The organism is Pseudobdellovibrionaceae bacterium (genome assembly GCA_019637875.1).
Lineage (GTDB): Bacteria > Bdellovibrionota > Bdellovibrionia > Bdellovibrionales > Bdellovibrionaceae > JAHBUW01.
Genome location: JAHBUW010000005.1, coordinates 1 through 230,686, shown reverse-complemented (window position 1 = coordinate 230,686; position 230,686 = coordinate 1). Strand labels below are relative to the sequence as shown.

Below are 230,686 nucleotides of genomic sequence, written 5' to 3'. Positions count from 1 at the left end.
GGCACCACGGTTCAGGGCGCCGCGGGCGGCGTGCGGCAGGGGTATTTCACCGCCGACGGTCGTCGATACGATATCCGCGTGCGTTTGGAAGAAGCGGAACGCCAGAACCCGCAAGAGCTCGCGCAGATTCCCGTGCGCACTTTGAACGGCGAAACCTTCCCGCTGGGACGTTTCGTGGACATCGAAAAGTCCTCGGCGATCCTATCGCTGAATCGCGTGAACCGCAGCCGCGCGATCTCGATCTTCGCCAACCTCACTCCCGGAGCGTCGCAGGCGAAAGCCCTCGAGGCCTCGCAGAAGATCGCCCTCGAGAAACTGCCTGACGGTTACAGCTTCCACTTGGAAGGGGCGTCGCAAGGTTTCAACGAGTCCTTCGCGTCGATCTACTTCGCGCTCGTCCTCGGGATCGTGACCGCGTATATGATTCTGGCGTCGCAGTTCAATAGCTTCATCCATCCGATCACGGTTCTGCTCGCGCTGCCGTTTTCCATCAGCGGCGCTTTGCTGGCGCTGTGGGCGACGAATATGTCGGTCAATTTGTACTCGATGATCGGAACGGTCGTTTTGATGGGGCTTGCGAAAAAGAACTCGATCCTTCTGGTCGAGTTCACGAACCACGTCCGCATGGAGGGCAAATCCCTGCGCGAAGCCTTGCTTGAGGCCTGCCCGATCCGTCTGCGTCCGATCTTGCTGACGACCTTCGCGACGCTCATCGGGGCGATCCCGCTGGCGATGCCGACCGGCCCGGGCTTCGAGGCCCGTCAGCCCATGGCCTTCGCGATTTTGGGCGGAACGATCGTCTCGACGATCCTGACCCTTTACGTCGTGCCCTGCGCTTACGAGTTGTTTGCCAAACTCGAGTTCAAAAAATACGATGGGGGCCATGGAGTGGAACCCCACGCGGTTACAAACGGTCGCGACCTCGAGCCTTAGGGCGAATCTGATCACCACCGCGCAGGGCCCGGCCCTGCGCGCGGGCGGGCATCAGTTCGCGAGCCTGTGGACTCGGGACTTCTGCTTCGCGGTCCCGGGGCTTCTGGCCATGGGCGCGCGCGACGTCGCGCAAAATCATCTGCAGCTTCTGCTCGATGCGGTGACTCCCGAAGGTTGGGTCCCGCGTCTTCTCGACAACGAACGTTCCGCGCTGAAAGTCTTGCGGTGGACCTTGGGGCGCCGGATTCTGCCGCGCCATACGCCCAGCCGCGTGCTGAAAACCCCTTTGCGGCGCGAGTATCTGGGCGAACACCGCACGCTCGCCTACGATGGGGGCGCGCTTTTGTATTTGGCGTCGCTGCAAGCGGGGATGCCCGCGACCGAAGCCAACGTCGAAGCCATCAAACGTATCGTGAAATTCTACGAGCGTTTGAGCGATGATTTCACGCGCCCCATTCCGCAAACGGCCTACAGCGACTGGCAGGACAGCGCCCGCCGCGAAGGCCCGCGCGACTTCGTGAACTATCTGGTCTTGCGGGTTCTGCGCGATGCCGTCAGTCGCGGCTGGATCGAAAAAGAAGCGCTTCTGGAATTCGAAATCGTTTTCCATCAAGAGTTCATGCCCGGAGTGCTGCGCCCCGAGCTCAGCCTGCATTCCGTCGGTCGCGGGGAACGACAGGTCTCGCTCGAGACGCATCTTTTCCGCATCCAGGATGCGGTCGTCGCGGGAAAGACGGACGTCGCCGAAAAGCTCTGGAAGGCGCTAAAGGATCATCCGGTCTATCACCGCGCGAAACTTCCCGGCGTGCCGGTGGATCCCGAATACGCCGAAGATCAGGTCAGCTTCTTCACGAAGGCCGTGGGTCTACGGCACTATCACGATCGCCTGTGCTGGACGTGGCTGGCCGCCGAGACGGCGAAAACCGCAAAGCTTGTGCGCGACGACGAAGAGGCCCGACGCATCTTCCGACTTTTGGATGAGGTCTGCGCCAGTTACGGCGCCATTCCCGAGGTGCTGGATCCCGAATCGCTCGAGGCCTTCGAGACCTTGCTTTACCGCTCGGAGATGCCCTTCAGCTGGGGCGCGGCCAAGATCCTCGAAGCGCTCGATACCAAATAAAAAAGCGCCCGGGTGGGCGCTCTTTCGGCAAAATCAGGAATGGGGGCTCGATTACTTCGAGCAGTCGACGGCGACCTTTTCCTTCAGTTCGAAGTTGGTCGTCTCCATCACTTTCCAGCCGTGCTTCTTCAGGTCCGACATTTTTTTGCCGTCTTTTCCGCCCGAGAAGAAGTTGTCGTTCGTATTACAGTGCTGCGACGAAGGCGTTGTGCCCGGCTCGACTTTGCGCCAGAGCAGGTTCAGCGCGATTTCGACGCGGGGACCTTGGAAGTACGCGATCCGCGCGGGCAGACGGTCCCCTTTTCTCAGGTAGACGTAGCCACCGCAGCGCATACGGGTCGAAGTCTCGCCGTCGTTGTCGACGATACGTTTGAAGCCTTTGCCGTCTTTGTCGACCTCGACGACGCTGCCGTCATCGGAAATGGTCGCGAGCTGGTAGTAGCCTTCGTCGTCGTTGTCGTTCAGCTTGATGAGCGTTTCGAAACGCAGACCGAACCACTCGATCAGGGTTTCGCCCTTCGAGTTCTCCAGCTTCTGTCCACCTTGGTTTTCGAAGCCGCTGGTCCAGGCGCGGGTCGGTACGTACAGGCGTGAGAAGTAGACGGCGGTGTCCTCGATCTTTTTACCCTTTGAGAAGATGTCGCTCAGGTTGTCGATCTCTTTCTCGGGATTTTTACCCTCGTAGATGTAGAGAGCCGCCTTCAAGCCGGGCGAAGTTTTGTCGGTCGTCGCGAAAGGATCGCAGACGATGTTTGTGGGGTTGCCGTTGTCGACGGGATCACCCTGTCCGAAGATGTCATCCGATTGGCCCGCGGTTCCCATCTTGGCCCGGAGGTCGAAGTTGGCGTTGGGATTCGCGCAGTTCTGGAACGCGAACAATATGACGAGCCCGATGGCGCCTAAACCCCAAATCGATAAAGAACGTTTGCCCATGACGAGGTTCCCCCTTTGCCTTTCATCAATTTAGCACGTTCGGGGCTGGGGCACCGAGCCCGAATCCGTCCGTGCCCCAAGGCGAGACGGGGGATTGACCGCAAGCCCAAGCTGGGGTGAAGGGGTGGCCCGGGATGAGGCGTCGTGGGGTGCTTACTCCGCTTTCCCCGCCACCGGCAGGCGCCGGAGCGCGATCATCAAGACCGGCGCGCACAGGGCGCAGATCGCGCCCGCGACCAAGTAGGGCATGCCCGGGAACTCGGCCACGGCGTTCGGCCCCGTGAACGTGGTGAAGAGCCAGGTGTACAGGAGCGGCGCGAAGATCGCCGCGAGCGACCCCAGCGAGATCAAACTCCCTTGCAGCTCGCCCTGACGGTCGGCGGGAACGTGCGCGGTGACGATGGACTGCAGCGCCGGCATCGTGATTCCCGCCAAGATCGTCGCCGCCGACACGACGTAAACCATCCAGCCCTGCGTGATCAGCGCCCAGCACAGGAACCCGATGAAGTAAAAGACCAAACCGATCATCATCGAACGGCGTTCGCCGAATTTCGGAATCACCACGCGGGTCAGATAACCTTGCGAGAACGCCATCGTTAGGCCGACGAACGACAGCGACAAGCCCACATCCTGCGCGCTCCAGTCGAACTTGTACTCGGAGTAAAGCGTCCAGATCGCCGGGTGACTGTTCCCCGCCAGGAACAACAGGAAAAACACGTACACCAGCGCCGAGATTGGCGACGGGCGCAGGATTTTCGCCAGCGAAGCGAAGGGATTCAGCTTCGACGCATCCAAGGGACGGCGTAGAGATTCGGGAAGGGACTCGGGCAAGATGAAATAACCGAACGCGAAGTTCAGTAAATTCATGATCGCCGCCAGCACGAAGGGCCAATAGAAACCGTACTCGCCGATGAGTCCGCCGAGCGCAGGCCCGAAGATGAAGCCCATCCCCCACGCGGCGCCGATCATCCCGAAGTTCGCCGAACGGTTTTCATCCGTCGAGACGTCGGCCATGTAGGAGCTCGCGACCGTCATCGACGCGCCGGTCAGTCCCGAGATCACGCGGCCCAAAAACAGTACCCACAGATTCGGCGAGAAGACCATCAGCAGATAATCGAGGCCCGCGCACAAAAGCGAAAGGAGCAGCACCGGACGACGGCCGTAACGATCCGATAGCGAGCCCAGGATCGGCGACGCCACGAACTGCATCAGCGCGTAGACCGCGACGAAGTATCCGAAGTAGGTGTTCACGACTTGCGGATCTTGGGAAAACCGACGGATCACGTCGGGCATCACCGGAATCAGAAGGCCGATGCCCAAAGCGTCGAGCAGAATCGTCGCGAAGATGAACTTCACCGAGGCCGAGCGCTGGGGTTTGGAAAGGGTTCGCGGTTCCATTCCGTCAGTCTGCCCGAGGGCCTTATGCCGTCAAGGCTGGGATTTGGGTTTCGCGGGGAGTGACTTCATGCCCATGGGATCGTCACGCTCCATGAGTGGGACGTCCTTTTTGGTCGCGAAGTCGGTCAGAAGGTCCACGCGTTTTTGACGTTCACGTTCGATGAAACGCATGACCTCTAAGTGGCGCGCGCTGGCGTCGGCGGGCAGGCGGGCGGACGGCATGCGGCGGGTCCAGCGGTAGATCACGAGTCCGTCCGTCGCTTGGAAGTAACGGGTGACGATGCTTTCCACGACATTGTTGTCGGTGCGGTACTGATCCAGAAAAACCGACTTGCCGGATTTGGTGACGAGCAGCTGCGCGCCCGCGTAGCGGTCATTGCCACGGGACTCATTGGCCGCGGCCCAGTCGCTGCGGGCTTTGGCGACGTGATCGTCGCCGGCCGCACGCAGGATTTCGAAGCGGATCTGCCAATCGGTCGCCTTTTGGCCGCGCGGATAGTAGGTCATGACTTTGGAAAGTCCCAGGCCCTTGCTTTGGGCGAGCAGAAGCTGCTCGCTTTGCAGTTTCAGCGGACGCGCCGAAAGCTGCGCGAAGGCTTTTACGCCGATCAGCAGCCACAGCGTGACCAGCAGAAAAAGCGTGAGGGGGCGAGTAAGACGACGGATTTCCACGAGATTATTGTCGGAAATCAGGCCCCAAAAATAAAGGCCCCAGATGAAGGTCATCGGGGCCTTTTTCGGAAAACGTCTCAGGGAGAGGCGAAATTACGCGCGGATCATCAAGAAAAGCACCGTGCCCTGGCGGAAGACCCGCAGGGTGTTCGTGCCCTTCTTCAGCCCCTTCATTACGTCCGCGGACGAGTGGACCTCGCGGCGGTTGATATCCAGGATCACGTCACCGGGCAAAAGTCCGGCTTGCGCCGCGGCCGAGCCACGCGAGATGTCGATCACGACGGGCTTTTTCACGTCTTCGGGAATCTCGAAATCCTTGCGCAGATTCGCGTTCATATCCGAAACCGTGAAACCCAAATCGTGCGGCGCCGTCGTTCCGCGATGCTCTTTGCGGGGGACGCGACGTGCGGTCGGCGCTTCTGGGCGCTCGCCCACGGCGACGCTCAGGGAACGATTTTTTCCGTCACGCACGACCTTCACGGGCACTTTCTGTCCCACGGGCGTATCGGCGACGATGGTGCGGAGCGATCCCGAGTCTTCCACTTTTTTGCCGTTGAACTCGACGATCACGTCATAAGGAGTCAGTCCCGCGATGGAGGCCGGGCCCTTCGGCTCGACTTGCGCGACGATGGCGCCGTTCAGGTTTTCCATGCCGAGCTCGCTGGCGATGCGCGGATCCAGATCCGCCAGCACCACGCCCAAGTATCCCGAGCGGATGCGGCCGTCTTTTTCCAAGAGCGGAAGGACGCCCTTCACCTCGTCGATGGGGATCGCGAAGCCGATGTTCTGTGCGCGGGGATCGATCGCCGCGTTCACGCCGATGACCTCGCCCTTCAAATTCACCAAGGGACCGCCGGAGTTTCCGGGGTTGATCGGGGTGTCCGTTTGCAGCAGCGGGAAGCGGTTGATTTCAGAGATGTCGCGGCCTTTCGCCGAGATGATCCCTTTCGACATCGTATGCGCTTGGCCGAACGGATTTCCGAAGGCCGCGACCCATTCGCCGACTTCGGTGGTCGACGAATTGCCGAGCTTCAAAACCGGATAGCCTTTGCCTTCGATTTTGATCAGCGCGATGTCGGTGCGGCCGTCTTTGCCGATGACGGTCGCGTCCATTAACTTATCGCTCGTGCCGACTTGGACCTGGATGATGTCCGCGCCGTCGATGACGTGATTGTTCGTGATGATAAGCCCATCCTCACGAATCAAAAATCCCGAACCCAGCGACTGCGCGGGCCGGCGCTGCGCGCGTCCGCCGAACAGCTGCTCGAGCATATCGAAATAAGGATCGCGGTTCGCGCGGGGAACGACTTGGCGTTGGGTCGTCGAGATGTTCACGACGGCCGGATTCACGAGTTTATTGAGCTCGATGAACGCGTTGCCCGGAAGTGGATCGCCGAGTTTGATCGCGTAGGGTTCTTTCTTCTGCGCCCAAAGGCCTTCGCCGGGAAGAATCAAAAGTGAAGCGGCACCGATCGCGAAAACGATGGAGAGGACGAAACTTCTCACTTGGGGGCTCCCGCGTTGGGGGTGTTTTTGAGCTGCATGAACTTCAACTGCAGATCGCCAAGGATTGCGGCCATGAGCTTCTCTTCGTCGGGGCTCAGGCGACCTTGGGTTTTTTCTTTGAGCATCACGAGCAGGTCGATGTTGAATCGAGCCATCTCGGGATTCGTTTCGGTTTTGTTCGTTTGCGGATCCGGGGTCAGTCCCAGAGTGATGGCCGCGCTCGACGCGATCGACATCACCAGGACGGAAAAATTGGCTTCCATCAGAAGTGGCCTCCTCGATATGAGTTCCGTTTTACGCCAGTGAAATTCTGGGTGTCATGCACGGGATGTCAATGCGACGGGTTATCCCATTTTGGCATAAAAAGGCGCTATGGCTCGGATTGCGGCGAGTCGAGTGCCAAGGTGGAACTAGCCCGCCTTCGGCGGGACGTGAACTGGCCTAAACCGATTCGGCGCCGAGGATGCGACGCATACGTTGGTTCAGGGGCGAGTGGAAGCGCAGAATTTGGCCTTCGATCTCGCGGCGCGAGGGGTTCACCAAGAACAGATGCTCCGAGCCCGCCGGGATTTTGAGCGGATGCACTTGGCTCAGCGACATTAATTTCCACAGCGCCGACGCGAACGCGCGCCTTTCGGGCACGAGGGAAAGGGTCATCTCGTCACGCTCGGCCTCGAAGTTGTTCCAGAAGCTGAGCTTCAAAAGCACCTTGGAAACGGGAAGGGCCAGGCGGGTGAAGATCATCGCGCGCCCCGCGAAGGGAATCAGCCGATCGATGCTTTCGGCGGCTTTGACCACCGAACGGGCCACCCACTGAAACCAACGGTAGCGGAAGCGGCGACGTAACCATAATGAAGAGAGCTCGGCCGAAATGAGCGCCTCAATCTCGTCATTCGTGAAATGATCCAGCACGGGCTGGCTGATCAAAAGAACTTCGCGTGAAAGGCCCAGCGATAAAGAGAGCAGAAAGCTCGAGCGTGACTGCACGAGGTAAAGCTCCGGCGCATTCATGTGCAGACGCCGTGAGGCGATCTCGACTTTGGTCAGAAGGCCCCAGCTGTCTTGGCCGCGCAGACGCTTCGAGGGTTGAAAGAAATCAAGCCAGCCCGCCTCGTCGCTTCGCCACAGCAGAAAGATCCAGCCGATGGCGACGGCCAGGCCCATCAGAAGTCCCCAGCGGTGCCCCATCTGGTAGCCGATGAACAAAATGAAGAGGCTCAGGAACATGATCACGCCGAAGAGTTTGAGTGCCAGAATGGGTATTCGCATTTCGTGCCTCGCGTTAACAGTCCCTTGATGCTCGTGGATCAGAGAACATAGTTCTCTGATTCATTTGCTCGATCCCAAGGAGACCGCATGGATGTGGACATCTTAGCGCTGAACGCCGCGATAAAACAAGAATCTCAGTTCGTCGACCGTATGATGAGTGAAGTCGGCAAAGTTGTCGTCGGGCAAAAAGAGATGCTCGAGGGGATTTTGATGGGGCTCTTGACCGGTGGTCACGTGCTGCTCGAGGGCGTGCCGGGTCTGGCGAAAACGCTCACGATCTCGTCCATTTCCAAAGCGATCAGCCTGGATTTTCAGCGCATTCAGTTCACGCCGGATCTGCTGCCCACGGATTTGATCGGAACCATGATCTTCAATCCGAAGACGGGTGAATTCGCGCCGAAGAAGGGCCCGATCTTCACCAACATCGTGCTGGCGGATGAAATCAACCGTGCGCCCGCGAAGGTGCAGTCGGCGCTGCTTGAAGCGATGGCGGAAAAACAAGTCACCATCGGGGATGAGTCCTACAAACTGGAGCGCCCGTTCCTTGTGCTCGCGACGCAGAACCCGCTGGAACAAGAAGGAACCTATCCGCTGCCCGAGGCGCAGATGGACCGCTTCATGTTCAAGATCCATGTCGACTATCCGACGAAATCCGATGAGCTCGAGATCGTGAACCGCATGGGCCGCGACGAGCGCCACGAAATTCAGCCGATCATCTCGCGCGAAGAGCTCCTGCGCGCTTCGGACCGCGTGGATCAGATCTACGTCGACCAAAAAGTGAAGAACTACATCGTCGAGATCGTCATGGCGACCCGTAAGCCCGCCGACTACGGTCTGGGGAATGTCGCGAATCTGATTTCGGTGGGCGGCTCGCCCCGGGCTTCCATCGCGCTGATCCGCGCGTCGAAGGCGCACGCGTTCCTGCGCGGACGCGGTTACGTCACGGCGGAAGACGTGAAGGCCATCGCCTACGGCGTCCTTCGTCACCGCTTGATCCTGACTTACGAAGCCGAAGCCGAAAGCATCAAGTCCGATCAAATGGTGAAAGAGATCCTGAGCCACATCGAGGTGCCGTAGAGTGTCAGTTCCGGCGGAGGTCATCAAGAAAGTCAAACTGCTGGAGATTCGCACCCGCAAACTCGTGAACAACGTTTTCGCGGGCGAATACCACACGGTCTTTAAGGGCCAGGGGATGACTTTCGCCGATTTTCGCGAGTACGTGCCCGGCGACGACGTCCGCACGATCTCGTGGACGCTGACCGCGCGTACGGGAAAGACCTTCATCAAAAAATTCGACGAAGAGCGCGAGATGACCGTCATCCTCGCGGTCGACGTCAGCGCCTCGACCGAGTTTGGCTCCAATGAGCTGGTGAAGGGCGAGGCGATGACCCACCTCGCGGCGCTGCTCGCGTTTTCGGCGACGCGGAACAAGGATCAGGTCGGACTTCTTCTGTTCTCGGATGTCGTCGAGCATTTCGTCCCGCCTAAAAAAGGGCGGGGTCAAGTGCAGCGGATTTTGCGCGATCTGTACTACTTCAAACCCCGCAGCCGCAAAACGCGCGTGAACGCGGCCGTTCAGCATCTGGCGGGCATCCTGAAAAAACGCTCGCTCGTTTTTTTGATGAGCGACTTTCAGGACGAAGGTTACGAACAAGGGCTGCGGCTTCTGGGGCGTAAGCACGATGTGGTCGCCATCGTCGTTGGCGACAAGGCCGAGCGTGAGCTTCCGGACGTGGGGCTGCTTGAAGTCCAAGATTCGGAAACGGGCGAGATCGTGACCGTGGATACCTCGTCGTCGGCATTTCGTGCGGCGTTCAAGGCGGATCAGCTGAAACGTCAAGACGTGCGTGACCGCATGCTTCGTCAAAGTCAGGTCGATCGCGTCGATGTCGATGCCAGCGGCAGTTACGTCGATCCCTTGATCTCGTTCTTCGAAAGACGGAAGGGCTAAATGGCGGACGTGAACTGCCAAGTGAATGCCCCGCCCGCAGACGGAGAAAATCCCGGCCTGACCGTGGGCGCGCGCTTCGTTCTTCATTGCGAAGGCGCCTGGCCCGCCATGGATGAAAAATCCCTCGAGTTGCGTTTGGACGAGGCCGACAAACACAAACTGAAACTCGTCGCCTTCAAACCCTCCGGCGCCGGCGCGGCGGAGCTGGAAGTTATCAGCTACGTCGTCGGTCCCCACGAACTCAAAGCCGTGCAGCTGACCGACGCGCAGAACTCGGTCGTTCTGAACAACATCAAGTTTCAAGTGGCCTCGGTGCAAAATCCGGAAGCGCCGATGAAAGAGCCCTACCCCCCGCTGGGGCCGATGACGTTCTTCCCGTGGATGTTCGCGGCGGCCATCGCGATCCTGGTGGGCGTGCTCGTGGCCGGGCTGCTCGCGGGTGTCTTTCGGAAACGTCGGCGGGTGAAACTTCTGAACGAGGTGCTTGACCGCTCGTACCAGTCGGCGCCCGCGCCCGAATTTTACCGCGAGCTGCGCGCCCTGACCCGTCAGTACCTTTTTCTGACGGATCCCAAAGCGTCGAGCGACGGCGCGCCCCTTGCGGACATCTTGCGCGCGTTGAATTCGCACTTCCGCGTTTTTCTGACCCGCACCTATTTGATCCCTGCCCAGCGTTTGACCACCTCGAAGACCCTGGCCGAGCTCGCGCCGGTCTTGGGGCCGGAGTCGGCGGCACTGCAAAAGCTCGGGCAGGTTTTGCGTGAGCTGGATCGTGCATTGGACAACGAGGCCCGCGTGCGTGGCGCCGATCTTGAGCAGATCTCACGTTTGGTGCGCGAGTGGGTGGACCTCGCGCAGACCTTGAAGGCGAGGGAGGCATGATCAGTTCGGGTCAGCCGGTTTTCGCCTTCCAGAGCCCGTGGGTCTTTTCGCTTCTGCTCGTGCTGGCGCTGGTTCTTCTGTATTGGTGGTGGCGTCGTCGCGACAAGATCGCGAGCCTGCACTTTTCGTCCGTGCGCGCGCTGAAGGGCGTGAAACCTTCGCTGCGGGGACGTCTTGTCCATCTGCCGATGCTTTTGAAGGCGGTCGCCATCGGATTCATGATCGTGGCGCTCGCCCGTCCGCAGGAATCCTCGGTGATGACGAAAAGAAACGTCGAGGGGATCGACATCATGATCGTCCTGGACGTTTCGGACTCGATGCTGATCGAGGATATGAAGCCGTTGAATCGCCTCGAGGCCGCGAAAGAAACCATCGCGAACTTCGTGAAGGCGCGGACCTCGGACCGCATCGGGATCGTGATCTTCGCCGGGGAAAGTTTCACGCTGGTGCCGCTGACCCTGGATTACGAGCTGCTGCTTTCCCGCATCGGCGAGATCACGACCGCGCGCCAAGCCCGCATCAAAGACGGGACCGCGATCGGGGTGGCCATGGCGAACGGGGCGGGCCGCTTGCGTGAGTCGACGGCGAAAAGCCGGGTCATGATTTTCCTGACGGACGGTGAAAACAACTCGGGCACCATCGATCCCGAAACGGGCCTCGAGATCGCGAAGGGTTACGGCATCAAGGTCTACTCCATCGGTTTGGGGAAAGACGGCCCCACGCAGATTCCGGTTTATACGAATGACATCACCGGACGGCAGATCAAGACCTACCAGCCGTTCGAGAGCACCGTGAACGACGACCTTTTGAGCCGCATGGGCTCCGAGACGGGCGGTAAGTACTTCCGCGCGATTCGTGAGGACTCCCTGCGGGGCGTGTTCTCGGCCATCGATTCGCTGGAAAAAACCAAAGTCGAAGAGAACAAATTCACCCGCTACGAAGAACTCTTTCAAGAGTGGCTGACCTGGGCGATTCTGCTTTACGGCGCGGGTTGGATCTTGGGCCAAACTTGGCTGCGGAGGAATCCGTAATGTTTCGCTTTGAAAACCACGATGCGTTTCAGTGGCTGTGGCTTTTACCGATTCTGTGGGTGATCGTGATCGCGACCGCGCGTTTGGCCGCACGACGTTTGCAATCGGCCTTCGGCGCGAAGCTCTCGCCGCTTCTGACCTCCAGCGTTTCCAAACGCAAACGGCTGACGAAAAACATCCTGATGACGCTCGTGCTGGTGCTGATGGTTTTCGCGTTGGCGCGGCCCCAGGCGGGACAAAGTTCCGCCGAAGTGAAGTCGGCGGGCGTGGAGCTCATGCTGCTCGTCGACGTGTCGGAATCCATGATGGCCGAGGACTTGAAACCCAATCGGTTGACTCAGGCGAAGATCGAGTTGTCGCGCATGGTGGAGCGTCTGCCGGGTCACAAGATCGGCGTCATCGCGTTCGCGGGTTCGGCGGCCCTGCTCTCGCCGCTGACGACCGATCCGAACGCGCTGAAGATGTATCTGGATTCTTTGTCCCCGCAGTCGGTCAGCGCGCAGGGGACGAATTTTTCGCGCGCCATCGAAGAGGCCGTCGCCGCTTTCAAGCGTGGCGGCGAGCAGGATGATCCCACGACGCGCGTGACTCGGGTGATCTTGGTGGCCTCGGACGGTGAGGATCACGAGCAAGGCGCGCTGGAAGCCGCGAAGAAACTCACCGCGGAAGGCGTGCGCATCTTCGCTTTGGCTTACGGAACCGAGACGGGCGGCGTGATCCCGCAGCGCGACTCGCTGGGTTTTTTGCGTGGCTACAAGAAAACTCCCGGCTCGAATCAAGATATCGTCAGTCAGGTGAAGGGCGATGCTTTGCGCGCGCTCGCGCAAGCGGGGCAGGGTTCGTTCTATCACTCGAGCTTCGGCGGCAGCCACATCAACGAGGTGGTGGAAGACATCAATCGCCTCGAGAAAACCGAATTCGATTCCCGCGTCGTCACCCAGTACGACGAGAAGTTCACGATCCTGTTGTGGGCCGCCTTGGTGTTGGCCTTGATCGAGCTGCTGTTGGGGGAACGTCACGCCGTCGGCCGTCTTTGGAAGGGCCGCTTCGAGGTGAGTGCATCATGAGAATTTTGCTGGCCGCATTGACCACGATTTTCGTCCTCGGTTTGGTTTGGCTCCTTTTGCCGGAGTCTTTGAAACTCGAAGCGCAAGAGAAAGCCTCGGTGCAGGCCTTCATGAACAACCGCGCGGCGGTCAGCTCGTTCGAAAGCGGTGATTTGGGGTTGGCGCTTTCCCGTTGGACGACGGCGCTTTCCTACAATCCGTCGGAAGCAAAGTTGCACTACAACTTGGGTCTTGGCTTTCAGGTTTCGCAGCGCGGGCCCGAGGCCGAGTCCTCTTACGGCATGGTTTTGAAGTCGCCACACGTGACGCCCGAAGAAAAGTTCGCCGTCGAGTACAACCTGGGCGTCATGGCGCAGAAGAACAAAGACGTCGACGGCGCCTTGAAACATTACCAGGCCGCGCTCGACATTGAGCCGCAGTCTTTAGAGACGAAGATCAACATCGAACTCTTGATTCAACAAGGGGGCGGCGGCGGTCAAGGGCAGCAGGATCAAGAGGGCGATCAGAAACAAGATCCCAAAGACGGCGAAGGCGAGGGTGAAAAAGATCAACCGCCGAAGCAATACGCGCCCAACAAGCCGCAGAAGCCCCAGTTTCGCAGCGAAGAGCTGACCCCTTCGGATGTGAACAAGATCCTCGGTGAACTGAAACAACAAGAGCAGCGCATCCGCGCCGAGTTCGGCAAACGTCAACAGCAGAAGGAGGCTCCCGGTGGCAAAGACTGGTAAACTTCTGCTCGCGGCGCTTCTTCTGTGGGGCGGCGTCGCGGTCGGGGCCGAGCCGGACATTCGCGTCGAGGGAACTCTCGATCGTCGCCAGATCGGCGTCGGGCAAGAGTTCATGTACACGGTGTCGGTGATCTCGAATGAATCGGTGAATGCCGAGGATCCCACGATTCCCGATCTGGACGGCATCCGCGTGACCAATACGGGGACCTCGTCGTCGACCTCGTCCAACATGCGGGCCGGTCCCAGTGGCTGGAAGATCGAAACCACTCAGCGCACGGATTACAGCTTCATGATGATCGCGCTGCGGGCGGGAAGTCTGACGATCCCGCCCTTCTCGTTACGGGTGAACGGCAAGCTCTTCCAAACCAAACCCGTCGTCATGACGGTGGCGAATCAGGCGGTGCCACCGTCTTCGCCTCCTCCGGGTGGGGGATCGCCCTTCGGTCAAGGGCAGATGCCCAGCCCCGAGGATCTGCTCGATGATCCGGACGCGCTTTTCCGCGCGCTTTTGAATCGCCGCTTGCAGGCTCCGCCCGCGCACAACGATCTGCCCACGAATCCCAACGAGGTTCTGTTCATCCAGACCGAAGTGGACAAAAAGGAAGTCTACGAGGGCGAGCAGGTCACCGCCAATTGGTACATTCTGGTGCGCGGGAATCTTCTGTCCTTGGACCGCACGAAGTTCCCCGATCTGAAGGGCTTCTGGAAAGAGATCATCGAGGAAGTTCCGGCTTTGCAGTTCAGCCAGGAAGTGATCAACGGTCAGGTCTACCGTCGCGCGCTGCTGGCTTCGCATGCGCTCTTCCCGATCAAAGCGGGGACCTCGATCATCGACGAATATCGCATCAAGGGCCGCGTGCAGGTGCCGACCTCGGCCTTCGGTTTCGGCAAAGACTATGCGTTCACGAAGGCCTCGGACCGGGTACCGATCACGGTGAAGCCGCTCCCGACCGAGGGGCGCCCGCCGGATTTCACCGGGGCGGTGGGGCTTTTCAATGTGAACGCGCAGTTCGATAACAACATCGTCACGCTCAATCAGCCCATGACCTTGAAGATCCGCTTCGAGGGCACGGGGAACGCGAAGTTGATCGAGATGCCGCAGGTCGATTGGCCGGCGAGCCTCGAGATGGTGGAAGTGAAGAGCGAGTCGCGTTTCTTCAAGAACGGGCAGAGCTTCAAAGAGTTCGAGTTCATCCTGATTCCGCGCCAGGCGGGCGATCTGGCGGTGCCGCCGATTTCGGTCAGCCTCTTCAATCCCGAAACGCACCAGTACTATACGCGCACGCTCGAGAACGTGGTGCTGAAGGTCATCGACAACGGCTCGGGGAAGAATGCGTTACCTTCGGCGCGAATCTCGGACAAAAAACCGGAAGCACCGAAAGAGCTGACGCTGCCGCCACCCATGATCGAGTCCCAGGCCGGGGCGGGTTTGTTCGCGAACGTCGGTGTGCGGATGGCGCTGCTGTTCGCGCTCTACGCCTTCAGCTTCATCGCGCTGGGCGTCCGCGCCTTCCAAGTGTTCACGGGCCGCGAGCAGAAAAAAGATCTGACGAAACTCCTCGCCCGCCGCATGAAAAAAGCCGAAGCCTCCGCGGGCGCGGGCGATTACCGCGCGGCCGGCGTCGAGATGATCAACCTCTTCGCCGAAATCCTGGGCGATATCTCGGGCCAAGGCGGCTCCCACAAAGAAGTCGAAAAAATGCTAGAGCTGGGCCCGCCCTCTTTGCGCCGCCAACACGGCGATCAAATCCTGCAACAACTCTCCCATTTCCAAACCCTGGCCTTCGCGCCCGAAGACCTCCTCCGCACAGCCAAAAACCCCCCGGAACTCACCAAAAAAGTCCGCGAGTCCCGCACACTCCTCGCCGCCATCATCGCCTCCCGCTAAAAGGTAGCAGCTACTTTCCAGAAGGTAGCAGGTACCTTCCGGAAAGTACCACGTACCGCGTGCGGTACCATCTACCGCACGCGGTACGTGGTACCCTAGAGCTCGAAGTCGAACGGGGTGAAGGCGATCAGGAGGGCCAGGGACTTGGCGGAGTGGCCGGGGGCCGGACGGCCGCCGGAGGTGCGCGAGTACTTTTCGAAGGTGGTGAGCAGGTCTTGGCGGAGTTCGGTGAGTTGGGACTCGGTCAGGCGAAGCCCCGCGATATTGATGAAATCGTGGGTGGACGAGCCTTCGATGGCGCGATCGATCAGGCGGCGTGACCACAGGCCGTTCAGGTATTTGACCAACGGGCTTTCCGCTTTCCAGCGAATGGAGCCCCGGTGCGTGAATTCGATTTGGCCGCGGGGATTGACCTTCAGTAGACCGACGCGCTCGAGTTTCGCGAGCCACTGCGAGGTTTCTTCGCGCGCGACTCCGTAACGTTTCTGAAATTCCGCGCGCGTGAGGCCGTCGACTTTCAAACGCCAGTAAAGGCGTAGCGCCCGCGGGTTTTTCATCAAGAATTCCTCTTGCTCGCGGGACAGTTCCACCGCGGCGATCCCGCGTTCGTCTGCCGCCGCCAGAAGCTCGGCGGGATTCAGTTCGCAGATCTCGCAGATTCGGAAAAGCCGCGACAGGCTCAGGTCCCCGGTGGTCATGGATTTCTTCAGTCCCGACTCGGAAAGGCCCAGCCGGTCGGCCAGATGCCGGTAGGTCCAGCCTTTCGCGCGGAGGGATTCTTTCACGGCGTTAATTACATTTTCGGTACCATGATCAACCATAGTACCTATTTTCGGTACTTCCACAGCGGACGTCAAGACCGCCGATCGAAGCGCGTAAACTGGAACCCAAGGAGGTCCCCATGCGCGCGGATCTAAAGCAGAGACGTCGTCGGTTGGCCCAAAACCTGGTTCAAAAAAACGCGAAAGGGGTGGCCCTGGGCTCTTTCCAGGAGGGCTTCGACGCGAATCTTTTCTACCTGACCGGACTGCGCGAGAAGGCGGTCCTCGTTCTGGCGCAAGACGCCGAGACCCTTTACCTGCCCGAACGCAGCCCGCGCGAGATCACCTTCGACGGCGCCGGGCCGGACCGCGCCGAGCTGGCACGCTGCACCGGTATCGACAGCATCGTCCACATCAGCGAAACCGATCTCGCCAAACTTCAGATCCCGCGGGCGGACGAGACGGTCAAGCGACGGCTCGCCGAACTGCGCTGGGTGAAAGATGAGTTCGAACGCGCGCAGATGCGGGAAGCCGCCCGGATCTCGCGTCACGCGCACGATCTGGCCCACGCGCTTTTACGTGAAGGCTTGAGCGAGTGGGAGCTGCGCGTGGAATTCGAACGCGCCCTTTTTCTGAACGGCTGTCGCGAGACGGCGTACACGACGATCGCGGCCGCGAACGAACACGCGAACACGCTTCACTACATCGATGCGCGCGGCACGCTCCTCAGCGGTGGCGTGGTGCTTCTGGACGGCGGCGGCAAATTCGAAGGTTACGCCGCGGACATCACGAGCACCTGGATCGTCGGCGAGGCCAGCGAAGAGCAAGCACGCGTTTTCGAGATCGTGCGGCGCGCGCAAACGGCCGCGATCGAAATGGTCAAGCCGGGCGTGACGATGAACGCCCTGCAAACCCGTACGGAAGAAGTTCTTTACGAGGGATTGAAAGCGGCGGGCATCGTTCGCAAACAAGCGGAGCTCAAAGAGCTTTTCCCGCACCGGGTCTCGCACTGGATCGGTCTTGACGTCCACGATCCGAAGATGTCCGCCCAAGACGGGGACCGCGAGCTGGTGGAGGGCGTGACCTTGACGATCGAGCCGGGTCTTTACTTCCACGAACGCGCCTCGCGCGACTACGGACGCTACCGTGGCATCGGCGCGCGCTTCGAGGAAGACGTGCTCGTGAACCGGAAGGGGTACGAGGTCCTGTCTCGCCCAAAGACGGCTTAGGCGGTGGTGGATGGGGGCGTCCGCAAAAGCGTCGATCTCCGTCCCGCGATGAAACGACCCGCCCTTTTGTCGCGTTGACGGATGCCGACGATGTCCCGATGCGGAGAGAATGCAGAACTCCATCGACCTCACTATCATCCAGCAACTCGAAGCCTTCCGCAGTCCGAGCTCGAAAGCCAAGCGCGGTCTGGGCCTTCCGGATATCGAGCAGATCCGCGCGCGGGGCGCAACAATCGATAAGGTCACCGCGCAACTCAAGACCGAGTTCGCGGGGTTGGACACGCAGATCGATCACATCATGGGATTGGTGCGTCCGTGGTTCGTGCTGCCGCAAGCGCAGCGCCGTCCGACCGTCATCAGCTTCTGGGGTATGACGGGCGTGGGCAAGTCGAGCTTCGTTTTGCGTTTGGTGGAGCTTCTGGAGATGCGCTCGAACTACGGTTACGTCGATCTCGGTAAAGCGGTCGAGAAGTCCTCGATCCGTATGGACACGGCGGCGCCGTTTCCGAACTCCATCATGCGCATGTCGGGCTCGGCGGGGATCATGTTCTTCGACGAAATGCACAGCGTGCGCACGGTGGACGAGATGGGGAACGACATCGACCGTCCCCAGCTTTGCGATTTCTGGACGCTGATCGATTCGGGCCTCGTAAATCAAAGCTTTGAGAGTTATGTGTGGGCGATCAATCGCAACTTGGCCGAAATGCGTTCGGTGGCGAAGCAACTGCCCGGCGAGATGGACTACTTCGGCGACGAGGCGTCCCTCGACATGATCATCAACCTGCTGGAGCTCAAGGTCTCGGCGCGGGACCTGCGCGAGGTCGCGGTGCGCGACCCGCTGACGTATTTGCAGTGGTCGACGTCGCTTCTGGAGCAGGGAGTGAAAGACCTGCAGCCGCTTGACTACACCCAGTGCCTGATCTTCACGGCGGGAAATCTGGACGAGGTTTACCGCGACTCGTTCGCGCTGAATCCCGACGACATGAATGCCGAGGACCTTTACGAGAAGACCTCGAAAATCGGACCGGACCGCGTGAAGCAGGCCTTGCTTCGCCGTTTCCGTCCGGAGCAGGTCGCGCGTTTGGGAAGTCTGCAGATCGTGTTCCCGTCCTTGTCGAAAGCCGCGTTCCAGTCGCTGATCCGTCTGCGCCTGGGTGAGATTTCGAAATGGCTCGACAAAAGTTTCCAGCTGAAACTGACGTTCGACGAAAGCGTGACCCAGCTGATCTTGCACGAGGGCGTCGTCCCCGCACAGGGCGCGCGTCCGGTGCTTTCGACGATCACCGAACATCTTGAAATCCGCACGGCCAGCTGGGTCATCGCGGCTTCGACCGCGGCGGCCAAAGAGCTGCGGGTCGTTTTCGATCCCTCGACGAAGACGCTCGAGTGTCGCGCGGGCGGAAAATCCCTGCACGCCGCGGAGCTGCGGTTGCGCGAAGACCGTCTTCCGGAAATCGATATCAGTCCCGCGATGAACGAAGCGATCTGCGTCCACGAGGCGGGGCATGCGGTGGCGGGCATCGTGCTGCAGGGCCGACTGCCGATCAAGGTGCTGACGGGTTCGATGGCCTGGCATCGCGGGGGGCCGCGGGTTGAATTCCGTCCGGTCGAGTTCATGACTCGTGAAACGGCCGAAAATCTTCTGTCCATCATGCTGGCGGGCTACGCGGCCGAAGAGCTTTACTTCGGAACACGCGGCATTTCATTGGGGGCCAGCTCGGATCTGCAGAAGGCGACGGATCTGGCGGGCTCGATGGTCATGCAATGCGGATTGGGAACGCATCTGTCGGCTTCTTTTGAGAGCCAAGGCGTGCCCTTCAACACGACGACGCACAAAAAAACTGATGACACCGCGGTGGAAAAACTTCTGGAGGCCGCGATGGTGCGCGTCCGCAAAGTCTTCTCCGAACAGCGGGCGCTGTTGGATGCCGTCGTCGATCAGCTGATGCACCAAGAGCGGGTGACCGGAAAACAGCTGGCGGAAGTCGTTCTGGAGCACTACCGCGGGGACGAGGAAGAGATCCGTGCGATCACTTCACGTAAGGACCCGCGCGAAGAAGAATCCGAACGCCGCCACCGCTCCCCGAAGCGCAAGTCTTCACTGAAGCGTGCGGCCTAAACTCAAGTGCGCGAAAAACCGCGGTCTATGACAGAATCGAGTGCCACCACTTGAAGCGCGTGGATGGATCGTCGTGGGAGTTGATGTCCAAACTTTTGATCGGCGCGCGCATTTCACGTAAGTAGCGCACGAGCTGCGGCGTATAGTACCAGCGCCGAAATTTCATCTGCGGCGAGACCTTTTGCCAAAGTTCACGGGTGATGGCCCAGAAGGGCGAGGTCGGATCCGGGACGTCGAGCCCCTGCGCCTTTTCGTGTTCGATATCGTCGAAGATCTTCTTCAGAGCTGAACGTTCACCGTGGCGTGGACGTTTCAAAGACCGGCGATTCCCCAGCACGAAGCCGGTGTCCTCGGGCGCGCGTAAGTACTCTTGAACGGCCGCGAAACTTTCCGCCAGGGGAATGTTCATATCGGCGCTGAGGACGATCAGCAGATCTCCGCTGGCCTCGTCGAGTCCGCGCTGCACGCTGGGGCCCCGCCCGAGCCGGCGCGCATTTTCCAGCACTTTGACGGCAATCGTGCTGACTCCCGGCGTCGCCGCCGGGGTGCTCTCACTGGAGGTTTCGTCCAAGGACAGGCGACGCGGGCTCTTCGCGGCGGCGGCGACCGCGCCCACGTCCGCGCGGACGCTCGCGCCCTCGCCGGGCTCGCAGACCAGGATCAGCTCGAGCGCCAAAGGCAGTCGCGCCAGGAAGCTTTGCAAATCCGAAAGTCCGTCGGGGAGGCGGGATTCCTCCTGAAAAATAGGCACAATCATCGAGAGTTTCATGGCGTCCACGAAAGGGCAAAATCACCCGGAGTGTCAGGGGAGTCAATCTCTTGAAATCTCGGCGCTTTGTGATGAGCATTCGGAGAGCCCATCCCAAAACCAGCTGGGGGTTGAATCGAATGGAAAAAGGCGAGATGCAAGGAGCGACGACAAGTCATAGCCTAAGCTATGGCGCGGAGGAGCGACGCCGTCAGCTGGCCTTTTTCCATTCGACCCGCAGGGCAGGCCGGAAAGAGCCTTGCCCGGCGTTGCATCCGGCTCGAATTGGCTTTGGCCAGTCCGTCGCCGGACGCGCCTTGATCAAGGCTCTTTCCGGCCTGTTCAACCCCCATCTGGTTTTGGGATGGGCTCTCTGATGCTTTTTCTGGTTCTACTCGTGCTGTGCGTGCTCCGTTTTCAGGACTTGGCCCTGAAGGCCGTGCATCACGACGAGTCCATCAACGGTTGGTTCGTGACCCAGCTTTGGCGCACGGGCTGGTACAACTACGATCCCACGAATTACCATGGACCCCTTCAGTTCTACCTGTTCCAGCTGGGGGAGCTGCTGAACGGCTTCGGCATCGAAACTTTGCGCGGCGTGACCGTGGCGTTTTCGTGTTTTTGGCTGATCTATCTCTGGCGTTTCTGGACGCGCTACCAGTGGAACTCGAAGTGGTTTCTGTTCGTCGTCGCGATCAGTCCCGGATTTCTTTTCTATTCACGCTCGGCGATTCACGAGATGCCGTTTCTGTTTTTCCTGACGCTCGCGTTGGGGGGACTGACGGAAATCCTGCACTACCAGCAGGGCCGCGGTTGGCGCTCGCTGGTGTGGGGATTGGCGGGCGCGATCTTGCTGAAGGAAACCTGGGCGGTGCTGGCGCTCGCGCTCGTGCTTTCGGCGATCATCACGGGCTTGGCGCAGAAAGACTCTTGGTTGTGGCGGCTCTTGCGGGCGCCCAAAGCCGAAGGTCGCATCTACCGTCTGCGGTTGCAAGCGACGCTGCCCCCGGATCTGCTTTTGCACATCGGCTTTTCGGTCGTGATCATCGTCGCGATGTACACCGGGTTCGGGGCGAAACCTTCGGGCCTGAAGGATCTGGTCATCACCTACCTGCCGTGGTTCAAGACCGGCGTGCATTCGGGCGGTCACGACAAACCCTTCACGTACTGGTTCGTGATGTTGTGGAAATACGAAAAGCCGCTACTCTTCCTGTTCCTGTCGGCGGCGACGTCCTTCGGATTTTTCTGGAGCCGTCTTTCGCCCGTCGCGCGGTTTTTGGGATTGGGCGCGCTGATCAACGTCTTGATCTACTCGTTGATCCCCTACAAAACGCCTTGGTGTTTTCTGGCCGTGTGGGGACCGATGGTCTTTGCTTATGGCCTCATCAAAACCGAAACGCGCTGGATCCGGTTCTCGAATCCGTTCCGTGTGGTGTTCGGAATCGCGGCGCTGATCGCCCTTCCGTACCAGTGGGAGGAAACGCGAAAACTCAACTTCGTGAATCCCACCGATCCGGATCACGACTACGTTTACGTGCAGACCGACCAACGATTGAAAGTCCTGGTCGATCAGCTGACCGGCGCCGCCGAGAAAAACCCCGCGCTCTATCACGAGAAGATCATGCTGGCGGGCGGGGAGCCTTGGCCGCTCGCTTGGTGGTTGGGGCGTTTCCGCACGCAGAACTTCACATCGCTTGAAAAATCCGAGTTCGGTCCCGCGTTGCTGATCGTCGCCGACGAAAAAGACGAGGCGCTCGCGCGCGCGAAGTACCCTGAATCCGATTACGAGATCATGAAGTTCCCCATCCGTGAGGGCCGCGAGGCCAGTCTGTATTTCGTGAGCCGCGCGTTGATCGCGGGTTTGCAGCCGCCGAGCTCCGTGCCGACGACGACGACGGTCCCGGTTCAGGAAGGGGAGCGCTGATGTTCCTTTTTTCGGATCGCTTCTGGGGCCGCATTTTTCTTTTCATCCCGCTTTTCACGGGGGCTTCGCTGGTCGGCGAGTGGATCTTCGGCGCGTGGAGCTGGCCGTGGCTGCTCTTACTTGCGCTCGGTCTTTGGTGGAGCTGCGGCGTGCTGGCCTCGTCGGCATTTTACGACATGGACCGCGAGATCAGTCCCGATTTCGCGCAGGCCTCACCGCGCTGGGATTTTCTGCTGGCGGGGGTGATCGGACTCGCGGCGCTCAGCCACGCGCTGTTTTACGTCTACGAAAGTCAGGGCGAGATCTGGATTCGCAATTTGAATTTGAACGGAGATCTGCCGTTTCACTGGCACATGGTCGAATACCTTTCGCGGGCGCCGGATTTTTGGCCGGGCAATCATATCTACGGGCTGGATCGCCTGCGTTACGCCTTCGGCGTGAACTATCTGTCCGCGCTTCTTCACCGCCACGGCTTGCCGATCGAAACCGCGCTGGCGCTGCCGCTTCTGCTCAGCATCGTCGCCGTCTTCCAGCAGCTTTGGAAGTGGGCGGGGCTGTGGGCGGTCGTCGCCTTTTTCGCGAGCGGCGGGGGCTGGTGGCTGCCGCTGCATCAATGGCAAGAGCTGTGGGGTCCCGGCGATCAGGTCGCGTGGAAAAATCTGTTCTTGTCGATCTTGACGACGCAGCGGGGATTTTGGTTCGCGCTGCCGGCGGGAATTTTCTGGCTCAGGTTCCTGACCGAAATGCAGAAAAACCCGTGGCTCGCGACGCCGGAAAAATGGCGTTTCATTTTCGCGATCTGGGCTTTTTTGCCGTTTTTCCATCTGCACACCTTCGTCATTCTGACGATCTTCGGTGTGGCGACTTCGCTGCTCAGTCCTTTACGTCGGGATTGGAAATCCATTGTGCGCCAAAGTTTGACGTGGGCGTGGATTCCGCTGGGTTTCATCGCGATGTCCCTGAGCTTCGGCAATGCGAACGCGTCGGTCCGGTTGGTGCTGAACTGGATGAGCGAAAAGCTCCCGTGGGCGTACGCGTGGGGAATCAACTTCGGACCTTGGCCCTTCGTGGTGATCTTTTTGGCGCTCGCGCTGGCGACGCAACTGGAGTTTCGCGGACAAAAGATTTTCGCGCGCGGCGCCGAGGCGCGCAGCTTCGTCGTCTGGATCGCTTTGGGGCTGGTTTTTTCCCACGTCATGCTCGCGCCGTGGAATTGGGATCAAACGAAAATTCTTTTATGGGTGTACTTAGGACTTTCGGTGGTCACGGGTCGCGTTTTGACGCGCGTTCTTCCGCGCACCGTTACGGTTTTGCTGCTGTTCCTTCTGCATCTGCCCGGGATTGCGCAGTTGAGTGGCGGGATGGGCCCGCGAATGGGGAAACATGCCCTCTGGACCGTCGAGGACCAGCAGGCCGTTGCGCTGCTTTTGCGTGAGCTTCCCGTGGACGAAAAAATCCTTGTCGCTCCGAGTCCTCATCATCCTGTTTTGGCCACGGGGCAACCGATTGTGGCAGGATACATGGGTCACCTTTGGTCGCAGGGTCTTCCGATTTCAGGTCTGGAAGATTTTTTGAAAGCGTGGATGCGGGATCCGTCGGATCCCGTGCTGCGCGAAGGTCCCTTTCATGAGCTCAAGTCCCAGTATTTGCTGTGGGGGCCTTTGGAGCGAGAGTGGGCCGGAACCGCGACTCCGGGGGGAGACGGCGACGGAGGTTCGAAGTGGTTACAAATCGCGGTGTCCGGAAACTGGGTGCTCTACAAAAGCGCGCGTTACCGTTAGCGCTCGTAGTGCTGGGGACGTCGGGCGTGGCCTCGGCGCAAATGATCGAAATCAAACTGCCGGCGCCGCTGCCGAAGTCATCGAACGCGAACCTGCGCAAAATGAAGCAATTCGAAAACGAAGGTAAGGCCGCCGAGTGCGCGCGCCTGGGCGCGGGTCTTTACGAATCCCAAGCCGTCATTCGTGGTTGGGTGCTGCGGACCTGGCTGAAGTGCGCCGACAAGGCGGACCGCGACGAGCGTAAAATCACCCACCTGCCGGCGGCGCTGCGGGCCTATGATCGCTTGAATGAAAAACGCCCCGGCCCCTGGAGCGAGGATTTGCGGACCGGCCAAATCCAATCGCGGTTATGGCTTCTGGAAAATTTCATGCGCGGCAACCTCAAACTCGGTGACGATCATCTGAAGCAGGTGATGAACGATCTACGCCCGCGTGAGTCCGCCGACCAAGGGCGTGCGTGGGCGCTGCTCGGCGAGATGTCGCAACTGCGCCACGACCTGGCGGGTGCCGAAACCGCCTACCAGCAGGCCCTGAAGTTCGCCGACCAGCCCGCGACCCTCGAAAAACTGAAAACCGTGCGGCTCGCCTTAAACCGCGTCGAACCCACCGCGAGTCCCACGCCCGCAGCGGGCCCCGAAACTTACAGCGATCTTGAGACCCGCTTCGCGGCGCGCTTCAAAGCTTCGAAAGAAAAAAACGATCAGCTCCAGCAGCTCGAGGATTCCCTCGCGTACTTGAAAGAGCTGCCGAACGGATTGCAAGCGAAGTGGGCCGCGCAGAACTGCGTGGACATTCACCAGACTTTGCTGAACCGTTCCTTCGAGGGTTCAAATCGCGAGCGCTGGCGTCAGCTGCTGCAGCGGGCGGCGGGCGTGATGGATGACGCCGATCCCGAACGTTTGGCCGAGTGGGCGCCGATCCTTTTCCGGCGCGGGGACTATGCGGGAAGCCTGCAGCTGTCCGAAGCCATCATCGACCGTTTCGACAAAACCAAGTCGGGTGATCAGATCCTGATGTCGGCGGCGCGTTCCGCCCAGCTGACGGGGCAATACAAAAAAGCCGAGAAGTATTACGCGCTCTTTTTCGAGCGTCACGGGGGCTCGGAGCTTGCGCGCGACGCCGAGTTTCAGTGGGCGCTCACGCTGATCCGCAATCAAGACTACGCGAGCGCGGTGGCGCGTTTGGAAAAACTGCTGCGCTCGACGAACGAAGAAAAATATCACCTGAGCGCGCGCTACTGGTTGATCCGGTCGTTGCAGCAATTGGGCAATTCGCGCGCGAACGACGAAATCAAAATCCTGACGGACCGATTCCCGTCGAGCTACTACGGCATCCGTCTGAAGGCGGAAACCCAGAACAATCAGTTTCTGTGGCCGTTCGCGAGCGACAAGCTGAAGGGGCTGAAGGGCTCGATCCATCTGAGCCCGCGTCAGAAAGAATCTTGGGATCGCTTACTCGTTCTGCGCGCGCACGGTTGGGGCGCGGAGGCGCTGGCCGAAACGGACGAGCTGCCGACGCCGGAAGATCCCGTACTCAAGGTTCTGTGGGCGCAAGAGTACGCGCGCGCCGAAGCTTATCCGAAAGTGATCAAACTCGTGATCGAGATCAGCGACATCTCGCAAGAACTGCGCTCCGTGGACGTACTGCAGCTCGGGATGCCGAAGATCTACGAGGACGAGATCAATGCGGCCGCGAAGGGGCGGGGACTGAATCCCGTGCTCGTCCGCTCGCTGATCCGTCAAGAGAGCGCGTTCAATCCCCGCGCGGTCAGTCGTTCGAACGCGTTGGGACTCATGCAGCTGATTCCGCCCACGGCGCGCGAGATGGCCGATCAGTTGAAGCTCGGACCGCTCGTGCTTCCCGAGGACGGCTTCCGCACCGGCGTGAACGTGCAGATGGGTTCGGCTTATCTGTCGCGCATGATCCGTTACTTCTCGGGTTCGGTGCCGCTGGGGCTCGCCGCGTACAACGCCGGCCCGCGCCGGATGGAGACCTTCCTGGAAGCGCGCCCCGACCTGAAAGAGCAGCTGAAGACCCCGAGCTCCGAACCTCTGACCGAGGTCTGGTTCGACGAGCTGCCCTGGTCCGAGACCAGTTTTTACGTGAAGGCAATTTTACGCAACAGCCTCCTCTACAAGACCTTGGATCAGCAGAAAATCCAGCTGACCGGCGTTTTGTGGGGAGATTTGGTGGGCCCGACCACGCCGTGAGCGGTGGGGGTAGAGACGGCCCGTTTTTTTGGTTAGAATTTGGAAACAGGAGAATCTATTTTGAATACGAATTTCATGACGAAGTCGCCCTTCGCTCGCGCATTGATCCTTATGCTGGGCGCCTCCTTGTTTTTGAGTGGTTGCGCGACGACCGCGAAGTCGGGCGGCGGTGCTCCCGCGCCGGGTCTCAGTCAACCCGAGTCCGGCTCCAGCTTGCGCGAGGTCGAAAGCTTCCGCATGAGCGATCCCGAACCCGCGCGCGTCGCGGACGAGGAACTCGATGAAATCCCCGTCGAGATCAACCCCAAGGTCGAACAGTGGATCCGCTACTTCCAGGGACGTGGTCGTCCGCACATGGAGCGCTATCTGTCGCGCAGCTCGCGTTACTCGACGCTGATGAAACGTATCTTGCGCGAAAACGGTCTGCCCGAAGACTTGATCTACATCGCCCTCATCGAGTCGGGCTTCAACCAAAAGGCGACCAGCCACGCGGCGGCCGTCGGTTACTGGCAGTTCATCCGCGGCACCGGCAAACGTTACGGGATGGAGATCAACGCGCTCGTCGATGAACGTCGCGATCCCGTGCTGTCGACGCAAGCGGCGGCGGAGTACTACAAGGGCTTGTATTCGATCTTCGGCAGCTGGTATCTCGCGATGGCGAGCTACAACGTCGGTGAAAACCGCGTCATGCGCGAGATCACGAAACACAAGACCCGCGATTTCTGGGAGCTCGTGCGTAAACGTCGTCTGCCGAAAGAGACGATGAACTACGTGCCCAAGTACATCGCGGCGAAATTGATCGGTAACGATCCGGCGAAGTACGGCTTCACCGACATCGACTGGGAAAAGCCCGTCGAGTTCGAACTCGTCCGCATCGACAATCCCGTTAACCTGCGCGTGATGTCGCAGAAGATGGGCATCGACTACGAAGATTTCAAACAGATCAACCCCAAGTTCCGCGGCGAGATCGCGCCCACGAAAACGAACGGCGTGCTGGAGCTGCGGATCCCGCTGGGGCAGCAGCAGTTGGCTTTGGCCGCCGCGCGCGAATCCATCGTCGATCGCGTGGAGTTCATCGCCGACGCGGGCGAAACGAAAACCCACCGCGTCCGTCGCGGCGACAGCTTGTACACCATCGCGAAGAAGTACAAAACCACCGTTGGCTGGATCCGCGAGGTCAACGACCTCGGCGGTCGTCGCAAACTGCGGATCGGTCAACGCATCCAGGTTCCGGATCGTTCGCGTCGCAAGACGCCCGACGTGCGCACCATCGTCGCCAAGCGCGATGCGACGCCCGCCGCGCCGTCGGCTCCAGTTGCCGCCAATACCTCGCCCGTAGCGGCCGCGACTCCCGCGCCGACGTCCGTCGACGGCGCGCGGATCGCGACCGAAAAGACGACGGCGGCCGAAACGCCCGCGTCGCTCTCGGCGTCGGCCTCGGTTTCAGGTTTGGTCGCGCAGACCGCGATGCCTTCCGACGGGGATATCCCCGCGGGTGAGACCTCACCCGAAAGTCCCGAGCAGATTGCGCAAGAGCCCGCGAGCTCCAAAACCGAGATCGTCACCGAAAAGGGCGTCTACTACGTCGTGCAACCGGGTGACTCGCTGTACTCCATCGCGCAAGAGTATGACTCCAGCGTGAGCGAGCTGCGCAAAATGAATAAGATCAAACGCGGTCGCGTCTTGAAGGTCGGCGCGCGCATCTTGGTGCCGAAAGACGATCGCCTTCCCGAATCGCCCGATGGTGACGCGACTCCCGATGCGAGCGCGCAGCAACCGGCGCCGGCGAACGCCGACGAAGAGGCGGGCGATCAAGGCCCGGATTCGTCGATCAACAAAGGCCAGCAGGCCGCGACCGTCGCGGTCGAAGCGAAGTCCCAACCCGTCGTCGGACGCGCGATGAATCCTTCGGCGACCGGTCGATTGGCGCGTGAGGCTCGCGTCTCCGCCGACCGCGTCTCAGCCGACCGCACCCCCAACTCCGCCCGCAAGGCGGCTTCGCCGGATCGTCAGGCGCGGACGCATGTCGTCCGTCGCGGCGACAATCTGTTCCGCATCGCGCGGAAGTACAATGTGTCGATGAAAGCGATCCAAACCCAAAACGGTCTGCGTTCCGCGAGCGAGCTCTCGGTCGGTCGCCGTTTGGTCATTCCCGAATAGGAGGTTCGGATGAACATCACGAAAGCGAGCCTTGCGCTCTTTTTGCTGCTTCCGCTTGCGGGCTGCGTGACCCGTCCCACGAACGAAACCGATGCGAAAGCCTACCGTGCGCTCGAACGTGACGGCGATCTCTTCGCGAATCCCGTGATTCAAGGTGAGCTGCCCAGCTGGAAGAAGCCCTTCACCGGTTGGAATCATGAGCCCGACAAGAGCGTTCCCCAGTGCCTGCTGGTGGTGGACTCCACTTCGAACAAGAATGCGTGGATCACGCAGCGTAACTCGCTGAGCGCGCGCGGGATCTTCGACGCCCTTCACGATATTGAAGTGCAGAAGTTGAAGGATAAGGGCTGGGCACTGCTTCCGTACGAGAACAGCCTGTACGGAGACCGCCAGGTGAAGGACTGGGCGTACGCGGAGGCGCTGGCCGGAAATCCCACAACCTACGAAAAACTCACGCCCACCGAGCAGACCAAATATCTGCACGACGTGGTGGCGAAGCACTACGGCCCCCTCATCCGCGTGCAGGTGATCCGCCTGCTCTCGCGGCCGAGTGACATGCACGGCATTTACTTCGGCACTGAGCGTGCGTGGTCGACGAACGGTCTGGGACTTTTCGTCAGTCACGACAAGGGCCCCGAATCGATCTACCGCGTGGGTTTGGTGGATTTCAAACGCGACGCCCGCGCCGAATGGCCGTGGGCGAGCGCGACGGGCAGTTCGGTGAAGTACGAGCGCCGCTCGCAGCTGCGCGAACCCGACTGGCAACGTCTGGCGCGCATCTCGCCCGAATCGCGAACGCCGGCCTCCAGCGCGCAAGCGGACCGGGTGGAGCTGGGGGTTCACCTGTCGCTCGTCGAGAACTTCATCTACTTCCTGCCGGACTGCCAGTAGCAGTCGTTTCTCCCTAAACTTCAGGAAAAATTCCCTAGACGCCGCTTCCGGAAACGGGCGGCGTCTTTGCTTTGAAGCTCGGGTGATGGATTCGACCGGCGTTTTGACCAATCCTGCGACTCACCACTGGCTTTGCGAAGCCTGCGGCCACCAAGTTCCGGTGCGCGATCCGGATCTCGCCAATCGCTGCGAAAAAGCGCGCTGCGACCGCTGCGGGCATGACTTCATCGGACTGAAGAACAAATCCCTGTCCATGAGCCTGGCGTTTTCGCTGACGGCGCTTTTTCTGTACCTGCCCGCAAACCTGCTGCCATTCATGAGCATGGAGCTTTACGGCGTGAAGAACAGCGCGACGATCTGGCAGGGCGTGGTGCAGCTCGCGGACGGCGGCTCGTGGTTCATTGCGCTCGTCGTGGTGGTCGCGTCGATCGTCGTGCCGCTGTTGAAGCTCGCGGTGCTGTTCGTTTTGGCGTTGCGTTCGCATTCCGAGCGCGAGCGTCTGTGGAAGACCCGCATGTACCGTTGGGTCGAGGCGCTGGGGCGCTGGTCGATGCTCGATATTTATCTGCTCGCGGTGCTGGTCGCGATCATGAAACTCGGTCCGTGGACGAACGTGGAGCCCGGTCCGGGCGCGCTTTTGTTCGCGATGGTCGTGATCTTCACGATGCTCGCGAGCGCCACGTTTCACACGCGTTTGATTTGGAGGGGGCATGTTTAAATTCTCGAGATGGAAGTTCCGTTTGAGCGTCGCGGTCTGGTTATTCCCGGTCTTCGCGCTGATCCTGACCGCGTGGCTGGCTTTGGATTACTGGCGGGAGCGGGGCGCGCTCGTGGAGATTCGTTTCCCCGACGCCGCGAACATCGAAGCGCAAAAAACCATGATCAAATACCGCGGCATCAACGTCGGCCGCGTCGAGGAAGTGGAGCTCTCGGGCGACCAGCGTCAGGTCGTCGTGCGCGCAAGGATGCAAAGGTCCGCGCACAACCTAGTGGTGGAAGGAACGAGCTTTCAGGTGATCGAACCGCAAGTGGGGTTGGGCGGGATCAGCGGCCTCGATACGCTTTTCAAAGGCGTTTACATCGACCTCACGCCGGGGCCGAAGGACGCGCCGCTCGCGCAGAAGTTCACGGGCCGTCAGATCACGGCGTCGCCGTTCGCTTCGGGATTTCTGTTCACGCTGCGCTCGAAGTACATGGAGTCCATCGGGGACGGCGATCCGGTGATTTACCGCGGCCTCAAGATCGGTCAGGTGATCAGCGTGCGGTTGGACGAGCAGGCCCGCTTCGTCGAAGCGCGGATTCGCGTGCCGAAGACTTACGCGCGGCTCGTACGCGAGAACACGCAGTTCTGGTTCAAGCGGGCGGTGCAAGCCGACGTGGGGCTTCTGGGGGCGAGCGTGCAGATCTCGTCCATGGAGTCGCTCATGAAGGGCGGCGTGCAAATGGCGACACCCGAGCCCGCCGGAAAAATCGCGGCGCCCGGAGCGAAATTTAATTTACTGGATGTGGAGCCGAAAGGTTGGCGGGAGTGGTCGCCGAATTTGGCGAGCGGTCAGTCGGTCGCGCGAGCGCAATAACGGTCGCGTGCGCGAAATAAAAAAAAGCCGAGACGCGTCGTCCACGCATCTCGGCTAAGGGGAATGAAACCTGTCTTGTATTTTGGAGAGAAACATACCTTCCATACAAATGCCGTAAGTCAATTCCGGCCGCGTCTCAGCGGTCGGCCCTTTGGCAGTCTGGCTGGCATCTCACATTGCGTGAGGAAGCCCCTTTAGCTTTGCGTCGCCGGTTTTCACCGGTTTTGCCTTTTTGCAAAAGAAGGATTGAAATCCTAATCTTCTCTATGGCCCTCCCGAGGTTGTTTGGTTCATTCAAATGCCTCCATGCCATCGATTCTGACGACCCCACGATCCTTGCGGTGGACGTCTTTCATCTCAATTCGAAACGCTCAGAATGGATCTCTCCATGCTCAGCGTTTCGAACTCGAAACGCGTTTGTGGTTGGTGTTAATCCGCGCCCGCTACTCTGGCGCCGGATCGACTAGGACTACTTCTTCGACTCTCGCCCTATTCATCGTTACGCTCCCTGTTTTCTGAACTCAGAATAACCCGGAAAAGGCGCACCGCAAAATTTTTCGACGAGCGTTCTCAAAATAGTCAGCTGACTGTTTCATCGACGGAAGAGACTTTCACAAAGTTGAATCGTTCGGAGAAAATGCCCTCCCCGAGCGGTTTTCCGGCGTCTCTACTCGGAGAAACGAATTTGGTGCATCCGCAGACGAATGGAATTCGCGATGTTCGCGAACGTCCGCGAGGACGCCGTCTTGAATCTCGGCCGCGAGTTCGGGGGACAGCGCCGTACTGTCGGTCATAGCGGTCGAAGATCTCGCGCAGCCACTAGAATCAGCGCCAAGAGGGCACGTCGGATCATGCTCTTCGGAACTCCAAAGAGCAGGCCGATCTTGACCTCGAATTAATGAATCCGAGCTTGGCGGGTTAACCCTTTTTTGGCAAGGTCTTCTGCATGAGTCTTCCCGCAACGGATGGTGAATCGGAAGAGAAGGGCGTGAACCCAGAAGGCGTCGGCGTCCGTTTGGCGCGTGGCTACGATAATACCGAGCGGAGTGCCCGTTCGGAGCGCAGTCGCATCCGCATCCTGGAGACGCTCGCGGAGCTCCTCCAGGACAAACCGGCGGTGGAGGTCACCTTCGATCAGATCGCCGCGCGGGCGGGCCTGTCCGTGCGCACCGTTTTCCGTTTCTATAAGGACAAAGACAGTCTTTTCCGCTCCTTCGAAGAGGAAGTCCTACGCCGACTGCGGGACGAGCGTTCGCTCGTGATGGAGATGGCGGCCCCCGAGTTCGCGGCCGAGCAGTACCGCATTTTCGAGCGTAACGCGCGCTGGGTCGAAGCCCTGCGCCGCACGCCCATTCGCAGTGCGGACCGCGCGCAGTTTCGCCGCGAGGGCATCGAGATTTTGTCCGCGAAAATTCGCGCTTCGCTCCCGCTCACGATGAGCGAAGCGAACGAACGCCAGATCGGTTTTATCGCGATGCTCGCGGGGGATGCGCTGTGGAGTGATCTACGTCGTTACATCGGACGCGACGGCGGCGAGATGGCCGATGTCCTGCGCATGAACGTCGCGCACCTTATGGGCGTTCTCGAGCACACGCCGTTTCCGACCTAATTCAAGATCGTACGGATTTTCTCGGCGAGCGCGAAGAAGGCCTGGCCTTCGGGCGACGTCGGATAGCTTTCGACGACGGGCACGCCCGCTTCTGAACCCATGCCGACCGCGGGGTTGAACGGGATCTCGGCGAGCTTCGGGATTTTTTGCGCGTCCATGTAGCCGTCGAACTCGCCTTTGGGGAAGAGCTGCACGCGCTCGCCGCCGGGGGCCGTATAGTAGGCCATATTTTCGATCGCGCCGAGGAGCTTCACGTTCACGCGCTTCCACATGTCGATGGATTTTTTCACGTCGATGAGCGCCAGGTTCTGCGGCGTCGAAACGCTGAGCGCGCCGGCCAACGGCACTTTCTGCGCGAGCGAGAGCTGCACGTCGCCGGTGCCCGGCGGCAGATCAATGATCAGATAGTCGAGTTCGCCCCAGTTCACATCGCGAAGCATCTGGTCCATCGCTTTGAAGAGCATCGGGCCGCGCCACACGACGGCATTATCTTCTTGAATCAAAAAGCCCATGCTCATGAGGCGCAGGCCGTAGCGGGTGATGGGCTCGAGCTTGTTGTGATCATCGATGGCGGGGCGTTGGTTGATCGCACCCAGCATCCGGGGCACCGAAGGGCCGTAGATATCGGCGTCCAGCAGTCCCACTTTGCTCTTTTTCGCGAGCGCCAGGGCCAGGTTGACCGCGACGGTTGACTTGCCCACGCCGCCCTTACCCGAGCTGACCGCGATGATATGTTTCACGTTAGGAATCGGGCGCTGCTGGTCGAAGGGCGAAGCTTGAGTCATGGGTTTCCTCTTGAAAGCTCGAATTGACCCAACAGATAATGGAATCTGAATGTCCAGCCAAGAGGTTTTCTGGATCGCCGCCGTGATCGGCGGCCTTTTCTGCGCGATTTTCGCGATGAGGAGCTCTCAGAAAGAGCCCACGCGCTTGCGCTTGGGCGGGGGCTCATCTGAACCGTCGAAAGCGGACGGAAAGGCCGTGGTGCCCGCTTCGCGTCAGCCCGTCTCGAAGGGGGCGCGCGGCGAGCGCATTTCCGATGCGACGGTGGACGCCGCCGCGGGCGAAGCGCGCATCCGCTCGGTGAATGTGATCTTCAATTACAACGGCCACTCGTGGGACGCCTTCGAGGTTCTGGGATGTCCCGCGGGCGCGCCGCTTCCCATGGTGAAGCAGGCCTTCGATCAGGCGCTACGCACCACCGATCCCGCGAGCCACGAATTTCTGCGCGCGGCTTATCAGGCGATCACGAAGCTCAAATCGGTTTGATTATTTTTTCGGAGTTTGGGTGAACATCTGGCAGCCGACGATGTCGAGACTCGCCAGTTCACGCAGGGCGCGGAAGTCGTTTTTGAAGTCCTGTCCGCCGGGGACCCACATCACACTTTGAATTTTGAAGGTCGTGTATTTGGCGTGGGTTTCGACATCCACGCTGGAGCGTTTACCGACCTGGTCGATGTGGCTGAGCGAGCTGAGCAGCATCTCGAGTTCTTCGCGGTCTTCATCTTGGATACGGACCCACAGGATCTGGCAGGCGAAGCGCGGATGATTCAGCGAGGCCTCGATCTTCGGGGTCAGGATCTGCGTCTTCACGCTTTTCGGCGCGGCCGAGACGGGGGACATTCCCGAAAAGAAAACCACGATCGCGGTGATGAAACTCAGGTATTTCCAGTCCGACATGCGGTCCTCCTCTCTCTACGACTCAAGAGAGCAAGGCCTAGACTCGACTTAAGGATTGTAGGTTAAGTAGCTGGAATGACGGCATTCGGCCGATCTCTTCGTGAACGACTTGTGAAAGCGTGGCGCACACGGAATTGACGAAGTGACGATTAGGGCTAACGCCTCAGTAGATGATTTCGGTGCCGAACTTCACGCCGTAGGCGGTCTCTTTCAGGCCGTTCCGTTCGGGTTGGTTGAACTGGTAAAAAGGTCCCGCGATCCAGTTGAAGTTCGAATAACCTTCGATTTCGTATTTGGAATCGCCGATGGATTGCGCGGTCACGGCGAAGCGCTGTCCCGGGCGCAGGCGCGCCAGGCCCGCCGGCTGAAGTTCGTTCGAGGGGGCGGCGGTCACCGCGGAACTTTGGGTCAGGAATTACGATTCGAGCGCGGGGGCGTGAAGCGGGGCCAGCAGCAGGACGGCGATGTATTTCCACATGCCGCCAGTCTAAAGAGGGGCTTCAGGAATGCAAGCCGGCGGAGTTACCGCAAGCCTTGATTGATATCGACGCGGATGAAGTTCACCGCGTTGCCGCCGCCTTTGCCGCTGCGACCTTGTGAGGTCAGAACGACCGTGCGGTCGTCGGGCGCGACGGCCAGGCCCACCGCATAGGGATCGACCTTCACGCGCGACACGACCTGCATCGACTCGGCGTGCACCGCGACGAGCTCCGACGTATTGTTCACGGCGACGAACAGGAAGCGTCCGTCGTGGGTGATGTCGACCGTGCGTGCGCCGACGCCGACCGCGGTGTCCTGCCAGCGGGGACCGCTGATGCGTTTCCCGTTCGCGCCTTCGAGCGCCGCGATCAGCGGGGCCAGGCTGACTTTCGAAATAAATCCCGAGACGTTCGCGCTCGCGAACAGATGACGGCCGTCGCGCGACAACACCAAGTGCCGGGGCGTCGACTTCACGTTCATGACGGTGCCCAGATACTTGCGCGAGGGGATATGGAAGCCCGCGATACCGCCCTGACCCATACGCGCGACCAAAAGATGCTGACTGTCGGGGGAAAAGACACTTCCGCGCAAGCAGTAACCGCAGGTCTTGTCGCGATCGGTGTTCGCCTTGTCGGCCTGCGTGAGTTGGGATTCGACTTTCAGATGCGCGACGTATTTGTAGTCGCGCGGATCGTTCGCCGAGGTGTCGATCAGACCGATGGTGTTGTCGCCCCAGTGGATGACCGCGACGAAACGACCGTCGGGCGACGCCACGACGTATTTCGGGATCGGGCCCGTGGGCATCACGCGCAGGATTTTGTCGTCGCGGGTATCTACGATCGCGATGGCGCCCGGGGACTGACCGTAGGCATCGAAGTCGCGGCGGTAGTAGGGGATCCACAGATAGCGACCGTCATGGGACAGTTCGCTCTCGACGGGTTTGCCGGCGAAGACGTTGTTGTCGCCGCTGGGAGAGCTACGGAAATAGCGGTAATCGAAGACCGTGTCCTCGCCCTGGAAAAGCGCGGCGTCCTTCGCGGTGAACCGGTGCGAGATCGTGTTCAGCTTTTTCAGCTCGGGCCACGAGTAGACGACGGTTTTCGAACCTTCCAACGAATTGATATAGAGTTTGCGTCCGTCCGCCGAGTAGCGCACCGACTTCGGCGAGTAGATTTCGCCGTCGCGGATGTCGACCTTCAGGCGCGCGCCGGGAACGCCGTTGTGGATGCGCCCGTAGCGTTCCAGATCGAGTTGCAGGTTTTGCGCGAAGGCCGCGGCGGCCTGGGTCATGAGCAGAGCGAGGGTGGCCAGTTGACGGATCATGGTGTCCTCCGGAACGTTTCAGGTTCCGGAGGGGGATTTACAAGGCCCATGCCCCCTTTAAAGACTTGCGGGAGGGCCGCCACCCGTGCGGGAGCGCCCAAAACCCAGACAGGGGCCGTTCGTCGTCACCGGTTTCTTAAGATGGCCTAAGGTCTTTCAACAGGCGGCGCTCGCTTTCCAGGTCGTGAAGCAGACTTTTCCAGAAGATGCGGACCCGCTGGGTATTCCCCTCGGTCAGCTCCCACAGGCGCAGCTCGGGGGGAATTTCCTGCATCAGATCGGTCATGGATTTTTGCGCCTGAAGTTCGTAGGGGAACTCCTTGGCGACGCGGCGGACGATCTCGCCCAGGTCGCTCTGTTCGCGTGCCAGTTTGGCCGCGAGTTTCGCGGTGTCTTCGGTCTCTTGCATGCGGCTTTTCAGGCGCTCGATTTCAAAATCCAGGCGGCGAACCCGTTCGCTGCGCAGTCGTTCATGATCGAGCAAGAGCCCGATCTCGAGCTGCAGGGGTTTGGAAAAGCCGCTGCCCTTCGCGCGCACGAGTTCACTCAGACGCGTGCCGTAGGTTCGCAGGAAGTAGTAGACGAACTGGAAGGGCACGAAGTCGCGCGTGGTTTCGGGATCGGCCAGGGACTGCATGAATTCGATGAGCCCCAGGCGCGTGAGCGCGTAACGTTTCTCGCGGGTGCGGGCGCTGCCTTCGCGGCGGGCCCACCCCCTGGTCACGAGCTCTTCCAGATAACGTTGCACCTGGGTGTTGTGCAGGCGCACGGCTTCGGGCTTCACGCGCGCGTCCATCCAGTTGGTGAAAAGCTCGAACAAAAAACGCACGTCCTTCTGCCGGAATCCCCGATCATAGAAGTTGGAGTGCGAGCCCAGGACCGCCGTGATCATCAGGCTTTCGCGTAAATCCAGGACTTGTCCCATGCGGTATCCTCCACTCAGTTACATTGTAACTTCAGTTGGCGTCGCCGCCAAAGGGGGAGTTCGTTTTGAGAATTCGTCTTTTCTAGAGGACGATCAAGAGTTTATCGCAACATAAAGTTTGAGGAGACGTGGCATGAGTTACATTGTAACTCACTTTCGAACGGGCGGGACCGCCTCTCGCGTATTCTGTTTTTGGGCCCGAGCGGTCCAGAAAGCGAGAGAACGATGAATGCCATCCACCGACTAGCCCTATCGATCCGGGCACAGTTCGAAGACTTCGTGGACCAAGTGGAAAACCACGAAGCCGTGGCGGAAGCCGCGCTCAATCAATTCCGAGGCAATGTGGTCAACGCGAAGTTCCGCCTGCGCTGCCTGGAAAAAGAAATCCAGCGCACCGGTGAGCAGATCCGCGAACTGGAAACCGAAGCCGCGCAGTGGAAAGACCGCGCGCTGAAGGCCGAAAGCGAAGACCGCGAACGCGCCCTGGAGTGCGTGAAGCGTATGCGTTCCGCGCAAATGGAAAAAACGCACCTCGAAAGCCAGACCGAAGAGATGCGTAAAATCCACCGCGACGTCGCGCAGGACGTGCGCCACATCGAATCGCAATACGAAGATCTGCGCCGACGTCACAAGATCCTGGTGTCCCGTGAATCCCGCGCGAAAGCCCTGGCCGAGGTCCGCCCCCGTGTCAACGAGGCCCCCGCGGTCTTTGAACGCTGGGAGGCGCGGGTCGAAAAATCCGAGATCGAGGGCGAAATCGGGAACGAGATTTCGGTTATGACCGAAAATCTCGATACCTTCGCCGAAGAGTACAAAGCCCAAGAGGACCGCCTGGCGCTTGAAGCGCTGCTGGGTGAACTTCGCGGTCAAAACAAGGAGTAAACGTCATGAAACAACTGGAACTGACCGGTCTTTTGCGGATGTTGGGGGGCGCGCTGCTCGTGGGCGCGGCCTCGATCTTTCTGGTGCAAGGCCTTGAGGCCGCAAATCCCTTCACGCGTTTCGGGGTCTTCTTCGGCCTCGTTGCGGTACTCGGTGCGGCGGGCCTTCTGTGCGTGCGGGTCTTTGAAGAGCCCAAATCGGCGCGCGGATTTTTGGGGCTGATGACGGCGGGGATCGCCGTGCAGTTCGCGCAGGTCGGAGCGATGACCTCTTCTTTGGGTACGGCGTTCGGTGACTCGAGCCGGGCGGCGCTGCCGAAGGTCTTTTTGTTCCAGGGCATGACGCTGCTACAGATCGGAGTGGCGCTCGCGCTGACGGTGGGCGTGCTTGTTCCGCTCGCTTACTTGGGCTTTCGGGTTCTCGCGCGTCCTTTGGCGAAGGAGCTCACCCTGGGTTTCTTGGGTGCGGGGGCGATATTGCTCGTGCCACTGCGGGATCCGCTCGTGACCTGCGGACTGTTGCTTGCGCAAACGGCGATCTTGGTGCCGGTCTTGCGGATGTTTCAGCGTGACCCGGTGCTGTCGACGGTGAACGAGGGACGTTGGTCGCAGGCCATCCTGGCGATTCCGGTCCTGATTCTGGCCGGTCGGGGGATGTTTTACGAGAACGGCTTCCTGTTGGGTTCGGTGGTCGCGGTCGTTTTCGCGGTGGCGCTTCTGGTGACCGTGCGGAAGTTGGCGTTATCGAAAGGCGTGCACGCTTTCGCGGAATTCGCGGCACTTTTTCTGCTGCTCGCGGGAACGAGTTACTGGGGCTATCGGTTCGGCAAAGCCTTGCAGCCGGAATTTTACCCGGCCTTCACCGTGAAGGCGTTTTTGGTGATGATGCCACCGGTGATCGCGCTGATGATTCTGGAACGACTGCGCCTGCTCGGCGCCGGTTACTTCCAGCTGGCCGCCATCGGTGCGGCGGCGGCGGGACTGCTGCCGCTGTTGGAAGGGGAGGTCGCTCCCGCGTTCTTGAGCCTCGGTGTGGGGATCGCTCTTTTGGCCGTCGGTTTCGAGCGTCGCGATCGCGGTGTCTTCAAGGGCGGCGTTGCGCTGACCTTACTCGCCCTCGCGGTGCAGGCGACGCTGGCGGTGAAGTTCTTCTCGGCTTGGCCTTGGTTGACGCTCGCCCTTCTGGGAGTCGCGGCGCTGCTGATCGCCGCATGGGCCGAACGCCGCGGATCGAACTGGCAAACGCGTTACGAGAATTTCATGCGACGTTTTCCCCGGGCGCGTGAGCTCTGAAGAAGGGCGCCCCTGGACCGGGGCTTTAAGCCTGCGGGCGCAGCTTGCGGATTTCGGCGTCGAGCTTTTCCAGGGTGACCTCTTGCGGAGTGAGGGGTCGCCCGATTTTCAGCTCGATCCGGCGCCACAGCTGGGTCGGGCGTTTCAGCACCCGGCGGTCGGGGGCGCGGCTGAACAGGCTTCCCCAGACGTTGTTGATCCCCAGGGGGACGACGGGGACCGGAGTCGAACTCAGCATTTTCAAAAGGCCGGGGCGCAGCTCTTGGATTTCGCCGTCGTCGGTGATGCGGCCTTCGGGGAAGATGCAGACCACTTCGCCGTCGCCGAGCTCTTTCGCGATTTGGGTAAAGGCGTTTTCTAAGATTGCGGGATCTTCGTTTTTCCCCGCGATGGGGATGACCTTCGCTTGGCGCATCAGGTGGCGCACGAAGGGGATGTCGAAGAATTTGTAGTACATCACGAAGCGAACCGGGCGACGGACGCTGGCCAGGATCAAAAGCCAATCGATGAAGCTCACGTGATTCGCGGCCAAGATCACGCCGCCCGTGCGGGGGATGTTGTCATGGCCCGTGACCCGCACGCGATAAAGCAGATTGCGCAGAAGGTAACTCAAAAACCTCAACGTGAATTCGGGGACGACGGAATAGACGTAAACCGCGACGACGAGATTCAGCGTCGTGAAGATCAAAAACATTTCCGGCAGCGTCAGTTTCCAGGCGTAAAACACCATCAGCATCAATGACGAGGCGACCATAAAGATCGCGTTCATCACATTGTTCGCGGCGATGACTTGGCTGCGGCTTTCGGGATGACTGCGCTCTTGCAAAAGGGCGAACAGCGGGACGATGAAAAATCCCCCGAAGATCGCGCATCCCAGAAAATCCGCGAGCAGCCGCGGACCTTCGGTCGTCGCCAAGAAGGCGCTCAGATTCAGCGGTGGGGCGTTGAAGGTGTCCCACGAGGGCGCGACGAACACCAGATCCAGCAGGAACACCGACATCCCCAGCGAACCCAAGGGCACCAGGCCGATCTCGACCATGGTTTTCGAGAGCTTCTCGCAAAGGAGCGAGCCCACGCCGATGCCGAGGGTGAACATGGTCAGAAACGCGGTGACGACGGACTCGTCGACGTTCAGGTACTCTTTGCAGTAGATCGGCAGGATCGACAGCAAGCCCGCACCGAAAAACCAGAACCACGACACCGCCAGCACGGAATTGAAAACGGCTTCGCGTTCGCGAATCAACCGCCACATTTCGCCGAACGTGGGAATCGGATTGTACTGGATCTTCAGCGCGGGATTCCCCGGCGTGACGGGCGACAGCCAGTACGCGGTGAAAAGACCCAGCGCCGAAATCACAAGAAGCGCGGTCCCGATCAGCAAAACCGCTGCGTCCGAGGCGACGACGAGTCCGCCCGCGATGGTGCCCAGCAAAATCGCCAGGAAGGTGCCCAACTCCATATGGGCGTTGGCCGACATCAACTCGTCTTCGCGCACGATCTGCGGGATCATGCTGTACTTCATCGGCCCGAAGAAGGTGGACTGGGTTCCCATCAGGAAGAGAACGAAAAGCAGCAGCGGATAACTTTCCATCACGAATCCGCAAACGCCGACGATCATGATGGCGAGCTCCCACCATTTCGTCAGGCGGACGAGCCGCGCCTTATCGAGCTTGTCCGACAGCTGCCCCGCCAGCGGCGAGAACAAGAAGTAGGGCAGAATGAAAAGCGCGCCCGCCAGCGCGACGAGCTGGCTTGCCGCCAGGTCCGCGATCTGGGCGCCTTTGAAGGTCATCATCACGACGAGGGCGTTTTTCAGAAGGTTGTCGTTCACCGCTCCCAGGAATTGGGTCCAGTACAGGCCGGCAAACTGACGCTCTTTAAAGATGAGTTTGAATGACATGCCGAAATGATCTCTTCGCGTGAAAAGAAAAACAAGCGGTCCCCATCTGGAAATGCCGGACGAACGTCCAGCTTTTGCGGATTGGACTACAGCTGTCGGCAGGGCTTGCCGACAATTGTCGTCAGAAGGGCGGGATGTGATATGTCGCTGAAACTGGGATCGCTGGAAGCCGAGCTACTGAAATGGGTCGCCGACCGTGAAGAGGGCGCGAGCGTGCGCGAAGCCTTCGACAGTTTCAACCTCAGCCACGGCATGGCCCGTACGACCGTGCTGACCATGTTGGATCGTCTGCATGAAAAGGGCGCCCTCAGCAAAACGAAAACGGACGGCGAGGTCTTTCGTTACCGCGCGCTCGAATCCAGCCGCGAGATTTTGCGCCGCCAGGTCGTGAACTTCGTTCGTGATCGTTTGAAGGGGAGCTGGGCGCCGCTGGTCGCGACCTTCGCCGACGAAGAGAATCTGACGGATCAGGAAAAAGAAGTGCTGCAGGGGATCTTGCAACGTTTGGACGGCACCGGAGGCGAGGCGTGACTCTGTGGGTGAGCCTTCTGCTTTTTGGGCTGCCGCTCGCCTACGCGGTTCGCGTCGAGGCGCGCACGAATGCCCATCGCGCGCGTCTTTGGGGACGGGCGGGGGCGGCGCTTCTGCTCGCGCTTTTCGCCGTGGGCGTGGTGCTTCAGTGGGCGCCCTTTGATTGCGCGGCGATTCCGGGCTGGTCGAGTCAGCCGTGGGTCGCGAAGGCGCAGGGTCTGCTTGGATTTTTACTGGTGGCGCGTTTCGTTTCGCAGTCGTTTCGTCTGCGCGGTCCTTTGACCGAAACCGTAGAGGCCCCGGTCGCGTATCCGGTGTCTTTGAAAACCGAGTTGCGCTCACCGGCCGCGTGGACGGGCTGGGGGACGGCGCGGATCTTTTTCCCGCGTTCACTGTGGCGCGAGCTTCCGCCCGCGGCGCGAGATTTGGTCCTATTTCATGAAGAGGCGCATCTGCGCGGTCACGATCTGTGGTGGCGCTGGGCGCTGACTGCGGGTTTATGGCTGAGCCTCGGAAATCCGGCGTTCTGGCTTTTGCGTCGGGAGCTCGCCCGCGTGGATGAGTTCAACGCCGACGATGCGGCACTGGCGCAAACGCGTGCTCCGCGCTCGGAGCTGGTCCGTTTGTTCTTACGAATCAATGAAGACGTTCCCGCCCATGTCGCGGGCTTTCCGGGCGAGCTGCGTGCGCGGGCCGAGCGGTTGCTCGCTCCGGTATCGCGTGCGCGTCGTCCGGGCTTGGCCTTGGTGTTCGTCATCTGGGGCTTCGCCGCCGTGACGGCCTCGGCCTACGAGGCGCAAATCGTGCGCGCCGAATTTGGGGCGACGGGCCTGGTCCTTCGCCGGACCGAAATTCATTTTGGTATTTTGAATCCGCTACTGCAGAGCGATTCTTTGATGAACACCCAACCCCAATGTCGGAGGAATCCATGACTTTCAAACTCCTCGGACTCGGTCTCGTCCCTTTGCTGGTGACGGGCTGCCTGAGCTCCGAAAAACAAATCCAAGACGCGCTCGAGCGGAATCCCGATCTCATTTTCAAAGTGATCGAGAATAACCCCGAGAAATTCGTGACGACCGTCAACTCGGCCGTGCGTAAGGCGCAAGAGGCGCAGACCGCGAACCGTGATCGCAATCTCGATAAACGCATTCAAGAAGATCTGCACAAGCCGAAGCGGCCTTTGCTCCAAGCCGAGCGTACGCTCGTGGGCGTGCCGGGTGCCGAGATCGTCGTGGTCGAATGGGGCGATTTCCAGTGTCCCGCCTGCGCGGTGGGGTATCAGAACTTCAAGTCCTTCAAAGAGCGCTACAAGGACGAGATGCAGTTCATCTTCAAGCACATGCCGCTGGATTTCCATCCCATGGCGAAAGACGCCGCGCTGGCGTTCGAGCTGATCCGGATGGACTCGCGCGAAAAGGCGATGAAGTTTTACGAGGAGTGTTTCGCCGAGCCGGGCGCGATGAACTCCGAAAAAGATCTGGAAGCGATCGTGAAGAAGGTCGGTTACGACTGGAAGACGCTGAAGAAATCGAAGCGCGTTCCCGAGGCGCAAAAGATCATCCAAGCGGACATCGAAGAGTTCACGAAGTTCGGTTTCAACGGCACGCCCTCGTTCATCATGAACGGCGTGGCGCTTCCGGGCGCGCAGCCCCCGACGATGTTCGACAAGATCCGCGACCTGACGACGGCGGTGAAGTAACGTGAAGTTCACGGTCGCGGTCGGTTTGCTCTTGATGGCGGTCGGTGGAGGATTGTGGTGGCACTTCCACATTCCCGCCGACGAAGTGGGCGCGACCGTGATCTTGCTTCCGGAAAGTTTCAGCGGCGCGCGCTTCACGTTGGAAGGGCCGCACGCCGACCCCTCTCTCGAGGGACTGCGCCGCGAAGTTCCGTTCGACGAGATGGGCGTGCAGGTCGGCTCCTGGAAGGCGCTGCGCGCGGACTCTGACGGCGGTCTTAAATACGTCGTCAAACTCGGTAAACGGAAGGTCGCCGAGTATCAACCCGGCATGACGACGAATCTGCCCGAGAGTTTAAAAGTGGTTTTCGTGCGGATGGAGAACTCGACGGATCACTGAACGCCTTCGGTCGGCGTGAGTCCGGCCTTGTCGACTTTTTCGCGCCAGTCGTTCGCGGTTTTCTCCGAGGCGGGGATGTAGTTGACGGTCGCGATGTTTTTGACGAGCGCGTCTTCTTCGACCCAGGTTTCCCCATTCTGGCAACGTTTACGGTATTCGGGATGGTAGTCGCTACGGCAGCCGGGGCCGTAAGAGTCGCGCACGAGGTAGTTGCATTTGCCGTTGATCATCTTGCGGCCGATGATGCCCACCGCGTGGTAGCGGTGGCCGGGCCGATCCATCATGAAGGCCGAGCGGAACCCGATGCCGGCCATGCGGCCTTGATTCAAAGCCTTGTCCATTTCCTGCCGGAGTTTGCGGTTCTCGCTGACGCTGTCGTTCCTGGCGTACTCGCTCGCGCGCGTGTCGCTACCGAAGGACAGGACCTGCATGTCCATCTCGGCCGCGCGACAGCGGGATTGGATCAACTCTTCGGATAAGCGTTGGTTCATCTGCGAGCGATTTTCCGCCGAACGGCTGCGCTGACTGGCCTCTTGCAGGCGGACGAGCTCGGGATTTCGGGTCCCGCCTTGCGAAGACAGTTCGGACTCCCGACAGAGACGACCGCGGGCGATGGCCGAGCGGGCGGCCTCGGCGATATTGCCCCCTTGTTTCTGGTGATCGAGCAGGTTTTGGCGTTTGCGCAGCTGATGTGAACCCGTGACGTGAAGTGCAGAGACGTCGTCGCGCAAGACGCCGTCCGCAGTCAGGCCGACCAATCCCGATTTCTCTTGGCGGAGCGCTTGCGAGACCATGTCCGCGGCGGTGAAGGCGTAACACCAGTACAGGTCGTCTTGATTACGAACCGGCCCCAAGGTGGAGCGCAAGTTCACCGGTGCGCAGCGACCCGCGACTTGTTCGGGTGTTTCCGGCGGGGTGACGGTGACTTTCGTTTTGACGCTGTTGGTGAGTTTGCCGGCACCGGCCCACGCCGAGAGACTTGCGACGATCAAGAGGAGTGCGAGCCCGAAGCGCATCAGTGCGCCTCGCTGGAGGCGCTTTCAGTTTTCATTTTCCCCATGGTGAGGGGATCGTGGGGTTCTTTGAAGTCGGGTTTGAGCTGGCCGCGGTGGCAGAGGTAACAGTCCGCTTTGGGGTTGGCTCCGCGACCGTTCATGCCCGCATCGATCAAGACCTGCACGAGCTTCATGTGTTCGCGGGAGACCTTGAATTCCTTTTTCTTGTCCGAGGCGAAGTTCGCGTTGTCGTGGCAAGTCAGGCAGTTCACGCCCAGTTGACGTGAGATCACGATCATCTGCGCGCGGACCTCTTCGTCGCGGAGTTTCGCGTCGCGGGCGCCCGCCAGTTGGGCGGATTGGCCGTGACCGATGGGGCCGCTCAGCATCAGAACGAGCAAAACACAGGCACTGAAGGTCAGCACTAGTGCGCGGGGAAGGCCGTTTCGAGGAAGGGTCGGTCTGTTCATAGGCTTTCCTCCATTTAACTCTCGGGGTCGAAACGCCACAAGGCCTGTTTTCATTGACGAAATTGGGGGGTGGGAAGCTAGATTCAAGACCCAAATCCCCAAGGAGGACCTGCATGGCCGAAGGCACGGTTTCAAGCCCCGAAATCCGTCGACTTCCTGATCTGAACACACTCGTTTCCCTGTCCAAACGCCGGGGGTTCGTCTTTCAGAGCTCAGAGATCTACGGAGGTCTAGGTTCGTGCTGGGACTATGGTCCGCTCGGTTCGCTGATGAAGCTGAACGTGAAGCGCGCATGGTGGAACGCCATGACCCGCCGGAAAGACATCGTCGGACTGGACGCGTCCATCCTGATGCACCCCACGGTCTGGAAGGCGTCGGGACACGTCGACGGTTTCTCGGATCCTTTGGTCGACTGCAAAGACTGTAAAACCCGCTTCCGTTCGGACAACACCGAGTCTTACCTCAAAGACAAGAAGTGCCCGAACTGCGGCTCGAAAAATCTGTCCGAGCCCCGTCAATTCAACCTAATGTTCAAGACCCATATGGGTCCCGTCGAGGACACCGGTTCGGTCGTTTACCTGCGTCCCGAAACCGCGCAAGGTCACTTCGTGAATTTCCTGAACTGCCAGCAGAGCTCGCGGAATAAAATTCCGTTCGGGATCGCGGCCATCGGTAAGTCCTTCCGTAACGAGATCACTCCCGGAAACTTCATTTTCCGCACCCGTGAATTCGAACAGATGGAGATGCAATTCTTCGTCAAACCCGGAACGGATGAGCAGTGGTTCGAGACCTGGAAAGAACTCCGTATGGGTTTCTACAAAAAGTACGGCTTCAAACTCGAGAACCTGCGTTTCGAAGCTCACGGAAAAGACGAACTCGCGCACTACGCGAAAGCGGCGTTCGACGTGCAGTACCTCTTCCCCATGGGCTGGTCGGAGCTGGAAGGGATTCACAATCGTTCGGACTTCGATCTGACTCAGCACACGAAATTCTCGGGCAAAACGCTCGAGTACTTCGACGAAGCTTCGAAGGAAAAATTCATCCCCTACGTCATCGAGACCGCGGTCGGTTGCGATCGTCTGTTCCTGGCGTTCCTCGTGGATGCGTACCGTGAAGAAGTGACCCGCGACGAAAAGGGCGAAGACGTCCGCATCGTTCTGGGGCTGCACCCCGAAATCGCGCCCTTGAAAGTGGCGGTCCTGCCGCTCTCGAAAAAAGAAGAGCTCACGTCGGTGGCGGATAAGCTCTACGCGCAGCTCGCGGAAGAGTTCGATTCGACCTATGACGAGAGCGGCTCCATCGGTAAACGCTACCGTCGTCAGGACGAGGTCGGAACGCCCTACTGCGCGACCGTCGACTTCGATACCTTGAACGACCAGTGCGTGACGGTCCGTCACCGCGATACGATGAAGCAAGACCGTGTGCCGATCGAGAAGCTGAACGAATACGTTCGCAACGGCATCAAGAATTTCTAGAAACGAACGGCCCCGCCCGCAAAACTCGGCGGGGCTTTTTACTTTTTGAAAGGTCCGCAGATGGAAAAAACCGCGACCCCCATGAAAGCTCCTGAAAAATTCGTTTATTTCTTTTCGGCCGGTGAAAGCGAAGGCAACGCCGGAATGAAGAACCTCCTTGGCGGAAAAGGCGCGAACCTGGCCGAGATGACCGCGCTGGGAATCCCGGTGCCTCCGGGTTTCACGATTTCGACCGAGATCTGCACGCACTTCTACGGCGCGGGTGGAGAGCTTCCCGAGTGGGTTCGTCCCGCCGTGAAGACCGCCATGGCGCGGGTGGAATCGAAGATCGGCAAGAAGTTCGGCGACGCCGCGGATCCTTTGCTGGTCTCCGTACGCTCGGGCGCGCGCGCTTCGATGCCCGGGATGATGGACACCATCTTGAACTTGGGCTTGAACGATCAAACGGTGGAAGGTCTGGCGAAGATCTCGGGGAATCCGCGCTTCGCGTGGGATTCGTACCGCCGCTTCCTGCAGATGTACTCGGACGTGGTGATGAATATGAATTCGTCGCTGCTCGAAGTGACGCTCGAAGATCTGAAAGCCGAAAAGGGCGTGCACGAAGACAATGACCTTTCGGTGGACGACCTGAAAGCGCTCGTCGGTAAATTCAAAACCCTGATCAAGTCGACGACGGGTCAGATTTTCCCGACCGATCCTTGGGATCAGCTCTGGGGCGCGGTCAGCGCGGTTTTCCATTCGTGGATGACTCCCCGGGCGATCACCTACCGTGAGCTGCACGATATCCCCGCGTCGTGGGGAACGGCCGTCAACATCCAGTCCATGGTCTTCGGAAACATGGGCGAGGATTCCGCGACGGGCGTCGCGTTCACACGCAATCCCTCGACGGGCGAAAAACGTTTCTTCGGCGAGTTCCTGGTGAACGCGCAAGGGGAAGACGTCGTCGCGGGCATCCGCACGCCGAATCCCATCCAAGAGATGGAAAAGATCATGCCGGTGGCCTACAAGCAGCTGGTTGATATTTATATGAAGCTGGAATCGCATTACCGCGACATCCAGGACATCGAGTTCACCATCGAGCGCGGTCGTCTGTGGATGCTGCAAACCCGGAATGGGAAGCGCACGGCGAAAGCGGCGCTGCAGATCGCATGTGACATGATCGACGAAAAGCTCATCACTCCCGATGAAGCGGTCTTGCGGATTGATCCCGCCTCGCTGGATCAACTGCTGCACCCCACGCTGGATCCCAAAGCGCAGAAGACGCAGCTGGCGAAAGGTCTTCCGGCGTCGCCGGGCGGCGTTTTCGGTCAGATCGTTTTCTCGTCGGAAGAGGCGGTCGAGTGGAAAGAGAAGGGCTTGAAAGTCATCCTCGTCCGCATTGAAACCAGCCCGGAAGACATCGCGGGGATGGTCGCGGCGCAAGGGATTCTGACCACGCGCGGGGGTATGACCTCGCACGCGGCGGTCGTCGCGCGCGGGATGGGTAAATGTTGCGTCGCCGGTTGCGGCGAGATCGAAGTCGACTATCAGGCGAAGACTTTGAAAACCCGCGGCTACGTGCTGAAGCAAGGGGACGTCATCACTTTGGATGGCGGCACGGGTGAAGTTTTCCTCGGCGAAGTGAAAACGATCCAGCCCGAACTTTCGGGCGCGTTCTCGCGCATCATGGAGATCGCGGATAAAAAACGCACCTTGAAGGTCCGCACCAACGCCGACACGCCGAAGGACGCGCAGACCGCGCGCGATTTCGGCGCGGAAGGCATCGGTCTTTGCCGGACCGAGCACATGTTCTTCGGTGCGGACCGCATCGATGCCGTTCGCGAGATGATCATCGCCGACAACCGCCAGGACCGCGAAAAGGCGCTGGCGAAGCTGCTCCCGATGCAACGCGCGGATTTCGCGGATCTGTTCAAGATCATGAAGGGTTATCCCGTGACGATTCGTCTGCTGGATCCGCCGCTGCACGAGTTCGTCCCCCACGGCGACAAAGAAACGGCCGAGTTCGCTGCGCGCGTGAAGATGGATGTTTCGACCGTGCGGGCGAAGATCGGGCAACTCCATGAGTTCAATCCCATGCTGGGTCACCGGGGCTGCCGTCTGGCCGTCACTTATCCCGAGATCTACCGCATGCAGGCCCGCGCGATCGCGGAAGCGGTGTGCGAGGTCTTGGGCTCAGGGACCGACATGGTTCCCGAGATCATGATTCCGTTGATCGCGACCGATCGCGAGCTGGAAGTTTTGCGCAAACTCGTCGTCGACGAAGTCGAAGCGGTGAAGGCGGAACGTAAGTCGAAGTGGGATTATATGGTCGGCACCATGATCGAACTTCCCCGCGCGGCGCTCACCGCCGAGAAAATCGCGGACCACGCCGATTTCTTCTCGTTCGGCACGAACGACCTCACGCAAACAACGCTGGGCTTATCGCGTGACGACTCGGGCCGCTTCCTGGGCTCCTACGTCTCGCAAGGCATATTCCCGAAGGACCCCTTCGTCAGCATCGACCAAGGCGGCGTGGGTCTCTTGGTGAAGGCGGGCGTCGAAGGCGGCCGCAAAGCGAAGCCCGGTTTGAAAACGGGCGTCTGCGGCGAACACGGCGGCGATCCCGAATCCGTCGAGTTCTTCCACAAAGTCGGCCTCGACTACGTGAGCTGCTCTCCGTACCGCGTCCCGATCGCACGCCTGGCCGCCGCCCGCGCGGCGATCCAGAACCAGAGGTAGCATCTACTTTCCGGAAAGTACCTGCTACTTTCTGGAAGGTAGCAGGTACCGCGCGCGGTACCACGTACCGCATGCGGTACGTGGTACCCGAAAGGCGGCTTCGGCCGCCTTTTTGTTTTCGAGGGGGAGCGAGTGGAGTTGATTCCGGTCCGTGGTGGACATTTGGGTGTTGAAATTGTCGGGCGGGGTCCGACGGTCATTTTTCTACACGGTGGCCCCGGCGACACTCATCATTATATGAAGCGAATGGCCGAGCCGCTGTTCGGAGAATTTCGCTGCGTTCTCTTTGATCAGCGCGGAACGGGGGCGTCGTCGGACATCGGTCGGAATCCGGCCGAGTTCACGATGGATCGGCTTTTTGACGACCTGATCCGAGTGGCGGATCACGCCTGCGGGGCGACCGGCGAGAAGCCCGCGCTCGTGGGCCATTCCTGGGGCGCGATGTACGCGCTTTACGCTGGCCTCGAATTTCCGGAAAAATTCTCGCGCGCGGCGCTTCTGAATATGGGCCCGCTCGACGCCGAGATGGAGCGCGCCACCTCGGAGCATCTGACGTCGGTGCTGACCGACGCCGAAAAAGGGGAGTGGGCGGACTATCAGTCCCAAAGAAATGCGGCCCGCGACCGCGGCGACATCGACGCCGTGAATCTTTTCGACGAGAAGCTCATGCGCCTGCGCGTGAAAGCCTGGGTCTACAATCCCGCGCTTCGCGAGGAGTTTCTGAAAGACTATTTCCAAGACCCGCCGCCCGACCGCGAGGTGAACCGCTGGATCTGGGAGGCGCAGCAAGGCTGGTTCTCGTGGGAGAAAAAATCATCCACACCGATGTGGATCGCGGTGGGTGCGAATGATTCTGTGCCGGTCGCGCAGGCCGAGCGTCTCGCGGCTGCGATGCCGGCGTCCGAGCTACGGATTTTCACGGAGTGCGGGCATATTCCGTGGCTGGAGCAGAGGCGAGAGTTTGACCGTGAGTTGAGGGCGTTTCTCGGAGGTTGATTCGCGGCCCCTGTTTTTGAAGCGGACGTCTGAACCTTCGAAGTCACTTCCGATTCGGAAGTGACGAAGTCGATTTTCGAATCGCCACGCACCCCAACACTGGATATCCAGTGCTCCCCCAAGCCCCGCGCCCACCTCGTCCGCACTCATGACGCGGCCCCTCTCGTCGGCCCCTCGCGACTGCCGAGAAACATCGCGATTCGCCTCTCGTCCGCGGGAGATAGGGCTCCACGTCAAATCCACTATTGACAGTCCCAGAAACTCCAAGACAGAGTTGAAAACCAGAGTGTCCAAGGATGTCCGAAGCGCGTATGCCACGCCGCATTTTTTGCGGGAACGGCTGCAATCCGGATCTACATCAAGCACTCTGAATCGTTAGTGATAAAGCGCACCGGGCTCCGAATGATTTCGGCCGCCGGTGTGAGGGGCTCGGGCGACACGGACGGCGCACGAGGATCAGACTCCAAGGATGGATCAGTACTGCCAGTGAACCCGTGCGCCAACGCGCGCATCGGAACTCCGGCCTTGGGGAATGAACCTTGAGAATTAAAAAGATCGAGCTCATCGGTTTCAAATCGTTCAAAGACCGCACGGTCATCCACTTCGACGCCGGCATCACCGGGATCGTCGGACCGAACGGCTGCGGTAAATCCAATATCGTCGACGCCCTCGTTTGGGTGATGGGTGAGATGTCCGCGAAAGACCTGCGCGGCTCGACCATGACCGACGTCATCTTCGCCGGAGCGGAAGGCTATGCGCCCTCGGGCCTCGCGGAAGTTTCGCTGACTCTCGAAAACGACGGCGGACCTTTCCCCGCGAAGTATCTGCGTTTCACCGAGATCATGGTGACCCGCCGTCTGCACCGCAGCGGCGAATCGGAATACTTCATCAATAAAGAACCCTCGCGCCTGAAAGACGTCCAAGAGATCTTCATGGATACGGGAGCGGGCTCGAAAGGTTTCTCGATCATCCAGCAGGGCATGATCGGCAAAATCATCACCGCGAAACCCGAAGACCGCCGCATGCTCATCGAAGAGGCCGCGGGGATCACCAAGTTCAAAGCGCGCAAAAAAGAATCCCAGCGTAAGATCCAGTCGACCGATCAGAACTTGGTCCGTCTGCAGGACATCATCGGGGAACTCAAGCGCCAGCTCGATTCGCTGCAAAGACAAGCTCAGCGCGCCGAGCGCTACCGCAATCTGAAAAACCAGATCGAAGGCTTGGACCTTTACGTTTCGTCGGTGCAGTTTCGCGATCTGAAAACGGGCGCGGACGAAGCGCAGAACATCTTCCAAGAGCTGCAAGCGCTCGAAGCCGAGGGCGGAGCCGAAGTCAGCCGCCTGCAATCGGAACTGGAAACCCTGAAGCTCTCGCTCGTCGAGCAAGAGAAGAAGGTCAACGAGCTGCAAGCGACCCAATTCGAAAAGCAATCCGCAGTTCAAAAGCAGGAATTGGAAATCCAATCCCTGAAGTTCGAGATCGAGCAAGCCCGCCGCAACGAGCAGATGGCCGGAAGCCTTCTGCAAGAGCAGCAGGCCCGTCACGAACTCTACGTCCGCGACCTCGGTCAGTTCGAAGCGCAGGCCGAAGAGCTGCGTGCGGACGCCGAAAACTTACTGACCGAATTCACCGCGAAGAATGAAGCCTTCCAAGAGGCCCAGTCCCGCATCGCCACGGTCGATGAAGAGCTTACGATCAAACGTCGCGAGCTGTTCGCGATTGGCCAGAGCGTGTCGGCCATCGACGCGAAACTCCAGTCGCTGCACACCCAGCTCGCCGACCAAGAGTCGCGCGCGGGTGACGAACGCTTGGTTCTGGAAGAGCTGCGCGCGAAGAAGATCGAGTTCGAAGAGCGTCGTGGTCGCATCACCGGCGACTACGATAAAGAGCGCCAGCTGCAGATGGATCTGGCCTCGGATGTCGAGTCGTTTGAAGCGAACAAAAAGATCCTGCAGGCTTCGATCAACGAAAAACGCGATCAAGTCGACGAATACAAAGACCGCCTGAACGAAGTGACCGGGAAATTGTACGGTCTGGAAAACCTCGCGCAAAGCTTCGAAGGTTTCGAAGAGGGCGTGAAGAACGTCATGCTTTGGCAAAAAGCGAAGCAGGCGGAAGTCACGGCCGACGGTTCGGTCAACTTCCTGCCCGTTTCGGAAGTCGTCGAAGTTCCCGGCGAATTTGAGATGGCGATGGAAGCCGCGCTCGGCACACGTCTGCAAATGCTGATGTCGCCGACGAGCGCGCCCGCGCTCGAAGCCGTCGATTATCTGAAAACCCAGCAGTCGGGACGTTCGAGCTTCTTCTTGTCGGACGAAACCCATGCGACGGCGCCCCACTCGGAAGCGCCCACCGGAGAAGGCGTCCGCGCCCTTCTGCGCGACGTCGTGCAGGCGTCGGAGGAATACCGTCCGGCCGTCAGTTATTTGCTGGACGGCGTGGCGGTGGTGGATTCGATCCGCACCGCGCTCAATATGCGTCCCAACTATCCGGGATGGACCTTCGTCACCATGGACGGCGATACGCTGACCAAAGAGGGCGTTCTGACCGGCGGTTCGTCGGAAGGCGCGGACTCGGGCGTTCTGCGCCGTCGTCGCGAGATCAAAGAACTCTCCGAGCAGAAACAAGAGTGGTCGGGGAAACTCGCGCTCGCGCAGCAGGCGCTGAAAAAAGTCGAGGCGCAACTCGAGGGCGTCGTGAACGACTTCGAAGGCGCGCAAAAACGTAAAGTCGAGCAAGAGGTCAAAGTTGCGGGTCTACGTAAAGACCTGGAGCGCGCCGAGACCGAACTGCAAAACGCCGAGCACGCGGTGAACCGTCAAGATCGCCAGGTCCTGAATACGACCGAGCAGCTGACGAACACGCAGAACAAGATCAACGAGATCGACGCTCAGCTGACCGAAACGCGTCTGAAAAAAGAAGCGCTCGAAAGCGAGACCGAGTCCCTGCAGGAAGAGCTGACCTCGACGCGTTTGGGCTTCGATGGGCTGCAGAACGAAGTCACCGATTTGAAAGTCAAATCGGCCAGCCGTCAGCAGGAGTACCAAGGCGTCGAACGCCAAGTGGCGACCCTGAAGCGTCAGATCGAAGATCTGGAAACGCAGCTGAGCCGCATGTCCGACGAAACCGAAAAGAACGCGACGGTTGCGACTGAGTCGACCTTCCTGCTTGAAGAGAAGAAGATCGAATTCGAACGCGCGGTCAGCGCCCTCGAAGAACTCCGGACCGAAGTGGCCCAGCGCCGCGACGCCTACGAGCAAGAATACGCCCGCGTCCGCGAAGTCGAAGAGGCCTCTTCTTCGTCGATCCGCGCGCGCAACGAACGTCAGACCCGCATGAACGAAGCGCAGATGAAATTCGAACAGGCGAAGCTCAAAGAGCAGTACCTGATCGACCAAATCCGCGAACGTTATATGCTGAATCTACCCGATATGTACGAGCAGCGCCTCGAGACGCCGGTGGAAACTGAAAATGCCGAAGCGGAACTCAAAGAGATGCGCGAAAAACTCGGCAAGATCGGCGAAGTGAACCTGTCCGCGATCGAAGAGTATGAGGAAAACTCGAAACGTTACGAGTTCCTCGTGAAGCAGCAAGCGGACCTCACCGAGTCGAAAGAGCAGCTCCGCCGCGTGATCGACCGGATCAACCGCATCTGCTCGAAGCGTTTCAAAGAGACCTTCGACCTCGTGAACGAACGTTTCACCAAAGTGTTCCCCGTCCTTTTCGGCGGTGGGGAAGCGCACCTGACCCTCGTGGAAGACCTGGAAAAGGGCGACCAAGGGATCGAGATCGTCGCGCGTCCTCCCGGCAAGAAGATGCAGAACATCTCGCTGCTTTCGGGTGGCGAGAAGGCGCTGACCGCGGTCTCGCTGGTCTTCGCGATCTTCCTCGTCAAGCCGTCGCCCTACTGTCTGTTGGATGAGGTCGATGCGCCGCTTGACGACGCGAACGTCTTCCGTTTCAACGACCTGGTCCGCGAGATGTCCAAACGCTCGCAGATCATCGTGGTCACGCACAACAAACACACCATGGAAGTGGCGAAGAAACTCTACGGCGTGACGATGCAAGAACGCGGCGTCTCGACGATGGTTTCCGTCAACCTGCAGGATCTGTAGAAAAGTAGCCGCTGCCTTCTTGAAACGCGCTGCGTTTCAAGAAGGCAGCGGCTAGGCGCCCCCGGCTACCTCCGCGAGGCGGGGAGCCGGCCCGCCTTGATCAAGCCCTCGATGTGTTTCACGGGGTCGCCTTCGGTGAGGGGGAGCGGGAATTCCGGCGTATAACCCGTGACATCGGGTTTGCGGCCGTCTTTGTAGAGAGTGTAGCTCGTCGGCAGCGAGATGCTCAGGTGGCTCTTCGGCAGAACGAGGGTCCACGTCGAGCCGAACTGCACGGCGCCCATGGTGCGCTCGCCCCAGGTCGTCGCGAAGGGGTGTTCTTCCAAACTCTCGAGCAACATCTCGCAGGCCGAGGCGCAGCCCTTGTCCACGATGACGATAATGGGTTTGGTGAAACCCTTTTCGTAAAGCCCTTCGTGCCCCACCACTTTGTCATTCACTTCGATGCGGGTTTCCGGAATGTCGATGGAGTCGACGGCCCATCTTTCCTTCAGCACGTCCTCGCCCGCGGCCCCTCCGGAAAACCAACCAAAGAGGCGATCCATCCCGCGGCCCACGAAACCGCGCCCCGTTTGTCTTTCGATGTAGCGACCGTAGGGCGTTCCGCCCGAAATCGCCGAGTTCTTGATGAGCGCGTGCACGTAAGGCCCGCCCAGGCTTCCGACCTCTTGCACGGGCTGCGGAAAATTCTGAATGATCGAGCCTGCGCGGTAGGGCTTTCCCCACAGTCGCGCCGCGATCTGCAGCGGCACGAAGCCGAAGCCCCCGATGTTGCCGCGCAGATCGAAGATCAAAGCCCCGGCGTGGGGCAGGCTTTCCTCCACCATCTGCACGATGCGCTCGGCCTCTTCGAATTCGGGAGGGTTGAACATCGGCATACGGAAGACGTGCACGGGACCCAGGCGCGAGTCGTGAATCTCGCGGCTCGCGTAGTCGCGCCCCACGGCGGGGGCGCGGGCTTCGTTCGCCGCGCGCTGTTTGTACCAGGATTCGAACTGGAGGTGACCGTCGTCGAGCATGGCGATTTCAAATTGCAGCAAATAGTAGAACTGCTCGGCCGTGATGTCGTCGAAGGTCGCGGCCTGGAAGCCGCGCATTTTGCGCACGTAAGCTTCAAACAAGACGGGGTCGACCTTCCGTCCCGCGTAGACCTCTTGCATCCCGCGCAGCAAGAACTCGATGTCCGCGCGCTGCTCCGCCGCCGTGAGCACGTGACGGCGCACGCCGAGATCCATGTTCACGGCCTCGAAAGATCCCGGATCATCGAGATCGGGACTCCGCGCGCCGAAATAAATGCCGGACAGGAGGGCCAAAACCCCCACCGTCCAAAGCCGCTTCGCCATGATGTCTTTTCGGAGGTCCAGCGTCCCCGGTTAAATGCGCCTGAGAACGTCGCGCTTTGAGACGGTGCCCGCGCACTATTGAATCGTACCCGTCGTATCCGAATTTTGCCGAAGTAGATCGACCTTTTTCTGGATGCGTTCGATCCACGGCAGGTAGGGGATGACGTTCATGTAGATCGAGCGCTGTTTGCAGGCGTCGTAGCCATGCGCGTACGGATCGGCGCCTTCAAGATCCAAGACTCCCGAAGCGACGCCCATCACGACGGCCGAAACGCCGTCGACCGTGGTGCGCTCGAGCAGGGCCGGGCCACCCGAGTCGCCGAAGCAGACGCCGCGTTCCCCGGTCTCTTGCAGAACGGTGAAGGTCGTCGCTTTCGCAGAGTAGTTTTCGGCGGAAAGATCCACGCGCCGGAGCACGCCGGAACCCCCGGTGTCGCTCGCACCCAAATCGAGTCCATCCAGGCGACCGTAGCCGAGCGCCACGAAACCCAAGTTCTGTGCGTGCAGAAGGGTTTGACGGCTCGACTGGATCACCGCCGTGGCCGCGCGCGAGTCATTCTTCAGTTGTAGATCTTGACCCTGGGCCGACTCGGGAAGTTCCGCCGTGCGGGCCCCGTCGGGAAGTCCGCGGATTTCGATCAACGCCAGGTCATGGCGTTTGCCGGTCTCGGCGGAGGAACCGTCCGCGACGATCTCGTGATAAACGTGAACGTCCGCGATCGGCACGTCCACGAACGCCGTGCCCGCGAAGGGCGCTGCGCCGAAAAGCACGCGCATCTGACTCTTGTTCGTCGTCACGCAGTGGCTGGCGGTTAACAGCAGGCGGGCCGAGATGAAAGTTCCCGTGCAGACGAAGCTCTGGCCCATGTCATCGTCGAGGGTGATCATCGCCACGGTCAGGCTGCTGCCGGACTGGACCTGGACCTCGTCGCCGCCGAAGATCCTTTGCGATTCCTTCACAACGATATGCCCACTCCGCTCCCCCGCCGGGGTGCAGGCCGCGAAAAGCGCGATCACGAGAAGGGCATAGGGAAAACGATAGATCCATTTCATCCGGGGGGCAATTTACCATGTCCGCCGGGCCCCCGAAACTGTCATGTTCCTGACAGTCTTCACTCGAGGAACCGGACTCGTTCAGCCCTCCGTCGGAGCCGATAAAATGGCTTTGGATCCTGACGGTTTCTCCATCTAGAATTTGGAGGTCACCCAGGATCTCAACGGAAGGAAATGAAGGATGAAGCTGACAAGAATTGTCACCGGTGCACTTTTCGTTTCGCTCGCGGCAGGCTCGGCCCTGGCGGCGAAAGGAAAAGACAAACGTAAACCGCAGGCGATCGAAGCGCCCCCGCAATACGTGATTCTCGCGTTCGACGGATCGCTCTCGAATGAGTTCTGGAAAGAGTCGCAAGACTTCGCCGACACGGTCACCACCGAAGGCATCGACGGCAAGAAAACGACCGTCAAGTTCACCTACTTCGTAAATCCTCCGTACTACCTGGATCCCGCGAAGAAATCCGCTTACCAGACTCCCGGCCTGAACAAGCCCGTGAGCTGCATCGGCTGGTCGAAAAGCCGCGACACCGTCGTGCCCCGTATCGATCTGACCAACCGCGCGTACAAACGCGGTCACGAGATCGGTTCGCACGCGAACTCGCACTGTGATCAGACGGGCGTCGACAAGTCGAACCCCATGTACGGTCGCCGTTGGGGCTTGAAAGAGTGGATGTCGGAGTTCAAACAATTCAACGACATCTTCTTCAACCTGTTCCGCGTGAACGGTCTGTCGCCTTCGGCGGCGAACCCCAAGGGTTTCGATTTCGATAAGTCGGACATCATCGGCTTCCGCGCGCCGCTGCTCGCGCATACTCCCGAAATGTGGCCCGCGCTGAAAGCGAACGGCTTCAAGTACGACACCTCGAAGTCGAGCGAGCCCACCTACTGGCCGCAGCGTCACCCCACGGGAATCTGGAACATGCCTTTGGGAACCATCAAGATCGCCGGCACCAACCGCACGACCTACTCGATGGACTACAACTTCATGTGCCGTCAGACCGCTTGCGCGTCGATCTCGGAAAAGCTGAGCGATGCGGAGTATCTGCGCCTGAAGAACCAGATGCTCGACTCGTATAAGTACTACTTCAAAATCAACTACTTCGGCGGTCGTGGTCCGATCCACATCGGTCACCACTTCTCGAAGTGGAACCGTGGCGCGTACTGGGTGGCGATGAAGGAATTCGCGCAGTTCGTGTGTAATAAGCCCGGCGTTCGCTGCGTGACTTACCGTGAGTACGTTTCGTGGCTCGAAAACCTGGAGCGCAACGAGTCTTCGACACTGGCGGCTTACCGCTCGGGTCAGTTCAATCGTCTGCGTGACGACGGCACGATCAAAAACATCGCGACTCCCGTGCTGGCGGACGTCCGCCTGGAAGAGACGATGGACGGTCTGCAAGTCATGACCGAGCTCGCGGTTGAAGATCGTATGCCCGCCCTCGGCTGGCGCAAACGTCTGAGCGTGAACTTCCAGCCCATCGAGGCGAACGAAGCGACGATGACGAAAGAAGCCTTCGTGAAACAGGTCGGCCAAGGCAACTCGGCCCTGGTTCGCGCGTCGCTCGTCACCCGTGACGGCGTCGAAGTGAACGCGAGCACCTTCAAGTACGAAAACGTCGGGACTCCCGAAGAGACCGTCACCGGGCCCCTCGAAGACCGCGCCATGCAGGGTGAGACGATCGAAGCTCACACCATGGAAGAATAAGCGCGAATTCGAATTGTCGAATCTTGACGAACCGGAGGGCGAACCCCTCCGGTTTTTTTATTCCTCCGGTTCGGGGCGGAATTCGCCGCAGCTCGAAGTCAGCTCGTCGGAAGCTTTGAAATCTCCCAGATCGTAGATGTCCGCACCGCTCACGTATTTGCAGATCTCTTCGAGGGATTCGCGATTCCCCGCGAGCGCCTCTTCATGCAGACGGACAAGTTCGGCGGAGTTCGGGGCGGGGAGTTTGGCGCCGCCCACGGGCGCGTCGTTGTCCCCTTCGACCGGGGCGGGAATGTCGTTCATGGTCGCGTCCCCCGAAAGATCGACCGGGGTTTCATCGCCGACTTCCCCTTCCACCGTCGCGGCGGGAAGTTCGTCCGCTCCTTCGCCCGGGGCGGGGCTCAGCGCCTTCGGCCACAGCGCCCAGATCAAGGCGGCGGCCACGACGGTCGCGGCCACGATAGCGAAGATCGATTTCTGTTTTTGCGTCATGCCGAACCCCCAAAGGAATTGGGCTTAGCGTGCGCGCAGAAAGCCCAAGTACCCACGCAGGATGAAGCGATTTTGACTCCGTGACAAGGACTGCCAGCGGCATTGCAGATGTTCGATGCGGTTGCGATCAAAGATGCGGCACTGAAGCGAGTGAGTTTCGCGTGAAGAGCGGAAGATGATCTGCGAAGTCCACTCGTCCGAGACGTGCGTTTGGCCCACCTGCTCGCCGAGATTGTTGCCGGCCGCGCCGAAGTTTCCGAGCACGCTGCGGTCGCGTTGCCACGTCATGCCGCCCGCGCGGGTGCCGTCGAAGTTGTTGAATACGCCGAGGGGGATGCGGGGATTTTGCGGATTCGTACGCATCTGAAACTCGGGTCCTTGGGTGCCGCGAACGTCGGCGTAAGTCACGAGCGACCAGCGGCCCTGCATGCGGCCCTCGCTCATGGGCACCATCGGGAAGACGCGTCCGCGAAAGGCGTCATCCGAGCAGGCGAAAGAGTGGGGATCGCGGCGCTGATCGCAATTTTGCGCGAAAGCGGTCGAAGACAGGCTCACGAAGGTCAGGGCGGCGAACCAGAACAAACGCATCGATCACTCCAGGGGCAGAGGTTGAGGGATGCCCGCTTTTAGGGCACGACGTCCGAAATTCCCAGGGGGAAATGAAGGCTTGGAGCTTTTTTCGGGTTTGACCCCGGGGGCGGGGGCCTCTATCTCCAAGACGATGAAACCCGAATGGGAAGAGCTTCACCGTCAAGCCGTGGCTCAAGGCCTGGATTTTTATCAGGATCCCGAAACGGGAAATTGGGTCGCGACGGAGCTAGCTTTGCGTAAGCAAGGACGCTGTTGCGGTTCGGGCTGCCGGCACTGCCCCTATCCCGAGAAGCCGGTACGGAAGGATCTGAAATGAACGAACTCTTAAATAATCCCAACTCGACGACCTTCTGGGGGCTGATCGGCCTGAGCGCCGCACTCCTTGTTCTGGGGCTCCTCGCCTACATTCGGATCAAAGCCAAAGGCAAAACTTCGCCGCCGCCGCCGAAAGCGCTGGCTCCCGCCGCCGCGCGCCCCGACTTCACCGAGCCTCGCACTCCCGAGCTTGTCCCCGTCGGAAAACCCGCCGAGCCCGAGCCCGTCGCGGCGACGCCCGCACCTCCGCCGGTCGAAGTCCCCGTCGAAACCGCGAAACCGTTGAGTGATGCGCTTTCGGGAACCAAGTCCCACTTCTGGGGCCGGGTGAAAGGCCTTTTCGGCGCGGGCGCACCGCTCGATCTGTCGGATCTGGAAGAGGTGCTGTACACGAGCGACCTCGGACCGCAAACGGTCGAGCGGCTTTTGGAAGAGATCACGCCCGCTTCGAAGCAGGGGCTCGAGAGCGTGAAGTCAAAGCTGCGCGAAGAGTTCACGAAGATCTTCGACGAAGCGCAGATTCCCGAACCCAAAGACAATCCGCTCGCGCATCTGAAGAGTGACGTGAAACCCGTCGTCTGGATGATCGTCGGCGTGAACGGCGCCGGTAAGACCACGAGCATCGGCAAGATCGCGGCGCAGCTCGCCTCGCAGGGCAAAAAAGTCCTCGTCGCCGCGGGCGACACCTTCCGTGCCGCCGCGGGTGCGCAGCTGAAGGTCTGGACCGATCGCGCGAGTGGTGCGTCGGTGGCGGGCGAAGGACTTGTCGAGATCTTCCATCCCGAGGGGATCACCGATCCCTCGGCCATCGCGTTCGACGCCGTGGCGAAGGCGAACGGGCGCGAGTTCGACGTGCTTTTGATCGACACCGCGGGCCGCCTGCATACCCAGGCGCACCTGATGGATGAGCTCAAAAAAGTGAAGCGCGTGATGACGAAGGTCATTCCCGAGGCGCCCCATGAAACGCTCATCGTGCTCGACGCGAACAACGGTCAGAACGCGCTTCATCAAGCGCGCGAGTTCAACCAGGCGTTGGGACTGACGGGCGTGATCTTGACCAAGATGGACGGCACCGCGAAGGGCGGCGTGGCCGTCGGACTTTCGAACGAGCTGAAGATCCCGATCCGTTTGATCGGCGTCGGCGAAAAGGTCCAGGACCTGCGCGCCTTCAGTTCCCGTGAATTCATCGACAGCATCCTCAACGACGCTTAAGCGAGTCTGTGGCTGACGCTTTTTTCCAGAACCGTGGCTTCGGGCCACCAGATCGAGGCGTGGCTTTGGGGCCACGCTCCGTGGGGGAGCCGCTATAGCGAAGCTCCGGGGTGTTACAGACTTGCCGCGGAAAGATCCTCTAGGCAAACGGGGGCGGGCGTGGGCTACAATGGAGTCACTCGAAAAGAGGTGAACCATGAACCTGATGAAATTGACCCTCGTTGTTCTGTCCCTGATCGCGACCCAAGCTTTCGCGCAATCCGCGAACATCAAAGACCTTCCGCTGGATGGCGAGGAAGGCTCTTCAACCACCATTACCATCGAAAAAAATAAACCCGGAACTCGTCCCGGCCAGGCGACTCAGCCCGTGCAAAACGAAGTTCTGGATTCCAGCGTTGAAATCGAAGGCGAAGCCGCGCCGCTGACCAAGGCCGCGAAAGCGAACTGGAAAAAGGCCTGCGACGACTGGAAAAAAGAAGTGAAAGAGCTGAACAAGGACAATCAGATCCTGAGCATGAACTGCGGCAGCTCGCGCTGCGCGCCCGAAGCGACCGCGATGACCGTCTGTAAATCGACGGCCACCTACAAGATCCGCCTCAAGCTGCAGTAGCGCTCAGCGGCTAGGCGCCCCCGGCTACTTTAGCGTCCTGGCGGGACGACGATCACCCCGGACCGGTAGCGTTCCGTGCGTGTCCAGCGCGGTCCGCCGCCGGTGGCGAGCGGATTGAAGTCGCTGTACTCCAGATTGTCGTAAGAGCTGATCTCACGCATCGAGTGCGCCTCGATGACCTGCCCCAAACGTCCCGGAAAAACGTGATAGCCCGCATGCGCGGTACCGACGAAGAAGTTGATCCGCTTGAAGGACTGCGGCACGGCTTCGTCGAAGTTCACGAGCGTCGTGCGGTCGTCGATCGGGATTTTGTAGTACGAGCCGTTCTTCATCACGTCGTTGTAGCGATAAGCGTGACCGCCCCACACCGGCATCCATTTTCCCGGCGCCGAGGGCGGATTCTTCTCGAGATCTTCCACGTCCCAGACGGCGTTCTTCGCGGGCAGCGGATTCCAATACAGGGTCCGCCAGCCCAAACCCCGCAGCATCTTCTGCAGATCGGTGCCGTAGAATTTGTTGTCGATCTTCAAGTGCGCGTAGATCTTGTCCCAGGTTGCGGATTGTCCCGCGGCCGCAAAACCCTTCTTCAGGCAGTCCATGGTCATGCCGACGCAGCTCGTGCTTTTCATTTGCGGCAGGATCTCGGCGACCTTCGCCTCGGACAAACCGTAACCGCGCAAAGCCGCCGCGCGACCCGCGGACGTTTCATAATCTTTGCGGCGATCGCCGTAGAATTTCGAAACGCCGTACTTGCGGAAGAAACTCACATGCTCCGCGTAGGTCGCGTCCAAACACTTCGCCGCCGTGTCGGTGATGAGTTCGATGCGCTCTTGGTGCACGCGCACTTCGTCCGCGGTGAAGCTGACTTGCGCGCGGGCTTGAGCGCTCAGGATCACGAGCGGGATCGCGAAAAGAATCCTCATTTTTTGTACTCCATATCGGCGGGAAGTCCGCGATCGGCGAAGCCGCCCACCGCGAGTCCGCGCGGATGGCGATACTCATACGTCAGCCCCGCGTCCACCAGGAAGTAACCGTTAAAGAGGTTCTGCGGAATGCCGTAGGTGTTCCCCGAACTTCCCGAGGAGCGATTGCCGCCGGAAAGACCGACCGCCGTGGGCACCATATCCACGGTGTAGTTGCCGGACTCCAGCACCTGCGAGGCTTTCACGCCACGGGCGCGAACCGCGTTCGCTTCGATGGTCGCGGCGTTGGTTTGCTTCACGCCTTCGGTCGTCAGGATCCAGGGGAAGTTCTTCGCCTGGGGACGGCCGCGGTAAGCGGCGAGCGTCTCGTCCAGATAGGTTTCGCGAGCGTAGATCCGCACGACGTCGGTGCCTTCGCCCAAAATGTGGCGCAGGTAAGCGACCGCGCGGTTTTCAAAGCGCGTGCAACCCGCCGAGCGGGGATTGGCGAACAGGTTCACCCAGAAGCTGCGGGTGTATTCGATGTAGCGATCGCCCTCGATCCCCCAGCCGTAGGTTCCGTGGATCCACTGCGAGTTCGCGTTGGGGCCGACCATCGCGGCATACCAACCGAAAGCGCCGCGGCCGTTCCCTTGTCCGTTCGGAAGCGCGTCGCGGCTCATCCACATGGTGGCGGACAGCTGATCGCGCGAGGACGGACGGGGAAGTTGCGGATACTGAGGGTGGTACCACGACGGATAGTGACGTTCGTTGTCCTCGTAGAACTTCACCCATTTGGTGAGCTTGTAGCGGCCAAGCCAAGTGATGAAGCGGCTGGGATTGTTCCAGTCGCCCTCTTGACGGCCGACGACCATCTCGGATTCAAAAATGAGCTTGTGGCGGCAAGGTGAGCTCTGGCAGCGTTCGTAGACCCGCGAGCGTTCGGTCGCGACGTTTTGCACGAGGATGTACTTCGACAGAGCCGCATTTGCATTGCTCTGCATAAATAGAGTCGCTAGAATCGTCAGCGTTGCCCAAGCGATGGGCGAATACCATTTCAGAGACATGAGAGAACCCCTCAATTTAGAGCCAGCTCCCACAAGCCGACTTCGTTGCGACGGCGATGACATCATGCAATGTACTCGTTGGCCCGTGCGGGCCGCGACTGTCAGGATTCTGCACAGTTCATCCTTACAAAGACGTGGCCTTTTCGCAGAGTTCTCAGTAACCTAGAGCGGTATTTGGATGTTTGGATTCTGGTTTTAGATTGTAGCTAACTGAGGTTTGGACTCATGTCAGGACGCGAAAGTGGCCGCACACGTGCATCGACTGTAAAGTCGGCTCCCGATGCCCACGATTTCACAATCGGAGGAATGCCCTTCCGCCTGCGTTCGTCGCAAGACGAAGAGAGCGTTAAAGCTCTGGTTTCTTATGTTGATCAAAAAATTCAATTGGCCATGAAGGCGACCAAAAGCGGGTCGCTCCAGAGCGCGGCAATTCTCGCCGCCCTCAATATCGCCGAAGAACTCATGGTCCTTAAACGCCGTGCCTTGAAAGAAATCGATCAAATCGAAAACCGCGCCCGTCAGTTGGCCCAAGATCTCGACCAGACGAAAACATCCAAAGGAGCTTCGACGACGTCGGTGAATTCATGAGCGATAAATCCGCGCTTCGGCGGCGGATTCAAAGCTCATATCCCGTGTCGGGCCCGAGTTGGCCGGAAGATTGGGAACGTCCGCTCATGGATTGGCTGAGCCAAAACGCGAGCGGCACCTGGGGGGCCTTCATTCCGTTAAAGGATGAGCCACCGCTTCTTTCGAAACTTCCGCACCTCAAGCATCTGCAGTGGGTCTTTCCCCGCATCCAAGGCGCAAGCCTTGAGTTCTGCGAAGTGAAAGGCGACGCCGATCTGGTCCGGGGCCCTTTGTGCCCCGAGCCGGCCGCGCACTGCCCGGTGATTGAGAACGGAAAACTCCAGGGTCTACTGATTCCGGCGCTCGCCTTCGATCATTCGGGGCAACGGCTGGGACGGGGGAAAGGGTTTTACGACCGCTTCCTTGAGACCTTTACCGGAGTCCGCGTCGGGGTCATTCACTCCAGCCGGATTCTTGAGAGCTTGCCCGCAGACAGTTGGGATCAGCGGGTGGAATGGATCGCGAGCGAAAAGGGCGTACGGCCGGTTTCGTAAGCGGGGGTTGGGTCGCGGGGGCGACCGGTACGAGGAGTAAAGTCATGGAGTTTGTTTTAGCAGCGGTCGTCGGACTGCTGATTGGTGGGGCCGCCGTTTTCTTGATCAAGCGTGCGCAAGACGAAACGCAAAAGAAGTCGGCCAAAGCGGAAGCGGACCGCATCATCAACCGCGCCAAGTCCGAAGCGCAGAAAATCGACCGCGATTCGAAAGCCAAAGCGAAAGACTTCGAAGCCCGCGCGCGCAAGAACGTCGAAACCGACATCCAAAAGCAAAAAAGCCAGATGAAGCAGAAGGAAGGCCAGCTCGAACGTCGCCTGAAAGAGCTCGACGATCAGCACAAGGCCAAACTCGACGACGTCGAGCGCTTCGAGAAATCCCTGCAAGACAAGACCGCCAAGATCGAGATCACCGAAAAGCGGATTGAAGAACTCGAAGTCAAAATCGAAGCCGAATACCAAGAACTTCGCGAAAAACTCTCGCGCGTCTCCACCATGACTCCCGAAGAAGCTAAACGTGAAATCGTCCAGGCGCTGGAGGGCGAAGCGAAAGCCGCTGCCGCAAAACGTCTGAGTGAAATCGAAGCCGAAGCCGAAAAAGACGCCGACCGTAAAGCCAAACGTATCATCGCGGTCGCGGTGTCGCGTTTCGCCAGCGAGTACACGTCCGAGCGCACGGTCAGCGTGATGGCACTCCCCTCGGAAGAGATGAAGGGGAAGATCATCGGTCGCGAAGGCCGTAACATCCGGACGCTCGAAGCCATGTGCGGGGTCGATCTGATCGTCGACGATACGCCCGAAGCGGTCGTCATCTCGGGTTTTGATCCCGTTCGCCGCGAGCTCGCCCGTCGCACTTTGACCAAACTTCTGGAAGACGGCCGCGTCCACCCGGCGCGCATCGAAGAGGTCGTCGAAAAAGTGAAAGTCGAGCTGCAAAAGGACCTGCGCGAAGAGGGCGACAAGATCGTCGTCGAATTGGGTCTGGGCCAAATGCACAACGAAATCACGCGCGCGATCGGAAGTTTGAAGTTCCGTCACAGCTTCACGCAGAACCTGCTCTCGCATTCCCTCGAAGTGGCCCACCTGTCGGGCCTGATGGCGGCCGAGCTCGGCGTGAACGTGAAGCTCGCGAAACGCGCGGGCCTTCTGCACGACATCGGTATGGCGATCGACCATACGGTGGACGGCTCGTCGGCGATGGTCGGCGCGGACTTCTGCAAAAAGTACGGTGAGCCCGATGCGGTTTGCCACGCGATCCGCGCGCACCGCGGGGACGAACCGGCGAACTCGGCGCTCGCGCACATCGTGGCGGCCGCTTACCAGATGTCGGTGGGCCGTCCCGGCGCCCGTCGTCCCGGCATGGACAACTTCATCCACCGTCTGCAAGAACTCGAATCCATCGGAAACTCCTTCGACGGCGTGCTGCGCACCTTCGCGGTGCAGGCGGGTCGCGAAGTCCGCGTGCTGGTCGAGGCTTCGAAGGTCACCGACGATCTGGCGCAAATGCTTTCGCGCGATATCGTGCGTAAGATCGAGCGCGAGATGCCCCACCTCGGTCAAGTGAAGGTCGCGGTTTACCGCGAAACCCGTTCGGTCGAAATGGCCCGCTAATGAGCCAAGCCGACGTCAAAATCTCTCAGGAGGCCATCGACCAAGTCACCCGCTTGAAGGCGGGGACGGTGGACTTCATTTCCGAGCCGGACCTTCTGCGCAAGGTCGACCGCTCGCTGAAATCCGGCAAGCCCTTGCAGCTGAAACTCGGCGCGGATCCCACGCGCCCCGATCTGCACTTGGGACATACGGTGGTCTTGAACAAGATCCGCCAGTTCCAAGAGTACGGTCACCAGGTGAAGTTCCTGATCGGGGACTTCACCGGCATGATCGGCGATCCTACGGGGAAAAACGAAACCCGTCCGCCGCTCACGGCGGAAGAGGTCGCGCAAAACGGAAAATCCTACGCCGAGCAGATTTTCAAGGTGCTCGATCCCGCGCGCACCGAAATCGTTTACAACTCGCACTGGCTAGGCCGGATGAGCTCCGTCGACTTCATCAAGCTGACCGCGCAGTACACGGTGGCGCGGATGCTCGAACGCGACGATTTCACGAAACGCTACAAGTCCAATACGCCCATCTCGATGCACGAACTCTTGTACCCGCTTTGTCAGGGCTACGATTCCGTGCACTTGAAATCCGACATCGAGTTCGGCGGCACCGATCAGAAATTCAATCTGCTGGTCGGCCGCGAGCTGCAAAAGGCCTACGGCCAAACCGAGCAGCAGGTCGTGATCACGGTGCCGATCCTCGAAGGGCTCGACGGCGTGAACAAGATGTCGAAGTCTTTGGACAACTACATCTCGGTCGTCGATACGCCGAAGGACATCTTCGGGAAAACCATGCGCGTGTCCGACACGCTCATGTTCCGTTGGTACGAACTTCTGACCACGATGACCCCCGCCGAGATCGAGAAGATGAAAGCCGAAATGGCGTCGGGCGCGAAACACCCCCGCGACATCAAGGTGGCGCTCGCGAAATTTTTGGTCGCGCGCTTCCACTCGGAGTCGGCCGCGCAAGCGGCGGAAGATGAATTCAATCGCATCTTCAAAGAAAAAGGTCTTCCCGATCAAATCGAAGAGATGCGCGTGGCGGCCGGTCCCGCGATGGGCATCTGCCAGCTTTTGACCCAGCTGGGAATGACGGCCTCGAACGGCGAGGCGAAACGCGCCGTTGAAGGTCGCGCGGTCGAAATCGACCAAGTGAAAGTCGAAGATCCGAAAAAGATGATCGATCTGGTGGCGGGGACTTCGTTCATCCTGCGCTCCGGGAAAAAGAAATACGCGAAGGTGGTGGTCGAATGAAAATCCGTCTGCACCCCGTAGGCCTTGAAATCGAAGGCGACTCCAACCGCTCTTTGCTGCAGCTCTGTCACGACAACAAAGTCGAGCTGAAGAGCCTGTGCAAAGGGGTTCCCAGCTGCGCCGAATGCCGGATCAAAATCCTGGCGGGCGACGCGAACGTGATTCCGCCGAATAAAGCGGAACTCTCGCTGATCGGGACGAGCTACTACATCGACGGGCGGCGTTTGGCCTGCCAGATCCGCTGCTTCGGCGATATCTCGGTCGATATCACTGATCACCTGAAAGAAGACGACAATACGACCAAAAAACTGCGTGGTTACCGCGCGCCCCCCGGGCAGTCGCGCGAATCCAAAGCGGTACAGGGCACGATGGTGCTGCAAGAGCCATCGCTACCGGCAGAACCTGCGGGCGGCGGACGTCGCGGTCGCGGCGGCGGTGCGGGCAATGAAAATCGGGCCGCGGCGAACGATCGGGGACGTCAGGTGAAACACCCCGGCGACGAACTCGTCGCGGGAAGTGAGCATCCTGAACCTCTCGACTCTGCGGATCTGGACGGCAGCGGGGACGAGGGCGTGATCGACGCGCTCCATGCGGGCGGCGACATCTACGCCGGCGACGAAGCCGATACCAGTGAAGCGATCACCCAACGTCTCGGCCGTCAAATCGAAGCCGATGACGAGGACGATGAGGACTATGACGACGAGGGCGAGGACGGCGGCGACGCCGAGGCGCCCGCCCGTCAAGGCGGTCAGAACCGCGGCGGCTCTTCCGCAAATCGGGGGGGGGCTCGTGGCGGCGGCGGCGGTGGACAACATCGCGGCGGCGGCCCGCAGCAGGCGCGGGGTCCAGGTGGTGGCGGCCCAGGAGCTTCCGGTGAGGGCGGCGGACAGAAACGCCGGCGTCGTCGGGGTGGTCGTGGTCGTCGCGGAGGAAGCGGCGGCAGTGGTGGTGGCGGCGGTGGCAACCGCGGTCCCGGTGGCGGCGCTCCGAAATCCTAATCCGTGTCTCAAAAGGCGGCGTTCATGCCGCCTTTTTCCGTTCTAGACTTACGTCTCCCGTGAAAGACGACGAAACGTCTTCATCGGGAGTAAAGATTTGGGCGGCGAATCCAAAATCAATTACCGCAGTTACGGCGAGGGCGAAACGGTCGTCCTGCTGCACGGTTTCGCCGGTTCGGTCTCCCATTGGGAGCCGCTCCGCCCGCAACTCGCGAAATACTACCGCGTGGTCGTGCCGAATCTCACGCATCTGACCCTCGGGCGCGAGGCCTTCAGCTTCTCGGCGCAGATCGATGAGCTTGCGCGTTTCCTGCGTTCACCGGAGTTCGATAAACCCGTCCATCTGGTGGGCTTAAGTTACGGCGGCGCTTTGTGCTGGGGATTGGCGATCCGTTATCCCGAGCTCATCGCGCGCGTCGTTCTCATCAATCCGATGCCGCCCCATCCGGTTTCAAGTTTTCAGTGGCGCGCGCTCCAGATCTTTTTGTCGCTGCCGGTTCGCAAAGCCGTTCTGGGTTTCATGCTCCGCACGGGCTGGGGACGCAATTTCTTGCGTCGCGCGGCCGAGATCTTCCGCAACGTCGATCAGGCGCCCGCTTTGGATCGCGTGGAGTCGCTCGAGGGGCGCAAGCTTCTACTCATCGCGCATCTGATTCACCGGTTCGCGTGGATCATCAAAAGCGAACGTTGGCACATCTGGGCGAACAAGCTCGAGTACTGGACGCCCGAAACGCTTTTCATCTGTGACGACGAGGATCCGCTCATCCGTTTTGACGCTTACGAGGAGCTTTCACGCAAAATGGGCTGCGAGAATTTCTTCGTGACTCAGGGGGCGGGCCACATCTCGCCGCTGAATTCTCCGCACCTGATCGGGTGGGAAGTGATGAAGTTCTTCTTGGACAAGGCGCCGGTTCGCGCGCCCTCGAAAGACGTCGGCTAACGTAAATTCGCGCCGAGCGCTTTCACTTTCGAAATCCACTTTTCGCGAAAGGCCGTTTCGGAGTTACGAATCGGTCCGATGGACGTGACGCCGACCGGGCGGATGCCGCAAAACTCGAGCGTCAGATTCTTGATCGCGCGGTGACTGGGCGCCCAGTACACGAGCCAGTAGTACCAGCGCGGCTGATCCATGGTGGCGATCAGGCGCCCGGTTTTTCCGGTCAGGTATTTATCCCAGAACAGCGAGCCGGGGCGTTTCTTGAACGCGAAACCCGGCAGCAGCACGCGGTCGAAGAAACCTTTCAAGAGCGCCGGGGCCGCGCCCCACCACACGGGATGGATGACGACGATGTGATCGGCGTTTTTGATTTTGCGTTGGGCCTCGAGCAGGTCGGGCTCAAGCTCGGTGCGTTCGCGGTAGCCGTGAGCGAGATTGGGATTGAACTGAAGTTTCGCGACGAAGATCTCTTCGACCTCGGCGCCCGCCGAGCGCGCGCCGTCGCGGTAAGCGGCGTGCAGCGCGTGGCAAAAGCTTTCGTTATCGGGATGTCCCTGAATCAAGAGGATCTTTTTGGCCATGAGGCCATTGTGCGGGCCGGGGACGGGCGAGTCAGCGATTAAACGTTGAAGCTCGCGCCGCAGCCGCAGTTCTTGGTCGCGTTCGGATTGTTGAACACGAAGCCCTTACCGTTCAGACCGCCCGAATAATCGAGGGTCATGCCGATCAGGTACATGAAGCTCTGGGGATCGACCGCGATTTTTTCTCCGTCCAGTTCGAAGAACTTGTCGCCGGCTTTCGCATCGGACTCGAATGCCATTTTGTAGCTCAGGCCCGAGCAGCCGCCCTTCTTGACCTCCACACGCAGGAAGTCCCCCGCGGGACGTTTCTCTTCGGCTTTGAGGGCTTTTAATTTTTGAGCGGCGGTTTCAGTGATCTGGATCATGTTTTTTAGTTTACCACTGTCCGGGAGTCGTGGGTAGTCCCGGCCTATTTAATGAATTTCTGAATGATATTGATGGCTTGCTCGATATCTCCGGGCTCGGTCATTCGCCCCAGGCTCAGACGCAGTGTGCGGCGGGCGGCCTCTTCGGAAAGGCCCAGCGCGCTCAAAACGTGGCTGGTAGAAGTTTTTCCCGAGTAACAGGCCGAGCCCCGCGAGAACGCAAGCAGCGGAATATGTTCGGGCACAAGGCTTTTCGGAAAGCTGATGTTCAGGTTGTGGGGCGCGCGCAAATCGCTTTCGCACGACGGACCGTTCACGATGGCGTCGGGATAGATCGACTGCAAGCGCAGGCAGAGTTCGTTTCTGAGGGCGCGCAGTTTTTCCATCTCGACCGTCATGACTTCCAGGCCCAGCTCGATGGACTTTGTCATCCCGACGATGCCGGGCACGTTGAGCGTACCGCTGCGTTCGCCGCGCTCGTGCCCGCCGCCGTGAATGAGCGGCAGCAACTCCACATGGGGGTTCTGTTTGCGATGATACAGAAAACCCACGCCCTTGGGGCCGTAGAGTTTGTGCGCCGAGAACGACATCAGGTCGACGTGCACGTCGCGCAGATCGACGGGAACTTTCCCGATCGCCTGGGTCGCGTCCGACAGCAGATAGACTTTTTTGGCTTTGCAGATCTCGCCGATGGCGCGGATCGGGTAGATCGTACCGATCTCGTTTTGCACCCACATCACGCAGACGAGCCGCGTTTCGGGACGGATGCGCTTTTCGACTTCTTGGGGATCGAGCTGTCCGTCTTTCGCGAGCGGCAGGAACTCGATTTCGGCGTTATAGAATTTGCGGGCGTGTTCGAGCGCCATCAGCACCGAGGAGTGCTCCACCGGGAGCGACAGGATATGGACTTTTGCTCCGGGCTCAGCTGAAGAGACGGCTTCGAGCACGCCCTGGATCGCCCAGTTGTTCGATTCGGTGGCGCCCGAGGTGAAGGTGATTTCGTTTTTGGCGGCGCCCATGAGGTCCGCGATCTTTTTGCGGCAGTCCTCGACGGCGCGGTCGGCGGCCCAGCCGAACTCGTGGCCCAGGGACATGGAGTTCCCGAAACGTTCGGTGAAGTAGGGGAGCATGGCCTCGACGACGCGGGGGTCGGTCGGCGTGGTCGCGTTGTAATCGAAGTAAAGCGCTTTGGACATGGGACGTTTTTACTCCTCTGCGCTACGCACCGCAAGCTCTGGCGTCCCGCCTGAAATTGACTACAATGATCGTCTATGGCGAAGACACTTCGGAAGACACACGGACTCTCCTATACGCGGCATTTCTATCTGGGCGATCCGAAAAAAAGCGTGGCCACGAGCCTGAAGTGGCAGACACGCGATCTCGAGCTGCGCAATAGCCGCGGTGAGGTCTATTTCGCCATGAAAAAGGCCCGCGCGCCGGCATTCTGGAGCCCTCTTGCCGTGGAAATCGCCGCCTCGAAGTATTTTCGGAAAAGGGGCGTTCCCAAGGGCTTCGGCGACGGGAAGGGCTCGGAAAACTCGGTCGAGGACATGGTCACCCGCGTGACCGAATCCATCGAGAGCTTCGCCAAAGCGCGGGGCTACTTCAAGGACCCCGCTTCGGCGCGCGCCTTCCGCCAGGATCTGGAGTGGCTGTTGTATCACCAACGCGGAAGCTTCAATTCGCCCGTCTGGTTCAATGCGGGTCTGCATCACCGCTACGGGCTGACCTCGGATAGTCGCTCGTACATCTGGGATTTCAAAACGCGGGATGTGCGTCTTTCGCAAGAGGCCTTGGAGCGACCGCAGGTGTCGGCGTGTTTCATTCAAAAGGTGGACGACAATCTCGACTCCATTTTCGATCTCGTTCGCAACGAGGCCCGCATCTTCAAGTTCGGTAGCGGGAGCGGCACCAACTTCTCGCATCTGCGTTCGCGTTTCGAAAAACTCGCGGGCGGCGGGACCAGTTCGGGCGTCTTGAGTTTCCTGGAGGTCCTTGATCGCAGCGCGGGTTCGGTGAAATCCGGCGGGACCACCCGGCGCGCGGCGAAGATGGTGATTCTGGACGTCGATCACCCCGAGATCGAGGAGTTCATCGACTGGAAAGCGCGCGAAGAGAAAAAAGCGAAGGCCTTGATTCAGGCGGGCTACGACGCGCACTTCGAAGGCGAGGCCTACCGCACGGTCTCGGGGCAGAACTCCAACAACTCCGTGCGCGTGACCGACGCTTTCATGAAGGCGGTGGAGAAAGACGGTGTTTGGAAACTGCGCGACCGGCTGAGCGGCAAAGCCGTGCGCGAAGTGAAAGCGCGCGAGCTGTGGACGCGGATTGCGACCGCGGCCTGGGAGTGCGCGGATCCGGGGCTGCAATTCCACGACATCATCAACAAATGGCATACCTGCGGGAAGACCGCGCCCATTCGTGGTTCCAATCCCTGTAGCGAATATCTGTTCATTGATGATTCGGCCTGCAATCTGGCGAGTCTGAATCTTCTGAAATTCGTCGACGAGGATTTGAACTTCGACCTCGCGTCGTTCCGCGCGGCCGCGCGCTGTTTCTTTCTCGCGCAGGAGATTTTGGTCGACCTCGCAAGTTACCCGACCGAAGGGATCGCGCAGAACAGTCACGACTACCGTACGCTCGGTTTGGGCTTCACCGGCTTCGGTGCCTTCTTGATGCGTCGGGGGATCGCCTACGATGCGCCCGAGGCTCGTCACTGGGGCGCAGTTTTGACCGCGCTCTTGACCGGATATGCCTATGAGCTCTCGGGCGAAGTTGCGAAGGGCGTCGGGCCTTTCGCGGGCTGGAAGAAAAATAAACTCGAGATGGCCGGTGTGATGAAACGCCATCGCCAAGCCGTGAACGGCATCGGCGCCGCGGGACTGCCGGCGGAATTGAAAGCCGAAGCCCGCGCGGTGTGGGACCGAAATTTGGAATTCGCCGCGAAGACGGGATTCCGTAACGCTCAGGCGACGGTCATCGCGCCCACGGGGACGATCAGCTTCATCATGGATTCGGAAACGACGGGCATCGAACCCGAATACGCGCTCGTGCGTTTCAAAAATCTGGCGGGCGGGGGTGTGATTCGTCTGACGAGTCCTTCGGTCGAAGCGGCACTTCGGCGTTGGAATCTAGATGAGGATCGGATCGTGCGCGTGCTCGCTTGGGCGGACGAGAAGGGAAGCCTCAGCGATTGCCCCGAGCTGACTCCGCAACAGCGTGCGGTCTTCCGCACGGCGCTCGAGATCTCGCCCGATGCGCACATCGAGATGATGGCGGCGGTGCAGCCCTTCGTCAGCGGCGCGATCTCGAAAACCGTGAACCTTCCCCATGAGGCCAGCATTGCCGAGATCGAGCGCCTTTACCGTCGTGCTTGGGATCTGGGACTGAAGGCCGTTGCGATTTATCGCGATCAATCGAAGGGCTTCCAACCCCTCGTCGTGAAAGCGAAGGAAGAGGTGGCCGACCGCCTCGAAGCCAACGACGCCTCGCCCGTACAGGCGACGCTTGGCGTGAAGGCCGACGAGGACGCCGGGCGTTGGCGACCCGCCAGCCCCGTGCTGCCGCTGGATATGCCGCGTTGTTTTGAGTGCGGAACGCAGACGGAGCTTTCGGGCGGCTGCTTCCGCTGCCCCAACTGCGGGACTGTTATTGGCTGCAGCTAAAGCAATACTCGCTCTTTTACAGGGTGGGGGCCGGAAGGCGCGGTGGAGTTTGCGTGTGGGGGCCGGGCCTTGTAGGCCGGAGGCATTCCCATGGAGGTCTTCGTGAAGCTCAAGTTGTTCGCGGTGTTGGCTTTAGTTTCGGTGTTGTCGGTGACGGGCACAGTGTCGGCGACAGAAACGCCCGCGGAAAAGACCCCGCTCACGTTCGAAGCCTGGGAGGCCCTGTCCACGGATGAGCAAAAAGATCTGCTCGGCGAACTGCCCGACGTGATCGAAGAGTGGGAAAGCGACGATGGCCAGAGCGAAACCGAGTTCGAGGCCGCGCAAAGCGAAATCCGCCTGGTCCGTTACGTGGTCATCAAGGATCGTGAATACGAACGTCAGGAAAAACTCTTCACCGCCGCCGAGGCTCAAAAAGCCGTGGCGCTCTATAAAAAGGGCTATGCGGAAGCCATCGGTGAGTTCGAAGTCGACGGCGAATTCGTCACCAGCGTCGGCGAACCCTCGGTCTCTTTAACGGTGTATCTTTTGAACGGACAGCTGCTGGCCGTTCGTTTCGGTCTTTTCCAGGACGGCGCGGGGCACGACACCGAATCCTACGGACCCCACTTCGATACCGAAGAAGAAGCGCGGGCCGCCGGTTGGGATACGGGCGCCGACGTCTCTTGGAGCAACCACTTCACCGTGAACCATCGCGGTGAGGTGATGGACTCGAACGGCTACTGGGAGTGGTCGGGCTACTAGGCGATTTTCTTTCCCGGGTTCGTGTTCTCGGGGATCGTCTCTTCCGCGGCTTCGGCCTCTTCGGGCTTCGAAGTCTGGATATTGAAAGAACGTTTGAGCGCCACCATGCAGGCCTTGTTGTAAGGCGAGCCGAGCACGAATTCGATGTGCTGCATGGCTTCGTGCATGCTCATCCCGTCGTTCCCCGGCGAGGGGAACGTCAGGTCGATGTAAAGATCCGCGAGCGCCACGATCTTGGCGAAGGGATTCATCTTCATATCGCGAATGCGGCGAGGGAATCCCTGACCGATGGCGTTTTCATGATGCTCCAGGGCCGTCGCGATCACCTCGGAGGGCATTCCCGGAAGCTGTCGCAGAATCTCCGCGCCGCGGAAGCAGTGGGTTTCCCAAATCGCGCGCTCGTCTTGAGTCATGCGTGCGCGGGGTTTTTCTAGAATCTCGGGCGGGATTTCCTTCAGGCCGACATCACGCAGGAACGCGCAGAGCGCGAGCTTCTCGAGATTCGCGCCGTTTTGCCATCCCATTTCTTTAGCGATGACCACCGACAGCGCGGAGCCCGCGACCGCCGTTTTGATGATGTTGCCCGGGAGCTGTTTGAGCGACTCGACCAATTCTAAATAGTCTTCGCGCGATTGCACGAGGGTCGTGACGGCCTGAACGGCGGCGCGCGAGTGGGCGAGCGTGCTTTCGCTGAGGCCCAAGTGATCGAGCTCGATGAAGACCGAATGCGCCGCCGTCTTGACGAAGGCCGCCTTTTTCGAGATCGGGATCTCGCGTCGCTGCACGAGCACGCTCACGATTTTCAAGTTCTGGTCGACGGCGGCGTAGTAATCCTCGCGCCGTACGTAAAAGGTCGTGACGGTATTGCTTTGGCTGACGTGCAGATCTTGTAAGGAGCTCTTGGCGCCACGTTTCGCGATCATGATGGCTTTGCCGGTCGGCATGCGCACGAACAAATCGGTGGGCAACGGAAGGCCCGGCAAAAACTCGTCCTTGTCGATCGCGACAAGATCGTCATCGCCCCGCTGGAACTGCGCGAGCAGATCCATGGTGTCCGCTTCCGCTTGCGGATGTTTTACGTCCTTGGTGCTCTGTGATGACAAGGCCTACTCCGTCCCTGGTTTGGGGTCCCCCAAACCGGGGTCCCAATGTCTTTGACCTTTACTAATTCGGTTGGTTTAACAGGAACTTGAGTTTAATCAGGACTCTTGACCGGGTGGTAACCACAATGGGACGGCTCTCTCTCATTCCGAGACAAACCAAAATTTTCCAACCCGGGGACTCGGTGGCGGCGTTCATTATCGACGCGTTGGCGGCGGAACCCCCGCGGGACGGGCAAATCCTGGCGGTCACGACCAAGATCGTGAGTCTGGGCGAAAACCGTCTGGTCGCGCGCGACTCCATCGAGAAAAAGGCGCTCATCGAACGCGAGGCCGATCGGATTCTGGCCGAGCTCGCGCACAACTGCACGCTCACGTTGAAGCACGGACTCATGATGATCTCGGCGGGCATCGATGAATCCAACAGCCCGACGGGCGACTACATTTTGTATCCCGAAGATCCGTGGGCGAGCGCGCGACGTTTGCGCGCGGAACTCTGCACGCACTACGGACTGAAGAACTTCGGCATTCTGCTGACCGATTCGCATACGATCCCGCTTCGTCGCGGCGTCGTGGGGATCTCGCTCGCGCACGCGGGTTTCCGTGGGACACGCGACTGCATCGGTGAAAAGGACGTCTTCGGCCGCGAACTGAAGTTCACCCACCAAGATATCGCGGACGCGCTGGCCGCGGCGGCGGTTTTGGTCATGGGCGAAGGCGGCGAGCGGCGACCGCTCGTCACCATCGAAGGCGTGGACGCGGAGTTTATCGACGGCGAGGACGACTCGCCCTTGCGCATGAGTCCCGAAGAGGATTTGTATTTTCCGTTTTTCGCGAAGACCTAGGGCGGCGGGACGTGTTCAGTGCCGGTGCGCCATTTGATGGTGAGCCGAGCACAGCAGGCCCAGATTTTCCGGGTTGTCGGTTCCTCCGTTCTGGAGGGGCGTACGGTGATGAATTTCCAGATTTTTCGTATGGGCGCAGCGAAGGCCGGGCCGGATCTCATACGTGCAGCGGTTTTGGTCCCGCTGGATCACGAAGTGTTTGATCTGGGCTGGAAGGGGTCGGCGCGTGACGGACCGTACGACCTGAGTTTTCGTGATGGTGCCGGATGCGGGAGGTTTCGCCGTTGGCAAAATATTTCCGTCTTTCGACTGAGTTTTCCGCACTGGATATCCAGTGTCTTTCCGTTTTTGACGGCGCTTCGCTTTCTCGAGCGGGTCGTGTCTGTCGATGTATTCATCCAGAACCAACGCGAGGGTTTGTTCAAGCGTGAGACTCTGTTTGGTGAGCGTGGGCGCTTTCTTGAGTTTCGCCATCGTGGCCGAATCGAGCTTCAAGTTGTGGACAGTTTCGATCCCCTTCTTCTCCCGAAGCCACTTCTCGGTCTCGGCGGTCGAGTGTTGGGACGCGAACTCGATGACGTCATTGGTTTCTTCGACGTGCTGGATATCCAGTGCCGAGGTGATCTTCGCCGCTTTCGAGACGGTGAGGGCTTGGGTTTCCAACGCCTCCATCAGAGGGGGAATCACCGCCGCTTTTCGAGAGACCGTGATGAACGCCGAAGTCACCGCTTCAGAGAGTTTGAGCTCATGAACGCAGTACTGAAAGAGACTCGATTTTTCGGTCAAATTATTTCTTCTGTGATTCTGCGATCCGGCGTGAGGGGTTCGATTGACGGCGTATGACGGTGGTCATCTTGGGTCTCTTAAAGGGATGGGTGAGGATCTCCGCGAATTAAGCGGAGATTTCGGCTTCGCCTCTTCTTCGGACGTCATATACATACACCGGTCGTGAGTGGGATGAGGAGTGGGCTTTATTGCTAACGTGCGAACCCGGGGCTTGGCTGGTTCTTGCAGCAGGATCCGCATCCGGGACGATTCCTGAGAGCGGCCCGCGCGATCTCTTCCGGCGGGATCATCAACATCCCGAAATAGACTCCAATAGTTTTCGAAATCGAAACATCCATTTCGAAATTGTTTCTTTTCTAAAACCACGTCGCCCTTTAGACCCATGGTCAGGAAAAGGACGTCGTGATGACTCAGCCCCGGCTACGGCCCCTGCATTTTAGAAACGGAAAGACTGCGCGGAATCGGATCGTGATTCCGCCCATGGCCTCGCAAACCGCGGACGCGGACGGCTTCGCGACTCCCGAAACCTGGGCGCACTACGCGCGACTAGGGGAGGCGGGAGCGGGGCTGATCTTTGTGGAGTACAGCTACGTGCACCCCACGGGAAAGGGCGAACCGCGGCAGCTGGGTGCGCATTCTTCCGCGCAGGTGCCGGGCCTCACGCGGATCGCCGAGAGTCTGCACGCGGCGGGCGCGCTCGCGGGTTTGCAGCTCGTGCATGTGGGCGGCAAGACGACCTCCGCTTTGACGGGACATCCTTTGATGGGACCGAGCGCGATTCCGGTGCCCGTGAAAGGGCGCGAACTTGAGACGCCGACGCCGATGAACGCGCAAGACATCCAAAACTGGTCGGATTGGTTTCTCGAGGCCGCACGTCGGGCCGAAGCCGCGGGCTTCGATATCGTCGAGCTGCACGCGGCCCACGGTTACGGTCTGAATCAATGGCTCTCGCCGCTCACCAATCGGCGTGACGATGCCTACGGCGGCGGCATCGAGGGACGAAACCGACTCCTTCTGGATCTTGTCGCTCGTCTGAAGCGTGAAGTGCCCGGTCTTTTGCTCGCTGTGCGGTTGCCCGCGCAGGATCATCTTCCGGGAGGCCTCGAACCCGTCGAGATGGCGTGGGTCGCGCGGCAGCTCGAGGTTTTGGGCATCGATCTACTCGATGTCTCGTCGGGACTGGGGGGATGGAGACGTCCCGCACACCGTGAGGCCGAAGGTTACCTCGTGGATGATGCGGCTTTTTTGAAAGCGCACGTCTCGATTCCCGTGATCGGTGTTGGCGGCATCGAAAGCGCCGACTACGTCGACCACATCTTGAATGAAAAATACGTCAACCTCGCGGCCGTCGGGCGGGCGATCCTTCGCGATCCCGCGGCGTGGGGACGGCAAAATCTCAATGGAGTTCTCTCATGCACGGTTTAAAAAAGGTCCTTTTCGTTTTTCTCTTTGCCCTGACCACGCCCAGCTTCGCGGCGGACTCGCCTTTCTTCGCCAACGAGTCCGTCCAGCGTCGTCACCCGGAGGCCTTCGTCCTTCAGCCCGAAGCGCAGTCCTTCGTGCGCAACCTTGAGGACGAGACCCGGCTTCTGCGCGACGCGCTCGTTGCGGCCATCGCGGGCGATCCGACGCTCCGGGAGGCTCTGAAGACCTGGGAAACGCTGAGCTTCGACGAGCAGCTCCCGCATCTGCGTCGGATCTTCGATTTGGAGGTCCGCCTGATGGGGATCACCGCCCCCGAGTTGATCTTCGACGCCCAGAGAATTCCGGGCCGCGCGGCCTACTTTGATTTCGATTTGAAAAGTCCCGGGGCGGGCAAGGTCATCCTGAATCCCGATGTGCTGGCGAAGATGGAAAAGTCCGCCGCGCTCGCGCTGTTGATTCACGAAACCCGGCATTCGGCGCAGCTGCAGCTCGCGTTCTCGCCCGCGTGGGCCTCATCGCCGGCGGCGCGCTCCTACCGGGCGGCGTTTACGGCGCAAACGACGGACATCCGTTCGTTTTGCGACTTTCTGACGCTGGCGAATGAGTTCGAGGCCTTCCAGTTCGGAAATTACGTTCTGGGGCGGCTGAGCGACTGGATTCTCGACCTGACGGATATGGGGACCTTCGCCAGTCAGTACGATGCGACGGGAAAACTCAAATTGGATCTGAATCAACTGCGTGACAACGGCGATCCCCGCTCTTTACTCGAGAAGTTCAACGAGGCCGAGACTGAGCAGTGCCAGCTTCTGGGCTACTGCCGTTAAGTGGTGGAGCGAGTCCGCCCGCGTGCGCGTCGGAAGGCGCGCACGATCTCTTCCGGCGGGATCATCAACATCCCGAAGTAGGCGCCGTCCTCTTTGCCGTGTTTCGCGTGATGCTTTTTGTGGGCCGCGACCAGCGCGTTCATGTAGAAGCCGCGCGAGCGGAACCAGGTGAGGCGACGGTGGATGATGACCTCGTGAACCGTGAAGTAGGCCGCGCCATAGGCCATGATGCCGAAGCCGAAAGCCGAAAGATCCGGATTCAGATAGATCGCGCCGAACAAGATCGACAGAAAGCTCGGGGCGAAAAAGAAAAACGCGAAGGCGTCGTTCTTCTGAAAGGTCGCCGTGTGCGCGGGATCGTGGTGGTCGCGATGCAGCCACCACAGAAAGCCGTGCATGACGTATTTGTGCAGGCCCCAGGCGACGAACTCCATGACGACGAAGGTCGCGACGAAAATCATCCACGAGCTGAGCGTCCATCCGTACATCATGTTTGCCCCCAAACCCGGTCGATACGCGCCGGTCGCCAGGGGCGCCAGAGCCGCGTGAACAGTCGCCGTCCCACATCTGCGGTCGCGATCAGCGCGGTCGCGAGTTTTTCGGGAAGGCGAGTGTAGGTCCGATTTTCCCATGCGTGCGCGCCGCGCGCACGGACTTTCACGCCGATACGGCGGTAAACGCGACCCGCGATGGCGACGGCGAGCGCCGCGCGGAAGGACAGATAGCGAAGCCCGGCGACGCCGTGGCGGTAACGCTCGTCGGCTGCGTCCAAAAGCCGCGCCGTCAAAGCCGGCCAGCGCGCGCGGCCCAGGGGAGTGGCGAAATTCGCGCGGGTCAGTCCCACTTCCAGCAGAAAGTTGGTGGGGATATAGATGCGGCCGAGCGCCAGGTCGTCCTCGACGTCGCGGCAGATGTTCGTGAGCTGCATCGCCGAACCCATGGCGACCGCGTTCGAAAGGGCGCGGCTATCGCTCAGGCCCATCACGTGGCACATCATCAAGCCGACGACGCCCGCCACGCAGTAGCAGTACTCTTCAAGCTCTTCGAGCGTTTGGTACTCACGTCCTTCGACGTCCATACGCATGCCGCGCAGAAGATCGAGAGGGTATTTTTCGGGAATCTGGAATTCGCGAAGGACCACGGCCAGTCCCTGAAAAACGGGATCGGTCAAAGTCTGGTCGCCGCGCGCCGCCCGACGGGTGTCGCGCTCGAGATCCGCCAGCGCTTGCAGTTGCGCTTCCGCCGAGGGGGCTTGATCGATGCGGTCATCGCAGGCCCGGCACCACGAATACAAAAGCCAGGCGCCCTCGCGCTCGGTCTTCGAGAAAAAGAACGAGGCGAAAGAAAAGCTCTTCGAGCCCTTCTGAATCTGATCACGACTGAAACCGACCAGGTCGGTGGACGTCGCAAGGACGGGAGTCCGATCCTCGCGCGCAGAGACCTCCATCAAGCCAAGTCCTCAATCACGAGACCCGCGGTCGCCTTGCCGCTGTTCACGACGCCGGGAACGCCCGCGCCGGGGTGGGTGCCCGCGCCCGCGAAGTACAGGCCTTTGATCTTCTCGTCGCGGTTGTGCAGACGGAAGAAAGCGCTTTGGGTCAGGCGGGGCTCCAGCGAGAAGGCCGCGCCCACGTGCGAATTCAGCTCGGAACGGAACTCGAGTGGCGTGAAGTAACGTTTCGTCACGATCGACTCTTTGAGCCCCGGCATGTATTTGTCTTCGAGGTAGGTCAGGATCTTGTCCGCGTAAGCGTCGGCGCCGTTTTTCCAGTCGTAATCCAGTTTCCCCAAATGGGAAACGGGCGCGAGCACGTAGAAGGTCTCGCAGCCCTCGGGCGCGAGGGACGGATCGGTCTGCGTGGGATTGTGCACGTACAAAGAGAAGTCTTCCGGCAGCTCGCCCTTTTTGAAGATATCGTCGAGCAGCTCGCGGTAGCGCGGGCCGAACATGACGTTGTGGTGTTTGAGTTTCGGGAATTTCTTGTTGGTGCCGAAGTAGATCAGGAACAGGCTCATCGAGAAGGCCTTCTTATCCAGACTACGGGCCTTCGCCTGCGCGCGGGTGTTGTCCTTCAAAAGATCCTTGTAGGTGTGGTAGATGTCGCCGTTGGAAACCACGACGTCGCAGTCGTAGACTTCGCCCGTCACCGCGCGCACGCCGACGACTTTGTTGTCGCGGGTCAGGATCTCGTCCACCGCCGATTGGTAGACGATGGTGCCACCCAGCTCTTCGAAGTACTTCACGAGTGCCTGCACGAGCGCGCCGGTGCCGCCCTTGGGGAAAAAGACGCCCCAGTTTTTTTCCAGAAAATGGATCAACGTATAGATCGAAGAGGTTTGAAAGGGATTTCCGCCCACGAGCAGCGAGTGGAAGCTGAAGGCCTGGCGCAGATGCTCGTCTTTGATGAAGCGCGAGACGGTCGAATAGACGCTTTTGTGCGCGCCGAGCTTCACGAGCTGGGGCGCGACCTTCACCATGTCCCACAACGAGAGGAAGGGGACGGCGGCGAGCTTCGTATAGCCCTCGTTGAAGACCTCTTTGGAATACTCGAGGAAGCGGCGGTAACCGGCTTCGTCGGCTTTGTTCTTTTTTGCGATTTGGCCGAAAAGCTCTTGGTCGTCGTTCGAGTAATCGAAGACGTAACCGTCGTCGAAGAGCAAACGGTAAAAGGGCATGACGGGTTTCAGATCCACATAGTCCTTGATGTCGCGACCCGTGAGCGTGAAGAGCTCTTCCAGGCACTCGGGTGCGGTGATGACCGTGGGGCCGGCGTCGAAGGTGAAGCCCTTGTCGTGAAAGACGTAGGCGCGGCCTCCGGGAAGATCACGTTTTTCGAAGATGCGGGTTTGGATGCCGGCGGCTTGCAGGCGGATCGCGGTGGCCAGGCCCCCGAATCCGCTCCCGATGACGGCGGCTTTACGTGCGGTTGTAGGCATGGGTGACCCTTTCGGCGACGGCTTTCAGTTCTCGGAAAGCCTCGGCTTGAGGTTGAAGTTCGTTTTCAAAGTTCAAAAGCGCGCGCGTCTGGAAATCCTGCGCGCGCTGAAATCCGGTTTGCAGAAGCGCCGTGCGATCGAAGAAGTCGGCCAGACGCTTCGTGCAGGGGAGCGCACCCACCGCTTCGTTGAAGGCGGGCAGTTCGTCACTGATCTCTTCCGAGCAGTGCCACCACAAAAACGAGGGGCGGCGCAGGCGTAGATCTTCAAGGTGTTTCGGCGTCGGCTGATCCACGCGGGCATTTCCCAGATCGTCGAACATCTGCAGCGAAACCCCGAAGTCGAGTCCGCGCGCGACGATGCGTTTGAGTTTGTCCTCGTTCACACCCGCGATGATGGCGCCCAGGCCCAGGGCGAGCGCCATGAGCGCGCCGCTTTTGAGTTCGAGGCTCGCGCGGCTGATCTCGATGCAGTCGCGGGGGGACAGCTCGGCCATATCCGTGCCGACATCGATGGCCTGTCCGCAGTGGGCCTCGCGCAGGATGTTTTCGGTCAGGTCATACAGCAGAAGTTTCCGCGCGGTCGCGTCCGCGCCCGTGAACATGATGGACTTCAGTTTCTGGAAGGCGTGAAAGTAAAGCCAGTTCCCCGCGTTCAGCGCGGTGGGCATGCCGTAGCGCAAATGCAAAGTCGGCGCGCCCCGACGCCATTCGCTTTGGTCTTCGATGTCGTCGACGATGAGCGAGCCCGTATGGAGCGCCTCGATCGCTTCGGCAGCGAGATCCAACGCCGCAGCGATGTCTTCTCGGGCTTCGCCTTCGATGGCGGCGTCCGCGAACAAGCGAAAGCCGATGCGCACGAGCTGCGCGCGGAACTCCTTGCGCGGGCGGTTGTAGAAATCCTGAAGGGGGACGGCGAGCGACTTCTGAAGCGCGGCTTCGACCGTGGCGGCGGCATCGCCCTCACGTCGGCTCAGGCACAAAAAAGATCGCAGTCCGTTCTCGCGAAACGAAATCAAAAACCCCTCCAGTTTCCCGACAGTTGCTACCATGCAGGCGGGGGGCTTGAAAGCGGCGATCGCTCTTGCGCGGCGGATTAAAAGTTGCGGATTTCGCGGGCCCAGAACAGCAGCGCGCACTCCATGAAGTACTGCTTGCGTCGCTCACTGAGCGCAGCGGCTTTCTGCGGAGCCGTGACATGTGAGGATTTCGTGAGTCCCTGCCAATTCACATGAATTTCGGCTTGAAGTCCATCGGTGGAGACGACCTCCAGCTCCAGATCGCCTTCGCGCTGCGCGATTTTCGAGCTGAGAAGATTCATACGGTCGCCGAGGCCTGAGGTTTTGAGCGCCGTCGCGATTCTCCCCATGAAGTGACCCTCGGTCGCGCGGTCCACAAGCAGCAGACGTTGGGGCGCGAGCTTCGCGATGGCGGCGAACAGATTTTCGGCGGCGTCTTCGCCCCCGCGAAGCGCGACCCATTCTCCGAGGGCCACGTCGACCTTCGCGCACCAGGGCTCGGCCTCACGGCGTTTGGAAAACGGATACAGCAGTTTGAACTCCACGTAGGGGAGATGCACGCGGTAGGCCTTCTCGAACGGGCAGCCGACAAGGGCTTTTTCCGCTCGGTCCGCGACGTCGGATTCACCGACGCCGAGGCATTCCCAGATGCGGAGTTCGAGAGGATCGAGCGTGGCTTTCAAAGGCTCAAGCAGCGGACGCACGCCATTCGTGAACGCGCTTTCGACTTCCGCGGGCGGCCCGGGCAGCACGATGACGTGACGGAGGGGGCCGTTGTGCGCGGGCGTCTCCAGACGAAATCCGTGGGCGGTGCCGCGGTCGTTGTGCAAAAGGCGGTAGCCTTTCGGGAAGTAGCACTGCTGACGTTGAAAATCGCGGACGGCGACGCCGCGTTCTTGGAGCCGCTCTTGAATCCACGTCCATGCGCCCTCGTCCCACTCGAGCGGCAGTCCCAGAAACTCGGCGATGGCGTCGCGCGTGAAATCATCCGTCGTGGGGCCTAAGCCGCCGGTCACGACGAGCACTTCGACTTTGCCCGCGAGGTCGCGCATCTCGGCGACCATCATCGCCCGGTCATCGGGCACCACGCGGTGGTAGGGCGTGAAGAGGCCCAGCTCATGTAAGCGGGCGGCGAGCCAGCTCGCATTGCGATTGACGATTTGTCCGAGGGAAAGCTCCGTGCCGATGGCGAGGATGGCGGCATTCATGGCGCCATCTTGAAGGGATTCGCGCTCGCGGTCCACCCTCATGCGGCGTGTTAGCGATGCTTGATCGGACTCTCGAGCCGGTGCAGATTGCCGACTCATAATATCAATGCGTCGGCGGGAGGCCGCGACGTAGTTAGGGGTAGCCGATGAGCCAAAACGTGGAGCTGAAAACCTTCGATCTGTTCAATCCGACCTCGGAGCACGCGATGATCCGCGAAACGCTCCAGAGCTTCACCTCTTCGGAAGTCGAGCCCCAGGCGCACGAGTATGACCGCACCGAGCGTTTCAATCTGCCGCTGTTCCGCAAGCTCGGCGAGTTGGGACTTTTGGGCATCACCGTTCCCGAAGAGTACGGCGGCGCCGGTCAGGACGCGCTCGCGGCGGCGATCGTTCACGAAGAGCTTTCGTATTCGGATCCCGGTTTCTGTCTCGCGTACCTCGCGCACTCGATGCTGATGGTGAACAACCTGGCCGTGAACGGCAGCGAAGAGCAGAAGAAAAAGTATCTGCCGAAAGTCTGCTCGGGCGAGTGGGTCGGTGCCATGGCGATGTCCGAGCCCAACATCGGCACCGACGTCATGGGCATGGAGACGACCGCGAAAAAAGACGGCGACTCGTGGGTCATCAACGGCCGCAAGATGTGGATCACGAACGGAACGCTCGACGAAGAGGGAACTGCGGCAGATTTGGTTTTGGTTTACGCGAAAACCGGCGAGAAAAATGGCCGCGCACAGATCTCGACCTTCCTGGTCGAAAAATTCCATCCCGGCTACCAAGTGGGACAAAAGATTCGCGACAAGCTGGGGATGCGCGCCTCGAACACGGCCGAGCTCGTCTTCGACAACTGCCGCGTGCCCGCGTCGGCCTTGATCGGCCACGAAGGCGACTCCATGCTGCACATGATGCGTAACCTCGAGATCGAGCGTTTGACCCTGGCCGCGATGGCGATCGGGATCGCGCGCCGCTCGATCGACATCATGACCCGTTACGCGAACGAGCGCGCCGCTTTCGGTAAGCCGCTTGCGAGCTTCGGTCAGATTCAGCGCTACATCGCCGACTCCTACGCCGAGTACCGCGCGGCGAAGACCTACGTTTACGAGACCGCGCGCAAGATGGATTTGAACCGCGAAGGCAATCGCATGGACTCCGACGGCGTGAAGCTCGTCGCGACAACCATGGCGAAGAATGTCGCCGACCGCGGCATCCAGGTGCTGGGTGGTTACGGTTACGTCGGCGAGTACGTCGTCGAGCGCCTGTGGCGGGACGCGAAACTTCTGGAAATCGGCGGCGGGACTCTCGAGGCTCACCAGAAAAACATCACGCGCGATCTGTGCAAGAATCCGTCGCTCCTCACATGAGTTCGGGCTCCGCGCACTTTCCGTTTTCCGATGCGGTCCACGTCACGGGCGACTTTCACGTCGACCACCGTGACGTGCTCACGCACATCTTCCCGCTGCTGACGCCCGAGCGTCAGGGGCGGATGTTCGATGTCGTCAAGGGTCGGACGGGGACGGTGATTCCGGTTCTCGAAAATCTTTACGACCGGGGCAACATCAGCGCGGTTCTGCGCTCGGCCGAAGCCTTCGGCCTGTACCAGGTCCACATGATCGAGCTTGGCGAAAAGTTCAAAGAGAGCCAGCGCACGACCGCCGGCGCCGACAAATGGGTCGAGACCCGCAAATGGAAATCGACGCGTTCCTGCGTCGAGCATCTGCGCGGCCAGGGCTACCGGATCGTGGCGACGCATTTGTCGGCGGATGCGAAACCCATTGAGGCCATCGACTTCACTCAGCCCACGGCTTTGGTTCTCGGAAACGAAAAAGAGGGGATCACGTCTGAGATGGCGGAGCTCGCCGACGACCGCGTGATTCTGCCGATGTTCGGCTTCGTCCAGAGTTTCAATATCTCGGTGGCGGGGGCTTTGGCGTTTTACCAGGTCGTTCAAGACCGCGTGAAACGCCGAGGCGGGCAGGGCGACCTCTCCCCCGAGCAGCAGGACATCCTGCGCGCCGTGTACTCCTTACGGACGCTCGACTCGGCGGCTGACATTTTGTTCCGCCTGCGCGATGAGGGAAAGCTGCGGGCGTAAGCTCGCAGCCTGGAAGCAGCGGCACGCGCAAGCGCGGGGCCCGGAAACTGTGGCGCGCGTAAGCGCGCGAAGGACTTGGACATGGCGAAAAACGCTCCGAAAAACACTCCGAAAAAGAAATCCGTCAGCCGCTCGACCGAGCTGAAAAATTTCAAACTCGGCGAGTCCGAGACGAACTACCCCGTGACCTACGATCCGGGCTTACTTGAGGCCTTCCAGAACAAAAATCCCGGCGCACGCGCATGGACGACGCTGGTCTGCACCGAGTTCACCTCGCTCTGTCCGAAGACGGGCCAACCCGACTTCGCGCGCCTCTTCATCAACTACGTCGCGGCCGACAAAATGGTCGAATCGAAGAGCCTGAAACTCTACCTCTTCAGTTTCCGCAATCACGGCGACTTCCACGAGGACTGCGTACAAACCATCTGCGACGACCTCTTCGCGCTGATGAAGCCCCACTACCTCGAAGTCATCGGCGAGTTCACCCCTCGCGGCGGCATCGCCATCTACCCCTACGCCGCCAAAGCCGGCCCGGGCCCCGAAAACAAACGCCTTCAAGAAGAACGCTTCGCCCGCTATTCCCCGGGCACCTACACCATGCCCCTCTCCCGGGTGTACTAGGGGTACCACGTACCGCACGCGGTACCATGTACCGCGTGCGGTACGTGGTACCTTCTGTACCTTTCTGAGACGGCGGGTGCGGAGCGCGCCTTCAATTGAGAAAAAGCCGCGAAATACCTGAATTCTTTCCGGAAGATGCCGAAAAGTCTCTTATGCCGGGAATGACGCGGGCACTGCGCCTGATGGGCCTGATTTCACTGCTTCTGTTCAGCGCCGCCGCGACCGCCGCGGTCGGACCGCGTTCGCTCATTCCGCGACTTAGTGTCATCGAAGAGACCGAGATCACGGTCTTCAAAGATCACCGTTCGAAAATCAAAGTGAAAGGCGCGCAGAAGATCCAGACCGAGGACGGCCAGGTGCCGAAAGTGCGGCTGATCTCGTTCGACAAAAACGAAATGCGCCTGAACAGCTTCAAGGCCTGGACCGTGAACGGCGACGAGGAAAGCGAAGTCCCGTCGAACATGGTGCAGACGACGCCCGTGTCGGAAGAAGCGGGCTTTTCGTCTTACGTCACGATCGAGGTCGCCTTCCCGAAGATGAACGTCGGCTCCAACATCCGCTGGGAGTACGAGATCGAAGAGACCGTCGCGCCCGTGCTGGGATTTTTCTCGTACCTTTACCGCTTGGATTCGGAGTACCACACGGCGGAGGGCTTCCGCTTTAAGGTGAACAGCGAACTCCCGATCTCTTTCTGGGAGAACGACCCCAACGGCGTGCTCGAGATCACCCGCAAGGGGAACGGTATGGAAGCGCGCCTGAAAAAATCCATCAGCCACTACATCGTGAACGAAACCTACGGCGTTTTGAGCCAGACCCGTTTCCCAACGCTCTTCGTTTCAACGGCGGCGAAGTGGGCGGACATCGGCGCGGGGCTCAAGCAAAAATACGAAGACCGTCTGAACGAACCTTTGAGCCCGCTCCTGAACGGCATCCTGCTGAAGGTGAAACGTCAGCGCGGCTTCCACAATCAGGCGCGCGAGCTGAACCGCCTGCTTGGCAATGAGATCCGTTACATGGGCGACTGGCGTGGCCGTCACTCGGGGCAGGTTCCGCGCTCGATCGCTTCCATTTCCGAAAGTCAGTTCGGCGACTGCAAGGACTTCGCGCTGATGGCGACGAAGATCCTGCGCACCATCGGTTACAAAGCGAACTTCGCGTCGGTGTTCTCGGACCGCATCCCGGTGCCTGACTTCTACTACACGCATCCGAACAACTACTTCAATCACCAGATCGTGCACGTGCAGATCGGCAAGCAGGAGTATTGGCTGGACCCCACGTCGCAAGACGAGGTCGCGCTGGCCGACGATACGCTCGCGAACCGCAAGGCCCTCGTGTGGGGCGACACTCCCGAAATGCGCCGGATCCCCGCGTACAAAGAAACCGACAACGGTTTCCGCTACAAACTCGTCATGACGCCGACGAACAATCAGCGTTTCCTCGGCGACTTGGAGATCGAATCCTGGGGCCTCGAAAGCAAATTCGCCCGCGATGAGAACAACGTCGAAAATCCCATGATCCGCTGGATGATGACCTTCTTCCCCGACATCAAGGCGACATCCCAAGAGTTCCATACGCACTCGCCACGCATCTCGCGTCCGTGGGCACATCGCGCGCGGGGGCTGGGGACGTTCGAGGACGTCTTCGACCGCACGCCCATGGGCGACGGTCTTCGTCTGGGCTATTCGGGATTTCTGCGCGCGCTTCTCGACGTGAACGACACGTGGATTTCGGATTTCGATTTCGGTTTCCCGTCCGATCGTCGTTACGAGGTGGAGTTCAAGAACCGTCAGTTCGTGATGTCGGGCGAAGAGTCGTGCAAGATCCAATCGCCGTGGCTGAACATCGAGGTCTCGGTGAAAAACCGTGCGGGCTCGGGCTATCTGACCTACACCGAAATGTTCAAGATGCCCGAGATTCCGAACGCGAAACTCAAATCCAAAGAGTTCCGTTCGCTGCAAGGGCAGATCAAAGGCTGCCTCGCGAGCCGTATCCTGATCCTGAAAAGCCCCCAGGAGCTGCGTCAAGGCGGCGTCCAGCGGGGACTCGCGAGCGACGGTCCCTCAATTCAGCTGAAACGGGTCGGTCCCGCGACGGGTATGACGAAGTACTATCCGAAAAAACTCACGCCCATGAAGTCGCCCATGCCGCCCAAGCGGGTGGTGGCTACGCCACAGCATCAGGTGGCGACGCCCCAGGCGCACAGCGCGCCCGCACCGGCGGCCAAACCCGTGCCGGCGAAGCCGACACCCGCGAAGCAGACTCAGGCCAAGCCTGCGCCCGCGAAAAAAACCGCGGCGAAACAAGCCGTGCCCCCGCGCAAGCCCAGCGGCAAGGCCTCAAAACCTCAGAAAAAATGATTTGAGCGTGCAGGGAGGCTGGGGCACGTCGCGCTCCAGCTGTCCGCGTTCGATTTTCACCGACGGAAAGTTCTTCCGCAGGATCTTTTCGATATCGACGTAGTCCCAGCCTTCGAAGTGAGTCGAAAAAAAGAGCGTCCCGTTTTTCGCGAGCACACTTCGGCAGAGCTTCACGAGCAGCGGCAGGTCCTTCTCTAAACGGAAGACGCGTTCCCCGCGCGAGAAGATCGGCGGATCGCATACGATCAAATCCCAGCGGCGGTCACGTTTCGCCGCGCGCTCCAGGAAGAAGAAGCAGTCCGCGGCGAAGAACTCTTGGTTGTCTCCGGCGCCGGCTTCGGGGTTCAGCGCGAAGTTGCGTTTACTCCACTCGATGGCGGCTTTGCTGAGGTCGACGGTCGTGACCGACGTCGCGCCCCCCAAAGCGGCGGCGATGCCGAAGCCGCCCGTATACGCGAAGAGATTCAAAACGCTTTTCCCCTCGGAGATTTCGCGCACGCGCGTGCGGTTCGCGCGTTGATCCAGGAACAAGCCGTGGGATTCGCCCGAGTCCGTGCGGAACTCATAGGTCACGCCGTTCTCGCGCGCGGTCCAAACGTCGCGGTAGTTCTCGTCGCGCCACTTCGGCGCGGGACCGGACTTTTCGCCGCGGTTCCAGCGCTTCTGGATCAAAAGCGGACGACCTAAGATGCGCGAGACGAGCGCCCAGCGTTCCAGTTCGCGCGGGGTCGGATCGGCCTCGCGGAACCATTGCAGCCAGGCTTGGGAACCCAAAAGGTCCATCTGTAAACCCGGCGCTTCGAACTCCATCAGCCGCAGACACATTTCGGGATCGCGCAGAAAATCGAACTGACGGTAGCGCCGGTCGATCGCGCACAGTGCGGTGACGATCTCGTTCGCCTTCAGAACGCCGAGGCGTTCGAACAAACGCGGGGCCGGGCAGGTCCAAACGGGCGCGCCCGGAACGCGCAGCTCGACCGCGTGGAGACACAGACGCGCGAAGCTGGAACCGCCGTAAAGGCCGTCGCCCAGAATCGGCAGCCCCAAATCCCGTGCGTGCAAACGGATCTGGTGGGGTTTTCCGGATTCGGGGTAGGCGGCCCACAGTTCAAAAAAGGGCGAGCGCTTGATGCGCGCGAAGCGGGTTTTTGAATTGGGTGACGAAGAGGAGGGATCACTCACAAAAGCGGAGCCCTCCTTGCGGATCTCGCTTTCCATCAGGAGTTCTTCTTGGTCGGAGCGACGATCGGTCAAAAACCAGTAGGTTTTCCCGACACGACGATTTTCGAAATCCAGGCGCAAACGGTTCGCGGCCTCTTTGGTTTTCGCGAAGACCATGGCGCCCGAGGTGGTTTTGTCCAAGCGGTGGCAAACCCAAAGGCCGGGCTCCGGTCGGTCGCTCAGGCGGCCTTCGGACTCTGGTCGGCCGCTCAGGCGGCCTTCGTGTCGAAGTTGCTCCTGCCAGGTTTCGATATAACCCTCGAGCCCGGGATGGGGCGCGTGCGTGGCGATGCCGTCGGGTTTATCGACGAAGAGCAGGTCTTCGGTTTCAAAATGTCGCCACTGGATTTTTTCCATGAATGCGCTTCAAACTACTCCGGGTTGCGCCAAGAGTCATGGGCAAAAAGATTGAGTTTCCGCGCGCAAATCCCATAATGCGCACGGGACCTGATCAAAGGAGTCGAACCATGAAACTGCAAAAGCTGTCGTCGTTGTTCCTACTGTCTTTCACCGCGCTCTTCTTCGCTGGCTGTGGTTGGCAAAGCATCCCCACCGCGAAAAACCAAACCGAAGCCGCGCTGGCCGAAGTCACGAATCAGTATAAACGCCGCGCCGATCTGGTGCCGAACCTTGTGAACACGGTGAAGGGTTACGCCTCCCACGAGCAAGCGACCCTCACGCAAGTGACCGAAGCCCGCGCGAAAGCGACGGCGGTCACCGTCGATCCCTCGAAAGTGACGCCGGAAAAATTGGCCGAGTTCCAGGCGGCTCAGGGGCAGTTGTCCCAGGCGTTGGGTCGTTTGATGGTCGTTTCCGAGCAATACCCGAATCTGAAGGCCGATGCGAATTTCCGCGATCTGCAAGCGCAGCTCGAGGGCACCGAAAACCGCATCACCGTCGCGCGCCAACGTTTGATCGAAGACATCAAGGCCTTCAACAATCTGATTACCGTTCCGCCGACGAGCTGGACGAACTCGATTCTTTACCACCACGACAAGATGCCCCAATGGGACGTCTCGGCGGCGGAAAAAGAACAAAATGAAAAAGCACCGGAAGTGAAATTCTGATGCGAGGTCTCGTGTTCAAAGCGGGACTTCTGGTCGCGCTGCTGTTCGCGGCGGTGATCGCCGAAGCGCAGTTCACGGTCCCGCCCTTACGCGAACCCGTCCAGGACATGGCGGGCGTCCTTGATGCGGGCACCAAGTCCGAGCTCGAGGCTTTGATCCGCAACGCGCACGCCGCGGGAAAAATCCAACTGCAAATTCTGATCGTGCCCACTCTCGGCGGCGAACCCGTCGAGCAAGCGGCGCTCAAGGTCGTCGACGCCTGGAAGCTCGGCACCGCGAAGGGCGATCAAGGCGCCCTTTTCCTGGTCGCCATCAACGACCGCAAGATGCGCATCGAAGTCGGACAGGGCCTCGAAGGCGATCTTCCCGACGTGACCGCGAAGCGCATTTTGGCTGACCGGGTGGCGCCGTTTTTCCGATCCGGAAATTACGCCGGCGGCATCCGCGAGGGGACTTTGCGGATCTTGGCCGCGGCCGGTGACGAATTCGTCGAGGCCGCACCCACCGATGAGGGGATGTCCGACCAGGTCGCGCAGTACATTCATCTGATGATACTCGTGGTGATCATTTTGCTGAGCTTCCTCGGCCGCGGTCGCCGTCGTCGTGGAGGACTTGCGCCGTTTCTCGGCGGCTATTATCTGGGCTCCGGTGGCGGTTGGTCTGGCGGTGGCGGAGGCTCCAGCTGGGGTGGCGGTTCGGGCGGAGGTTGGTCCGGCGGCGGTGGTGGATTTTCCGGAGGAGGGGCGAGCGGTGACTGGTGATTTCCTGAAAGGCCGTCTGTCGGCTCAAGACGTTCTGAAGATCTCGGACGAAGTTCACCGCGCCGAAGAGGGAACCTGGGGCGAGATCGTCCCCATGATCGTCTCGCAATCGACCCCCGGTCGCAGCGCCGAATGGACGCTCACGCTCGTTTTACTTTTGCTGACGGGACCGCTGACGTTGATCGATCCCGGGCACTGGAGCTTCTGGCTGGCCGAGATCGCCCTCGTGGCGATCGCGATTCTGCTGCCGCCCTACGTCTTTCGCGCGTTTCCGTCGCTCCGACGGCGTTTGATCCCGCGTGAGGATCTGCGGGCGGCCGTGCACGGTCGCGCGATCGTGGAACTCGAGAACGTGCGTTTACGTCATACGAAAAAACGCACGGGCGTGCTGTTGATGGTGTCTTGGCACGAGCGCAAGGTGGTCGTGTTGGGTGACGAGGCGGTGGCGCAAGCCGTGCGTCCCGACGAGTGGGAGGCCCTGACCGCCGAATTCGCCGATGACCTGCGTTCGGGCCGTCTGCCCGAGGGATTCACCACCGCGATCCGTAAAGTCGGTCAAGTGCTGCGAAAACATTTTCCCTGCACGGGCGAAAATGCGGACGAGATCAAGAACGACCTCGTGATCAAGATCTAAAGCCGCGCTTTCGCTTCCGGCTGGCGTTCACAGGTCTGGATGAGGAACTCGGCCAGACTGTCCTTGTGCGCGCGACCCATGGTCAAGATGCCGTGGCCCGCGATGTTGTGGTTGATACGCTCGGCGATCAGCTGATCGCGACGGCGGGACGCGAGGACGAGGTCACGCGCCGCTTGGATCTGCGACTGCGCCATTCCCTGCGATTCACTGCTGGGAAAGCGCTGCACGATACGTTTCTCGGATTCACGCGCGATCGAGCGTTTTTCGCCCAGGATGTGACCGATCTCCTCTTCGAGGCTTTTCAAGTCCTCGGGGCTGACCGACTGAATCTGCGTGTCGTACTCTTGCAAAGCGCGTTTGAGCTTTTCAATCTTCTCGGCGCTCCGTAAAGCGATGCCGTGCTCTTTCTCGCTTTCGATGCCGATGAAATTGTAGGTCTTGATCCGGTCGGGCGCCGCCGTCAGCCAGTACTGGACGCTGTCGTGGATGAGCAGAACCATGTCGTCCGAGTCGCGCAGGCTGACGCCGGCGTCGGTCAAAAGTTTTTCCAGTTTGATTCTTTCAAGCACGATGTGTTTGCGAAGCGCGGCCACGTCCGATTCGGGAAGCTCCACGCCCAGCCAGCGGATTTTTTCGCCTTCGGTCAGATCATCCAGCAACGCGAGCTCGCGGCGTTTCGCGGCGGTGATCTCGCGGTGGGTGGACTTCACTTTGTTCGCGAGCTCTTTGATGGTCTTGAAGGTCGCGGGCGTCTTGATTTCGTTCGAAAGCAACGTCTGCAGGTCCGCGAGCATCGACGGGTCCATGTGCGGCGCGTACAGGATATCCGTACGCAGTCCCGTACGTCCCGTGAAGCGGACGTAAGAAAGGCCGGACTTCGTCTTGCGTTCTTCGATCGAGCAGGGTTTCGCGGCGGGGGCGGGCGCGCTTGCCGTCACGGGTACGATCGGGTTCGCCGCGAAAACCGCGGGCGTGAGCGCGAGGATCGAAAAGAACAGGTGGTGACGCATGTTCGAGGACTCCCTGGCTAACGGATCTGACGGAAACGCACTTTGATCGGTTGAATCGAGAGGATGCGGCGCTCGCTTTCAAGCACCTGCACCTCTAAATACTGACCGCTCTGTTGGTAATCGAAAATCTCGTTCGGCTGACCGCGGATGCGGTAGCGGCCGTTTTTCACGAAGTTCACTTCCCAATTTTGATTGAAGTCGACGACCGAGCTGATGGTGTCGCGGAAGGTGCGCACGTCGCCTTCGTCGGCGGGCTCGCGTTCGGGCTCGGAGTACTCTTCGACGTCGTCTTCACCTTCTTGATCAAGCGAAGGGTCGCGGTAGGGCGCATCCGGATTGTCGTCGAGCGCCGCCGCGGGCGCTTTTTCGAAAACGCCGCCGGTTTTGGCTTTCTTTGCGGGAACACGTTTCGCGGTCGAAGCCGCTTTGCGCGCGGCGGGTTTTTTACCCATCGCGGACTTCGGCTTTTTCTTCGTGATCTCTTTGGCGGCTTTTTTCGGAGGGCTCGCGGTTCCCGCTTTCTCGGGCAGGACGCGCGGCACTTTCGCGGGATCGACGACGATCTCGTCCATAGCTGGCGGCGCGAGTGGATCACGCACGCTCTGCGGATCGAGCGCGGCATCGGCGGCCGCGGGCCGAATGACGGCGTCGGCCGCTTTGGGCTTCACGGAGAATCCTCCCGAAGGCGCCGCCACGGAGGGGGCCTCGGTGACGTCCGTCGTTTCCGTCGTCGGCGCGGCGACGCTTTTTTCCGGCGCGGGCGGAACCGCGATGCTTTCCACGTTCGCGGGTTTGACGGGCGCGGTCTCGACGGGAGCCGTCGCCTCTTTTTGCGGAAGTTGCGCATCGCCGGTCGCGCCGAAGATCGCGGCCTCGGCGGCTTTCGTCTTCGCGGTGGGAGCGGGCTTCGCAACGGGCGGAGTCTTCGTCGTGACGGCCGGCTTCGGTTGCGTCTGTGGCGGAGCTTTGACTTGCGGTGCGGGGGACTCCGCGTTCGGCGCCGCTACGGGCTTCGCGGTGGTCTGCGGGGCCGACTTCACCGGAGGCGTCGTGACGGTTTTCGCGGCGGGGACCACCGCGGGCGCGGCGACCGCACTCGCACTGCGACGGGCGGGGGCCTTCGCGGGCTCTTCGCGCACCGGAATGCGATCGAGGTCGGGCGTTTGACTTGCGGCCGCCTCGGCGTCCTGATCTTCTTCTTCGATGGGGTCGGGAGTCGGCGTGGGTTTCGCCTGCGCGCCTTTTTGTTTCGGCGCGGGCGGCAAGATCTCTTCGATCTCGTCTTCGAGCATGATGACTTCCGGAAGCGGAGAGTGGTTCTTCGCGACGGCAAGCGGGAACGGGCCCGCCATCAAGGCGAGCGCGAAGCTAAGTCCGATGAGGCGAGCGAAAAATCCCGATTCCGGCATGTCTTCTTATCGGACGCCGGGGGCATTTACCCGAGAAATTATTGTGAACGGGCCGGGGCTTCCGTCGGGATTTCCGCCGGTCGCCGCAGAAGAAGCAGACCACCGCCCAGCGAACCCAGACTTTCGTTGTAGAACTCGCTCGGCAGAAAGTGTTGGCGCTCGCGCGGGACCCCGCCGGTTTCCAGTGCCTTCTGCGTGCGCTCACGCAGTTCTTTACGGTAGGGCTCGGGGGAATTCTGGAAATCGCCCATCAAAACGTCCGGGCCGACCGAGACGAGGTTCGTGGTGGGGCTCAACATCTGCGCGCGCCCGTCGGCGCCGACGCCGTTTTCGCCGTCGAAGTATTCGTTCTCGTCGGCGACGAAAGCGATCACGGGCACGCGCAGGACGGGCAGATCCGCGCAGAGCTTGCGCGCCTTGAGCGCCGCCCGCAGCTCGCGCGCCGAGGTTTGGATCTCGGCTTCGGCCTGCAAGGTCTTTTGCACCACGAAGTCGAAAAAGCGCGGTTGGCCGACGAAGTCGTCCCCGGTCTCGCGTTCGCGGTAGGTGCGGGGCGCGCGGGTCAGTTCGAAGTCCTCGACTTTCCAAACGCCGTCCGCGTTCAGGTTCGGGTTCTTCGCGAAGTAAAAAACGGTCTCTAGAATGCGTTCATCGAGGTCGCCCTTTTTGAAGGACTCTTTCTGCCGAACCTGCAATCCCTCGAGCGGCGAGGCGACGACCAGCGCGTAACCGCAAGGCCCGGTCGCGGGCACGAACGCGTAGGCCTGCGACAGCAGCGGCTGTTGCAAAAAGCGGGTAGCCACCGTGAGCGCGTGCGCGCCGGTCCACTGGGCGAGCATTGCGCGCGGAGCTTCGGCCAGGCTCGCGCCGACGACGAGGATCTTGCCGGGAAGTAGGACGGCGTTCCCGCCATGATTCGCGGCGATCGCGTCGCCAAAGTCGCGGGCCGGGACGGGCAGGCGCAGGATTTCGGCGCCGAAATTCGTTTTCAATCGGTCGACCAAGAGCAGCGGTTCTTCGAGGGGCAGTTCGGCTTTGAAGATCTTCGCGTTCTCGAGCGGCCAGATTTCGGTTTTCAGCTCGCGCCCGCCGCGGTGAAAATCCACGAAACCCGTGCGCCAGGTTTTCTGCTCCAGATACCAGAAGAACTGACCGAGATCTTGGGGGTTCGGGTACTGCAAATACGGATGCGTTTGGTATTCGACGTGCACTCCCGCCGCTTCTTTCTTCAGATCCTTTTGCAAATCCGCGAGCGTCTTCGCCACGCGCGGCTTTTGTTTCGGATTCAAAGGGTCAAAACTTTCCGGAAAGAAGACCCACAGCTTCACCGTCGGCGCATTTTTCGCGAGCACGCGTGCGACTCCGCGAATGGACTCGGCATTCGAACCGGTCAAGGTCATGACGACGTCCGTGACCGGATCGAGAAGGGTGGGGAATTTGCGCTCGGCCGGCACGGTGGCGAGGGGTTTCAGGCGTTCGTTTAAGGTCGCGGGCCGCGGGGTCGGCGTCTGGGCGAACAGGGAACCGGTCAAAACGAGGGCGATGAGCGCAAAATTCATGGTTTTAAGTTTGGATGCCGCCAAGATCGACGTCAACGCATGGCCGCCGCATTTCCACGCTTGACCTGGAGTGCCGCGTCCCGGAAAAGGCGCGCATCTGGAGGTTCCCATGAAATTCGTCTTCGTCGCCCTGATGTCGCTTTTTGCCGCGGTCGCGAATGCCGCGCCGGTCCTGTCCTGCAAGTCCTTCGCAAAGGTCGAAGGTTGGAACGCGTCGCCCACGAATGACTACGTTTATTTCACCGCTGACGTGGAATCGGACGAGCGCTTGGTGAAGGCCGTCGTGAAAGGCGCCTACCAATCGGATACGTACGATATCGCCGCGGACCCCAACTACAAACCCGTCGCGAAAAGCTACCAAGGTCACAATCGTTTCGCGGCCTTGGAAGATGCGTGGCATTGGTTCCGCGCGGTCCTGCCGAAGGATCTGGGCGCGCGGACCGCTCCGTTCAAAGGCTATCTGCAGATCAACGGCGAAGAAGGTTATAAAGAAACGATCGCGCTTCGCTGCTGGATCCTGCGCTAGGTCCTAGTCGACCCGGCGTACGGACAAAACTTCGATTTCTTTGTGGCCGCCCTGCGGGAGCGGCCATTTTATTTTCTGCCCCACGCTGAGCCCGATGAGCGCGGCCCCGATGGGCGCGAGCACCGAAATGCGGCCGGTGGCCGAGTCGGCGTCGGCGGGATAAACCAAAGTGATTTCATTTTCCTGTCCGTTCGCGACCACGCGGTAGCGCACGGCCGAATTCATCGCGACGACGTTCAGCGGCAGCTGGGTATCGTCGACGACGTTCGCGCGCGCGAGCTCGCCCTCCAGAAGTTCGGCGATCTCTTCCGGAGCGGAAAGGATCAAATGCGAAAGGCGTTCGTAGTCCGTGCGGGTCAAAGTGAGCGAGGCGTTCATAAAGGTCTCCGTAAAAAGGGGGCCGTTCGAGGGGCTAAAAATTCAGACGATGTGAATGAGCGGGCGGTTGGTCAGGATACGCGTGAGCAACCGCCGACCCAAATAGAGTCGCGGTTCGAACCGAGGGAATATGAGAATTGCAAACGTCTTGTTCTCACGAAAGACAGTCTAGCACGTAAAGAGGGGCGCCGCCAATTAGAGATTGGATTGCAAGACGGTGAGCGGCGGCTTGTCGACGACCGTGCCCGTTCCCAGGCCGGTCGGCTGGACGCTAAACATATAGTTGTCCATCCACGGACCGGCGGTCCAGTAACTCCACCCCATCCAAGCGTCGGTATCGCCGAGTTTCGTCATGAAAGCGCTGACTTCGGCGGGGCAGCTGGCATCTTGACTCCAGCCGAACTCGCCCAGGAAACCCTTCGCATTTTCGTTTTTGACCCAGGTCATGAAGTCGTCCAGCCGGGCCGAAACGCCGGGGTGGCACTCCGCGTGTGTGCCCGAACTGTCCGAATCCAAGTACTGGTGAACTTCGTAGGCGAAATTAACATCGCTGAAGCCGCTCCATTCCGCGGCATTTCCCGAGGCGATCCAGGAGTGCGCCCCGCTCCACCAGGTCCCAGGGACCAAGATCAAATGTGTCGATCCGGTCGCGCGAATCGCGTTGATTGAATCGACGGCCACCGCTTTCCACTGGGCCGCGGTTTGGTTGTGCGGTTCGTTCATCAGGCCGAAGATGACGTTGGGTTGGTTGATGTAGACCCCGGCCAGTCGCGACCAGAAGTCGGCCAACGCCGCCGAGGGCATCAGCGGATCGACCCCGATCACGCGATCGGTGCCGTCGTCATCTTTCAGATAACCGTAGGTATGCGGGTCCAGCACCACCCACATCCCGCGCATCCGCGCCTGCTGCACGAGATCGTCGATGACCTTCAAAAAGCCGGGGTTCAGTGCGCCGAAGCGACGCGGTTGCAGACGATCCGAGTCGAAAGGCAGACGGATCAACGTCATACCCTTCGCCGCGAAATAGTCGATCTCGGCCGCGCTCGGAAGAGCGTAGTCGTAGTTGGGATAACCTTTGACGGAATTGTATTCGAGACCCGAAAGATTCACGCCCTTGTAGGTGGTCGGCATCACGGGCCCCATCATCGGGATGATCACCGGATTCGTCGAGACCGGCAGCGGCGTCAACGGCGTCGCGTAATAGCTGTCCGTATCGAGGTGGAAATCCTGCACGAGCGTGTCGCTGATCACGCCGTCGAACAGCACGAGCTCGCGCACCTTCCCGTACCAGCGGGACGCGTCCCACCAGCGGAAGTAACCGACGTTGTACGTGTTCAGCCCGTACGACATCGAGAACGACGTATTGATTGAGGTCGCGGTCGCTTGCGCGCCGCCGTCGACGAAGCTCTTCCAACCGTTCGCGGTTCCGGCGTGGAACGTTCCGGCGTAGTCGTGCCACTGATCGGCGACGACGCCCATGTCGAGCTCTTCATAAGGGCCGTTCACCGTATCCATCGAAAGCGTCCATTTGCCGCCGTCATCCAGAAAATTGAAATAGGTTTCGAATTGCGCGCTCAATAGTCGTCCGCCCGCGCGGTGGTTCGCGCGCGCCAGGATCGAATGGCCGGTCACGTTCTGCAGTTTCGATTCGAAGTCGGCGCGGTTGGCGTCGAAGATGATCACGGGGTGACCGTCGCCATCGTTGACGCGAAACAAGGGATAGTCGCGCGGGGACGAAAATCCCAACGCGGTGTTGGAATAGACGGGCAGCATGTGCGCGCCGGCGGGGCTTTGATCGTACCAACGGATCACGCGCAGGATGGCCGTGTCGCCGCCCGCCCAGTCCACGATCGCCTGGCGATCGAGTTCGCCGTTCGTCGTATAACCGAAGTCCATCTGCGCGCCATCCACGTCGCGCGCCAATCGGATCAGCGGTCCGATGTAGGGCGCGTAGATCTTGCGGAGCGCGAAGATGTTCGTCGGCGCGACCGAGGTCAGCATGAACAGATCGGCCTGGCTCGAGAACGCGTGCGGCGCGGGATTCGTCCAGCCGCCGCTGTTCGACAAAGTGATGTAGTGGGTCTTCGCGCCGTTCGGCGTGTAGGTGAAGCTCCCCGACGGATTGAAGCCGGGGGTCAGGGTCAGCGTTGCGGGGGTGAAGACTCCGCCCTGACCGCCGTCGTTCGGCGTGACGGTGACGTTCGCTTTCAGAAGGCCGCGGTACTCGACGGTGAAGGCCGCGCTGGGCGTGCCGCCGGTCCCGCGCGTAGGTCCGCTCAAAAGATAGCGCGTGGGCCACACGCTAGGTTCGGTGTACTTCGTCAGGACCGCCATCTGCCGGGCGTCGGCTTGACCGCTGACGCCGGCCTCGACGCTGTAGCCGTAATCGCCCCAGCGGGGGCCGCCGGCCCAGTAGTGGACCTCGAGTTTTTTCTCGCGCGCGAAATTCAGCGCGCGGTCGAGCGCCGTCAACCACGCGGGATTTTCGTGACCCGTGCCGATCTCGCCGATGTGGCCTTGGAAACCGTGCTTTTCGAGCCAGTTCGCGAAGCTCGCCAGGCGCACGAGACCGATGTCTTCATTCATCGCGGCACCGACGGGTGAAGAGCTTCCGGCCGCGACCTCGTCCGCCCAGATGAAGTGCGAGCCCGAGTTGTCGCGGTCCAGATAACAGTGCGCCGAAAAGACGAGCTTCTCTTTCGGATCTTTCAATGTGTGGAGCGTCGGGTTCGTCGATTCGAAGTTCCAGCTCGAGGCCCAGTTCGCGCCTTCGACGTAGATTTTCTTGGTGTCGTCTTCCGTGCGGATGGCCAGGATCGCGGCCTGCGCGGCGGTGACCCAGGTCGCCTCGCTGATATGGTGGGGCTCGTTCATCAGGTCGTAGCCTTCGATCCCCGTGTGATCGGCGAAGTGCTCGGCCACGCGTAACCACAGATCGGCGAGCGCGGTGACCGGCACCGCCGGTGAGCCGATGACGCCTTCGGTCCGGCGCCCCGAGTTGTGCACGTCCAACAGCAGAAACATCTGGCGCGTGCGGGCCGCGTCGGCCAGGTCTTCGATGATTTGCAAATAATCGGAATCGAGTGGACCGTTCACGCCGGGTTGCAAACGTTCCCAGTTGATCGGCAGGCGGATGTGCTTCAGGCCGCGGGATTTGTAGTAATCGAGCGACGCGGTCGTGGGCGCGGCGTAGTCGGTGTCGAGCACGCCGGGGATTGTACCGCCGATCTCGAGTCCCGACAGATTCACGCCGAGCGAAAAGGCCCCGCGCGTGACGGGCGGGGTTTCCTCTTGGCTCGGCTCTTCACCGAGATCCAAATTGAAACCCGACTTCCCGCAGCCGAGAGCCGTGCACAGAATGAAGAAGGTCGCCAAAATCCGCGAATTCATCCACGGATATATCGGAAAATTCAGGACTAAAGTGAAGACTTCGTCATGCGAAGTCCTGATCCGAGACGCTTCCAGTCTCGGGGCGGGAACTTCGCTTTCGGGGTTAGCTCCGAAGGAGCGCCTTTACCGACGGCGGATCGCGGCCAAGATCTAACGGCGGCGGATCGCGCCGATGATATCCTCGATCAAATCTTTCGTGGTTTCCACGCAGTTCTGCCAACGGACGTGGTAGCGCTGCATGACCCGGCCGTCGCCCGAGTCGACCGCCATCATCCCGCCGCGACCGCCGCCGGCGTTCGAGATCTCGAGTCGGGTTTGGACGACCAAACGCGTGTTCTCGCGGTAGGGGATGCAGTTCAAAATTTCCGGACGACGCGCGGGCCGCACGGTGGACAGCGTGTAGTTCTGATTCGCGGGACCTTGCCAGCGCTGCATTCCGAAGTCCGTCGAGATCGCGCGCAGTTCTTTCGTCGAACCCGACGAGACTTTCACGGTTTGTTGGGCGCGCACACCGGGATCGAGCTGCACGAAACCGCGGAAGTCGACCGCTTCCACCGCGAAACCTTGCAGACGATGTTTCTGCAGGTGCATTTCGACTTCACAATTGATCTGACCCGAGGCCCCGCGACCGCGACCGGCCTCCAAGAGCAAGCGGTCGTAGAGGATGGTGAACGAGCGGTAGTCGGGCGCCCACATCACTTGCACCGAGCCTTCGGGGCAACCCGCGCCCCGCGACTGGTAGCCCTGCATCTGGATGCGCGCTTGCGCGACCGAGGCCGAGACGATGAGACCCAAAACCAAACCCAGATTTGCCAGCGATGACTTCCCCATGTTGCCTCCCCCTTCGTTTGAGACGTTGTGACTCCACGCCGAGTCCATTGAGCAACAGCGGTGCCATCGGTCCGGTGGCCAGAACGACACCGGCCCCTTTTTGTGGAAAAAGACCCCCGCGGCGGCGCTTGGCGACCAAAAAAGGGAGCGATTCCGCGCGACTCCAAATTGCTGAGGAAGAGTCCCGAGGGAGGTGTCTCGATGACACGCATGTTACTGACCGCACTGATGATTGGAAGTTTGGTCTCGATCCGCCCCGCGATCACTTACGCGGGGAACGCCGACCGGCTTCTCACCTTGAATGAACTGCGCGCCCAAGGAGCAAGCCCCGCGGCGCAGGCCCGTAAGAACCTCGAAGATCCCCGCGCGCAGGCGTTGCTTGCAGATCTGGGCATCTCGAAAGCCGAAGCTTCGGCCCGCATCGCGAATCTCAGCGATCGCGAAGTCGAAAGCGTGCTGAAGGGTGAAACCCAACTGCGCGCCGGCGGCGACATCTTGTATGTCGTTTTGATGGTTCTGCTCATCATCTTCGTGGCGCAACGGATTTGATGATGAACGCGCCCTCCCGGACGTTTCTTTCGCTGGCATTTTTGAGCCTCGCGCTCACGGCCTGCACGAGCGGTCGCGGTCTGACCGCGGCCGATCGGGACGCGTTCCGGGAGGCGCGCGCCGAGGATGCGCACCTCGAGATCCCGCTCATCGTTCAAGAGAAAGACCACTGCGGCCCCGCGACGTTGACGATGGCGCTTCGGCACTACGACGCCGGCGTGCGTTTAGAGGACGTCACCGCGATGACCTTCACGCCGCGCGCGCAGGGGAGCTTTCAAACCGATCTGCTCGCGGCGGCCCGGCGTTTGGGCTTCGCCCCTTACCGCATCCCCGATATGGCGGGGGTTTACCGTGCGGTCGACGCCGGAATGCCGGTCGTCGTCTTCCAGAATCTGGGCCTCTCGTTTTATCCCGTGTGGCACTACGCTTTGGTGACGGGCTACGCGGGCGCGGATCTGCTCCTGCACACCGGTGATCAGGCCGACGCGCGGGTCCCGCTCGAACGCCTCGCCAAAACCTGGGACCGCGCGGACCGATGGTCCTACGTCTTCGTGCCTCCCGAGGTGATCCCGGTCGGCGCCACGCTGGATGAAGCGCTCGGGAACGCCGAGGTCTTCGCGCGTGAAGGTCACCCTGACGAAGCGATTCTGTTGTATCGCGCGATCGCGCAGGAGTTCCCGCGGGCCTTCGAGGGGCCTGCGGGTTTGGGGCTTCTGGCGTTCGAGGCGGGGGACGTGGAGTACGCGATTCACTCGTTCCGCGAGGCCGTCGCGCGCGCGCCCACGCACCCGGGCCTGCGGCATAACCTCGAACAGGTTCTCGCTCAGTCGAAGAAGCAACGCGTCCAATAGCCCTTTTGGGCAAGCTTTACCCGATCCCCAGGTCCCGGTTGTCGTCCCCCGGGGCCGCTTGCTAGCTCCTTGCAAACAGCGCAAAAAATCCGTTCCGGGGGGATCGTGATGCAACGAGAGCAGGGGCTCGTTCAACGTGGGGGAAAGGTCTACGCACTTTTCATGCTGGCCTTGGTCAGCGTGTGGGGTGGTCAGGCTTGGGCTTATTCAGCCTGGCAGGACGCCTACGTGAATCGTTTACGGAACATCTCCGTCAATTACCAAGTGGACGGCGCGATCTGCGAACAGGTTGCTCGTTTGGAACTCGAAGCCGAGTATCCGCGCCAACAATATAAGGTCGACGTGAATCTCGCTTACGGCTTGGGGAACCAAGTTCTGGGTGAACTCGATGTCGTCGTGTCCGAGAAGTTCTCGGATGCCGTGATCCTCGTCGGTGAGGTGAAGTGTTGGACCGAACCCGGTCGCGCGCAGGCGAAAGGCGCCGCCCAACGCCTGCGTTTCATGGATCACATCCAACGCACGCAAGGACTCTGGGTCCGTCAAGACCATCGCTACTTCAAGATGTCGCGCTTCAGCGATCTGCGGGACTTCGTTCTGATCGGTCCGCGCGGCAGCCGTCGTCACGGCTTCGAGCGTGAACTCCGTCTGGGGTTGGAAGATCTGATGGATCTGCGCCGCACGATGATGGACTGTCAAAAAGCAGGAGAGTGCGCGGCTCCGTGAGGTTTCCTCGGGGAAACTAGCCGCCACCTCATTTTCATGTCACAGTTGCCGCGATGAAGTTCTCGATCGAAACCGTTTCGAAGTTGACCGGCCTTCCGGCGGCGACGTTGCGAAACTGGGAAAAACGATACGGATACCCTCAGCCCGCGCGCAGTGCGGGCGGGCACCGGCTATACGCGCAGAAAGACGTGAGCTTTTTGAAGCTCGCGCTGCGGCTGCAGAACGAAGGGCGCCAACTTCAAGATCTCACGAAACTGTACGAAGGCTACGTCGACGAGGAGCCGGCGCCGGTCACCTCCAGTGACGACGTCACGTTCCGCGTGCGCCTCGTTTACGAGTCGCTCCTCCGTTACGACATCGCGGCGACCGCGCAGCACTGGATGATTTTCGGGGCGAAGCTCGCTCCGCAACAGATGTTCAGTCTGGTCTTTGAAGAGCTGCTGCGCCGTTTGGGCGACGATTGGTCGCGCGGTCAGATTTCCGTCGCGCAAGAGCACTTCGTTTCGGGGTTTTTGCGCATGAAACTTGGGGCATTCATGACCCTCGATTTTCCCGCCACGCAGGCGACGAGCTTCGCGCTGGCGACACTCGAAGGGGAGCGTCACGAGGGCGGGCTGATGCTCGTGGGCTGCCATCTGAAATACCGCGGCTACACGGTTCACTACTTCGGGGTGGATCTGCCGTTCACGGCGTTGAACGAGGCGCTTCAAGAATCCGGGGCGCAGATTTTCGGCATCAGCTACGTGGATCTCGAGCATCTTCGCCGTGATCTGCCGAACCTCGCGCGGGTCGAAATTCCCGTCGTGCTGGGCGGCATCGCGGTCTTGGCTCTGAGCGACAAAGAGGTCCGCGAGATCGAGGACAGCTATCCCGGGCTTTTCCTTTGTTTTGAAGCCAGCAGCGAAAAGGCGGCCGATCATCTCGAATTGGTGGGCCGCCGGAGCCCGTAAGTCCTGAACTTATTTCAGAAGAACCGCCAAAATTTGTTCTTTGACCTCTTGTGTTAAGACACTGTTGTGAAGTATAAGGGCAGACCATTCCAAGGGATAATTCCTTTCGATTGTTTGCATGCCGGGGAGGCCGTTCCACCATGATCACCGACGTTGAAAACTTCGATAATGTCGACAACGACTCTGACGATTTGGACAAAGAAGCTCGCGACGCAGCCATGCGCGAAGAGCAGGCCGCGTTGGAGGAGATGGAGAAGCTCGCCGCCAGCGGGATGCTCGAAGACACCGAAGACGACGTGAACCTGGACGAGATCGAGAACATCCTCGATCTGGAAGAGGCCCGTTATCCGAAGTTCACTCTGGCAAAAAACAAAGCGCGCTTCCTCCGTATGGTCAGCTGGTACCGCGGTAAAGAAGAGTGGATCGAAGTCGGCCCCTTGAGCCAGGTTTCGAAGCTCTTCAAGCAACAGACCAAAGAGCTCGAAGGCATCCGCTCTTCGAAACTCGATTACGAAATGGAACTCGAGACCGGCACCCTCACGCCCAGCCAACGTTCGTACCGCAAGGACGAGCTGAAGATGTGCAAAGTGCAAGAGAAGATGGCCGTGCACCTCATCTCGAAGCTGCAACTCAAGATTAAGTCGGGTCGTCGTTAATTTGCGGTCCGCCTGAGATTTGAGAAAGCAAAGGACGCCTCCGGAGACGGGGGCGTTTTTGTTTTTACGGGGTCTTGGGGGACCATCGGTCACCGCGTCTGCGAGTTTTGTTTGCCTCAGGCCCGCTAAATTTGGAGAGTGGGGGAGATGTCGCTCCCGCTCTTCTTTCTTCCCCTTCGGAAGTTCCTCCGCCGCCGATATTTACTTCCGCTTCGGAAGTCCGTCTTCGTCCGTGGCGCGGACGTTTCGCGAATGGGGCGGGGACTCGCGGTCCTGACGCTCGCTCTGACGATCGCGCTTCCGGCTGGCGCCGCTTACACCGACTACATTCCGAAATATCCCGAAACGAAAGAGGAGTGGTTCGGTCGCAGCTTCAATGCGACCTCCGCGAAGATCGTGCTGACGGGGTTCGCGGTGAGCGGGCTTGCCTACAAGGGCGACGAGGGCGTGCGCGACGCTTGGGTGAATCACCAGCGCATGCATCCGGACACCTCCCATGTCGGGGATCTGCTGGGGACCGGGGTGCCGGGGTTGCTGATCGGGCTCACGCAGTATCAATTCGATCGCGCGAACGGCGAGGCGCACCTCAAAGCCTGGGCGGGGGCGGGCGTGTGGACTTACGCGCTGAAGACGGTCGCCGGGCGCAAACGTCCCGGCACGAGTCAGAACCGGCAGTCGTGGCCTTCGGGTCATACCTCCACCGCGTTCGCGACGGCGTCGTCGCTGCACTTCGCGTACGGGTGGAAGGTGGGCGTTCCCTCTTATATAGTGGCGTCCGGCGTGGCGCTGTCTCGTCTTGCCGACGACAAACACTGGTTCAGCGATACGCTCGCCGGGGCGGGAGTCGGGGTCTGGATGGGTTATGCGTACGCCGCTTTCACCGAAATTTCACCGAACGATCGTCCAGTTTCGGTGTCTCAGGGGGGGCTTCTCCCCCCTTCGGCGTCTCACATTCAGCTCATCCCAAGCTTCGGGAATGAGACGTTTTTATTGAACCTGCTGTCTGAATTCTAGACGGCTGACCAAGAGTTCGCGTCTCACTTCGGGAAAATTTATTTTTTGCTTGCTCTCAATTCTCACAATGGTGCGCCGATAGGTTCAGTGTGAGCCGACGGGCTTATTGTTTTGAACCACAAAATTTCCGAAGGGGGAAATATCCGAATGGGCCGTACGATTGTATACGTAATCAGTGATGAGATGGATGGCGGCGAACGCGTTAAAACTTTCTGCTCGTCGCAAGGCATGACTTGCTATACCTACTCGCCCGGCCAATGGCGTGAAGGTCTGGAAAACCCCGTTTTCCGCAACCAAATGGTCGCTGGCGTTCCCTCGCTGTCGGGTGGTCTGAATCCCCTCGAGCGTTCGAATGTCTTGCCCTTCCCCGGTGTGGCTTCGACCAACACTTCGGACAGCGGTAAAGTGGCAACCATGGAAGAGCTGGAGTCGAAAGCGATCGAAAACGCGATCCTCCAATTCCGCGGAAACCTCACCGAAGCGGCAAAGGCCCTCGGCATCGGCCGCGCGACTCTGTACCGCAAAGTGAAGCAGTACCAGATCGACCCCTCGGTCGCTCGGAAGAAGCGCGCTGCTTAATCCGATCCTCTATTGAAACTAAGAACCCGGGCGAAAGTCGGCTCGGGTATGGAAACGCCCGGTTTACATCCCGGGCGTTTTTATTTGTTGTTCCCAAGGAAATCGTTGTGAATCATATACTTAAACATTTGACCGAAGTAAGTCGTAAGGAGAAAAAGCGGCATGTTTCTAAAGTCGCTGTCCTATTCGGAACTTGAGGGTACTGGTTATGCTTGGGAGCTTCAAGGGTTAAGCCTTGGACAAGTAAACTTAGTCGTCGGAAAGAATGCCAAAGGTAAGACTAGAACACTCAATGTAATTACTGGGCTCGGTAAACTACTGGGCGCACAACTTGAGCTCCAATGGAGTTCAGGTCACTACGACGCTGAATTTTCAGACGGCAGCGATAGCTATCGTTACATCTTGAGCATAGTTAATAATGCTGTCGTCATTGAAAAGTTCATTAAAAATGGGGCAGTCCTTCTTGACCGAGGCGCCGGCGGTATCGGTCAAGTATTCTCGCAGACCGTAGGAAAGATGATTGCTTTCCAGGCGCCAGAAACGCAATTAGCTGCCGTTGGAAGACGTGATCAGATCAACCATCCCTTCTTCGAAATTCTTCATCAATGGGGCGCATCGCTTTATTATTTTGAGTTCAGTGGAAACCTAGGAAAAGATTTGGTGGCTATTAGCCAAGGAGACTCTCCTAGCGTAATTTCCAAGTTCGATGCTCCAAAGGATACCAGACGCGTAGTCGGAATTTTCCAAGCAGGTGTCACTCAGTTTGGAGACGTATTTAAGAATCGTGTAATTTCTGAGTTTAACTCACTTGGATATGAACTTGAGAATGTTAGTATTGATGCACCGGCTGGAATCAACTTCCCTGAAGTAAGCGGCCGCCCTTCTTGGATCTGGGTGAAAGAAAAAGATCTTCCGCAGCCGATACAGCAAGCTCATATATCGAACGGTATGTTCAGAGCGCTTTCACTAGTCATTCAACTTGTTTATTCTGACTTTGCTTATCAGCCTAGTTGCGTAATCATTGACGACATCGGAGAGGGGCTGGATTTCGATCGATCTTGTAAACTAATCGAGCTGCTGCTAGCCAAATGCTCGAACACATCGATGCAGCTAATCATGGCATCGAATGATCGTTTTGTTATGAACAAAGTTCCCCTCGAGTCATGGACGGTTCTTGATCGTAAAGGTCATATTTGCAATGTGTACAACTACTCTAATTCCAAAGAGAAATTCGACGAATTCAAATTTACTGGCCTGAATAATTTCGATTTTCTAGCTAGTGATTTCATTTGGGAAAGCTCCAAAGAGTAGGCCTTCAAATGAAGAAGATTGCAATCTTCGTAGAAGGCCAAACTGAGCAGATATTTTTTCATCGATTGCTTATAGAGATCGCCGGAAAAAATAGAATTCAAATTAATAATTATAAACTTAGCGGTGGTTCTGATGCGAGCCCTAGAGTTCGATCATTTGTCGGCCGGTATGAAAACTCTGAAGCGGAAGTGTTCGTTTCCATTTTTGACTCTGGTGCTGATAATCGAGTCGCCTCGGACGTTCGTGACAATTACGACAGCTTGGTTAAATCGGGATACGGACTAATTTTTGGAGTGAGAGATGTTTTCCCGCAGTTCTCTCTTGTAGATATTCCTAAACTTCGGACAGGCTTGATGTTTCGCATCAAAACCAAGCCTGTTGAACCAGTGTTTATTTTAGGCGTGATGGAAATTGAGGCTTGGTTCATCGCTGAACACTCTCACTTCGGTAGGTTAGATTCTAGGCTTACAGACCACGTAGTTCGAGGTGCCTTGGGTGTAGATCCCAAGACTTTTGACTTAAGGAATCTTCCGGGGCCAGCGGATAGCCTCCACATTGTCTATTCCAAAGTGGGACGAGCTTACCGCAAGCGTAAGAACCAAGTCGAAGACACAGTGGAGCGCCTAGACTACGCTGAGATGTATTTGAACTTCCACCAGAAATTTGAAGATGCAGATGTCCTTTTTACGAAGCTTCAGGAATATCTGAGTTAGATCACTAAAAGTCTAAATGATCTTGATCCGTATTGGGTTTGAGCCAGATAGGCGACCTCGACAATGATCCCGTATCAAAAAATGTGCTGAAGGATGATAATGAATCTCGTAGCACAGCGTCCGCGCGCGGTGAAAGAATTGTGAATCAATCTGAGGCGTTGTCGAGGCACTGTCGAACCCGTGAACGGGTGTCGGGCGCAAAAGTGGCGCGGGTGTTTGGCCGATGCGTTTTAGAGAGTTTGGGGCTGGCACAGGCTTCGCTCTGTTAAAGGAAAACGCCAGCGAGGATATGAAAATGAAAACTGAGAAAACGTCATACGTCGAAAAGAATAAAGGTGCCTGGGCTCTTAAAAAGCTCGAAGGGCAACGCCTGTTCCTTTCGCTGTCGCTCTTCTCGTTGATCTTGGTTGCGGTGTTCGCCAACGAACAGATGATGCGCCAAGAGCGTCCTCACTATGTGACGACCAATATGCAGGGTCCCGATCGTTTGGACGCCCTGAATCGCGCCATCGCGAGCGCGCAACCCGTGAATGTCTTCCGTGATCTCGAGTGGGAACATCAATTGGCGCAGCGTCTGGGTAAAGAGAAGACCGATCGCCAGCCCGCTTCGGTTTCGCAAAAAGTGACTTTGATGGACGACCTCCGTTACGGTCCGCTCGCGGGCAAATACCGCATCCGTTCGATCCAATCGGTCGATGACACCAAAGTGACCGAGATCGAATACATCGATTCGGCGGAAATCACCGATCAGCCGATCCACTTGAGCGACGCGCAGGCCTTCTTGATGAAGTACCGCTCGCTGATGAAAGTCGATTACGCTCAAGCGAAACTGGCTTACCAAGCTGACGGCAAACAAAGCTGGCAGCTCATCGGCCAGGACCAACAGCTGGTCGGTCGCGCCGAGATGAAATACGATAGCGAAGGCCACTTCCTGGGCCTCGCGATTCAGACGGCCGAATAAAGCCCGAATCTCGACTCCAAACGAGACATCAAGAGTCCGACAAGACTCTTGATGAGCACTGATTCCCGCACCGATTTCAAGAATCCCGCCGCGCTCGCGGAGCGTGGCGCTCCGTTGGTTGATCGCCTTCTCGCGTTCGGCTTCGACCTCTGTTTGTGGTCGCCCGCCGCGCTCCTGATCGGCAAACCCTTTTGGCGCGACTTCCACTATCACCAAAGCCTGAGCCCCGGATCCACCGAAGCCCTGATGTTCTTCGGTTTCGGTCTTTTCACGGCGCTCGTTTTCGTGCTCGTCGTGCAGACTCTCTGCGTTTGGCGGTGGGGCGCGACGCCCGGAAAGAAAGTCTTCCTTTTGGAGGTCGTGCACGTGAACGGCGGGCGCCTGACGCTCGGCCAAAGTTTCACCCGCGCCTGCGCGCAAATCTTCGAAATTCTGTGTTTCGCGATTCCCTGCCTGGAAGTCGTTTCGCATCCCGAGCGTCGTCCTTGGCATGACCGTCTGGCCGAGAGCCGGGTCATCACCCGCAAAGAGCAGAAATTTGAAGCGCCCCACGCGCTCGAGTCGCGTTTCTTCCGCAATCTGTACTGGGGTTTCGGACTGTCGCTGTTCGTCTTCGCCTTCGCGGGACTCACGCAGCTCCGACACCAAGTGAAACTCGGCGCGCTCAAGCGCGGCGAACTCGAAAAGAACGCCTACCTCTGCGAGACGAAAACCAAAATCCCCGCGCACTCGGGCATGACCACGGCGCAGGCGCGCCTGGACTTCATGCTCGCGCAGTTCGAAGCCGGAAAAGCCGAGCGCGAATGCCTAGAGAACGAAGCCGACTTCGCCATCTGGACGCAAGCCGAAGAGACGCAAGCCTGGGCCCACCTGATCCGTGGCGCTTTGGCCGCGAAACCGGACTCGAAAACGACCGATGAAGAAACCGCGAACCAATTCGCGCAGGCCTGCCCGGCGTTAACGGAAGCCCCCGACGAGACGGCGGCGCCTGCGGGGCGCGGTCTGGCCTCGGCGAAGACTGCGGATGAAGAGCTCCGCTGCGAACTTGCGCGCTACTATCAAGGTGACGCGCAAACCGAGATCACTGATCGCACCTGGACCGGTCAGATCATCCAATTGAAACAAGCCTTCCAACGCGGGGACTTCGACGAGATCGGCAAGGTCGCGGTGAAAAACCCCTGGCCGCTGGAGCTGGCCGACTACGTTCAAGAGATGAGCCTGAAAGCGCTCGCGCTGAAAGGCGCGGACAGCGAGTTCCGCGAGGGGATGACCCTGCTTGCGCCCGCATGGACCGAGTCGCGCCGCTTCCGCACCATGGCGTGGGCGTGTTTTTCGGCGATCACGAAAACCTGCGGCATCGGCGGTGAAAGCCCCACGATCTGCCGCGCGCTGCGCACCGAACTTGAGACGGCGGGCGGCGAGGCGTGGACTCCGGACATCGCGATGACCTTTCAGCTCGAGTCCCGTTGCCACAACCGCAAAGACGTCGTCGTGGAAACCCAGGCGAAAGCGCGTTTGGCGGCGGACGAGGAAACCCACTGGGCCCTCGAACCGAAGAAGGCCAGCCTCAAAACTTTGAAGTCGGTCGCGCAAGACCATTGGGCGCGTCCTTATCTTCTGTGGTGGCTGAGCCGCGACAAGAAAAACGCCGGCGACGAGTTGGCGCTGGAGTTCCAGCGCGGTCAAAGAAACGCGCCGGACTGGTGGCTCGCGTACCAAGCGTTCGACCACACGAGTGATTCGCCTTTGCAAGAGCCCCGCGGTCTGGCCAAAGACGGTCCGCAACTCAAGCCGGTGGAAGAACTCAACGACAAACCCAAAAGCCGTGCGCCCGCGCACGCGGATAAAAATCACGTGCCCGCGAACGCCGAGGGACGTGAAGAATGATCGTTCCTTTCCTGGCGGGACTTCGGGATTTCGCGGTCGCGCCCCTCACGTGGACGCTGATCTTTCTGAATATGGGGTTTTACTTCATCACTTCGGATCCGCGTCCCGCGCCCACCGCGAAGGAAAGTTTCTTCGAGGTGCGCAATCTGCAACGCACGGGCGTTTACTACCGTCAGTACCTGGGAATGAAGGACCTGCCCGAACCCCACGAGCTGGTGCTCTGGGGCGGGAAGGCCATGCGCGATCCGGGCTTCGTGACCGCGGTGCCCGAGTTCCCGTTTCGCGGTGACGCCGACGAAATCAAAAACTGGCGCGCCGAGGTCTCGAAGCTGCGCGATCAGACGGGCGCCCGCGCCGTCACGAAGTTCGGTCTGCCGCGCGATCCCGCGGTCGCCGTGCAAAAGCCGCTGACCTGGATTACGTACCAGTTCATGCACGCGACGCCGATCCATCTTTTGTCGAATATGGTCTTCCTGCTGCTGTTCGGAATCGCGATCGAAAGGCTCGCGGGCTCGCTGACCGTGCTGCTCGTCAGCCTTCTGGGCGGAATTTTCGGCGCGTATTTTTCGATGAAGCTCGACGCACCCTCGGCGCTCCCGATGGTGGGGGCGAGCGCGGCGGTGACCGCGCTGATCGCGTTCTACCTCGTGTACGAGCCGCGCAAGAACGTGCGCTACTATTTCTTCTTCTCGCCGTTTCAAGGTTTCTACGGCGAGATCTATCTGTCGAAATGGTGGATCTTACCGCTTTGCCTTTTGCCGGATCTGGTGAACTTCGTGACCGAATTCATCCCGTCGCCCGCGCAGCTCATCGGTCAAACGGTCGCGACGACCGCGCACGTGGGCGGAGCCCTCTTCGGCGCCGCCGTCGCCATCGCGCACCGTCGTTTCATCGGTGAAGGTGAATATGATCGATCGGGCCCTGACCTTGGCCCCACCGAAAACGAGAGCCTGATCTGATTCCCTCCGTCACATAATCCTTGGCCTTCGCGACCGCCGTCACCAGCGGATAGCCGCGCGCCGTGAACGAGGCGATGGCGCTCGAGAGCGTGCAGCCCGTGCCGTGCAGGTTCGGGGTCTCGACGCGCGCGGATTCGAACCACTGTTCCGTCCCGTCCCGCGCGACGAGAAGATCCGCGGCGAGCGGGGACTCATGATGACCGCCCTTCAGCAGCACCGCTTCGGGCCCCAACTCCAAAAGTCGCAAGGCGGCCCCGCGCAGGTCTTCGCGCGAGGCGCGCGAAAGATCCACGCCCCCGCGAACCGTCGGTTGAGCGCCGCTGCCCGCGACCTCGAGCAGCGCTTCGGCCTCGCTGAGGTTCGGCGTGATCAGATCCACCTGCGGGAACAGAATTTCGATGAGCGCGGAGATGGCGTCGGGCTCGATCAAACGGTGGCCCCCTTTGGCGACCATCACCGGATCGAGGACCACGGGGATTTGCGGGAACTCCGCGAGCTCATCGCGGATCGCGCGAATCACTTCGCGCCGGTGGAGCATACCGATCTTCACCGCGTCGGCGCCCAAGTCACCGAGGACTGACGCGATCTGCGCACGCAAAAATTCCGGCGCGACGTCGTGGACGGACTGCACGCCCGTCGTGTTCTGCGCGGTGAGCGCGGTCAACGCCGACATTCCGAAAACGCCGAGGCTGGTCATCGTTTTGAGATCCGCCTGAATGCCCGCGCCGCCGCCCGAGTCCGAGCCTGCGATGGTCAAAGCGCGCGGGTCTTGCCAGCGGAGGCCCGCGCGCGCGGTGACGGGTGAGCGACTCAGAAGCGCGCAGTCGACCACGGCTTTACGCGCGAGGCCCGCGATCTCTGCGGCGGCGAGTTGGGGATCGTCGGCGCCCGCGATAGCGCTGATGATCGCGATGCCGTCCGCGCCCGCCGAAAACACCGCGCGGGCATTTCCCGCATGGATGCCGCCGATCGCGACGAGCGGCTTCGCGGTCCGAGCGCGAAGTTCGCGTACGCCCACTAAACCCAAATCCGAAGGCAGATCGGTTTTCGTGGTCGTCGGGAAAACGCCGCTCGCCGCCACATAGTCCGCGCACTCGACGTCTGGATGGTCGATCTGTGACGTCGACTCGAGGCTCAGTCCGATGATCGCTTTGTCTCCGAGGCGTGCTCGCGCTTCGCGTGCGGAGAGGTCTCGTTGCCCGACGTGGGCGCCATCCGCGCCCAGGAGTAACGCGAGCTCCACATTGTCATTGATGAGCACGGTCGCGCGCGCTTGGCGACAGAGCGCGATCGCTGGTGCCGCCCAGGCGCGAAACTCCTCGGAGGGCAATGCCTTCGCGCGCAGCTGCACCATCCGCACGCCGCCACGGAGGGCGGCCGCTAAGATCGCATGAGAGGGATTGAAGCCGTGATCGTGGACGAAGTACAGGCGGGGATCGAAGCTGCGGTTCATGGCAAGACCTCGCTTTGGACGTTGCCGGAGGTCATTTCGACCCGCAGGCAGGAGGTGATGTCGCTTGGATTCAGATTCGCGAGCGCGTCCAAGAAGCTCATCGCGAACGAGCCGGGGCCCGCGGAATTCCGCGCCGCGATTTCCCCCGCGATGTTGAAGGCGGCGAGAGCCTGGGCGGTCGCCAGTAAGGGGTCGTCGGTCACGCTCGTCATGGCGGCGATGACCGCATTCAGCGCGCAGCCCGCGCCGGTGACTTTCGTGAAGTAGGGGTGACCATTACGCAGTTCCACGACGCGCTCGCCGTCGGTGACGAGATCCACGGCGCCGCTGACCGCGACGACGAGGGCGTGTTTTTGCGCGAGCGTGCGGGCCGCGTGAAGTGCGGCGTCGGACTCTTCGAAACTTTCGACGCCTTGGCCGCGCGCGCTTTCACCGCCGAGAGACAGAATCTCGAAGGCGTTCCCGCGCAGGACACGGAAAGCGCCCGTCGCCAAAAGTTCAAGTGCGGCTTCGGTGCGAAAATGCGTCGCGCCCGCGCCGACGGGATCAAGGACGGCGCGCCGTGAACCCATCGCGACCTCGGCGGCCAGGATGCGGCGAACGTCGTCGAGCCACGGCGCGGTTAACGTTCCGATATTGATGAGGAGACCCGCGCGCAGGCGGGCGAGCTCCTCCGCCTCTTCGGGGGCGTGGGACATCAAAGGCGACGCCCCCAAAGCATAGAGCGTGTTCGCCGTGAAGTTCATCACGACCTGATTGGTCACGCAGTGGATAAGGGGTTTTCGTTCACGAACGCGCGCGAGCGCGTCCGAAGTTTGGGAGGCCAAGTCCTCCGTGAATGAAGATGCTGTCCAAGACATCGAGTCGACTCCTTCCGCCGGTACGAACCGGATCAAGTGAAGGGTTCAGGTGAACCCAAGGGTCGCGAACTTGAAGTCCGCCTCTCAGCTCCGTGGAGCTCCCCTGTCAGAAAACAAAATTTTATTCGCCAGCCTCGGCCGGCGCAAAACCACGTCGGACCGTATTCTCGGTCACCACGCGCGGCTCCATGAAACCTTTCAGATAATCAGGACCGCCGGTTTTCGAACCCAGGCCCGACATCTTGAATCCACCGAAGGGATGACGGTCGACCATGGCGCCCGTGATCCCGCGGTTGATGTACAAGTTGCCGACCTGGTAGTCGCGGCGCACGCGTTCGATGTTCGCGGGGCTACGCGAATAAAGACCACCGGTGAGTCCGTATTCGGTGCCGTTCGCGATCTCGAGCGCGTGATCCAGATCCTTCGCGCGGATGAGCGCGACGACCGGGCCGAAGATTTCTTTCTGCGCGAGGTCCGAATCGGGCGCGACGTTCCCGAAGATCGTCGGGGGCACGAAGTAACCCACCGGTTGCACTTCGCCTTCGAACAAAAGCGTATGTTCTTTTTTGGCTTTCTCGATGGTCTGCAGGATGCGCAGCTGCGCGACGCTGTCGACGACGGGGCCGAAGTAGCTTTTCGGATCTTCGGCGGGACCGACGTGCAGCGATTTCGCCGCTTCGATCAGACGCGATTCGAATTTGTCGTAGTTCTCTTCCAGGACGATCACGCGCGACGCCGCCGAGCACTTCTGCCCCGCGAAGCCGAACGCCGAATACAAGATCGCGTCGACCGCTTCGTCCAGATCCGCGTCCGAGTCCACGATGACCGCGTTCTTGCCGCCCATCTCGATGATGCAACGTTTGACGTGCTCTTGTCCGGGATGCACGACCGCCGCGCGCTGCAGGATGTGCAGGCCCACGGCCTTCGAGCCGGTGAACGCGATGGTCGAAACGTCTTTGTGATTCACGAGGTATTCGCCGACGGTTTCGCCGATGCCGGGCAGGAAGTGCGCCACGCCCGGGGGGAAGCCCGCTTCTTTCAACAAACGGATCAGATCCTGCGCGACAAGCGAGGACTGCTCGGCGGGTTTCATGACGACGGTGTTCCCGGTCACGAGCGCGCCCGCGACCATGCCCGCGAGGATCGCGAACGGGAAGTTCCAGGGCGCGATCACCAGCGAAACGCCGCGCGGTTCGTAGTGATAGATCGAAACTTCACCCAAGGCGTGTCCGACACGCTGGCCTCCGGCCAGCCCAGCCACCCTGTCGCCACCGGCGAGTTTACGCATATCGCGCGCGTAGTAACGGCAGAAGTCGATGGCTTCGCAGACATCGCCGTCTGCTTCGGCCCAGGGCTTACCCACTTCCAGAACCTGGCGCGCGATCAGCGCCATGCGGTCACGCAGCATCAGGTCGGCGAGTTTGTCGACCAAGGCGGCGCGCTCGACGGCGGGCACTTTGCGCCACGCGGGGAAGGCCTCTTTCGCGGCTTTCATCGCGAGCTCGGCCTCGGCGGTCGAGGCCATCTGCACGTGGCCGATGACTTCCGCGGGGTGCGCGGGGTTTTCGCGCGTGATCGCGTCTTGGGTGCGGATCTCTTGGCCGTTGATGACGATGGGGCACTGGAGCGGCAGCTGACGGCGCAGCTCTTTCAGCGCTCCCTCGACCGCCAGGCGATTTTCTTTCACCGCGAAATCCAAAAGCGCTTCGTTTTCGAAACGATCGCCGGTCTTCAGCTCGCTCGACGTGCGGATAAGACCGTCTTTGGGATCGCGCAGGAGTTTTTCGGTGGAGATCCCGTCCGCGAATTTTCCGCGCAGCCAGGATTCGTTCGAGGTGTTTTCGAGCAGACGGCGGACCAGGTACGCCATGCCGGGGATCAGTTCACCGACGGGTGCGTATTCGCGCACGCGGTAACCCATGTCGGCCAGCGACTTCTTCACGGGGTCGGCCATCCCGTACAGCATTTGGATCGCGACCCGGGCTTGGGGGATGCCCAGCTTTTCGGCGGTGACCAATGCGAACGCCACCGAGCGCACGTTGTGCGAGCCGAAGGCCACGCGCACGGTGGGGAACGCTTTCAAGAGCTCTTCCGTGCAGTCTTCGTAGTTCGCGTCGGATTCGGCTTTGTTGAGGTAAACGGGGATGGGCCAACGCTTCTGCTCGGCCTCGATGGTTTCGGAATCCCAGTATGCGCCTTTGACCAAACGGATGTTCAGGGGTGCGCCGCGCTCGCGCGACCACGCGATGACTTTGCGGCAATCCGCGAGCGAGTCGCGCAGATAACACTGGATCACGCAGCCGAAGAATTTGTAGGTGCGGAACTCGGGCTCCATGACGATGTCGCGGAAGACCTCGAGGGTCAGGTCCTTCACGCCGTAATGTTCCATGTCCAAAGTCAGGAACACGCCGCGCTCCATGGCTTTGCGGTAGATCGGGCGCAGGCGTTCTTTCAGGCGCGTCTTGGTGTCGTCCCAGGCCATGTCGTTGATCTGCGAGTAGAGCGCGGTCATCTTCACCGAGACGTTCACTTTGGGGATTGCGCCCTCGTGATCGCGATCCAGGAGCGGAACTTCTTCCCACTTCGCGGCGTCATTCGCGAGACCGTCGATCATCTCGAGATACTTCGCTTGGTACTCGAGGGCTTCTTTTTCCGAGAGGGTCGCCTCACCCAAGAGATCCACGGTGAAGGCCAGGCGCTGCTTGCGGGTCTTTTTCAAAACCGTCAAAGCCTCGGCGGGATTTTCGCCGGTGATGAACATCTTCGCCATGGAGGTGACGTTCTTGCGGATCGCGCCGGCCATGAGTCCCGGAGCGAGCGAACCCATGCCGAGTCCCACGTTGAAGACGGGCGGAAGTTTTTCGCCCGCGTCCGCGAAGTACTCTTTCAAGTGGCGCGCGACCTCGGAGCCGGAGTTCAAGTAAGGCAGGACGTCCACGAAGCGGAACATCTGCGTCTTGAACTGCTCGTTCTTCATGGACCAATCCATGATCGAGCCGTACCAGTAATCTTTCGAGAAGTAGGAGACCTTGCTCTGGGCCTCCATGCGTTTCAGAATCTCTTCGCCTTTAGCACGAACCGGGGACGGATCGACCGACACAAATGACCTCGCTGGTTTGAAGCGGGCGGATCATCACTCGGGTGGAGTCGAAACTCAAGCGAATGCTGCGTCGAGTTAAAGCTGGTAGGGCGTCTGCTTGTCCTCGGGTTTTTTGTCCTGTCGAACTTTCCAAATGTGCGTGATTTCCCCCTCGAATTCGGCGCGCACGGTGTCGCCGTCCTTGAGCGGGCCGACGCCGGCCGGGGTTCCCGTTAAGATCAGGTCACCGGCGCAGATGGGGAAGTAGGTCTTCACGTGTTCGACGATCTCGGCGAAGCCGAAGATCATGTCCGCGGTCGTGCCCTCTTGTTTGAGTTCGTCGTTCACCCACAGGCGGAGCTTTTTGTCGGCGAGGTCCTCGAATTTTTTGACCATGAAAAACGCCGAAACCGCGCAGGCCCCGTCGAAGGATTTCGACAGCGTCCAGGGTTCGCCTTTCGCCTTCGCCGCGGCCTGGGCTTTGCGCTCGGTCAAATCCAAAGCGACGGCCGCTTCGACGACGTGCAAGTAGGGGCTCAGCTTCAGCGCGATCTCGACTTCGTGGTGAATCTCTTCGGCCCAAAACGGGAGGATGATGTCGGTGGAGTTCACACTCGCGGAGCTGCCCGCTTTCAGGAAGATCATGGGCGTGGAGGGAACGGCGGCGTTCATCTCTTTGGCGTGGTCGCGGTAGTTGCGGCCGACGCACCAAATATTGCGGATCACCATGTTTGCAGTTGTCCTTTCTGGCGCACGTGCCAGAGATCGTCTTCGGTATCGAAACCCACGAAAGAGCCCGGCGCCCAGAGGGGGCCCGCGTTCGCGGCGAGGTCCTCGTCCGCCGGAATCAGGGTGATCGCCTCTTCGAGCCAGTCGAAATGCGAGCACAGAAAAAGCATCCCATTCACCGCGCGCGCCCGATCCAGCAGATGGTTGACGCGTTCACGAAAACGCACCGCGCTTTCACGTGGCGTGCGCTCATCGAGTTCGGGGAGCACCTCGAGTGAAATGCCCAAACTCTCGGCGAGCGGAGTGAAGGTCTGCTGCGCTCGGTGACGCGGGGAAACCCAAAGGCGAGTCGGGGCGGGGAGCGTTCCGCGCGCCACCCAGGCGCGCAGATGATCGGCCTGTAAAAGGCCCGTGCCCGAGAGTTCCGGTTCGGCGTCGGGAGTGCGGGAGGTACGGTCGCCGTGGCGAAACAGGTAGACGCTCATCGTGGTCCCCATGGTAGCGAGGTCCGCTTGACAAAAAAAGCTCGGCTTGAGAATTTCATCGCCTCATGACGGAAAAGTCCCGCGTCCATCGCTTTGTGTCAAAGGACCTCACGGTCCGCGCCGCCGCCGTCGACGCGACGGCGGTCGTTCGTGAAATGCAAAGCCTTCAGAACACCCATCCCCTCGCCACCTTGGGTGTCGGACGGGCGATGGTCGGCGCGCTTTTGATGGCGAGTCAGCTGAAGGAAAAGCAGCAAGTGGGGCTTCTGTTCAAGGGGAACGGTCCGCTCAAAAGTCTGTACGCGGAAGCCACCTTCGAGGGCGAAGTGCGCGGCTATTGTCCCTATCCGGATTACCTCGCGAACAACGAAGCCGACGTGCTGAACCTGGGGAAGGCCTTGGGGTTCGGTCAGCTGACGGTCGCGCGCCATCAGCCGTTTCAGCGGCAACCCTTTCAGGGGACGGTCGAAATGGTGACGGGTGAGATCGGCGACGATATCGCTCACTATCTGCATCAGTCCCATCAGATTCGCTCGATCGTGAGCGTCGGGGTTTATCTCGATGCGCAAGGCTTGGTGAAATCGGCGGGCGGCATTCTCATTGAGGTCATGCCCGGCGTCGAAGATGAAGTCGCGGATCAGCTGCAGCGGAACGCCCAAGGGCCCGCTACGGCGGTGTCGCAGCGCCTGTTCGACGGTGCGAATTGTCAGGATCTGATTCGTCCGTTCTTCGACGGAATTCCGTTCTCGGAAGTCCCCCATGAGCACGAGGTGCGTTACTTCTGCCCCTGCACGTACGACCGCGTCCGGCGCGCGCTCACGACGCTGGGCCCCTCGGAGCTACAGCAGATGATCGACGAGGATCACTCCAGTAAAATCACCTGCCAGGTCTGCGGTCGCGGATATGAAATCAGCGTGGATGATCTGAGAGAGATTCGGGACGACCTCCGCAAGAATTCGATGCACTAAGCCCGCGTTGACTGTTCCATTCCGAGACGACACTCAGTAGTTTTCAACTGAAATGCTAGAATGAAAGCGCTGGCTTTTGAGCTCGACTGAGTTAAGAGTTCTGAAGCCAGAGAGTGGTGCCATTCCTGAACCGAAACTTTACTTGCTCAGTGGACGCGACCCATTAAGTTTGAGCGCAAACCTGAGCCAAGAGATGTAGGATGAATTTAGCAATGTCATACGGCGTACCAGTCGCACCCGCACTTCGAGTCTTAGTCGTTGAAGACGAATCGGATATCCGCGAATTCCTTTTGTCTCAACTTGTCGACAACGGCATGAAGGTCGAAGGGATTTCTTCCGGGGATGCGATGTTCGAAACGATCGAACAGTTCAAACCCGACGTGATCCTGATGGACCAGATGATGCCCGGCCGTTCGGGGCGCGAGTTGATTCAAGATCTTCGCACCAACGTCGCTTACTCGGAAATTCCCGTGATGATGGTGACGGGTCTCGACAGCGAGGGCGAAAAAGTCGTCTCTTTCGGAGCGGGCGCCGACGACTACGTCACGAAGCCTTTCAGCATCCGCGAAGTGATCGCGCGCATCCAAGCGCTGGTTCGTCGCTCGCACGCCACTCACCGCAGCCAGCAACGCAACATCGTTGTCAAAGATCTCCAAGTCGATTTGATCGCTCATCGCGTGGTCATGAACGGCAAAGAGGTTCCGCTCACGCTCACCGAATTCAAAATCCTGGTGGAGCTGTTGAAGCAGGCGGGGCAAGTGCTGAGCCGCGATCGCCTGCGCGAGCGCGCCCTTGGAAACTTGAACGTCACCGATCGGACCATCGACGTTCACATGGCTTCGCTTCGCAAGAAGCTCGAGGCGATGGGTGATGCCATCGAGACCGTTCGGGGTGTCGGCTACCGTCTGACTCCGTAATTGGGCTCAAGGAAGTTTCAAGATTTGGAAAGCCGGCGTCATGCCGGCTTTTTTTATTTCCGCGGCGACCCCCTGTTTAGGGGTGGTGTCGGCATAGCAGGTATTAGGTCCAGTCGAGAGACAAAGTGACTACCAGAAGCCCGAATAGCTGGAATTCGGGTGAGCCTCAGTTGCGCCAGATCCACGCAGAAAAAAGGCAGGCTGGAGGGAGGGAGGTGTTCTCCGTCTCCGCTCCAGTGCTAGGTAGGATGTTTTGGTAGGATAGTAGGCTCGAGGATTCCACGATTGTGGGTGAGCCCGGATCGTTGACAGCTACTAGAGCAACCGACGTGCCAAACTCTTTGACACCATGACGTCCAGGGGCAGCCCTTGCCCATGTTCTGAGCGATGACACCTAAAAAATCTAGATATTCTAATAATTTAGCCTTGTGTCGGAAGCTGTCTCGAAATCTGACGTCTCGAATTTAGGCAGTGGCCCTGGGGCAGAATTCCCGGGCATAAAGGGAATTCTCGTCTAAAATCCGGGGGTTAAAAATCCGCGAATCTGGACAGCCTTTTGCCTAAGACCAAAGACAAGACGTTGTCAGTCATTGGGACAAGAGGTTGTTGGTCATGAAGTTGAAATGGGCACTGCTGGGATTCCTGTCGGGCTGTGTGCTGGCGCTGAGCGCCTGCGCCCCGCAGAAGTTCTTTGGTGGCCTTCAGCCCCAGTACAGCGCCCAGGAGGCCTGTGGCTTCGTCCAGAACGTCTATGGCGAGCGGATCTCGTGGAAGGGCAAACTCCCCATCCAGCTCCAAATCCACGAAAGCGTCCCCGCCGAATACTACCCCGCCATTGAAGAAACCCTGCGCGGTTGGGAGTCGGCGACCGGCAAGAAGCTGTTCGAGGTCGTCAGCTGGGGCGCCCGTGGCCCGAATCAGCCCCGTCAGGACGGCGTGAACACGATCTACTACCTGAGCACCTGGGAAGAGGGAAAGTCGCAGGAGCAGGCCCGCACGTCGGTCTACTGGGTCGGTGATCAGATCCGCGAAGCGGATATTCGCTTGAACGCGAAAGACTTCAGCTTCTACGTCAATGAGTCCGAGAGCGGTCGTGGCGTCCACATGGCGAGCCTGCTGATCCACGAGTTCGGACACGTTCTGGGACTCAAACATCAGGATCAAGTCGCCAGTGTGATGGGGACCTATCTGTCGAGTAACACCGTGCGAAGTTCCATCTCGGAAGCCGATCTGACCGCCGTTCGCTGCGAATATTGATCGACCGAGCCCTGACATTCCCTTGAAAAGACTCACCTACTCTGAAATCCCAGAGCAAAAGCTCGGTGGCTGAAGCCGAACTCCAGTCGCAGTGTGTTTTTTCTATGTCAGGTAATTTCAGTTGTGATCGAAAAAGCAGCGTACCTAGACTTGATGTCGTGGCGAACGCAACCACATTGAGAATCGAAAGAAGCCCGCGAAATGCGGCACCGAACGACGGAAATTGCCGATTCGGGGCTCGGGAGAAAGCTTGTGCCAAGTCCACTGGGACGAACGGCGGATCCTGAGGAAATGAGGCCGTTTTAAGAGGGAAAGTGGAACTGGACCCTCGACTTTTCGAGGACCCTTGGGCTGACAGATTGTGGCCCGAACATTGAAAGAAATACGAAAGTACGGACCCGACGGGATGCGCGGATCTGGAACTTGAGTGAGCTTGGCGAAAACTTGGTTGGATGACGGGAGAACGAATGAAGCAAGACATCGGAACGACGAACCTGCAGATGGTGGACAGCACTTCGACTTCGCGCCTGGGCGCGGGAGACGTCGCTTGGGCCTCCACGCAGGCGTATCATGAGTTGGCCGATATTCCCGTACGCGAAGTGAACCTTTTGGAGTCGGTGGAAGCGAACCTCGCTCACCTGGAAGAGCTTCAAGCGCGCCTGCGTTTCATGGTGCGTGAAGTGAAGTATCTGATGAAGATCTAATTCGCGTTCATCCGCGAAGACATGATCGAAGAAAAAGCCCGCCGTGCGCGGGCTTTTTTATTTTCACTTAGCCTTTGATGTTAAAACCCATCCCGATCTTCGGGATGGTGACGGTGAGGGTGTCGCCGTCGCGCTCTTGCTTCACGGCGCGGATGGCGACGGGCTGCTCGAGTTTATAAATCTCTTTGAAGCTTTCGCTCGAGCTGGCGCTGCGAATGCGTCCCTCTTCTTCCACTCGGTCCTGGAACTGCCGCATGCCCGTGATGATGGCCTGGTCGTCCTTCACGCGCACTTTCACGTTCTGCACCTCGTGCTCGGGAACTTGCGTGCGCAGGATGTAGCTGGTGGGCGTTTCCACGAAACGGGTGCCCAGGTCCTTCACTTTGTAGAAGGGGTCGTCGGATTTGTTCGCGTAGTTTTCGACCTTCGCGGCGATGTCTTTCTTCAGACCTTCGAGCTGTTTGAAGTAGTTTTCTTTCTGGTTCGTCAGCGAGGTTTGATTCGCCTCTTGGTTTTTCAGGTAGGACGAATCGAAGTGTTCGCGTTGGCGCTTCAGATCCTTGCGGTAGGCTTCGGTGCTGCGCTCGCGCTCGTTGCGGTAGCTGGTATGCATGTCCTCGCGGCGCGCTTCGAACTGCTGTTGATCCTTATCGAGAACACGGGTGTGTTCACTCATCTGGCGTTTTTCGATGCGGTCGTGCTTGTCTTCCACTTCTTTCACGCGCCGTTCGCCCAAATTCGAGGTCTGCTCGACCTGGCGCTGGTACGCGTTCGCGATTTTCGCGCGTTGGGATTCGCCGCGCTCTTGTTCGCGGGCCAGGCGGACGTCGTTTTCGTCGCGGGCCTTCATGATCTTGTTGTCGTGGATCATGTTCTGGCGTTCGAGTTCTTCGCGTGAGCGGTCTTGCACCATGCGCAGGCGGGATTCGCCGGACTCTTTTTCGCGCGTGTAGGCCGCGTCGAATTCGTTGCGCACGCGGTTCAGATCTTGGGTGCCGCGGGCTTTCTCTTGTTCGATGGCGGAGGTCCGCGTTTCCTGGCGGTGTTTGAGTTCTTTGTTGTAGCGATCCTGCATGTCCTGCAGTTCCACGCGCGATTTTTCGATCAGCTTCGTGCGTTTGTCGCGCGACTTCTCGCTGAAGGCGATCATGTCGTCCTGCGCTTTGCGCTCGGCTTCCTTGCGGTTTTCGTTCAGTTCACGCGCGGCGCGGTCGGTGTCGCCGGCGATTTTTTCGCGTTTGTGCTGCTCTTGTTTGACGAGCGTGCGCATGTTGCGGTCGCCCTCTTCACGGATGTCGGCCAAGCGGTCGTTGAGGGCCTGCTGCTCATGGCGATTCTGTTTTTTGATGTGGTTGACCGCGGCGGAGCCTTGGCGTTCGGCGTTGTCGACGCGTTCATTGTAGTACTCTTTCGTCGCGGAGATTTCCTTCTCCTTTTGCTCGACGAGATCGCGCTTTTTCTTTTTGTAGTGCGCTTGCAGATCGCTGATGTCCTGTGCGTTCTGCTCGCGAAGACCCACGCGCCGGTCGCCCATCCATGGCCTCCAGTAGCTCTCAGTTTACCAAGAGTGGCGGCGGGGAAGGGGTCCGGGACTTTACGGAGTCAGGGTTTTTTCGACGGAGGTCGGGTCCGCGGGATTTTCCGCTTCGGTCGCGGGTTCCCGTGCGGGCGGCGGGTCGCAGATCTTACGGTAATTGCCGGTGCGGCCGTGGCACATCCAGGTGTTCGTGTAGAGGACGCGCTCGTCGTTCTGCACGAAGTAGTAGCCCCGGTACTGGACCGGGTCGAGGTTCGAGATGACCGTGCGGTACTCTTCGGGATTCGCGGTCTTTTCGATGCGCAGCTCGAACGCCCGGTACTCGGCGAAGGCCGAAAAGGCGAAGTAGCTGACGACCAGAAAAACGAAAGTCCGCAAGATCATGGAGGAGCTATCGGTCGACCTTGGTCGGGACTGAAGGGGGCGCGGGCGTTGGAAAGCCGACGGTCGGTGTCCGAAAGCGGCGCGGTCTCAATTTGAAACACGCCGGATCCACCACGCTCGTCGCCACCTGCTCCCGGGCTTGCAATGACTCGAGATATGAAGATCCACGTCCTTTTTTCGACGACCTGTCTTTTGGTGCTCGTCGGCGCTTCGGGCGCCTGGGCCCAGAAGGCCTGCTTTCAGGTGGGTCTGGAAAACGTGCGTGTGAAGGCGGGCGAAAGCTTCCTGAAGCTCAGTGGGGAAAAGACCGTCTCGTTTGAGTTTGTCCGGCCCGTCAAAGCCGATCACCCCACGCTCGTTTTTCTGCCGGGAATTTTCCGTGGGATGGAGCAAAAAGATCCCGCCGTGCAGGCCCTTTTGAAAGAGGGTTTTGGTTCTTTGCGCACGACCACGAGCGATCACTGGGAGTCCCTCAAAGGGCTTGAAGGCGCCGAGGGGCGTGCCACGCGCGTCGATCCCTTGGGGCCCGGTTACGCCCGCGAAACGCAGCGATTGGTGAATGAGCTTGGCGCGGAGCCGGCGGTCGCGATTTCGCTGAGCTACAGTTCGGTCGTTCTGGCGAATATGGGGGGCCGAAGGATTTTTGTCGCCCCGTTGGTGAAAGCCTCGGATAGCGATCCGGCCGCCGCGGCGGCGCTACGCCATTGGGAAATGCTGATGGGGATGAATCCCTTCATGGGGTCGAGTCTGATCCGCTCCAATCGCGACTCCAACTACCGCTCGTTTTGGTCGGGCATCGTGAACGCGAATCTACGTGCGAACCCCGATGCTTACGGGAAAGGCACGGATCGGCAGCTCGTCATCGAAAGTTACATGCGACTGAGCCGCTCGACCGAGGATTTCAACTTGGTCGACGCGATGGCGAAGACTGAAGGGCCGGTGGATTTTGTCCTTGCGGAAAAAGAGTCCAAGGTGGCGCTCAGCGGGCAGGTCGAAGCGGCGGTGACCGCGGCGAAACGGGTGCCGGTGCGTTTGATCCTGGTTCGTGGTGCCGAACACAACGTTCCGGATTCTCAACCCGCCGCTTACCACACCGCCATCCGCGAGCTGGCGATGCATGACGCGGAACCCGGCCTGCGCGTCGGCGTTATCGATCCCCGGGTGAATCCCGCCGAGATCCGTTGGCTGTCGGCCACCGAAGCCTTACGCGTAACGAATGCGCTGCGAGAGCTTCCGGAGTCGACGGTCGCGGCGGACTTGTCCGGACTGCTCGGGCCATAAAAAAACGCCGGAGGGGGCTCCGGCGTTCGATCTTCATTTCAGAAAAATTTTAGTGTGTGTGTTCGCTCGCCTGGCGAACGTTATTCTCGACGATGTGGATATAGGTGCGCACCAGCATGTCGAAGGAGTCTTGATCGAGCTCTTGAAGGTAGTCGACCTTCTCGTAGTAGGTCCCTTTGGTGATCAGCTCGGTCATGATCTCTTGGATACGTTTCATCTTCTCGAAATCGAGAAGCTCGCGGTCGTCGCGGGGCTTACGTTTGAGCGACTTCGAGATGGTCTCGTTGTCGAAGAGGATGTGAATGCCCATGGCGCTTTGCCGCAGCAAAGCCTCCATTTTTTGCAGCCCCTTTTCTTTGACGTCCTTCAAAGAAGTGGGGGAGCTGGAGCTCGAATCAGAACTAGAACTTGAATTGGAATTCGAGTTCGCTTCCGACATGCATCGCCTCCTTGCGAATTATGCCAATGAGACCAACGCCACAATTCAAGGGTGAGATTTCACGTTAAGATTTGCAAGTGCTAAATGCGGACGGCCGAGTCCTTGACGAACCCCATCATGCCCCGCGCCCGCGCGAGGAAAAGTGTTGCCGTGGTCGAGGTGAAGACCGATTGTGAAATCAATGGCGACAAAATCGACTCGACCGTCCACATCCCGGGCCCGCAAAAAGAAAAAGATCCGTCCCCGCAAAACTCGCTCCACGGAAATCGTGATCGACCGCCAGGCCGGCTACGTTTTCAAAAACGAAAAAGAGATGCTGGAGTTTTTCGGGCCTCAAGTCGAACGCATTGAAGCCGATCACCAAAAGTGGCTCGGCGAGAGCGCGGACACCGAGCTGGGCATCGATGCCGAGGACGAACTGGACCTCACGCTGGAAGAGCCCCAAGAGATTTGGCACGACCCGCAAACCTTCAAAGAGTTCCCCATTTTCCACTTCATCCGTCCGCTGGAGTCGGTCGAGGCTTACCAGGTCGCGGTCACCTACGTGTCGAGCGAAGATGAGCCCACCTTCCTTTTTCTGCATTTCGTCACCGCCGACCTGGACCTGGTTAACCGCTACCGCCGGGGCGAGCTGATCTACGACCGCGCTTTCGAGGAAGTCGGCTTCGGCGCTTTGGACGGCGACGCCCTCAGCGAAGGCGATCCCCTCGCCATGGGGCTTTTCATTTCCATGCTGAAGGTGCGCGCAGATAAGGACATCGCCGAAGACGACTTCAAAAAGTACGGCGAAGAGCTGCGCGAGGAGACGATCGAAAACGCCGACGAGATCTGGAAGAACGCCGATCTGACGGGCAATCAAATCGTCACTTTCATCCGCGAGTTTCCGGATCACGAAATCCGGGACATGCACTATATCGCCGTGACCCAAGAGGATCCGTCCTCGAAAGTTCACTCCCTTTTGTTTTCGTTCCCGACTTCGGATCTTACGTTGGTGGATCGTTACCGCCACGGCGAGAATCTGCAGGCCGAGGAAGTCACCCAGGAATCCAGTCACTAGAGGTTTTTGAAAATGAAAATCCAGATCCCCCGTTCGCTGTTGGCCGCCAATGTCCAATTGTCCTCTGCCAGTGCGCGCACTTCGCGCAAAGAGGAGGGCGGCGTCTCCGCGAAAGTCTACGTCATGAATAAACCCACGCCCAAGCAGTGGGCCGAGGCGCTCTCCGTCGAACTGGAAGGCTGGCAGGTCACCACCGCGGTCGTCGCGAACAAAGATCTGCTGACCTCGAGCACGCCGCGCGGACCGCGCTTTTTCCTGCGCCGTCTTCCGCTGAAGGGCCCTTTCTCGCATGGCGGGAAACTCGAGGACTCCACGAAGGCCTGGTTCCGCGAGCAGGGCGGTGCGCTTTTCAATCTACTGAAAGCGTCCACCCACGACGAGATCGAACTCATCGGGCACGGGCTGGACGATGAAGCTTGGACCGGGCTTTTCCTGGGTATGGAAATGGCCGCTTATCAATTCAAGGCCGAGGCCTTTTCCGGCAACGCGAATGCGGGTGCGAAAAAGGGCGCGAAGAAAACCGATGAGGTTTGGTCGATGGGTTCTTGGTCGCCGCGAATCCGCGTGCAGGCACAAGGCGCGGGCGCGAAACCCGCGAAGCTCGCGGCGCTTCTGGCGCGTGCGCGCGCGCTCGGCACCGCGACGAATTTCGCGCGCCACCTCGTGAACCTGCCGCCGAACGTGGCGAATCCCGTCACGCTCGCGAAAGCGGCGACCGAGATTTTCGCCGGTCGTCCCGGCGTGAAGGTCGAAGTCTGGGATGAAAAACGCCTGGCGAGCGAAAACATGAATCTGCATTTGGGCGTGGGCGCAGGGTCGCCGACTCCGCCGCGGATGGTGCACATCAAATACCGTCCGACGGGCGCCAAGAAGACGGCGCGTCCCGTAGCGCTAGTCGGGAAGGGCGTGACCTTCGATACGGGCGGCGTGGACATCAAACCCTCGGCAGGCATGCGCCTGATGAAAAAAGACATGGGCGGCTCGGCCGCGGTGTTCGCGCTGGCGTGGTGGGCGAGCGAAACGCGCCACCCGCAGCCGCTCGATTTCTATCTCGCGCTCGCCGAAAACTCGGTCGACGGCGCGAGCTTCCGTCCCTCCGACGTCTTGGTTTCGCGGAACGGGAAGTCGGTCGAAATTCACAATACGGACGCCGAAGGGCGTTTGGTTTTGGCGGACGTTTTGGACGTCGCGGTCACGAAGACCGGCGCGGACGAACCCGAGCTCGTGATCGATCTGGCGACCTTGACGGGCGCGATCAAAGTGGCGCTCGGCGCCGAGATCGCGGGTCTTTTCTCGAACGACGATCGCCTCAGCTCGGCCTTGGAAAAAGCGGGGACCGACGCGGGCGAACTCAGCTGGCGGATGCCGATGCTGTCGCGTTATACGGCGACCTTCGCTTCGCCCTTCGCCGACATGGTGAACGCGGTGGACGGTTTCGGCGGCGCGATCACGGCGGCGCTTTTCCTGGAGCGCTTCGTGCGCAATAAACCTTGGGCGCATCTGGACATCTACGGTTGGAACGACAAAGCGACGGGCGCGCTCGGCTTCGCGGGCGGGAACGGTCAGGGCGTGCAGACGATCGTGAGTTTCCTCGAGAACCGCCGTTAGGTGCACGCGCGCGGTTCCGTCGTCGGCAGATATAGTCACGGCTTCGCTGCCGACGCATGCACGGGGGCGGCTCGTGCGCCCTCGTGTGGAATTCGATTCGTCACTCCGATCAGGACTTTTCTTTGATGCGATTTCGGTCACGGTTGTGCGCCGAACACAGGGCGCGCAGGTTTTCGGGCGCGTTCCCGCCGCCGGCGTGAAGCGGGTGGATGTGATCGATCTGCAGGAAGTGCCGTGAACCGCAGCCTTTGCCGGTGAGGGGGTCCACATAGCCGCAACCGCGCGGGCGTACTTCCGAATCGGAAGTGGATAGCGAGGCTTTTTTCAGAGGGGTCGAACCTGAAATGGGCTTCAAGGAGTCTTTCCCAGGTTTACGATCTGAAGTGGACTTCGAGTCGTCTTTCCCAGATGTAGAATCTGAATCGCAATTTTCGCGGTTCTTTCCTTTTTCAAGGAGTGCGTATTTCCGATGTCCGGGGACGAATCCGGATCCAACGAGAATTCGCTTCCGCAGATTCGGCGCGATTTGGCGGGGATTGCTCGAGTATTTGCGTTGCGGCGAGGCGCGTTTGATCTCGGTGCGGCGGGAGATCTCTTTGCGCGCAAGATAAATGGCCAAGTCCGCGTGCTTTCGATTCGGAACGGCATGGGAGACGAGTTCTCCCACACGACACCAACTTTCATACTCCTCTTTGGTCAGAGTCAGGGTGAGTGTCACCGAACCGTCGCCATGGTGTTGAGTACGTTCCGTGGCAGGCACTTCAACTTTCAGCTCTTGGGCCAAAATCTGCTGTGTCTCCGCGAAGCTGCACGACTCGATCTTTTTGAGGAGCAGGAGCTTATCTTCGGCCTCCATCTTGGCGCCGAATTCTTTTTCCGCCAGTTTGATGTTTTGAGTGACGAGCGCGATCTGGGAGAGGTTCAGTTTTCCTTCCTCGATCTTCGCCGCGACTTCGGGAACTTCCCGTAAGAGCCTCGCCGCACTGATGCGTCGTTGTGCCGCCCCGGCGGAATAACCGTGAACCTGGGTAAGGTACTCAAAAAGGGACGGATAAGCTCTTTCCAAATACAGCCGGCGTCGGTCCACTTCAGCGATACACTCCAAAACCAAATGCGTGATCTTCCGCTCCGTGCGAACGAGTTTCGCGAAGCGCGCGAGCAGGTTTTCATTCGAGAGAGTTTCGAGCGTCATGACGGACCTCCATCTGACGAGGACCTTATCATGGGTTTTCAAAACCGGATTTTGGATCTTTTTCCGAATGGAGATGCGGTTCGGAGGCCGCCAGCAAATACGCTTCAAACCTCTTCTTTGGCTTCGGGAGAGATTCCGCTTCGCCGCTGGCGAAGGATCGCGAGTTTAGAAGGCAAAGCTTGCAGCAGCCCCGAGAGAACACGAAAAATATCGTCAAGCAGAATCAAGATCGCCGCTCAGCAGCGCCCGCGCCGATTCGGAAGTGATTGCCGAACGCGCGGGAAGGATCGGACCTCTAAAATAGAGACCCGAGAATGGCGCTCCTAAGACATGCAGAACACGGTCAAGCGGAATCAGGAAAGCAATGCGCTTCGCAATGACGTTGGCCCCTACCGGCCCGTACCGCTGCGCGGGGGCCTAGTGGCCCGCGTGCGGATCGTCGTGAGTGGCCGGATGTACGGGCGCGGCGAGTTTGAACGGCAGCGCGTAGACGGCCTTGTTGCCCTTTTGTTTCGCGCGCGTGGTGGTGAGCAAGATCTCGCGGCCCTCGCCCTTGGTGACCGCGCCTTTCGGAAACTCGCAGCGGAAAAGCGTCTTGTCGGCACGGCACTTCGCCTTGGCCGCGGGGGCCGGGCCGCCGCGCACTTCGGCTTCGACGCTTGAGTCCTTCACGACGGGATTTTTCCAATCCATATCCAGCAAATAAACTTCGAACACGCCGTTGGCTTTCGGCACGACTTCGGTGTGGTAGGCGCCGGGCATGCGGATGAAGCCGCCGTGGGGGCCGGGTTTGTCCTCGCCGTGCGCGAAAGCGAATTGCGAGATCAGGAGGGAAAGGGCGATGAGTGACTTCATGACAACTCCTTGTTGTTTTCGAGTTCTTTGAGGATGGGGCAATCGGGGCGGTGATCGCCGTGACAGGTTTTCGCCAGATGCCGCAGCTGGGTCGCCATGTCCTGCAGCTCTTGGATTTTGACTTCGAGTTCTTTCAAGTGAGTGAGCGCGAGTTTTTTAACGTCGGCGCTGGCGCGGGATTTGTTTTTCCAAAGGCCTAGCAGTTGCTTGATCTCTTTCATCGAAAAGCCAAGGCCACGCGCGCGACGCACGAAACGCAAAAACTGCACGTCCTGTTCGCCGTACTGGCGGTAGCCACCGTCCGAGCGCGAGGCCTTCGGGATCAGCCCGATGCTTTCGTAATGCCGGATCAGCTTCGCGCTGACTCCGGATTCTTTCGCGAGACTTCCGATGTTCATAGGTTCCCTTCCCGTCCGTCCCACCAGCGCCACACGAGTACGTTCGTGATCACGCTGACGCTCGAGAGCGCCATCGCTAGGCCCGCGATCATCGGACTCAGTACGCCCGCCGCCGCGAACGCGATCCCCACCGTATTGTAACCGAAGGCCCAGAACAAGCCCTGGCGGATCTTGCGCGACGTCGCCGCGGACAGCTCGATGGCGTCGACCAGCCGTCGTGGATCGTTCGTGAGGAGCGTCACGCCCGCGTGATGGATGCTGAGGTCGGCGCCGCTCCCCATCGCGACGCCCACGTCCGCGCGGGCGAGGGCCGGCGCGTCGTTCACGCCGTCGCCCACCATGATCACGGGGCCTGCGGTTTTCATTTTCAAAAGTTCGCGTTCCTTCTGGAGGGGGCTCAGCGCCGCACGGATGTCCGTGATTCCCAACTCCTGCGCGATGCGGGTCGCGCTGGCCACTTGGTCGCCGCTGAGGAGCGCCAGATTCAGACCGCGCGCTTTCAACCGCGTGATCGCCGCGGCGGACTCGGGTTTCACCGTGTCCGCGAAGCTGAAGCCGCCCAGATAGCGTGGGGGCTCCAGCGAGGCCAAGAGCGCCACGCCCTGATCGTCAGGGATATTCGCGAACGTCACGCCGAGCTCTTTCAGCCAGCGGGGGCTGCCGAGTGCGTACTCGATCCCGTCGACGTGGCCGCGCACACCGGAGCCCGCGATGTTGCGCGCATCCGGTGAGGACGCTTCGGCCTCGCGGGCCGCACGGATCGCCACCGCGAAGGGGTGCGCGCCCGCGTGCTGGAGGGCACGCGCGATCTGCCACAGCTTTTCTTTCGTCAGCCCTTCGGTCCAAACCAGATCCACGCGGACTTCACCACGCGTCAGCGTTCCCGTTTTGTCGAAGGCCACGGTCTTCGCTAGATGCAGTTTTTCAAGAGCCTCGGCGTCGCGGAAAAGAATTCCGCGACGGGCGGCGAGCCCCGTTCCCACCATGATCGCGGTCGGGGTCGCGAGTCCCAGCGCGCAGGGGCAGGCGATCACGAGCACCGCCACCGCGTGCAGTAACGCGGCCTCGAGCCCCGCGCCCGCGAACCACCAGCCGAGGAAGGTGAGGGCGGCCACGGCGATCACGGCGGGCACGAAGATCGCGCTCACCTGATCGACTTTGCGCTGGATGGGGGCCTTCTTCCCCTGAGCCTCTTCGAGCGCACGCGCGATGCGGGTGATGAGCGACTCGGCGTTCGCGGTGGTGACTTCGAGCTGCAGCACGCCATCGAGATTCAAACTTCCCGCGTAGAGTGAGTCGCCAACGTGTTTCGCGATCGGCAGGCTTTCGCCGGTCAACACGCTTTCGTCGACGTCACCCGCGCCCTGCCGGATCCGCGCGTCGGCGGGGATACGTTCCCCCGCGCGCACTTGCAGACGGTCGCCGGGTTTCAGGTCCTCGGTTTTGACCTCGAGCTTTTGGCCTGCGCGTTCGATCGCGACGGTTTCGGGCAGAAGCGAGCGCAGATTCTGCAGGGCCGCGCGGGTCCGGGCCTTCGCGCGGTTTTCCAGGAATTTTCCGAAGCGGACGAACAGGATGACCGCGGCGCTCGACTCGAAATAAAGATCGTGCGCGCCATGTCCCGGAGTCAGTCCCGCGTACAAACTGAAGCCGTAAGCGGCCGTGGTGCCCAAAGCGACAAGCAGATCCATGTTGCCCGTGCGTGCGCGCAGCGCGCCCCAGGCGCCCCGGTAAAAGCGCGCGCCGAAAATAAATTGCACTAGGCCCGCAAGGACGGCCTGCACCGTGAAGCCGGGCATCAGCGCGTGCAGGCCGGGAATCATGGGCAGCAGTAGCGGCAGGGTCAGCAGTGCGGTCAGGATCAACCCCACGCGCTCGTCCAGCGTGAAGGCGGCGGCGGGTTTTGTCGCCGTGGGGTCCACGCGCAGATCGGTGCGGTAGCCCGCGGCTTCGATGGCCGTGATGAATTTCTCGCGCAGGCGGGGGGATTCGGCTCCGCGGAATTCGACGTGCGCGGATTCGCCGACGAGGTTGACGTTCACGCTCGTCACGTCCTCGACCGCGGTCAGCGCTTTTTCCACGCGACCGGCGCAGCTCGCGCAACTCATGCCTTGGATGGGGATGTCGATGGTGGACACGGGGGCCTCCTGAAGCTTTACCCTAAGCCTTCCAACCGTTGGAAGGTCAAGGGGGGGGAGCTTCGGCCCGCGTTATTTCGATTTCAGGCCGAAAAGGCCCTTGGATTTGATCACTTTCGCGGCGGCGGGGGGGACGACTTTTTCCCAATCGCCGCCTTTTTCGAGAAGCTCGTGGGCCTTTTCGCTGGAAACGTAGTCGGCCATATCGTCGCAGCCGCCCAGATCGGTCAGCCAGTTCTGCGCGCGGAAGTAGTCGAACGCGGATTTCAGCGGCGGCGGCGGCGCGAAGCTCTCTGCCAACAGACACTGATCACCCTGCTTCTGCGGGCACACGTAAACGCGCGTTTGTGAATCCAGAAGTTTGCCGAGTCCTTCGAGAAGTCCCCCTTCCAGGTCACGGTAGTGGCTTTCGTCGAAAAGGCGCTGCATATGGCGTGCGGCCAGCAGAATGCCGATGGGCTGCTTCGTCATGGTCCGCAGATAACGTTTCAGTCGGTAGTACAGGAAGAAGTTCGAGACGAGGACATGGTGCCCGAGCGCGCACAAGGTCTGCACGCGGTCCAGGAAATCCTGCTCGTCGATCTCGCCGGCGTTTTCATCACGCAGCTGACTCATGGTCAGTTCGAAAAGAACGGTGGGCGCGGGGGCCTCGGGAAAGTTCTTCGGGAACTGCGCGAGTCCCTTGTCGATCAGATTCAGGTGCGAGGTCGTGACGGGACGGAACTCGCCACGGTCGATCAGGATGGATCTTCCGAAGAGCGTGTCCGAGGCGCTCAGAATGTCCCCTGACGGTCCGAAGAGGATCGCCTCGGAAAGTCCGCGTTTCACGAGCTCGAGATTCAGCAGATGATTGTTAAACTTCGCAAGGTCCGGTCCCGAGCAGCGGATCAGGTCGATGGCGACCTGGCCGGATTTCAGATTCGCGGTCAACGCGGGGATCAGATCTTTCGGATCCTGCGTGGCGAAGTAAGCCGCCCACACCAGGTTCGCGCCTAAGATGCCCAGCGCCTCTTGCTGTTGCAGACGGTATTTGTCGAGCATGCGGACGTGCAGGACGACGTCGTTCGCTTCGCCGCCGGGATGGGTTTGGAAACGGACGCCCATCCAGCCGTGGCAGCTGCGCTTCGTTTGATCGCCCGTGGTCACGGTGTTCGCGTAGGCGAAAAAGCGGGAGCGCTCGCCGCGGCCCGTGGCCAAACGGCGGATCAAAAGCTGAAATTCTTTATCGAGCATTTTACCCAGACGCGATTCGCAGACGTAACGGCCGTTCGCCTCTTTACCGTAAATCTCGTCGGAATAAACCATGTCGTAAGCCGACATCGTTTTCGCGATCGTTTGCGCGGCTTGCCCCGCCTGGAAGAAGTGACGGGCGACCTCTTGGCCCGCGCCGATTTCGGCGAAGGTGCCGTAGATCGACGTGTCCTGGTTCACCTGTTGGGCGCGCGACATCGTGGCCTGTGCGGCTTTACTCACTTTTCACCTCGCGGGCGGCGTCGGCTTTAACCCAGGCGGTGATCGCCAGGCTCATCGCTTTTTCGATGGGAATGTCGACGGGCGAAACTTGTTCACGGGGCACGAGCAAAGTGTAGCCGCCCATCCCGTAGCTGAAGGGCACGTACACGGCGAGATGTCCCTGCGTGACCGGCCCCAGATTCAGGTCGGTGAAAGACTCACGGGTCACGATGCCGAGCATTTTGATTCCGTGCAGATTCACGAGCACGACGCTTTGCGGACTTTGCGTGTCCTTGCGCGAGAACAGATTCATTAAATCCTTCAGCGGCGAGTAGATCGCGCGGAAGAAGGGAACTTTCAGCAGGCGCGTTTCCGTCGCGACGTAGATCCGCTCGGCCAAAAAGTTATTCAGCAGCAGCCCGAACAGGAAAATCACGATCAGGGTCAGGATGAATCCGAAGCCCGGCACGTAGAAATGCTCGGGTAAAACGGCACGCACCAGCCAGCCCAGCAGCCCCTCGAGGATCAGGATCGCCGAGTAGATGATGTAGACGGTCAACGCGATGGGGAGGAGGGTAAAAAAGCCGCGGAAGAAGATGCGATTGAAGGAGTTCATCGTAAGCTTAAGTTATGTCAATCTGAGACACTTGTCACATCCGGTGAAACGTCTCGCGTGCCGCCGTGGAGCGTCCGCCGCCTTCCTTGCGCCCCGGGTTGAGAAAGTGCCGCGAAAAGCTCAAATTTCCCCGACTTTGATCCGATAGGCCAAGGGTGAGGGAATATCCGATGGCCTTAGTTGGAATGTTTTTGTCGAACTTCAGGGCAATCCGCGTCGTCATTTTGGCGTTTTCGTTGCTCATGGGCTCATGGGCGTGGGCGCAAGACGTCGTGCCGGGGGAATACCTCGTCAAGATGAAGGGGCGCGCGTCGTCGCAGAAGTCCGCGCAGTTCGTCGGTAAGATTTCGTCGAAAGCAAATCTGAAGGCGACCTTCGGGAAACTCAATCTGCACCACCTTTCGATGAAGGCGGGCCAAGACGCCGAGGCGTTTTTGAACGAGATCCGTCAGGATCCCGACGTCGATTACGTCGAGCCGAACTACATTCTGCGTAAAGTGGAAGATGGCGGCGATGGCGACAGCCGGACCTTCTCGCTGGCCGAGTCGGAGGCGATGATCAACGAAAAGATGGCCGCGCAGGGGGAAAACTCGGGCCAATCCGCGCAAGGCAGCTATCTGCAGTCGGGCGCGAACACGAAAGTCAGTGCCGCTTGGACGCAGATGTCGACCGGCGCTTCCGACATTCCCGTCGTCGCGGTCATTGATACCGGGATCGACTACAATCACCGCGTGTTCCGTGACTCGGGCGCCTTGTGGCTGAACCCCGGCGAGATCGCCGGTAACGGCATCGACGACGACGGTAACGGTTACGTCGACGATGTCTTCGGTTGGAACTTCCACGGTCGCAACGGTCTGCCCTACGATGACGACAATCACGGAACTCACGTCGCGGGAATCGTCCTCGGCGTGACTCAGAATATTTTCGCGAACCCCATTCAGGCGGCGAAAATCCGGATCATGCCGCTGAAGTTTTTGGGCGCGGACGGTTCGGGTTCGACCTCGGACGCAATTCAAGCGATCTACTACGCGACTAATAACGGCGCGAACGTCATCAACAACAGTTGGGGCGGCTCGACCTATTCGCAATCGCTGCACGATGCGATGACCTACGCCTACCAGCACCACGTCACGATCGTTTCGGCGGCGGGGAACTACGGTAGCAACAATGACGGGAAGCCTTTGTTCCCGGCGAGCTATCCGGTGCCTTCGAACATCTCGGTCGCGGCGACGAACGACTTCGATTCACTGGCGAGCTTCTCGAACTTCGGTCGCAGCTCGGTCCACATGGCGGCTCCCGGGGTCGCGATTTGGAGTACGGTGCCGAACGGAACCCGTTACATGTCGGGAACCTCGATGGCCGCGCCTTTCGTTGCGGGACTCGCGGCGCTCGCGCTGCGCGAGGCTCCGGATCTGACCGGTTACCAAGTGGCGAACCTCGTGATCAATTCGGGCTCGCACCTTTCGCAACTCAATGACTACACCTATTCCGGAAATCGCGCCGACACCCTGCAATCGCTGATCGTGGCGAAGGCGAACGTCGGCATCGATCCCTTGCAGCCGGAGTACGTCCCGATGAGCGTCGGCCGCGGGCTGGCGTCGGAAGAGGTCGCCCCGAAAGCGGGTTGCGGCAGCGTGGGCCTGGTCGGTGCGCGGGCGTTCAAACCGCCGCAGGGACCGCCTCCGCAATCGGTGCTGTTCTTGATCGCGTTCTCGCTGGTGCCGTTGATGGTCTGGCAGGTTCTGCGGACGCGTGAGCAGGCGACCGGTCGCAACCGTCGTCAGCACGAACGCTTCGTGATGAACTCCGAGATCAAGGTGAAGATCGGCGAGCGCGAGCTGGTCGGTCAGATGAACACGATCTCGATGGGTGGTGCGAGCTTCAAGGCCGATGCGCTGCTCGAACGCGGCGGGATCGTCACGCTCCAGATCGCCAGCCCCGACGGCGGCGAACAGGTCAGCGTGGAAGGCCGCATCGTCTGGAACGAGCAGAACCAGGCGTACGGAGTGCAGTTCCAAGATGCGAAAGAGGGCGTCCTCAACAGCATCCAGGGCTGGACGGCTGGGCTCAATCGAGCGAGCTGATGTGGTTTATTCCACGTCACCGCTTCGCGGTCGACGCTTGATTTAATCCCAGGGCTTGGGAGTGCCGCAAGGCCAACGGGTCCGGGGCTGTGGTGGGAGGTGAGGGGAGTCGTTGCCCCCGCCTCTAAAAACAAACGGCGCGAAGTTCGCGCCGTTGATCGGGACTTCCGGCGGCGAGGGCCGCGGAAGCACAACCCGCGGTCGAGAGACCGCGGGTTCTTTTTTTTGGGGGGGGCGGCGTTACAGATCCAGGGGCAGCGAGACGCTGAGGACGCCGCCGGCGTCTTCGAACGTGCTCATGGGGGTATTGGTGCCGGCGATTTCGACCTTCGCGCCTTTGTGGTTGAAGAGCTCGAGGTTGACCGAAACGAGGGGCAGCATGGTCAGGCCCACGCCCACTTTCATTTTCGTTCCACCGGTGATTTTGGTTTCGGCGATGTTGTTCGACACCGTGGTTTCGTTCATGATCCCATAGCCCGCCCATGCGCGCAGTAGGATCGGCAGATCCACACCGGCCACGGCGTACAGGTCCGAACGCTTCAGATCGCTATCGGGACCACCGAAGTCGGGCTTCGCTTTGCCGCCCGCAACCAGGCTGTAATCCACACCGAACCAAAACAGAAGCGGCAGCGAGTAACCGATACGTGCGCCAAGAACCGAGCCTGAAGTTTTGTACGAGGCATCGGCCAAGTTCGCGATCACCGAATAGGTCTGACCTTGCTCCAAGCCGATATAGGGTTCAAGCATGAGTCCCGCGTGCGCGGGCGCCGCCATCAAACCAAGAGTCGTCAGCGTCATCGCCGTGAGTGTCGAAATCCGTTTAAACATGAGTGCTCCTTCGTGAGGGGCGCGTCCCCGAGGGAACGGCCGGATATCTTTCGCCCTCTATTGAAAGGGGGCGGATCACGAAAGTCAAAGGGCGTTACGGAACAGCCTCACGGGAGGGAACTAAACGAGTTTTCCCGCCAAGAGGAAGCTTGCCACGCTGAAGTAAATGACGATCCCAGTCACGTCGACGAGGGTCGCGACGAAGGGCGCCGAAGCGGTGGCGGGGTCAAGACGCAGACGGCGCAAAATGAACGGCAGCATCGAGCCCGTGATGGTTCCCCACAGCACGACGCCGATCAGGCTGACGAAAATGGTGAGCGCCAACACATCGTAATGTTGGCCGTAGGTTTCCTCGGCACCGGGCCAGATCAAGATCCGCAGCGCGCCGACCAGACCCAGCACCACCCCCATGCAAAGACCGACGCCGAGCTCGCGCCACAGCACCCGCAGCCAGTCGCGCAAACGGACTTCGCCCAGCGCGATCGCGCGGATCAAAAGCGTCGAGGCCTGGGATCCCGAGTTTCCGCCGGACGAAATGATCAGCGGGATGAAAAGCGCCAGCACGACGGCGCGTTCGATTTCGTATTTGAAAAAGCCCATGGCGGTCGCGGTGAACATCTCCGAGAAGAACAGAATGATCAGCCAACCCACGCGCTTACGCACGAGCTCGAAAAATGGCGTCGCCATATAGGGCGCATCGAGGGCTTCGACCCCCCCGATCTTTTGGATATCTTCGGTGGCCTCTTCCTGGATGACCGACGCGATATCGTCAAACGTGACGATCCCTTTGATGTGATTCCATTCGTCGATAACGGGAAGGGCCATCCAGTTCTTCTGTTGGAAGAGCTTGGCGACCTGCTCTTGATCCAGTCCGACCGGGACCTTCACCAGGTCCGTCTTCATGATGTCGGCGATACGTTTTCCCGAGGCCGCGGCGAAAAGTTCGCGGAAGCTGACCACACCCAGCAGCGACTGATCGTGATCGATGACGTAAGCGTAGTAGATGGTCTCGACATGCGTGCGCGATTGGATACGCATGTAGCTGATCGCCTCGTCGACGCTCATCTGCGGCCGCAGCCGGATGAAGCGCGAGCTCATCAAGCCCCCGGCTTTATCCTCGGAATAGGCGAGCAGGGCGGTCACTTCGCGGCGGGACTGGGCATCCAGCAGACCCAAAATCGAGTCGCGATGTTCGAAACCCAACTCCTGGATCAGATCGGCGATGTCGTCGGGCGCGAGGAGCCGCACCCACGAGCGTTTTTCGAGGGGCGAGATTTCGGCGATCAACGTCGCCTGGTCGTTGGCCTTCAAAGACAGGAAAAGCTCTTCGGCATCGGTCCGCTGCAGACGCGAGAAACGTTCGCGGCGCTCGTAAACGCTGAACGCGGGCCAGTGCTCCAGCAGGTATTGAAACGAGTCGTCGGGCGGATTGATGATCTCTTCCGCGTTTTCGGGCTCGCTGAGTTCCATGGGCTCTTCCGAAGCCGGCGTGCGCTCGGTGCGTTCGGTGTCCAGGTCTTCGACCGGTTCAGCTTCCGCCTCGTGCGCGAGGGGCTCGCCGGTGACCGCGTCAAAGACGCCTCCATGTTCAGCGTCGAAGACTTCGGTGTTGTCCGTGTCGTCAGGCGCGGCCTTCGTCGGCGTGGAGGCGCCGTAAGAGTCGGGACTTTCGCCTTCGATCTCTTCCGCCGGAGTCGCGCCCGCGATGGGGGGCGGCGCTTTGACGGGCGCGCGTACGCCGACCTCCCAACCATCCGCATTCGTTTGCGACGAACGGGGGCTTGAAGCTTTGTTCGCTTCGAGGAGGCTCTCTTCGTTCGCCTCGGGTCCGTTCTTAGTTGGTGGTGGGGTCTTGCGCGCCATGGCCCGAAGTTAACACGGGCCCCGGGGCGGGGTAATCGCTTTTTTCAAAGCGCGGAAGAATTTCCGCAGGCGTTCCTTCGGCGAAAAGGCGTCCGTCCTTCAGCCAGAAGATCCGATCGCAGCTTTCGAGCGTCGTCAGACGATGCGCGATCAAAATCTGGGTCCGTTCACGGAAGAGCTTATCGGTCGCGGCGGTGAGCTTTTCTTCGCTTTGCGGATCGATGGAGCTGGTCGCTTCATCCATGATCAGAATCGGCGCTTTTTGCAAAACCGCGCGGGCCAAACACAGAAGCTGTTTTTCGCCGAGCGAAAGATTGCGGCCGCGCTCTTCGATGATCAGGTTCAGGCCCGCAGGCGTTGCCCACTCGCTCAAGCCGACCTGCTTGAGTGTCTGGAAGATCTCGTCGTCAGGCAGGAGTCGCTCGAAATCCAAATTGTCCCGCAGCCGTCCGCGGAACAGCGTCGGATCCTGGGGGATGTACGCGAACAAGCGGCGCGCGGCCGCCAGCGGAAGCCCGGGGCCACCGTGCACGCGGGCCATGGGGATGCCACCCACGCGGACTTCGCCGCCCTCGACCGCATAGAGCTGGAGAAGCGCTTGGATCAAACTCGATTTCCCGCCGCCCGTACGTCCGATGACGCCGATCTTTTCGCCGGGGCGGATGTGGAAACTCAGATCGTTCAAAACCCAAGGTAAAGACGAATCGTAACGGAAACGGACGTGATCGAATTCGACGGACAAGGCGCGCTCGGCGAGGAGCCCGTCGGCGACCGCGTTCTCTTGGGCGAGCGCGCGGGCCGCGGGTTCACGGGGATGGCCCGTCGGAAAGTGCGCCGCGTGGGGAAGGGCCGCGCCGGGTTCGATGGGCGCGCGCAAGTATTGATTCAAACGTTCCACGCCGATGAGCGCCTCTTCGACTTGGGCGAGCCATTCGAAGAACATCAAAACCGTATTCCCCGAAAGCGTGATCAGGCCGAAAGCGACGCCGATCGCGCCCAGGGACAGATGCCCCGTAGACAAGAGCCACCACGAAAGCAGTCCCGTGACGAAAAGAAGAAGCGCGGTCAGGCTGTTCATCTGCCACGAGAACAGCATCACGGTTTTCACCGTTTTGATTTTCTGATCGAGGTAATAGCCGTCCAGGCGCGCGAAGCGCTGCTGGAAGATCGACTCGCGGTTGAAGGAGCGGATCGTCGGCGCGCCCTGCGCGGTTTCGGCGAAATGCGAAACGCTGGGCGAGCGGCTGGCGGACATGTCGCGGCGCTGGCGGCGCATTTCTTCGCGGTTTCTCAGGTACACGACGTAGTTCGCCAGAATGTAGACCAAGATCACCGGCAGATAGTAGGGGCTGGCGAGCGTGACCAGGATGATCATGCAGGCGAGATCGAACATGATCGACAGGAACTCCGCGAGCGGTCCCCCGAACAAACGAAAGACGTTCCCGTAGTCGCTCGAGAAACGGGTGACGACCCGGCCCACGGGGGTCGTGTCGAAAAAGCGCATCGGAAAGCGCGACGCGCGGAAGGTGGTCTCGTCGTAGAGCTGCGAAACGGCGCGCGCGGACAGGCGCGAGAACGCGACCCGGTAGATCCACGTCAGAAAAAAGCCCGCGACCACGCAGACGATCAAAAGATTCAAGAAGTCGTCCGAACCCCAGCCCTGAAAGAGCGGGGGAACGGGTTTACAGATCTCGGTGCCCACGCAAAGCGAGTCCACCCAGATACCGATCAAATTCGTATTGCCCAGCAGAAGGGCGCGGCCCAAAAAGCCGACGATCAGCGTGAGCAGGATGCGCGAGATGAAGGCGCCATAGGCCATCTTCAGCGCCGACAAAACGTCGCGCCCGAATTCGCCCTCCATGCGGCCTTCGTTCTCTAGGTTCACCAAAGTTTTTTCAGTCCTCACTGATCACCTCGGCCGGATTCTCGGGCGGCAGGATTTCCTCGGCCGGCGCGGGGCGCGGCGCGCTTTTCGTGATCGCGGGGGTCTGCGCGGCCTCGCGGGCCTCGACGCTATGGACGAAGTCGTTGAAGGCTTTCGAACGTCCGCGCAGTTCGCTCCAGGTGCCGACGTCGAGAATTCGACCTTCCCCCATGAAGTAGATGCGACTGACTTTGGACAGAACGCTCAAACGATGGGTGGCCAGCAGGCAGGTGCGATTTTTCCAGCGCGTCGCGAACAGCCCGTCGATCAGTTTCGTCTCGGTTTCGGTGTCGAGCGCGCTGAAGGTGTCGTCCAGAAGCAGGATCGGGGCTTTGCTGTAGACCGCGCGGGCCAGGCTGATCCGCTGTTTCTGTCCGCCCGAAAGATTCACGCCGCGCTCGCCGATTTCCGTGGTCAAACCCCCGTTCATTCGTTCTTGCGAGCTGCGGAACTCCGCGAGCGCGAGCGCGCCTTCGATCTCTTCGCGCAAAGTCTCTTCGGTGGTTTTGGAGTGGTAATCGAAGGCGACGTTTTCCAACAGCGTCGCGCTCATCGTGAAGCCCTCTTGGGGGACGAACGCGAAGTGGCGGCGGATCTCGGGGGAGCCGCGGCCGGACATATCTTCGCCCAAAATGCGGTAGGCTTTGAATTCGGCGGGCGCCTCGGCCAGCAGGCATTGGAAAAGCAAACTTTTCCCCGAGCCGACTTCGCCCACGACCGCGACGAATTCACCCTCGCGCAGATCCAGATCGATCCCGCTCAGAAGTTGTTGTCCGTAGATGCGCAGATTCAGATCACGTACGGTCAGGGCGGGCTCGTTCGCGACGGTCGCGGACTTCGCGATCTGCGGGGGAACGGAGGTCAGCGACAGCGCACCGGCCAGACGTTTCAAGCTGGTCCAACCGTCGAAAACGAAAGTGAAGAACCACGGGATCTGGCGGAAAGGTCGGGTCATGAAGATCCCGACGATCCAAAGCAGCGCCAGTAAACTTCCGGGCGTCACTTGCGCGGGGTGCAGGCGCACCAAGACCAAAATGAAAAGGACGTTGATGACGAAGGTCATCGAGCTCGAGACGGCGTTCATCGTTTGCCCGTTGGTCACCATCTTGATCCGGTTCATGGTTTCGATTTCGCGAACCTCGAGTAATTTCGTTTCGAACGGCTCCATCAGTCCGAGCACGCGGAGCGTGCGGATGTTCTGCACCCATTCGTTCACGAGGCCCACGCGTTCGGCGGCCAGGCGTTTGAAGATCGAGAAGAAACGGCTTTGGCGAAGGGCGAGGACCAGATTGATCGCGATCACGCCCGCCAGCACCGCGATCACGAAGCTGAGCGGCAGCTCGAACAGATAAACCAGCGCCGCGGGCGCCAGGATCAGCGGGAAAAGGATGTTGAAGCACTGGGGCATGGACTGCTCGACCAGAATCGTCGCCCCGGGGATGTCGGTCGTATAGATCGCGACGATTTCCCCGACCGAGCGCCCGCGCAGATCCGAGCTTTGCAATTTGAGAATGCGGTCGTACAGCCTTTGCGCCAAACGGCCCTGCATCCACAGGGACTCTTTCGCGCCGACGTAGTTCACCGCTTGGGAGAGGACGAGACTCAGCAGAAGTCCGACGAAGCTCGCGGCGAGCCACGCGATGGGATGCAGCTCAAGCCCCTCGATGAGCAGCGCTTTTCCGAGCATCAGATCGACGAACTCTTTTTGCGCGAAAGCCGCAAAAAGGCCCGCGACCGCCGAACCGGCGGACAGGCTGATCAGGAGCACTCGGAACCAAGGCCGCGTGAATAGGATTTCGGCAAGAAGTCGCGGCGACGACATGGGGAAAGTTTTAACGGAAAAGCGCGCTGAATGCGGCTAAAAAATCCCGGTCGTCGGTGAGCGTCGAAACCAGACCGCGATCGACAAACGGGGGGCATGGGCTTCGCTCACTTCGTGCAAAACCGTATCGGAGCGGAAAAGGGCCGCCGTCCCCGCCACGGGAGCGATGCGCGCGCGCTCACTTTGACCGTCTTCCGCCCACAGAATCAGCTCGCCGCCGTCCTCGGGACGCCAGTTCGAGTTGAGGTACAGCACGAGCGAGATCAACCGACGCCCCTCGGCCTGACCGTTTTTGCGGGGTTGATCGATATGCGCTTGGTAGCGGGCTCCGGGACGATAACAGGCGAGGTGCGCCTCGAAATCGTGCAGGTTCAAAAAAAGGGCTTCGCTGAGTTCGCGCCGCAACTGATGCAGACGGACGAAGAGCGCATCCACCGCCGGATCTTCGTTTTCGTTGAGCCAGAGGATTTGGTCCCCCCGGATCTCGGTATTCAATGAAACGTTCGCCGAAACGCGGGCGGGGCGCGCGGCGGTGGCGCTTTTCTCCCAGTAAGTTTGCAGCGCGCGCACCTCTTCGGTCGACAAAAAGTCGCGGATCAGGGTCCAGTCGTCGGTCGCGAGTCGGTCGAAGTCGGGGGCCATGCGCCATCTTCTAAGCCCGAATTCGGGCTTGGCGCAAGGACGGGCGTGGTTCTAAAATGGCGAAGTGTCGGATCAACGTGGAAATCGTCGGGACTTTTTGAAATGGGGCGTGGGCGCATCGGCGGGTTTGGGACTCGCGGGATGCTCGACGCTTGACCGCATCGTTTTGGGGGACCAAAGCGAGGACGCCGACCGCATCGTGATTTTGGGCGCGGGGGCCGCGGGCCTGGCCGCCGCCTACCAGCTGAAAAAACAAAATTTGCCCTACCACGTCTACGAGGCCTCGGCCCGTATCGGCGGGCGGATCTATACGATCCCGGATTTTTTCCGTGGCCAGACGGTGGCGGAACTCGGGGCCGAATTCTTCACCGGGGAGCAGAAATTCGTCTTGGATCTGGCGAAAGAGCTGCGCATCGAAACGACCGAGGTCGCAGAGATCGAAACGCGCGCGCGCCGTCGTCGCTTGAACCAGATCCTGCCGCTGGCGGGCGCGAACGCGGAGCTCAAACGTCTGCAAAAATCCGCGGCCCGTGCGGAGGTCGTCACGGGTTTGTCGCTCGCCGATTGGGCGAAGGCGCGCAGTCGCGACGCGGCCTTCACCAGTTTGATTTCCGAATGGAGCCTGGAGCGTTACGGGGCGGCCCCCGAGTTGATCGCCGCCGAGGTCTTCGCTCCGGCTTTCGACCGCGCGAAAAATCCCGTTTCGCTGTGGACCGAAAGTCGTTACCGTTTCCGCGCGGGCTCGAATGCGCTTGCGCAGGCGATGTTCGATCGCACGGCGGGCTTTCAACCCGAACGCACTTATTCTTTCCGTCACAAGTTGATCGCGGTTCGTCGTCGTTCGCGGGGACTGGATTTGGTTTTCGAAACGCCGTCGGGGCAGAAGTCCGTTTTCGCGCGGCACGTGATCTGCGCGCTGCCGCTGGCGGTGCTGAAAGACGTCGACGGCTTGATCGAATTTTCGGGGCCGTGGACGAACGCGAGCGCCTTTCAGGTCGGCGCCCATTCTAAATTTATCTACAGTTACCAGGAGCGTTTCTGGGGCACGGCGCTCGATCAATCGAAACTCATCGACTTCGGCGAAGGCCAAGTGGTGTGGGAGTCGAGTTACCGTTTGAATCCGCTGTTCCAATTCCGCCAAGGGGTTTTGTCGGTCCTTTGGGGTGGCGAGGCCGCGAAAGCCGCGGGCCCCCAACACCGGCTGGCGATTCAGCGCGAACTCGAATCGCTTTTCCGGAAAAAAGCGACGGGCGAGCTGATGGAACAGGCCATGGTGAACTGGTCGCTGCAACCCTTCGCGAAGGGCTCGGTGAGCTACCCCCGACCGGGGATGGGAAGCGAGTGGCAAGAGACCTCAGAAGACTGGGTTTGGGCGGGAGAGCACACCGTCGGTTTGGAGCGGGGAACGCTCCAAGGGGCGCTGGTTTCGGGCGTGCGGGCCGCCGAGTACCTGATTCAGAACCGGCCGCAGCGACTTTTTCCCCTGTAGGGCCTTTTTCGTCGACCCGGGCGGGGAATTTCGTTAGCTTCCGCCCCGAATATGACTACCAAAAGAGCTCAGGCTAAATCTTCCAAATCCAAGAAAGCACCCACGAAATCGTCGGCGAAGCCGGCGCTCGAGCGTCCGCACGAAACCGAGCTGACGGTCGCCCAGATTTTGCGTCAGGTGCGTCCGACGCCGGTCACGATGAACTCCCTTTCCGACGCCGAGAAGATTCAGAGGATCTCGGGGCACTTCACCGAAATCCTGAAGGTGCTTGGACTCGATCTGAAAAACGACTCCATCAAGAACACGCCGAACCGGATCGCGAAGATGTACGTCTCGGAGATTTTCAGCGGCCTGAACGCCGAGAACTTCCCGAAGATCACGGTCATCGACAACGAGATGAATTACGATCAGATGGTGCACGTGCGCGACATCGAAGTGATGAGCGTCTGCGAACACCACTTCCAAACCATCGACGGGCTGGCGACGGTGGCCTACATCCCGAACAAAAAGGTCATCGGTCTTTCGAAGATCAACCGCATCGTGCAGTTCTTCGCGCGCCGTCCGCAGGTACAAGAGCGTCTGACCAAACAGATCGCCGACTGTCTGCAAGCGGTGCTCGAGACCGAGCACGTGGCGGTGCAGATCCGCGCGAAGCACTACTGCGTGATCGCGCGCGGGGTGCAGGACTGCCAAAGTTCGACCTCCACGTCGGATCTGCGCGGCCACTTCAAAACGCGTCCCGAAACCCGCGCCGAATTCCTGACGCGGAACTAGGGTGCTTCCTGGACCCGGGCATTTCGTCCCGTTTCCACTTTAGAGTTGATCAAGAGGGCGGGGTTCTGGTCTGTTGACGGGGCCGGAACGGGTCGGGCCAGACTGTGGCTCAGGCCGGTTTCGGCCGATCATTGAAGTCAGGAGGGTTTAGCCCATGTCTGACTACGATTATAACGGACTCTATCAGTTTCTGACCCAGACGCCCGAGCAAGGTCTGCGCAAGATGCTGGTGGATCAAAAGCCTTTCACTGACGTGCACTTCAGCCTCATGCGGAAGATCGTGCAGACCGGTGAAGCGGAGTTTGTGGAATGCGCCAAAAACGCAAGCTTTCCCAAAGTGAAGTTCGGCCCCGCCGAAACCAAAATCAAAGAGGCCTTCTGGAAGGACATGATCGCGACGTGCAACGCACGCGGGATCTTGACTCCGGCGAGCACCAAAGCGGCTTAAGGCCGCTTCAACGGACCAGCGGCCTAAGGCCGCTTCCGAAGAAATCTTCGATTCGTGCGGCCCCGGAAACTCGGGCTGTGCGGTCGGCTGAGACGCGGTCGGCTGAGACGCGGTCGGCTGAGACGCGGTCATCTACTTCAAGCCGGCTGTTGCCGGTTTCTTTTTTTCGTCGCGACACCGAACTCGTCGCGCGCGAGCTGATCGGCAAAGTCCTGTGCCGACGTCTTCCCGACGGACGCGTTCTGCGCGGGGAGATCACCGAAACCGAAGCCTATCTGGGCGTGAAAGACGCCGCCGCGCACACCTTCGGTGGTCGCCGGACGGACCGCGTGCGCTCCATGTACAAGGCGGGCGGTCACGCCTACGTCTACTTCGTTTACGGAATGCACTTCTGCATGAACGTGGTGGCCCAGCACGAAGGCTGTCCCGAGGCCGCGCTCTTGCGCGGGGTCCGCATGCTGGATGAGGGCTTTCCGCCGACGGACGGTCCCGCGAAACTCTGCAAGGTCATGTCGATCGACCGCAAAGACGACGGCGTGCGCCTGTGGACGCGTGCGGATGGCTTATGGATCGAAGAGGGATCGGGAGCGCGACCAAGGCTGCACGTGAGCGCGCGTATCGGTGTGGACTATGCGGGCGCAGCGGCCGCGTGGCCGCTGCGGTTTGAGAACGCTGAATTCATCAAAACCAAGAAAGCGCGCATCGTCGCTTCACCGAAGAGGCGACGCCGAACGCGTTAAGCGCCCAGGGCCTTGCGTGCGTTCGACAGAATCTCGAAGGCGTTCGGCGACAGCTTATCGGCCAGCAAGCCGTCGAGCGCTTTTTTCGCTTCGGCTTGCAAGGCGGGGCTGACGCGCGGGCAGAAGTCGAAGGCGCCCGACAAACGTGCCGCCACCTGCGGGTTCAGGGCGTCGATCTTTTTCAGCTCTTGCGCGAAGAAGCGGTAGGTTTCGCCGCCTTTGGCGTGGAACTCGATCAAGTTGTCGCTGAAGCGGCCGAGCAGGGCGTACACCGAGTTCGGGTTCTTCATGTTGAACGCGGGATGTTTCAGCAGCTCCTGCACGCGCGCGAAGGTCCACGGCGCTTCGGTCTGCGCTTGCAAAGACCACCACTTGTTCATGACGAGCGAGTCGGAGTTCCACTGATCGTAGAAGTTCGACGCGATCTCGCGGGCTTTGGCTTCGGGGGCTTCCATCAGCAGGGCGAAGGCGATTTCCTGGTCGACCATCATGGAGGTCTCGCGGAATTGTTTTTCCGCAAGCGCGTGGCCTTCGCCCGCGTTGCAGAGTTGTCCCAGCGCCCAGTTTTTCAGGGCGCGTTCGCCGCGCGCTTCGGGCGTGAGCACGCCGTCGGATTTTCCGTGCAGCTTCGTGTAGATGTCGCGGGCGACCGTGGCCAGGGCCTGACCCTGGGCGCGGCGGAAGGCATCGATTCCCGTTTTCCATGCGGCGCTGTCGAAACCCGGCAACGACTGCGCCAGGCTCGCCAGCGAGGGGCGTTCCACCATCTTCTTTTTGAGGGCGTTGTCCAAACGCGCGTCGTTCAGGATCGCGATCTGCGCCTCGATCAGGCGCGGGTCGAGCGCGGCCGTGCTTTTCGACTTTGCGGCGTCGATGAACTTCGCGATCTCGAGCTGCTGTAGCTTTTGTCCAGCTTCGAAGCGGTTGAAGGCGTCGTTGTCCATTTTGTAAAGCGCGAAGAGCTCTTCCACCGGGGGATTCCACTCCAGCACGATGGGCGCCGAGAACTCGCGGTTCAAAGACAAGAGCGGCTTTTCCTTCAGGCCTTTGAATTCGAAAGTTTGTTTCGGCTCCATGAGGTGAATGAGGGTTTTGCCTTCGGTGTTTTTCTTCAGCGAGGGGTGTGTGAGCTCCAGATCTTTGCCGTCGCGCGTGACGAGTCCCACGATGAGCGGGATGTGGAAGGGGAGCTTCTCGGTCTGGCCGGGTGTGGACGGGCACGACTGCTCGAGCGTGAGGGTGTAGGTGTCGCCTTGGAAATTTTCGGTGACCTTCACGCGCGGGGTTCCGGCCTGCGAGTACCAGCGCTTGAACTGGCTCCAGTCCTGCTTGTTCGCATCCGAGATCGCGGCGGCGAAGTCCTCGATGATGACCGCTTGGCCGTCGTGGCGTTTGAAGTACAGATCCATCCCTTGGCGGAAGCCGGGGCGTCCCACCATGGTTTGCATCATGCGGATCACCTCGGAGCCCTTTTCGTAGATCGTCGAGGTGAAGAAGTTGTCGACCGCATAGCAGGATTCGGGGCGGATCGGGTGCGCGTTGGGGCCGTCGTCCTCGGCGAACTGCGATTCACGCAGATCGATGACCGAGTCGATGCGCACGAGATCGCGGCTGACCATGTCCATCGAGAATTCCTGGTCGCGGAAGACGGTGAGTCCTTCTTTCAGCGAAAGGTGGAACCAGTCGCGCAAGGTCACGCGGTTGCCGGTCCAGTTGTGGAAGTACTCGTGGCCCACGACCGCTTCGATCATGTGGTAGTTGTAGTCGGTCGCCGATTTCGGATCGGCCAGCACGAGGCGGCTGTTGAAGATGTTGAGGCCCTTGTTCTCCATGGCGCCCGCGTTGAAGTCGTCGGTCGAGACGATCATGTAGGTCGACAGATCGTACTCCAGACCGAAGCGTTCTTCGTCCCACTTCATCGCGCGTTTGAGCGACTCCATGGCGAAACCGCAGCGGGGGATGTTCGCTTCGTTGGTGTAAATCTCGAGGGCGACTTTTTTGCCCGAGCCCGTGGTGTAGGTGTCTTTCAGGACCGCCAAAGGTCCCGCCACCAGCGCGAACAGATAGCAGGGCTTCTTGAAGGGGTCGACCCACTTCGTGAAGTGGCGGCCGCCGCCCAGATCTTTTCTTTCCACGCAGTCGCCGTTCGAAAGCAGCACCGGCATCGTCGCCTTGTCGGCTTCGATGGTGACTTCGAACGAACTCATCACGTCGGGACGATCGAGGTAGTAGGTGATCCGACGAAAGCCTTGGGGTTCGCACTGCGTGAGCGCGACCGCGCCCGAGCCGTAAAGACCTTCGAGCGCCGTATTCTTTTTGGGCTCGAGTTTCACCGTGGTTTGCAGTGTGAACTCCGACGGCGGATTCAGAAGTTTCAGCCCCTTGTCCTCGCGAACGTAGGCCGAGGCGGCGAGCGCGGCACCGTTCAGCTTGATGTCTTCAAGGACGAGCTCTTCGCCGTCGAGCCATAGATCGCCCTCGGTTCCGGGACGGCGTTGAAGTTTCAGCGTGGAGGTGACTCGACAAAAGTCGTTCCCGTTCTCGGATCGGAAGTCGAACGCCAGATGCGTCGACGGGATCTGGAAGGTCGGGGCGGTATAATCTTTGAGGTAAGTTTTCTGGCGCTCAGTCTGTGTCATGGCTCTCACTTCGTTCATCTTGACATCACCTGTCAATGACGATGGCATAGAGTCATGTCGGCGCAGCTCGTGACCATCACATTTAACACCCGTCAAACCGCGCGGATGGTGGACTTCTACCGTGCGCTGGGGGCGGAACTGCATCCCGATACCGTGAACAAGGGCGGCGCCGTTCACCGGGGTGTGCTGGCCAATATCGAGCTCGTTCTGCACTCGATCGCGAAGCCGGGCGACGGTGCGGGGACGACGAATGTTTCCATTCGTTTTGAACTCGTCGGTATTCAGCAGATTTTTGACCGCATCCGCGCTTTGCCGGGGGCGGACATCATGATGGATCTGGAGAGCATGCCCACGGGGCGCGTCTTCATCGCGCTCGATCCCGATGGTCACGCCATCGAGGTTTTTGAGCCCTTCCCGGCGGATCACGATTCGGAATAAAAAAAGGGAGGCTTGGGCCTCCCTTTTCATTTAACCCGCGTGGTACATGCGGTCTTCGAACGCGGCGAGCGCCGCTTTCGCGCCTTCACCCATGGCGATCACGATCTGTTTGTAGGGCGTGGTCGTCACGTCGCCCGCGGCGTAGATGCCGGGTTCGGACGTGCGGCCTTTCTCGTCGACTTTGATTTCGCCGAACTTGGAAAGGTCCACGGTCTCTTTCAGAAAGCCGCTGTTCGGGATCAAACCGATCTGCACGAAAATGCCGTCGAGGGTGAGCTTTTCGGTCTTTTCGGTTTGGCGATCGACGTATTCGATCGCGGTCACCTTGCCGCCGTCGCCGACGATCTTCGAGGTTTTCGCGTTCGTGATGATCGTCACGTTCGGCAGCGACTTCAGCTTGTCCACCAGGATGCGGTCGGCTTTGAGATCCGCATTGAATTCGAAAACGGTCACGTGTTTCACGATGCCCGCCAGATCGATCGCGGCCTCCACGCCGGAGTTTCCGCCGCCGATGACGGCGATGGGTTTTCCTTTGTAGAAGGGGCCGTCACAGTGCGGACAGAAGGCGACGCCGCGGCCGAGGTATTCCTTCTCACCCTCGACGCCGAGCTCGCGCCACTTCGCGCCGGTGGCGACGATGATCGACTCGGCGGTCAGGTGTTCACCGCTTTCGAGTTCGATGCGTTTGGGTTTTGAGCCTTTCTCGATTTTCTTCACGCGGCGGTTTTCCAAGAGCTTCACCGGATAGTGGCTGATGTGCTGGCTCAGCTGCGCGGCGAGCTGCGGGCCTTCCGTGTAAACGACCGAGATCAGATTCTCGATCCCTTTCGTCTCTTGGACCTGGCCGCCGATTTTTTCGGTGATGATCGCGGTGGAAAGGCCTTTGCGGACCGAGTAGATCGCGGCGCTCGCGCCCGCGGGACCGCCGCCGATGACGAGGACGTCGAAGTGGCCGAGGTTCATGTCGACGGGGACGTCCTGGACGCTCTGGTCGACGCCGAACTGCGCTTCCAGTTTGCTCAGAAGATCCAGCATATTGCTGCGGCCCGAGTGGATGAGTTTCGAATCCACGACGAGGCTCGGGACGCCTTGGATGCCGATGGCGTTCACTTCGTCCTGCGCGTAGCCGCCGTCGATGATCTCGTGGTGGAAGCTGCCGTGCAGGATGGCGATCTGGTTCAGCGCCTGGACGACGTCGGGGCAGTTCTCGCAGGTCAGCGAGATGAAGGTCTGCACGCGGATATTTTTATTCAGGCGTTTGATCCGCGCGGCCATGGCGGGATCGGGCATCTTGCCTTTGAGGTCGGCGTTCAGAATCGCGATGATGAGAGTTGTGAACTCGTGTCCGCCGGGGATCGCGCGGAAGACGATGCCGGTTTCGCGCGGGGCTTTGCCGTCGGTCGTGCGGATGCGGAACTGCGGCCCGGCCACGGGTTTGGAGTTTTCGGAGTCAACGACGCGGATTTTCGGCGAGGTGCTCGCGACTTCGCTCAGCATCTCGACAAGCTCGGCGCGATCGGGATGTTCCGACGGCTCGACAAGGAGCTCGACGACGTTCTCGAGTTTTTCAAAGACGCTGCGGAGTTGTTCTAACATTTGCGGGTCGAGCATGATTTGTCCTTTCACTCTTCAATGGGGGCCGGTGCGGGCAGGCGCCTGCTTTCGGTCGCACGCCGACCTTGCGGGTCTGATTTCCCGCGGAAGGAGGATCGTCGTTGCGGGAAAGTGGGGCCTGCGGCGGCCGGAAAACTCGGAAACACGCTCGGGTTTTGAGAGCGGGTCACCGAGGTTCCCGGAGGAAACTCGGAAGAGCGCCGGCCGAAACCGGCGCTTCAAAATCGGGACTAGATCTTGCCGACCAGGTCCAAACCGGGCTTCAGGGTCTTGTCGCCGGGTTGCCATTTCGCGGGGCAAACTTCTCCGGGGTGAGTCGCGGTGTACTGAGCCGCTTGCACTTTACGGAACAGCTCTTCGGCGTTGCGGCCGATGCCGTTGTCGTGCACTTCCGCCAATTTGATTTGGCCTTCGGGGTTCACCACGAAAGTTCCGCGGTAAGCCATGCCGTCTTCCTCGATGTAGACGCCGAACGCGCGCGAGAGGGCGCCGGTCGGATCCGCGAGCATCGGGTACTTGATCTTTTTGATCGTGTCCGAAGCGTCATGCCATGCCTTGTGCGTGAAGTGAGTGTCGGTCGAAACGCCGTACACTTCGACGCCCAGCTTTTGGAAAGCCGCGTATTTATCCGCCATGTCGCCGAGTTCGGTCGGGCAGACGAATGTGAAGTCCGCAGGGTAGAAGAAGAAGATCGACCATTTGCCCGCAAGGTCTTTGTTGGTGACGGTGCGGAAGTCGTTATTGTGGTAAGCCTGAACTTTGAAGTCGGGCACTTTCGTATTGATCAGAGTCGCTGCCATTCGGTCTCCTTTAGGGATGGCGGGTTATGAGTCTTTGTCATAACTCTCAATTGGGTACAAAGCCAGAGTAGACTATTGACGCCATTAGGGGAAATTGATAGTTTTTAGGTGTTGATAGATTTTCTCTATATTGATGCGACGGGTCTATAGGTCGTTCTTTGGACTCTGTCGATAGGGCGGCCTCCTCGTGGTTTCGAGGACTGATCCGGGATGTTGGAGCTTCATGTCGAAATCAAAACTCAATTTCTCGCTGACTCAACTTGAGTACGTTTTGACCGTCAATCGTCTGGGCCAGTTCGCGAAGGCGGCGGAGGCCTGCAACGTGACTCAGCCGACGCTCTCGATGCAGATCCAAAAGTTAGAGGAAGAGCTCGGCGTCGTGATTTTCGACCGCTCCAAAAAACCGATTTTGCTGACCGACGTGGGACGCAAACTGGTCGAGCAGATGACCGCGGTGGTGCACGAGGCGCGCCGGATCGAGAGTCTCATCCAAAACGAGAAAAAGGGCGCGCAGGCGGGCGAACTGCGTCTCGGGGTGATCCCGACCATCGCTCCTTATTTGCTACCGAAACTCCTGCCGCATCTGGAATCGAATTATCCCGAGATCGAGCTCGTGATCAAAGAGCTGCGCACGAGCGACATCATCGACGCTCTCGAAAACGACGAGATCGACGTGGGGATTCTCGCGACGCCGCTCGGTCGCCCGAAAATTCAGGAGGTCGCGCTCTACTACGAACCTTTCTCGGTCTTCTGCCGCAAAAACCACGAGTACGCGGCCCAGAAGAAGATGAAGTACACCTCTTTGAAAATGGACGACGTGTGGCTTCTGGAAGAGGGGCACTGCATGCGCAATCAGGTTTTGGATCTGTGCTCGAACCGCAAAGTGCGGGGCGGGAGACGCCGCTACCAGTTCGAAAGCGGCAATCTGGAAACGCTGAAAAATCTGGTCGAGCAGTACGGCGGCTACACGCTCCTCCCGTCGCTCGCCACCGAAAACCTCCGCGCCGACACCAAACTCGTGGGCTTCGAACGCCCGGTCCCGGCCCGCGAAATCGGCCTCGTCTACCGCCGCGAACACTTCCGCTCCGAACTCATCGAAGTCCTGGGCGACGCCATCCTGGCCAGCATCCCCGACGAAGTCCGCCGCATCCGCCCCAAAGACCTCGAAGTCCTCCCGATCACGGAGTCGTAGGGTACCACGTACCGCACGCGGTACCATGTACCGCGTGCGGTACGTGGTACCCTATCCTACGGGCGGAGTCCGGCGGGCGGGCGGCGTTTTTGGGTGTAGGGGCGTAGGGCTGCGACCGAGAGATCGAGGCGGGCGTTTTGGACGAGGTTGAGGACTTCGATGACGAAGCTGAGGCCGCGGTCGGCGACGTCCTCGTGGGGGTTGAACTCGACGAGTTCGAAGGCTTGGAGGTCTTCGTCGCCCAGGATTTGGGGGAAGGCGCGCAGCAGCTCGCCGGCGTCGAGGCCTGCGCGGACCGGGGTGCCGACGGACGGGACTTGGGCGGGATCGAGCGCGTCGAGATCCAGCGAGATGCCGAAGGGGAGTCCGCCTCCGCCACGCACGCGATCGCTCGCTTCGCGGAAGCAGACCGCGAAACCGCGATCGAAGATTTCTTCCATCAGATAGACACGCACATTCAGTGATTGCAGGAGTTCCGCTTCGCCGCGCTCGTAACTCCGTACGCCGAAAAGCACCGTGCGTTTCGGGTCGAGCTTCGGGCCTTCTTCGAGGAGGTTCACGAAGGGCGCGAATCCGCGTCCCAGAAGCGTCGCGAGCGGCATGCCGTGGATGTTTCCGGTTTCCGAGGTGTTGAAGGTGTGCGCGTCCATATGGGCGTCGATCCAGAGCATGCCGAGCTTCCGCGACTGACGCGCGAAGATCCCGGACCAGGTCCCGATGGCGCAGCTATGGTCCCCGCCAACGATCACCGGAAAGTCTCCGGCCCGGTGAGCGTTGGCGGTTTTCAGTGCGAGTCTATGATTGAAATCCAAAAGCGCGGGCAGCGCTTTCATGGCGAACCCGGTCGGGTCCTCTTCGATGATCGGCATCCGCGCCAAATGAATGAGATCCGAGCCGCTGAGCTGCTCCTTCAGAAAGTGAGCCCCATCCCGCGATCCCCAGTGATTCGATCCTGAACCATTTGCGGCGCCAATCCATGCGATATCCATGACGCCATGATGAGTGGCTCCGCGGGAAGCAACAAGTCAGGTCACGGTCGGCGAAGTTTAAGGATTTCTTCAGGATGAAGAGCAAGCACTCGATTCATGAAACAGAAGATTTGGTCGCGGAGAGGCCGAGAGGTACCACGTACCGCACGCGGTACGTGGTACCTCTCGGCGGGCCGGGACGCGGACGATGAGGCGAAAAAGAAAACGCCCTCCGGAGAGGGCGTTTTGCTAGATACTCGGGACTCGCTCCTTTGGTGACGCGGTAGCGACACCAGGGAAGAAGGCTCGGCGCCCCCGGTACCTATTGGCGTTCCGACAAAGGTTTTACGTGGCGTTCTTCTGAGCCCACCCACTCCGACAAGGGGCGGATGATACGGTTGTTGGCCGCTTGCTCGATGATGTGCGCCGACCAGCCGGTGGTGCGGGCCATCACGAAGATGGGGGTGAAGAAGTCGATCTCGAAGCCCATCATGTAGTAGGCGGGACCCGCCGGGAAATCCAGGTTGGGGTAGATCTTCTTCTTCTCGGCCATGACTTTTTCGAGCTTCTCGTACATTTGCATCCACTTTTGCTCGCCGGTGACGTCGGCCATCTTCTGCGCGTACTTCTTCATGGTGGGAACGCGCGAGTCGCCGTATTTGTACACGCGGTGACCGAAGCCCATGACTTTTTTCTTCTGCGCCAGAGCGTCGATCATCCACTGCTCGGCTTTTGTGGGATCCGCGATCTCGATCATCATATGCATGACCATTTCGTTCGCGCCGCCGTGGAGCGGGCCTTTCAAGGCGCCAATACCCGCCACCGTCGCCGAGTAGATGTCGGATTCGGTCGAAGTCACAACGCGAGTCGTGAAGGTTGAGGCGTTGAACGAGTGCTCCGCGTACAGAGTCAGCGAGGCGTCGAACGCCTTCACCACGTCCGCCGAGGGGACTTTGCCGAAACACATCTGGAAGAAATTTTCGGCGATGGAGAGATTGGGGTTCGGGGGAATGAAATCCAGACCCTTTTTGAAGCGGTAATCCGCCGCCACCATGGTGGGGATTTTCGCGAGCAGCATCATCGCCTTATCGGGATTCGATGCCTTGTCCCAGATGCGCTGATCTTCGGTGCCCAGGAAGCTCACGCCCGTGCGGATGGAATCCATGGGATGGCACTTTTTCGGAAGCAAACGAATGACCTGAAGGTTGTCCTTCGAGATTTCGCGGTACGAACGCTCGAGCTTTTCGAATTCCGCCAGCTGCGTCTTGTTCGGAAGCTCACCGTTCCACAGCAGGTAAGCGGTTTCCTCGAAGCGGCACTGTTCGGCGAGTTCTTGCACGGGATAACCACGGTAGATGAGCGAACTGGTTTCCGCGGTGACTTTCGAAATCGAGGTCGTGTCGATGACCGCGCCCTCGAGGCCCTTTTTGGTGTTCATTTTATCGGGTTCCGGTACGTAATCCGGATTCAAAATTTTGTCGCTCATGTGGTGACTCCTTTTTAAACTTTAAAATTGAAAACGTTTTGATCCCACGAGTTGTACTCTTCGTAGCGGGTGAGTTCGTACAATTCCTTGCGGGTTTGCATATTCGGCACCGAGGGCTCTTGCGTTCCATCTTTCATGATCTGCGCGAGACCTTTTTCCGAAGCGCCCAGCGCCAAGCGGAAGGTGGTCACCGGGTAGATCACCATGTTGAAGCCGACGCCTTCGAGTTCTTTCGTCGTGAAGAGCTTCGATTTTCCGAACTCGGTCATATTCGCGAGCAAGGGCGCGTTCACGGCCTTGCGGAATTTTTCGAACTCACCCAGATCCGCCAAAGCTTCGGGGAAGATCATGTCGGCCCCGGCGTCGACGTAGGCTTTCGCGCGGTCGATCGCGGCGTCCAGTCCCTCCGAGGCACGAGCGTCGGTGCGGGCGATGATGACGAAGTTTGGGTCGAGCGTGCGCGCCTGCGCGGCCGAACGGACTTTGCGGATCATCTCGTCACGGCCGACCAAAGACTTTCCGTCCAGGTGACCGCAGCGCTTGGGATTGACCTGATCCTCGAGGTGGCAACCCGCGAGCCCCAGCTCGATGAATTCCTGCATGGTGCGCGCGGCGCTCATGGGCTCACCGAAGCCGGTGTCAGCGTCGATGATCGTCGGGAGCGACGTGACCCGCGCGATCTGGCGCCCGCGCTGACCCACTTCGGTCAAGGTCGTGAGGCCGATGTCGGGATAGCCGAGGTCGTTCGAAAGAACCGACCCCGAAATGTAAACGCCCTCGTACTTCAGGCGTTCGATCTGCATCGCCACGATCGGCGCGAACGCACCGGGAAAGCGCAGAAGCTTTCCCGATTTCAAGCCCGCGCGGAGCGCCTTGCGTTTGTCCGCGGCCGTGGTCGTGGGAAACAGCATTAGAAGATCCCCTTTTCGTCGCGCGAGTGGTGAGTGAGTTTGGTCAGATCCATCTGCACGTTCAGCTCTTGCACTTGCGCCGCCGTGAGGTTCGGCAGGTTCTGGACCAGATCCAAGAAGCGCTTCGACTCTTCGGGAGTGATGAGGCCTTCGGTCAGCATCTGGAACTTCTTCACGTAGTCCGCACGCACGAAGGGTTTCGCGCCCGCCGGGTGCGCGTTCGCGACGCCCAACTCATCCACCAACTTCGTGCCGTCTTTCATGGTGATTTCCACGCGGCCGCCGAAGCGTTTTTTGTTCGGATCTTGCTCGTGGTACCAAGCGGTCCACTGCTTGTCTTCCACGGTCGAGATCTTGTGCCAGAGCGCAACGGTCGAGGGCTTCGTCGCGCGCTCACGGGTGTAGGACTTCACGTGGTGCCAGCCGCCGTCTTCCAGGGCCACCGCGAAGATGTACATGATCGAGTGATCGAGCGTCTCGCGCGAAGCTTGGGGATCCATTTTCTGGGGATCGCCCGCGCCCGTACCGATGACGTAGTGGGTGTGGTGCGAGGTGTGGATCACGATGTCTTTGATGTCGTCGAAGTTTTTGATTTTCGACTTCATACGAGCCGCGAGATCGATGAGCGCTTGCGATTGATACTCGGCCGAGTGCTCTTTCGTGTAGGTCTCGAGGATCGCGAGTTTGGGCTCGCCCTTTTCTGGCATGGGCACGGTGTATTTCCCGTTCTTGCCGTCCAGCATATAAGCGATGACCGAGTCTTCGCCTTCGTAGATGGGCGAGGGTGCGCCTTCGCCGCGCATGCAGCGATCGACGGCCTCAATGGCCAACTTCGAAGAGTGCGCCGGCGCGAACGCCTTCCACGACGAGATTTCACCTTTACGCGATTGGCGGGTGGTGAAGCTCACGTGCACGGCCTGTTGCACGGCCTGGAAAACCGTCTCGGTCGAAAGGCCGAGGAGCGTGCCGATGCCGGCCGCGGAAGCGGGGCACAAGTGCGCGATATGATCTTTTTTGTGCATATGCAGGCAGATCGCCTTCACGAGGTTCACGTGGACTTCGTAACCGGTGACGATGCCCTTCAGCAGCTCGGCGCCGTTTTTCCCTTTTTGCTGAGCGACCGCGAGGATCGGGGGAATGTTGTCGCCGGGGTGCGAGTAGTCCGCGGCCAGGAAGGTGTCATGGTAATCGAGCTCACGAACCGCCGTGCCGTTCGCCCATGCCGCCCACTCGGCGCTGAAGCGTTGCGAGTTCGGCATACCGAAGACGGTCGCGCCGCCTTGACGGGGATGGGCCACCGCCATGGCGCGAGCCGAAGCGACGGGACCACGGTTCAGCGAAGCGACCGCAACCGACGCGTTGTCGATGATGCGGTTGATGACCATGTCGGTGACGGCCTCGCCAATCGGCGCGTTATCGGTCGCGATCTCCGCGATCTTCCACGCGAGTTGATCTTCGCGGTTGAGTTTTTCTTTCGACGGATAAACACGCACAGGAATCTGACGCATGAACAGGCACCCTTTCTCGAGATGTTGGCGATGTAAACGGCCAGACACTATTCATAAGGGGGTATTTTGGCAAAAGGGGAGTGGCGCCGCCCCCGACGCTGATGCGTCGCGCTTCACGCTTTTTGCGCTCTGACGCTCTGCTCAGAACCTCTAGAACGTCCCGATGCTGAAGTGGAAGACGCCGGGGACTTCGCCGCGGTCGCGCTGCGGGTTCAGTTTGACGCCGTACTCGAAGCTGACGGCGCCGACGGGAGTGGCGTAGCGAAGGGCGATGCCGGCCGAGTGGCGGTAGGGCGTTTCGATCTGCACGCCGCGCACGGTGACCGCGCCGCCATCGTAGAAGAAGGCACCGCCGATCGCGCCCCACACGGGGAAGCGCAATTCCGATTTGAACAGATACATGTCCGCCTCGGTGGTCATGTTGTAGCGATCGCGGGTGGTGTCGAAAGCCGCGCCGAAGTCGTAGCGGTTCGGGAAGGCCTCGTCGGGCGTGAAACCGCGGATCGTCGACTGACCGCCCAGCAAAAGTCCCTTCTTATCGAATGGCACGGCACCGTCGGGTTCGCGCGACAGATTTTTCAGATAACCCACGCGGAAGGAGTTCGCCCACACGAAAGAGCGGATCGGCCAGTAGTGCGCGACCGAAGCGGTCCCGCGGCCGTACTCGATGGTGCGGGTCGATCCCAGCCAGGGCGCGCCGTACTCGATATTCAAACGCGAGAACAAGCCCCGCGTGGGATTGAACGGGTGATCGCGGTAGTCGAAATCAAGCGTCAGGCCCGTCGTCGCGATATCCAGGAGCGACAGCTCCTGCTCGTTGTTGATGTCGAAATCGCGGACCGTCGCCAGGGACCAAACGTCCCACGCGAGCAGAATATGCGAGGTGATGTCTTGCTCCAAAGTGTAAGTCGTCTGATTCACTTCCGCCGCGATCCGTTTGGAATAATCCGAAACCGAAACGGCGCGGGTCAGGTTCACGCGACCGCGCACGCGCGAATCGAAGATGTAGGGTTCGAGGTAACCGAGCGTGATTTTACGCTCGAGATATTTGATCTCGTTCACGTTGTAGTTCGCGTCCGCGCGCGCCGAGATTCCGCGGCCCGTGCCGTAGATGTTCCGGTACGCGATGCCGGTATAACCCCGCACGGTCAAACCGCGATCCGAGTTCACCCCGAAACCCAAGTTGAAGAGCCCCGGATCCCGATCCTGCACGCGCACGATCACCGTGCGCACGGAAATCGGCGTTTTCTCTTCGAGCGTGCGGATTTCGACGGACGTGAAGTGTCCCAAGCGCTGCAGACGCGAGATCGACTCTTCCATCTTCTCGGGCGTGAGCGTGTCGCCGATCCCGAATTCCAATTCCTTCATGACGACGTAGTCGCGGGTCAGGGTGTTGCCCTCCACGGCGATGGAGCCGACCTGAACCTGGGGTCCTTCGTAAATTTGGAAGACGACGTCGACGAGCGTGTTGTCGGCGTTGTAGCGGACCAGATCCTGACGTTCGTTGATCAGGTTCATCTCCAGATAGCCCAGCGAGCGGTACTTCTGGCGTAAAGCGAAGATGCCGGCCTCGAGATCGCCGAGTTTCAAGGCTTCGCCCTCTTTGAATTTTAACAGCGCCCGCAGCTCGTCTTCCGGAAGTTTGGCGAGCCCTTCGAAGCGGACCGAGCGGATCTGCGTGAGCGGCCCCTCGTCGAAGTTCACCTGGATGGCGATCTCGTCGCGCGCGGCATTGTACGAAGAGCGCGTCGAGACGATCCGCGCCCGCAGGTAACCTTGGTTCCAGCGATCGGTGACCAGATTCTTGAGCGCCGTATCGAGGTCTTCCTTCACGAAAAATCCGTCGGCCATGACTTCGGACGAATGCTGCATCAGAAATCCGGTCAGTTGTTCGGGCGTCGGCGAGTAGCGGCCGATCCAGTCGATGCGACGGATTTTGATGCGCGGGCCTTCGTTGATCGACATCCGGATCACGCGCTCGAACGGCTGCTTGCCGACCTCGTCCTTCACGTTCACGTCGGCGCGGGCGTAGCCGTTGTTGACGTAGTGGGTTTTCACTTTGGTGCCGAGCTCGGCGCCGACGTTCGGATTCGAGGACGAGAACTCGGGCAGATTCAGCATTCCCAGTAGCTGCGCGTTCGTGATCTTCACGTTGCCTTCGAACTCGACGAAGTAGCGATCCACGTTGCGGAACTGGTAGACTAAACGCGCGCGCGTGCCGTTGTCCTGGCTTTCGATTTGTGGATCGGCGACCTCGGTGCGGTAGTAGCGCTCACGGCTCAAGAAAGCCCGCAGGTCGGCGCGCATCTCGCTCATCGTTTTGTCGTTGATGGGCTCTTTGCGGTAGCCGCGCAGTTCGCGCTTCAGCTTCTTGGCGAGTTCGGTATTCGCGGTCAGCACTTCGATATCGCCGATGACGGTGCGGGGGCCTTCGCGAACGTTGATGCGGACCTTCACACCCTGGTTCGCCGCGCGTTCGAACTCCAGATCCACTTTTGTCTGGTCAAAACCTTGGGACTCGTAATAAGCGCGGACGCGCTCGGCGGCCTCGATCAGAAGCTGCGAATCGAACGAGGCCTTGTCGGTCAGCCCGAATTCGCGCCGAACTTCGTACTCGCTGAGGGCATCAAGTCCGCTGAAATCCAGACTCAGGATCCGCTGGATGCGACCCAGGACAAGCTGGTAGCGCGGACCTTCGGCGGTCGGAATCAGGCGCAGCTCGGCGGCGTCGTACTGCTGGTTGATGATCAAATCCGCCAGCAGGCGATTGGCTTCGGGGAAGGTGACCGGGCGGCCGTCGAGCTCGGGATTTTGGCGCAGCAAGGTGTCCCGCATCTCTTTCGGCAAATTCGAAAGATCGAGCGGGTGGGCTTGCGCGAGCGCCGAAGCGGGAGCGAGCCACAAAAGTAAAACCACCAGCAGCCGGATCACTTGAACTCCTTTTTGAATTCAAGATCGATCCCGAAGATCGATTCCGACCGGCTTTCCTGCGCGTTGATGGAGGTCCCCTCGTAACGTTCGCGGCCTTCCCAGGTGCCCACCGCCGAGAGATTCGGATTAAAGTAATATTGGACTTTCGCTTCGGTGGAGTTCGCCTCGCCGCGGGACTGGCTGACCGCCGCGTTCACACGTTCGTTGATCTGGCGGCTGAGGGTGATCTTCTGGACCGCGATGTTTTTGGTGTCGTCGTACTGCGAGCTGACCTGCAAGCTGACGCCGAGCTGTTTTTGCAGCGTCTTGGCGGGCGGGAGCGCCTGGGACAAGATCCCGATGAGCTCGTTCTGCGTCGAGGACTCCTGTTCGCGGCTTTGGATCTGCTTTTCGAGTTTCTGCGAGGTCACGCCCAGCGCGAGCAGCGTGATGATGTCGGACTCAGGCAGCGGCGGGGTCGAGGACATCCGGACCAGCGGCGCCTTCGCCGTTCCTTGCACGAGCAGGCTGATGTCGAATTCGTTCACGCGCGCGCGCGCCGAGACGAAAAGCTCGGGATTGATCTCTTTCGGGTCGGTGAACTTCAAGGTCGCCGAGTTCAGATCGAAGATTTTGTCGCGGAAGGTGACCTTCGCGCCGCTGGGCACGTTGACGACCCCTTGAATCAAGGGCACGCGCGGGGTGCCGCGAATCTGCAGGTTGCCGGTCGCTTGTCCCTCGATCAATGTGTTCTTCAGCTGCAGCGGGCGTATCAGATCCACCTGCAGATCGAACTGCACGGGCTCGAACGCGTTCTGACGGATCAGCTTCGGCAGATAGAAACTTTGCTGCACGCTGGTCGACGTGCCCGAGTCATCAAGCTCCTTCGCGAACAGGCCGCCGTAGACGCGGTAAGTTCCGGCGAGGGTGTAGGGGAACCAGTTCCCCGCGAAGGTGAGCTCGGCATCGCCGGTCGTCTGGATTTTGTCCGGAACGTTCAGGGTCATGCCTTCGGCGCGCGCCTGGATGTTGACGGGGATGTTGCGCGGCCCGAGCAGCGAGACACTGCCCTCGCCGCGCACGGTGCCGCCGGCCATCGAGGCCTTGATGTCGTTGATCGAGATCCGCGACGCCGAAAATTGCACGTCCGCCGAGGCGCGCTCGAGCGCGTGCGGGAAACCGCGGATTCGCGCGAAGCCGTCCGTCAAAAAGGCCGAACCCAAGATCTCGGGCTTGAACAGGCTTCCCGAAACCGACGCGTTGATGCGGCCGTTGCCGCCGAGCTCTTCCAGGAAGGGGACGAAGATCTGCAAAATCCGGAGCGACAGATCGCCGTCGATCTTCATGCGCAGATTGTCGCGCGAGATCCCCGTGCCCTGGACCGCGATGAACTCGCGACCGCCCTCGACGCGGAAGTTCTCGAAGTTCGCGACGCCGTTTTGCATGTTCAGGCGCATCGGCAGGCGATTCGCCAAGGTCTGCGAGCCGCGCCGAAGCGAGAAGCTTTGGATCGTGCCCTGACCGGTCGCCGTGAACAGTCCGCCGCGATCCGAAGCCAGGGACAGATCCCCCGAGAGTGAACTTTCGTATTCGCTCAGCAGCGAGCCCCCGCCGATCAGGGTCGCGAGCGTCGCGAAGTTCCAATCCGACGCCTGCAGCTTCACGCGGAAGGGCTGGTTGTCGGCGAGCGGCACCACCAAGTCCCCATACAGCCGACCCGCGAAGAGCCGCACCGAGCCTTCGAGTTTGCGCCGGTTCAAGAGGAGCGACGCCGCGGACGGGGGGAACTCCTGATCCTCGATGATCATCTGTCCCAGCTGGGCCTGGATGTTCACTTCGGGATCGAGGATGAAGCCGGTGATCTGCACGCCCAGATCCATGAAACCCGAGATGTTCGCGCCCAGCGCGGTGATCAGCTCGGATTCCTCCATCAAGAGCTGATTGCCGACCAGGCTGATGTCGATCTGTCCGTTGGGGTGGCCTTCGCCGCGGGCGGTGATCGACTGGGATCCTTTGCGGAACGAAGCCCTCTCGCTTTTCACTTCGCCGTCGATGGAGCGGATTTCGATGTCGCCGTCTTTAAAGATCTCGCCCGCCGCGGCGAAGTGGGGGACCTTCGCTTGCAGATGATAGGAGAGCTTGCCCAGTTGGAACGGCCCTTCGAGTTCGACCTGCGCCGAGGCATGGCCGGTCAACGCGACGGGGACCGTGAAGATGCGCGGGAAAACCGCGAACAGATCCTCGATACGAAGTTGCGGCGAATTCCCGGTCACTTTGATCCGCGATTTCATCAGATCGGCCTCGACGTCGGCGCGGTAGGGGGACTCGATGATCCGGCCGGTGAGGTCCAAGAAGCTGAGCTTCCCCTTGGCGTATTTGATTTGCGTTTCGGCGTCGCCCAGAAAGAAGTCTTCGAAATAGATGTCGCGGCCCTTGGTTTTCATCTCGAAGGTCGCGGCATCCGAATCGCCCCGCGTGGATCCCGAAATCGCCGCCAGCCCTTCGACCTTCAGCCCCGCGATCGAACCCACGTGATCCAAACGCACGGCCGCGGTGTCGTACTGGATCACGAAACCTTTTTCGTACGAGATCAACCCCGAACTCGTGCCGGTGTCTTGACCGACCTTCGCTTTGGCTTGGTAGGTGACCGATTCGTGGGTGATCTGCACGCCGCCGTCCGCCGAAAACTCCTTCAGCGCCACGAGCGGTTGCAGTTTGCCTTTTTCCTCGATGTCGACGCGCAGATCGCGACCGCTCGCTTGGCCGACGCAAACGACCAGGGGCTTCGGCAAGGCGGGCCCGCCGCAGTCGACTTCGCCGCTGATCAAAACCTCGAGCGGCAGATCGCCCACGCCGATGCCTTTGAGCAGCGCGTGCAGGCTCAAGTTTTTGGTTGAGACTTTGCCTTTGACCACCACGTTGTCGAACGGGTTGGGCTCGGAAAACTCCGCGCGGCCCCCGGTCAGATCCGCGCGCCCGGCGGTCTGCGTGACGGAGAGGGTCGGCAGATCCAGCGAGCGACCGTCGAATTTTCCCTGGGCCTCGACGTTACCGACTTCGGATTCATGGATGAAGACGCCGCGGGTGGCGAGCTTGAAGTTGCCGATGGGCAGTTTCTTTCCGCGCAGTTCGAGGCTCGCGCCCAGATCCACTTCGCCCAGAAGGTCGGGCACGCCCCACGCGGGGGGGAGCGCAGCGCGGATTTCGGGAAGGCTCAGCTTCGTGTCGATTTGCATTTGCCCGCGCGGCGCGCGCAGAAGCTCGCGCGTGTCCGTCAGCATCCCCGAGGCGTCGAGCCCTTGGCGGCCGGCGGTCAGGCGGAACTGCGTGATTTCGATTTCCGTGGGCGTGATGAGCGCTTGCGCGCCCAACTGCCACGGCGAGGATAGATCGCGAAAACGCGCGCTCGATTCCGCGCTTTGCAACTCCAGGTTGATGCGATTCGAGCGCAACGTCAGCCGCGCGGCCAGATCCTTGATGCCGATTTCGAAATCGGTTTTTTTGGAGTGCAGACTGAGATTCACGTTACGGACGGCCAAGCTGCGCACGGGGATTTGCTCGGTGATCTTGAAAATCTGATCCCAGGGGATTTCGGGAGTGGGGCCCGAGCCCTTCAGGTGGGGATCCAAATTCACTTCCGCCGCGACGTCCTCGAGCAGCAGCACCGAAAGCGCCAAGCGGCCCGTCAAAAGTTGAAGTGCGTCCACGCGGGCTTCCAGCAGATTCACGCGCGCCATGTTGAAACCCAGCTCGTCGGGCGTTTTCGCCCGCAGGCGCACGTTTTTCAGCGAGGCCTTCAGCGGAATCCAGCTGATGTCGAGTCCGCCGCTGGCCATCTCGACGGGCGAGTGCTCGGACACGGCCTGCTGGATTTGCGCCAGTCCCCAGATCTCGAGCCCCTCTTGTACGACGAACTTCAGCGTCACCGCGATGGAGACGGCGGCCAGGATCGGGAGCCCCCACAAAAGCCAGCGCTTCTTCACGTGCCGCCGCCCTTCCAGAGGTTGAGGAGCGTCATGGCCGAGCGGTAGTGCGGACGGTGGGTCGCGATGGACTCGATGATCTCGACGGCCGCGAAGCGGTGGCCCAGGCCCCAGAGCGCGAGGGCCTTCAGGTACATGATCGCGAACACCTGATCGGGATCCGCGGCGGCCTGGCTTTCGGCGCGTTCAAGCTCATTCAACAGTGCGACGAAGTGACGCGCGAGCAGCAGAGCCTCCATCCGGGTCCAACGGACGCGCTCGGAGTTGTTCTGTTCGGGAAGGAAATCGAGGGCCGCTTCGGGATAGTCCCACATGAAAAGCGCGATGGTGAAATCGAGTCCCAATTGCTCGTCGAAACCCGAACCCGCCCACTGCAAGTGCATCGAGTTCAGGATGATATCGAGCGCTTGGCGTTCGGCCTCTTCAAGAGCGACCTGTTCACTTTGGTCCCAGGGCGTTTGGTGGCTTTGCAGCTTTGCTTCCAGCATCTGCACGGCCTTGCGTTCTTTCAGCAGGTCGTACTGCGAGATGATGTTCTCGTCGAGCGGGCACAGGCGCAAAAGCTCCAAGAGCACGCGCTCTTCGTCTTCTTCCAGCTCTTGAATGTGCAACATCTCGACCTGCGCTTGCAGATCTTCGACGCGCTCGCGGAACTCGGCCTCAAAGCGGGCGCGACGCTCATTGCGCCGATCTTGATTTTCCGGAGCCTCGAAGTCCATGTCGTGCGCGCGCGCCAGATCGTCCAAACGCTCCGCTTCGGTCGCGCCCTTCACGAGGGCTTCGGTCAAGGCGCGCGGGACGTTGTGTGTGCACTGGTAAAGCGAAGCGGTCAGATGCGCCCAAGAGATATCGAGATCCAAACTCAAGCGCTGCAAAGAGAAACGGATGTAGGCCGGCGAATTGCCGAGCTTCAGGCAAAACGCGCCGAGCGTATCGAGCTCCACCGAGGTCAACCCCGCGGACTCGTATTTTTTGAGAAGATGTTCGCACGCGATGTCGACGTCGGAAAACATCGTGAAGTGCTCACGAATATCCATTTCGAGCGCGCGCGAATTCAGTTCTTTTTGCACGCTTTAATTTTGCCCGAAAGATGAGTCGAATTGCAGGTTTAACGCGAACATCTAGACTGTCAAAATCGGTGCAATTTAGACCCATTTCTCAGGCCCACAGCGTGGGCCTTTTGACTGGACGTTGGGCTGGTTATTCGTTCACGCGCGAGACATAATCTCCGGTCGTCGTATCGACGCGCAGAAGATCGCCTTCGCTGATGTGGAGCGGGACCTTCACGACCAGACCGGTCTCGAGGGTCGCGGGTTTTTGCGCACCGGTCACGGTGTCACCGCGCATGCCGGGGTCGGTCTGGGTCACGCGCAGGTTGACGGCTTTGGGCACGTCCACCGACACGGGACGGTCGTTGTAGAAGAGCAAAGTGACTTCGAGATTTTCGATCAGGTAGTCCTTCGCTTCGCCGATTTCGTTCTCGGTCATCACGATCTGATCGTAGGACTCTTTGTCCATGAAGGTGTAACCGTTGTCGTCTTTGTAGAGGTACGACATATCGCGGGTCATGACGTTCGGCACTTCGAAGCGCTCACCCGATTTGAAGGTGCGCTCGAGTTGCTGTCCGGTCAGCAGGTTCCGCATCTTCGTGCGGGTAAACTGGTTCCCTTTGCCCGGTTTCACGTGTTGGAAATCCAGGATGGTGTAGGGCGAACCCTCAACCATGATCTTCAGGCCTTTTTTAAAATCCGCATTTTCGTACATACGACACTCCGAGCGAATGAATTTGAGAGATAGTGAGAAGACACGATGGGGCCCAATCGTGTCAACTGCCGCATTTCATTACGGAAAAATTAAAGGCGTGGCAGCGGACGGGCGCGCAACTCTTCGACTTTTTGCAGAAGAGCCTCGAGCAGGCGCTTCTTGCGATCGAGCATCCGGCGTTCGCGGGACAGCACCGGGCGCAGGGTTTCGATCTCTTCGACCTGCGCCTCCTCCTCAAAGAAAGCCCAGCGTTTTTGCACCTCGCTGGAATCGGGGAAGCTTTCCCCCAGTTCTTTGAGCTGTTCGCGTGCGCGGCCCAGATCGTTGCGGACGATCAAGGCATCCACCAAAGACAGGCGGCGCTCGAGATCCCCGCCGCGCAGGCGCTCCCGCGAGCGCGCGACTAAAGCGTCGAGGGCCTTGGGTTTTTCCGCGGGAAGTTCCTGCGCAGCGTCCTCGGATTTGCCCAGTTGGCGCATCTCGAAGACCTCGTCGTCATAGTCCATGGCGCTCAGGGTCTCGAGCTTTTCGACCGCCTGGCGGGACTTTTCGCTCATCGGGTTTAGAAAGAGGACCATCTTGTGCGCCTTCAGGGCTTCGGCGGGACGGCGGAGAAGAACGTAGGTCTGACCCAAAAGCTGGTAAGCGAGCAGATTTTCGGGCGAGAGCTCCACCGCTTTCTTGAGAAGGGCTTCGGCATCTTCGGCCCGGCGGGTCAAAATCAGGATGCGCGCGAGAACCAGAAAACCGCCGACGTACTCGGGGTGACGCGCGATGCCGTCACGCGCCAGGATCTCGGCCTCTTGCCAGCGACTCATCTCACGGTAGGCATCCGCCAGGGCCGCGAAGACTTTCGAGTTCGGATCTTTCTGAAGAGTCCGTTCGTATTGCTGAAGTGTCTCTGCCGAGATTTTGCTCACGCTCTCAGGATGCCGAATCCCGCACGTCAGCTCAAGCCAAAAGAATTGACCTGCCTTCGCATCGACATTCAAATGCCTTCTAGCATGACTCCGCTTCGGGAAAACCAGGACAGACAGATCTTTGTGGGCATTGACCCCGGCTCGCTGAAGACCGGCTTCGGCGTCATCGAGGTCCAAGGCGACCAGTTTCGCCACGTGAATCACGGGGTGATCCTCCTCGCGGACGAGGCGGGTTTTCCTGAACGGCTCCTCGCGCTGGCGGACAGCCTGCAGATGATCTTCAAAAAGTACGAAGCGAACCAGGTCATCGTCGAGAAGATCTTCATGGGAAAAAACGCGGACTCGGCCTTTAAACTCGGGCACGCGCGCGGGATCGCCCTCAGTGAGGCGGTTCGCGCCGGCGCGCAGCTTTTCGAATACACCACGCGCGAAGTGAAAAAGGGCGTCGCCGGTAGCGGCGCCGCCACCAAAGAGCAGGTTCTGATCTCGCTGAAAACGATCCTGCGTTTGAATCAGATCACCAATCTGGACGCGAGCGACGCGTTGGCGATGGCCGTGCATCACGCTCATGAATGGCGCGCGCGCGCACGCCTGGCACGTCTGAATCAGGAGGGCGCATGATCGGCTATCTGCGCGGTCGCATCCGTGACATCACCGACGAAAGCATGATCCTTGACGTTCAAGGCGTCGGTTACGAAGTGTTTTGCACGCAGCGCCTGCTGGATCACTCGCTGGGACGGATGGGCGACCTGGCCGAGCTTTGGGTTTCGACCCATGTGCGTGAAGACGCTTTCAACCTTTTCGGTTTCGAGTCCCGCGACGAGAAGAACTTTTTCCTGACGCTTCTGAAAGTGAACGGCGTGGGACCGAAGCTCGCGTTGAACGCGCTTTCGGGCGCGACCGCGGAAGAAATCGCGCGTCTGATCGAAAACGAAGACGTGAAGGCGCTGACGAAACTTCCCAAGGTCGGTAAAAAAACCGCCGAGCAGATGATCCTTACGCTGAAGGGCAAACTCGTTTCGCAAGAGTCGCTGAAAGGCGGGGAAGGTCCCGCGATCACGGGGCTCGCCGCGCGCGAAGTCGCGTCGGCACTGGTGAACTTGGGATTCCGCCCGGTCGACGTCGACAAGGTCGTCGCGAAACTCCCGAAAGACATCTCGTTCGAAGAAGGCGTGCGCCAGGGACTCGCGGCGCTGACCTCGGTTTAAGGAGAAGACCCCATGGCACGCATCATCGACGCGGACACCACCATCACCGAAACCACCACCGTGCACACGCACATCGTGGGCGAGGCGCGCGAATTTTTGTCGGCGGATCTGGTGGGCGGGGAAGTCAGCTGGGAAAACCAACTGCGTCCGCACCGCTTCGAGGACTTTCCCGGCCAAGAGGTCGTGAAGGACAAACTCAAAATTTTCGTGCAGGCGGCGAAGTCGCGCAACGAACCCTTGGACCACGTGCTTTTGAGCGGCCCTCCCGGTTTGGGGAAGACCACCCTCGCCCGCATCATCGCGGAGGCCATGGGCGCGGACATCAAGGTGACTTCGGCTCCCGCCCTGGATAAGAAGGGCGACGTCGCGGCGCTACTCACCAGCCTGAAGCCCTTTTCAGTTTTGTTCATCGACGAGATCCACCGCCTGAGCCGTACGGTGGAAGAGTATCTGTACACGGCGATGGAGGACTTCTACATCGACCTCGTGACCGGCGAAGGCCTGGGCGCGCGTTCGATGAAATTCAACCTCGTCCCGTTCACGCTGATCGGCGCGACCACGCGCTCGGGAATGCTGAACGCGCCCTTCCGCGATCGCTTCGGCATCGCCGAGCGTTTGCAGTTCTACAGCCGCCCGGCGCTGGAAAAGATCATCGAACGTTCGGCGTCGATTCTGGGTGTGAAGTCCGAAGCCGCCGGCATCAGCGAGATCGCCCGCCGCGCGCGCGGCACCCCCCGGATCGCGAACCGCCTTTTGAAACGCGTGCGTGACTACGCGGAAGTTCAAAGTGGCGGCGTGATTTCCGGAAAACTGGCGACCAGCGCGCTTGACCAGCTGGGCGTAGACCGCTTGGGTCTGGATGAAATGGACCGCATGATCCTGGATCTGCTTGCCGGCAAGTTCGGCGGCGGGCCCGTCGGCATCGAAACCATCTCGGCCGCCCTCAGCGAAGAGCGCGAAACTCTCGAAGAGGTCTACGAGCCTTACCTCATCCAAGAGGGGCTGCTGCAGAAAACCCCGCGCGGGCGCGTGATCACCGAACTCGGTCGTCAGCATCTCGAGAACAAAGACCTCCCGGAAGTTTCACCTTAGCGTCTCGACTTGAGACGCTCTCCATTTGCCTCTGAATGAAACGTCTCATCCGGCGTTAAGCTGATCCTCCATAGGGAGGGGTGGATGTTGCGTTGGCTCATCGGCATGGTCGCGATCGGTACCATCTTCGCGGTCGCCTTGGCGCCACGGCATTCGAAGTTGATCCGGGCCGCGACCCCCTTCGAAAAGATTCTGGAAGAAGGCGACCACTTGGCGATCACCCTCGCCCAACGCCAGCTCGGATTTCGATTCGATCCGGCCGTTCCGGAACATTTTCGTCCTCGATCACCACTCGTTGCCGATCTGCGCGCGACGGATATTCGGGAATTGGCGTTCCAAACGACGAGTCATGGGACGGCGATCGTCGGTTCCATGAAACGTATCCAGAGGATGCGTGACGGCCGGCCGGAAGACGATAACACTTTGCTGGTCGGCTTCCCGGGCACGGGTCATCTTGATTTCACGGGCGACACTACCGATTGGGTCGATCCTCGCTCGGGCGCGGTCTACCGTCTGGTTTCGACGTGGAGTTTGCAAGATCTGACTTACCAGCGTTTTCCGTACGTGCTCCTCCGTGAACCGCGACGGATCGGCGAACCGGTCGAGGCCTACATTCTGGATACGGCCTCGGCGATGTGGTCGCCGTTCGCCGAAAGCGAGTACTGGAATCAGGCCCGTGACTTCGAGCCGGAATCCATGAGCGAAGAATGGGATCGCGACATCGAATCGATCAGTTCGTCCCCTTTCTTTCCGGTTCTACAAAAGGTGACGAATTGGCATCAGGAGGCCCGCGCGGCCCATGTCGCGCGTGAGAGCTGGTACGCCGAGCAGGGGTTTCGTCGCTTATCCTCCGACATCGAGCTGACGAAGCAACCCCTCGAAGTCAGCGACGCCTTTGAGCTCGCGGAAATCCATTTGAATCGCGAACTCGCGCGACGTTTTCAAACGGACGCCGATTTCATGTACCTCGAACATCATACCCAATCGGCGACGATGGGATTCTTCACGCGCGTGAAAGTCGAGGTCGAAGTGGAACAGTTCCGCCGGGTTCGTTATCCCGGGGCCATGATTCGGCTCGAGGTGCAGGTCGGTGACCGAATACTTTTGGTACGCAGCTACCAGACGTCGGCTTTTGCGCACGCTTCGGGAATCTACTATGCGGTGGAACTTGGCCGATGCGATTCAGAGTTGGGGCGTCGGTTGAATACGCTGATGGTTTCGCTTCCGGGGGTCGGCGCGGTCTCGGGGGCCTCTTGGTGGAATGAGCCCGTTTATAACGAGGGGGCGGTCAGTTCTTACCGATGGGCCTTCGCCGGTCCGGTCAGTCAAGGCTACCGGATTCCGGCCACCGCCGACGCGTCGGCCAGTTTCGAATCATGCGAGCTCTACGCGGAGAGATAAATCAGGAGGGGGACGATGCGCTTCAGGGATTGGGCGGTTCTTGGGCTAGGGCTTTGCGCCGGGATGAGTTGGCGGGCGTACCAAGCGTTCGACCGGTACCTCGTGCACGGCAACTACGAATATCTCAGTATCCATAAAGACCGTCTCGCGATCGCGGAAGTGAGTCGGCGTTACGGTTTCCCGGCGTTGCAAGAGAACGAGGACTTCGCGCGCGAATTTGCGCAATCGCAAAAACGCCGCGCCAACATGTCCCGTCAGCTCGAAGATCAAGGGGTGACGGCCGTAGGTTACGACGTGGAGTCCGGCGCGATCCGCACGCGGCTTCACGTCGATAAGAACGGGGACCTCGCGCGCACGACGATCGAAATGTCGGACGGTCATGAACGCAACATCGTGTACGCGCAAACCGTCCCCTTCGTGGCGTCGCGGAAGGGCGGGCATTTCGAATCCTTTCCGACCTGGCGCTGCCCGCACGCTACCGGCCGCGACATCTCTTTGTATTTGGCATGGATTCCCGAGGATCTTCGGGGCTCATCGAAGCTTTGGGGTTGGGACCGCACGGAAAGGTCGTGGCGAGAGATCGGCACGACGACCGTGGCCAGCGAGGATCGGCGCTACCGCGACGGATTGACCCGTCGTCCGGCGGAGGACATATGTCTTTAGTCAAAAAAGGCGCGCTTTTGATTTTGGGGTGCGGACTCGGTCTGCTCGCGGATTTTGAGGACCTTTCCCAAGACTGGATTCTCGAGGGGTTCCGCGCATCGCGTGAACGTCAGGTCGCGACGCGGGCCTCGATCGCGCGGGCGGGCTTCGTGCCCCAGTGGCCCGAGCCGGATTCGCCGATCTACAGTCAGTTCCGGCGCGTTTTAAGAACGGACATCGGCGGCGAAACCTTCGAAGTCCGGCGCGGACCGATGGAGCTGGAGTTCGACTGGACGGGCGGGTGGCGCACCGGTCGCCTGATTCGCACGGGGTTCGCCGAATACCGTGCGCGCGATGGGCGGAGCTACTGGCTTGTCGATACGGGAAACTGCGCGGAGCGCGAATGGAGGGACCGGGACATTCTTTTGGTCGAAGTGCCGCGCGAAAATCGCAGTCGGATTTTGGCGGTGGATGCAAACTCTCCTGAAGGCGTTCGCATCGTTCGGGAGGACGTGATGTGGGACGTGCCGGGGGATGTGCGAGGAGAGACCCCGCGGCTCAAAAAGGCGACGGCGTCGTGTTTTGCCTCGAGTCCGATGCCCGAGACGGCCTCATGGTGGCGGGAAGACTAGCGCAAACGCACCAGCACTTGCAGTGCGGTCTGCAGATCGCGGATCTGCTGCAGGTAGCTTTCCAAAGTATAGTAGTCGCCGGTTTCGTTCGAGTAGCTTTGGATATTCTCGGCGGCGACGGTCAAACCGCGCGCGGTTTCATAGTGGACTCCGTTCGAGTTCACCATCCGAAAGCCGTCGTACATTTGCGAGATACGTTCGTTGATCTCTTCGCGGGCTTTCATCGCCTGACGTTGCGACGGGGTCAGGCCGTTGGCGTCGTAGGTCGAAGCCCAAGCGCGGGCGTGGTAACCGGCCGGCGGTTGAATTTTCGGCGCCGTCTGCGCGCGCGCCCCGAAGACCCAAAGCACGGGAACCAAAAACGAAATCAGGGTGACGATCGCGAGCTTGAACATAGGGGCCTCCACCCACTCCCTCTCTCAAGAAAGATGCCACTCCGGCAGGCGACGTTCTCGCGGTTTTCACCGGAATTTGATGAAAGAGCTGTGAAAAACCGGTCTCTGGGGCAATAGGGGAGTCCTGACCCCGTCGAACTTCTGGTCGCGTGATTGCGACGGCGCGGCAAAGATGGACAAGCCCCGGGGGCCCCTTCAGAACGGCGCCATGAATTCCTTGAACGCCTTCGTGGTCGTGGTTTTGACGCTTTTCATGGGACGTTTCGCGGCCGCCTCGCCGGAGGCGTTCTTTTCGCCCGAAACGGATCTGGTCGCCCGCATCGCGCAGGAGCTGAACGGCGCGAAGAAATCGATCGACCTCGCCATCTACACTTTCTCGTCGCCCCTGGTGATGAAAGAGCTGGAAGAAGCGCAAAAACGCGGCGTCCAGGTCCGCCTGATCGTGCGCAAGTCCATCGAGTCGGGACAGCCGGGATTTTTGGCGGAGTTGCAAAAGGCCGGCGCCGAAATCCGTTGGATCAACAAGATCAACCACCACAAGTTCTTGATCGTGGACGGCGCGCGGTTGTTGAGCTCGAGCGGCAACTTCAGCGAAACGGCGCTGCAGCGCTCTTACGACGAAAATCTCGTGGTCTGCGGCGACTGCGTGAAGGCGACCAAAGCCTTCCGCGAAGAGTTCGACTTCCTGTTCACGAACGCCAATCCGCTGATCCCCGGTGAAACGTCGCCGGAAGAGTTGACGCTCGCCCGCCGTCCGGCCGAGGCGAAAACTCCCGCCGCTTACTTTACGAGCCGCAACTTTCAGCCCGCCGTCGATCGCCGCCGTCAGACGAAACGTCTGGAAAGCATCGACGAAAGCCAGCCCGGCAACGTCGAGACGCGGTTGATCCAAGCCATCGGCGGAGCGAAGTCCCGCGTGCAGATCGCCACGGGACACTTCCGTAGCTGGAATCTGATGAACGCCTTGACCGAAGCGGTGAAACGCGGCGTGAAGGTGGAACTCGTGCTCGACAGCCAAGAGTACGTCTCGACTTTCAAACGTGCGGCTGAGGCGCAAGAGCTCGCCGAGTGCGTGGCCGGAGGCAAAGCCGAAGCCGAGTGCCGCAAGCGCGGATACTACTTTTCGCGCCATGCCTACGAGGGCGGCGTCGACGTTCGTATCAAGTCCTACGCCCTTCGCTGGGACTTCATGAAAGCGCCGCAAATGCATCACAAGTACATGATCATCGACGGCAAGACGCTTTATACCGGAAGCTACAACTGGTCTTACAACGCCGAATTCGAATCGGTCGAAAACGTCTGGGTTCTGCGCGAGGCTTCGGTCGTGCGCGACTTCCTCCGTAACTTCGAAATGGTGCGCGAGTATGGCGCCGCCGAGATCCCGCGTCTTCTGCGTGAGTTCCGCGACGCCAAGGACGAATTGCCGTTCCATTACACGCCGGTCTCTTTGAGTTATCCCGAAATGGATGAATTGCGTGGCATCGCCTGCGCGAAGTGCCCGGATGTCTTCTGCTCGAACGCGATCGATGACGAACGTCGGTCGCCGCCGAAGAAGGGCGAAGAGCGCCCGGCGCCGCCCGTCAGTTGCCGTGTCCAAAAAGCCGGTTAGGCGTCCAATTTAGGTTTCGCTGCGTTTCAGGTTTCCGTAAGCGAGCCAGAGCGCGAGCAAAATGCCGATGCCGACGACCGGGCCGTAAATTAAGGCCAAACGGTCGTCGATGCGCGGATCGAATCCCTGAATCCCGGCCCAGCTGAGCGCGAGTCCCGCGAGCGCCGTTCCGAACGCGCGCGCGAGTCGCGACATCATTCGCCACAGGCCGTAAGCGGCCCCGAGTCCCGCGCCCACTCGGCGCGCGTTCGCGACGAACCACCACTCCCAGATCACCGTCGACGCCGTGAAAATCCCGAGCAGCACCCCGCCGTAAAGATAAAGGAGCGCCTTTTCGCCCAGCCCTAGGATGAGCGGCGACAGCGCGGTCAAGGCCGCCCAGGGAAGGCCGCTCGCCAGAAAAGCGCGTCGGGGACCCCAGCGACGATAAAGCAAGAGCCACAGTGGAATCGCGGCGATCGCGAAAAGGGCCGAGGTCAAAAGGACGCCTTGGGTGATGTTCTCTTCCAAACGCAGGCTCAGCTTGTAATAGGGAAGCGAAACGGACAGCGCGAACGTGACGGCCACGTTCAAGACTGCGATCGCGAAAAGCCAAAGCGTCGCGCCGTGAAAGAACGCGGGGAAAGGTCGCGCGCGCAAGAAGTCGCCTGTCGTCAGGACGGCGAAGTCGGGATCGATCGGCGTCACCCGACGGGGGCGGAAGGCCGGACGGCTCATCGACGAAACGAAGCCCAAAAGAAAAAGCAGGATCGTCAAGATCCACGCGCTTTGTTTGAACGCGAGCGGATCTTTCAGCGCGATGAAAAAGCCGGGGATCGCGAGGCCCGCCAATTGTCCGAGCCCTCCGAAAGCCACGCGCCAGCCCAGATAAGACTCGGGTTCACCTTCCGCCACGTCACCGATCAGCGCCGCGTAGGGGACGTTCGCGAAGACGAGGCCCGTGTTCAGCACCAACATCAGCAGCACGAGCAGCGCGAAGGCCGAATGCGGCTCGGTGCCGGCGGGGATTTGAAACATCGCGAGCAGCGCGAGGCCCGCGACGAGCGCGCCGCCGAGCGCCCATGGCCAGCGGCCGCGTCCGTAGCCGAACCACGCGTCGCTCTTCGCGCCGATCCAGGGGGCGAGGGCGGCATCGCTCGCCAAACTCACAAGCAGCGCTAAGCCCGTCATCCACGGCGGAAGCTTCACGACCTCGGTGAAATGAATAAAGAGATAGAGGCGCAAGAAAATTTCGATCGCCGCCAGCGGGAGTTCGAAGAGTCCATACAAAATCTTAAGACCTGTGAAAGACGCCATTTGGATTAATTCCTTCGAAGTGTGATCGCCGTCAATCGAATGATCGTGTTCTTAAGATTGCACGCCTCGAAATGCGACAACGGGCCTCGCCGACAACTATAGCCCCTTTCCACGGGTTTTTCATGATTGGCCTTTCGTTTGCTTTTCACAACTCCGTCGGCGTCCGTGGGGGACGTTGTTGCCGGGGGATCACAAATGCAACGTAGCTTTTTTCAACGCGCACTGATTATTTGTGGGATCGCGTTCTTCACCGTCAGTTTCCAGAACTGCGAGTCCAATACTTCGCAGGACATCGCGGGTACGGACAATCAAAAGAACAACACCGAGGCCTTGAATTGCCCGGTGCCTTGGCAAGATGGCCTTTTGGTCATCAACGGTAAAAGCGTCGTCGCGTTCCAATCCGAAACGGTGGCGGAAGGCGAAAGTTGCCAACAGGAAGATCGCCTGTGTACGGACGGAACCCTGAGCGGTTCGTTTCAGTTTGCGGGTTGCCAAGTGCAACCTGCGCAAGCGCAAAACTGCGCGGTGCCTTGGGCGGATGGCCTGGTCGTGGAGCACGGTAAGTCCGTGGCCGCCTTCAAAGATTTGGGCGACGGCACTTGCGACGAGGAAGTGCGCACCTGTAATAACAGTGAACTTTCGGGTTCCTTCAGCCTGGCTTCGTGCCCCGTGGTTTCGGCCGGCAGCTGTAAACTGCCCGACGGACAAGATCTCGCGAACGGCATGATCCAAAAGTTGAAGCTCGACAACACGCCTTTCGCGGACACCGATTGCGGCGATTACGTCGAGTACACCTGTACCGATGCGGTGCTGACTTCGGAAAAGAAAAACCTCGAGTGCCCGGATCAAAAGTCCTGCGAACTTCCCTGGGGCGGCGCCCTGGCGCACGGTAAAACCGTGAGCGCGTACAAAAACGCCGAGGCGAAAGACGGCGCGGCGTGCGAAGGCGAAAATAAAGAGGTCCGCGCTTGTGCCGATGGCGTCCTTTCGGGTTCGTTCACCAACAAAGCTTGTAAGCCGAAAGAGACCGCGAAAGAGCTCGAGTGTAAGGTTCACTTCAAAGGTGGCGCTTCGGCGGCGACCAAAGTGAAAAACAAAGATCAGTGCTTGAGCTACTACGCGCAGATCAAAGCCAACAATCCGAAAAGCGAAATCGTGAAGTTGACCCTCGATAAAAAAGAAATCGCGATCCCGAAAGAGGGCGTGAAGGGCGACTACGTCGCTTACAAAGTCGTCGGCGGCAAAAAGACGAAACTGGAAAGCAAGAAAGACATCACGTTGGCGCAAGCCCGCATCGCCTGCCGCGCGCAGGTCGTGAAAGACGCTGGCGTTGGCTACGAGTGTACCTTCAACGGTTTGATGTTCGAGCGCGTTGAGGAGCCGAAGGCGAAAGAGTGTAAGATCGCGTTCCAGGGCGGCGGTTCGATCGCCAGCCAACAGAAGTCGGAAGACAAATGTAAGGCGTACTGGGCGGAAGTGAAAAAGAACAATCCGCAGAACGAGATCGCGAAAGTGACGTTCGGAACCAAGGTTCTTTACACGGCGGTCAAGGCCGAGAAGAAGGAATGTAAAGTCACGTTCCACTCGGGCGCATCGTCGGCTTCGAAAGTCGCGGACCGTAAAGCGTGCGAGGCTTACTTCGCCGAAATCAAAAAGAACAATCCGAAGCAAAAAATCCGCTCGGTGACCTTCGATGGTCAGATGGTGTTCCTGGATACCTCGGATATGGGAATCCTGAAGATCACGATCACCAAAGGTTCGGTCTCGAACGGCTTAGGCATCGCGGACATCACGCTCGACGCGGCGAAAAAACGTTGCGACAGCGCGATCAAAGACAATCCGGGCGCGGCCGTGACATGTGAATTCAACGGCAAGATCATCAAACAGGTCAAAGAAGAAGTCCCCGACAGCAAAAAAGTCTGTAAGGTCTTCTTCGCGGGCGGCGGGTCGGCGGCCACGGACGTGAAGGACAAAGCGGGTTGCGAAAAGTACCACGCAGAAATCAAAAAGAACAATCCGCAGAACGAGATCTCGAAAGTCACGTTCGACGGAAAAGTGATCTACGAGAAAAAGGCCGAGGACAAAAAGACCTGCAAGATCTTCTTCGCGAGCGGCGCCTCGGTGGCGACCGACGTGAAAGATCGCGCGGCTTGCGATAAAAACCACGCCGAGATCAAAAAGAACAACCCGGGTCAAACCATCACGAAAGTGACTTTCGCCGGGACCGTGATCTACGAACAGAAGCCCGTCGACAACAAGAAGGTCTGCAAAGTCACCTTCAAGTCGGGAGCTTCGGTTTCATCGAAAGTGGAAACGAAGGCGAAGTGCGAAGCCTACTCGAAAGAGATCAAGAAGAACAATCCGACGCAAAAAGTGCAGTCGGTGACGTTCGACGGAAAGGCCCTGTAAGCGGGCCCTAAGCGATCTTTTTGATCTGCTCGAGCCGTTCCTTCATCGATTGATTTTCCGATTTCAAAGTCTGAATTTCCGCCGCCGCAGACAAAAGTTTGCGGCGGAGTTCTTTCATCTCTTCCACCAGTTGAATCGCCGCGGGGCTGGTTCCGGGACTCGCGCCGGCCGCCGCCGAGGGCTCGGGCGTCGCGAGGACCTGCTTCTCGAGCGCGCTGGGGGCGCTGAAGGGATTGTCATTCAGTTCACCTTCGATGCCGTCGGGGATCACCAGTTCGGGATCGAGTTTATCCATACGCATCATGCCGTTGGTCGTCATGGTGCGGATCTCTTGCAGGATCTTCAAGCGGCAGCCCAGAATTTCGCCGTCGGTCGGCGCGTTCATTGTGGCGGCCTCATCCAGTCGGCGTTTGAGCGCGACCGAAATGCTCGCCATGAATTTCTCTTTCAAGGGCGGGGGCAGGTTCCAGACGGCGGTCGCGACGACCTTGTCCGGCAGGCGTGGCCAGATGTCGCCAAGATGTTCGGGATTCCAATTCAAAACGCGCTCGAAACTCAGCAGGCGCTTTTTGAGTTCGCTCTCCCACTTCGGGGATTCCTCGCGAATCAGGCTTAGGAATTTCTCTTGTTTCGAAGCGGGCGAAGTTTCAAGTAGCACCGCCAGTTGCAAAAATCCGCCGGTTTTCCGGTAACGATCGAGCATACCCATAAAGGTCTATCGGAGTCCCGTTGATAGGCCTAAAGGCTCAGAATTCAAGGCGCTTTACATTCCCATTCTGAGCGGGTGGGGCGGCGGGATTTGCGCGCAAGTTCGCAGTCCTTATAGAAGAAGTCCCAGTTTTGAACGTCGCGCGAGGGTCCGCTGGGTTGTCCCCAATAGAAGCGGTCCGTCCACACCGTGTCTTTCGAGGGGCGGGCGTTCGCCGTGCGGGCGTCCATCACCTCTTGGGCGCTGGGTTTCGATGCACATCCCGTCAGCCCCATGACGGCAACGGAGATGAGAAACGCGATGGCGCTGAAAAAAAGCTTCAGGAAGGGGCTCAATCCCGTGACCGGTTTCACGCTTTCAGTATACAATCCAGCCATGTTTCTCCAAAAGACCATCCGCAGTCGTGTCCAGGTCCAGGGTGTCGGGCTCCATTCCGGCGAAGCCTGTGCCCTGAACTTCGTGCCCGCGCCGCCGAATACCGGCGTCCATTTCGTTCGGGCCGACCTGCCGGACCAGCCCTCGCTGAAGGTCCATGTGTCGAACGTGACCGCCACGGGCTACCAGACAGTGCTGGGTGGGGGGCTTTTCAGCGTCGCGACGGTGGAGCACTGCCTGTCGGCACTGGCGGCGCTGCGGGTGGACAATTTGATCATCGAAATGACCGGCCCCGAGATTCCGATCACGGACGGCAGCGCGATTTCTTTTTTGGAGGCGATCCAAAAGGTCGGTTTGATCGAGCAAGATCAACCGCGCAAGTACTGCTACCTGACCCAGCCGGTCTACTACTCCGAAGACGACAAGCAGGCCTACGTGGTGCCGTACAACGGGCTGCGCCTGACGGTGACGATCGAGTTCCCGCATCCGGCGATCGGGAAACAAAAAATCGATCTCGACATCAACGAAGAGACCTTCACCCGTGAGCTCGCGCGTGCGCGGACATTCGGTTTTTTGAAGGACGTCGAAACGCTGCAGGCCAAGGGCCTGGCGCGCGGTGGGTCCCTCGACAACGCGGTGGTGATGGATGACACGAAAGTCATCAATCCCGACGGCCTGCGCTTCCCCGATGAGTTCGTGCGCCATAAGGCACTCGATGCGCTCGGTGATCTGGTGACGCTGGGGATGCCGCTCATGGGGCACGTCGTTCTGTACAAAGCCGGTCACGATATGATGAACAAGCTCGTCAAAAAACTTCTCGAGACGACCGAGGCGTACAAACGTATCGAACTCGGCGCGGACCTTTCGGAACAGGAACGGTACCGCAACTCGAACTGGTCTTAATTCCACTGGCGGCCTCGGGCGCCAGTTAAGGTGGGTGAACCATGCTTATTGGTGTTCCGAAAGAAATCAAAATCAGCGAAAACCGGGTGGGGATGACCGAAGCGGGCGTCCGCCAGCTGGTCAAAGAGGGCCACGCGCTTTACGTCGAAAAGGACGCGGGCGTGGGCTCGGGTATTTCCAATTCGCAGTACGAAAAAGCGGGCGCGACCCTTCTCGACACGAAGGCCGAAGTCTACGCCAAGGCCGACATGATCGTGAAGGTGAAAGAGCCGCTGCCGGACGAGTTCGAGCTGCTCAAAGAAAACCAGATTCTTTACACCTACCTTCACCTCGCGGCCGAACCGAAGCTCACGCGCGTTTTATGCGAACGTAAAGTCAAAGCCGTCGCCTACGAAACGATTCAGTTGGCGGATGGGAGCCTGCCGCTCCTCACGCCGATGAGCGAGGTCGCCGGACGGATGGCGACCCAGATCGGCGCGTTTTACTTGCAGCGAGATCACGGCGGCAAGGGCATCCTGCTGGGGGGCGTGACCGGCGTGAAACCGGGAAACGTCACGATCATCGGGGGCGGGGTCGTCGGCACGAACGCCGCGAAAATGGCGGTGGGTTTGGGCGCGCGGGTGACCATTTTGGATGTGAACCTCTCCCGCTTGGAATACCTGGACGATATCTTTCAGGGGCGCGTGGTGACGCTGCACTCGAACGCGCAAAGCATCGAACAAAGCGTTTTGGAGTCCGATCTTTTGATCGGCGGGGTTTTGATCACGGGCCACAAGGCGCCGACGCTGGTCAGTCGGCAGATGGTCTCCGCGATGCAGAAGGGCAGCGTGGTCGTGGACGTCGCGGTCGATCAAGGCGGTTGCATCGAGACCTGTCGTCCGACCTCGCACGCCAATCCCACGTACGAAGTCGACGGCGTGATTCATTACTGCGTCCCGAACATACCGGGGGTGGTTTCACGCACTTCGACCTACGCGCTGACCAACGTGACGCTGAAGTACGCGTCGATGCTCGCCGCGATGGGCGTCGAGGACGCGATCGCCAAGGACGCCGCGCTTTTCCAGGGCCTGAACGTCTACGACGGCGCCGTTTGTTACGAGCCCGTCGCCCGCGATTTGGGGTTGGAGTACCGGCCTTTCCGTCAGTAGCGAAAACGCAGCGGTCCGCGGGCCCGCAGCCAGTGGCGGTGTCGGGGCCGTTGGGTGAAGCACTCCCCTTCGCCGGTGGCGATCACGGATTTCACCGCCGGGGGAAGCTCGCGGTCCCAGGACGTGCAGTCCCGGATTTCGCGTTGACGCCAAATCAAGATGCGAATCTTTTCGCGACGTGCGAAGTGTGAGATCTCGCGCGCGTCCCGGCGCGGGGCCGCGCCGATGTCCGCGATTTGAAATCGCGGCAACCAGTAGACCTTGCGTCCGGAAGTGAGCCGCTCCACGCGGACCGGCGTTGCGGTGGTGGCTATGATTCGGTCGCGAAACCAGCGCGCTTTGAAGTCTCCGGACCGGATCCGCACCGAATTCCTTTGAAGCTGCAAATCGAAATATGTCGGATGTTCCGCGAGGGGCTCAGCGAGCAGGAGCAGCGCCAAACACCATCTAACGCGCAAGTCGTCCCCGGGCGGCGAAAGCGCCGATCAGTGTGACGAGCGCGAAAAAATAGAAAATCAACGCCGGCCTGGGGACAAGTGGCGCGACCTGGAAAGGTGGGGCGAAGTGAGCTTGCGCGGATTCCAAGAACGCGAGCCCTGCGTGGACGATGAAATTCGCCACGGACTGTAGGCCCGGAAGTATCCACGCGATCACGCAAACGGGGAAAAGCACGAGCTCCACCACGGGGGAAAGCAGAAGTCCCGTCAGCGCGCCGAGCGGCGTGAAGCTGCCGAAGGGAAGAACGATCGGCAAGGTCATCACGATCACCGCCAGGCCGCGGTGGCGTCGCTTGAGCGGAAGTCGCAGCGCCAGGGCCGCGAGCGCTGACAGATGCAGGCTGACCGAGTTCCACCATCCGGGATGGAAAACGAGCGTCGCCAGATAGGACCAGACGATATTTGCCAGCCAAGGGCGGCGACGGGTGCTTTGCAGGATCATCTGTAAACCCGCGCGCACGAGCGGCGCGCCGAATCCCGTCATGCCGGCGAACAGCAGCAAAAGTGCGGCCGTCCATAAAGGGCGACGCGGGAAAAGCCGACGCGCGAGCTCGGCGAGCCAAACCAGATGCGCGCCCGAAACGACAAGGACGTGGTAAAGCCCTGCGCGCAGGAAAAGCTCTTTGATTTTGCCTGGGGGAAGTTCCCGTCCGCAAATCATCGCCGAGCCCACGGTCGTGAGCGGTTCGATGGACCAAGTTTCCGTGCAGAGGTCTTGCAAAGGGCGAAAGTAGAATGTGCCGGCGTGGCCGAGGCTCCAGCCCGTGAAGATGAAGGTGAGGGCCGAGAAGAAGAGCGCGAACGGCATGACGGCTGAAGCTGCAAATCGGGCCGCGGGACGGAGGAGCGAAAGAGTGAAGCGAGGCGTTCCCGCCCGGTCGGCGACCGGACGGGGAGTGCATTGACGAAGCTAGAACTTCGCGGTGACGCGGCCGTCACCCGCGCCGAACTCGAGCTCTTGCAGTTGGGCGTCGACGTACAGTGTATTGAAGTAGTTGCTGCCGAGCTTCTGGCGTTTCAGCTCGGTTTTTCCGGGAAGGTAGCGCAGGACGACGGTGACGATGCGGTCCGAACCGAGGGTGGACGTCAGCTCTTTGGCGGTCGCTTCCGGAACGGGGATGAACTTCATTTTCGCGACGTTGGTTCCGCGAAGTTTGACGGTGCCGGGCAGGATCTGGGCTTTGTTGAAGTCCGAAATCATCATGGTGCAGGCGCCCAGGTTTTCTTCCGGAGGGCCACCGATGCCGCCCATGCTGAAGCCGCCGGAGCTCTTGTAGTGGGATTTCAGAGCGCGGTCGGATTTTTCGGTCGCGATGTCGACGGGGAATCCTTTTTGTTTGAAGTCGTAGGCACCGAACTTCACTTTCAAGAGGATGGACTCGGTGACGGGTTTTGCGGCGAGCAGCTCCTGGAACTCTTTTAGCTTTTGCGGCTGACGCTCTTTCCACTGAAATTCATCGCGTTTGATTTGACCGAATTCGCGGTCCGAAAGCTCCCACCAGTTTTCGAGCTCGGCCTTCTGTTTCGCGGCCGGAAGCTGGCGGACGTGCTGCAGGTAACTTGTGCCGCACGAGATCCAGTTTTCTGTCTTCTCGGCGGGTTCCGCCGCCGTTTCTTCGGTCGTGGCCTCTTCGCTCACGGTCGATTCCGTCGTGGTTTCCCCTTCGTCTTGAGCGAAGGCCTGAAGTGTGAAGCAAAATAGGACAATCGACAGCCAACTCAGCTGAGCTTTCATAACACCCTCCTTGGTGTGACTCTGAAATCCTACGCGCCCTTAAGGGGAAATTTGAATCAAGAGAATTTCAATTTTCGGGCAGTGGTTCCGGCCGAAGAGGGAAGGGGGGGGAACGCACAAATGGAGTTCGTGCTCGCCCGCCAGATAAGCAGAGGCTTCGCGCCTCTGTGACAGAATTTTAGAGTTCGAATTCCAGAATCCGTTCGCGGCTGGGAGAATTTCCTGCGGATCTGTCATGCATCCTGTAAGATTCTGAAATTAATTTTTAAGGACTTCCTAAGATTTTCAGTTTTCACGTCACAAATCATCGACTTAGTCGCTGAGCTAATTCTCATCAGATAGCTCAAAGCCTTGTCCCATCAATAGTCCAAGGTCTAGGAGGTCCTCTTTTCCTCAAATTCTGTGGATAACTCCTGGGTTTTGCCGGTTGAATGATCTTGAATCAGCGTGCCATACTGGAGTCCATGAAAAAGACCACCGCATTATTGCTGTTGTTTTGGGGTGTTAACGCTGTCCTGCCGACAGCTCACGCTGTTTCGCAAAAGTCACAAAGCGCGCGCGGCAAAGTGGAAAGTGACAGAAACTTTCAGCGCGATCGCGAGATGGTTTTGCGTAAGAAAAATGAGTTGGAAGGGCGTACAACTCAGGCACTGCCGACAGATACTGAAAAACGTATTTATGAAGAGATGGTTCAGGCTTTTGAGCGCAACGATGAGCTCAGTTTTCAATCCCGTTTTCAGCGCATGATGATCGACTATCCGAAGGGCGTTTACGCCGACGAGTCGCTGTATCTGGCGGGATCGCTCGCGTTCTCGAACAAACTCTACGGCCGTGCGCTTCGTCACTTCGACCAAATCCTGAAAGAGTATCCGCGTTCGAACCGCGCTCGCGCGGCGTTGTACGCGAAGGCCGCCGCTTACCGCAAAATGAATTTGCGTCCGCAAGCCGTGACCGTCTTTGAACAGGTGAAGAAACAGTATCCGGGAAGTCCCGAGGCCGCGCGTGCGGACGTGGACTTGAAGGTGATTCGTTAAGCCCTAGCCCCAGTCGACAAGGATTGTCTGCATGTGGATGAAATTCGCGCCCGTGATCGTGGTGCTCGTAGGAACGGGGCCTTCGGCTTTCGCACAGGAAGGCGCGGACGCCCGTAAAGAGCAGCGTCTGCACCAAATCTACCGCAACTATTACGCGAATCCGACGTCTCCGGAAAAATGGAGCGAGGCCCTGGGCCGCGCGAAAGATCAGACCTACACCATCCAGAAGGGCGACACGCTCTGGGGTATTTCGGAAACCTTCTTCGGTGATCCGAATTTCTGGCCGAAAATTTGGTCCCTCAACACCGACATCTATAACCCGCACGAAATCGCACCCTCGGGGGTCGTAAGTTTCCAATTGGGAACCGCCGCGGAACCCCCTTCGCTCGCGGTCGGCAATGCCCCCGCGACGCCCCAAGCGGATCCGCCGGTCGATCCGAATGCGGCGCCCGCCGCTCCGGCGAAGCCCGTCATCGGTCAGTATATCGATATCGACCTCGGGCAGTTGAAGATCCCGCCGCCGTCACGTTCGCAAGCCCCTCCGCGGAGCTTTCCGCGCTCGATTCCCGGTTACGTCTATCACCGCGATCCGAAGAAGTCGGCGCTCTTGGAGCTTTCGACCGTGACGCGCGCGCCCACCGACAACGTGCCGTTGTCCGTGAATCATTTTGTCTCGGACACGGAAGTTCAAGGCGCGGGCGAGGTCCTCGGCTCGGAGCTCGGTTTTTCGACGGCGGGTGAAGGGCAGACGATCCTGATCAAGGGATCGGGGCTCAGCCAAGGGATGCGACTGATGTCGGTCCGCCGTCAGGGGCCGGTGCGTGGCGCCCCGGAAGCGCTCGCTTACGGGATCGGTGGGATGCTCGAGGTGGAGGCCCCCGTGAACTCGGCCGAGGGTGTTTACCGTGCGCGCGTCGTGAAGTCGGTTTCGCACGTTTCGCGCGGCGATATCTTGGTCAGTGAAGAGCTTCCGTCGATGGTGCCCGCCGGGGGCGGCTCCATGAGTCCGGTGAACGGGAAGATCATCGGCGGAGAGTTCTCGGCCGAGCGCCGGCTTTTCGGGATGTACAACATCGTCTATCTGAACGCCGGCTCGAACCAGGGGCTCGCGGTCGGGACGCACGTTCCCGTTTACCGCAATCCTTCGCTGCGCAACGCGGATCTTTTGATCCGCGAAAATCCGGCCGAAATTGGTGAGCTTCAAGTGGTCCGCGTCGGCGGTCGGGTTTCGACGGCGATCGTGGTCAAATCCCTCGAAGATATCCGGGTGGGGGACACGACGACCCCCGCGATGCTCACGGAATAGATCTGAGCTTGGCTTAGCCCTTGCGATGACACTGGGCCATGAGCGTCCGACTTTTCGATTACATTTTCTGGAACCGCTACGCGACGCGAGTCGCGCCGGCGGAATTTTACTTCGACATCTATTGTGAATTTCGTAGCCTCACGCTGGACTTAGATCAAGACGGTGATGCGATCCTTGAGGTCATCCCCAAGATGGAAAGCCGTTCGTTGATGCTGGCCGGGCTTCCACCACTCACCGAGGCGGAGCTGGAAGTGGCGAAGGACGCCGTGCGAACCTGGAGTGCGAAGGGCTACGCCTTGCTTCTGCCCTCGAGTCCCCTTTGGCCGCGGACGAAGTTGCGTGGACTCACCGATCCGCCACGGGGACTCTTCGTCTTAGGGGCGGCGCAACTTCTCGAGACGCCATTGCTTGCGGTCGTCGGCAGCCGTGAAGTTTCGCGGCCTTCGCTCGAGTGGTTGGAGACGGAGCTGGGCGAATTTTTACGTCGCGAAGTGGACGTGAATCTGCTGAGTGGCGGCGCGCGTGGCGTGGATCAGTGCGCGCACCGCACGGCCCTGCGTAAGGGACGTCCGACGGTCGTGTTTCTGCCGTCGGGTTTCGATCAAATCTACCCTCGAGAACTCGAGCGTTGGCGCGAAGACATTTTGCGCAGTGGGGGCTGCTTCGTCAGCGAGTACGCGCCGGGAGCGACGATGCGTAAGCCCTATTTTGGAGAAAGAAATCGGCTGATCTCGGCGTTTTCAGACGGAGTTTTGATTGTCGAAGCCCGTCGCCGCAGCGGCACGCTGCTCACCGCGAAAGCCGCCGCAGATCAGTCGCGCGCGGTGTTCGTTGTTCCCGGTGCACCCTACGATTCGCAGTTCGCGGGCTCACTGGATTTGATCAATGAAGGCGCCACGATGGTGCGGGATGCTCAAGAATTGTCAGTTTTTTTTCATGTAGAAATCAGGAATTCTTATCACGCTCTTAAATCTTCATCTACAGATAGGGGCGTCATCAGTGTCGATCACTAGATCTAGATCGAGGTTCTCGACGCATGTTTTCCCTCTCGAAAATCTGAAAAATACTAAAAAATTCTTTTGTCTTTCTTTCGCTCTTCCTTCTACACTCATTTTCAGGGAGGGGCGATGTGGTCACGGATGACCGTAGTAGTAGGGATGCTGCTGCATCGCTCATTTTCTAAAAACTCCCTCAATACTTAATTTAAAAATCCAAAACTGAATATCAAGGGAAGCCCGGATCGTTCTCGTGCGATGGAAACTGCACGAAAAGGACGACGGGCCTTCTCCCTTATTTTTTGAAACGCGCGCGAGAAGAGGCGCGTTTCTATTTTTGGGTGAGCAACCAGACGGTTTCGGTGGCGGGGAGGCCTTTGAGGCCGCCATCGACGTCTTCGCGGTGGATGTTGTGGAGCGTGAACTTCGCGGCATAAACGTCGGTGACGAACTCGGGCGTCACCGAAAAAGGCGGACCGTCGGCCCGGGTTTGATCGTAAGTGTAGGTGATCAACAGTTGGGGCGCGCCATCGGTTAAGGTGAGCAGGTGGCTGGCGTACCGGCGGCGGATCGGCTCGGGGAGTGCGACCAAGGCGGCGCGGTCGTAAACGGCTTCCACCGGGCCGAGCGCATTCGGTGCAAGATCGAAGAGATCACCCGCGAACACCTCAAGCCCCGGGGCGCGGTAACGTTTCAGGTTCCCCACGGTGGCGACCTCCGGCGTGACCCCGAGCTCTTGAAAGAGCTCTTGGACGGCGGGCTCATGGAGTTCGGCGCCGACGACCGAGTATCTCCGGCCCCGAAGCCACCCGAGGTCGACGGATTTCCCGCAGAGCGGAACGAAGATCCGCTGGCCGGGTTTGAGTGAAAGGCGTTCGACGTGGTCCGCGAGCAGGGGGTTGACGTCGGCACGGTGAAAGCCGATTTGGCGGTCTTGCCAGCGTTGGTGCCAGAATTTCGGATCCACGAGGTCCTCGTTTCTTCGCTTCCTAGTGCCAGATGTCTTTCAGTCGCTTCACGGCGTAGGCGCCGAAAAGGATGTTCGGGCTCCAGATCGCGAGCGCGACGGGAAGTTGCGCGTTTCTGGCTGCGCCTTCAAAGCCGATGTACAAGATCCAATATAAAATCACGACACCCAGGCTCGTGATGAATCCGCCGCCCTTCGAGTCGCGGCGATTGGTCTGCGTGCCAAGGCCCACGCCCAAAAGACCGAAGATCACGCACACGACGCTGATGGCGATGCGTTTGTGGTATTCGATCAAAGCGTTGCGGCGATCCTCTTCGCTGAGGGTTTCTTGGGTCAGGCGTTCGCGGATTTCGTCCATGGTGAGGGACGGGGGCGATTTCGCGCGGATCTCTTCGGTGACCGGATCGCTCAGGCGGACCTCGAAGGTGCCGAAGTTCACTTTGGTGTGCGCTTCGCCCCGGCGGTGGATGCTGCCGTCTTGAAGTTGCAGTAAGATTGAATGCCCGGGCGCATTCGGATCTTGAATGATCTGACCCGACTTCGAAATGATCGTGAGCGGTACGTCGGCCGAGCGCTCATCGTAGATGAAAACCTTCTCGATGCGGCCGGTTTTCTGGTCGACCTTGTTCGCGTAGACGACGAGGTCGAAATAACCTTCCGAGAACGTGCCCTCTTTCAAAGTCGCTTGCGCTTTGGTCGACGCGATCTTCGTCACGAGCACTTCGAACTGACGGTTCCCCCAAGGTGCCAGTTGGAAGAAGGTCTGCGCGGAAAGAAACGCGACGAGGACCGAAAGCAGGACCGCGGGGACGGTCAACGCGAATTGCGAGTAGCCGATCGCTTTCAGCGCGACCATTTCCGACTCTTGGCTCAAGCGGCCGTAAGTCAAAAGCACGGCGAAAAGCAGGCTCATCGGCAAAATCACGGGTAGAAAACTAATCGACAAATAACCCATGATTTCCAAAACGACCGTAAATGAGATGCCTTGGGCGAGCACCATTTCGGTGAGACGCAAAGCCTGGGCCATCAACAGAATGAAAACGAAGATGAGGACGCCGAGGACGAGGCTGGGCCACATTTCGAAGAAGAGGTAGTTTGTTGCCCTGCGCCCGAGGCCGAGTCTCATTTTTCGAAGTTAACACGAGAAAACCGGAGTGCTAACATTGAATTATGTCCCGTCGTGTTTTGTTGATCAGCGATGATTATGTCGAAAACAGCCGCACGGAAACGCTCCTGAAAAAGGTGGGTTTCGACGTCATGGCGATCGGCACCGACGTGGGGCTGGCGGACAAGGTGCTGAGCTTCCGACCGGATCTCGTGGTCGCGTCGGGGAACTCGGCGAAGGTGTCCGCGCTCGGCGTCGGCGCGAAACTCAAAGAGATGCGCGGCTTCAGTGGGGCCGTCATGTTGGGGATCGATCGGGGCGCAAAAATGAATCCCATGGACCTCTTGAAGGTTCGTATGGATCGGATGCTGGAAGTCCCGTTCGATGCGGAAAAACTCGTGCGCAATATGTGCGAAATTCTGGCACTGGACGCCGAGGCCTGCTTGGAAAAGCTGCGCAAGGCCCAGTGGTCGGAAAGTGGCGGCGAAGCCCAAATGGTCCGCGGAGCGGGCGTCGAGACCGCTTCAACTTTGCCGGAAGTCAGTCAAAATGAGGCGCCGGTCCCCTCAGATCGAATTAAAAGCCGAATGACCCCCGAGGAGCGTCGAAAGCGCTTCGAAAAGGCGGTGGGTGGTCTTGACATCAATGCGTCCGACACCACCTTGAAAAGAGCGTCAGCCCGTGACAAATGGGCGGACGTTAAGAAAGATTGGGACCTCCAAAAGTTGGACGACCAAAAAGAACTGAAAAAGAAATTCGCCGAGGCGCTTTTTGATGAGCCCTCGGGAACTGATGACGAAGGAGCTTAGCATGGGACAATTCACCACACCGGTTAACGACACGAGCTTTGAACGCGAGGTTCTGGGATCCAATGTTCCCGTTCTCGTCGATTTCTGGGCAGAGTGGTGTCCTCCGTGCAAGGCGCTGGCGCCGAAGCTGGAAGAGGTCGCGGAAGAAATGGGAACTCAAGTTCGCGTCATGAAACTCGACGTCGATTCGAGCCCCGAGGTCGCGGCGAAATACTCGGTGCGTTCGATCCCCACGCTGATTCTGTTCAAGGGCGGACAGCCGGTGGATCAGGTCATGGGGAACTTGCCCAAGGATCGTCTGCTCGAGTTCATCAAAGAACACGTCTAAGCGATCTCGTTTCAAATTCGAAGATTTGAAAAAGGGACCGGACCGGTCCCTTTTTCTATTTTGTACCCGGCACATGCGTCGGGCACAGTATTTAAAGTCAGGAGTATTTATGAACGCGCAAAGCATCTTTCAATATTGGTTCAAGGAGCTCGCTCCCGAGCAATGGTTTGTGAAAAGCCGTTGGCTGGACGACCAAATGCGCGATCGTTTCGGCGAAATTCACGAGGCTGCGGCCCGCGGCGAGCTGACCCACTGGCGGGATACGATGCAAAACCGCCTTGCGGAAGTTCTGCTGCTGGACCAATTCTCGCGCAATATCCACCGGGATACGGCGAAGGCTTTCGCGCAGGACGCGCTCGCGTTGGATCTGGCGAAAGCGGCGATCGCGACCGGTCAGGACCGCGATCTTCCCGTCGAGCAGCGGACGTTCTTGTACATGCCGTTCATGCATAGCGAAGATCCGGCCGAGCACGTGCGCGCGGTCGAGCTGTTCAGCGGACCCGGTTTTGAAACGCAATTGAACTTCGAGCTGAAGCACAAAGCGATCATTGATCGCTTCGGTCGTTACCCGCACCGCAACGTTTTTCTGGGGCGGGATACGACACCGGAAGAGCTCGAGTTCTTGAAGGGGCCGGATTCGAGCTTCTAAACCCCGGGGGGCGTTCGCGGTGTCTTTGTTCGACAAAGAGAATCGTCGGACCTGGAGCGAGAGGGCGATCCCGGTTCTCGTCGCGGTCGCCGTCTATTTTGGCCTGCAAGAGGGGATGGGATACTGGGCGCTCCTCGTCGCGACGTTGCCGTTCCTGCTGACTTCGCGGGCGTTCGGTTTCATCCGTCGTTACCGGCGACGCTCTCCCGCAGACGGACCGCTTCTGCGCGACGAAAATTGGATCGAGAGTTATCTGCGGGCGTCGCCGATCCTGACGCCCGTGCGGGATGTCGCATCTCTTCCGCTGATTCCTCCGGAGGGAACGGACTTCTGGCGGATCGAGATCTGGGCGGAAAGTCGCGTGAAGCCGGGCCGTGTTTACGGCACGGTCACCTACGGTCTTCCGGAGGACGAGAGCACGGAGCGTGGGCTCTTCGTGATGTGGGAACCGGGTCCGAAACCGCGCCTGGACGGCGTTTACGAAATGGGCCAAGCGAAGGTCGGCGCGGCGTGGGGGGTCGTCACCTCGATCCTCGCCTATTTCATCTTGGATCGCGTCTTTGAGCAATCGGTCGGTTCGTCTCATCGGATGACGGAGTGGATATCCGATTTCGCCGTCACGGAATTCAACCTCGTCGAATCTTGAAGAGTTCTCACGTCTCGAGGCGCTCCTCACCGGGCGTGGTCGGCCATAGAAGAGGGTTTCGATGTTCACGGAACGTTTCAAGGCGCTGTTGCAGATCGTTTTGGGATTGGGGTCGATCTTCGCCATTTTTGCGCTCAGATTGGATGTCGAGGGCGAGGTCCTCGAGGTCATGCTCTATCTTCCCGTCATTCTGGCCATGCGGGGGTTCGATCAACTTCTGCGCTTCGAACACATCTCTTTTCCCGATCCGTCGGATCCCCCGAAAGCCCATCACGAGGCGATCCAATACCTCGCGTCGGATTCGCTTCTGGAGCGAGGTTCGGGGCTTCCCGGTCAGGGAAGTCTGACGGAATGGGGAACGCTCGAAGTGGCGTCGAGCTCGACGTATGAGGGCCGGTCTTACGGATACGTCCTCTTCAACATCAAGCGAAAGCTCGATACGCGGCAAGGGATTTACATCCGGTGGGAGCCTTACCGGCAACATTACTTTTCCGGTTACGTCTCCAGCAAAGATAACTTCGTGTTCGGAATGATCGGCATGATCTCGACCGTCATTTATTATCCGTTGGTCAGTTTGATTTTCGGCATTGGCGGAAGGAACGAACTTTCGACGTTTTGGTTCGGTCTGAATCTCGGGACCGCGCTCTTGCTCGGGATCCTGACTCAAGTTGTTTTCGAAATGTTCGAGAAAGAGTGGCATCTCAAAGAACGGATCTCGAAATTATGGGGGCGTTCGGACGCTCGTTTGCGCGCGGTCCAGTTGCACGCCGATTTGGCGAAGATTCTCGGTGTCCGCGAAGTCTACGGCGTGTTCGTCGAGGGGCGGCTGGTGACGTTCTATCCACTGGAGCGCGCAGGAGACGCGTCCGTTCAAGCGGCCGAGTTCGCGCGCATCGAACGGCTGGTCGACGTGCAAAACGATCACGGCATGATGAAGTTCCAACCCAAGGCGAAGTAAGAAGGGCCCGGATTTCTTGCTGACAGTCCCGCGCTCGGTCGTTAGCCTTTTCGGAAAGCGGTTCGCTGTCGAACCGCTTTCTCACGAAGAAGGGGGGTCTCATGGCAAAGTTCGGATGGTTCTTGGGTGCGGCTTTTTTGATGTGGGGTGGCCTGGCCATCGCGGGCGAGTCCGGCGTGATCTATCAAGGGAAACGATATCCTTTGTTCAAAGACGGACAGAAGGCGGGCGAGTTGCCGACGGACATCTTGGCCGCTGAAAAATCCGGCCGTAAACCTTCCGCCGAGCCGAGAAACGCGTACGCGTCCCCCGTCTATTATACCTCGGAAGACAATGGGATCACCTGCTTCATCATGGGCAACGGGGCCGGCGGGTCGAACATCAGCTGCGTGAAATAACGCTCGCCCTCGACGTCCTTTTAGGGGGGCGCTATCTTAGAACAGATAGCGCCGGTAAGCGACGCTCGAGATGATGCCCAGGCCCAGCATGGTCGTGAGCATGGACGAGCCGCCGTAGCTGAGAAGCGGCAGCGGGACCCCGACGATGGGCAGTAGCCCGATCACCATTCCGATGTTCACGAACATATGCCAGAAGAGGTAGGTGAGGACCCCGACGCAGAGAAGGGCCCCGAACTTATCCCGCGCGGTGGAGCTGATGCGTATCCCCACCACGAACAGCACGATGAACAGACCGATGGTGCCGAGCGAGCCGATGAAGCCGTGCTCTTCGCTCAAAACCGAGAAGATGAAATCCGTGTGGCGCTCGGGCAGGAACTCGAGCTGCGACTGGGTTCCTTTGCGGAAACCCTTGCCGACGATTTTGCCGGAGCCCACCGCGATTTTGGACTGAATCGAGTTGTAACCGGTGCCGCGCGGATCGTTCGAGGGGTTGATGAAGTTGATGACCCGGTTTTTCTGATAGTCGTGCAGAACGTAGGTCCACGCGACGGGGACCGCGACGATCCCGCACATGATGAGCAGCGCCAGGATCCAGCGCCGGATCTTCATGAAGATCATCATCGAGCCCGAGATCGCGAGGATCATCATCGCGGTTCCGAGATCGGGCTGCTCGACGACGAGGCCGAACGGGATCAGCATCAAAACGACGGGCGCGATCAGCTCTTTCAGGCCCATGCCGCGACCGTCGGCCGAGCGGTGCGCGAGCGTTTTGGAAAGGACCATGATCATCGCGAGCTTCATCGTCTCGGAGGGTTGGTAACGGAAGAAGCCCAGATCGACCCAGCGCTGGGCGCCGAGCGCGACCTGCCCGAAGAACGTGACGTAAAGAATGGCGCCGAGGTTCAAAGCGTAGACGATGTAGGCGACGCGGCTGACGATCGAGTAATCGAGCAGCGTCATGATGAAAAACACCGACCAACCGATGGTCAGCCACAGAATCTGATTGATGAAAAGCGAGGCGACTTCCTGGCTGTGGGGGCCGTGGGTCGCGCTGTACAGATTCATGAGGCCGATGAGGTTCAGCGCGAAGATCACGAACACGAAGTTCCAATCGATGCGCTTAAAGAGCGTTTTTTCTTCCATCTGTAGCGACAGATCCATGCTTATTCCTCGGCTTACTCTTCGACCGCGGCCGGATTCGTGGGCGCTTCGACGGCGGGGGCCGCCGTGCGCTTCGCGGTCTTATCGTTCTTGAGACCTTCGGCGATCATTTCGGGGTGATATTTATTGAAGTAAGCGCTCAGCACGTCTTTCACCAGCGGGCCCGCGCCTTTCGAGCCCGAGCAGCTGTGTTCGGCCAGCGCGACGACGACGATTTCGGGATTGTCCGCGGGAGCCCAGCCGGCGAACCAGCCGTGGTGACGTTGGTGCACGGGGCGATTGTCGCACTTTTGGTAAATCTCGGCCGCCGAAAAGTTCATGACCTGCGCGGTGCCGGTTTTGCCCGCGATCTCGACGCCGGGAATACGGACCGAACGCGCGGTTCCGCGATCGCCCATGACGACCCGGCGCATCCCTTCCTTCACGACTTTGAAGTTCGCTTGGTGGTAGGTGGGAAGCCCCTCGGTCGGCTCGAGCAGGTCGCGGACGATTTCGGGTTGGTTCTGTTTAAGAATGTTGCCGTCGTTGTCGAGAACCTTCTGCACGATGAAGGGCTTCACGACTTTGCCTTCGCGGGCGAGGGTGTTGTACGCAACCGCGAGTTGGATCGGGGTCATCTCGACGAAACCTTGGCCGATGGCGTTCGACAGGTTTTCCCCCGGCTGCCACTCTTCACGCATGGCTTGGACTTTCCACTGCGAGTTCGGCATGCGCCCCTGCGCTTCGCGGGGGATCTCGATGCCGGACTTCACGCCGACGCCCAAAGGCTGGATGTATTTGTGCATACGATCGATGCCGAGCGAGATGCCCATCTTGTAAAAGAAGACGTTCGAAGAGCGCTCGAGCGCGTCGTACACGTTGATGTTGCCGTGACCGCCCTTCAAGTGATCGTGGTAATCGCGGCGACCGAAACGCAAGGAGCCCGGGCAGTAAATGATCGACTGGGGCGTGATGACTTTCTCTTCCAGCGCGGCGAGCGCCACGAAGGGTTTGAAGGTCGAACCCGGCGCGAAGAAGTCCTGGATGACTTTGTTCCGCATGGGTTTGAAGGGATCGTTGATCAGCTTGTTCCAGGTGGCCGACGAAATCCCGTGCGAGAAATTGTTCGGGTCAAAAGACGGCAGACTGACCCACGCCAGGATCTCGCCGTTCGATTTCATCGCGATGAGGCCCCCGATGCGGCCCAGATCGGTCATCGCTTTGTAGGCGGCCTCTTGAATGTCTTTGTCGACGGTCAAAACCACGTTCGAGCCGGGAAGCGGATCGACGTCTTTGATCTCTTGGCCGTAGATTTCGGAGTTCTGCGTGAGCGCCTCGCGGCCCAGGGCATCGACCTGCAGGAACGCGCGACCGTCGACGCCGCGGATGTTCGCTTCGAGGACCTCTTCCAGGCCCGACTTGCCGATGATGTCGCCCTGTTCGAATTTTTGATTGGGGAAACGTTTGTTGTAGTCCGGAAGCTGGCGTTTCGAGATCTCGGATACGAAGCCCAGGATCTGCGCGCCGTTTTCTTTCAGCGGATAGTAGCGGACGACGGCTTCGCGGATCTCGAGACCGGGCGTATCCAAACGCACGCGCTTCAGGCGGAAGACCTCGTCGCGCGAGAGGTTCTCTTTGACTTTGACGGGCGCGAAGGGACCGTTCTGGCGGCGGTTGCGCTGCACCTTCTGGACGATCTTCTCGGTTTCCAGTCCCAGGATGGGGGCGATTTTCTTCGCGACCTCTTCCAGGTTGTCGATGTACTGCGGGGTCAGGACCGCTTCGAAGCCCAGATTGTTTTCGACCAGGATGCGGCCTTCGCGGTCGAGCATCTTCCCGCGCGGGGCCATGGTCTTTGATTCTTTGATCCGGTTTTTTTCCGAGAATTCGCGCAGCTCGGTCCCGTTGACGATTTGCAGATACCACAAACGCCCCGAGAACAAGAGGACCGTGAAGATCAGCATCGCGTAGAACAAACGATAACGCGGAAGCAGCTCTTTGGTTTCTTCGGGGTTACTGACGTAATCGCTCATAGCGGCGTCCCCGCGGCCGTGGCGGTATCGTCCGGCCGGAATTTTTCAAGCCAAGTCATGATCACATAAACGAGCGGCGAAACCATCGTGGTGAGCGCGATCTCAAAACCGCGTGCGAGCAGCTCGAAGGCCGCGGGCTGCGGTTCCAGCAGCGTGGTGTAGAAGAGCGTGCAGACGTTCCAGCCGACCGCCATCAGAAAACTCGCGATCATGAAGTAACGCAGGCCCGGCCAGAAGACTTTGTTGCGCGCAAACGACGTCAACGCGACCAGCGTGAACAGGCTGAACCAAATCACCTTCAAGTGAAGGCTCGTCATCGAGGTCATCATAAGTCCGAAAACGTAGGACATGAACACGGCTTCCAGAAAGCCGCGGTAAAGTCCCAGGTAAAGGACCCAGCACAGCCAGAACTGCGGCGCCGGGATGTTGCCCAGAAGTCCGGGCCACATGCTGGTTTGTAGGCCACTCAGGAAGAGAGCCACCACCAAATGCACGAAGGCCATACGCAAAGAGATCGCCTTCATTGCGCTCCGGAGGGGGCGAGCGCGGCCGGTGCGGGTTTCGTTTCGGTCTTCGAGCTTGTCGGCGCGGTGGCGCCGGCTCCGGGAAGGGGCGCGAGCAGCGCGGCCTCGGGGGCGGTCGTGTTCGCGGCGACCTGGTAACGTTCGGTCAGGTCTTGATTGGCGGCGTTCAAGACGACGAAGACCTCTTCAATTTTGTCGGGGTCGACGACGGGGCGCAGATCGACCTTCAAGCTGACCGAAGAGCTCGGCATGTCGACGCTTTCGACGACCGCGATCGGCAGACCTTTGGGGAAGATGTTGTCCAAGCCGCTGGTGACGACCATGTCGCCGACCTTCACGTCCTCGAAGCGTTCGACGTAACGGAGCGCGGACATATTGCGCGATTTTCCTTCGACGATCCCGCGGGCGCGGCTGCGGCTGACGATCCCGTCGACGACGGCGTAACGATCGGTGACAAGCAGCACGAGCGACGAGAAGTTTTCCGGACGGTAAATGTAGCCCGCGACGCCGTCGACGGTCATGACCGCCTGGCCCGAGCGCAGACCGTGGTGGGTGCCTTTGTTGATCCGCACGGTGGAGTGGTCCGCCAAAATATCGCGGCTGACGACTTCGGCCGCGACGAGCTCCATCTTGGATTTTTCGCGGAAGTCTAAAAGTCCGGCCAGGCGCGAGTTCTCTTTCACGAGCTCGTCATACTGGGTCAGGCGCGTCAGCAGCTCGGCGTTCGCGCTTTTCAGGCGGGCGTTCTCCGCCTTGATATCGAGCAGATTCAGGTATTCCCCGGTCGTGCCGCGCACGCCGTCAGAGAAAATGAAAAACAGATTCTGTACGCCCCCCACCAGCAAGTGGAAAGGTTGGTCGTACCAAGCGGATTCAAAGGGCTTGCGCTGCATATTCAACGAGAGCAGCGGCAGCATCAGCGCGAGGCCGAACCACATCAGCTTGCGCAAATTGAGCTGGAACCAATTCAAACTTCACCTCGATCAATAGGTCATAGTCTGATGAGATTTCCTCTTGAATTCAAGGACCTTTGAGGACAATCTTGAGCACGATAAATCAAGCTGATTTCGAAAGGAAATTTGCAAATGGCGAAGCCGTCGTTCAACGAGAATTTGAAACGTCAATTGGCAGAACGGAATCTGTCGTTCAAGTCGATCACCGCGATGGTGATCTTCGGAATGATCATTCTGGTTTTCGTCCTCATGTCGGGGAACAATCACCAGATGACCGGCGTGGGCTATGCGGCTCAAGTGAACAACGCCTACATCTCGCTGAAGGATCTGGACGCCGAAACCTCCCGGGTCGAGCGGAGTTTTGGGCAGATGTTTGGGCAGCTTGGCGGGGCGCAGCGTTCGTTCATGACCAGCCAGGCGTTGAACTCCCTGATTCAAGGGGAGCTGATCAATCAGTACGCCGAGAAAGCCCGGATTTTCGCCACAGACCATGAAGTCAAAGAAGTGATCGTTAAAGAACTGCCGTATTTCCAAGAGGACGGCCGCTTCCGCCGCGACCGTTACGAGCAGATCCTCGAGGCGAACCGCCTGACGCCCAACGAGTTTGAGGAAAAACTCCGCAAGGACCGCAAAACCATGCGCGTCCGCCAGCTGATGGAAGCGTCGAGCTCGCCCCTGAAAATGGAGCTCGAGAAGAAGAAGCAACTTTCGGAAACCCAAATGAGCTTTGCTTTTGCGCGCCTGGACAAAAACGTCGCGGTGGAAGGCATGGCGGTCACCGATGCCGATGTCGACGCGAAACTCGCCGACGCCTCCTTCAAAAGCCGGGTCGAGGCCGACTTCGCGAAAGAACCCCTGCGTTATGACACCCAAGAGGAAGTCCGCGCTCAGCACATCCTGATCAAGGTGGATGCGGAAAAGCCCGAATCCGACGCGGCCGCACGCAAAAAGATCGACGAGATCCGCGCCAAGACGGCGACTCAGGACTTTGGGACTTTGGCGGCGCAGAATTCCGAAGACATGGGCTCGAAAGCCGCAAAGGGTGACCTCGGCTTCTTCGGTCGCGGCAAGATGGTTCCCGAGTTCGAAACGGTCGCCTTTGCCGCGAAAGTCGGCGAAGTCAGCCAGCCCGTCAAATCGCCCTTCGGCTATCACTTGATCAAAGTGACCGAGAAGAAAGAAGCGAAGAAGGCCGAGTTGAAAGACGTCGAGCGCCAGATCGCGAAACGTTTGATCAACGAAGAGCGCTACGAAGCGGAAGTGAAAAACCTGGAAGAGAAACTCGCCGCGAAAGACCTGGCGGCGGTGAACGCGCAGCTCGCGAAGATGGGCGTGAAGTGGCAAGAGACCGGTTTGGTCGAGATCGGCACCGACTTCATTCCCTCCATGGGCAGCCGCGAGGCCACTCAAGCGGCGTTCAAACTCAGCGCCGCGAATCCGCTTTCGGGCATCGTGCGTGAGTCCGACGGCAGTGGCCAGAAGTTCGTCCTCCAATATAAGGGACAAAGTTCGAAACCCGCGGCCGAGCCCGTTTCGTACGAGATGCTGGCGCGCGAGCGCAGCTCGGAGCGTTTGAACCAGTGGCTCGAAGGCCTGCAAAAAGAGGCGAAGATCCTGCGCAACCCCTCGGTGGGTGCGAACGATCCCATGAGCTTGGGTCTTTGATTTTTTGATCTCCTTTCATCGCACTTATCCCGTCGATGTTCGCGCCGCCCACACTCACTCTGTTGGCGGCGTTCGTATTTTACCGGTGCGGGTGGAGCTGAGCCTGCAAGGTCCCGTGAGTCCGCTGACCGGCATGGTCGTCAACTTGGTTGAAATCGACCAAGCGGCGCGGCGGCTGCTGGCCGACTTCGAGCGCACCGAGTTCACCGGCGCGGAAGAGGCCTTCGTTTTTTTACGCGACCGCTGGATTCAGATCGCCGAACGCTTGGAGTTGCGTGCCGAGGCTGTCGGCCTGAAGGGCCGCTTCGGCGAGGCACGGCTGTTCATGCGGGACGGGGAGCGCCGGTTCCAATGGCGTTTGGGCCGTTTCGCGGTGAACCCGGCGACAGGTCTCAGTGGCCGCATTTTTGTCGATGCCGAATCACGCGCCGAGGCCCGCCGGGCGCTTCGGCAGCTGGCGACGCTCCCGCGTTTGGATTTGGTTTTCCTCGCGGATGTGAAATGGCCCGCGGGCGTTTACGCCGTCGGTTTTCGCGAACGCAAAAGCCACCGCGAATTGCGGCTGGAACTCGTTTAGCTTTACTTTTTCAGGTCCTCGGTCGCTCTATTTCTTCAGGTCTTCCGCCCCGAAGGCGAGGGGCAGGATGTCCTGGAAGGCGTGGGTCGATTTCACGCCGCTTTTGTTGGCGAGCAGGATTTCGGTGCTGGGTTTGGCGAACTCCGCGATGACCTGACGGCAGAAACCGCAGGGCGGCCACGGATTCGCGGTGTCGGTCATCACCAAAACCCGCTTCAGCTTTTGTCCCGGATATTCCGAAAGCGCTTTCCAGATCGCCACGCGCTCGGCACAGACGGTGCCGCCGTAACTCGCGTTCTCGATGTTGCAGCCACCGAAGATCTCGCCGTTCTCAAGCTCCACGGCGGACGCGACCTGCGCTTTCGAGTAGGGCGAGTGCGAGTGGGACAGGTATTTTTCGGCGATTTTCAAAAGCTTGTCGGACATGGCTTAAAGGTATCCCAGCCCGCGAAGCACTGTCGAGAGTTGAATGAGCGGAAGTCCCTCGATGGCGGTGGGGTCGGCGCACTCGAGTTTTTCGATGAGCGTGATGCCGGCCTTCTCGAATTTATAACCGCCCGCGCAGTCCCAGGGATGATCGCGGTCGACGACCGCGGTGACCTCGGCTTCGGTGAGCGGGCGGAAGGTGATGCGGGTTTCGTCCATGAACTCAAAGCGCTGGTCACGGTAAAGCACGCAGACGGCGGTGAAAAGCGAATGGCTTCGGCCCCCCAGACGCATCAGCTGAGCGATGTTTTTTTCGCGGTCGCCGGGTTTTCCCAGGATTTCGAATTGGCCGGGGGCGGTTTCGAGGGCGCCCAGTTGGTCCGAGCCGATGAGGACCTCGTCCGGGCTGTGGCGCGCGCTTTCGGCCTTGCCGGCGGCGAGCTGGCGGGCGAGTTCCCGGGGGGCAAGGCCAAGGCCTTTGAGCTTCTCTTCATCATAGGGGGGCTTACGGGTCGCGAAGTCGAAGCCGAGCCGCTCCAGCAGGGCTTTGCGGTAGGGGCTCGTGGAGGCCAGGATCAGGGGCGGGGTGGTCACGATGTTAATCATTTAGGTTTCATCCCATTCACAAAATTTCTCGGGCGGGGCCTGCGTTCCAGCTCGAGGTTTACCCCCGGAGATTCTAGAGGTGCAACGCCGTATTCTATGTTAAGACCCCGCCATGATCGAGACCGAGCGCGACAAAGCGAACTTGCGCGAACAGCGCGACAAAGTGAACCTGCCGGACGTTTCCGTCCCCGAACCCAGCCTGAACTGGGGCGCGCAGCTTCCTTGGGTGGGCATGCGCGAGATCGAAGTCCCCGTGAAAGTGAAACTCCCCCAGGGCGCAATGCTGATTGCGGGCCGCCTGGATCTGGGCGTTTCGCTCGACCGCAAAGAGGCGCGCGGCATTCATATGAGCCGCCTGTTCCGTCTGGCCATGGAAAGCCTGCCGCAAAATGAACTCACTTTATCGCTGCTGTCGGACCTGGCCACGCGTTCGCTCGAGACCCATGCGGAGCTTTCGACCAGCGTGAAACTCGCTTTGAAATTCAATCTGCCGCTCGCGCGCGAGGCGCTGAAGTCGCAAGGTTTGGGCTGGCGGAATTACCCCGTCCTGATCCGTTTCGAAAAGCGCGTGAATGCCGAGGCCTCGCTGGAAAAAGCATTGCTCGAAGTGGACGTTCTTTACTCGAGTACCTGCCCCGCTTCGGCGGCGCTGTCGCGCCAACTCAATGAAGAGGCCAGCCTGAATCACTTCACCGGCGACGAGATCCGCCGGGACGAACTGAAGCAGTGGCTGCACTCGCCCGCGTCTTTGGCGGCGACCCCGCACGCCCAGCGCTCGCGCGCTACCGTACGGGTGGAGCTGGCGCCCAGTGAATGGGGCCGCGATCTGGCGGAACTTCTGGCGTCCCTGGTGAACCGTCTGGAAGACGCGCTCGGCACTCCCGTCCAAACCCTCGTCAAACGCGAGGACGAACAAGAGTTCGCGCGCCGGAACGCCGAAAACCTCATGTTCTGTGAGGACGCCGCTCGCCGGCTGATGCAGGCCCTCGAAGCGAGCCCCGAATTCCTGAGCTTCGAAGGCGAAGTCGCCCATTTCGAAAGCCTGCACCCCCACGACGCCGTCGCGACCTTCGCCAAAAGCTAGCCCGGAGGGACCTTCTTCCTGTGGGTGTCGCAGCTGCGTTAAAATTGTTTCGCGGCGGCAATTGATATTCATTTTCACCTTGATCTTGAGAATCATTCTTAATAGAACCCAAGGAAACCACGTGGGGGTTCCATGAATCTGAGCACACCCGAAGTTTCGAATGAGTCGATCCTTCCCCGGCAAGAAACGATCACCGATCGCCTTCAGCGCCGCGAGTCCGTTCCGCAAGAAAATCTGAAAAAAATGATACGCGACCTGAACTTGAAGGTCACCGACCAGCGCCTTTTGATCCTGGAAGCGCTCCAGAGCGGCCGCACGCACGTGACCGCCCAAGAGGTCTTCGAGATCGTTCTGTCGAAAGACAATACCGTCGGTTTCGCCACCGTTTACCGCTTCCTGCGCAAGCTCACCGAGAGCAGCTACGTGACCGAGGTCCGTATGGGCGGCTTGCCGGCGCGTTACGAGCTGACTCCGCGTCAGCACCACGACCACATGACCTGCACGCATTGCGGGAAGATCTGCGAGTTCGAGAACGACGAGATCGAAGTGCTCCAGAACCGTGTGGCGGAAAGCCTGGGATTCCAGCTCACGCATCACGTCCTGGAATTGTACGGAGTTTGTCCCGACTGCCAGCGCCGTGAATCGACGATTGCCGGACGCAAACGCGCCTGAGATAGTGGCGGCCTTATGGGCCGCAATATTTTTGAAGATGCCATTGTGATCAAGAACGCCCGCGAGCATAACCTCAAGGGCCTTGATCTTCGCCTTCCCCGAAATCACATCACCGTCATTACCGGTCTCTCGGGAAGTGGGAAGAGTTCCTTCGCCTTCGACACCGTCTACGCCGAAGGCCAACGTCGTTACGTCGAAAGCCTTTCGGCCTACGCGCGCCAGTTCCTTGAACAGCTGAAAAAACCCGACGTCGATTCCATCACGGGGCTTTCCCCCGCGATCGCCATCGATCAGAAATCCGTGGGGACGAATCCGCGCTCCACCGTCGGGACCGTGACCGAGGTCTACGATTATCTGCGCCTGCTCTTTGCAAAGATCGGCGTGCCCGAGTGCCCGACGCACAAAATTCCGGTGGCGTCGCAAACGCCCCAGCAGATCATCGACGAGATCCGCAAACTGCCCGAAGGCACGAAGTTCTACGTCCTTGCGCCCATCGTGCAGGGGAAGAAGGGTGAGTTCCTCGGCGACTTCCAGAAATGGGCGAAACGCGGCTTTCTGAAAGCGAAGGTCGACGGCAAGTTCATCGATCTCGAAACCGCGACGAAACTGCAAAAGACGAAGACCCACGACATCGACCTCGTGATCGATCAACTGGCTTTGAAGGACAACTTCAAACACCGTCTGAGCGAAAGCGTGAACACCGCTTTGTCCATGGCGGGCGGGCGCGTGGTCGTCGAGGACACGAAGGGGCAGCGCTTCTCGTACTCTCTTCACTCATCTTGCCCCGAGTGCGGCTTCAGCTTTCCGGATCTCGAGCCGCGGATCTTCTCGTTCAACAATCCGCGCGGCTATTGCCCCACCTGTTTGGGGCTCGGCACTTTGGATCTCGTGGAAGAGGAAGTCTACGGCGGCGACGGGGACTCGCGGGTTCTCGAGGGCGTGCGCTACAAACTCCGCAATGAGGGCAAGAAGCTCGGCGACGACGAGGAAGAAGAAGAGATCACGGACTTCGCGACCTGTCCCAGCTGCCTGGGCTCGCGGCTACGTCCCGAGTCGCTCAGCATTCGTATCGACGGCACCAACATCGCGACCTTGTCCGAGATGAGCTGCGTGGACCTGAAAGCCTGGGTCGAGCGCATTCCCGTCAAAGACAAAGATAAATTCATCGCGGATAAAATCGTCGCGCAGATCTCGTCACGACTTCAGTATCTGATTCGCGTGGGCTGCGGTTACCTGTCGCTTTCGCGGACGGCGCGGACGCTTTCGGGCGGTGAAGGGCAGCGGATCCGTCTGGCGACCCAGGTGGGCTCGTCGCTCATCGGCGTTTTGTACGTCATGGATGAGCCCTCCATCGGTCTGCATCCCCGGGATCACCACCGGCTGCTCGATATTTTGAAAGAGCTGAAAGAGCGCGGCAATACGATCCTTCTGGTCGAACACGACGAGGATACGATCCGCTCGGCCGATTACGTGATCGACTTCGGACCGCGCGCGGGGAAACTGGGCGGTGAGCTCATGGCCGAAGGCACCCCCGAAGAGATCGCGAAAAATCCGCGTTCCATGACTGGAAAATACCTATCGGGCGTGTTGTCGATCCCTTTGCCTGCGAAGCTGCGTCCTGGAAACGGCAAGTTTCTCGAGGTGAAGGGAGCTTCGGGTAACAATCTGAAAAACGTCGACATGAAACTTCCCCTCGGCACGTTGACCGCGGTCACCGGCGTTTCGGGAAGCGGCAAGTCCACGCTCATCATCGATACGCTGTACCGGGTGCTCGGACAGAAGTTCAACAAGTCGAGCATCAACCCCGCGCCCTTCAAAGAGGTCCACGGGCTGGAGCACCTCGACAAGGTCATCGAAATCAACCAACGCCCCATCGGCCGCACGCCGCGCTCAACCCCCGCGACCTACACGGGGCTGTTCCCTTTGATCCGCGACATGTTCGCGGGACTTCCCGAGGCGCGCCTGCGCGGTTACGAACCCGGTCGTTTCAGCTTCAACGTGAAGGGTGGGCGTTGTGAAACCTGTCAGGGGCACGGCCAGATCCGTCTGGCGATGCACTTTCTGGCGGACGTCTTCGTGATGTGCGAGACCTGCCAAGGCCGTCGTTACAACCGCGAAACTCTGAACGTGAAATACAACGGCAAATCCATCGCGGACGTCCTCGATATGAACGTGGGCGAAGCTTTGGAGTTTTTCAAAAACATCCCGCAGATCGCGCGTAAGTTGGAAACCTTAAACCGCGTGGGTCTTGACTACATGACGCTGGGACAGCCTTCGACGACACTGTCGGGCGGCGAAGCGCAGCGGGTGAAGCTCTCGAAAGAGCTTTCCAAACGCGGCACCGGTTCCACGCTCTATATTTTGGATGAGCCCACCACGGGTCTGCACTTCGAAGATGTGCGTAAGCTCGTGGAGCTCCTGCACGACCTCGCGAATCAGGGCAACACGGTGCTGGTCATCGAACACAATATGGAGGTCGTGAAAACGGCCGACCACGTGATCGACCTCGGCCCCGATGGCGGCTCGAAGGGCGGCCTGATCGTCGCGGCGGGCACTCCTGCCTCGGTGGCCAAGGTTGCGGCCTCCGAGACGGGGAAGTTTTTGAAGCATTATTTTAAGTAAGCGCGTCGCGCGCGCCTAGGCCTTCATTTCGTCCAAGTTGAGGCACGCGACGATTTCGATCGAGTCGCCGCCGAAGACCGTATAGTGCGGGTGACCTTCGAACATCTTCGCGGCCTCTTCGTGCGAGTTCGCCTCGACGATCACGTAACCGGTCAGCGGATTTTTGATGTCCGTGATGCCCTCATCACCCACACGTTTCGTTTTGCCGAGCGGTCCCCCTTGGTCGACGATTTTGTCCGCATGTTTTTGCGCCCAGGCGCCCCACGCGGCCATGCCTTTCGTTTGGCGTTCGGTTTGTTCCGCCGCGCTCAAGGAACTCCACTTGCGATCGAAGGCTTCATCGGTCCCGATGTAAACCGCCAGAAATTTTCTTTTCATGTCGTCCTCCTTAAGTGAACGCGCTCTGACCCGTGATCGCGCGTCCCACCACCAGACTGTTGATCTGCTTCGTGCCCTCGTAAGAATACAAAGCTTCCGCGTCGCCGAGGAAGCGCGCGACCTTGTTCGAAATCAGGATCCCGTTCGCGCCGAGAAGTTCGCGCGAGAGGCTCGTGATCGAGCGGCAGGTGACCGTGCAGAAGACCTTCGCCAGCGAGGCCTGCTCGTCGGTCATCGCGCCTTGGTCCTGCAGCCGGCTCAGTTGGGCGACCATGGTTTGCATGGCGGTCAGCTGCGAAAGCATCTGCGCGAGCAGATCCTGCGTGATCTGGAAACCCGCGATGGGGCGGCCGAACTGACGGCGATTCAACGTATACTCGAGGGTGTGTTCGTAGGCGCCGCGGGCGCAGCCCACGGCTTGCCAGGCGACTCCGGCCCGTGTCGTTTTCAAAACGCGCGCGGTATCTTTGAAGCTATTGGCATTTTGCAGGCGCCGGGATTCGGGGACTTTCACGTCTTTCAAGCGGATGATCGCGTTCTGCACGATCCGGAGCGACATCTTGTCCTCGATCTTTTCGGTCTCGACGCCCGCGGTTTCGCGGTCGACGATGAAGCCCTTGACCTGATGATCGTCATCGTCCTTCGCCCACACGATGATGTGATCCGCGAAGGTCGCGTTCCCGATCCATTTCTTTTCGCCGCGAATCGTCCAGGTGTCGCCACTGCGTTTGCAGGTCGTTTTCAAGCCCATCGAGGCGGCGGATCCCACCTCGGGTTCGGTCAGCGCAAAAGCGCCGATCTTGTCCATCTTGATCATCGCGGGCAGGAACTCGCGTTTCTGCTCGTCGGAACCACAATAGTAAATCGAGTTCATCGCGAGACCGCTATGCACGCCGAAGAAGGTGCAGGTCGACACGTCCACTCGGGCGAGCTCTTGGCCGATCATGCCTTCCAGCAGATGGCTCAGTTCCTGACCGCCGTTGGCTTTGTCGTAGGTGAGTCCCACGATGTTTAAACTTTTCATCTTTTCGATGAGCTGAAACGGAAATTCGCCGCGCATCCAGTATTCGGTGGCGAGGGGCTCGACTTCGGTCTTCGCGAAGTTTTTGACCTTCTCGAGAATCAGCCGCTCATGGGGCGGCAGGAACTCGGCGGTATTGTAAAAGTCCCCGTTGATGGGTGGGAACTTCGGGTTCTTGCGTTTTTTGATCTTACGAACTTGATCGAGCATGAGCAGAAGCTCTTCGCCGTTCAGATCTTTCAAGTAGGCCATCACCGCCGGCGCATTTTTCAAGATGCTGAGTTCGATTTTGCCCTTCTTCTCGGCGTCCTCGAAGGCGGTTTTGATTTTGTTGCCGATCTCTTCCCAAAAGTTCTTTTCCATGGGGACTCCTTAGCGGGGGCGGGGGCGATGGCCGGTCGCCCTATGCTGGTCCCCAGCTTAAGGAGGAGGCTGCGAGTCGTACAAGGCCTCAGTCGGCTTTCGCCACAAATGGCGTGGCGTGTTCGGGCTTGATCGACTCGCGCGAGATGACCGCCGCCGCGCAGGCCGCGAGGATCAAAAACCCCCCGGCCCACTGCATTCCGCTGAAGCGCTCACCCAAAAGGAGGAAGGCGAAGAGCGCCGAAAAGGGGGACTCCAGCAGGAAAATCAAACTCACGAGGTTCGGCGGAAGTTTTTCCTGCGCGCGGATCTGCAAATAGAAGGCGAGCAGGCCCGAGCCGAAGATCAGCGTCACCATCCCGAAGATCCCTAGTGAGTTGAGCGCGCCCAGATCCATGCGGGGTCCCAACGGGATCAAGAAAATCGCGAGGGCTCCCGTCCAGAAGAGCTGCCACAGATTCAAAATATAGGGCGACTTCGAAAGCGGGGCGTACTTCGCCAGAACCAGAATGTGGGCCATGGCCGCGAAGGCCGCTCCCACCGTCAGCGTGTCGCCGAAGTTCCAGTTCTCCCAGTGCAGATCTTGAAACAAAGCGAGACCCACCAGCGCCAGGAAGACCCACAGCGCGTGCCGGGGGCGGGTGCGGTCCTGACGGGTGAAGTGCGAAACGATGGGGACGATGATGACGTACATCGTGGTGATGAAGGCGGACTTCGTCGCTGTCGTCCACAGCAGACCGAAGGTTTGCAGCGCGAGGGTCGCGAACAGCATGATCCCGGGAATCCAGGCGATGCGGCCCTCGTCCTTGATTTTTTGCCAGAGCCCCTCGCGCGTGCGCGCGAAAAGAAAAAGCGGCACGAGGCCGAAGAAGGCCGCGCCCAGAAAGCGGTAGATCAGAATTCCGGGCGCATCCAGGCCCGCGAGTGTCCACATCGTCGCGGTGAAGGCGAAGCCCCACAGCGCGCCGGCGACCGTCAGCTCAATCAAAGGCTTCAACATGGATTTTCGTTTTGTCGAAACCTTCGTTCACGATCAGGCGCTGTTTCACGTCCTTGATCATCGCGGAGTTGCCGCAAAGGTAGAACGTCGTCGGTTTGTTTTGGTAGTCGTACTCCGAGATGAAATCCTGAACGTAGCCCTTCTTGCCGGTCCACGATTCGGACGGGCGCGAGAGGACGAACTCGTATTGGAAATCGGGAAGTTCCTTTTTCAGCGCTTCGAGTTCGGGCTGGTAGTACATATCCTTTTCGGTGCGCACGCCGAACAGCAAGCGGTAGCGGAGGTTCGGGTATTTCTCTTTGCGCGACATCACGTAGCTGTAGTGCTGAGAGAGCCCGGTGCCCGTATTTAAGAAAACGATCTGCTCGGTCGGCGGTTCTTGGAAGAAAACCCGGCCGAAAGGTCCGGTGAACAGCAGCTCTTCATCACCTTTTAACTTCCAGACATAGGTCGAAGCGATGCCGTTCTCGATGAATTTGAAAAGCAGACGAAAGCCGTCCTTCTGCGCGTCGGTCGAGGCGATCGAGTAGGCACGAAGGGCCGGTTTGGGCTCGTTCGGCACGTGCAGCGTGATGAATTGACCCGCTTTGAACGTGAATTCCTGCGGCTCGGTCAGCGTGAGCACCAATTCACGAACGGTCGGGGTGTGATCGATAATCTGCTGCACGCGGGCGCGGTACTGGACGCGAGGACTGACGGCCATAAGTTCACCTTTTTAAGTTCCTGGAAGATGGAATTTTTCATACACTTTAGGGAAGCTGATGGCGAAGTTTTTTTCTTCATTTTTCACAATGATGGTGCTGGCTTGCGGTGCGCTTATGGGGGCCCCCGCAACCGCATTGGCGCAGGGAGCCGAGGATTACACGGTCCCGCTGCGTTTCGACGTCATTGGCGACGGCGTGACTCAACTGCCACTTGAGCTTGATTACGATTTGACCAGCGAAAGCGAATTGAGGATCGGGGACACCGTCATCAGCGCGCAGAGCTTTCAGATGCGCGTAGGGACCCTGGACGAAATCAGCCCGGTCGCCGCTCCCTACGCCGGCGAGGATCTGCGCCGGGGCGTGAATCTTCTTCTGTCTTGGCCTTTGCCCCTGATCCCCGACGGCTACCTGGAGGCGATCGGCCAATCGGGGCGTGTGCTTTGGCAGTCGGCGATTCCCCAATCCGAAGTGCAAAACTGGATCGCCACCACGGCGGAGCTGCGCACGCGGATGCAGGCGAACGTCAAAAAGGAAGACCTCGATGCCAATCCGCTTCTGGCGTCCTCGTGGATCTTTCGTGATTTCCTGACGAACGCGCCGGAGCTGGCCGAGAGCCAAGAGAACTTCCGCGTGTGTATCTCGCGGCAAACGGATCAAGGACAGACCCGTTTATGTTCGGCGTATATGGGGCTGAAGAACCGCAATCGGAAGTGGCATTTGGAAGATGTTCCCGAGCCCAAGAAACCCGCCCGGATCATCAGTTTCCAGAAGCAGTCACCGCTGAAATCGCGTCGTCGCCTGAAGGGACGGGGGCCGGTGCAGTTTCTGGCCGAGCTGAATAACGGATTCATCTACGAGTTCGTGACCCGTCCGCCGAAGATCGAAATCGTCGAGCTCGTTCACGGCGACAAAGAGAACATCAAAATCGTCGGTTTCGGGCAGGCTCCCTCGATGGCGCACCGGATTTTGAATCCTCTCGAAGAGAGTTTCATCATGCGGACCTTCCGCTGGCAGGAAACCATCGGGGACTTCCGCCGCTTCTGGGAAGTGGATGCGCCGAAAGGTCTGACGACCTTGTACTTCCCCGGTCCCTCCGGAGGCCTTTTCAAACAGGTGTTTAAGATCACGCGTCTGCCGCGCGAGACGAGCCGTCCTTTCATCGACTACCGCACCCCCGATTCCACTTACGTGAACGACGCGAAGGTTTACGGGATCCGCGCGGACAAAACGAAAGTCAGTTCCAAAGAGAACTCACTCGAGATGGACGGCGATTCGGCGGACGAATTTTTGTGGCGCTTCAAACATGAAGAGCGCGGGCAGATGAAACGTGCGCACGTCGAAGTTCAAGACGGGGAAGAGACGTTCAAGGCCTACTACGAAATGTACAAGGGCTATCCACGCGAACTCAGCTTCCGCTCTTCGGCGATCTTGGGCTCGGGTGGAAATTTGCTGATCAATGCCGAAGGCGCCTTCAACTATTGGTTCGAGGACCTCTTCGGTTGGTCGAACGCCACCTGGTCCCGTCAACGTTGGGGCTTGGCGACGAAGTACTACCAATCCCTGACGCCGCTTAAAATTTCCAACACGACGGCGCTCATGCGCAACACCACGATCGACCTGAAGTATCGTTTGCGCCCGGGCCTTTGGGGCCGGGACGAGAGCTGGGGTCTGATGATGGGGTATAACGAAAACGTTTACGACATGTTCAAACCCAAGATGCTGGGCGCGGGTTTCTTCTGGGCGCGCTCGATGCCGCGTCTTTTCGACGACCTCTTGAACAAGGTGCCGATCATGCGTTACCCGAAATGGGTCGACATGGATTTCGTCTATTACCCGACGCTCTCGGGTTCGCAAGGGGCCTCGCTCAACCAAATCCCGTCGGGAGGCGGCAACTGGGCGCTCAACTTCCATGGGAAGGTCATGTGGACGAAGAGTTTCTTCGGCGAGGCCGGCTTCGGTATCCGTAACCTGGATCAGAACCAGGACGTCGATTCGGCCCTCGTGCGCCGCCTGCGTTTCCAATTCACCTCCATCTACTACACGATGGGTTTGGGCTATCAGTTCTAGGTCCCCTCTGGCACCGCTCTCGCAAAGCTCCCTTCGACTGAATTTTCATCGCGGTTAACGCACGAAGGAGGCCCACGTGGGCTCGAAAATGGCGACAATTTTGGGGACGCTGTCCGTCTTGTTGACAGTGTCCGCCCTGAGCCCCGCCCAGGCCGCCAGCCTGCGGGCCAGCTGCCACCTTGAGGACAACGCCAACGACCGGATCGAAGGCGTGAACGTGGATGACCGCTATCCGATCGCCTCGGTGTCGAAAATTATGACCGCTTACTGGGCCGTCGCGAAGATGGGACCCCAAGGACGCTTCCCCACACGCGTGTCCATCCGGGTCGTCACCAATGAACTGGCCGACGTGCATTTGACCGGTAGCCGCGATCCCTACATCGGCAAGTGGACCCTGCAATACATGGTCAGCGAGCTGAACCGTTTGGGCGTCACCAAAATCCGCAATTTGACCTACGACGAGAACTTCAAATTCCTGATCGACACCACAGGCGACGTCGCCCACGCCAATTTCGACAACCACGAGCCCGGTCCGGACCGCGTCGGCTCGAATCTGAAAAAGGCTTTTGAGAACATCGCGGGCGGTTACGACGGCCTGAAATCGCGCGTTTCGAAGCTGCGGAAGATGTCGATGCCCGCGTCCATCAAAATGAAGGTCGAATCGATCTCGTTCCTCTCGAAAGAGGACTTCAATCCCTCGCAATACGACTCGGCGTTCACTTACCGTTCGACGGTTCTGCTCGATATCTTGAAAGAGATGAATCGCAATTCCAACAACTACGCCGCGAACAATATTTTCGAGCATCTGGGCGGGCCGGAAAAATTCCGCGAGTTCGTGAAAGAACGCTTGAATCTGGGCACGGACTCTCTGCGGTTCGTTAACGGCTCGGGCGATTCCAAGACGACTGAAAGCGGGAAGATCTACAACGAAGGCACTTGCCGCTCGGTCATCAAGATCTTGCAGGCCCTGCGCGCGGAGCTGAAAAAAACCGGACATGGCCTGCACCACGTTCTGGCCGTTGCGGGACGTAACGCCGCCGGCACGAAAAGTACCGTCGACATGTACAAAAACGAAGAAACCAACGGCGCCCTGATCGCCAAAACCGGAACCGTGAATCCTGCGATCACCTTGGCCGGAATGATGGTCACCGAAGAGGGGAACCTCTACTTCGGTTACATCTACAAAACCAACGGCTCGGGCGGCGATTGGCGAAACGCGCGCCAGAAAATCAAAGTCGCGGTCACCGCGATGTTGAAAGAACACGGCGGCGGTGATCCAATAAGTTCCGTGCCGGAGGCCTTCCTCGCGTTCGATGAGGGCTCGAAATTGACCGCCGTCGATCGGATGAACTGATGAAACGCCTGATCCTGATTTCGATACTTTTCGCGGGAGCTTTCGCGCAAGCGCAAGGCTCGGGCGCGATGAAAGTGAAAGTCGGTACTCAGGCGAAGCCTGCCGCGGCGGCGACCGGTGCGAGCCCCTTCCAGTTCCTCGAGCAGGGACAGAATGACACGCTCTTGGCTTTTCCCGCCGAGTTCCTTCGTGAGGCCGTCAACGAGCACGGCGAAACTCTGCTGATCAAAGCCATCGTGGACGAGAAGATCGAGATCGCCGAAAAGCTGATCCCGAAGTCCAACCTGGCCGCGCTCGACAAGGTCGGTAACGACGCGCTTCTGTACGCGGTCACGGGCGGACAGACGTCGCTCGTGGCGAAGCTTTTGAAGGCGGGCGCGAAAACCGACCGACTCTATGATGAGGCCCGCGAGAACATCGCTTTCGAAGCGGCGCGCGGGGGTGACGTGAAACTCCTCACGTTGCTGCTCAAGCATGACCCGAAGCTCGTCTCGGGCAAAAACAAGGCGGGACAGGGACTCATCGAGGCCGCAAATGCCGCGGCCCAAAGTGAGACGACCCTACTTCTCGCCAAGGACGTTGGCGCCCGCCGCGCGCTCTCGGCCGAGGGGAAAACGGCGCTCTTGAAGGATCTCGCCCGCCAGAAGAAGAATTCCCGCGCCGGTGAAATCCGCCAACTTCTCGAGAGCGCGAAATAAACGCGGACGGGCGCGAGTCCCGTCTTGAGACGCTCAATCACCCCCGCAATTTCACGATTCATAACTTCAGGACCTTCTTGATACGCCGATAAGTTGAAGTCAGCGGGGGAAGATCTGATGCATCCGAAAAACACATTGTTGTCGCACGGGGATATTCCGGACTGGGCGTTCTCATCGACCGAGAGCATTCTCGCGTCCCTGCGCGCGGTGGACCCGACCACGTTCTACCACTGCCTGCGGGTCGGCGAATACGCACGTCACTTGGCGCGCGCCATGGGACTTCCCGATTATCAGCAGCGCCTGGCGCAGTTTTCGGGCCTTCTTCACGACGTGGGTAAAATGGGCGTCGATCAAGCGATCATCCACAAGCCCGGCAAACTCACCGAACTCGAATACGACGCGATGAAATCCCACTCGGTCCTCAGCGAAGAGATCATCCGCCCCATGGCGCACCACGAGTTCTTCCAGCAGGTGCTGCCCGCCGTGCGCGGCCACCACGAGAGAATGGACGGCGAGGGCTATCCCGACAAAAAAATCGGCGACGAAATCCCGCTTCTTTCGCGCCTGATCCTCGTCGTCGACACCCTCGATGCGATGACTCACGACCGCGCCTACCGCAAAGGCCTTCCCATCGACGTGGTTTACCGCGAACTCATCCGCTGCTCGGGCTCGCAGTTCGACATGAACCTCGTCAAAGTCTTCCTCGAAAGCCACAAGCACTGGCAGGGCGAAAGCGCCGACCGCGAGACGCTCGCGCGCGTGGCCCCGTCGGTCACGAACTTGAAGGCGGCCTAACCACGTCACCGCTTTGCGGTCGGGCTGGATCCACGTCACCGCTTTGCGGTCGGGCTGGATCCACGTCACCGCTTTGCGGTCGACGGATTGTGTCCTCTGGACACGCCCGAGGCTCCGCATGGTTTTTATGGGCGTCGGCTTCGCCGAGGGGATTTGCATCGAAGCCTTGCGTTCTGCTTGAAGACCCTGCCGGTGGCGGGGTTTTTGTTTTTGACCCTGGGGGCTTTCGCTCGTGAGAATGAGGTTTTCGGGAGGGCTCATGCGCGCTTTTATTTTTTGGATGGCCTTGGTTTTGGGGTCGGCGGCGTTTGCGCAGGGGCGGAAGGGGCTTTCGGAGCTCCAGCCCGCGACGACGGCGGGGATGCATCCCGTTCAGTATGTGGGGGGTGGGGTCGTCGGCACCTTCGTGGGATTTGGGTTGGGGCATCTGGTGCAAGGGCGTTGGCTGGAGCGCGGTTGGATCTTTTCCGTCGCGGAGCCGCCTTTGATGGTGTTGGGGGCCGCCGCGCTTTTCGCGAATTCCGCGCACACCGGGAAGAGTGAACCGAATGGCCTCGCGATCTTCGGGGCCGCTTTCGTCGGGATGCGGATTTGGGAGGCCGTGGACGTCTGGTACACGCCCTACGCGACCGCGCAGCGCGCCCGTCGCCCCTCACAGGGCCTTTGGATTCAGCCCGAGCCGGGCGGTGGCGCCCAGCTCGTTTACGGATTCAACTTCTAGCGGATCTTATTCGTCGACTCGAAGATCTTGTCGGCCGAGGCCGCGACGAAGCCCTGGTACAGCTTGCCGTCGGGAAGCGCGTAGCGCTTCGCGAACTCATAGTAGCAGCCCGGGAGCATCATCTCGCCATCGTCGAATTTCACCGGGATCTCGGAGGCCATCGTGGAGCTTTGCTCCAAGAACACCGCCGGCGTTCCTTTGATCTCGCCGCCCGAAGCGTTCAGCTTGAAGCCGTTCTTTTTCAAAAACTCGTTCAAGGTCGGCAGATCGTTCAGCTTGCGAAGCGCGTTCACGTTCACGGTGAAGTGATTCGGACGGAAGCCGTGGGCCGCGACCCAGCTCGCATATTCGCTCTCTTTCGCCAGCTGTTCGTAGACGGCCTTCGTCACTTTCCAGGGACGGCCCGCCATCGAAACGTCCGCGCGCTCCAGGAACGACGCGGGAATCTGCTCGGCCAAGGAGTTCAAAGTGTCGCGCACGAAGGGCGACATTTTTTCGAGCTCCAGCTCGCTGATGAAGATCTTCGGCAGCTCCGCATCCGGATGCTCGTAGTGACGGGCGTAGAGTTTTTTATCGGTGAAGACGTAGTCTTGCGGGCTCTCAACGTAACCGAAAGCCTTGAACTGCCGCGCCAGTTGCTGAATTCCCAGGCGGGGGTGGTTAAAAGTGCGAAGCGCGATGTGGTCATTCAGCACCACTTCCCCCTCGCTCACAAAGAGGTCATGAATGCGCTTTGCCGCCGGGTTCAGCTGGCAATAGTCCGTCCACATTTTTGACAGTAATTCTTTCAGCTCAGGCTGGCTCATGGGCTCTCCTAATCCACTCAAATCGAGGGTTTAGGGCGAACTTAGTCCGAATTTTGAGACCTGTCACCAGGGGCCGTTTTCGCCTCGATTCGACGGGATGCATCGGGTATGCTGCGAAGCCAAAGTGTTGACGCGACTTTGTTTTTTCTCTTCATTAGAGCGCCAGCTCAAGAAGGGGGCCGATTGAGCCAGACGTCGTTAAAAGTCAGCCGTTTCACGGGTCAAGCCCAGCGCTTCGCCGGTGCACTGCTGAGCCTCAGTCTGCTCTCGATCTTCGCGCACGCGGAACCCGCGGGTCTCACTTCATCCAGCAGTTTGCAATTCGAGAAAGCCGGAGTCACCGGCGACGCCACGGGCGCGGATGCTTACGTGCGTTTCGAATCCATGCAGTATCCGACGCTGCTGCAAGGCCAAGAGAATCTTTCGCAGTCGAACATGATGGAGGCGGGGCTTAAAGCGGGGACCTCGCTGAACGAGGGCGACACCCTCAGTGCGCAAATGGATCTGGCCGCCGGTCGCTCGCTGAATCTGAACTACAGCTACATCTCGGTTTACGAAGCCTCGGTCGCGATGACGAGTCCGTCGCGCCAATTCAGTCTGCGCTTGGGTCGTCACTTGACCGCGTGGAACGACGCCGACCGCGTTTGGAATATGAACCTGTGGAATCCGACGTTCGCCATGGATGCTCTGCGCATTCAGCAGCAGGGACTCATGGGGCTTTTCCTGGCGGCGAACGGCACTTACCTGCAGGCGCAGGCGTTTTTCTCTCCCGCATTCATTCCGACCATGACCCCCGAGGTCGCGGATCGCAACGGCGAAATCACCTCTGAGTCGCGTTGGTTCCGCTCGATCCCCACGCAGTCCGAGATCATCGGCCGTCCCACACGTTTGTACTACCGCTTGGAGATCCCGCAGATTCAAGAGCTCATCAGCCAGCCCGCGATCGGCGGTCAGATCCGTGTCGGCCGTACCGACACCGGTCCCTGGGCGCGTCTTTCCGTCGCGGACAAAGCGATCAACACGCTCTTCTTCAAATACGATGCGAACTTCCGCACCGCCACCGATCAGCAGGCGCGCGGCGAGGTCGAACTCCGCCCCCTGGCCCAGCGGCACTTGGTGACCGGGCTCGATCTCGGCCTGCAATTCGACGGCGGCGAAGTCGTTTTGAGCCACGTCCAAGATCGCCCGACGCCCGCGAAGATCGACAACCCGCGCTCGAGCGAAGGCCTGGCCACGGACTTCATCCAGCAGTCGCCGCGCCCGCTGCGCGCGACGACGATCCGTTGGGATCAACACAATCTGCGCGTGCCGTTCACGACCTTGCCGCTGCAGGGACGCCTCGCTTACCTGAAGGCCGACGCCGAGCCGACGCTCGATTACGATGCCGCCGGTCAGCAGCAGTCGAGCCTGATCCCGCACCGCTTGAACTACACGAACGCGGTGACCGTGGAAGGCAAAGCGGGCCTGAGCGCCCGTTGGAATCTGGGGCTCAAATACCTGCGCGATTTCGATCAGCGCGGTTCGCAGTGGAATATGGAAGTCTCGTACCATCGCGGATCGTGGATCGCGGTGGTGGGCGGGGACTCGCTCGGCGTGGACGATAGCTCGGTCACGAACGGCGACACCCGTTTCCTGAACTACTACCGTCAGAACGACCGGGTCTACGGAGGGCTTACCTATGTCTTCTAAGCTCAAGCTGAGCGCGGCGATTGTTTCGCTTTCACTTCTGACCTCGTGTACGGTGCCTTGGGGAGAGGATCCCGCCAAACCGGCCGCGCCCGAGACCAAACTCGGTCAAGAGGCCCGTTGCCTTTCGGGTTTGACCCCGATCATCGTGGGTTTCATGGACGGCAGCGCGCCCGCGGACAAAGTCTCGGGGGCGTGGACCTGCTTCGACGACGCCCTGGGGCTTTTCGAGCGCAAAGTTCGCGGTGAAAATCCGCGGCACTATACCGCGCGCGAAGTGGCGCGTTTCTTCGAGGACTACTTCCTGGATCCTGACGTCAAAATCAACGACCGCCTTTTGGTCGAGATCATGCGCTTCAAGCAGCTGTTCGTCGGTGGGGATAACCAGCTCATGACCCGCGAAGAGCTGACGAAGCTGCGTGAGTTCGCACGCCAGATGCGTGCGCTCAGCCTGGAGCTTTTGCCGCAGATGCAGCTTTTGTCCATGAACTGGAAAGTGACCGGCGACAAAAACTTCGCAGCCGATCTGGCCCGTTTTGAAACCGCGAAGGCCGTCGGCACCGCGAGCGTCGAAAAACTCGCCGCGCTGATCGAACCTCAGCAGCAGAAGTACGAAATCCAGAATTTCGTGGTGCTTCTGGAAGAGCTCCAGAAGGTTTTTAAGACCGATTGGTCTTTCACGAAGAATTTGAAACGTATGCTGCCGCTTCTGACCCGCCTGAAGGGCGCGCTCACGGGCACGCAGGAAGCCGTTATCCAACCGAAGGACTGGCGGAAGTTCGGGGGCCTGGGCGCCCGCAGCTACCTGCAGTACCTGCGCTACTACTATTTCTTCGAGAACAACCCCCACCGCGAAAAGGACCCCGAGTTGATCTTGGTCTTCCGTTCGGTGGACGATCTGCTCGGCATGGTCGGCGACATCCTGACGCAAAAAGCGAGCGCGCAATTGCAGCGGGACGAGATCATCTCCGTACTGCGTGCGGTGGCCGACGTCTTCCCGCAGTTCACAATTCCCGAGTCCTTCGTCGACGAAATCTTGAAGGTGAAAAAGCTCCTTTTCGGCGGCGAGATCTCGGCCCTGACACCCGCGGACCTCAGCCGGGCGCGCGTGAAACTCGAAAACTTCCGCACGCTCGCGAACCTGCTACTCAAAAACTCGCTGATCCTGGAAGGGAAGTGGAAGCCCGAGCTGCTGCCGAATTCCCAGGCCCGTATCGAATTTGAAGGCGCCGAAAAAGGCGTGCTCGAGTTCATGCAGGTGCTCTCGCCGCTGCTGGAAAGCGACTATGACCTGCGGGACTTCGGTCGCTTGATCGAATCCTTCGAGCTCGCGTTCCCGCCGAAGAAGCCCGAAGAGGCCTTCTCGCCCCGGATCCAGAAGCTGATGCCCCTCGCCCTGAAGGCGAAGGCCTTGGTGCTCGCGACCGAAGGGAGCATCGTGAAGCAGGCGGACTGGCCGTTTTTGACGGAAGTCCTCGGCAAGGCTTACCTGCGACTGCTGGAGTATGAATATTTCCTGAAAGACGCTTCTTTCTTCCGTTCGCCGGGCCTTCCCCAGTTCGAGATTTGGGTGCGGGGACTCAGCGACGTTTTGGAAGCGACCTTCCGGGCCCGCGGTCGCGGCGAAGCCAAAGGGATCTCGGTCAGCGAGCTGCAATCGGCGGTGAAAGCCTTCGATGCCGCCGGCTATTGGCCCGAGGTCTTCCCCGCCGACGCGGCCAATGATTTGATCCCGATTCTGATCAAGCGGGCGCTCACGCCGCCGGCGGATCGCGCGCGTGGCAAATACCAAACGGGCCTGGGCCCGGTGGGGCTGCAGGTCGTGAACAACGAACTGAAAGTCTACTTCTCGGTGCAAAAGAAGATGGACGCGCTTTTGACGGCGGACCCCCGCCTGAGCCACGGCGACCTTCAGCGCGCCTTCGCGAAGAACGACAGCCTGGGCGATTCCGAGATGATGCGTCTGGTGCAAGGCCCGGTACCGCTCGCGTTCGACGCCCAGGGGCGTCTGTTCCTGGGCGCGGGCTCGCAGATCGCGTACTCCGAGTCGTCTTTGAACCGGATCAATCTGCTGCGTGCGGGCGTACGTTGGGCGATTCGCGCTTACGGCAGCACCTCGTCGGCGGACAAACTGCATGGACTGACCGAAGAGCAGTTCCAACGCGCCTTCATGGAGTTCCGGCCGGGACTCGTCAGCATGGGCCTCATCGATCCGACCAATACGACCTTCGCGACCAGCCGTTTCCTCGAGGGAAACCTCTTCACGCCTTATTCCGACGGGGACAACTTCCTCGACTACAACGAGGCGGGGACGCTCGCGATCCTCATTCTGTCGGGACAAACGGTTTACGGTCAGATGAAGGCCGATATCCACACGCACTGCCGCGTGAAAAATACGAAGACCCCTTACTACGGTGTCGATTGCGCGCTGGAAGTGATGCGCCGTCGCTCGGGCAAGGCCTTCGCGGCGATGCCCCGGATGGTCCAACTTTTCCAAGGGGATAAGGCTCGCAATATCGCCTTGCTCGACGAGGTCTTGCGTGCGTCCGGTTGGGTGCCCAATGCCCAGCGGATCGCGAAGTCGACCGAGCTTTCGCTCGTGCCCCACGTGATTCAATACATCGAATCGCTTTTCCGCCGGTGGGATCGCGATGGCAACGCGGTCTTGGATCGCACCGAGGCGATGCGCGCGTATCCGATGTTCCAAACCCTGCTGAAGAAGGTCTCGAATCTGGATGACGAAAGCTACGTCAAGGCGGCCTACGCCTATATCCTCGTTAACGGCAAACCGCCGGAAACCTTCTGGGAGAAGTTCGACTTCGCGTCGAACTGGGTGAACAAAGAGGACAAGTGGCCGATCTCGGCCGATCGCTACCGGATCTCGAACATTCTGGGATTCATCGCCGACAGCGTCCGCAAAGGAAACGCGGCCGCGAAGAAACAAATCCAACAGGAAGATCGCGGCGATCAACGCTCGCGCTAAAAAACAAAAACCGGAAAGGGAGCCTTTCCGGTTTTTTGTTTTTGATCACGCCGATGAGCGCTTCTAGCGCCAGCCCGTCGGCAAGTTATTCAGATACATCATGCTCTCGACGGGAATGGGTTTCTTCTCGTTGTATTTGGCCGAGGGCTTTTTGTTGTAGGGATTGATGATCTCCCCTTTGATTTCGAAATAGATGAGCTGACCGATCGGCATCCCCGCGTAGACGCGGACGGGCTGCTTCACCGAAATTTCCAGCGTCCAATAGTTGCAGAAACCGACGTCGCCTTTGCCCGCGGTCGCATGGATATCGATCCCCAAGCGGCCCACCGAGGATTTTCCCTCGAGGAAAGGAACGTGTTTCAGCGTTTCGGTGTATTCCTCGGTCACGCCCAAGTAAAACTCATGGGGTTGCAGCACGAAACCCTCGGGAGGGATCTCGAAGTGTTTGATCGTGTTGTGCGATTTGGAGTCGAGAACTTCGTTTTCGTAACGGGCCAGGGCCGCGCCCAAATGCACGTCATAGGAGTTCGATCCGAGGCAATCACGACGAAAAGGCGAGATCACGATCTCGCCTTTTTCGATAGAATTCAGAATTTCCTGATCCGTGAGAATCATGTAAGCCGGAACTTACTTGGTTTCGCGGTGCAGAGTGTGACGCTTCAGATTCGGATTGTACTTCTTTTTCTCAAGACGACCCGGAGTCTTTTGACGGTTCTTCTTGGTCGTGTAGCGCGACGGGGGTTTGCCCTCTCCGCGAGCTTCAGTGCATTCCAAAGTGACGATGATACGTGCGTTCTTTTTTGCCATAATTTCCTCAACAGAAAGGGTGGGTCTAGCAAACTTTACGGACCCCTGCAAGATCAAAAAAGGCTTCTGATTTCGCGGGGCTTGCCCGTTCTTCGGGAAGAGGCTATGCCCAGCCTCGGAGGTCCCATGCCCCTCATTCGCGCGATTGCCTCGATCTTGATCATCCTTTTGGGCTTCGTGGCCCACGCTCAAGAACTGAAAGACGGTCAAAACCTGCGGCCGCAGACCCTTCAAGATGTGGCGGACCGAGTGGCTCCGGGGACGATCCTCGTTCTGGGTGAGGCCCACGACAATGCGGTTCACAGCGCGCAGCATGTGGCGCTGCTGCAAGAGCTTCGCGGGCGCGGACTCAAAGTCAGCGTCGGGATGGAGTTCCTTGAATACCCGGCGCAAGACGCGCTCGACCGCTATCTGCGCGGGGAACTCGCGGAAGCGGATTTCTTGAAGGAGGCGGGGTGGGGCGGTTCGAATTTCGCCTACTACCGCGAGCAAATCCGCTTCTCTTTGGGCGGTGAGGGATGGACTTACGCGCTCAATTCGCCCCGCGTTCTCTCCTCCAAGATCGCGCGTGGGGGGCTGGAGTCGCTGAGTGCGGAAGAGTACGCGCTTTTACCGCCGCAGTTTTCGCGCGGGAATGACGGCTATTTCGAGCGCTTCCAAAACGCCATGGGCGGGCACGGTCCGAAGGGCGATGCCCTGGAGCGCTACTTTCTGGCGCAAAGCTTGTGGGACGACACGATGGCGTGGAAGGCGCTCGAAGCGCTTCGTCGCGATCCGGCGCAGGTGCTGGTCATCATCGTGGGCGAGTTTCACGTGCAGTACGGCGGTGGACTTCCGGATCGGCTGCGTGCGCGCGGCGCGAACGCGGTGGTCACGCTCTCGCAGTTGAATGTGGAAGGCGCCAGCGCCGAAGAGATCGAAGAGGCCACGCGCCCGACGGGAGTCTACGGTCCCCGCGCCGACTTCCTTTGGATCTCGCGTTTTTAGGCCTGGATCAAAGCCCGGGCGGGACGATCCCCCATCAACCCGCTTGTGTCGGGCGGGAAATTTCGTGAGAATGATCCATATGTTCCCACCGACCACGAAGGTTCTTGTCGTTGACGATATGCCCACCATCCGCGATTTGGTGAAAAACCAGCTCAAAGCGCTGGGTTTCAAAAATATCGTCGAGGCGTCGGACGGGGAAGCGGGGCTGAATCTGGTGATGAACGCCGCGTCCGTGGGACTGCCGATCGAGCTCATCGTGTCGGATTGGAATATGCCCAAGATGACCGGCCTCGAGTTTCTGCGCCAAGTCCGCGCGAGTGAGTCTCTTGGCAAAACCCCTTTCATTCTTCTGACCTCGGAATCCGAGCGCGATCAGGTCACCGAAGCGATTCTCGCCGGTGTCAGCCAGTACATCGTGAAGCCGTTCGCGGCGAAATCTTTTGAAGAAAAACTTCGCGCCGTGTGGGCGAAGGTTGCCGCCGCAAAATAGAAATTATGCGACTTTAAGGAAAGCGGGAACGTCCGTCAGCCACGGAACGTCGACCATACACGCGGTGCCTTGTCCGGGGACCGAGGTAACCCACGCCCGACCGCCCAGTTCGTTCGCGGTGTGTTTGATCGCATCCATACCCACGCCACGTCCCGAAAGGGCCGTCACTTGATCCCGTGTCGAAAACTCGGAATCGAAAACGTGTTGGATGACCTGCGCGTCGGATTCGACGCTGGTGTCGAAACCTTTTTTGGCCAAGCGGTCGCGGATTTTCGACGGATCGATGCCGTTACCGTCATCTTGAATGCGCAAGAGCAGACGTTCACCGTTCTTTTCGAGCGTGAGTGAAATACGTCCCGCCGGGTTTTTGCCCCGTTGCTCGCGCACGTCGGGCGTTTCGATGCCGTGATCGACGGCGTTGCGGAACGCGTGCACGAGGCTTGCGATCAAGCGTTGGTAGGGCTCCGGCCAGAAAGCGAAGTCGGGCGTGTCGATCGAAAGCGGCAGGACGACTTTCCCCAGCTGCGAAGCCGCGCTCTGCACGGTGTCGTTGAAATGCGCGAAAACTTGCGCCGATTTTTCGGTCAGAAAGCCTTCGAAGAAGCGGGTGCGCATCACGGGGGTTTTGAGCCCGTCATAGAATTTACGCAGCTCTTCGATCCGCACTTCGCGGGTCGCGCCGCCGGCCTCGCCGCGCGAACCCAGGATCGCGTCGGTATTCGCCAGGAATTGCCGGAAACTTTCGTCGATAAGGCCCACTTGGCGATGCAAGGGCGATAGATTTTCGGCCGAGGGGCTTTCGTGCCAGTGCCCCAAGATCTCTTCGCCTTCGTGAATCCGGTCGACCAGATCCTGCACCGAGAAGCTCGCGGCGCCGCCCTTCAGCGTGTGGAGGGCGCGGAAGGTGACGTCATACGCGGGCTCGGGGGCTTCGAGTTGTTCATGAATTTCGCCGATGATCGCTTCCGCTTCACGGATGAAGCCCAGAACCTGGCGGCGGTTTTTCACGAGTTCGAGGACCATCTTCGATTGCGCGCGGTCCAACTCGGCTTGCTTTTGCGCGCGGACCAGATCGGTCACGTCGGTGCCGACGAGGACCAAACCTTCGATCGCGCCGCCTTCGGTGCGCAACGGGAAATACCCCAGATCGATCGACCGGTAACCGCTGTGCGCATATTTGGGAGGGGCCAGCGGGGCCAGGTCTTCGAACGGGAGCATTTCGGCGAAAGCGGTCGCCATCCAACGCTGGAAGGCTTTCGTTTCGTTTTCGGATTGGCGCAGCACCTCGTGGATGCTTTTGCCGCGCGGATCGGTTTCAAAAATGTGTTCGCAGGCTTTGGAGGCGATTTCCAGGCAGCGCCCTTGTCGATCGAAGATCAGGAAACCCTGACCCAAACTGTCGAGCAGCGCCTTCATTTGCGAGTTGATCGCGCTCAACTGCGCGGTGCGCTCGGCGACCATCTTTTCCAAGTTGCGAGAGTAGTCTTCGAGTTTTTTCTGCGCCTCTTCGAGCGCTTGGATGACGTGCTCTTTTTTCTCGAGTTCCGCGCGGTATTTGCGCTGGAGCGTTTCTTCAAGAGTCACGTCACGGAAAAACACCAGCCACCGGGGCGATCCGTCTTCGGGATCGGGCGGCAGGGGTTGCAATGTCAGCTGCACGCGACCGGTTTTGCCGCCGTCCATTTCGAATGAGGTTTCCTGGTAGGGCGAGGCGTCCTGGACCTGGGTGATGTCGTTCAGCGCCTCGATGTTTTCCGTGAAGCGGAAAAGCTCCTTAATATAAGGACGGGAGCGCATGAGTTTCCGCACGCTTTGATCGCAAATGAGCGCTGCGGGCTCATTGCAATAGCGAACCCGGCCCTCTTGATCGAGGACGAACGTGGGTTCGAGCAGCGTATCGAAAATCTTCAGATCCATCAGTTGCCGTTTCCTTCGGCCTTACGACCGTTGAAAATGGTGAGCGAACGCACCTCGCTCCAATGCGATTCGCGTTCGTCGTTTTCCGCTTTGACGCGCCAATAGAGTTTACCGGCGGGCATCGCTTGTCTTACTAAATATCGGAGATCGTCGGTCCGGACTGAAATGAGCGGTCGTTTGAACGCCTCGTCCGTGGACACTTCGACCTGATAGCGGGTGGCTTCGCGGACTTTCGTCCACCCCATATAATAGACGGTGTCTTTGTCCTGGAAGAAAAGTGTCACATTGTTCATCGGTTCCTTCAAAACCGGCGAACCGAGCGGAATCTTATATTCATAGATGAACTGCTCGACGTTCGAGTATGGGCTGATCGGTTCCGAGACACCGTTCAGGGCGCGCACCCGAACATGGTAAGTTCCGGGTTTGGTGACCTTGAGCGCGCCCTTGGTCGCCTTCGTGTTGAACGTGATCGGGTCGCGGAAATCCGCGTTCGGCGAGATGTTCACTTCGTAGCCCTGGGCGATCGTGACTTTCGACCACAGCATCTTGAGTTCGACCTGCGACGGCGGATCGTTCGGGCGTTGACCCAACGTCTTGACGCTGTCGATCGGTTTCAGCACGGGTGTCGAGATGCTGGTTTCGACCGAGCCCACCATCGACGGCAGACCGGGTTTCCCGTCCTTCGTCAAGCCGCGCACGCGGTAGTAGACTTGACCGCCTTGATTCGGGCGGAAGTTGAGTTTGTTGTCATCGAGATCTTGTTTCTCGACGTCGGGACCGAAGGTCGCGCTCTTCGAAAATTCAATGCGGTAATTTTTCGCGCCCTTGACGCGCGACCACTGCAGCTCCGCGGACTTCTGCGCGTCACCGTCGATGACCTGTTGCGGTTTGGCGAGCACGGGGGCCTCGAGTGTCGGGGCCTCGCGGAACTTCACCTGCACCTCGAGCGGTGAACTCCAAGGTGTCTTTACGGTTTTTGCCTCGTCGGATTCGGGATCCAGTTTCACCCGGACGCGCGCGTAGTATTTTCCTTCGGTCGTGAACTCGAAGCGGGCCTGCGACTTGCGAATGCCATGATCGACCATCGGTGTTTTGAAGGCGGGATCTTTCGCGACCTGAATGTCGTAGCCGACGCCCTTGACGGGATTGTTCGCGGGGATGACCCAGTTGAATTGCACGCGCGCTTTTTCCGAGGGATTCCCGTCCGCATCGAGGCTGATCTGGTACTGCGAACGGTTGCGCGGTTGGGTCCACTCGATACCGACTTGCGCGGGCAGTTCCGGTGTGGGGGTGGGTGTCGGCGTCGGGACCGGTGTGGGAGTCGGAGTGGGCGTAGGGGGCGGCGTCGCGACCGGAGTCGGTTTCGGGGTCGGCTTGGGCGTGGGTGTCGGTTTCACGCCCGCGGTTTCGCCGGCCAAGACGCGCTGTTTGGTTTTGTTTTTGTCTTCGATGTTCAGTTCACCCGAGACGACTTTGATCGCGACGTCTTCACCGGCCTTCTTGCCGATTTCGACGACCGCGTTCTGACCGTTCAGGCTCAGCGTTTCCCCATCGACTTGAATCATGAGGGAGCTGTTGTCGGCGATCTGCGATTTCACGCTACCGAATTTCAGATCCAGGGTCAGATCTTTCTGTCCCGGCACGAAGACCACGAGCGAGTTTTCCTGCAGCGTGATTTCGCTTCCGTCGTTCAGCTCAACCCGCGCCGAAGATTTCGCGCCCGTGAATACGCCGTCGCCCCAGCCCAGAATTCTCGTGCGTCGTACGTTGCGCCATTGGAAATCTTGATTCTGCTTGTGACGAACGTCGTTCGTGATGGGAACGACTTGTCCGATGGGAGTGATGTCACGTTCACTGAGTGAATCCATCAACAGCGAATCGTCGTACAAAAGAAAAAGCAATCCGACGAGAGCCAAGAGGGCTCCCAATAGGATCGATCGTTCTTTGGAATCAAACTGCTGTAACATCATCAAGCTCTTGGATTCTTTTCGGTTTTAGGTCGAAAACATTCAGGGACAGAGGTCCTGGACCAGTCGACAAACGCGAAAAAAAATCGTGAAATAGATGCACCCATGTCGCAGCCCAGATCACTCTCGATTCGAGTTAAAATTTTGCTGCTTTTGACGCTGCTTCCGCTGTGCGTGCTCGGGGCATATCTTTACATTGCGATCGAAGTCTTTCAGAACGACAAAATTGCGTACGTTTTCGAAGGCACGAGCGCCTTCTCCAAGACGTTAAGCCAGCAGACCTCCACGGATCTAAACTCGATCCTCACTTCGGCCCGGCCCATTCTCCAGGACTTCGGTGAGCGCCAGGTCTTCGGTCCGGTCTCGCGCAGTTTGCTTCAAGTTGAGAGTCCGCTTCTTTGGGTTGCGGCTTTCGCCCAGGACGAGACAGGGCGTTTCGTCCAGCGCGCGATGGTTTCGCGGGATATGCCCGCCGCAAGTCCAGTGAGCGCTCCGGCCGTCGTACCGACACCGGTCCCTTCGGCGAGTTCGCCGGTCGAGGCCGGGTCGGGGGCGACGGCGGCATCCGGGGCCGTCGCCGGTTCGGGTATTTTCACGGAACCGGCGGTGGCCGCGACTCCCGTGCCGACCCCGCCGGCGCCGAAAGTGGCGGGGCAGCCGACGGCTTCGCAGTTGAAGTTGGAACAGATTTTATCCAAAGGAAATTTGCTCGAACAGATTCCGCACGCGAAACGTTTGGTCGCGATTCCGCTGAACGAAGACAACTTGCTGATCGGCGAGTACGTCGACGATCCCCTGAACGGCCGCCGTTACATTTTTCTGATCTACGCCAAGTCGGTGGATCTTTTCCAGGCGTTCCGTTCACCCGGAGCTTCGGAAAATTTCTTGATCGACAGCCAGGGCCGGATCCTGATCGGGCCGTCCGAAAGCGAAGGCAAGGCTCTCGAGACGCGCTTCGCCGTCGGTTTTCTGAACGCGAAGGAAGCGCCCCAGCCCGCGGGGACCGAAGAGGTCGTCGATCCGAAGGGTGAAAGCTTCCTGGTTTCCTTCGCGCGCATCAACTTCGGTCAGCTGGCGGTCGTCTCGGCGGTTCCGAAGAAAGCGGCGCTGCAAGCGGTGACGATCCTGATCCGCAAATCGATCATCTTCTTCGCGGTTCTGATTTGTATGACCGTGATCATTTCGCTCGTGGCTTCGAAAAGCCTGACCGCCGCGCTGACCCAGCTTTTCCAGGCGACGCAACGGGTGGCGCAGGGACGCTTCGACATTCGCGTGAAGGTGAACTCGAAC

Annotated in this window: 207 protein-coding genes and 2 riboswitches (1 of these 209 cut by a window edge); of the genes, 112 read left to right on the top strand and 95 right to left on the bottom strand. The window is 59.7% G+C overall.

What is annotated here, in order from left to right; translation table 11 throughout:
- Together KF767_08715 and KF767_08710 are read left to right on the top strand one after the other, a co-directional pair.
- On the top strand, positions 1–933 hold the final stretch of the coding sequence (locus KF767_08715) for an efflux RND transporter permease subunit (GenBank protein ID MBX3017958.1). Its footprint begins 2,187 nt before the window's first position; 933 of the gene's 3,120 nt are visible here — the last part of the coding sequence; its start codon lies beyond the left edge, outside the window; its stop codon occupies positions 931–933.
- The gene (locus tag KF767_08710; GenBank protein MBX3017957.1) at positions 884–2,053 is read left to right on the top strand and encodes a hypothetical protein; all 1,170 of its coding nucleotides are present in this window, start codon (positions 884–886) and stop codon (positions 2,051–2,053) included. The genes KF767_08715 and KF767_08710 overlap by 50 nt, the downstream gene beginning before the upstream one ends.
- A 51-nt stretch (positions 2,054–2,104) precedes the next feature.
- On the opposite strand, the gene KF767_08705 is transcribed toward KF767_08710, so the two are convergent.
- The 6 genes from KF767_08705 to KF767_08680 form a co-directional block, all read right to left on the bottom strand.
- The gene (locus KF767_08705) at positions 2,105–2,986 is read right to left on the bottom strand and encodes a hypothetical protein (protein ID MBX3017956.1); all 882 of its coding nucleotides are present in this window, start codon (positions 2,984–2,986) and stop codon (positions 2,105–2,107) included.
- 153 nt (positions 2,987–3,139) lie between these two features.
- Entirely contained in the window at positions 3,140–4,384 is a 1,245-nt protein-coding gene (locus KF767_08700) for a TCR/Tet family MFS transporter (GenBank protein ID MBX3017955.1), read from the bottom strand.
- A gap of 30 nt (positions 4,385–4,414) precedes the next feature.
- Positions 4,415–5,110: a hypothetical protein gene (locus KF767_08695; protein MBX3017954.1), complete on the bottom strand. Its 696-nt coding sequence runs from the start codon at positions 5,108–5,110 to the stop codon at positions 4,415–4,417.
- 39 nt (positions 5,111–5,149) lie between these two features.
- A complete protein-coding gene (locus tag KF767_08690; protein MBX3017953.1) occupies positions 5,150–6,562 on the bottom strand; it encodes a trypsin-like peptidase domain-containing protein in 1,413 nt (470 codons plus the stop codon).
- The gene (locus KF767_08685) at positions 6,559–6,825 is read right to left on the bottom strand and encodes a DUF1844 domain-containing protein (protein ID MBX3017952.1); all 267 of its coding nucleotides are present in this window, start codon (positions 6,823–6,825) and stop codon (positions 6,559–6,561) included. Before KF767_08685 ends, KF767_08690 begins: the two co-directional genes overlap by 4 nt.
- A gap of 178 nt (positions 6,826–7,003) precedes the next feature.
- A complete protein-coding gene (locus KF767_08680; protein ID MBX3017951.1) occupies positions 7,004–7,831 on the bottom strand; it encodes a hypothetical protein in 828 nt (275 codons plus the stop codon).
- Positions 7,832–7,918: 87 nt separating this feature from the next.
- Between KF767_08680 and KF767_08675 the strand changes: the two genes are divergently transcribed.
- The 7 genes from KF767_08675 to KF767_08645 are packed head-to-tail and all read left to right on the top strand — an operon-like array spanning position 7,919 to position 15,378.
- A complete protein-coding gene (locus KF767_08675; GenBank protein ID MBX3017950.1) occupies positions 7,919–8,908 on the top strand; it encodes a MoxR family ATPase in 990 nt (329 codons plus the stop codon).
- A gap of 1 nt (position 8,909) precedes the next feature.
- Positions 8,910–9,782, top strand: a complete 873-nt coding sequence (locus KF767_08670; GenBank protein ID MBX3017949.1) for a DUF58 domain-containing protein — start codon at positions 8,910–8,912, stop codon at positions 9,780–9,782.
- Entirely contained in the window at positions 9,783–10,664 is an 882-nt protein-coding gene (locus KF767_08665) for a hypothetical protein (GenBank protein ID MBX3017948.1), read from the top strand.
- On the top strand, positions 10,661–11,695 hold the full coding sequence (locus KF767_08660) for a VWA domain-containing protein (protein ID MBX3017947.1): 1,035 nt from the start codon (positions 10,661–10,663) through the stop codon (positions 11,693–11,695). Before KF767_08665 ends, KF767_08660 begins: the two co-directional genes overlap by 4 nt.
- Positions 11,695–12,762 (top strand): VWA domain-containing protein, encoded by a 1,068-nt coding sequence (locus tag KF767_08655; protein MBX3017946.1) that lies wholly within the window; start codon positions 11,695–11,697, stop codon positions 12,760–12,762. The genes KF767_08660 and KF767_08655 overlap by 1 nt, the downstream gene beginning before the upstream one ends.
- Positions 12,759–13,490, top strand: coding sequence for a tetratricopeptide repeat protein (locus KF767_08650; protein MBX3017945.1), 732 nt, complete (start codon positions 12,759–12,761; stop codon positions 13,488–13,490). Before KF767_08655 ends, KF767_08650 begins: the two co-directional genes overlap by 4 nt.
- A complete protein-coding gene (locus KF767_08645; GenBank protein MBX3017944.1) occupies positions 13,474–15,378 on the top strand; it encodes a protein BatD in 1,905 nt (634 codons plus the stop codon). Before KF767_08650 ends, KF767_08645 begins: the two co-directional genes overlap by 17 nt.
- Positions 15,379–15,473: 95 nt before the next feature.
- On the opposite strand, the gene KF767_08640 is transcribed toward KF767_08645, so the two are convergent.
- Entirely contained in the window at positions 15,474–16,163 is a 690-nt protein-coding gene (locus tag KF767_08640) for a helix-turn-helix transcriptional regulator (protein MBX3017943.1), read from the bottom strand.
- Between the two features lie 116 nt (positions 16,164–16,279).
- On the opposite strand from KF767_08640, the gene KF767_08635 reads away from it, so the two are divergent.
- Positions 16,280–17,368: an aminopeptidase P N-terminal domain-containing protein gene (locus KF767_08635; protein ID MBX3017942.1), complete on the top strand. Its 1,089-nt coding sequence runs from the start codon at positions 16,280–16,282 to the stop codon at positions 17,366–17,368.
- Between the two features lie 109 nt (positions 17,369–17,477).
- A complete protein-coding gene (locus KF767_08630) occupies positions 17,478–19,487 on the top strand; it encodes a hypothetical protein (protein MBX3017941.1) in 2,010 nt (669 codons plus the stop codon).
- Between the two features lie 25 nt (positions 19,488–19,512).
- Here KF767_08630 and KF767_08625 read toward each other — a convergent pair whose 3' ends face one another.
- Positions 19,513–20,238 carry a glycosyltransferase gene (locus tag KF767_08625; GenBank protein ID MBX3017940.1) on the bottom strand — a complete coding sequence of 242 codons (726 nt, stop codon included), beginning with the start codon at positions 20,236–20,238 and terminating at the stop codon, positions 19,513–19,515.
- 373 nt (positions 20,239–20,611) lie between these two features.
- Here KF767_08625 and KF767_08620 point away from each other — a divergent pair, with 373 nt between their 5' ends.
- From KF767_08620 to KF767_08585, 8 genes are all read left to right on the top strand, one after another.
- Complete coding sequence (locus tag KF767_08620) at positions 20,612–22,159, top strand: TIGR03663 family protein (GenBank protein ID MBX3017939.1); 1,548 nt, start codon at positions 20,612–20,614, stop codon at positions 22,157–22,159.
- Complete coding sequence (locus tag KF767_08615) at positions 22,159–23,940, top strand: hypothetical protein (GenBank protein ID MBX3017938.1); 1,782 nt, start codon at positions 22,159–22,161, stop codon at positions 23,938–23,940. The genes KF767_08620 and KF767_08615 overlap by 1 nt, the downstream gene beginning before the upstream one ends.
- A gap of 26 nt (positions 23,941–23,966) precedes the next feature.
- Positions 23,967–26,150, top strand: coding sequence for a transglycosylase SLT domain-containing protein (locus KF767_08610; protein MBX3017937.1), 2,184 nt, complete (start codon positions 23,967–23,969; stop codon positions 26,148–26,150).
- 60 nt (positions 26,151–26,210) lie between these two features.
- Positions 26,211–28,310, top strand: coding sequence for a LysM peptidoglycan-binding domain-containing protein (locus KF767_08605; GenBank protein MBX3017936.1), 2,100 nt, complete (start codon positions 26,211–26,213; stop codon positions 28,308–28,310).
- 9 nt (positions 28,311–28,319) lie between these two features.
- The gene (locus tag KF767_08600) at positions 28,320–29,201 is read left to right on the top strand and encodes a hypothetical protein (protein ID MBX3017935.1); all 882 of its coding nucleotides are present in this window, start codon (positions 28,320–28,322) and stop codon (positions 29,199–29,201) included.
- 232 nt (positions 29,202–29,433) lie between these two features.
- The gene (locus KF767_08595; GenBank protein ID MBX3017934.1) at positions 29,434–29,919 is read left to right on the top strand and encodes a paraquat-inducible protein A; all 486 of its coding nucleotides are present in this window, start codon (positions 29,434–29,436) and stop codon (positions 29,917–29,919) included.
- Complete coding sequence (locus KF767_08590) at positions 29,912–30,778, top strand: MCE family protein (GenBank protein ID MBX3017933.1); 867 nt, start codon at positions 29,912–29,914, stop codon at positions 30,776–30,778. The genes KF767_08595 and KF767_08590 overlap by 8 nt, the downstream gene beginning before the upstream one ends.
- A gap of 150 nt (positions 30,779–30,928) precedes the next feature.
- Positions 30,929–31,017, bottom strand: a riboswitch (cyclic di-GMP riboswitch).
- Positions 31,018–31,724: 707 nt separating this feature from the next.
- A complete protein-coding gene (locus tag KF767_08585; protein MBX3017932.1) occupies positions 31,725–32,387 on the top strand; it encodes a TetR/AcrR family transcriptional regulator in 663 nt (220 codons plus the stop codon).
- Here the strand turns inward: KF767_08585 and KF767_08580 are convergent.
- Positions 32,384–33,172 (bottom strand): Mrp/NBP35 family ATP-binding protein, encoded by a 789-nt coding sequence (locus KF767_08580; GenBank protein ID MBX3017931.1) that lies wholly within the window; start codon positions 33,170–33,172, stop codon positions 32,384–32,386. The genes KF767_08585 and KF767_08580 overlap by 4 nt on opposite strands.
- Positions 33,173–33,221: 49 nt before the next feature.
- Between KF767_08580 and KF767_08575 the strand changes: the two genes are divergently transcribed.
- Positions 33,222–33,656: a hypothetical protein gene (locus KF767_08575; GenBank protein MBX3017930.1), complete on the top strand. Its 435-nt coding sequence runs from the start codon at positions 33,222–33,224 to the stop codon at positions 33,654–33,656.
- On the opposite strand, the gene KF767_08570 is transcribed toward KF767_08575, so the two are convergent.
- The 4 genes from KF767_08570 to KF767_08555 all read right to left on the bottom strand — a co-directional run bounded on the left by KF767_08570 (position 33,657) and on the right by KF767_08555 (position 36,795).
- Entirely contained in the window at positions 33,657–34,067 is a 411-nt protein-coding gene (locus KF767_08570) for a hypothetical protein (GenBank protein MBX3017929.1), read from the bottom strand.
- A gap of 163 nt (positions 34,068–34,230) precedes the next feature.
- Positions 34,231–34,461, bottom strand: a complete 231-nt coding sequence (locus KF767_08565; GenBank protein MBX3017928.1) for a hypothetical protein — start codon at positions 34,459–34,461, stop codon at positions 34,231–34,233.
- A 128-nt stretch (positions 34,462–34,589) separates the two neighbouring features.
- Entirely contained in the window at positions 34,590–35,870 is a 1,281-nt protein-coding gene (locus KF767_08560; GenBank protein ID MBX3017927.1) for a hypothetical protein, read from the bottom strand.
- 136 nt (positions 35,871–36,006) lie between these two features.
- Entirely contained in the window at positions 36,007–36,795 is a 789-nt protein-coding gene (locus KF767_08555) for a hypothetical protein (protein MBX3017926.1), read from the bottom strand.
- A gap of 225 nt (positions 36,796–37,020) precedes the next feature.
- Between KF767_08555 and KF767_08550 the strand changes: the two genes are divergently transcribed.
- Together KF767_08550 and KF767_08545 are read left to right on the top strand one after the other, a co-directional pair.
- Positions 37,021–37,677: a PspA/IM30 family protein gene (locus KF767_08550; protein ID MBX3017925.1), complete on the top strand. Its 657-nt coding sequence runs from the start codon at positions 37,021–37,023 to the stop codon at positions 37,675–37,677.
- Between the two features lie 5 nt (positions 37,678–37,682).
- Entirely contained in the window at positions 37,683–38,969 is a 1,287-nt protein-coding gene (locus tag KF767_08545; protein MBX3017924.1) for a hypothetical protein, read from the top strand.
- A 25-nt stretch (positions 38,970–38,994) separates the two neighbouring features.
- Here the strand turns inward: KF767_08545 and KF767_08540 are convergent, their stop codons facing one another.
- Complete coding sequence (locus KF767_08540; protein MBX3017923.1) at positions 38,995–40,869, bottom strand: MFS transporter; 1,875 nt, start codon at positions 40,867–40,869, stop codon at positions 38,995–38,997.
- A gap of 141 nt (positions 40,870–41,010) precedes the next feature.
- On the opposite strand from KF767_08540, the gene KF767_08535 reads away from it, so the two are divergent.
- The 4 genes from KF767_08535 to KF767_08520 are packed head-to-tail and all read left to right on the top strand — an operon-like array spanning position 41,011 to position 43,478.
- The gene (locus KF767_08535) at positions 41,011–41,400 is read left to right on the top strand and encodes a BlaI/MecI/CopY family transcriptional regulator (protein MBX3017922.1); all 390 of its coding nucleotides are present in this window, start codon (positions 41,011–41,013) and stop codon (positions 41,398–41,400) included.
- Positions 41,397–42,332 carry a hypothetical protein gene (locus KF767_08530; protein ID MBX3017921.1) on the top strand — a complete coding sequence of 312 codons (936 nt, stop codon included), beginning with the start codon at positions 41,397–41,399 and terminating at the stop codon, positions 42,330–42,332. Before KF767_08535 ends, KF767_08530 begins: the two co-directional genes overlap by 4 nt.
- Positions 42,329–43,099 (top strand): thioredoxin domain-containing protein, encoded by a 771-nt coding sequence (locus KF767_08525; protein ID MBX3017920.1) that lies wholly within the window; start codon positions 42,329–42,331, stop codon positions 43,097–43,099. Before KF767_08530 ends, KF767_08525 begins: the two co-directional genes overlap by 4 nt.
- A 1-nt stretch (position 43,100) precedes the next feature.
- Entirely contained in the window at positions 43,101–43,478 is a 378-nt protein-coding gene (locus KF767_08520; GenBank protein MBX3017919.1) for a hypothetical protein, read from the top strand.
- Here KF767_08520 and KF767_08515 read toward each other — a convergent pair.
- Positions 43,472–44,494 carry a hypothetical protein gene (locus KF767_08515; protein ID MBX3017918.1) on the bottom strand — a complete coding sequence of 341 codons (1,023 nt, stop codon included), beginning with the start codon at positions 44,492–44,494 and terminating at the stop codon, positions 43,472–43,474. The two genes, KF767_08520 and KF767_08515, sit on opposite strands and share 7 nt — an antisense overlap.
- The gene (locus tag KF767_08510) at positions 44,494–44,943 is read right to left on the bottom strand and encodes a photosynthetic reaction center cytochrome c subunit (protein MBX3017917.1); all 450 of its coding nucleotides are present in this window, start codon (positions 44,941–44,943) and stop codon (positions 44,494–44,496) included. Before KF767_08510 ends, KF767_08515 begins: the two co-directional genes overlap by 1 nt.
- Before the next feature lie 113 nt (positions 44,944–45,056).
- On the opposite strand from KF767_08510, the gene KF767_08505 reads away from it, so the two are divergent.
- The 4 genes from KF767_08505 (at position 45,057) to smc (ending at position 54,247) form a co-directional block, all read left to right on the top strand.
- On the top strand, positions 45,057–46,418 hold the full coding sequence (locus tag KF767_08505) for a glycine--tRNA ligase (GenBank protein ID MBX3017916.1): 1,362 nt from the start codon (positions 45,057–45,059) through the stop codon (positions 46,416–46,418).
- Positions 46,419–46,478: 60 nt separating this feature from the next.
- Complete coding sequence (gene ppdK, locus KF767_08500) at positions 46,479–49,136, top strand: pyruvate, phosphate dikinase (GenBank protein ID MBX3017915.1); 2,658 nt, start codon at positions 46,479–46,481, stop codon at positions 49,134–49,136.
- A 132-nt stretch (positions 49,137–49,268) separates the two neighbouring features.
- Complete coding sequence (locus tag KF767_08495) at positions 49,269–50,132, top strand: alpha/beta hydrolase (protein ID MBX3017914.1); 864 nt, start codon at positions 49,269–49,271, stop codon at positions 50,130–50,132.
- A 539-nt stretch (positions 50,133–50,671) separates the two neighbouring features.
- Positions 50,672–54,247: a chromosome segregation protein SMC gene (gene smc / locus KF767_08490; GenBank protein MBX3017913.1), complete on the top strand. Its 3,576-nt coding sequence runs from the start codon at positions 50,672–50,674 to the stop codon at positions 54,245–54,247.
- A gap of 65 nt (positions 54,248–54,312) precedes the next feature.
- On the opposite strand, the gene KF767_08485 is transcribed toward smc, so the two are convergent.
- Together KF767_08485 and KF767_08480 are read right to left on the bottom strand one after the other, a co-directional pair.
- On the bottom strand, positions 54,313–55,590 hold the full coding sequence (locus KF767_08485) for a hypothetical protein (protein MBX3017912.1): 1,278 nt from the start codon (positions 55,588–55,590) through the stop codon (positions 54,313–54,315).
- 75 nt (positions 55,591–55,665) lie between these two features.
- Entirely contained in the window at positions 55,666–56,643 is a 978-nt protein-coding gene (locus KF767_08480) for a S1 family peptidase (protein MBX3017911.1), read from the bottom strand.
- Positions 56,644–56,824: 181 nt separating this feature from the next.
- On the opposite strand from KF767_08480, the gene KF767_08475 reads away from it, so the two are divergent.
- Positions 56,825–58,345: a hypothetical protein gene (locus KF767_08475; protein ID MBX3017910.1), complete on the top strand. Its 1,521-nt coding sequence runs from the start codon at positions 56,825–56,827 to the stop codon at positions 58,343–58,345.
- 57 nt (positions 58,346–58,402) lie between these two features.
- Here the strand turns inward: KF767_08475 and KF767_08470 are convergent, their stop codons facing one another.
- Entirely contained in the window at positions 58,403–58,837 is a 435-nt protein-coding gene (locus KF767_08470; GenBank protein ID MBX3017909.1) for a hypothetical protein, read from the bottom strand.
- A gap of 24 nt (positions 58,838–58,861) precedes the next feature.
- The gene (locus KF767_08465) at positions 58,862–59,425 is read right to left on the bottom strand and encodes a hypothetical protein (protein MBX3017908.1); all 564 of its coding nucleotides are present in this window, start codon (positions 59,423–59,425) and stop codon (positions 58,862–58,864) included.
- Positions 59,426–59,558: 133 nt separating this feature from the next.
- Between KF767_08465 and KF767_08460 the strand changes: the two genes are divergently transcribed.
- From KF767_08460 to KF767_08450, 3 genes are all read left to right on the top strand, one after another.
- Positions 59,559–59,744 (top strand): hypothetical protein, encoded by a 186-nt coding sequence (locus tag KF767_08460; GenBank protein ID MBX3017907.1) that lies wholly within the window; start codon positions 59,559–59,561, stop codon positions 59,742–59,744.
- The gene (gene ftsY / locus KF767_08455; GenBank protein ID MBX3017906.1) at positions 59,741–60,955 is read left to right on the top strand and encodes a signal recognition particle-docking protein FtsY; all 1,215 of its coding nucleotides are present in this window, start codon (positions 59,741–59,743) and stop codon (positions 60,953–60,955) included. The genes KF767_08460 and ftsY overlap by 4 nt, the downstream gene beginning before the upstream one ends.
- Before the next feature lie 202 nt (positions 60,956–61,157).
- Entirely contained in the window at positions 61,158–61,565 is a 408-nt protein-coding gene (locus KF767_08450; GenBank protein MBX3017905.1) for a hypothetical protein, read from the top strand.
- Between the two features lie 29 nt (positions 61,566–61,594).
- Here the strand turns inward: KF767_08450 and KF767_08445 are convergent, their stop codons facing one another.
- Entirely contained in the window at positions 61,595–62,488 is an 894-nt protein-coding gene (locus KF767_08445; protein ID MBX3017904.1) for a hypothetical protein, read from the bottom strand.
- A complete protein-coding gene (locus KF767_08440) occupies positions 62,485–63,534 on the bottom strand; it encodes a L,D-transpeptidase (GenBank protein MBX3017903.1) in 1,050 nt (349 codons plus the stop codon). Before KF767_08440 ends, KF767_08445 begins: the two co-directional genes overlap by 4 nt.
- A gap of 306 nt (positions 63,535–63,840) precedes the next feature.
- Here KF767_08440 and zapA point away from each other — a divergent pair, with 306 nt between their 5' ends.
- The 6 genes from zapA (at position 63,841) to KF767_08410 (ending at position 69,447) form a co-directional block, all read left to right on the top strand.
- Positions 63,841–64,122, top strand: coding sequence for a cell division protein ZapA (zapA, locus tag KF767_08435; GenBank protein ID MBX3017902.1), 282 nt, complete (start codon positions 63,841–63,843; stop codon positions 64,120–64,122).
- Entirely contained in the window at positions 64,119–64,655 is a 537-nt protein-coding gene (locus KF767_08430) for a 5-formyltetrahydrofolate cyclo-ligase (GenBank protein ID MBX3017901.1), read from the top strand. Before zapA ends, KF767_08430 begins: the two co-directional genes overlap by 4 nt.
- A gap of 44 nt (positions 64,656–64,699) precedes the next feature.
- Complete coding sequence (gene rny / locus KF767_08425) at positions 64,700–66,265, top strand: ribonuclease Y (protein ID MBX3017900.1); 1,566 nt, start codon at positions 64,700–64,702, stop codon at positions 66,263–66,265.
- On the top strand, positions 66,265–67,509 hold the full coding sequence (locus KF767_08420; protein MBX3017899.1) for a tyrosine--tRNA ligase: 1,245 nt from the start codon (positions 66,265–66,267) through the stop codon (positions 67,507–67,509). Before rny ends, KF767_08420 begins: the two co-directional genes overlap by 1 nt.
- Entirely contained in the window at positions 67,506–68,507 is a 1,002-nt protein-coding gene (locus KF767_08415; protein ID MBX3017898.1) for a 2Fe-2S iron-sulfur cluster binding domain-containing protein, read from the top strand. The genes KF767_08420 and KF767_08415 overlap by 4 nt, the downstream gene beginning before the upstream one ends.
- A 97-nt stretch (positions 68,508–68,604) precedes the next feature.
- Positions 68,605–69,447 carry an alpha/beta hydrolase gene (locus tag KF767_08410; GenBank protein MBX3017897.1) on the top strand — a complete coding sequence of 281 codons (843 nt, stop codon included), beginning with the start codon at positions 68,605–68,607 and terminating at the stop codon, positions 69,445–69,447.
- On the opposite strand, the gene KF767_08405 is transcribed toward KF767_08410, so the two are convergent.
- From KF767_08405 to KF767_08395, 3 genes are read right to left on the bottom strand one after another with little or no spacing between them, the layout of a single operon-like run.
- Positions 69,444–70,025: an NAD(P)H-dependent oxidoreductase gene (locus tag KF767_08405; protein ID MBX3017896.1), complete on the bottom strand. Its 582-nt coding sequence runs from the start codon at positions 70,023–70,025 to the stop codon at positions 69,444–69,446. The two genes, KF767_08410 and KF767_08405, sit on opposite strands and share 4 nt — an antisense overlap.
- A 38-nt stretch (positions 70,026–70,063) precedes the next feature.
- A complete protein-coding gene (locus KF767_08400; GenBank protein ID MBX3017895.1) occupies positions 70,064–70,390 on the bottom strand; it encodes an iron-sulfur cluster assembly accessory protein in 327 nt (108 codons plus the stop codon).
- Between the two features lie 44 nt (positions 70,391–70,434).
- Positions 70,435–71,586, bottom strand: a complete 1,152-nt coding sequence (locus tag KF767_08395; GenBank protein MBX3017894.1) for a cysteine desulfurase — start codon at positions 71,584–71,586, stop codon at positions 70,435–70,437.
- A 75-nt stretch (positions 71,587–71,661) separates the two neighbouring features.
- On the opposite strand from KF767_08395, the gene KF767_08390 reads away from it, so the two are divergent.
- Positions 71,662–74,055, top strand: coding sequence for a vitamin B12-dependent ribonucleotide reductase (locus KF767_08390; GenBank protein ID MBX3017893.1), 2,394 nt, complete (start codon positions 71,662–71,664; stop codon positions 74,053–74,055).
- Positions 74,056–74,157: 102 nt separating this feature from the next.
- A complete protein-coding gene (locus tag KF767_08385) occupies positions 74,158–74,799 on the top strand; it encodes a hypothetical protein (GenBank protein ID MBX3017892.1) in 642 nt (213 codons plus the stop codon).
- Here KF767_08385 and KF767_08380 read toward each other — a convergent pair.
- Entirely contained in the window at positions 74,796–75,902 is a 1,107-nt protein-coding gene (locus tag KF767_08380; protein MBX3017891.1) for an HD domain-containing protein, read from the bottom strand. The genes KF767_08385 and KF767_08380 overlap by 4 nt on opposite strands.
- A gap of 125 nt (positions 75,903–76,027) precedes the next feature.
- On the opposite strand from KF767_08380, the gene KF767_08375 reads away from it, so the two are divergent.
- Entirely contained in the window at positions 76,028–76,744 is a 717-nt protein-coding gene (locus KF767_08375; protein MBX3017890.1) for a coenzyme F420-0:L-glutamate ligase, read from the top strand.
- A 15-nt stretch (positions 76,745–76,759) separates the two neighbouring features.
- Here the strand turns inward: KF767_08375 and KF767_08370 are convergent, their stop codons facing one another.
- On the bottom strand, positions 76,760–77,530 hold the full coding sequence (locus KF767_08370; protein MBX3017889.1) for an HNH endonuclease: 771 nt from the start codon (positions 77,528–77,530) through the stop codon (positions 76,760–76,762).
- A gap of 405 nt (positions 77,531–77,935) precedes the next feature.
- Here KF767_08370 and KF767_08365 point away from each other — a divergent pair, with 405 nt between their 5' ends.
- The gene (locus KF767_08365; protein ID MBX3017888.1) at positions 77,936–78,955 is read left to right on the top strand and encodes an NADH:flavin oxidoreductase; all 1,020 of its coding nucleotides are present in this window, start codon (positions 77,936–77,938) and stop codon (positions 78,953–78,955) included.
- A complete protein-coding gene (locus KF767_08360) occupies positions 78,943–79,779 on the top strand; it encodes a hypothetical protein (GenBank protein MBX3017887.1) in 837 nt (278 codons plus the stop codon). The genes KF767_08365 and KF767_08360 overlap by 13 nt, the downstream gene beginning before the upstream one ends.
- Here the strand turns inward: KF767_08360 and KF767_08355 are convergent.
- From KF767_08355 to KF767_08335, 5 genes are all read right to left on the bottom strand, one after another.
- Positions 79,776–80,270 (bottom strand): hypothetical protein, encoded by a 495-nt coding sequence (locus KF767_08355; GenBank protein MBX3017886.1) that lies wholly within the window; start codon positions 80,268–80,270, stop codon positions 79,776–79,778. The two genes, KF767_08360 and KF767_08355, sit on opposite strands and share 4 nt — an antisense overlap.
- Positions 80,267–81,226, bottom strand: a complete 960-nt coding sequence (locus KF767_08350) for a phytoene/squalene synthase family protein (protein MBX3017885.1) — start codon at positions 81,224–81,226, stop codon at positions 80,267–80,269. The genes KF767_08355 and KF767_08350 overlap by 4 nt, the downstream gene beginning before the upstream one ends.
- Entirely contained in the window at positions 81,226–82,716 is a 1,491-nt protein-coding gene (locus tag KF767_08345) for a phytoene desaturase (protein MBX3017884.1), read from the bottom strand. The genes KF767_08350 and KF767_08345 overlap by 1 nt, the downstream gene beginning before the upstream one ends.
- The gene (locus KF767_08340) at positions 82,697–83,734 is read right to left on the bottom strand and encodes a polyprenyl synthetase family protein (protein MBX3017883.1); all 1,038 of its coding nucleotides are present in this window, start codon (positions 83,732–83,734) and stop codon (positions 82,697–82,699) included. Before KF767_08340 ends, KF767_08345 begins: the two co-directional genes overlap by 20 nt.
- A gap of 77 nt (positions 83,735–83,811) precedes the next feature.
- Entirely contained in the window at positions 83,812–84,942 is a 1,131-nt protein-coding gene (locus tag KF767_08335) for a hypothetical protein (GenBank protein MBX3017882.1), read from the bottom strand.
- Positions 84,943–85,088: 146 nt separating this feature from the next.
- On the opposite strand from KF767_08335, the gene KF767_08330 reads away from it, so the two are divergent.
- The 4 genes from KF767_08330 to KF767_08315 all read left to right on the top strand — a co-directional run bounded on the left by KF767_08330 (position 85,089) and on the right by KF767_08315 (position 90,009).
- Positions 85,089–86,300 (top strand): acyl-CoA dehydrogenase family protein, encoded by a 1,212-nt coding sequence (locus KF767_08330; GenBank protein MBX3017881.1) that lies wholly within the window; start codon positions 85,089–85,091, stop codon positions 86,298–86,300.
- Positions 86,297–87,031, top strand: coding sequence for an RNA methyltransferase (locus tag KF767_08325; GenBank protein ID MBX3017880.1), 735 nt, complete (start codon positions 86,297–86,299; stop codon positions 87,029–87,031). The genes KF767_08330 and KF767_08325 overlap by 4 nt, the downstream gene beginning before the upstream one ends.
- An 81-nt stretch (positions 87,032–87,112) precedes the next feature.
- Complete coding sequence (gene queF / locus KF767_08320) at positions 87,113–87,652, top strand: preQ(1) synthase (GenBank protein ID MBX3017879.1); 540 nt, start codon at positions 87,113–87,115, stop codon at positions 87,650–87,652.
- Positions 87,653–87,804: 152 nt separating this feature from the next.
- A complete protein-coding gene (locus KF767_08315; protein ID MBX3017878.1) occupies positions 87,805–90,009 on the top strand; it encodes a DUF3857 domain-containing protein in 2,205 nt (734 codons plus the stop codon).
- Here the strand turns inward: KF767_08315 and KF767_08310 are convergent.
- The gene (locus KF767_08310) at positions 89,989–91,587 is read right to left on the bottom strand and encodes a class I SAM-dependent methyltransferase (GenBank protein ID MBX3017877.1); all 1,599 of its coding nucleotides are present in this window, start codon (positions 91,585–91,587) and stop codon (positions 89,989–89,991) included. The genes KF767_08315 and KF767_08310 overlap by 21 nt on opposite strands.
- A gap of 110 nt (positions 91,588–91,697) precedes the next feature.
- Here KF767_08310 and KF767_08305 point away from each other — a divergent pair, with 110 nt between their 5' ends.
- The 3 genes from KF767_08305 to KF767_08295 are packed head-to-tail and all read left to right on the top strand — an operon-like array spanning position 91,698 to position 93,692.
- A complete protein-coding gene (locus KF767_08305) occupies positions 91,698–92,297 on the top strand; it encodes a LemA family protein (protein ID MBX3017876.1) in 600 nt (199 codons plus the stop codon).
- Positions 92,297–93,058: a TPM domain-containing protein gene (locus KF767_08300; protein ID MBX3017875.1), complete on the top strand. Its 762-nt coding sequence runs from the start codon at positions 92,297–92,299 to the stop codon at positions 93,056–93,058. Before KF767_08305 ends, KF767_08300 begins: the two co-directional genes overlap by 1 nt.
- On the top strand, positions 93,048–93,692 hold the full coding sequence (locus KF767_08295) for a hypothetical protein (GenBank protein ID MBX3017874.1): 645 nt from the start codon (positions 93,048–93,050) through the stop codon (positions 93,690–93,692). Before KF767_08300 ends, KF767_08295 begins: the two co-directional genes overlap by 11 nt.
- Here the strand turns inward: KF767_08295 and KF767_08290 are convergent.
- The 3 genes from KF767_08290 to KF767_08280 are packed head-to-tail and all read right to left on the bottom strand — an operon-like array spanning position 93,689 to position 97,670.
- Positions 93,689–94,702: a hypothetical protein gene (locus KF767_08290; protein ID MBX3017873.1), complete on the bottom strand. Its 1,014-nt coding sequence runs from the start codon at positions 94,700–94,702 to the stop codon at positions 93,689–93,691. The genes KF767_08295 and KF767_08290 overlap by 4 nt on opposite strands.
- 17 nt (positions 94,703–94,719) lie before the next feature.
- The gene (locus tag KF767_08285) at positions 94,720–96,111 is read right to left on the bottom strand and encodes a hypothetical protein (GenBank protein MBX3017872.1); all 1,392 of its coding nucleotides are present in this window, start codon (positions 96,109–96,111) and stop codon (positions 94,720–94,722) included.
- Between the two features lie 38 nt (positions 96,112–96,149).
- On the bottom strand, positions 96,150–97,670 hold the full coding sequence (locus KF767_08280) for a hypothetical protein (protein ID MBX3017871.1): 1,521 nt from the start codon (positions 97,668–97,670) through the stop codon (positions 96,150–96,152).
- A gap of 109 nt (positions 97,671–97,779) precedes the next feature.
- Here KF767_08280 and KF767_08275 point away from each other — a divergent pair, with 109 nt between their 5' ends.
- Positions 97,780–98,196 (top strand): hypothetical protein, encoded by a 417-nt coding sequence (locus KF767_08275; GenBank protein MBX3017870.1) that lies wholly within the window; start codon positions 97,780–97,782, stop codon positions 98,194–98,196.
- Between the two features lie 3 nt (positions 98,197–98,199).
- Here the strand turns inward: KF767_08275 and rnk are convergent, their stop codons facing one another.
- The 3 genes from rnk to KF767_08260 all read right to left on the bottom strand — a co-directional run bounded on the left by rnk (position 98,200) and on the right by KF767_08260 (position 102,795).
- On the bottom strand, positions 98,200–98,574 hold the full coding sequence (gene rnk / locus KF767_08270) for a nucleoside diphosphate kinase regulator (protein ID MBX3017869.1): 375 nt from the start codon (positions 98,572–98,574) through the stop codon (positions 98,200–98,202).
- Positions 98,575–98,769: 195 nt separating this feature from the next.
- Entirely contained in the window at positions 98,770–101,964 is a 3,195-nt protein-coding gene (locus KF767_08265) for a cellulase family glycosylhydrolase (protein MBX3017868.1), read from the bottom strand.
- Between the two features lie 150 nt (positions 101,965–102,114).
- Entirely contained in the window at positions 102,115–102,795 is a 681-nt protein-coding gene (locus tag KF767_08260) for a DUF4360 domain-containing protein (protein MBX3017867.1), read from the bottom strand.
- A gap of 201 nt (positions 102,796–102,996) precedes the next feature.
- Here KF767_08260 and KF767_08255 point away from each other — a divergent pair, with 201 nt between their 5' ends.
- The 12 genes from KF767_08255 (at position 102,997) to KF767_08200 (ending at position 113,948) form a co-directional block, all read left to right on the top strand.
- Positions 102,997–103,344, top strand: a complete 348-nt coding sequence (locus KF767_08255) for a PA2779 family protein (GenBank protein ID MBX3017866.1) — start codon at positions 102,997–102,999, stop codon at positions 103,342–103,344.
- Entirely contained in the window at positions 103,344–104,195 is an 852-nt protein-coding gene (locus KF767_08250; protein MBX3017865.1) for a PA2778 family cysteine peptidase, read from the top strand. Before KF767_08255 ends, KF767_08250 begins: the two co-directional genes overlap by 1 nt.
- Positions 104,196–104,300: 105 nt before the next feature.
- Complete coding sequence (locus KF767_08245; GenBank protein MBX3017864.1) at positions 104,301–104,918, top strand: hypothetical protein; 618 nt, start codon at positions 104,301–104,303, stop codon at positions 104,916–104,918.
- A 53-nt stretch (positions 104,919–104,971) separates the two neighbouring features.
- Positions 104,972–105,868, top strand: coding sequence for a MerR family transcriptional regulator (locus tag KF767_08240; protein ID MBX3017863.1), 897 nt, complete (start codon positions 104,972–104,974; stop codon positions 105,866–105,868).
- 140 nt (positions 105,869–106,008) lie between these two features.
- Entirely contained in the window at positions 106,009–106,524 is a 516-nt protein-coding gene (locus tag KF767_08235; protein MBX3017862.1) for a hypothetical protein, read from the top strand.
- Positions 106,525–106,776: 252 nt separating this feature from the next.
- On the top strand, positions 106,777–107,538 hold the full coding sequence (locus KF767_08230) for a phosphatase PAP2 family protein (GenBank protein ID MBX3017861.1): 762 nt from the start codon (positions 106,777–106,779) through the stop codon (positions 107,536–107,538).
- Between the two features lie 147 nt (positions 107,539–107,685).
- Positions 107,686–108,117, top strand: coding sequence for a hypothetical protein (locus tag KF767_08225; protein MBX3017860.1), 432 nt, complete (start codon positions 107,686–107,688; stop codon positions 108,115–108,117).
- 162 nt (positions 108,118–108,279) lie between these two features.
- Positions 108,280–109,428 carry an ATP-binding protein gene (locus KF767_08220; GenBank protein ID MBX3017859.1) on the top strand — a complete coding sequence of 383 codons (1,149 nt, stop codon included), beginning with the start codon at positions 108,280–108,282 and terminating at the stop codon, positions 109,426–109,428.
- 8 nt (positions 109,429–109,436) lie between these two features.
- The gene (locus KF767_08215; GenBank protein MBX3017858.1) at positions 109,437–110,141 is read left to right on the top strand and encodes a hypothetical protein; all 705 of its coding nucleotides are present in this window, start codon (positions 109,437–109,439) and stop codon (positions 110,139–110,141) included.
- 295 nt (positions 110,142–110,436) lie between these two features.
- The gene (locus KF767_08210) at positions 110,437–111,102 is read left to right on the top strand and encodes a hypothetical protein (protein ID MBX3017857.1); all 666 of its coding nucleotides are present in this window, start codon (positions 110,437–110,439) and stop codon (positions 111,100–111,102) included.
- A gap of 51 nt (positions 111,103–111,153) precedes the next feature.
- Positions 111,154–112,989 carry an RDD family protein gene (locus tag KF767_08205; protein MBX3017856.1) on the top strand — a complete coding sequence of 612 codons (1,836 nt, stop codon included), beginning with the start codon at positions 111,154–111,156 and terminating at the stop codon, positions 112,987–112,989.
- Positions 112,986–113,948: a rhomboid family intramembrane serine protease gene (locus KF767_08200; GenBank protein ID MBX3017855.1), complete on the top strand. Its 963-nt coding sequence runs from the start codon at positions 112,986–112,988 to the stop codon at positions 113,946–113,948. Before KF767_08205 ends, KF767_08200 begins: the two co-directional genes overlap by 4 nt.
- Here the strand turns inward: KF767_08200 and thiD are convergent.
- The 5 genes from thiD to KF767_08175 form a co-directional block, all read right to left on the bottom strand.
- Positions 113,878–115,401, bottom strand: a complete 1,524-nt coding sequence (thiD, locus tag KF767_08195) for a bifunctional hydroxymethylpyrimidine kinase/phosphomethylpyrimidine kinase (GenBank protein ID MBX3017854.1) — start codon at positions 115,399–115,401, stop codon at positions 113,878–113,880. The two genes, KF767_08200 and thiD, sit on opposite strands and share 71 nt — an antisense overlap.
- The gene (gene thiM / locus KF767_08190; GenBank protein MBX3017853.1) at positions 115,398–116,261 is read right to left on the bottom strand and encodes a hydroxyethylthiazole kinase; all 864 of its coding nucleotides are present in this window, start codon (positions 116,259–116,261) and stop codon (positions 115,398–115,400) included. The genes thiD and thiM overlap by 4 nt, the downstream gene beginning before the upstream one ends.
- A riboswitch (TPP riboswitch) is annotated at positions 116,254–116,376 on the bottom strand. Its footprint overlaps the gene before it by 8 nt.
- Before the next feature lie 6 nt (positions 116,377–116,382).
- Complete coding sequence (gene pruA / locus KF767_08185) at positions 116,383–119,307, bottom strand: L-glutamate gamma-semialdehyde dehydrogenase (GenBank protein ID MBX3017852.1); 2,925 nt, start codon at positions 119,305–119,307, stop codon at positions 116,383–116,385.
- A 129-nt stretch (positions 119,308–119,436) separates the two neighbouring features.
- Positions 119,437–120,066: a fumarylacetoacetate hydrolase family protein gene (locus tag KF767_08180; GenBank protein ID MBX3017851.1), complete on the bottom strand. Its 630-nt coding sequence runs from the start codon at positions 120,064–120,066 to the stop codon at positions 119,437–119,439.
- Positions 120,063–120,554, bottom strand: a complete 492-nt coding sequence (locus KF767_08175; GenBank protein ID MBX3017850.1) for a histidine phosphatase family protein — start codon at positions 120,552–120,554, stop codon at positions 120,063–120,065. Before KF767_08175 ends, KF767_08180 begins: the two co-directional genes overlap by 4 nt.
- A gap of 65 nt (positions 120,555–120,619) precedes the next feature.
- On the opposite strand from KF767_08175, the gene KF767_08170 reads away from it, so the two are divergent.
- The 4 genes from KF767_08170 (at position 120,620) to KF767_08155 (ending at position 124,400) form a co-directional block, all read left to right on the top strand.
- Positions 120,620–121,522 carry an Hsp33 family molecular chaperone HslO gene (locus tag KF767_08170; GenBank protein ID MBX3017849.1) on the top strand — a complete coding sequence of 301 codons (903 nt, stop codon included), beginning with the start codon at positions 120,620–120,622 and terminating at the stop codon, positions 121,520–121,522.
- Positions 121,523–121,734: 212 nt separating this feature from the next.
- Positions 121,735–122,439 (top strand): response regulator transcription factor, encoded by a 705-nt coding sequence (locus KF767_08165; protein MBX3017848.1) that lies wholly within the window; start codon positions 121,735–121,737, stop codon positions 122,437–122,439.
- Between the two features lie 612 nt (positions 122,440–123,051).
- The gene (locus tag KF767_08160) at positions 123,052–123,696 is read left to right on the top strand and encodes a matrixin family metalloprotease (protein ID MBX3017847.1); all 645 of its coding nucleotides are present in this window, start codon (positions 123,052–123,054) and stop codon (positions 123,694–123,696) included.
- A gap of 467 nt (positions 123,697–124,163) precedes the next feature.
- Entirely contained in the window at positions 124,164–124,400 is a 237-nt protein-coding gene (locus KF767_08155; GenBank protein ID MBX3017846.1) for a hypothetical protein, read from the top strand.
- Positions 124,401–124,467: 67 nt separating this feature from the next.
- Here KF767_08155 and KF767_08150 read toward each other — a convergent pair whose 3' ends face one another.
- Together KF767_08150 and KF767_08145 are read right to left on the bottom strand one after the other, a co-directional pair.
- Positions 124,468–125,934 (bottom strand): Hsp20 family protein, encoded by a 1,467-nt coding sequence (locus tag KF767_08150; GenBank protein ID MBX3017845.1) that lies wholly within the window; start codon positions 125,932–125,934, stop codon positions 124,468–124,470.
- Positions 125,935–125,994: 60 nt separating this feature from the next.
- A complete protein-coding gene (locus tag KF767_08145; protein MBX3017844.1) occupies positions 125,995–126,321 on the bottom strand; it encodes a hypothetical protein in 327 nt (108 codons plus the stop codon).
- A gap of 156 nt (positions 126,322–126,477) precedes the next feature.
- On the opposite strand from KF767_08145, the gene KF767_08140 reads away from it, so the two are divergent.
- Positions 126,478–127,602, top strand: a complete 1,125-nt coding sequence (locus KF767_08140) for an alpha/beta hydrolase (protein MBX3017843.1) — start codon at positions 126,478–126,480, stop codon at positions 127,600–127,602.
- Positions 127,603–127,651: 49 nt separating this feature from the next.
- On the opposite strand, the gene KF767_08135 is transcribed toward KF767_08140, so the two are convergent.
- Complete coding sequence (locus KF767_08135) at positions 127,652–127,939, bottom strand: hypothetical protein (GenBank protein MBX3017842.1); 288 nt, start codon at positions 127,937–127,939, stop codon at positions 127,652–127,654.
- Between the two features lie 283 nt (positions 127,940–128,222).
- Here KF767_08135 and KF767_08130 point away from each other — a divergent pair, with 283 nt between their 5' ends.
- Both KF767_08130 and KF767_08125 read left to right on the top strand, forming a co-directional pair.
- Positions 128,223–129,098 (top strand): peptidase, encoded by an 876-nt coding sequence (locus tag KF767_08130; GenBank protein MBX3017841.1) that lies wholly within the window; start codon positions 128,223–128,225, stop codon positions 129,096–129,098.
- 12 nt (positions 129,099–129,110) lie between these two features.
- Positions 129,111–130,706, top strand: a complete 1,596-nt coding sequence (locus tag KF767_08125) for a leucyl aminopeptidase family protein (GenBank protein MBX3017840.1) — start codon at positions 129,111–129,113, stop codon at positions 130,704–130,706.
- A gap of 109 nt (positions 130,707–130,815) precedes the next feature.
- On the opposite strand, the gene KF767_08120 is transcribed toward KF767_08125, so the two are convergent.
- The 7 genes from KF767_08120 to KF767_08090 all read right to left on the bottom strand — a co-directional run bounded on the left by KF767_08120 (position 130,816) and on the right by KF767_08090 (position 137,601).
- A complete protein-coding gene (locus KF767_08120) occupies positions 130,816–131,898 on the bottom strand; it encodes an HNH endonuclease (GenBank protein MBX3017839.1) in 1,083 nt (360 codons plus the stop codon).
- 417 nt (positions 131,899–132,315) lie between these two features.
- A complete protein-coding gene (locus KF767_08115) occupies positions 132,316–132,753 on the bottom strand; it encodes a hypothetical protein (GenBank protein MBX3017838.1) in 438 nt (145 codons plus the stop codon).
- Positions 132,750–133,151: a Cu(I)-responsive transcriptional regulator gene (gene cueR / locus KF767_08110; GenBank protein MBX3017837.1), complete on the bottom strand. Its 402-nt coding sequence runs from the start codon at positions 133,149–133,151 to the stop codon at positions 132,750–132,752. The genes KF767_08115 and cueR overlap by 4 nt, the downstream gene beginning before the upstream one ends.
- On the bottom strand, positions 133,148–135,289 hold the full coding sequence (gene cadA, locus KF767_08105; protein ID MBX3017836.1) for a cadmium-translocating P-type ATPase: 2,142 nt from the start codon (positions 135,287–135,289) through the stop codon (positions 133,148–133,150). Before cadA ends, cueR begins: the two co-directional genes overlap by 4 nt.
- Before the next feature lie 72 nt (positions 135,290–135,361).
- Entirely contained in the window at positions 135,362–136,762 is a 1,401-nt protein-coding gene (locus KF767_08100; GenBank protein ID MBX3017835.1) for a hypothetical protein, read from the bottom strand.
- Positions 136,755–137,357: a DUF502 domain-containing protein gene (locus tag KF767_08095; protein ID MBX3017834.1), complete on the bottom strand. Its 603-nt coding sequence runs from the start codon at positions 137,355–137,357 to the stop codon at positions 136,755–136,757. The genes KF767_08100 and KF767_08095 overlap by 8 nt, the downstream gene beginning before the upstream one ends.
- Before the next feature lie 34 nt (positions 137,358–137,391).
- On the bottom strand, positions 137,392–137,601 hold the full coding sequence (locus KF767_08090; GenBank protein MBX3017833.1) for a hypothetical protein: 210 nt from the start codon (positions 137,599–137,601) through the stop codon (positions 137,392–137,394).
- Between KF767_08090 and KF767_08085 the strand changes: the two genes are divergently transcribed.
- The gene (locus tag KF767_08085; protein ID MBX3017832.1) at positions 137,543–139,441 is read left to right on the top strand and encodes a S8 family serine peptidase; all 1,899 of its coding nucleotides are present in this window, start codon (positions 137,543–137,545) and stop codon (positions 139,439–139,441) included. The two genes, KF767_08090 and KF767_08085, sit on opposite strands and share 59 nt — an antisense overlap.
- 240 nt (positions 139,442–139,681) lie before the next feature.
- On the opposite strand, the gene KF767_08080 is transcribed toward KF767_08085, so the two are convergent.
- From KF767_08080 to KF767_08060, 5 genes are all read right to left on the bottom strand, one after another.
- Positions 139,682–140,269, bottom strand: coding sequence for a hypothetical protein (locus KF767_08080; GenBank protein ID MBX3017831.1), 588 nt, complete (start codon positions 140,267–140,269; stop codon positions 139,682–139,684).
- A gap of 120 nt (positions 140,270–140,389) precedes the next feature.
- Positions 140,390–141,739, bottom strand: coding sequence for a magnesium transporter (gene mgtE, locus KF767_08075; GenBank protein ID MBX3017830.1), 1,350 nt, complete (start codon positions 141,737–141,739; stop codon positions 140,390–140,392).
- Positions 141,740–142,103: 364 nt separating this feature from the next.
- Complete coding sequence (locus tag KF767_08070; protein MBX3017829.1) at positions 142,104–144,017, bottom strand: ABC transporter ATP-binding protein; 1,914 nt, start codon at positions 144,015–144,017, stop codon at positions 142,104–142,106.
- A 10-nt stretch (positions 144,018–144,027) separates the two neighbouring features.
- Positions 144,028–145,878: an ABC transporter ATP-binding protein gene (locus tag KF767_08065; GenBank protein ID MBX3017828.1), complete on the bottom strand. Its 1,851-nt coding sequence runs from the start codon at positions 145,876–145,878 to the stop codon at positions 144,028–144,030.
- Between the two features lie 36 nt (positions 145,879–145,914).
- Positions 145,915–146,520, bottom strand: coding sequence for a 2OG-Fe(II) oxygenase (locus tag KF767_08060; GenBank protein ID MBX3017827.1), 606 nt, complete (start codon positions 146,518–146,520; stop codon positions 145,915–145,917).
- Positions 146,521–146,584: 64 nt separating this feature from the next.
- Here KF767_08060 and KF767_08055 point away from each other — a divergent pair, with 64 nt between their 5' ends.
- The 3 genes from KF767_08055 to KF767_08045 all read left to right on the top strand — a co-directional run bounded on the left by KF767_08055 (position 146,585) and on the right by KF767_08045 (position 149,971).
- Positions 146,585–148,009 (top strand): FAD-dependent oxidoreductase, encoded by a 1,425-nt coding sequence (locus KF767_08055; protein ID MBX3017826.1) that lies wholly within the window; start codon positions 146,585–146,587, stop codon positions 148,007–148,009.
- A gap of 51 nt (positions 148,010–148,060) precedes the next feature.
- The gene (gene folE / locus KF767_08050) at positions 148,061–148,783 is read left to right on the top strand and encodes a GTP cyclohydrolase I FolE (protein ID MBX3017825.1); all 723 of its coding nucleotides are present in this window, start codon (positions 148,061–148,063) and stop codon (positions 148,781–148,783) included.
- A 309-nt stretch (positions 148,784–149,092) separates the two neighbouring features.
- Positions 149,093–149,971: a DNA-3-methyladenine glycosylase gene (locus KF767_08045; GenBank protein MBX3017824.1), complete on the top strand. Its 879-nt coding sequence runs from the start codon at positions 149,093–149,095 to the stop codon at positions 149,969–149,971.
- Here KF767_08045 and pepN read toward each other — a convergent pair.
- Positions 149,968–152,610 carry an aminopeptidase N gene (gene pepN, locus KF767_08040; GenBank protein ID MBX3017823.1) on the bottom strand — a complete coding sequence of 881 codons (2,643 nt, stop codon included), beginning with the start codon at positions 152,608–152,610 and terminating at the stop codon, positions 149,968–149,970. The two genes, KF767_08045 and pepN, sit on opposite strands and share 4 nt — an antisense overlap.
- Before the next feature lie 54 nt (positions 152,611–152,664).
- Here pepN and KF767_08035 point away from each other — a divergent pair, with 54 nt between their 5' ends.
- Positions 152,665–153,048, top strand: a complete 384-nt coding sequence (locus KF767_08035; GenBank protein ID MBX3017822.1) for a VOC family protein — start codon at positions 152,665–152,667, stop codon at positions 153,046–153,048.
- 30 nt (positions 153,049–153,078) lie between these two features.
- On the opposite strand, the gene ahpF is transcribed toward KF767_08035, so the two are convergent.
- Together ahpF and ahpC are read right to left on the bottom strand one after the other, a co-directional pair.
- The gene (gene ahpF, locus KF767_08030) at positions 153,079–154,659 is read right to left on the bottom strand and encodes an alkyl hydroperoxide reductase subunit F (GenBank protein ID MBX3017821.1); all 1,581 of its coding nucleotides are present in this window, start codon (positions 154,657–154,659) and stop codon (positions 153,079–153,081) included.
- 233 nt (positions 154,660–154,892) lie between these two features.
- Complete coding sequence (gene ahpC / locus KF767_08025) at positions 154,893–155,462, bottom strand: peroxiredoxin (protein MBX3017820.1); 570 nt, start codon at positions 155,460–155,462, stop codon at positions 154,893–154,895.
- A 223-nt stretch (positions 155,463–155,685) separates the two neighbouring features.
- Here ahpC and KF767_08020 point away from each other — a divergent pair, with 223 nt between their 5' ends.
- Positions 155,686–156,654 (top strand): LysR family transcriptional regulator, encoded by a 969-nt coding sequence (locus KF767_08020; protein MBX3017819.1) that lies wholly within the window; start codon positions 155,686–155,688, stop codon positions 156,652–156,654.
- Between the two features lie 56 nt (positions 156,655–156,710).
- Here KF767_08020 and KF767_08015 read toward each other — a convergent pair whose 3' ends face one another.
- The 9 genes from KF767_08015 to KF767_07975 all read right to left on the bottom strand — a co-directional run bounded on the left by KF767_08015 (position 156,711) and on the right by KF767_07975 (position 171,104).
- Positions 156,711–157,643 (bottom strand): arginase, encoded by a 933-nt coding sequence (locus KF767_08015; protein MBX3017818.1) that lies wholly within the window; start codon positions 157,641–157,643, stop codon positions 156,711–156,713.
- Positions 157,644–157,944: 301 nt separating this feature from the next.
- Positions 157,945–159,108 (bottom strand): bifunctional 2-methylcitrate synthase/citrate synthase, encoded by a 1,164-nt coding sequence (locus tag KF767_08010; GenBank protein MBX3017817.1) that lies wholly within the window; start codon positions 159,106–159,108, stop codon positions 157,945–157,947.
- A gap of 14 nt (positions 159,109–159,122) precedes the next feature.
- Positions 159,123–160,019: a methylisocitrate lyase gene (gene prpB, locus KF767_08005; protein MBX3017816.1), complete on the bottom strand. Its 897-nt coding sequence runs from the start codon at positions 160,017–160,019 to the stop codon at positions 159,123–159,125.
- Positions 160,019–161,527 (bottom strand): MmgE/PrpD family protein, encoded by a 1,509-nt coding sequence (locus KF767_08000; GenBank protein MBX3017815.1) that lies wholly within the window; start codon positions 161,525–161,527, stop codon positions 160,019–160,021. The genes prpB and KF767_08000 overlap by 1 nt, the downstream gene beginning before the upstream one ends.
- 150 nt (positions 161,528–161,677) lie before the next feature.
- Complete coding sequence (locus tag KF767_07995; GenBank protein ID MBX3017814.1) at positions 161,678–164,458, bottom strand: BamA/TamA family outer membrane protein; 2,781 nt, start codon at positions 164,456–164,458, stop codon at positions 161,678–161,680.
- Positions 164,455–168,420: a translocation/assembly module TamB domain-containing protein gene (locus KF767_07990; GenBank protein ID MBX3017813.1), complete on the bottom strand. Its 3,966-nt coding sequence runs from the start codon at positions 168,418–168,420 to the stop codon at positions 164,455–164,457. Before KF767_07990 ends, KF767_07995 begins: the two co-directional genes overlap by 4 nt.
- Entirely contained in the window at positions 168,417–169,490 is a 1,074-nt protein-coding gene (locus KF767_07985; protein ID MBX3017812.1) for a hypothetical protein, read from the bottom strand. Before KF767_07985 ends, KF767_07990 begins: the two co-directional genes overlap by 4 nt.
- A 130-nt stretch (positions 169,491–169,620) precedes the next feature.
- Positions 169,621–170,184, bottom strand: coding sequence for an elongation factor P (efp, locus tag KF767_07980; GenBank protein ID MBX3017811.1), 564 nt, complete (start codon positions 170,182–170,184; stop codon positions 169,621–169,623).
- 89 nt (positions 170,185–170,273) lie between these two features.
- Positions 170,274–171,104, bottom strand: coding sequence for a hypothetical protein (locus KF767_07975; protein MBX3017810.1), 831 nt, complete (start codon positions 171,102–171,104; stop codon positions 170,274–170,276).
- A gap of 84 nt (positions 171,105–171,188) precedes the next feature.
- Here KF767_07975 and ruvC point away from each other — a divergent pair, with 84 nt between their 5' ends.
- The 6 genes from ruvC to KF767_07945 all read left to right on the top strand — a co-directional run bounded on the left by ruvC (position 171,189) and on the right by KF767_07945 (position 176,079).
- Positions 171,189–171,725, top strand: coding sequence for a crossover junction endodeoxyribonuclease RuvC (gene ruvC / locus KF767_07970; protein MBX3017809.1), 537 nt, complete (start codon positions 171,189–171,191; stop codon positions 171,723–171,725).
- Positions 171,722–172,312: a Holliday junction branch migration protein RuvA gene (gene ruvA, locus KF767_07965; GenBank protein MBX3017808.1), complete on the top strand. Its 591-nt coding sequence runs from the start codon at positions 171,722–171,724 to the stop codon at positions 172,310–172,312. The genes ruvC and ruvA overlap by 4 nt, the downstream gene beginning before the upstream one ends.
- Before the next feature lie 12 nt (positions 172,313–172,324).
- Complete coding sequence (gene ruvB / locus KF767_07960) at positions 172,325–173,404, top strand: Holliday junction branch migration DNA helicase RuvB (protein ID MBX3017807.1); 1,080 nt, start codon at positions 172,325–172,327, stop codon at positions 173,402–173,404.
- Positions 173,405–173,488: 84 nt separating this feature from the next.
- Positions 173,489–174,805 (top strand): hypothetical protein, encoded by a 1,317-nt coding sequence (locus KF767_07955; GenBank protein MBX3017806.1) that lies wholly within the window; start codon positions 173,489–173,491, stop codon positions 174,803–174,805.
- A 15-nt stretch (positions 174,806–174,820) separates the two neighbouring features.
- A complete protein-coding gene (locus tag KF767_07950) occupies positions 174,821–175,468 on the top strand; it encodes a hypothetical protein (GenBank protein ID MBX3017805.1) in 648 nt (215 codons plus the stop codon).
- The gene (locus KF767_07945; GenBank protein ID MBX3017804.1) at positions 175,459–176,079 is read left to right on the top strand and encodes a hypothetical protein; all 621 of its coding nucleotides are present in this window, start codon (positions 175,459–175,461) and stop codon (positions 176,077–176,079) included. The genes KF767_07950 and KF767_07945 overlap by 10 nt, the downstream gene beginning before the upstream one ends.
- On the opposite strand, the gene KF767_07940 is transcribed toward KF767_07945, so the two are convergent.
- Positions 176,076–176,474 (bottom strand): hypothetical protein, encoded by a 399-nt coding sequence (locus KF767_07940; GenBank protein MBX3017803.1) that lies wholly within the window; start codon positions 176,472–176,474, stop codon positions 176,076–176,078. The genes KF767_07945 and KF767_07940 overlap by 4 nt on opposite strands.
- 208 nt (positions 176,475–176,682) lie before the next feature.
- Here KF767_07940 and KF767_07935 point away from each other — a divergent pair, with 208 nt between their 5' ends.
- On the top strand, positions 176,683–178,083 hold the full coding sequence (locus KF767_07935) for a phosphatidylserine/phosphatidylglycerophosphate/cardiolipin synthase family protein (protein MBX3017802.1): 1,401 nt from the start codon (positions 176,683–176,685) through the stop codon (positions 178,081–178,083).
- Positions 178,084–178,092: 9 nt separating this feature from the next.
- Here KF767_07935 and KF767_07930 read toward each other — a convergent pair whose 3' ends face one another.
- Complete coding sequence (locus KF767_07930; GenBank protein MBX3017801.1) at positions 178,093–179,379, bottom strand: MFS transporter; 1,287 nt, start codon at positions 179,377–179,379, stop codon at positions 178,093–178,095.
- 195 nt (positions 179,380–179,574) lie between these two features.
- Between KF767_07930 and KF767_07925 the strand changes: the two genes are divergently transcribed.
- Positions 179,575–181,788, top strand: coding sequence for a hypothetical protein (locus tag KF767_07925; protein MBX3017800.1), 2,214 nt, complete (start codon positions 179,575–179,577; stop codon positions 181,786–181,788).
- Between the two features lie 7 nt (positions 181,789–181,795).
- Here KF767_07925 and KF767_07920 read toward each other — a convergent pair whose 3' ends face one another.
- Together KF767_07920 and KF767_07915 are read right to left on the bottom strand one after the other, a co-directional pair.
- Positions 181,796–182,497, bottom strand: a complete 702-nt coding sequence (locus KF767_07920; GenBank protein MBX3017799.1) for a hypothetical protein — start codon at positions 182,495–182,497, stop codon at positions 181,796–181,798.
- Positions 182,498–182,541: 44 nt separating this feature from the next.
- On the bottom strand, positions 182,542–182,850 hold the full coding sequence (locus KF767_07915) for a hypothetical protein (protein MBX3017798.1): 309 nt from the start codon (positions 182,848–182,850) through the stop codon (positions 182,542–182,544).
- A 22-nt stretch (positions 182,851–182,872) separates the two neighbouring features.
- On the opposite strand from KF767_07915, the gene KF767_07910 reads away from it, so the two are divergent.
- The gene (locus tag KF767_07910) at positions 182,873–183,775 is read left to right on the top strand and encodes a UDP-3-O-acyl-N-acetylglucosamine deacetylase (GenBank protein MBX3017797.1); all 903 of its coding nucleotides are present in this window, start codon (positions 182,873–182,875) and stop codon (positions 183,773–183,775) included.
- Between the two features lie 41 nt (positions 183,776–183,816).
- The gene (gene ald / locus KF767_07905; GenBank protein MBX3017796.1) at positions 183,817–184,923 is read left to right on the top strand and encodes an alanine dehydrogenase; all 1,107 of its coding nucleotides are present in this window, start codon (positions 183,817–183,819) and stop codon (positions 184,921–184,923) included.
- On the opposite strand, the gene KF767_07900 is transcribed toward ald, so the two are convergent.
- The 3 genes from KF767_07900 to KF767_07890 all read right to left on the bottom strand — a co-directional run bounded on the left by KF767_07900 (position 184,917) and on the right by KF767_07890 (position 187,155).
- Entirely contained in the window at positions 184,917–185,381 is a 465-nt protein-coding gene (locus KF767_07900; protein MBX3017795.1) for a hypothetical protein, read from the bottom strand. The genes ald and KF767_07900 overlap by 7 nt on opposite strands.
- Positions 185,371–186,228, bottom strand: coding sequence for a ComEC/Rec2 family competence protein (locus KF767_07895; protein ID MBX3017794.1), 858 nt, complete (start codon positions 186,226–186,228; stop codon positions 185,371–185,373). The genes KF767_07900 and KF767_07895 overlap by 11 nt, the downstream gene beginning before the upstream one ends.
- 102 nt (positions 186,229–186,330) lie before the next feature.
- Positions 186,331–187,155 (bottom strand): DUF4852 domain-containing protein, encoded by an 825-nt coding sequence (locus tag KF767_07890; protein MBX3017793.1) that lies wholly within the window; start codon positions 187,153–187,155, stop codon positions 186,331–186,333.
- Positions 187,156–187,721: 566 nt separating this feature from the next.
- Between KF767_07890 and bamD the strand changes: the two genes are divergently transcribed.
- The 3 genes from bamD to KF767_07875 are packed head-to-tail and all read left to right on the top strand — an operon-like array spanning position 187,722 to position 190,508.
- On the top strand, positions 187,722–188,189 hold the full coding sequence (gene bamD, locus KF767_07885) for an outer membrane protein assembly factor BamD (GenBank protein MBX3017792.1): 468 nt from the start codon (positions 187,722–187,724) through the stop codon (positions 188,187–188,189).
- Positions 188,190–188,220: 31 nt separating this feature from the next.
- Entirely contained in the window at positions 188,221–189,495 is a 1,275-nt protein-coding gene (locus KF767_07880; protein MBX3017791.1) for a LysM peptidoglycan-binding domain-containing protein, read from the top strand.
- Between the two features lie 38 nt (positions 189,496–189,533).
- Positions 189,534–190,508 (top strand): DNA-protecting protein DprA, encoded by a 975-nt coding sequence (locus KF767_07875; GenBank protein MBX3017790.1) that lies wholly within the window; start codon positions 189,534–189,536, stop codon positions 190,506–190,508.
- Positions 190,509–190,821: 313 nt separating this feature from the next.
- Here KF767_07875 and tmpT read toward each other — a convergent pair whose 3' ends face one another.
- Positions 190,822–191,457, bottom strand: coding sequence for a thiopurine S-methyltransferase (gene tmpT / locus KF767_07870; GenBank protein ID MBX3017789.1), 636 nt, complete (start codon positions 191,455–191,457; stop codon positions 190,822–190,824).
- A 22-nt stretch (positions 191,458–191,479) separates the two neighbouring features.
- Positions 191,480–192,583, bottom strand: coding sequence for an LptF/LptG family permease (locus KF767_07865; protein MBX3017788.1), 1,104 nt, complete (start codon positions 192,581–192,583; stop codon positions 191,480–191,482).
- Positions 192,584–192,627: 44 nt separating this feature from the next.
- Here KF767_07865 and KF767_07860 point away from each other — a divergent pair, with 44 nt between their 5' ends.
- From KF767_07860 to KF767_07835, 6 genes are all read left to right on the top strand, one after another.
- Positions 192,628–193,371 carry a hypothetical protein gene (locus KF767_07860; GenBank protein ID MBX3017787.1) on the top strand — a complete coding sequence of 248 codons (744 nt, stop codon included), beginning with the start codon at positions 192,628–192,630 and terminating at the stop codon, positions 193,369–193,371.
- Position 193,372: 1 nt separating this feature from the next.
- Positions 193,373–193,699, top strand: coding sequence for a thioredoxin (gene trxA, locus KF767_07855; GenBank protein MBX3017786.1), 327 nt, complete (start codon positions 193,373–193,375; stop codon positions 193,697–193,699).
- A gap of 109 nt (positions 193,700–193,808) precedes the next feature.
- On the top strand, positions 193,809–194,348 hold the full coding sequence (locus KF767_07850; GenBank protein MBX3017785.1) for a DUF924 domain-containing protein: 540 nt from the start codon (positions 193,809–193,811) through the stop codon (positions 194,346–194,348).
- A 19-nt stretch (positions 194,349–194,367) separates the two neighbouring features.
- A complete protein-coding gene (locus tag KF767_07845; protein ID MBX3017784.1) occupies positions 194,368–194,994 on the top strand; it encodes a hypothetical protein in 627 nt (208 codons plus the stop codon).
- Between the two features lie 61 nt (positions 194,995–195,055).
- On the top strand, positions 195,056–195,952 hold the full coding sequence (locus KF767_07840; protein MBX3017783.1) for a hypothetical protein: 897 nt from the start codon (positions 195,056–195,058) through the stop codon (positions 195,950–195,952).
- Positions 195,953–196,053: 101 nt separating this feature from the next.
- The gene (locus KF767_07835; protein MBX3017782.1) at positions 196,054–196,350 is read left to right on the top strand and encodes a hypothetical protein; all 297 of its coding nucleotides are present in this window, start codon (positions 196,054–196,056) and stop codon (positions 196,348–196,350) included.
- Positions 196,351–196,386: 36 nt separating this feature from the next.
- Here the strand turns inward: KF767_07835 and rodA are convergent, their stop codons facing one another.
- From rodA to mreC, 4 genes are read right to left on the bottom strand one after another with little or no spacing between them, the layout of a single operon-like run.
- Positions 196,387–197,511, bottom strand: coding sequence for a rod shape-determining protein RodA (gene rodA / locus KF767_07830; protein MBX3017781.1), 1,125 nt, complete (start codon positions 197,509–197,511; stop codon positions 196,387–196,389).
- 14 nt (positions 197,512–197,525) lie between these two features.
- Positions 197,526–199,523, bottom strand: coding sequence for a penicillin-binding protein 2 (gene mrdA, locus KF767_07825; protein ID MBX3017780.1), 1,998 nt, complete (start codon positions 199,521–199,523; stop codon positions 197,526–197,528).
- Positions 199,520–200,047 (bottom strand): hypothetical protein, encoded by a 528-nt coding sequence (locus KF767_07820; protein MBX3017779.1) that lies wholly within the window; start codon positions 200,045–200,047, stop codon positions 199,520–199,522. Before KF767_07820 ends, mrdA begins: the two co-directional genes overlap by 4 nt.
- Entirely contained in the window at positions 200,044–201,018 is a 975-nt protein-coding gene (mreC, locus tag KF767_07815; GenBank protein MBX3017778.1) for a rod shape-determining protein MreC, read from the bottom strand. Before mreC ends, KF767_07820 begins: the two co-directional genes overlap by 4 nt.
- A 114-nt stretch (positions 201,019–201,132) precedes the next feature.
- On the opposite strand from mreC, the gene KF767_07810 reads away from it, so the two are divergent.
- Positions 201,133–202,665 carry a SurA N-terminal domain-containing protein gene (locus tag KF767_07810; GenBank protein ID MBX3017777.1) on the top strand — a complete coding sequence of 511 codons (1,533 nt, stop codon included), beginning with the start codon at positions 201,133–201,135 and terminating at the stop codon, positions 202,663–202,665.
- Positions 202,666–202,669: 4 nt separating this feature from the next.
- Positions 202,670–203,242, top strand: a complete 573-nt coding sequence (locus KF767_07805; protein MBX3017776.1) for a hypothetical protein — start codon at positions 202,670–202,672, stop codon at positions 203,240–203,242.
- A 27-nt stretch (positions 203,243–203,269) separates the two neighbouring features.
- Here the strand turns inward: KF767_07805 and cdd are convergent, their stop codons facing one another.
- Positions 203,270–203,668: a cytidine deaminase gene (cdd, locus tag KF767_07800; GenBank protein MBX3017775.1), complete on the bottom strand. Its 399-nt coding sequence runs from the start codon at positions 203,666–203,668 to the stop codon at positions 203,270–203,272.
- Between the two features lie 3 nt (positions 203,669–203,671).
- On the bottom strand, positions 203,672–204,274 hold the full coding sequence (maf, locus tag KF767_07795) for a septum formation protein Maf (GenBank protein ID MBX3017774.1): 603 nt from the start codon (positions 204,272–204,274) through the stop codon (positions 203,672–203,674).
- A gap of 112 nt (positions 204,275–204,386) precedes the next feature.
- Here maf and KF767_07790 point away from each other — a divergent pair, with 112 nt between their 5' ends.
- From KF767_07790 to uvrA, 3 genes are all read left to right on the top strand, one after another.
- Positions 204,387–205,358, top strand: a complete 972-nt coding sequence (locus tag KF767_07790) for a GTP cyclohydrolase I FolE2 (GenBank protein MBX3017773.1) — start codon at positions 204,387–204,389, stop codon at positions 205,356–205,358.
- Positions 205,359–205,490: 132 nt separating this feature from the next.
- Entirely contained in the window at positions 205,491–206,030 is a 540-nt protein-coding gene (locus tag KF767_07785) for a transcriptional repressor (GenBank protein MBX3017772.1), read from the top strand.
- Between the two features lie 15 nt (positions 206,031–206,045).
- Positions 206,046–208,652: an excinuclease ABC subunit UvrA gene (gene uvrA / locus KF767_07780; protein MBX3017771.1), complete on the top strand. Its 2,607-nt coding sequence runs from the start codon at positions 206,046–206,048 to the stop codon at positions 208,650–208,652.
- 15 nt (positions 208,653–208,667) lie between these two features.
- On the opposite strand, the gene KF767_07775 is transcribed toward uvrA, so the two are convergent.
- From KF767_07775 to KF767_07760, 4 genes are all read right to left on the bottom strand, one after another.
- Positions 208,668–209,030 carry a hypothetical protein gene (locus tag KF767_07775; protein ID MBX3017770.1) on the bottom strand — a complete coding sequence of 121 codons (363 nt, stop codon included), beginning with the start codon at positions 209,028–209,030 and terminating at the stop codon, positions 208,668–208,670.
- Positions 209,031–209,040: 10 nt separating this feature from the next.
- A complete protein-coding gene (locus KF767_07770; protein MBX3017769.1) occupies positions 209,041–210,414 on the bottom strand; it encodes an acyl-CoA dehydrogenase family protein in 1,374 nt (457 codons plus the stop codon).
- Between the two features lie 88 nt (positions 210,415–210,502).
- Positions 210,503–211,414 carry a DMT family transporter gene (locus tag KF767_07765; protein MBX3017768.1) on the bottom strand — a complete coding sequence of 304 codons (912 nt, stop codon included), beginning with the start codon at positions 211,412–211,414 and terminating at the stop codon, positions 210,503–210,505.
- Positions 211,395–212,117 (bottom strand): phenol 2-monooxygenase, encoded by a 723-nt coding sequence (locus KF767_07760; protein ID MBX3017767.1) that lies wholly within the window; start codon positions 212,115–212,117, stop codon positions 211,395–211,397. The genes KF767_07765 and KF767_07760 overlap by 20 nt, the downstream gene beginning before the upstream one ends.
- 58 nt (positions 212,118–212,175) lie before the next feature.
- Here KF767_07760 and KF767_07755 point away from each other — a divergent pair, with 58 nt between their 5' ends.
- The 5 genes from KF767_07755 (at position 212,176) to KF767_07735 (ending at position 217,753) form a co-directional block, all read left to right on the top strand.
- Entirely contained in the window at positions 212,176–214,185 is a 2,010-nt protein-coding gene (locus KF767_07755; GenBank protein ID MBX3017766.1) for a hypothetical protein, read from the top strand.
- A gap of 76 nt (positions 214,186–214,261) precedes the next feature.
- Positions 214,262–215,539 (top strand): D-alanyl-D-alanine carboxypeptidase, encoded by a 1,278-nt coding sequence (locus KF767_07750; GenBank protein ID MBX3017765.1) that lies wholly within the window; start codon positions 214,262–214,264, stop codon positions 215,537–215,539.
- Complete coding sequence (locus KF767_07745) at positions 215,539–216,237, top strand: hypothetical protein (GenBank protein MBX3017764.1); 699 nt, start codon at positions 215,539–215,541, stop codon at positions 216,235–216,237. The genes KF767_07750 and KF767_07745 overlap by 1 nt, the downstream gene beginning before the upstream one ends.
- A gap of 117 nt (positions 216,238–216,354) precedes the next feature.
- Positions 216,355–217,032, top strand: a complete 678-nt coding sequence (locus tag KF767_07740; GenBank protein ID MBX3017763.1) for an HD-GYP domain-containing protein — start codon at positions 216,355–216,357, stop codon at positions 217,030–217,032.
- 259 nt (positions 217,033–217,291) lie between these two features.
- On the top strand, positions 217,292–217,753 hold the full coding sequence (locus KF767_07735; GenBank protein ID MBX3017762.1) for a hypothetical protein: 462 nt from the start codon (positions 217,292–217,294) through the stop codon (positions 217,751–217,753).
- Here KF767_07735 and KF767_07730 read toward each other — a convergent pair.
- Positions 217,750–218,559: a DUF1338 domain-containing protein gene (locus KF767_07730; protein MBX3017761.1), complete on the bottom strand. Its 810-nt coding sequence runs from the start codon at positions 218,557–218,559 to the stop codon at positions 217,750–217,752. The genes KF767_07735 and KF767_07730 overlap by 4 nt on opposite strands.
- A gap of 183 nt (positions 218,560–218,742) precedes the next feature.
- On the opposite strand from KF767_07730, the gene KF767_07725 reads away from it, so the two are divergent.
- Both KF767_07725 and KF767_07720 read left to right on the top strand, forming a co-directional pair.
- The gene (locus KF767_07725; protein ID MBX3017760.1) at positions 218,743–220,248 is read left to right on the top strand and encodes a hypothetical protein; all 1,506 of its coding nucleotides are present in this window, start codon (positions 218,743–218,745) and stop codon (positions 220,246–220,248) included.
- Positions 220,238–223,228, top strand: a complete 2,991-nt coding sequence (locus tag KF767_07720; GenBank protein MBX3017759.1) for a hypothetical protein — start codon at positions 220,238–220,240, stop codon at positions 223,226–223,228. The genes KF767_07725 and KF767_07720 overlap by 11 nt, the downstream gene beginning before the upstream one ends.
- Positions 223,229–223,291: 63 nt before the next feature.
- On the opposite strand, the gene KF767_07715 is transcribed toward KF767_07720, so the two are convergent.
- Together KF767_07715 and rpmG are read right to left on the bottom strand one after the other, a co-directional pair.
- Positions 223,292–223,843 (bottom strand): dCTP deaminase, encoded by a 552-nt coding sequence (locus KF767_07715; GenBank protein ID MBX3017758.1) that lies wholly within the window; start codon positions 223,841–223,843, stop codon positions 223,292–223,294.
- Positions 223,844–223,855: 12 nt separating this feature from the next.
- A complete protein-coding gene (gene rpmG, locus KF767_07710; GenBank protein MBX3017757.1) occupies positions 223,856–224,035 on the bottom strand; it encodes a 50S ribosomal protein L33 in 180 nt (59 codons plus the stop codon).
- 126 nt (positions 224,036–224,161) lie between these two features.
- Between rpmG and KF767_07705 the strand changes: the two genes are divergently transcribed.
- Together KF767_07705 and KF767_07700 are read left to right on the top strand one after the other, a co-directional pair.
- Positions 224,162–225,022: a ChaN family lipoprotein gene (locus tag KF767_07705; GenBank protein MBX3017756.1), complete on the top strand. Its 861-nt coding sequence runs from the start codon at positions 224,162–224,164 to the stop codon at positions 225,020–225,022.
- 79 nt (positions 225,023–225,101) lie between these two features.
- Entirely contained in the window at positions 225,102–225,512 is a 411-nt protein-coding gene (locus tag KF767_07700) for a response regulator (protein MBX3017755.1), read from the top strand.
- A 3-nt stretch (positions 225,513–225,515) separates the two neighbouring features.
- Here the strand turns inward: KF767_07700 and KF767_07695 are convergent, their stop codons facing one another.
- Positions 225,516–227,429, bottom strand: coding sequence for a PAS domain-containing protein (locus KF767_07695; GenBank protein MBX3017754.1), 1,914 nt, complete (start codon positions 227,427–227,429; stop codon positions 225,516–225,518).
- A complete protein-coding gene (locus KF767_07690) occupies positions 227,429–229,345 on the bottom strand; it encodes a FecR domain-containing protein (GenBank protein ID MBX3017753.1) in 1,917 nt (638 codons plus the stop codon). Before KF767_07690 ends, KF767_07695 begins: the two co-directional genes overlap by 1 nt.
- Before the next feature lie 156 nt (positions 229,346–229,501).
- On the opposite strand from KF767_07690, the gene KF767_07685 reads away from it, so the two are divergent.
- Positions 229,502–230,686 (top strand): hypothetical protein (locus tag KF767_07685; GenBank protein MBX3017752.1); only part of this gene is annotated, 1,185 nt, incomplete at its 3' end.

Excerpts from the sequence above, each read along its gene's own strand:
- KF767_08710 (MBX3017957.1), top strand. The coding sequence starts at position 884 with ATGGAGTGGAACCCCACGCGGTTACAAACGGTCGCGACCTCGAGCCTT.
- KF767_08705 (MBX3017956.1), bottom strand. The coding sequence starts at position 2,986 with ATGGGCAAACGTTCTTTATCGATTTGGGGTTTAGGCGCCATCGGGCTC.
- KF767_08700 (MBX3017955.1), bottom strand. The coding sequence starts at position 4,384 with ATGGAACCGCGAACCCTTTCCAAACCCCAGCGCTCGGCCTCGGTGAAG.
- KF767_08695 (MBX3017954.1), bottom strand. The coding sequence starts at position 5,110 with ATGACCTTCATCTGGGGCCTTTATTTTTGGGGCCTGATTTCCGACAAT.
- KF767_08685 (MBX3017952.1), bottom strand. The coding sequence starts at position 6,825 with ATGGAAGCCAATTTTTCCGTCCTGGTGATGTCGATCGCGTCGAGCGCG.
- KF767_08680 (MBX3017951.1), bottom strand. The coding sequence starts at position 7,831 with ATGCGAATACCCATTCTGGCACTCAAACTCTTCGGCGTGATCATGTTC.
- KF767_08675 (MBX3017950.1), top strand. The coding sequence starts at position 7,919 with ATGGATGTGGACATCTTAGCGCTGAACGCCGCGATAAAACAAGAATCT.
- KF767_08665 (MBX3017948.1), top strand. The coding sequence starts at position 9,783 with ATGGCGGACGTGAACTGCCAAGTGAATGCCCCGCCCGCAGACGGAGAA.
- KF767_08660 (MBX3017947.1), top strand. The coding sequence starts at position 10,661 with ATGATCAGTTCGGGTCAGCCGGTTTTCGCCTTCCAGAGCCCGTGGGTC.
- KF767_08655 (MBX3017946.1), top strand. The coding sequence starts at position 11,695 with ATGTTTCGCTTTGAAAACCACGATGCGTTTCAGTGGCTGTGGCTTTTA.
- KF767_08650 (MBX3017945.1), top strand. The coding sequence starts at position 12,759 with ATGAGAATTTTGCTGGCCGCATTGACCACGATTTTCGTCCTCGGTTTG.
- KF767_08635 (MBX3017942.1), top strand. The coding sequence starts at position 16,280 with ATGCGCGCGGATCTAAAGCAGAGACGTCGTCGGTTGGCCCAAAACCTG.
- KF767_08630 (MBX3017941.1), top strand. The coding sequence starts at position 17,478 with ATGCAGAACTCCATCGACCTCACTATCATCCAGCAACTCGAAGCCTTC.
- KF767_08620 (MBX3017939.1), top strand. The coding sequence starts at position 20,612 with ATGCTTTTTCTGGTTCTACTCGTGCTGTGCGTGCTCCGTTTTCAGGAC.
- KF767_08615 (MBX3017938.1), top strand. The coding sequence starts at position 22,159 with ATGTTCCTTTTTTCGGATCGCTTCTGGGGCCGCATTTTTCTTTTCATC.
- KF767_08600 (MBX3017935.1), top strand. The coding sequence starts at position 28,320 with ATGAACATCACGAAAGCGAGCCTTGCGCTCTTTTTGCTGCTTCCGCTT.
- KF767_08590 (MBX3017933.1), top strand. The coding sequence starts at position 29,912 with ATGTTTAAATTCTCGAGATGGAAGTTCCGTTTGAGCGTCGCGGTCTGG.
- KF767_08585 (MBX3017932.1), top strand. The coding sequence starts at position 31,725 with ATGAGTCTTCCCGCAACGGATGGTGAATCGGAAGAGAAGGGCGTGAAC.
- KF767_08580 (MBX3017931.1), bottom strand. The coding sequence starts at position 33,172 with ATGACTCAAGCTTCGCCCTTCGACCAGCAGCGCCCGATTCCTAACGTG.
- KF767_08575 (MBX3017930.1), top strand. The coding sequence starts at position 33,222 with ATGTCCAGCCAAGAGGTTTTCTGGATCGCCGCCGTGATCGGCGGCCTT.
- KF767_08570 (MBX3017929.1), bottom strand. The coding sequence starts at position 34,067 with ATGTCGGACTGGAAATACCTGAGTTTCATCACCGCGATCGTGGTTTTC.
- KF767_08560 (MBX3017927.1), bottom strand. The coding sequence starts at position 35,870 with ATGATCCGTCAACTGGCCACCCTCGCTCTGCTCATGACCCAGGCCGCC.
- KF767_08555 (MBX3017926.1), bottom strand. The coding sequence starts at position 36,795 with ATGGGACAAGTCCTGGATTTACGCGAAAGCCTGATGATCACGGCGGTC.
- KF767_08550 (MBX3017925.1), top strand. The coding sequence starts at position 37,021 with ATGAATGCCATCCACCGACTAGCCCTATCGATCCGGGCACAGTTCGAA.
- KF767_08545 (MBX3017924.1), top strand. The coding sequence starts at position 37,683 with ATGAAACAACTGGAACTGACCGGTCTTTTGCGGATGTTGGGGGGCGCG.
- KF767_08540 (MBX3017923.1), bottom strand. The coding sequence starts at position 40,869 with ATGTCATTCAAACTCATCTTTAAAGAGCGTCAGTTTGCCGGCCTGTAC.
- KF767_08535 (MBX3017922.1), top strand. The coding sequence starts at position 41,011 with ATGTCGCTGAAACTGGGATCGCTGGAAGCCGAGCTACTGAAATGGGTC.
- KF767_08525 (MBX3017920.1), top strand. The coding sequence starts at position 42,329 with ATGACTTTCAAACTCCTCGGACTCGGTCTCGTCCCTTTGCTGGTGACG.
- KF767_08515 (MBX3017918.1), bottom strand. The coding sequence starts at position 44,494 with ATGCGCTTCGGGCTCGCACTCCTCTTGATCGTCGCAAGTCTCTCGGCG.
- KF767_08510 (MBX3017917.1), bottom strand. The coding sequence starts at position 44,943 with ATGAACAGACCGACCCTTCCTCGAAACGGCCTTCCCCGCGCACTAGTG.
- KF767_08505 (MBX3017916.1), top strand. The coding sequence starts at position 45,057 with ATGGCCGAAGGCACGGTTTCAAGCCCCGAAATCCGTCGACTTCCTGAT.
- ppdK (MBX3017915.1), top strand. The coding sequence starts at position 46,479 with ATGGAAAAAACCGCGACCCCCATGAAAGCTCCTGAAAAATTCGTTTAT.
- KF767_08485 (MBX3017912.1), bottom strand. The coding sequence starts at position 55,590 with ATGGCGAAGCGGCTTTGGACGGTGGGGGTTTTGGCCCTCCTGTCCGGC.
- KF767_08480 (MBX3017911.1), bottom strand. The coding sequence starts at position 56,643 with ATGAAATGGATCTATCGTTTTCCCTATGCCCTTCTCGTGATCGCGCTT.
- KF767_08475 (MBX3017910.1), top strand. The coding sequence starts at position 56,825 with ATGAAGCTGACAAGAATTGTCACCGGTGCACTTTTCGTTTCGCTCGCG.
- KF767_08470 (MBX3017909.1), bottom strand. The coding sequence starts at position 58,837 with ATGACGCAAAAACAGAAATCGATCTTCGCTATCGTGGCCGCGACCGTC.
- KF767_08465 (MBX3017908.1), bottom strand. The coding sequence starts at position 59,425 with ATGCGTTTGTTCTGGTTCGCCGCCCTGACCTTCGTGAGCCTGTCTTCG.
- KF767_08460 (MBX3017907.1), top strand. The coding sequence starts at position 59,559 with ATGAAACCCGAATGGGAAGAGCTTCACCGTCAAGCCGTGGCTCAAGGC.
- ftsY (MBX3017906.1), top strand. The coding sequence starts at position 59,741 with ATGAACGAACTCTTAAATAATCCCAACTCGACGACCTTCTGGGGGCTG.
- KF767_08445 (MBX3017904.1), bottom strand. The coding sequence starts at position 62,488 with ATGAGGATTCTTTTCGCGATCCCGCTCGTGATCCTGAGCGCTCAAGCC.
- KF767_08440 (MBX3017903.1), bottom strand. The coding sequence starts at position 63,534 with ATGTCTCTGAAATGGTATTCGCCCATCGCTTGGGCAACGCTGACGATT.
- zapA (MBX3017902.1), top strand. The coding sequence starts at position 63,841 with ATGCCCTTCCGCCTGCGTTCGTCGCAAGACGAAGAGAGCGTTAAAGCT.
- KF767_08430 (MBX3017901.1), top strand. The coding sequence starts at position 64,119 with ATGAGCGATAAATCCGCGCTTCGGCGGCGGATTCAAAGCTCATATCCC.
- rny (MBX3017900.1), top strand. The coding sequence starts at position 64,700 with ATGGAGTTTGTTTTAGCAGCGGTCGTCGGACTGCTGATTGGTGGGGCC.
- KF767_08420 (MBX3017899.1), top strand. The coding sequence starts at position 66,265 with ATGAGCCAAGCCGACGTCAAAATCTCTCAGGAGGCCATCGACCAAGTC.
- KF767_08415 (MBX3017898.1), top strand. The coding sequence starts at position 67,506 with ATGAAAATCCGTCTGCACCCCGTAGGCCTTGAAATCGAAGGCGACTCC.
- KF767_08405 (MBX3017896.1), bottom strand. The coding sequence starts at position 70,025 with ATGGCCAAAAAGATCCTCTTGATTCAGGGACATCCCGATAACGAAAGC.
- KF767_08400 (MBX3017895.1), bottom strand. The coding sequence starts at position 70,390 with ATGATCCAGATCACTGAAACCGCCGCTCAAAAATTAAAAGCCCTCAAA.
- KF767_08395 (MBX3017894.1), bottom strand. The coding sequence starts at position 71,586 with ATGTCCAAAGCGCTTTACTTCGATTACAACGCGACCACGCCGACCGAC.
- KF767_08390 (MBX3017893.1), top strand. The coding sequence starts at position 71,662 with ATGGCGAAGACACTTCGGAAGACACACGGACTCTCCTATACGCGGCAT.
- KF767_08375 (MBX3017890.1), top strand. The coding sequence starts at position 76,028 with ATGGGACGGCTCTCTCTCATTCCGAGACAAACCAAAATTTTCCAACCC.
- KF767_08365 (MBX3017888.1), top strand. The coding sequence starts at position 77,936 with ATGACTCAGCCCCGGCTACGGCCCCTGCATTTTAGAAACGGAAAGACT.
- KF767_08360 (MBX3017887.1), top strand. The coding sequence starts at position 78,943 with ATGCACGGTTTAAAAAAGGTCCTTTTCGTTTTTCTCTTTGCCCTGACC.
- KF767_08355 (MBX3017886.1), bottom strand. The coding sequence starts at position 80,270 with ATGATGTACGGATGGACGCTCAGCTCGTGGATGATTTTCGTCGCGACC.
- KF767_08350 (MBX3017885.1), bottom strand. The coding sequence starts at position 81,226 with ATGGAGGTCTCTGCGCGCGAGGATCGGACTCCCGTCCTTGCGACGTCC.
- KF767_08345 (MBX3017884.1), bottom strand. The coding sequence starts at position 82,716 with ATGCCTACAACCGCACGTAAAGCCGCCGTCATCGGGAGCGGATTCGGG.
- KF767_08335 (MBX3017882.1), bottom strand. The coding sequence starts at position 84,942 with ATGAATGCCGCCATCCTCGCCATCGGCACGGAGCTTTCCCTCGGACAA.
- KF767_08330 (MBX3017881.1), top strand. The coding sequence starts at position 85,089 with ATGAGCCAAAACGTGGAGCTGAAAACCTTCGATCTGTTCAATCCGACC.
- KF767_08325 (MBX3017880.1), top strand. The coding sequence starts at position 86,297 with ATGAGTTCGGGCTCCGCGCACTTTCCGTTTTCCGATGCGGTCCACGTC.
- queF (MBX3017879.1), top strand. The coding sequence starts at position 87,113 with ATGGCGAAAAACGCTCCGAAAAACACTCCGAAAAAGAAATCCGTCAGC.
- KF767_08315 (MBX3017878.1), top strand. The coding sequence starts at position 87,805 with ATGCCGGGAATGACGCGGGCACTGCGCCTGATGGGCCTGATTTCACTG.
- KF767_08310 (MBX3017877.1), bottom strand. The coding sequence starts at position 91,587 with ATGGAAAAAATCCAGTGGCGACATTTTGAAACCGAAGACCTGCTCTTC.
- KF767_08305 (MBX3017876.1), top strand. The coding sequence starts at position 91,698 with ATGAAACTGCAAAAGCTGTCGTCGTTGTTCCTACTGTCTTTCACCGCG.
- KF767_08300 (MBX3017875.1), top strand. The coding sequence starts at position 92,297 with ATGCGAGGTCTCGTGTTCAAAGCGGGACTTCTGGTCGCGCTGCTGTTC.
- KF767_08290 (MBX3017873.1), bottom strand. The coding sequence starts at position 94,702 with ATGCGTCACCACCTGTTCTTTTCGATCCTCGCGCTCACGCCCGCGGTT.
- KF767_08285 (MBX3017872.1), bottom strand. The coding sequence starts at position 96,111 with ATGCCGGAATCGGGATTTTTCGCTCGCCTCATCGGACTTAGCTTCGCG.
- KF767_08280 (MBX3017871.1), bottom strand. The coding sequence starts at position 97,670 with ATGAATTTTGCGCTCATCGCCCTCGTTTTGACCGGTTCCCTGTTCGCC.
- KF767_08275 (MBX3017870.1), top strand. The coding sequence starts at position 97,780 with ATGAAATTCGTCTTCGTCGCCCTGATGTCGCTTTTTGCCGCGGTCGCG.
- rnk (MBX3017869.1), bottom strand. The coding sequence starts at position 98,574 with ATGAACGCCTCGCTCACTTTGACCCGCACGGACTACGAACGCCTTTCG.
- KF767_08265 (MBX3017868.1), bottom strand. The coding sequence starts at position 101,964 with ATGAATTCGCGGATTTTGGCGACCTTCTTCATTCTGTGCACGGCTCTC.
- KF767_08260 (MBX3017867.1), bottom strand. The coding sequence starts at position 102,795 with ATGGGGAAGTCATCGCTGGCAAATCTGGGTTTGGTTTTGGGTCTCATC.
- KF767_08255 (MBX3017866.1), top strand. The coding sequence starts at position 102,997 with ATGACACGCATGTTACTGACCGCACTGATGATTGGAAGTTTGGTCTCG.
- KF767_08250 (MBX3017865.1), top strand. The coding sequence starts at position 103,344 with ATGATGAACGCGCCCTCCCGGACGTTTCTTTCGCTGGCATTTTTGAGC.
- KF767_08240 (MBX3017863.1), top strand. The coding sequence starts at position 104,972 with ATGAAGTTCTCGATCGAAACCGTTTCGAAGTTGACCGGCCTTCCGGCG.
- KF767_08235 (MBX3017862.1), top strand. The coding sequence starts at position 106,009 with ATGATCACCGACGTTGAAAACTTCGATAATGTCGACAACGACTCTGAC.
- KF767_08230 (MBX3017861.1), top strand. The coding sequence starts at position 106,777 with ATGGGGCGGGGACTCGCGGTCCTGACGCTCGCTCTGACGATCGCGCTT.
- KF767_08225 (MBX3017860.1), top strand. The coding sequence starts at position 107,686 with ATGGGCCGTACGATTGTATACGTAATCAGTGATGAGATGGATGGCGGC.
- KF767_08220 (MBX3017859.1), top strand. The coding sequence starts at position 108,280 with ATGTTTCTAAAGTCGCTGTCCTATTCGGAACTTGAGGGTACTGGTTAT.
- KF767_08215 (MBX3017858.1), top strand. The coding sequence starts at position 109,437 with ATGAAGAAGATTGCAATCTTCGTAGAAGGCCAAACTGAGCAGATATTT.
- KF767_08210 (MBX3017857.1), top strand. The coding sequence starts at position 110,437 with ATGAAAACTGAGAAAACGTCATACGTCGAAAAGAATAAAGGTGCCTGG.
- KF767_08205 (MBX3017856.1), top strand. The coding sequence starts at position 111,154 with ATGAGCACTGATTCCCGCACCGATTTCAAGAATCCCGCCGCGCTCGCG.
- KF767_08200 (MBX3017855.1), top strand. The coding sequence starts at position 112,986 with ATGATCGTTCCTTTCCTGGCGGGACTTCGGGATTTCGCGGTCGCGCCC.
- thiD (MBX3017854.1), bottom strand. The coding sequence starts at position 115,401 with ATGAACCGCAGCTTCGATCCCCGCCTGTACTTCGTCCACGATCACGGC.
- thiM (MBX3017853.1), bottom strand. The coding sequence starts at position 116,261 with ATGTCTTGGACAGCATCTTCATTCACGGAGGACTTGGCCTCCCAAACT.
- pruA (MBX3017852.1), bottom strand. The coding sequence starts at position 119,307 with ATGGAGGCCCAGAGCAAGGTCTCCTACTTCTCGAAAGATTACTGGTAC.
- KF767_08175 (MBX3017850.1), bottom strand. The coding sequence starts at position 120,554 with ATGAGCGTCTACCTGTTTCGCCACGGCGACCGTACCTCCCGCACTCCC.
- KF767_08170 (MBX3017849.1), top strand. The coding sequence starts at position 120,620 with ATGACGGAAAAGTCCCGCGTCCATCGCTTTGTGTCAAAGGACCTCACG.
- KF767_08165 (MBX3017848.1), top strand. The coding sequence starts at position 121,735 with ATGTCATACGGCGTACCAGTCGCACCCGCACTTCGAGTCTTAGTCGTT.
- KF767_08160 (MBX3017847.1), top strand. The coding sequence starts at position 123,052 with ATGAAGTTGAAATGGGCACTGCTGGGATTCCTGTCGGGCTGTGTGCTG.
- KF767_08155 (MBX3017846.1), top strand. The coding sequence starts at position 124,164 with ATGAAGCAAGACATCGGAACGACGAACCTGCAGATGGTGGACAGCACT.
- KF767_08150 (MBX3017845.1), bottom strand. The coding sequence starts at position 125,934 with ATGGGCGACCGGCGCGTGGGTCTTCGCGAGCAGAACGCACAGGACATC.
- KF767_08145 (MBX3017844.1), bottom strand. The coding sequence starts at position 126,321 with ATGATCTTGCGGACTTTCGTTTTTCTGGTCGTCAGCTACTTCGCCTTT.
- KF767_08140 (MBX3017843.1), top strand. The coding sequence starts at position 126,478 with ATGAAGATCCACGTCCTTTTTTCGACGACCTGTCTTTTGGTGCTCGTC.
- KF767_08135 (MBX3017842.1), bottom strand. The coding sequence starts at position 127,939 with ATGGAGGCTTTGCTGCGGCAAAGCGCCATGGGCATTCACATCCTCTTC.
- KF767_08130 (MBX3017841.1), top strand. The coding sequence starts at position 128,223 with ATGGCGACAAAATCGACTCGACCGTCCACATCCCGGGCCCGCAAAAAG.
- KF767_08125 (MBX3017840.1), top strand. The coding sequence starts at position 129,111 with ATGAAAATCCAGATCCCCCGTTCGCTGTTGGCCGCCAATGTCCAATTG.
- KF767_08120 (MBX3017839.1), bottom strand. The coding sequence starts at position 131,898 with ATGACGCTCGAAACTCTCTCGAATGAAAACCTGCTCGCGCGCTTCGCG.
- KF767_08115 (MBX3017838.1), bottom strand. The coding sequence starts at position 132,753 with ATGAAGTCACTCATCGCCCTTTCCCTCCTGATCTCGCAATTCGCTTTC.
- cueR (MBX3017837.1), bottom strand. The coding sequence starts at position 133,151 with ATGAACATCGGAAGTCTCGCGAAAGAATCCGGAGTCAGCGCGAAGCTG.
- KF767_08095 (MBX3017834.1), bottom strand. The coding sequence starts at position 137,357 with ATGAACTCCTTCAATCGCATCTTCTTCCGCGGCTTTTTTACCCTCCTC.
- KF767_08085 (MBX3017832.1), top strand. The coding sequence starts at position 137,543 with ATGTTTTTGTCGAACTTCAGGGCAATCCGCGTCGTCATTTTGGCGTTT.
- KF767_08090 (MBX3017833.1), bottom strand. The coding sequence starts at position 137,601 with ATGAGCAACGAAAACGCCAAAATGACGACGCGGATTGCCCTGAAGTTC.
- KF767_08080 (MBX3017831.1), bottom strand. The coding sequence starts at position 140,269 with ATGTTTAAACGGATTTCGACACTCACGGCGATGACGCTGACGACTCTT.
- mgtE (MBX3017830.1), bottom strand. The coding sequence starts at position 141,739 with ATGGAACTCAGCGAGCCCGAAAACGCGGAAGAGATCATCAATCCGCCC.
- KF767_08065 (MBX3017828.1), bottom strand. The coding sequence starts at position 145,878 with ATGTCGTCGCCGCGACTTCTTGCCGAAATCCTATTCACGCGGCCTTGG.
- KF767_08060 (MBX3017827.1), bottom strand. The coding sequence starts at position 146,520 with ATGGCCCCCGACTTCGACCGACTCGCGACCGACGACTGGACCCTGATC.
- folE (MBX3017825.1), top strand. The coding sequence starts at position 148,061 with ATGACTACCAAAAGAGCTCAGGCTAAATCTTCCAAATCCAAGAAAGCA.
- KF767_08045 (MBX3017824.1), top strand. The coding sequence starts at position 149,093 with ATGCGCCAAAAACGCAAGCTTTCCCAAAGTGAAGTTCGGCCCCGCCGA.
- pepN (MBX3017823.1), bottom strand. The coding sequence starts at position 152,610 with ATGACACAGACTGAGCGCCAGAAAACTTACCTCAAAGATTATACCGCC.
- KF767_08035 (MBX3017822.1), top strand. The coding sequence starts at position 152,665 with ATGTCGGCGCAGCTCGTGACCATCACATTTAACACCCGTCAAACCGCG.
- ahpF (MBX3017821.1), bottom strand. The coding sequence starts at position 154,659 with ATGCTCGACCCGCAAATGTTAGAACAACTCCGCAGCGTCTTTGAAAAA.
- ahpC (MBX3017820.1), bottom strand. The coding sequence starts at position 155,462 with ATGGCAGCGACTCTGATCAATACGAAAGTGCCCGACTTCAAAGTTCAG.
- KF767_08020 (MBX3017819.1), top strand. The coding sequence starts at position 155,686 with ATGTCGAAATCAAAACTCAATTTCTCGCTGACTCAACTTGAGTACGTT.
- KF767_08015 (MBX3017818.1), bottom strand. The coding sequence starts at position 157,643 with ATGGATATCGCATGGATTGGCGCCGCAAATGGTTCAGGATCGAATCAC.
- KF767_08010 (MBX3017817.1), bottom strand. The coding sequence starts at position 159,108 with ATGAGCGACAAAATTTTGAATCCGGATTACGTACCGGAACCCGATAAA.
- prpB (MBX3017816.1), bottom strand. The coding sequence starts at position 160,019 with ATGCTGTTTCCCACGACCACGGCCGCGGACAAACGCAAGGCGCTCCGC.
- KF767_08000 (MBX3017815.1), bottom strand. The coding sequence starts at position 161,527 with ATGCGTCAGATTCCTGTGCGTGTTTATCCGTCGAAAGAAAAACTCAAC.
- efp (MBX3017811.1), bottom strand. The coding sequence starts at position 170,184 with ATGTACGAAAATGCGGATTTTAAAAAAGGCCTGAAGATCATGGTTGAG.
- ruvC (MBX3017809.1), top strand. The coding sequence starts at position 171,189 with ATGACTCCGCTTCGGGAAAACCAGGACAGACAGATCTTTGTGGGCATT.
- ruvA (MBX3017808.1), top strand. The coding sequence starts at position 171,722 with ATGATCGGCTATCTGCGCGGTCGCATCCGTGACATCACCGACGAAAGC.
- ruvB (MBX3017807.1), top strand. The coding sequence starts at position 172,325 with ATGGCACGCATCATCGACGCGGACACCACCATCACCGAAACCACCACC.
- KF767_07955 (MBX3017806.1), top strand. The coding sequence starts at position 173,489 with ATGTTGCGTTGGCTCATCGGCATGGTCGCGATCGGTACCATCTTCGCG.
- KF767_07950 (MBX3017805.1), top strand. The coding sequence starts at position 174,821 with ATGCGCTTCAGGGATTGGGCGGTTCTTGGGCTAGGGCTTTGCGCCGGG.
- KF767_07945 (MBX3017804.1), top strand. The coding sequence starts at position 175,459 with ATGTCTTTAGTCAAAAAAGGCGCGCTTTTGATTTTGGGGTGCGGACTC.
- KF767_07940 (MBX3017803.1), bottom strand. The coding sequence starts at position 176,474 with ATGTTCAAGCTCGCGATCGTCACCCTGATTTCGTTTTTGGTTCCCGTG.
- KF767_07935 (MBX3017802.1), top strand. The coding sequence starts at position 176,683 with ATGAATTCCTTGAACGCCTTCGTGGTCGTGGTTTTGACGCTTTTCATG.
- KF767_07930 (MBX3017801.1), bottom strand. The coding sequence starts at position 179,379 with ATGGCGTCTTTCACAGGTCTTAAGATTTTGTATGGACTCTTCGAACTC.
- KF767_07925 (MBX3017800.1), top strand. The coding sequence starts at position 179,575 with ATGCAACGTAGCTTTTTTCAACGCGCACTGATTATTTGTGGGATCGCG.
- KF767_07920 (MBX3017799.1), bottom strand. The coding sequence starts at position 182,497 with ATGGGTATGCTCGATCGTTACCGGAAAACCGGCGGATTTTTGCAACTG.
- KF767_07910 (MBX3017797.1), top strand. The coding sequence starts at position 182,873 with ATGTTTCTCCAAAAGACCATCCGCAGTCGTGTCCAGGTCCAGGGTGTC.
- ald (MBX3017796.1), top strand. The coding sequence starts at position 183,817 with ATGCTTATTGGTGTTCCGAAAGAAATCAAAATCAGCGAAAACCGGGTG.
- KF767_07895 (MBX3017794.1), bottom strand. The coding sequence starts at position 186,228 with ATGCCGTTCGCGCTCTTCTTCTCGGCCCTCACCTTCATCTTCACGGGC.
- KF767_07890 (MBX3017793.1), bottom strand. The coding sequence starts at position 187,155 with ATGAAAGCTCAGCTGAGTTGGCTGTCGATTGTCCTATTTTGCTTCACA.
- KF767_07880 (MBX3017791.1), top strand. The coding sequence starts at position 188,221 with ATGTGGATGAAATTCGCGCCCGTGATCGTGGTGCTCGTAGGAACGGGG.
- KF767_07875 (MBX3017790.1), top strand. The coding sequence starts at position 189,534 with ATGAGCGTCCGACTTTTCGATTACATTTTCTGGAACCGCTACGCGACG.
- KF767_07865 (MBX3017788.1), bottom strand. The coding sequence starts at position 192,583 with ATGAGACTCGGCCTCGGGCGCAGGGCAACAAACTACCTCTTCTTCGAA.
- KF767_07860 (MBX3017787.1), top strand. The coding sequence starts at position 192,628 with ATGTCCCGTCGTGTTTTGTTGATCAGCGATGATTATGTCGAAAACAGC.
- trxA (MBX3017786.1), top strand. The coding sequence starts at position 193,373 with ATGGGACAATTCACCACACCGGTTAACGACACGAGCTTTGAACGCGAG.
- KF767_07850 (MBX3017785.1), top strand. The coding sequence starts at position 193,809 with ATGAACGCGCAAAGCATCTTTCAATATTGGTTCAAGGAGCTCGCTCCC.
- KF767_07840 (MBX3017783.1), top strand. The coding sequence starts at position 195,056 with ATGTTCACGGAACGTTTCAAGGCGCTGTTGCAGATCGTTTTGGGATTG.
- KF767_07835 (MBX3017782.1), top strand. The coding sequence starts at position 196,054 with ATGGCAAAGTTCGGATGGTTCTTGGGTGCGGCTTTTTTGATGTGGGGT.
- rodA (MBX3017781.1), bottom strand. The coding sequence starts at position 197,511 with ATGGATCTGTCGCTACAGATGGAAGAAAAAACGCTCTTTAAGCGCATC.
- mrdA (MBX3017780.1), bottom strand. The coding sequence starts at position 199,523 with ATGAGCGATTACGTCAGTAACCCCGAAGAAACCAAAGAGCTGCTTCCG.
- KF767_07820 (MBX3017779.1), bottom strand. The coding sequence starts at position 200,047 with ATGAAGGCGATCTCTTTGCGTATGGCCTTCGTGCATTTGGTGGTGGCT.
- KF767_07810 (MBX3017777.1), top strand. The coding sequence starts at position 201,133 with ATGGCGAAGCCGTCGTTCAACGAGAATTTGAAACGTCAATTGGCAGAA.
- cdd (MBX3017775.1), bottom strand. The coding sequence starts at position 203,668 with ATGTCCGACAAGCTTTTGAAAATCGCCGAAAAATACCTGTCCCACTCG.
- maf (MBX3017774.1), bottom strand. The coding sequence starts at position 204,274 with ATGATTAACATCGTGACCACCCCGCCCCTGATCCTGGCCTCCACGAGC.
- KF767_07790 (MBX3017773.1), top strand. The coding sequence starts at position 204,387 with ATGATCGAGACCGAGCGCGACAAAGCGAACTTGCGCGAACAGCGCGAC.
- KF767_07785 (MBX3017772.1), top strand. The coding sequence starts at position 205,491 with ATGAATCTGAGCACACCCGAAGTTTCGAATGAGTCGATCCTTCCCCGG.
- uvrA (MBX3017771.1), top strand. The coding sequence starts at position 206,046 with ATGGGCCGCAATATTTTTGAAGATGCCATTGTGATCAAGAACGCCCGC.
- KF767_07775 (MBX3017770.1), bottom strand. The coding sequence starts at position 209,030 with ATGAAAAGAAAATTTCTGGCGGTTTACATCGGGACCGATGAAGCCTTC.
- KF767_07770 (MBX3017769.1), bottom strand. The coding sequence starts at position 210,414 with ATGGAAAAGAACTTTTGGGAAGAGATCGGCAACAAAATCAAAACCGCC.
- KF767_07765 (MBX3017768.1), bottom strand. The coding sequence starts at position 211,414 with ATGTTGAAGCCTTTGATTGAGCTGACGGTCGCCGGCGCGCTGTGGGGC.
- KF767_07760 (MBX3017767.1), bottom strand. The coding sequence starts at position 212,117 with ATGGCCGTCAGTCCTCGCGTCCAGTACCGCGCCCGCGTGCAGCAGATT.
- KF767_07755 (MBX3017766.1), top strand. The coding sequence starts at position 212,176 with ATGGCGAAGTTTTTTTCTTCATTTTTCACAATGATGGTGCTGGCTTGC.
- KF767_07745 (MBX3017764.1), top strand. The coding sequence starts at position 215,539 with ATGAAACGCCTGATCCTGATTTCGATACTTTTCGCGGGAGCTTTCGCG.
- KF767_07740 (MBX3017763.1), top strand. The coding sequence starts at position 216,355 with ATGCATCCGAAAAACACATTGTTGTCGCACGGGGATATTCCGGACTGG.
- KF767_07735 (MBX3017762.1), top strand. The coding sequence starts at position 217,292 with ATGCGCGCTTTTATTTTTTGGATGGCCTTGGTTTTGGGGTCGGCGGCG.
- KF767_07730 (MBX3017761.1), bottom strand. The coding sequence starts at position 218,559 with ATGAGCCAGCCTGAGCTGAAAGAATTACTGTCAAAAATGTGGACGGAC.
- KF767_07720 (MBX3017759.1), top strand. The coding sequence starts at position 220,238 with ATGTCTTCTAAGCTCAAGCTGAGCGCGGCGATTGTTTCGCTTTCACTT.
- KF767_07715 (MBX3017758.1), bottom strand. The coding sequence starts at position 223,843 with ATGATTCTCACGGATCAGGAAATTCTGAATTCTATCGAAAAAGGCGAG.
- rpmG (MBX3017757.1), bottom strand. The coding sequence starts at position 224,035 with ATGGCAAAAAAGAACGCACGTATCATCGTCACTTTGGAATGCACTGAA.
- KF767_07705 (MBX3017756.1), top strand. The coding sequence starts at position 224,162 with ATGCCCCTCATTCGCGCGATTGCCTCGATCTTGATCATCCTTTTGGGC.
- KF767_07700 (MBX3017755.1), top strand. The coding sequence starts at position 225,102 with ATGTTCCCACCGACCACGAAGGTTCTTGTCGTTGACGATATGCCCACC.
- KF767_07695 (MBX3017754.1), bottom strand. The coding sequence starts at position 227,429 with ATGGATCTGAAGATTTTCGATACGCTGCTCGAACCCACGTTCGTCCTC.